We start from the raw sequence: 230,686 nt of genomic DNA, 5'->3' as shown, positions 1-230,686 counted from the left end.
AACGGCAAGATCGACGCAGCATTGAAAAAACTGCGCGACAATGGCCATATCTACGAAGAAGACGGCGCGACTTGGTTCCGCTCGACGACATTCGGTGATGACAAAGACCGCGTGCTCATCAAAAACGACGGCACGTATACGTATCTGACACCGGATATCGCTTACCACGAAGACAAAATCCAGCGCGGTTTCGACAAGCTCATCAATATTTGGGGAGCTGACCACCACGGCTACATCCCACGCATGAAAGCAGCAATCGAAGCGCTTGGCTACGACCGCGATACGCTTGAAGTGAGCATCATCCAAATGGTGCAATTGTATAAAGACGGCGAGAAAATGAAAATGAGCAAACGTACCGGTAAAGCCGTGACGATGCGCGAATTGGTCGACTTGGTCGGCCTAGACGCGGTCCGTTATTTCTTTGCGATGCGCTCCGGCGATTCCCATATGGATTTCGACTTGGATTTGGCCGTTTCCCAGTCCAACGAAAACCCGGTTTATTATTCCCAGTACGCACATGCGCGCATCTGCTCGATCTTGCGCCAGGCAGCGGAGCAGAACTTCACCGCTTCGACTGAGCATCTGGAGCTGTTGACGGACGAAAAGGAAATCGAAGTATTGAAGAAAATCGGCGATTTCCCACAAGTCATCGCAGATGCTGCAAAACTCCGTGCGCCTCACCGCGTCACGACTTATATCCATGAACTGGCGTCGAACTTCCACAGTTTCTATAACGCCAATAAAGTATTGGATGCTAGCAATGAAGAATTGACGCGTTCGCGCCTTGCCCTGATCGAAGGGGTTAAGACGACACTCGCAAATGCCTTGAAGACAGTCGGCGTCCAAGCTCCTGAAAAAATGTAGAAGACAACTAGAGCTTTCGGTGTATAATGGAGTCATCAAATCAACTGAATAGCAATCATGAAGGTGCTTATGTCTAAGAACATGAGTTAAAAGGGAAGCCGGTGCAATTCCGGCGCGGTCCCGCCACTGTATGTGAGAGCAAACTGCAAGGCCACTAGGAGATCCCGGGAAGGCGCAGCAAGCGATGACCACAAGCCAGGAGACCTGCCTTCATGAACACCGAACCGAAAGCTTGCGAGGACAGGCCGGACGCGCTTGTTTTTTGCGAACCCGTCCTGTAAGTCCTCTGCATCCTTTATGCAGGGGACTTTTTTAATGAAATGTGGAAGCGGCTGTTCAGCTCCGACAGGCATAAGACAATCTGGCGAAGCGGCGCTTTTTGCCGCACAGCCAGAGTGGCTTATGACCCGAGGAGCTAGGCGCTGGAACTAGCCACCAAGAAAAGCGTAAGCGGCTGAATGGAGGCTAAGCTAAATGCGCGACGTCCTGTCGCAACGCTTAGCTGACTCACATCCTGTGAGCCCCCGAGCGAGCGCTTGGTAGGGAAAAAACAAAACACCAGGAGGAATAAGGATGAAAAATATATGGAAATTCGGGACGGCTGCAGGAATGGCCGCAATTGTACTGGCTGGATGCGGCGACGAAGCGGCACCTGTCGAAGATCAAGATGTAGAAACACCGGCTGAACCGCCGTCGGAAGTAGCGGAAGCGGAATTCCCGGTTACCTTAGTCGATGCAATGGGCGATGAAGTAGTCATCGAAGAAGAACCGGAATCATTTGTTTCGATGATTCCTTCTAATACAGAAATCGCCTATGAGCTTGGGCTGGGCGAAAAAATGGTCGGCGTTTCGGATTTCGACAATTATCCGGAAGAAGTAGCAGATCTAGAAAAAATCGGCGGCCAAGAATTCAATGTAGAGAAAATCATCAGCCTGCAGCCGGATGTCGTTTTGGCCCATGAATCAGGGCTTGGCATGGGAACTGAAGGATATCAGCAGCTGCGTGATGCCGGATTGAATGTCTTTGTCGTAGAAAACGCAGAAACATTTGATGAAGTATATGAAACGATTTCCGTCATCGGCCAAGTGTCAGGCGCAGTGGAAGCAGCAGACGGGTTAATCGAGGAAATGGAAGCGCAAGTCGCGGAAGTTGAAGAACTGGCGGCTGGTGTCGACGAATCCAAATCGGTCTTCGTAGAGATTGGCAGCGAACCGGAACTTTATACAGCCGGTACAGGTACGTTCATCCATGAAATGCTGACAATGATTCAAGCTGAAAATGTCGCAGGAGGCGAAGAAGGCTGGATCAGCATGGATCCGGAAGCAGTTGTTGCGGCAAACCCTGAAATCATCATCACCACAGAAGGCGGTTATATCGAAAATGCTGCTGAATTGATCAAAGAGCGCAGCGGTTATGCAGATGTGACGGCTGTGCAAGAAGATGCCATTCATGAATTGAACCCTGATACTGTCACGCGCCCAGGCCCGCGTTTGACGGAAGGCTTGATGACATTGGCAGAAGTGATTTATCCGGAGACCTTCAGTGAGTAAATCTGCACTCGCCTATGTAGTCTCCCTAATTTTATTGGGCGGGGCAGTAGTGCTCGGCGTGACGGTCGGGACGGTACCGATTTCACCGGCGGTTATCTGGAATCCTTCATCGGACGAAGCCGCGGCGAACATCTTATGGAATATCCGCATGCCGCGTGTGGTGCTTGCGGGACTAGTCGGTGCGGCACTTGCGATTGCGGGCGCAGCTTTTCAAGGCTTGCTGAAAAACCCGCTCGCTGATCCATATACTTTGGGAGTGTCGTCCGGTGCCGCTGTCGGTGCCGTGATGACGCTTTTTTTCGGCATCTCCATTCCATTTCTTGGCCTGTTCACCTTGCCGGTCATCAGCATGATCGGCGCATTGATCACGATGCTCGCCGTCATGGGCTTTGCGCGGCTTGTCGATCGTTCGATGAAGATGGAAACAGTTATTTTGACTGGCATCATCTTCAGTTCATTCCTGGGGTCGATCATGTCTTTGATGATCGCGTTGACCGGTGAAGAATTGCGGCAGATCATCGGCTGGCTGCTTGGCAGCGTATCGATGCGCGGCTGGCCCTATGTCCAGATGGCGCTGCCGTTTGTACTGGTTGGTTCATTCGTCTTATGGCTTTACCGCCGGGAATTAAACGCGATGCTGTTCGGGGAAGAACGTGCACAGCATCTTGGCGTGGACGTCAAGAGGAGCAAGATGGCGATTTTGATCGGCGGCTCGGTCCTGACCGGATCTGCAGTTGCCGTTTCCGGGACAATCGGCTTTGTCGGCCTGGTCGTTCCGCATATCACGCGCCTCATATGGGGCTCTGACCACCGCCATGTCCTGCCGTTATCGTTCATCAACGGGGCCGCACTTTTGATCGTTTGCGACCTGGTGGCGCGGACAATCATTTCACCGACCGAATTGCCGATTGGCGTGATCACTGCGTTTATCGGGGCGCCGGTCTTTGCATTCATCTTTTTCCGACAGCGCAGAGGAGGGCTTTAAATGTTGCAAATTGAAAAGTTGTCAGGCGGCTATGGCGACAAGAAAATTGTCGATCGCATTTCATTCGGTGTTGAAAAAGGCCGCATGCTCGGCATACTGGGACCGAATGGCAGCGGCAAATCCACCTTGATGAAATTAATCAGCGGCGTCTTGGAGCCGACAGCCGGCGTTGTCCGGATCGACGGCAAGCCGGTTGGCGATTTCCCAGCTAAGGAATTGGCCCGCAAGATGGCGGTCTTGCCGCAGCTGCACGCGCATGCTTTTTCACACACTGTCCGTGAAACGGTTTCTCTCGGCAGGTACCCGCACCAAAGCGGTTGGTTTTCGTCTTGGTCCGAAGAAGATGAAGCGGCAGTCCAGGAAGCGATGAAGCTCATGGACATCAGCCACTACGAATCGACATTACTTGAAGAGATGTCCGGAGGCGAACAACAGCGCGTCTTCGTAGCGCAAGCCTTGGCGCAAAATGCGGCGGTCCTGCTTCTTGACGAGCCGACCAACCATCTCGATATCAACCACCAGAAAGAATTGCTGGATACCATTAAAAAACAGGCGATCGAAAAAGAATTGACGATCATCTCCATCTTCCATGACATCAATCTGGCATCCATGTATTGCGATGAACTTCTACTGATGGACGAAGGAAGCATTGTCCGAAAAGGGGAGCCTCACGAAGTTGTCAGGACGCATGATGTCGAGTTTGTCTATCAGACGCGTGTCAGCAATCACCCCCATCCGGAGCTGCCGAAGCCGCAAATTACATTATTGCCTGGCGTGCGCAGAAAGCCGGCAGGGCAGCAAGTGAGAGCTGAAGATTTTCTCGTGACCCCGGAATTTGTCGCTTACCAAAGCCAGCTTCCGCTGAAAACCGTTTCATCTGCCGTCGTCAACGCGGGTTCTGGCTGGTTCCGCAATTTCCTCAATCGACGCGTCGATGCCAGCTATAATATCGACAATAGTTTTGAGGAATTGGTCGATTATATCGAAGACAGCGGGTTGAAGGCGACGGATACCGTAGCGATGATGACCGCTGTCCGCACAGAGCATGCCATTGTCCGTGAATACGCGGGGATTTCGGCAGCATCGTCGTGGCGGTGACAGCAGGTGTCGGCAACGGCGTCGATGTATCGCAAGCAGTGGCGCGTGAACAGCGCGTCGGCACCATCAACACCTGGATCATGGTCAACGGCATTCTGTCGGATGAAGCGTTTATTCAAGCGATGATCACGGCGACTGAAGCCAAGACGAAAGCCTTGCAGCATGAAGAAGTCATCGATCCGCTAACCGGAACAATTGCGACGGGCACCTCAACCGATAGCTGCCTGGTCGCCGCTACGCAGCAAGGAGAAGCGCTGCAGTATGCAGGGCCGATTACCGAAGTCGGGAAGCTAATCGGCACGGGTGTCTTCGAATGTACAGTTGAAGCGATCCACCTTTACCGCGAGGCGAAAAAAGCATGATCCACCATGTGTTGGCCATCGGCATTGGCCTATTGCTCGACCGCCTAATTGGGGATCCGCCGGCATGGCCGCATCCTGTTCGCTGGATCGGTTCATTGATCAATAGGTTGAAGAGCCGCCTGAATGTTCCAAAGCATGCGTTTCGCAACGGCTTTGCCATGCTTTCGATTGTATTGGCGATTGTCGCAACAGTAACGGTCGCGATCGTTACTATTGCCTATTCGCTCCATCCAGCAATCGGAGTTTTAGTAGAAGCGCTGTTGATCGCTTCCGGCTTGTCGCAAAAAAGCTTGAAACAGGCAGCGGAAGATGTTTACACGCCGCTCGTCCAAGGTGACTTTGCGCTTGCCCGCAAAAAGCTGTCATGGATTGTCGGGCGCGATACGGAAACTTTGGGAGAAAGCGAGATTACCCGCGGCGTCGTCGAAACGGTTTCCGAAAATACAAGCGATGGCATTACCGCTCCGATGTTTTGGGCGCTATTGTTCGGCGCGCCTGGGTTATGGATTTACAAAGCGGTCAATACATGCGATTCGATGGTCGGCTATAAGAATAAAGAATTTCATGCCTTCGGTTTTGCTTCCGCAAAATTCGATGATGTGTTGAATTACGTGCCGAGCCGCGTGACCGGCGCATTGATTGTGCTATTCACCCGAAATGAAAGCGGCATGCCGTTGAAAAAACGCCTTTCCATATGGCTGCGTGATGCGAGGAAACATCCGAGCCCGAACAGCGGCTGGCTGGAAGCGGCAACAGCTGTGCAGCTTGGCATCGAACTTGGGGGCGTGAACTCCTATGGCGGCGTCCGGTCGATCCGCGCTAAAATGGGCGAACCATTGTTCAAACTCGAAGCAACACATATTAGAAGTGCAGTGAACCAAATGAATATTGCCGCAATCAGTTTTTTCGCACTGATTGCTATAGGGGGAATCCTGCTTGAAATTGCCTGAACACGGAGCCAATCCGCATCGCCTCTATGAACAAGCGGGACACAAGCAAGCTTCGGAAGTGTTCGATTTCAGTGAAAACGTCCATCCATTCGGGCCGCCCGTTTTCTTAAAAGAGCAATGGGCAGATTTTTACGATTTGCTGTCTTCGTACCCAGACCCGCAAGCGGAACCGTTCCGTTCAGCGGCGGCCGAATACCACGGCGTCGAAAAAGAGCAGCTCGCTGCCGGAAATGGTGCTGCAGAAATCTTTACCTGGCTCGCAAAGCGTTACCGAGGCAAACGGGTGATGCTGGTGGAGCCGGCGTTTTCTGAATACCGGAGCACTTTGGAAGCAGAGGTAGTCCATATATTGGAAATAGATTTAAAGCCGGATCAGGCTTGGCAATTGCAACTGGAAGACGTAAAAGAACAGGTGGCAAATTGCGATGCATTTTATGTGTGCAACCCGCATAATCCTACCGGGCGCTTGCTGGACTTGGCGGAACTCGAAGAAATCGCGGCGTTGTGTAAAGGAAAGTGTGAGCTGGTCATCGATGAAGCGTTTATTGATTTTATCGGAGAAAACGCTTCGTTCATTCCGCTGCTGAAACGGTATCCGCATGTCATCATCGTCCGTTCGATGACCAAAATGTATGCGCTTGCGGGTCTTCGGCTCGGATACGTCATTGCCGAGTCCAGTGTCATCCGGGAATTGACAGGCGCCGCGGCTCATTGGAATGTCAACGGTTTAGCGGCCTCGGCCGGTGCACGCTGTTTTTCGGAAGAACCGTACCGGGAGCAGGTAATTGCTGCGGCCGCCAGTGAACGCGCGAAAATGGAAGCTTATCTGGAGGCGATGGGCTGCTCGTTCGTGCCTTCAGCCGCAAACTTCCTATGTTTTCAACTGCCGGACCCTGAGCGTTCGGAGCAGTTTTTCCATGCGATGCTAGAAGCAGGAATCGTCTTACGCCATACTTATTCATTTAAAGGAATGGACGGCGCATGGTTTCGCATCGGCATGAAAAGCGGCTCAGCCATGGAACGGCTGAGAAAGGAGATGCATCAATGGTTTCAGGACAATTAATGTTCATATCTGGAGGTGTACGCAGCGGCAAAAGCGCTTATGCTGAAACGCTCGTCCTGGAGGCGAAAGGTGAACGCAATATATATATTGCCAGCGGCATCGCGCGTGACCCGGAAATGGCAGAACGCATCGCGCGCCACCGAAAAGACCGCGCACAAGACGGCTGGTGGACAATTGAACAACCTCAGCAATTATCCGAAGCATTGCCGCTCATCCGGCAAAATGACGCGGTATTATGGGATTGCGTCACGACTTGGCTCGCAAATGAACTATATGAAGGTTTTGAGCAAGGCAGTTTATGCGCAGACACGCCTGGCTGCATGGAGCAGAAATGGCAGGAGCTAAAAGACACCATCGATTCGATCCGCACGAAAGCTGTTTATTTTGCCGTCGTTTCCAACGAATTGTTAGACGAACCGCTCGTCGACTATACGTATCAGGAGTGGCTCGGAAAGATTCACCAATGGCTCGCAAGCCGCGCAGATCATGCGATTGAAATGGAGAACGACCTTGCGATTCGAAGAAAGTGAAGGTGATGCGGATGGCGAATCGGACGTTTGGGGGCTTGTTGCTCGCATTCCAATTTTTTTCATCGATTCCGGTACATAAAGAAATCCCGATGAAAAAGCCGCAAGTGACGGCAATGTACTGCTTGTTGCCTGTGGTCGGATTATTGATGGGGGCAATGGCTTCAGCCGTCATCTGGCTAATGCAGGACACCACCGATATCGGCCCATTAATGATTGCGTTTTTGCTGGCTTCATTATTATGGGCGATCACCGGGGGCTTGCACCTGGACGGGCTGGCGGACACCGGCGACGCTTATTTTTCATACCAGAACAAGAACAAGCGCCTGGAGATCATGGGAGACCCTCGGATTGGCGCATTCGGGGCGATGGTGCTGATTTTTGCGATTGTAGGAAAGATTATCGTGCTTGCGGAACTGATCCCGTCTGTTTCGCTGATCGCGCTTGCCGCTGTACCGGTCGTCAGCCGCATCGGGCTCTCTGTTTTATCAGCTACTGCAAAGCCAGCAAAAACAGAAGGGCTCGCGGCTTATTTCCAGCGCCTGATTGACCGTAGAACACTAATGACCGCAATGTTCGCCTGGTCGCTGATTGTGCTCGCCATCTTATTCCTGTTCTGTGGATGGACAGTGGCACTGGCCTTTTTAGTTGCTGCGAGCATTGCAACAATTGGCTATAAAAAATGGTGCGACAAAAATTTCGGCGGTGTAACGGGTGATTTGCTCGGGGCATACGCAGAAGGAATGGAGCTGTTGTTATGGGGAATGCTTTTGTTCTTCGTCTGATTCGCCATGCGCCGACCGCCGGGAATGTGCGGAGAGCGTATATTGGCTGGACCGATGAACCGATTTTGCCGTTCGAATCAAAACCGGATCATGGCACCCGGCTCGTCTGGGGCAGCGATTTGCTGCGTTGCCGTCAAACGGCGCATATTCTGTTTCCGGATGCCCATTATGAAGCAAATGCCGATTTGCGGGAACTGCATTTTGGGGATTGGGAAAATATGACGTATGACGATTTGCAATCCAATGAACTGTACCGCAATTGGATTGATGACCCCAAGATGGTACAGCCGCCGAACGGGGAAAGTTTGCAGCAACTGGCCGAACGGGTTGACCGGGCAATAGAAACTTTTTCTGAAACAGGGGACTATACGGTCGTCACTCACGGCGGGCCGATCCGCTATATTCTATCCAAAGCAAATCGACAGCAATTCTTTTCCCAGCAGGCAGCACACGGGCATTGCTATACCGTCACGTGGGCGAGCAAGTCGGCATATAAGGAGGGCCATCCATGCGTATCGTATTCGGCGGAGCCTTTAACGGCAAAAGCAAGTATGTAAAAGAGCATATGAATCTGGATTCAAGCGTTTGGCTCGAAGGCGCACTGCCAGAACTGGGTGAGCAGGCGGTAATTGCCGGATTGGAGCAATGGATCCGCAAGCAACTGGAACAGCAATGCTCAGAACAGGACATATTAGCGGCGATCCGCGAACTTGCGGAAAGCGCAGGCGAACGCATCTGGATTTTGACGGACATCAGCCGCGGCATCGTGCCGATTGATCCGCTTGAGCGCGAATGGCGCGATGTCACAGGCCGAAGCTATCAGTATTTATTCGGCAAAGCGCAGCACATCACACGCATTTGGTACGGCATACCACAAACAATCAAAGGAGATGGTTGAGATGAATATTTACACGAAAACCGGCGATAAAGGGCAGACAGGATTAATCGGGGGACGGACGGACAAAGACGATCCGCGCGTGGAAGCATACGGCACGATTGATGAGGCGAACTCATTTATCGGAAAAGCGATGACAGAACTCGATCGTGATGTGTTTGCTGATCTATTGGAAGATTTGCAGACGATCCAAAATGAATTATTCGATTGCGGCGGCGATTTGGCGGATGTCCGCAACACGCCGCAATACAAGACAAATGAGGAATCGGTCGAGCAGCTGGAAAGCCGCATTGATGTATTGATGGACGAGCCGCCGCTTCTTGAGCGTTTCATCCTTCCGGGAGGCACGCCGGCTGCAGCGACTTTGCATATCGCGCGCACGATTACACGCCGCGCAGAGCGCCAGACCGTAAGCTTGGCGAAAGCCGGCGAAGAATTCCCTGCAGTGATACAGCGCTATTTGAATCGTTTGTCCGACTATCTTTTTGCCGCGGCACGCGTTGCCAATTCGCGAATGGACATAGCGGACAATGAATATGTGCGCAGCGCCAAAGTCTTTAAGAATGGCGGGCGCTCGAAAAAGCGGGAGGAATGACAATGAAGACGCAGCACATTGCCCTGGCCGCTATTTTTATCAGCTTGTCCGCAATCGGCGGCATGGTGAAAATTCCGCTCGGCATCGCGTCGATTGCACTTGATGCCATGCCGGCGCTTATTGCCGCGCTGTTTCTTGCGGCACCGCTTGCCGGTTTTATCGCAGCGGCGGGCCACCTGTTATCGGCTTTATTCGGCGGTATGCCGCTCGGCCCGTTTCATTTATTGATCGCGCTTGAGATGTTTGCGGTCGTCTGGCTGTTCGCGAAACTGCATAGAAACGGCAAAACCTGGTGGAAATGGGGAGCGTTCATTATCGGAAACGGCGTGTTGGCGGCCGTGCCGTTTTATTTCCTGTTATCTCCTGCCTTTTTCTATGCCTCAGTCCCTGGATTGCTGCTGGCCGCATCGATTAATGCCGTAGCAGCTGGACTTGTCGCCCCATTCGTTACAGCAGCTGCGAGGAGATTTGCCTGATGCGCAACGCATTGATGGTGGATGGGATGGTCATCACGACGGATAATTCAGCGGCAATTGGGGAGAAGCCGCAGGACATCGTGCATGTGCCGGATGAAGTCGCCGCGAAGTTCGCCGCACGTGTCGCATTGGCTGAACAATGGGCAGCTGGTGGAGAAGCAACTGCCATCCTGCTCCATAATTTCAGCGGGGAGCTGCAATGGCCGCGTTATGTCTCGGGCATCACGCAATTATTTTCCGAGCTCGACATGCCGGTGCCGCCGGTGTCAGGAAGCACGGAAAGCAATATGGAAACGCTGCAATCGGCGCTTGCTGTGACCATTATCGGGCGAAAGCTTCGAATGCTCGCTGATCCGCATGAGCTTGAATGGTTTATCTATGGAGAGCCGCTCGTCGGGGAAGCGGTCATAAATCATCCCGACCGGATCGCCGATTTGCGAATAGTAAAGAACGCACTCGATCTCAATCAAATCGAGCGCGTCTGGCCGATCGGCTCACAGGGGATCGAACAGGAAGCAAAAAAGCTGTTCGGACGTACAATGCCGCTAGCCCAAGGAATTTCTGAAGAAGCTGCGGGCGGCCCTGCAACCTGTTTGTTGATCGGTGTCCGAACAAGCAAAGTCGAAGAAGCAAAGCGCCTGTTCGGAAGACATTTTCGTGAATTGATTGAATAGCCCATGAGCCGCTTATCAAGCGGCTATTTTTTTTGGAGGGAAACAGCTGGCAAATGGAATCATGCAGACCATCCGGACAAAAGCCGACGGATGACAGCTGCTGCAATTGTTTGGGCATGCAGGAATGCAGTGAGGGCGTGTGGAATATCAGTTATTGGAAATTATATTTCGCCAGGACTATAGATTTCTATTGACTGAATGCTCATTCACTTTTAAACTAGAACATAGTATCGACATTCTGCCGCAGTTCACGTAAACTTTGGATAAGAATAGGGGATTTACACATTCAACAAGGGGGGACTACACGATGGAGTTTTTGCTCATCGCTAACTGGGTTTTATTTATACTTGTAACCGCTTACGCCGTTTACTTGTTCATCTACTTGCTGAAGTCGCGCTATGACTATATAAAGCTCGGCAAAAAAGTGGATTTTGAAGAAAACTTCAATGAACGGGTCCGCAAAGTAATGGTCAACGTGTTTGGCCAGAAGAAATTATTGAAAGATAAAAAGAGCGGTGCGATACACGTGATGTTCTTCTATGGCTTCCTGCTGGTTCAAGCGAGTGCCATCGATTTTATCATCAAAGGCTTATCGCCTGATTCGCATCTGCCGCTTGGCCCATTATATCCGGCGTTCACATTGTTCCAGGAATTCGTGACTTTGACGATTCTGGTCGCAGTCGTATGGGCGTTCTATAGACGCTATATTGAAAAATTGGTCCGCTTGAAGCGCGGCTGGAAATCGGGACTTGTCTTGATTTTCATTGGTGGCTTGATGGTGACAGTTCTTGTCGGGAACGGTATGAACATGATCTGGCACGGCCACGAAGGCGCATGGACCGAGCCGATCGCCACTCTCTTTGCAGCTGCATTTGCTTGGCTGCCGGAAGCTGCTGCAGCGACCATCTTCTATATTATGTGGTGGGCGCATCTATTGTTCTTATTGACATTCCTGGTCTACGTTCCGCAATCAAAACATGCCCATTTGATCTTCGGGCCGGTCAACACATGGTTCCACCGTTTGGATCATGTCGGCCGTTTGAAGCCGATCAATTTTGAGGATATGGAAGAGGAAAATGAAGAAGATCCAGACGCGATGCCAACATTCGGCGTCGGCAAAATCACGGATTTCACGCAAGCCCAGATGATCGACTTCTACGCGTGCGTAGAATGCGGGCGCTGCACGAATATGTGCCCAGCCACCGGAACCGGCAAAATGCTGTCACCGATGGACCTGATCACGAAACTTCGTGACAACCTGACGAACACGGGTGCTGTCATGACCCAGAAAAAACCGTGGGTGCCGGCTATGGCATTCAGCAATACGCAAGGAAACCAATTGGCGATGGCTGCCGGGGCGGAAGGCATTTCAATCGATGAACTTTACAGCCCAAGCTTGATCGGCGACGTTATCACAGAAGAAGAAATCTGGGCTTGTACAACATGCCGCAACTGTGAAGACCAATGCCCCGTCATGAACGAACACGTCGACAAAATCATCGACCTTCGCCGTTACCTGGTCATGACGGAAGGAAAAATGGACAAAGATGCCCAGCGCGCGATGACCAACATCGAAAAGCAAGGCAATCCATGGGGCTTGAACCGCAAGGAAAAAGAAAACTGGAGAGACGCTCGCCCAGATATCTCGATCCCAACGGTCAAAGAAGTCAGCAAAGCTGGAGAAGAGTTCGAGTATTTGTTCTGGGTCGGTTCGATGGGCTCATTCGACAGCCGTTCACAGAAAATCGCGCTATCCTTTGCACGTTTGATGAACGAAGCTGGCGTCAAATTCGCGATTCTCGGCAATAAAGAAAAGAACTCCGGCGATACGCCGCGCCGTCTCGGGAACGAATTCCTGTTCCAGGAGCTCGCGACTGCCAATATTAAAGAATTCGAAAAAGCAGGCGTGACGAAAATTGTGACGATCGACCCGCATGCGTATAATATCTTCAAAAATGAATACCCGGATTTCGGCTTTGAAGCAGAAGTCTATCACCACACAGAAATGCTCTTTGACCTTGTGCAGCAAGGGAAATTGAAGCCGCAGCATGCTGTAAACGAAAAAATCACTTTCCATGATTCCTGCTACCTTGGCCGTTATAACGATGTATACGACGCGCCGCGTGAAATCCTGAAAGCGATCGAAGGCGTTGAACTCGTCGAAATGGTCCGTAATCGCCAGGACGGCATGTGCTGTGGAGCCGGTGGCGGCTTGATGTGGATGGAAGAAGATGCCGGACACCGCGTCAACGTTGCCCGCACCGAACAGGCGCTTGAAGTGAGCCCGACCATGATTTCTTCCGGATGCCCGTACTGCTTGACGATGCTTTCAGATGGAACGAAAGCGAAAGAAGTTGAAGAACAAGTCGGCACATATGATGTCGCTGAACTTCTTGAGATGGCAGTTCTCGGAAAAGACGCACCGCCAGTTGAGGAAATTGTTCAATAATAATAGATTTGCCAACTGACAGAAAATTGAGTAGAATAACAGCATAGAGAAAAAAAGGAAGGGAGTGCTACACTCCCTTTTCTTATGTAATCAAGTCGAGCGAGCGTTCAGTCAACCAAGAAAAGCAAAATCAGCCGTTTAGGTTCGACAGGCATAAGACGGAATGGCAAAGTGGCGCTTTTTGCCGCACAGCCAGATCGGCTTATGACCCGAGAACCTGGCTGAAATTTGCTAGATACCGAGAAAAGCAAAACCAGCCGATTGGGTTCGACCGGCATAAGACGAACCGGCGAAGTGGCGCTATTTGCCACACAGCCGGGTTGGCTTATGACCCGAGAACCTGGCTGGAATTTGCTAGACACCAAGAAAAGTAAATTCAGCCGTTGGGGCTGAAAAAATTTTAGTTATTATGAAAACGTTTCCAAAATATGAGGAGGAATTGTAAATGGCAAAAACGGTCATCATTGATGGGGCACGCACAGCATTCGGAAAATTCGGCGGGGCGCTCAGTTCATTCACCGCAAGCGACCTGGGAGCAGCGGCTATCAAGGAAGCGCTCCAGCGGTCGCAAGTAAATCCTGAAGATGTACAGGAAGTCATCATGGGCAATGTCCTGCAGGCAGGGCAAGGGCAAATTCCTTCCCGCCAAGCAGCCAAAAAAGCCGGCATTCCATATCACGTAAAATCTGAAACAATCAATAAAGTATGTGCATCCGGATTGCGTTCTGTCACGCTAGCGGATCAGATTATCCGCTTAGGTGATGAAGAATTAATCGTCGCAGGCGGCATGGAATCGATGTCGAACGCACCGTATTATTTGCCGAAAGCACGCTTCGGCCTTCGTATGGGCGATTCACAAGTCGTGGACGGCATGATCCATGATGGCTTGTCGTGTTCATTCCATCCAGACAAAGTGCATATGGGCACGTACGGCAACTCGACGGCAGAAACCTTCGAGCTCACACGCGAAAGACAAGACGAATGGTCGGCACGTTCCCACGAACGCGCAATCAAAGCCCGTGATCATTTCTCACAAGAAATCACGGCGATGGAAGTGCCACAGCGTAAAGGCGATCCGATTACCGTGGATCAGGATGAAGCACCGCGTGAAGGCACGACGGCTGAAGTTTTGGCGAAACTGCGCCCGGCATTCGGAAAAGACGGCACAATTACGGCGGGTAATGCGCCAGGAATCAATGACGGAGCGGCTGCACTCGTATTGATGAGTGAAGAACGCGCCCAAAAAGACGGGAAATCCGTATTGGCTCATGTCGTAGGACATACAGAAGTCGCGGTCGAACCACATCGTTTCCCTGAAACACCAGGGCTCGTCATCAACGAATTATTGAAGAAGACCGGCAAAACTTTAGAGGAAATCGATCTGTTTGAAATCAACGAAGCATTCGCTGCAGTGGCGCTGGCAAGCTCGAAAATTGCAGGACTTGATGAAGAGAAAGTCAACGTCAACGGTGGATCAGTTGCACTTGGCCATCCAATCGGGGCGAGCGGGGCACGCATCATCTTGACGCTCGCTTATGAATTGAAACGCCGCGGAGGCGGCATCGGAATCGCCGCGATCTGCTCAGGCGGCGGACAAGGCGATGCAGTGATGATCGAAGTACCGAAGGAGGAAAACTAAACATGTCTATCCAAAACGTCATGGTCATCGGAGCCGGCCAAATGGGCTCCGGTATCGCGCAAGTCTGTGCGCAAGCTGGATTTAACGTAAAACTGAACGATATGAAACAAGAAGCCTACGATCGCGGCATCGCTAACATCACGAAAAATTTGTCACGCAACGTCGAAAAAGGACGCATGACAGAAGACGAGAAATCGCAAGTGCTCGGCCGCATCCAATCTTCTTTGGATCTAAAAGACGCGCATGATGTCGACATCGTAATCGAAGCCGCTGTCGAGAACATGGAGATCAAATCGACGATCTTCAAGACTTTGGACGAAGTGGCGCCGAAGCATGCCATTCTTGCATCGAACACATCTTCACTGCCGATCACCGAAATCGCTGCAGCGACGCAGCGCCCGGAACAAGTTATCGGCATGCATTTCATGAACCCAGTACCGGTCATGAAACTGGTCGAGATTATCCGCGGCCTTGCGACAACGGATGAAGTGTATCAGGCAGTCGAAGATATGACGGTGAAATTATCGAAAACACCGGTTGAAGTAAACGACTTCCCTGGATTCGTTTCGAACCGCATTTTGATGCCGATGATCAATGAAGCGATCTTCACGCTCCAAGAAGGCGTCGCAATGAAAGAAGCGATCGATGAAGTGATGAAGCTCGGCATGAACCATCCGATGGGCCCGCTTCAATTGGCTGATTTTATCGGCTTGGATACGTGCCTTTACATTATGGAAGTACTGCACGAAGGTTTCGGCGACAGCAAATACCGTCCAAGCCCGCTCCTGCGCCAATACGTAAAAGCCGGCTGGCTCGGCAAAAAGACCGGACGCGGTTTCTACGAATACAACTAAGATTTAGGAGGAGCCTTAATGGACCTGCATTTTACAGATGAACAATTAATGATGCGCAATATGGTGCGCGATTTTGCAAAAGAAGAAATCATGCCTTTTATCGAACGCATGGAAGAAGGCGAATTCCCGACTGAAATCATCAAGAAAATGGGTGGGCTCGGATTGATGGGCATCACCGCACCTGAAAAATACGGCGGTTCGGAAATGGATTTCACTTCTTATATCACGGCCATCCACGAACTGTCCAAAGCAAGCGGCGTCATCGGCGTCATTCTCTCGGTCCATACATCGGTCGGCACTAACCCGATCATCAATTTCGGGACAGAACAGCAAATCGCAAAATATGTGCCCAAATTGGCGACGGGCGAATATTTGGGCGCTTTCTGTTTGACGGAGCCTTCCGCTGGATCGGATGCAGCGGCGCTGAAAACGCGTACTGTTAAAAAAGACGGAAACTATATCCTAAACGGGTCAAAAGTTTACATCACCAATGGCGGCGAAGCCGATTCGTATATCGTATTCGCATCAACCAATCCGGAAGCTGGCCCTCGCGGAATTTCCGCCTTTATCGTGGAAAAAGATTTCCCAGGGTTTGTCGTCGGGAAAGATGAAAGAAAAATGGGGCTTCACGGTTCGCGGACAGTGCAATTGACGTTCGAGAACATGGAAGTACCGGCTGAAAACCTGCTTGGGGAAGAAGGCAAAGGATTTTCGATCGCGATGGCGAACTTGAACGCCGGACGCATCGGCATCGCTGCACAGGCGCTTGGCATCGCAGAAGCTGCATATGATTACGCAGTAGCCTACGCAAAAGAGCGCGAACAATTCGGCAAACCGATCGCCCAGCAGCAAGGGATCGCATTCAAACTTGCCGATATGGCGACACAAGTCGAAGCGGCAAAACTGCTCGTCTACAATGCAGCCGATATGTACGCAAAAGGCATCGAGTGTAATAAGGAATCGTCGATGGCGAAGTTGTTCGCTTCAAAAGCGGCGATGGATATCACCACAGAAGCCATCCAAGTTTACGGCGGCTATGGCTACACGAAAGACTATCCCGTCGAGCGCTTATTCCGCGACGCCAAAGTGACAGAAATCTACGAAGGCACAAGTGAAATCCAGCGCATCGTCATCAGCAAACAACTACTAAAATAATTGGGGGAAATGACACAATGAACTTTCAACTATCTGAAGAACATAAAATGATCCGCAAAATGGTTCGCGACTTCGCGAAAAACGAGGTTGCTCCGACAGCAGAACAGCGCGACGAAGAAGAAAGCTTCGATATGAAAATCTTCCATCAAATGGCGGAACTTGGTCTGACAGGCATTCCATGGCCGGAAGAATACGGCGGCATCGGTTCGGATTATTTGGCGTATTGCATCGCGGTTGAAGAATTGTCCCGCGTGGACGGTTCTGTCGGCGTTATTCTTTCTGCCCATACTTCACTTGCAGGATGGCCGGTCTATACATTCGGAACGGAAGAGCAAAAGCAGAAATACCTGCGCCCGATGGCAGAAGGCACAAAAGTCGGCGCTTACGGACTAACTGAACCATCTGCAGGGTCAGATGCAGGAAGCATGAAGACCAGCGCAAAAGAAGACGGCGACCATTACGTCTTGAACGGTTCGAAAATCTTCATCACGAACGGCGGAATCGCTGACATCTATGTCGTCTTTGCGGTGACAGATCCAGACTCGAAACATAAAGGCACAACAGCCTTCATCGTCGAGAAAGATTTCGAAGGCTTCTCTGTCGGCAAGAAGGAGAAAAAACTCGGCATCCGTTCAAGCCCAACGACAGAAATCATCTTCGACAACTGCCGTGTGCCAAAAGAAAACGTTCTCGGCGAACTGGGCCAAGGCTTCAAGATCGCCATGCAGACGCTTGACGGCGGACGCAACGGCATCGCAGCACAAGCTGTCGGAATTGCACAAGGCGCGATGGACGCAGCAGTCGATTACGCAAAAGAGCGCGAACAATTCGGCAAGCCGATCGCAGCGAACCAAGGGATTTCATTCAAGCTTGCGGACATGGCGACATCGATCGAAGCATCACGCCTGTTGACGTACCAAGCGGCATGGCTCGAGTCGAACAAATTGTCCTACAGCAAAGAATCCGCCATGGCAAAATTGATGGCTGGCGATACAGCGATGAAAGTAACGACAGAAGCGGTTCAAGTCTTCGGCGGCTACGGCTATACGAAAGATTATCCGGTTGAGCGCTTTATGCGCGATGCGAAAATCACACAAATCTACGAAGGCACACAGGAAGTCCAGCGTTTGGTCATTTCCCGTATGGTCACGAAATAAACGGAGGGTCGGCCTATGACAAAAAAGCGTGAAATTCAGTCCTCCGTGAAAGACGAAAGCCTGATTGAAAAGCGCCGTGAACAAATGATCAGCGGCGCTGTCACGCTTTTTAAAGAAAAGGGCTTTCACCGGACGACGACAAGGGAAATTGCAAAAGCAGCCGGTTTCAGCATCGGCACATTGTATGAATACATCTGCACCAAAGAAGACGTGCTTTATCTTGTGTGCGACTCGATTTACGACGAAGTCAACGCACGGCTCGACCGGCTGGATTTAGAGGAAGGCTCGCTTGAAACGCTGGTGAAAGCACTCGAGCAATACTATACATTGATCGATGATATGCAAGATGAATTTGTCGTCATGTATCAGGAATCCAAATCCTTGCCGAAAGACGCGCTGCGTTATGTGTTGAACAAGGAACTCGAAATGACGGCCTTGTTCGAACGGCTTCTATCGAAATGCGCCGCGTCAGGGGAATTGTCCCTGTCGCAAAAAGAAATCGTCCTGGCTTCCCATCATTTGTTCGTGCAAGGGCAAATGTGGGCGTTCAGGCGCTGGGCGTTAGATGATTACACCATTGGGGAATTTATCGAAATGCAAACGAAGTTTCTACTGCAGGGGATGGCAGGAGAAAAAATCACGATACAGGGGGCTTGATCATAATGGCTACAATTCAAGAAAGCACGACGTACCAGCCGAATCATCATATCCGGTTTGTGACCGCGTCCGCTCTTTTTGACGGTCACGATGCATCGATCAATATTATGCGCCGGATTTTACAGGCAAACGGTGTAGAAGTCATTCATCTCGGGCACAACCGCTCGGTGGAAGAAGTTGTCAATGCAGCGATCCAGGAAGATGTCCAAGGAATCGCCATTTCGTCTTATCAAGGCGGCCATATGGAATACTTCAAATACATGTATGACCTGCTTCAAGAACGCGGAGCAGGACATATCCAAATTTACGGCGGCGGCGGAGGAGTCATTTTGCCGCGCGAAATCCGCGAGCTGGAAGATTACGGCATCGCCGGCATCTTCTCTCCTGAAGACGGGCGTAAAAAAGGATTGCAGGGCATGATCGCGGAAATCGTCGAGAAATGTGATTTTTCGACAGCGAAAGAAGATGTCTCGCTTGATGAGATGTCCGCTGACAATCCGGTAGCCCTGGCAAATGTCATCACAACCGCTGAAGAAGCGCACACGAGAAATCTCGATACAACCGACTTGATGAAAGCGGTACGTGAAAAATCGAAAAACACGCCAGTTCTAGGGATCACCGGAACAGGCGGAGCCGGGAAAAGCTCGTTGACGGACGAGTTGATCCGCCGCTTTTTGACGGAATTGCCGGGCAAGAAAATCGCCATTTTATCGATCGACCCGACGAAACAAAAAACCGGCGGCGCGCTGCTCGGTGACCGCATCCGCATGAACGCGATATTCAATAAGCGTGTCTTTATGAGAAGCCTCGCCACACGTGGGTCGAGAACTGAATTGTCCGCTGCGATCGGCGATGTGCTGGATGTCGTGAGAGCGGCAGGTTTCGATTTGATTGTCGTGGAAACGAGCGGCATCGGGCAAGGCGACGCTGAAATCGCAGGCATTTCCGATGCTTCGATGTACGTCATGACGAGCGAATTCGGTGCGCCGACACAACTCGAGAAAATCGACATGATCGATTACGCCGACCTTATCGTCATCAATAAATATGAGCGCAAAGGCTCGGAAGACGCACGCCGCCAAGTGCAGAAACAATACCAGCGCAGCCACCTGTTATGGGACAAGGACTTGGACGATATGCCGGTATATGGCACCATCGCCAGCCAGTTCAACGACAAAGGGACGAATGCCTTGTTCGCGGCACTCGTCGGCACGCTCAATGAAAAATGCGGCACCGATTGGGAAACGAGCTACGAAGCGTTTGCCAAAACACAAAAAGAGAATTTGATCATCCCGAATGACCGCCGCTACTATTTGCGGGAAATTACGGAAACGGTGCGCGGCTACCACGCGAAAAGCGCAGAGCAAGCTTCATTTGCCCGCCGCTTGTTCCAGCTAGAAGGCGCCATAGAAGAAGTCAAAAAAAACGCGCCGAACGATGCACTGGTCGATTCGTTGGAATCACTTGCTGCAGGCGTGCGCGATGAATTGACGGCAGAATCAAAACGAATTCTCAACAACTGGGAGTCCTTGCAGTCCGATTATGCCGGCGATGAACTTGTCACTAAAGTGCGCGATAAGGAACTGCGCACTTTGCTGCGGACTGAAAGCTTATCAGGCATTAAAATTCCGCGAGTGGCATTGCCGAAATTCAAAGATTACGGCGAAATCCTGCGTTGGGTCTATGCTGAAAACGTGCCGGGTGCATTCCCGTATACAGCTGGCGTATTTCCGTTCAAACGCGCCGGCGAAGATCCAAAGCGCCAGTTCGCGGGAGAAGGAACTCCGGAACGCACGAACAGAAGGTTCCATTATTTGTCAAAAGGTGACGACGCTAAACGCCTGTCGACCGCTTTCGACTCGGTAACATTGTATGGAGAAGACCCAGACCACCGTCCTGATATTTACGGAAAAGTCGGCGAATCGGGAGTTTCCATCTGTACGCTTGAAGACATGAAGAAATTGTACGACGGCTTTGATTTGTGCTTGCCTTCGACATCCGTATCGATGACGATCAACGGGCCTGCGCCGATTATCCTTGCGATGTTCATGAACACAGCAATTGATCAGCAAGTGAAAAAGCGTGAAGAAGAGCTCGGACGCACCTTGGACGTTGAAGAATTCACAGAAGTACGTGAAGCAACATTGCAAGTGGTCCGCGGAACCGTTCAAGCGGATATCTTGAAAGAAGACCAAGGGCAGAACACGTGCATCTTCTCGACGGAATTCGCACTTCGCATGATGGGAGATATCCAGCAATACTTTATCGACCACAAAGTGCGCAATTATTACTCCGTATCGATTTCCGGCTACCATATAGCAGAAGCAGGCGCGAACCCGATTTCCCAATTGGCGTTCACTTTGTCAAACGGCTTCACATACGTTGAGTATTATTTGAGCCGCGGCATGAATATCGATGATTTCGCGCCGAACTTGTCGTTCTTCTTCTCGAACGGCCTCGATCCGGAATACACGGTCATCGGACGCGTGGCACGCCGCATATGGGCAGTTGTTATGCGCGATAAATACGGCGCCAACGAACGCAGCCAGAAACTGAAATATCACGTTCAGACATCCGGCCGCAGCTTGCACGCACAGGAAATCGACTTTAACGATATCCGTACAACTTTACAGGCGCTCATGGCATTGCAGGATAACTGCAACTCGCTCCACACGAACGCTTACGATGAAGCGATCACGACGCCGACAGAAGAATCGGTGCGCCGTGCGATGGCCATCCAGATGATCATCACAAAAGAACATGGATTATCGAAAAACGAAAACCCGTTGCAAGGTGCGTTTGTCGTCGAAGAACTGACCCAGTTGGTCGAAGAGGCCGTCCTCACGGAATTCGACCGCATCGACGACCGCGGCGGCGTTCTTGGCGCAATGGAAACGCAATACCAGCGCGGCAAGATCCAGGAAGAATCCATGCATTATGAAATGAAGAAGCATACCGGCGAATTGCCGATCATCGGGGTCAATACGTATTTGAACCCGAACCCGCAATCGGACGATGACATCAACGCGATGGAAATTGCCCGTGCGACGCAAGAGGAAAAAGAAGCGCAAATTAACAATTTGCGTTCGTTCCAGGAACGCAATCCATCAGATGAAGCCTTGGAACGCTTGAAGCAAGTGGCGAAAACCGGCGGCAATATTTTCGAAGAGCTCATGGAGACAGTCAAAGTCGCAAGCCTTGGCCAAATCACCACAGCACTCTACGAAGTCGGCGGCCAGTATCGCAGAAATATGTAAGATTCCTCCCCTTGCCTGGAAACAGGTGAGGGGATTTTTTTGTGATGCTTGAGCGCAAATAGTCATCCATTAATTCTACTGGGGCGACTGCTTAATTGGACTTGATAGCGAGATGTGTCGATCGTTGTTTGTTTCATCTTTAAATAGCAGCCTCCCGCTTGGGGCTGGCCTCTCACAATGAGCCGAAAAGAACGTTCGTCTCATTATTTCGGCTCGCCCTTGTGCGCGGTTCGGCTTATAGATTTCATTGAAATTTTTGTGTAAAGAAGAGTCTGTGTTCATTCGTTTCATCCGCTTGTGGATGCCGCTTAGCTGGACGGGAGTGTGTGGAGTGAGTTGGACGAGTGAGCGAGGTGAATGGTTCGTTGATTATTTCTTCACAAAGCAAACGCCTCCCGCTTTGGGCTGGCCTCTCGCAATAAGCCAAGAAGACCACTTGTCTCATTGCTTCGGCTCGCCCTTGTGCGCGGTTCGGCTAATAGATTTCACTATACTTTGCATGCGAGGAAGTGTCGCTGTTAATTGTCTTCATCCGCTGGTGGCGACGCTTAGTTGGACTTGATAGCGAGATGTGTCGATCTATGTTAATTTCATCTTTTTCTCTCCGAAATAAAGCTGTCTAAAACTATTCACGCTAATTTCAATGACAGATGAATTTCATTTCCACTCTACACTTAGAGGTGGAGCGGAAATGGCTGACTCCTGGGGGACCGAGCGGGCTGGCGAGACAAATGTGCCGCGCACTTTGGCACATTGGCTCAACACCCGCCCCCCGGAAAGCAGCCATTGGAGCGCAACCTGCCCCACATACATTTACTCTATAAACTTAGTTGTATCGACAACTCGAATCTCATCCGGCACTTCGGTCGATTTGGCGGTTCAAGTCCGTTATAATGGAAGAAGTTGAAACTCTAGAGAAAAGAGATGGATGACACCATGCCCAAAGCTGCCCATTACGCCATCATCATTGCAGCGGTCGTGCTGCTTATTGTACTGTACAATAGAGCGCTCGGCTCGATACCGTTTTTAATCCTGTCCGCCTACTTTTTCTATTTCGGGTGGGATCAGCTTATGCGCAGAAAAAAGAAATCCCGGTAGCGGACAGCAAGGACTTTGTATATAATGGATTAAGTTACGATACAAGAAGGGACGTGCACGAATGAACATCCGTGAATTAACGAAAGAAGAATTGCTAGAAGAGTCGTTCGTCGACTTAACATATGCCATTTTGGAAGAAACCAAAGAAACGAAAACTTTTTCAGAGCTTGTCGCTGAATTGCAGCAATTGATCGGCCTCTCTGAAGAAGAGATGAAGGCGCGTCTTGCACAGTACTACACTGACATGAACATTGATGGCCGCTTCCTGATTCTTGGCGAAAACCGTTGGGGGCTTCGCGAGTGGTATCCGGTCGAGCAGATCGAAGAAGAATCTGCACCGACAGTCAAAGCCCGCAAGAAGAAGAAATCGAAATCGACTGATGATGACTTCGACGATATGGATCTCGAGTTGGAAGACGAATTGGACTTCGAAGATTTCGGCGAAGACGATGGCGATGTTTCTTCAGATGACGACGACGATGACGAAGTGGCTGTCAAAGCACCGGTCGTTGATCTTGATTTCGATTCGACAGATGATGATGACGATGTCGACGAAGTGGAAGATGTCGGTGTGCTCGTAGAAGATCTTGATGGCAACATCATCGACGAAGAGGAAGATGACGAAGAGGAAGAAGAAGAGGATGGGCTGAAGTAGTCTGAACTTTTTTTACCTTGACGGAAACGGCTGTACAGGATAAGATTTTATTGGGCTCCTTAAAATAGGAGAGATGATTCGTATAGCTAACGCGCTCCCCCTGCACGCTTTGCAGGAGGAGCGCTTTTTATTTTTTAGTGCTGCCGACCGGCGGCAAAGACCCGTGCCATCCGCCCTTTTGGATGGCCGAAGCTTTTTCTGGCTGAACACGATTCGGGACTGCAAGTTGTAGAACGATCACATTTTATTTCATTACTCGAGGAGGAAACAGAGCATGACAAAGTATATATTCGTAACAGGTGGAGTGGTTTCATCATTAGGGAAAGGGATCACGGCAGCATCTCTTGGGCGCTTGCTGAAAAACCGCGGACTTAGTGTCACAATCCAGAAATTCGACCCATACATCAATATTGACCCGGGTACGATGAGCCCTTACCAGCACGGGGAAGTGTTCGTTACCGATGACGGCGCGGAAACGGATTTGGACTTGGGCCATTATGAGCGATTCATCGACATCAACTTGAACAAATATTCAAACGTGACGACGGGGAAAGTCTACTCGACAGTCATCCAGAAAGAACGCCGCGGCGATTATTTGGGCGGAACGGTCCAAGTCATCCCACACATCACGAATGAAATCAAAGACCGCCTATTGCGTGCAGCGAAAACGGCGCAAGCCGATGTCGTCATCACGGAAATCGGCGGAACGGTCGGCGATATCGAATCGCTGCCATTCCTAGAAGCCATCCGCCAAATGCGTTCGGACCTCGGTCGCGAGGAAGTTATGTACATCCACTGTACGCTCATTCCTTACCTCGGCGCTGCAAAAGAAATGAAAACGAAACCGACGCAACACAGCGTAAAAGAATTGCGCAGCCTCGGCATCCAGCCAAACCTGATCGTCGTGCGCACGGAATATCCAGTGCCTCAGGACATGAAAGATAAAATCGCGTTGTTCTGCGACATCAAATCCGAAGAAGTCATCGAATCCCGCGATGTTGATGTCATCTATGAAATGCCGCTTCGTTTGCAGGAGCAGCACATGGACCAAATCGTGCTGGATTATTTCGGTATCGAAGCACCAGAAGCGGATATGACAGAATGGAACGAACTCGTCGAGAAAGTGAAATCCTTGAAGAAATCCGTGAAAATCGGCCTTGTCGGTAAATACGTGGAACTCCAGGATGCTTATATTTCCGTCGTGGAATCATTGAAGCATGCCGGTTTCGCATTCGACTCAGACATTGAAGTCGACTGGATCAACGCAGAACATGTCAACGCAGAAAATGTAGCAGAAACACTCAAGGATTGCGACGGCATCCTCGTGCCAGGCGGCTTTGGCGATCGTGGCGTGGAAGGAAAAGTCCTTGCAACGCAATACGCGCGCGAAAACAAAGTGCCGTTCTTCGGTATCTGCCTCGGAATGCAGCTTGCTTCTGTAGAGTATGCACGCAATGTCATGAACTTGGACGGCGCGCATTCGTCTGAACTCGACCCGAAAACTTTGTACCCGGTCATCGACTTGCTGCCAGAACAAAAAGACATCGAAGATTTGGGTGGCACATTGCGTCTTGGCCTTTACCCGGCGAAGCTTGATAAGACCTCGAAAGCGTATGAAGCATACGGAGAAGAGCTCGTTTACGAAAGACACCGCCATCGCTACGAGTTCAACAATGAATTCCGCGAGCAGTTCGAAAAAGCCGGCTTCAAATTCACAGGCACGAGCCCGGATGGCCGCCTCGTTGAAATCATAGAAGTCGCTGACCACCCTTGGTTCGTCGCTTGCCAATTCCACCCGGAATTCATCTCGCGCCCGAACCGTCCGCAGCCATTGTTCCGTGAATTTGTTCGCGCATCTTTGGACAACCAGTAATCAGCATGTGAAAAGCCGCTTCATTTCCTGGAAGGCAGGCATCGATCAGATGGCAAAAGCCTTCCCTATTCCAGGGAAGGCTTTTTTGCGGCTCGTTAATTTGCGAGCATTTCATCAATTGTTAACTTAACGGCATGGTAGACATACAAAGCGCCGAGTCCGTGGGGAATCATGATGCGTCCGCCGTCCTCGCCCGGCAGCAAGCCCTTGTCGATGTTCATGGAAAGAAAAGCATCCGCCGTTTCATTGCCATGGCTTTCAGCTGTCAGCATCGCAAACGGAACGGCGCGTCCGGCCAATTCCTGGGCTAAGGAGTCGCCTTCGTCTTTCCGGGCTAATATCCACACCCGGTCGGCAGTCGACAGTTCAGCGGCGGGGTCGAAACGAACCGCGGATTCGAGCGTCTCGGCGCCGTTCAAAGCACTGGCTGCGACAGCATCGAGTTCGCCGAAAGCAGCCAGATGGATGCGTCCTTCGCCGATGACCGCTTGGGCGAGAAGTCGTGCCATATCTTCGATGGCTTGCTCTTCTTTGGCAATGCGCTGGAACAGGCCGGTCAATTGTGTCGTCAATATTTTCAAATGGGTTCACCTCAAGACGAGTATAGCAGAATGGGCTGCTCGTCGAAAAAGGTGGAAAGGAGCGGCTGATGTGAAAAGGATTCTGATAGTAGATGACCAACAAGGCATCCGCCTGTTATTGAAAGAAGTATTCGAGCGGGAAGGATACGAGACCTTGATTGCCAGCAGCGGGAAAGAGGCGCTTGAGATCACGGAACAGATTTGCCCGCATATCGTGCTGATGGATATGAAAATGCCAGGAATGGATGGCATCGAATTATTGAAGCGGCTGAGAAAGCGCAACAAGAAATGCCAAGTGATCATGATGACGGCTTACGGCGAAATGGGCGTGATCGAAGAGTCGATGAATTGGGGGGTGGTTCGTTATTTCACCAAACCCTTCGATGTTTTCGAACTGCGCGATGCCGTTCGCGAGCTGATTGGTGATTAAACAGGCACCGAGTGGCGAAACAGCGCCATTTTTGATATAGTGAAAAAGATATTGGGCATGTGCCTATTCTGAGGAGGAAAAATAATAATGCCATTAGTTTCGATGAAAGAAATGATGATAAAAGGTAAGAAGGAAGGTTATGCCATCGGGCAATTTAACCTGAATAACCTAGAATTTACACAAGCGATCCTGCAGGCGGCGGAGGAAGAAAAATCCCCGGTCATTTGCGGCGTCTCAGAAGGTGCAGCACGCTATATGGGTGGATTCACGACTGTCGTACATATGGTGAAAGGCCTGATGCATGATTACAATATTACAGTTCCGGTCGCTATCCATTTAGATCATGGTTCCAGTTTTGAAAAATGCAAAGAAGCAATCGATGCAGGTTTCACATCAGTGATGATCGATGCATCGCATCATCCATTTGAAGAAAATATTGAAATTACGCGTAAAGTGGTTGAGTACGCTCACGCTAAAGGCGTTTCCGTAGAAGCGGAACTGGGCATAGTTGGCGGACAGGAAGATGATGTCATCGCAGAAGGCGTCATTTACGCTGATCCAAAAGAATGCCAGACGCTTGTCGAACAGACAGGCATTGATTGCCTAGCGCCAGCGCTCGGCTCGGTCCACGGGCCGTATAAAGGCGAACCGAACCTCGGATTCGCTGAAATGGAAGAAATTTCACAGCTTTGTGATGTCCCGCTTGTCTTGCACGGTGGTACAGGCATCCCGCTGAAAGATGTTCAACGTGCGGTTTCACTTGGCACATCGAAGATCAACGTCAACACGGAAAGCCAACTTGCCGCATCGAAAGCAATCCGCGAAAAATTGGCATCTGATGCAGACGTCTACGATCCACGTAAATACTTGACGCCAGCTCGCGATGCGATCAAAGCGACTGTCATCGGTAAAATGCGCGATTTCGGAAGTTCACAACAAGCAAATTCATAAAAATTTGGGAAGAGAGGCGAATCCGTCTCTTTTTCCACATACAGGAGGAAACCATACATGAAATTTTTCATTGATACAGCAAACTTCGACGAAATTAAAGAAGCACACGCTTGGGGCATTCTCTCGGGTGTCACAACTAACCCATCGCTTGTCGCAAAAGAAAAAGATGTCTCGTTCCACGACCGCCTGAAAGAAATCGCCGACCTTGTCGACGGATCGATCAGCGGCGAAGTCATCGCACTTGATTCAGAAGGCATGATCAAAGAAGGCCGTGAACTGGCTGAACTTGCGCCAAACATCACAGTGAAATTGCCAATGACTCCGGAAGGCTTGAAAGCATGTGCGGTTCTTGCTGGCGAAGGCAAGAAAGTCAATGTCACATTGATCTTCAGCGCCAACCAAGCGCTTCTTGCAGCACGCGCTGGAGCAGCTTACGTTTCACCATTCCTTGGGCGCCTTGATGATATCGGGCACAACGGCATGGATTTGATTGCACAGATTGCTGAGATTTTCGCAATCCACGACATCGATTCAGAAATCATCGCTGCTTCGATCCGCCATCCGCAACACGTGACGGAAGCAGCGCTTAACGGCGCGCATATCGGCACAATGCCGATGAAAGTGCTTGAAATGATGTTCAAGCATCCGTTGACGGATAAAGGTATCGAAGCATTCCTAGCCGATTGGGAAACCCGCTCTGTGAAATAAGGCTGACAGGGAAAAGGAGAAATACAATGGACGTTTATAAAATAAAAGGCGGCAAACGCCTGTCCGGAACGATTAAAGTCAACGGCGCTAAAAACAGCGCTGTGGCTCTGATCCCGGCTTCGATTTTGGCGAATTCGCCAGTATCGATTGAAGGTTTGCCAGAAATATCCGATGTTTGGACACTGAAAAGTATTTTGGAAGAAATTGGAGGATCCGTCACATTCGAAGACGGCGTCATGCAAATCGACCCGACTGAAATGGTCGACATGCCGCTGCCAAACGGCAACGTCAAGAAATTGCGGGCTTCCTACTATATGATGGGCGCGATGCTTGGTCGTTTCAAGCACGCTGCGATCGGCCTTCCAGGAGGCTGTTTCCTTGGGCCGCGCCCAATCGACCAGCATATTAAAGGCTTCGAAGCGCTTGGCGCAAAAGTGGCCAATGAGCACGGGGCGATTTATTTGCGTGCCGACGAACTGCGCGGCGCGAAAATCTACTTGGACGTTGTCAGCGTAGGCGCAACGATCAATATCATGCTCGCTGCCGTTCGCGCGAAAGGGCAGACGGTCATCGAGAATGCGGCGAAAGAGCCGGAAATCATTGACGTCGCGACGCTCTTGACCAATATGGGCGCGAAAATCAAAGGCGCCGGCACCAACGTCATTCGCATCGAAGGCGTAGATGAATTGCACGGCACCAACCATACGATCATTCCTGACCGCATCGAAGCGGGCACATTCATGATCATGGCTGCCGCTGCCGGCGATGGCGTGACGATCGACAACGTCATTCCTTTCCATATGGAAGCCTTAACTGCGAAGCTCCGTGAAATGGGCGTCGAAGTTCAGGAAGATGAAGAATCGATCCATATTCCGAAAACCGAAAACTTGCAGCCGATTGACGTGAAGACCTTGGTCTATCCAGGGTTTGCGACCGATCTGCAGCAACCGTTCTCGGTCTTGATGACACAAGCGCACGGATCTTCGATGATCACCGATACCATTTATTCGGCGCGCTTCAAGCACATCGATGAGCTGCGCCGCATGAACGCGGTCGGGCGCGTCGAAGGGCGTGCTGCCATCATTACCGGGCCGACCCCGTTGAATGCTGCGACCGTTGTCGCCTCTGATCTGCGTGCAGGCGCGGCACTTGTCATCGCCGGCTTACTAGCAGAAGGCGAAACGGAAGTGCGGGAGATTTATCACATCGAACGCGGCTACTCGAACATCATCGAAAAGCTGCGGGGGCTTGGCGCTGACATTCGCCGCGAAACGATCGACCCTGTGGCGAGCGGGAAGTCCGACCTCAGTTCTGACGTGAATTGACTCTCTAAAGGCGTTTGCATATATGCTACAATATAGATGGCATATACAAAGATTGAACGGAGGAAAATGAATTATGGAACGAAGTCTTTCGATGGAATTAGTGCGGATTACAGAAGCGGCAGCAATCGCCTCTTCAAAATGGATGGGCCGCGGCCTGAAAAATGAAGCGGACGATGCGGCAACGGAAGCGATGCGGACCGTATTCGATACGATCCCGATGCGCGGAACCGTCGTAATCGGTGAAGGCGAAATGGACGAAGCACCGATGCTCTACATCGGTGAAAAACTTGGTTCAGGTGACGGCCCTGAAGTGGACGTCGCGGTCGACCCTGTAGAAGGCACGAATATTGTCGCTGCGGGCGGCTGGAATGCAATTGCTGTCCTGGCGATTGCGGACCGTGGAAATTTACTCAATGCACCGGATATGTATATGGACAAAATTGCAGTCGGCCCCGAAGCTGTCGGCAAAATTGACATTAACGCTCCGGTCATCGACAATTTGCGCGCAGTCGCTAAAGCGAAAAACAAGGATATCGAAGACGTTGTTGCCACGATTATTGACCGGCCGCGTCATGCACAGATCATCAAGGAAATTCGCGATGCGGGAGCACGCATCAAATTGATTACTGACGGCGATATCGCCGGTGCGATCAATACAGCTTTCGACCAAACGGGCGTCGACATCCTATTTGGCATCGGCGGAGCTCCGGAAGGGGTTATTTCAGCAGTCGGATTGAAATGCCTCGGCGGTGAATTTCAAGGCAAGCTGGTTCCTCAAGATGACGAGGAAAGACAGCGCTGCTTAGATATGGGCCTTGAAGTCGACAAAGTGTTGATGATGGATGACCTGGTCAAAGGCGACGATGCGATCTTTGCAGCGACAGGGATCACTGACGGAGAACTTCTTCGCGGCGTTCAGCTGAAAGGTTCTTTTGCCGAAAGCCATACCTTGGTCATGCGTGCAAAATCCGGCACGGTTCGTTTTGTCGAAGGGCGCCACAGCCTCAAGAAAAAACCGGATCTCGTCATGAAAGATTGATTTCCATACTCCAAACCTGAGTCCGGCTTTATGCCGGGCTCCTTCTTTAATGACTCCAGAACAAGAGAAATTCCCCAGAAATTCTGAAACTAATGATAAGTGTGGTGTCCAACTAGATGGCAACGATGACAATTTCTGCATTGGAAAATATGACGCTCAAAGAGCTTTATAACTTGGCAAAAGAATACAAGCTGAACAATTACAGCAAACTGACGAAAAAAGAATTGATTTTCGCCATTTTGAAAACTCGTGCGGAACAGGAAGGCTTCTTTTTCATGGAAGGCATCCTGGAAATCATCCAATCGGAAGGCTTCGGGTTCCTCCGCCCGATCAATTATTCACCGAGTTCACAGGATATTTACATTTCCGCTTCCCAAATCCGCCGATTCGACCTTAGAAACGGCGATAAAGTATCCGGAAAAGTCCGTCCGCCAAAAGAAAATGAACGCTATTTCGGGTTGCTTCAAGTAGAAGCCGTCAACGGCGAAGACCCAGAAGTCGCAAAAGAACGCGTCCATTTCCCGGGCTTGACGCCGCTGTATCCGGATCGCCATATCCGCCTAGAAACCGGGCCGGAACATTTATCCACACGCATCATGGATCTTGTGTCGCCGGTCGGCTTCGGCCAGCGCGGCTTGATCGTCGCACCGCCAAAAGCCGGAAAAACGATGTTGTTAAAGGAAATCGCCAATGCCGTAACGACCAACCATCCGGAAGCGGAACTGATCGTGTTGCTGATCGATGAACGGCCGGAAGAAGTCACGGATATCGAACGCTCCGTCGACGCTGATGTAGTGTCTTCGACTTTCGATGAAGTTCCTGAAAACCACGTCAAAGTAGCCGAGCTGGTTCTCGAACGCGCCATGCGCCTTGTCGAGCACAAGCGTGATGTCGTCATCTTGATGGATTCGATCACGCGACTGGCGCGAGCGTATAATCTGGTCATTCCGCCAAGCGGCCGCACGCTTTCCGGCGGGATCGATCCAGCTGCATTCCACCGCCCGAAACGCTTTTTCGGGGCTGCACGCAATATCGAAGAAGGCGGCAGCTTGACGATCCTCGCGACAGCGCTTGTTGATACGGGATCTCGCATGGATGAAGTCATCTACGAAGAGTTCAAGGGTACCGGCAATATGGAGCTGCATCTCGACCGCAGCTTGGCTGAACGCCGCATTTTCCCGGCGCTCGATATCCGCCGTTCCGGCACACGCAAGGAAGAATTGTTGATGGATCCGGAACAACTTGATAAACTATGGACTATCCGAAAAACCTTCTCGGATTCGCCGGACTTTACCGAGCGCTTCATGAAAAAGCTTAGCCATTCGAAGACCAATGAAGAGTTTTTCGGGCAATTGCCAAGAGACAGCAAGTCATCGCGCACTCCGCGAAAGACGAATTGATTGCTTGCAAAATCCCATGAGTTTTGATATGATTATAAGAGTGAAACAAAACAGTACTATTGCATATACGGCCTAACGAGCCGTGTAAGGCAATAGGCAAAATAGATTAAACTCTGTTCCAGATGGTTCAGGGCGGGAGGAGAAAATATTATGAAAACAGGTATTCACCCAGAGTACAAAAAAGCAACAGTGACTTGCTCATGCGGCAACTCATTCGAAACAGGTTCAGTAAAGGAAAACATCAACGTTGAGCTTTGCTCAGAATGTCATCCATTCTATACTGGACGCCAAAAATTCGCAGCTGCAGATGGCCGCGTAGACCGTTTCAACAAAAAATACGGCCTCAAAGAAGAAATCAACAACTAAGTCACTATTATACCCGTCCGTCGCGAAAACGCCGGATGGGTATTTTTTTTCGTCAAGGAACGGAAAAAATCAATTACATAGCAGAAAAATGATAGGCACACCCACCATTTTTGGTATGATATTAACAGCAAATGTTTGAAAGGGGTCTCCACTATGTACGTCATGAAACAGACCGGATGGGTTGAGTTGATCTGTGGAAGCATGTTTTCCGGAAAATCCGAAGAGCTGATCCGCCGCATCCGCCGCGCGCAATTCGCCAAGCAGAAAATTGCGGTATTCAAGCCGAAATTGGATAACCGCTATAGCGAGGAAGCGGTTGTCTCCCATAACGGAACTACGGTCATCGCGCTGCCGATCGGGCATTCCGGCGAGATGAAAGAATATATAACTGACGAATTTGATATCATCGCCATCGATGAAGCGCAATTCTTTGATATGGAAATCGTCGACCATGTGCAAAAATTGGCCGATCACGGCTTCCGCGTAATTGTCGCAGGCCTCGACCAGGATTTCCGTGGCGTGCCGTTCGGTCCGATGCCATCCTTGTTGTCGATCGCGGAGCAAGTGACCAAATTGCAGGCCGTCTGCACGGTGTGTGGATCTCCGCAAGCCGCACACAGCGCCTGATCGACGGCAAGCCTGCCGGTTCGGATGACCCGATCATCTTAGTCGGTGCTTCCGAAGCCTACGAACCGCGCTGCCGCCATCACCATGAAGTCCCAGCCGGTGTTACGGTTACAGAATAAATGTCTGAAACCTAAGCAAAATGAAGCAAAACTGCGGAGACTCCCGCGGGAAAGCGAGAAAGCCGAGACCCGCAAGGCGCAAAGCGACTGAGGAGGCTTGGCGCTCGCCCGCAGGAAAGCGAAGCATTTTGCTGAATGTAGGAAATGTAAAGTTGTAAGTACTATTTATATAGAAGAAACTAGAGGTGAAAACAATGTTTGACCGTTTACAGTCTGTCGAGGACAGATACGACCGTCTCAACGAAATGTTGAGTGACCCGGATATTGTCAGCGATACGAACAAGCTGCGCGATTATTCCAAAGAACAATCCGATCTGCAGGAAACTGTGGAAACGTACCGTGAATATAAGGATGTCCAGACGCAATTGGCCGATTCAAAGCCATGTTTGAGGAAAAATGGATGCCGATATGCGTGAAATGGTCAAAGAAGAAGTCTCTGAACTCGAAGGGCGTTCAAAAGAATTGGAAGAACGCCTTCACATCCTATTGATTCCAAAAGACCCGAACGATGATAAAAACGTCATCATGGAAATCCGCGGTGCAGCAGGCGGCGATGAAGCGGCCCTATTTGCAGGCGATTTGTTCAAGATGTATTCCCGCTTTGCTGAAACTAACGGATGGAAAGTCCAAATCATGGACTCGAACCAGACGGAAATTGGCGGATTTAAGGAATTGGTCTTTATGGTGACCGGCAAAGGCGCTTATTCCAAGCTGAAATACGAAAACGGCGCCCACCGTGTACAGCGTGTTCCTGAAACCGAATCCGGGGGACGCATCCATACTTCGACAGCGACGGTCGCATGTTTGCCGGAAGTAGAAGAAGTCGAAGTCGATATCCACGATAACGATATCCGTGTCGATACCTATGCATCATCAGGTGCAGGGGGCCAATCGGTCAATACGACGATGTCGGCGGTGCGCTTGACGCATTTACCGACAAATATTGTCGTCACGTGCCAAGATGAGAAATCCCAGATCAAGAATAAAGCGAGTGCCATGAAAGTGTTGCGCGCCCGCGTATATGAAAAATTCCAACAAGAAGCACAAGCTGAATATGATTCCGTACGTAAATCCGCTGTCGGTACAGGTGACCGTTCAGAGCGCATCCGCACTTACAACTTCCCGCAAAACCGAGTGACGGACCATCGTATCGGATTGACCATCCAGAAGCTGGATCAAATCCTGCAAGGCAAGATGGATGAAATTGTTGACGCCCTGGTGATCGATGAACAATCAACGAGGATGGAGAGTTTGAACAATGAACAAAGTTGAAACCTTAACGACAGTGGAATTTGTATATGAAGCCTTGGAGCAAGCGACAAATTATGTAAAGCAATACGGCCGTGAAGAAACGCCGGCCCGTATTCTGTTGCAGCATGAATTGGGAGTGGATTACTCCGGTTTGGTCGCAGCAATGCGCGATAAAATCGAAGAGCGCCAATTTGAAGCCTATTGGGCCAATGTCGAAGAATTGGTTGAAGGCGTACCCGTCCAGCATTTGACGGGCATTGAACAATTTTACGGCAGAACCTTCCAAGTTTCGCCAGCTGTTCTCATCCCACGCCCGGAAACAGAAGAGCTGATCGAAGAAACCTTGAAGTTGAAGCGTGAGCTTTTCGGTACGGAAGAAGTACAGGCAGCTGATATCGGAACAGGCAGCGGAGTCATTGCGATCACCTTGAAATGCGAATTGCCTGAAGCGGAAGTGATGGCGACGGATATTTCCGAAGAAGCCTTGTTCATGGCGGAACGCAATGCTGAATCTTTGAGCGCAGATGTCCATTTCACAAAAGGGGACCTAGCAGCGCCGCTTGCGGGGAGAAAATGGGATATCATCCTGTCCAACCCGCCGTACATCGCCCATCACGAAGCGCCGGGCTTGTCTGATACCGTTCGCGAATTCGAGCCGCATGAAGCTTTATTCGCAGACAGCAACGGGCTTGCGGCTTACGAAACATTGGCAGAACAAGTACCTGGATTGATCAGCCGCCCAGGCATCATCGGGCTTGAAATCGGCAGCAGCCAAGGTGCCGCTGTAACGGAATTGTTCCAAAAAGCCTTGCCTGAAGCACGCGTCTATTGCAAAAAAGATATCAACAAACACGACCGCATGGTATTTTGTATTTTAGAGTAATTTGTGCACAAATCACCTGATGTTAAGGGGTGTTATCCACAAAATGTGGATATTGTCGCCAAAACCTTATTGTACTGGAGATGTTTAGGTGGAAACAAAAACAATTCTTGTGGATGAACATGTGAATAACGATGAAAGTTATGCACAAGCTGTGGATTATATTCGCGGGGGAGAAGTCGTTGCATTTCCGACCGAAACCGTTTACGGCCTCGGCGCGGATGCGATGAACGCGACCGCTGTCGATAAAATCTTCGCAGCGAAAGGCCGCCCAACCGACAATCCATTGATTGTTCATGTGGATTCCAAAGAAACCGCCTTGGAGTATGTCGAAGATGTTCCGGAAAAAGCCCTGCAATGTATGGATGCTTTTTGGCCGGGGGCACTGACTTTGATCATGCAGGCGAAACCGGATACCTTTGCTTCTAACGTAACAGCAGGCTTGCCGACAGTAGGCATTCGCGTACCGAACCATCCGGTTGCGTTGAATTTATTAAAACGCCTGAAGCAGCCAGTCGCAGCACCGAGCGCCAATACGAGTGGAAAACCGAGCCCGACTTTGGCTGAGCATGTCTATTTCGATATGAACGGCAAGATTCCGCTCATTTTGGACGGTGGACCGACACAGGTCGGCATCGAATCGACCGTGCTCGACATGACGAGTGCACCGCCTGTTATCCTGCGCCCAGGCCAAGTAACGAAAGAACAATTGGAAGAAGTGATCGGCACGGTCCGTTTGTCTTCCGAGACAAAAGGCAATACGCCGAAATCGCCCGGCATGAAATATGCCCATTATGCACCGGCTGCTCCGCTTTATTTGATCGAGCACAATAGCAAGCTCATCGAAAAAGCAATTGACCATATCCACGGCAAGAAGAAAAAAATCGCTGTACTGAGCCGTGAGGATTTCGAGACAGCTGATTATTGCTTCCCGCTTGCTGTGGATAAGTTATACGACAGCTTGCGCAGATGCGACCAGACGGATGCTGATTTGATACTGGCATGCGTGTTGCCGGAAAATGAAGACGCTGCCCTGATGAACCGCCTGGAAAAAGCAGCGGATCATAAATGGTTCAGTTGATTCAAGCAAGTGAATTAGATGACAGAATGCAAAGCCACTGGGAAATTCCCCAGTGGTTTTTTTGTTGTTTTAAATAAGGGAGAGGGGGGAGATTCCGCTGTAAAGGGCACGCTTGGGCCTGCAGGATGCAGGTCATGCAGCTGATGCGATAGGACGTCGACATTTTGAAGATGGATAGTGGGGCTGTTAGTGGAAGAGATTCCGCTACAAGGGGCACGCTTGCCGAGGGGCGGGTGTTGAGCCAATGTGCCGCAAAGAGCGCGGCACATTTGTCTCGCCAGCCCGCGCGGTCCCTCAGGCGTCGGCCCCTTTCCGCTCCATCTCTAATTTTAGAGAGGAAATGAAATGCATTTGGCACTGCACTTAGTGCGAATAATTTTGTTCTGCTGCGTAAGTCCAAATTGGATAGCTATGGCAACTTCACCACTAGCAAGTCTAGCTAAGCATCTCCACCAACAGATGCATCTAATCAACACCGATACTTTCTCGCACACAACATCCAATGAAATCTAAAAGCCGAACCGCGCACAAGGGCGAGCCGAAGCCATGAGTCAAGCGTTCTTCTTGGCTCATGGCGGGAGGCCAGCCCAAAGCGGGAGGCGACTAGTTCGTGATGAAATGTCCAATAGACAATCGATCTCGCTCTCAAGTCCAGCTAAGCAGCGACAACCAGTGGATGAAGATACTCAACAGTGGCCCTTCTTCGCATGCCCAAAGGGGGAGGCGGCTGCTTCACGTAGAAAAGATCAATGAACAATGTAATTCACTCTCCAGTCCAGCTATCCACAAAACTCCAACACATTCCAGCACAATCCGCATCCATACAATAGCTCGATAAAATGCGGTATAATAATAGGTAGACACACGCTAATCTGGAGAGTTCATTGAACGCAAAAGATGGCGACACAGAAGCTTGGATAAGGGGGGATTAGATGAAGATTTTATTCGTCTGCACGGGAAATACGTGCCGCAGCCCGATGGCGGAAGCGATTGTGCACACCCGTGACATCGAGGGAATAGAAGCCCGCTCGGCCGGGATCTATGCGGGGCAAGCGCCGCTATCAGCCAATGCACAGAAAGTATTGAGCGAGCAGTCCATCAAATTCGACCATATCTCGAAGCCGCTCGGCCCGCGCGATGTGGAATGGGCGGAGTTGATCTTGACGATGACTTATTCGCATAAGATGGCGCTCATGCAATACTATCCAGAAGTAGCGACAAAGCTGCACACGGTGAAGGAATTTGCGGAAGGCTCGACTGGAGATGTCAGCGATCCTTACGGAGGTTCCTTGGCTGATTACCGCGAGACGTATCAAGAGTTGGAACAATTGATCGACAAGATGGCAAAGCAATTAGACATCATGTAACTGGAAAGAGCTGTCCAAGAGCATAACTGCATGTGCTTCGGGACAGTTTTTTTCGATTGCCGCACGCGAAGATTTCAGTTGCAGAAAGCAGGCGTGAGGAAGTAACATGGAACTGTTCAAAAATGTTAGAATTAAATAAAAGCGGCGGCGCTGATTTGAGCACTGTCTGCTAAATGAAAACGAAAAGAGGGTTAATCATGAGAATAGCAATTTCATCAGACCACGGCGGCAATAATTTGCGCAAAGAGATAGTCAATCTATTGAATGAGCTTGGGATTGAATACAAAGACTTTGGGCCGCAAACGGACGACTCTGTCGACTATCCGGATTATGCACAACCGGTAGCGGAAGGTGTCGCAAGCGGAGAATTCGATAAAGGCATTTTGATTTGCGGGACAGGAATCGGCATGTCGATTTCCGCTAATAAAGTAAAAGGCATCCGCTGCGCGCTCGTACATGATGTATTCAGCGCGAAAGCGACGCGTGAGCATAACGATTCGAATATCTTGGCGATGGGCGAACGTGTCATCGGACCAGGGCTTGCGCAAGAAATTGCGAAAACATGGCTGACTACTGATTTTGAAGGCGGCCGTCATGAAAACCGTGTACAGAAAATCAGCGCACTCGAAAACTAAGGAGGAGTAAGCATGCAAAGCTTATGGCAGTTGCAGCTTGAAGAAGTTCTCAGAGAATTGGAGCAACAGATTGCATTCAAGGAAGGCCAATTATTCGTCGTCGGTTGTTCGACTTCTGAAGTGGCCGGCGAGCGCATCGGCACAGGCGGTGGGCTCGATATTGCAGAAAGCCTGTTCGAACCGTTGCGCGCGTTTGCAGAACGACACGGATTGTTTCTGGCGTTTCAAGGCTGTGAGCATATTAACCGCGCGCTGACCATTGAGCGTGCAGCTGCCGAACGCTATGGCTTGGAGCCGGTATCGGTAGTGCCGGTGGCAAAAGCAGGCGGATCGATGAGTGCTTACGCCTTCATGAATATGAGTGACCCTGTCGTCGTCGAGGAAATTGCTGCCCACGCCGGAGTGGACATCGGGCAGACGATGATCGGCATGCATTTAAAAAGAGTCGCCGTTCCGGTGCGGACTTCTGTTAAACTAATAGGGGAAGCGATCGTATCAAGTGCGACGACACGTCCGAAATTGATCGGCGGTGTCCGTGCGAGCTATGATCGCCAGGTTCTTCAATCACGGGAGGGAAAGACAGATGGAATTGATTAAGGCGCAGGATCAGGCAGTATATGAAGCAATGAACGCGGAAAAAGAACGCCAAGAAGCGAATATCGAGTTGATCGCATCGGAAAACTTTGTATCCCAGGCAGTTATGGATGCACAAGGATCCGTGTTGACCAATAAATACGCAGAAGGCTATCCGGGCAAACGCTATTACGGCGGTTGTGAATTTGTAGATGTAGTGGAAAATATCGCACGTGACCGCTTGAAAGAAATTTTCGGCGCAGACCATGCAAACGTCCAGCCTCACTCTGGTTCACAGGCTAATATGGCTGTCTACACAGCGATGCTTGAACAAGGCGACACGGTTCTTGGCATGAACTTGAATCACGGCGGACATTTGACGCACGGCAGCAAAGTCAACTTCAGCGGCATGCAGTATAATTTCGTCGAGTACGGCGTCGATAAAGATACGCAATTGCTCGATTACGAAGCAGTTCGCCAGGCAGCTCTTGAGCACAAGCCGAAAATGATCGTTGCCGGCGCAAGTGCATATTCCCGCACATTGGATTTCGCGAAATTCCGTGAAATCGCTGATGAAGTCGGCGCGTACCTAATGGTCGACATGGCGCATATTGCAGGGCTTGTCGCAACCGGTGCACATCCGAACCCAGTGCCTCATGCACATTTTGTTACTTCCACTACCCATAAAACATTGCGCGGCCCTCGCGGCGGCTTGATTCTTTGCAAAGAAGAATTTGCGAAAAAAATCGACAAAATCATTTTCCCTGGCATCCAGGGCGGCCCGTTGATGCACGTCATTGCGGCAAAAGCCGTTGCTTTCGGCGAAGCCCAGAAGCCAGAGTTCAAAGACTATATCGACCAGGTCGTCAAAAATGCGAATGTCTTGGCTGATAGCCTAACAGCTAAAGGTGTCGACATCGTTTCCGGCGGCACAGACAACCATCTATTGCTACTCGACCTCCGTTCACTTAACTTGACGGGCAAAGTAGCGGAACATGTGTTGGATGAAGTCGGCATCACGACTAATAAAAACACAATTCCGTTCGATCCGGAAAGCCCATTCGTCACATCCGGCATCCGGCTCGGAACAGCAGCCGTCACATCCCGTGGTTTCAAAGAAGAAGAAATGAAGGAAATCGCTTCAATCATGGCGCTTCTATTGAAAAATCCGGAAGACGAAGCTGTGAAGAAGGAAGCCGCTGAGCGTACAGCAAAATTGACAGCTGCCCATCCTTTGTATAAATAAGCAGTTGATTATTTAGATGAATATTGAAATGAATAAAGCCGCCGCATGCATTGGCGGCTTTTTCACCATACATAATGAGAAAAACTGGGAGGGACGCGTATGCATCAATATGAAATCCAGGAAGACCGAAAAGTGATCATAGATTGGCTGCGCCGTCTCGGGATTGAATTCCACACGAGTTTTGTTGTCGTGAACCCGGAAATTTCCGACCACCCAATCGCCTATGCCAATGAGGCGTTTTTTGAAATGACCGGCTATAGCGAAGAGGAAGTTATCGGAAGAAACGGTAAATTCCTCCACGGGACGAAAACCGATGCCAATACCGGCAGCCAAATACGCGAAGCGACGGCATCGGCCCAACCCGGCATTTTTGAAATCGTCAATTACCGGAAAGACGGGACGCCTTTCTGGAACGAAATCACGGTTCAGCCCTTGGCGTTTCCGGAAAAATCATTGCGTTATATCCTGATGCTTCAACGGGATATCAGCGACCGCCGGCGTGCGGAAACTTTGATTGACCTGCAGAAAGAGACGTATAAAGGCATTGAAAAGGCACATATGCTCGGTATGCTCTTACAGAACATCTGCGAAACGGCTGAATCGTTTTTCCTTGACGGTTCACGCTGTACGGTCCTATTGGTGGACGAGGCGAAACGTTTTCAGGTGGGGGCAGCAAAATCGATGCCGGATGAATTCACTGTGGGGATGCGCGGTTTAGAAGTATCAGCCGATGTTAGCCCTTGCGGAGCGGCTTATCTGCGGCAGCAGCCAGTCATTGTGGAAGATGCAGCACAGGATTCCCTTCTAAGCGGCCAGCAAGACGTTCTCGACCGGTTCGGGATCAAAGCGATTTGGTCCGTGCCGATTTTTAATGGCAAGGAAGAAGCCATCGGTACATTCGGGATTTACTTTCCGGAAGTCTATAAGCCTTCGCACAAAGATCTGGTCTTTATGGAAGAAATCGCCTCGATCGTTTCCTTGGCAGTAAAATTCTCGCGCCAACAAGAAGAGATTTTGCGTCTTGCCTATATCGATGAGGAGTCAGGGCTGCCGAACCGCCATTATTTCCGCACGGAACTGAAAGAGCTGCTAAAGGATGGAAAAGAAGGTTTTGTCGCGTTTATCTCGGCAGACGAATTCATCAAAATCAGCGATCAATACGGCCACCGGGCAGGCAATGATTTATGCCGGGAGCTTGGACGCCGTCTTGTCCTGGCAGGCGGTGCCGGGGAAAAACTGGTCGCACGCTTTTCCGATTCGCGGCTGTCGCTCTACAGCACCATTCCTTTAACGCGCGCGCCTGAATTTCTGGAGGATATTTTAAGCAGCCTGCGGGAACCGGTGTCGATCGGTGAGATGGATTTGTTTTTGACTGTCAAAGTCGGCGTGGCGATTGTCACGCCTGCCCAGCAGAACGCGGAAGAGCTGGTTCGCTGTGCTGACAGTGCTTTATCGAAAGCGAAAGAACGCATCGGCGAGGCGGTCTGCTATTTTGAAAATGAACAAGATGAAGTGATGATGCGCGACTTGCGCGTGGCCAATGCATTGACGGTGGCGCTCAAACGAAAAGAAATCAGTGTCTTCCTTCAGCCGAAAGTGGCGCTCGAAAGCCGGGACATACTCGGCTTCGAGGCACTGGCTCGCTGGAAGTCGCCGGAACTTGGCGATATTTCGCCTGCCATTTTCATTCCGGCTGCGGAGAAGAACGGCAAGATCCGCCAGCTTGAGCAGCATGTCATCGAGCAAGTCTTGTCTTGGCTGAAAAAACGCCAGGAACAGGGGCTGCAGTTGCGCCAAGTGGCGATCAATATCTCGGCGGAACATTTCTTTCATCATTCCTTCGTGCCGCATTTGGTGGATGAAACGAAAAAATTCGGCGTGGATCCGAAATGGATTCAGCTGGAGATCACCGAACGCATTGGGGTCGTCGATATCGATACGGCTGGTACGGTGTTCGACCAGCTGAAAAAATATGGCTTTGCGACTTCCATCGATGATTTCGGGACAGGCTATTCGTCCCTCAGCTATCTGCAGAAGCTGCCTGTCGAAGAAATCAAGATCGACCGTTCCTTTGTGTCCAATATGGAGGAGCATGGGACGCGTGCCGTCATCCGGACCATCATCCAATTGGCGGATAATCTAGGGCTGCGGGCAGTCGCGGAAGGCGTCGAGACAGAAGACGACCGGACGCAATTGCTTGAGATGGGCTGCACGATCGCCCAAGGCTTTTTATTCCACCGGCCGATGCCGATCGATGAAGCACATCTACTCTAACCGGGGCATTGGCCCTGGTTTTTTATTTTGCCTATGAAAGTTGACTGAATAATTCTAATGCAGGGGTGACGCTCTAAACCTTTTCATTTTCTGTTATACTGTTTAGGAAAATGTATGAAAAAGGAGAGATACACTGTGGGAAAAGTATTCGTTTTTGATCATCCGCTGATTCAGCATAAACTGACGTATATCCGCGACAAATCGACTGGAACAAAAGAATTCCGTGAATTGGTTGATGAGATTTCAACTTTGATGGCCTTTGAAATCACACGCGAGCTTCCGCTTCAGGAAATCGATGTGGAAACGCCTGTGCAAGTTGCCAAGTCGAACGTTTTAGCCGGGAAAAAATTGGGCATCGTACCGATTTTGCGTGCAGGAATTGGAATGGTTGACGGTGTCTTGAAATTGATTCCGGCGGCGAAGGTTGGCCATATCGGCTTGTACCGCGACCCGGAAACTTTGCAGCCAGTGGAATATTATTTTAAGATGCCTTCAGACGTCTCTGAACGTGAATTGATCGTCGTCGATCCAATGCTTGCGACAGGCGGCTCTGCGATTGAAGCAGTCAATTCCTTGAAAAAGCGCGGCGCGACGAAAATCAAGTTCATGTGCATCATCGCAGCTCCAGAAGGTGTGGAAGCTTTGCAAAAAGCACATCCGGATGTCGATATCTATATCGCGGCACTCGATGAGAAGCTCAACGAAAAAGGCTATATCGTGCCTGGCCTCGGCGATGCTGGAGATCGCTTGTTCGGAACAAAATAAGAAAGCGGGTTGATCAGAAGTGACGAAAAAATGGAAAGTGATGACGATTTTCGGTACACGTCCGGAAGCGATTAAAATGGCGCCTCTTGTGTTGGAATTGCAGAAGCACCCAGAAACGATCGAACCTCTTGTGACTGTCACCGCACAGCATCGCCAAATGCTTGACCAAGTGCTCGAAACATTCGGCATCACCCCCGATTTTGATTTGAACATCATGAAAGACCGCCAAACCTTGAGCGATGTAACGGTACGGGCTATGCAAGGTTTGGATGATGTGATGAAAGAAGCGAAACCGGATATCGTGCTGGTCCATGGAGATACGACGACGACATTCGCGGCAAGTTTGGCCGCTTTGTACAATCAAATTTCGATCGGGCACGTAGAAGCTGGGCTCCGGACCCACAATAAGTACTCTCCTTTCCCGGAAGAGATGAACCGTCAATTGACAGGTGTCATGGCGGACATCCATTTTGCGCCGACCGAGAAGTCTGCGCAGAATCTACGTGATGAGAATAAAAAAGAAGAAACAATCTATATTACGGGCAATACGGCGATTGATGCTTTGCAGACGACAGTGCGTGAAAATTATCATCACCCGGTGCTCGATAAAATCGGCAGTGACCGCATGATCTTATTGACCGCCCACCGCCGTGAAAACCTTGGTGAACCGATGCGCAATATGTTCCGTGCGATCAAGCGCTTGACCGAAGAGCATGAGGACATCCAAGTGGTCTATCCGGTCCACATGAATCCGGCTGTTCGCGAAGTGGCAGACGAAGTGCTTGGGCGTGACCCGCGCATCCACTTGATCGAGCCGCTCGAAGTATTGGATTTCCATAACTTCGCAGCCCAGTCTTATTTCATCCTGACTGATTCGGGCGGGGTACAAGAAGAAGCGCCGTCTCTCGGTAAGCCAGTTTTGGTGTTGCGTGATACGACGGAACGTCCGGAAGGCATCGATGCCGGCACGTTGAAACTCGCCGGTACTGACGAAGAAACGATTTACCGCCTCGGCAAAGAATTGCTGACGGATGCCTCCGCGTATGAAGCGATGTCGCAAGCATCGAACCCATATGGCGACGGAAAAGCATCACAGCGGATCGTGGAAGCTTTGCACAAGTATTTCGGCGAGTTGTAAGGAGAAGGGGGGAGAGCAGGGAGTGTTTTTGTTCAGCCACCTTCGCTTTTCTTGATGTCTAGCTCGAGCGCCTAGCTCCTTGGGTCATAAGCCGTTCCAGCATTGCGGCAAAAAGCGCCGCATTGCTGATCCGTCTTATGCCTGACGGAGCTGGGCAGGCGCTCTCGCTTTTCTTGTAACAAATTTGTCAATCATATGTCGGCGGGTTTTTGCTTGTGAAGTTTTTCACTACATGTAATTGACATGATTTTACCCCTATTGTATGCTTACAAAGGGTCTGCATGAGAGGGTTTTCATACATAATGGATGTGCTATTGAAAGCCAGATGCGACTGCTCTTTTTATGGGCGTGAATGTCAAATCATTATGAATTTCGAGGGGTTTATCATGCACCCGAAAAAAAGTCCCTTACAAGCAATGGCGATTTATTCCGTCATTCTCTCGCAACTTGTCGGGTCCGTACTAATCGGAGTCTTTACAGGGATGTGGCTTGATGAGCAATTCGGAACCGCCCCGCTCTTTTTGATCATCTGCCTGCTCGTCGGTCTTAGTGCCGGGGTTTGGGCGATGCTTCAGACCGTCCGAAAATTCGAATCAGGAGACATGTAAAAAATGGATGGACTTCAAGAGATCTATAAAAGATTGAAGAGGCTGATGTATTTCATCCTCGCCGTGTTCGTTTTAGGGTGGGGAGTCACTCCTTATCCGGAAGTGTTCGCAGGCTTGATCGTCGGATCTCTGTTCGGCATTTATAATATGTGGATCCTGGTCCGGAGAATGGAAAAATTCGACCGGGCGGTGGCAGAAGGCTCGAAAGTCCGTTCTCTCGGAACGGCATTACGGTTCGCATCAGGTGTAGCCGTTGTGGCGATCGCTATTTTGTTCGCTGAGCATATACACTTGGTCAGTGCGGTAATCGGGTTGATGATCCCTTACGGTCTCCTTTTGGCGGAGCGGATCGTTTATCACATGAAACACCATTAAAGAAAGTGGAAAGAGAGGTGAATTTATCGTGGATCATGGCGCTCCAATGCTCGAGGTGTTCGGAATCTGGTTCAACCTATCGAACGTTATGATGCTGCTTGTAGCCGCTCTTATTGTTTTCCTTATTGCGTTCTTTGCTACCCGTAACTTGAAGCTGAAGCCGACAGGCATGCAGAACTTCATGGAATGGGTCATGGACTTTGTCAAAGGAATCATTAAAAGCAATATGGACTGGCGGGATGGCGGACGATTCCATGTACTTGGAATTACGCTGATCATGTTCATCTTCGTTTCGAACATGCTCGGGCTCCCATTTGCTGTTGTCGTCAACGGAGACCTTTGGTGGAAATCACCAACAGCGGATCCAGTCGTGACAATGACATTGGCTGCAACAATCATCATCTTGAGCCATTATTATGGTATTAAGCTGAAAGGCTTGAAAGGCTACAGTTCAGACTTCCTGAAACCGATGCCGTTCTTGTTCCCGCTTAAAATCATTGAGGAATTCGCAAATACGCTGACACTCGGTCTGCGTCTTTACGGTAACATCTACGCTGGTGAGATCTTGCTTACTTTGTTGGCAGGACTTGCTTCAGCAAGTATTCTTGGATTCGCAAGCGCGATCTTGCCGATGATGGCATGGCAAGGGTTCTCGATCTTTATCGGGGCTATCCAAGCGTTCATTTTCGTTATGTTAACGATGGTTTATTTATCGCATAAAGTTAGCGAAGACCATTGAGTATAAACTGCCTTCGGGCAAAACAAAAAAAAACAATTATCCTGAGGAGGACATTTTAAAATGGGTTTATTAGCAGCAGCAATTGCAGTAGGATTAGCAGCACTAGGTGCAGGTATCGGTAACGGACTTATCGTGTCAAAAACAGTTGAAGGTATCGCTCGCCAGCCAGAAGCACGCGGCGTTCTTCAAACAACAATGTTCATCGGTGTAGCTTTGGTTGAGGCATTGCCGATCATCGCCGTAGTTATCGCGTTCATCGTAATGAACCGTTAATTTCGAAAAGCGAAAGTGCCTGTTCAGCTCTGACAGGCATAAGGCGAACCAGCGAAGCGGCGTTCTTTGCCGCACAGCTGGGTTGACTTATGTCCCGAAGAGCTAGGCACTGGAGTCTAGACATCGCGAAAAGCGGAAGAACTAGACAAAGCAATTTATTACTGAAAAGCTAAATGGCGAGAATGCTCCGGCATGTTTTTCGCCATTTATGCTTGTATGATGCATTTTGGATTTCGACAGCACATCTAACGATTTTAAGCAGTATATATAATAGTAGAAAAAGTATTTTAGGCTCTTGAAGGGAGTGAAACAATCGTGTTTTTTGATCACCTCGTACTCGGTGCAACCGGGGAGTTTTTGAATATTGGAGACATCATCGCAACATTGGTCATCTTTTTGCTCCTAATGGCCCTGTTGAAGAAATTTGCGTGGGGTCCATTGATGGGCGTTATGCAGCAACGTGAAGATCTGATCGCAAGTGAGATCGAAACTGCTGAAAAAAGCCGTCAGGAATCACAGCAAATGCTTGATGAGCAGCGCAACCTTTTGAAGGATGCCCGCAACCAGGCGCAGGAAATCGTTGAAAATGCCAAGAAACAAGGCGAAGTTTCTCGTGAGGAAATCATTACGACAGCGCGTGCTGAATCTGCTCGCATGAAAGAATCCGCAGTGGCAGAAATTGCTAACGAGCGCGAAAAAGCGATCGCAGCAGTACGTGAAGAAGTTGTGGCTCTGTCCTTGTTGGCAGCTACGAGAGTATTGGACAAGGAAATCTCTGAGGAAGACAACCGTCAGTTGATTAACGAAACGATTGCGAAGGCAGGCGAAGTGCAATGAGCCAAGTCGCTGAGCGCTACGCATCGGCATTATTCCAGGTAGCCAAAGAACACAATGTGACTTTGGAAATCGAACAGGATCTCCGTGAAGTACGTAAAGTTTTCAAGTTGACTCCTGAACTTTACCAATTGATCGTTTCACCGAAACTTTCATCTGAAAAGCGCACAAACCTCATCAACGAAGTATTTCAAGGGGTTAACACGTATGTCTTGAATACACTTCAGATGTTGGGTGAGCGCAGACGCATGAACGAAGTCAGTGATATGACACAAGCATATATCAAGCTTTCAAACGAAGAGCAGGGAATTGAGGATGCAACAGTTTATTCAACTCGTCCATTGACGGAAGAAGAAACGGCGTCTCTTTCCACGGCTTTCGCGAAAAGCATCGGCAAAAATTCTTTACGGATTGAAAACGTAATCGACCCATCATTGATCGGTGGATTGCGCCTTCAAATCGGAAACCGCATCTTTGACAGCAGCGTCAGCACGAAACTTGCCCGCCTGCAGCGTCAATTAATCGGCTAATTTATGAAATTATGAGAGGGTGAAATACATGAGCATCAAAGCTGAAGAAATCAGCAATCTGATTAAGCAACAGATTGAAAACTATCAATCAGAGATGAAAGTTGACGAAGTCGGTACAGTCATCACCATTGGTGACGGTATCGCTCGCGCTCATGGCCTCGACAACATCATGGCTGGAGAACTTGTAGAATTCTCTAATGGTGTAATGGGTATGGCACAGAACTTGGAAGCCAACAACGTTGGTATCATCATCCTTGGGCCATTCGCAGACATCAAAGAAGGCGATGAAGTACGTCGAACTGGCCGTATTATGGAAGTACCGGTAGGGCAAGAACTTATCGGGCGCGTAGTAAATCCACTAGGACAGCCGGTTGATGGTCTTGGACCGATCAACACGACTAAATCCCGTCCTATCGAAAGCCCAGCACAAGGCGTTATGGCACGTAAATCCGTGCACGAACCGCTTCAAACGGGTATTAAAGCAATCGATGCTCTTGTGCCAATCGGCCGTGGGCAGCGCGAATTGATCATCGGTGACCGCCAGACTGGTAAAACATCTGTCGCAATCGATACTATCTTGAACCAAGGCGACCAAGACATGATCTGTATTTACGTAGCAATCGGCCAAAAAGAGTCGACTGTCCGTAACGTTGTTGAGACGTTCCGCAAAAACGGTGCGCTTGATTACACGATCGTTGTTACAGCGTCTGCTTCACAACCAGCTCCACTTCTATACTTGGCTCCTTATGCCGGCATCACGATGGCTGAGGACTTCATGTTCGATGGCAAGCACGTTTTGATCGTCTATGATGATTTGACAAAACAAGCTTCCGCTTACCGTGAACTTTCACTCTTGCTTCGTCGTCCTCCGGGCCGTGAAGCTTACCCAGGTGACGTTTTCTACCTTCACTCACGCCTTCTTGAGCGCGCAGCGAAGTTGAACGAATCACTTGGATCAGGATCGATCACTGCATTGCCGTTCGTTGAAACGCAAGCAGGCGATATTTCCTCTTATATCCCAACAAACGTAATCTCGATTACGGATGGCCAGATATTCCTTCAATCGGATCTTTTCTTCGCCGGTGTTCGCCCAGCGATCAACGCAGGTCTTTCTGTATCCCGTGTAGGTGGTTCAGCTCAGATCAAAGCGATGAAGAAAGTTGCCGGTACTTTGCGTCTTGACTTGGCAGCTTACCGTGAATTGGAGTCATTCTCCCAATTCGGTTCAGATCTTGACCCAGCGACAGCTGCAAAACTTGAGCGCGGTAAACGTACAGTTGAAGTTCTCAAGCAGGACTTGAACAGCCCGATTAAAGTTGAAAAACAAGTTGTTATCTTCTACGCATTGACTCGTGGATTCCTCGACGATATCCCTGTACAAGACATCACTCGTTTCGAAGCTGAATTGACTAGCTGGTTGGATACAAACCACACAAACGTTTTGGATACCATCCGCTCAACTCAGGGATTGCCATCTGACGACGAATTCGGCGCAGCAATCAACGAATTCAAGCACACATTCGCGAAATCAGAATAAGCTCCCTGGCAGGATCGGAAGAAAAAATAACAAGGTGGTGAAATACCAGTGGCATCTTTACGCGATATAAAAACACGAATTACGTCAACCAAGAAAACAAGCCAAATCACGAAAGCGATGCAGATGGTTTCCGCTTCTAAATTGAACAAAGCAGAAATGAGCGCGAAAGCTTTTGTTCCATATATGGAAAAGATCCAGGATGTGGTCGCTTCGATCGCAGCCGGTTCTAGCGACGTGTCGAATCCTATGATGATGGCACGCCCTGTTAAGAAAACGGCATATTTGGTCATTACCTCTGACCGTGGCCTTGTTGGCGGCTATAACAGTAACATCTTGCGTACTGTCATGGCTAAAATCAACGAGCGCCACACGTCAAGCGACGAATTTGTTATCCTCAGCGTCGGGCGGAAAGGCCGTGACTTCTTTGCGAAGAAAGGCTATAACATCATCGAAAGCTCAATCGGGCTTCCGGACCACCCAGCGTTTGCGGATATCAAGGAAATAACGCGCAAAGCTGTTGGTATGTTCGCAGATGGTACGTATGACGAAGTTTATATGTACTATAACCATTATGTTTCTGCCATCTCCCAGGAGGTTACCGAAAAGAAAGTGCTGCCGTTGACTGACATTCAGCCAACAGGATCGACTGCTTCTTACGAGTTCGACCCATCAGCGGAAGTGATTCTGGAAGTTCTTCTTCCACAATACGCGGAAAGCTTGATTTTTGGAGCCTTGCTGGACGGCAAAGCAAGTGAGCATGCTGCTTCCATGACAGCAATGAAGAGCGCAACCGACAACGCATCAGAATTGATCGGCGATCTGACGCTTGTCTACAACCGTGCACGCCAAGCTGCGATCACTCAGGAAATCACAGAGATCGTCGGCGGAGCTGCGGCTCTAGAATAGAATAAGGAAGCAAAAGCGGCTGATGAAGCCGCTCGAGCTTTAAATAGGTTCAATAAAAGTAAGACAGGAGGGAACAGCATGAACACAGGACACGTTCTTCAGGTTATGGGTCCGGTTGTAGACGTTAAGTTTTCCAATGGCCAACTTCCAGCGATCTACAACGCCCTAACCGTTAATATTGATCGTCCCAATCAAGCTCAAACTACTTTGACTCTTGAAGTAGCTTTGCACCTTGGCGACGACACAGTTCGTACCATCGCAATGGAATCCACTGACGGATTGCAGCGCGGTTCAGCAGTAACCGATTTGGGCAGAGCAATTTCTGTTCCTGTCGGAGATGTTACACTTGGCCGAGTATTCAACGTACTTGGTGAAGTAATCGACTTGGGTGAGGAAATCCCGGCATCAGAACGCCGCGATCCGATTCACCGTTCGGCTCCTACGTTCGAACACCTTTCCACTGAAGTTGAAATCCTTGAAACTGGTATCAAAGTTGTTGACTTGCTTGCCCCTTATATCAAAGGTGGTAAAATCGGCCTCTTCGGTGGTGCCGGTGTAGGTAAAACTGTTTTGATCCAGGAATTGATCAACAACATCGCACAAGAGCACGGCGGTCTTTCTGTATTCGCTGGTGTTGGCGAGCGTACGCGCGAAGGAAACGACTTGTTCCACGAGATGAGCGAATCCGGCGTTATCAAGAAAACTTCAATGGTCTTCGGTCAGATGAACGAGCCGCCTGGCGCACGTATGCGTGTTGCTTTGACAGGTTTGACAATGGCTGAATACTTCCGTGATGAGCAAGGCGCAGATGTTCTTTTGTTCATCGATAATATCTTCCGCTTCACGCAAGCAGGTTCTGAAGTATCCGCCCTTCTTGGACGTATGCCATCAGCGGTTGGTTACCAGCCGACACTTGCGACTGAAATGGGTCAATTGCAAGAGCGTATCACAACAACTAGCGCTGGTTCTGTAACATCGATCCAGGCAATCTATGTTCCAGCCGATGACTATACGGATCCGGCTCCGGCAACAACGTTTGCCCACCTTGATGCGACAACTAACCTTGAGCGTAAACTTTCTGAGATGGGTATCTACCCAGCGGTGGATCCACTTGCTTCTACTTCCCGCGCGTTGTCTCCTGAAATCGTCGGCGCGGAACACTACGGTGTTTCACGTCAGGTTCAAGAAACTTTGCAGCGTTACAGAGAGCTTCAGGATATCATTGCGATCCTTGGTATGGACGAATTGAGCGATGAGGACAAGCTGACGGTTAACCGTGCACGCCGCGTCCAAAACTTCTTGTCTCAAAACTTCCACGTTGCTGAACAGTTCACTGGCCAAAAAGGCTCGTATGTTCCAGTTCAGGAAACGATCAAAGGCTTCCAGGAAATCCTTGCAGGCAAATACGATCATCTTCCGGAAGATGCTTTCCGCCTAGTCGGCCGCATCGAAGAAGTTATCGAAAAAGCCAAAGGCATGGGCGTACAAGTCTAAAATCAGGGACCAGGAGGGAAAAAAATGAAGACCATTACAGTCAATATTGTCACCCCGACGGCCCAGTATACGATTCAGAAGTTTCTATGGTGATTGCAGTTACAGCAACCGGTGAGATGGGCGTTTTGCCTGGTCACATTCCGACAGTAGCTCCTCTTGGAATCGGCGCAGTCCGGTTAAAGAAAGAAAACTCGACGGAATTGGTCGCTGTAAGCGGTGGGTTCCTTGAAATCCGCCCTGAAAAGTGACGATTCTTGCTCAATCAGCAGAAACTGCGACTGAGATCGACTTGGCGCGTGCGCAGGAATCTGCAAAACGTGCTGAAGCACTTCTTCAGGCAAGAAAAGATGAGATCGACTACAAACGCGCGGAATTGGCGTTAAAACGTGCGATGAATCGTATCAACGTTTATGAGGGTAACATTTAATAAAATGGGACGGACGGAAGCGATTTGCTTCCGTCCGTCTTTTTTATTGGATTATGGACAAGATTTCACGAAAAACTCATGAAGTTTTATGCCATATGAAATAATTTCAGCTATACTAACAGCAGGGGTTTCAACAAATAAGATACGAGACGAAAGGAGAGTGTAGAGTGGAATTATACATCGGACAGCAGGCATTGATTTCAATCATCAGCCATATCTTTTTCACCGGCGTTTCATTTTATGCATTGCGGGCTGTGATGTTCGATAAATGGATAGCTAAACACCATGTATTGCAGGCACAGATTTTATACATATTTTTGAGCATTGTGATCGGAACGTCCGTTTCCAACTTCTTTTTGGAGATTTCGGCATGGTCCAGGCAATTGCCGTACCTATTTTAGCATGGCCGATTTGCCATGGTAATGCGGATGCAGGCCGTTCCTATGGCAAATCGGCAATGTTTTACTATTTCCCGGGAAATATTCAGTGTCTAAGGGTTTATTTCTATTGAAGTGGGGAAACAATTAACTGTAATCATTTTGTAATATTTTTTTTTGCGCCACGGACATAAAAATACCTATGTTAACGAACAACATGGGGTATATTGAGTTTTTGATAAGAAAGCCTTGTAATGCTTGTTTCTTATCAAAAAACAAGGTATTATATATAAGGTTTTCATTTTTTACTACCATAAACTACAGAGATTATTAAATGTGAAAATATACGTGAGAGCTGTATAAATAAGGGACTATTAAACACATGGAGGGCTATGCTTTGGATCATATCATCGTTAAAGGCGGAAAGAAATTAACAGGGAAAGTACGGGTAGAAGGAGCGAAAAACGCAGTACTGCCAGTATTGGCAGGCGCGCTTCTTGCAAGTGAAGGAAAAAGCTTCATTACAGAAGTGCCGAATCTTGCGGATGTCTACACCATTCAGGAAGTATTGAGAAGCTTGAATGTCGACATCGAATATTTCCCAGAGAAAAACGAGATGCACATCGACGCATCTTCACAACTCTCGAGTGAAGCACAGTTCGAGTATGTCCGTAAAATGCGTGCATCGATTCTCGTCATGGGACCGGTACTTGCACGCAACGGATTTGCCCGTGTCGCTTTGCCAGGCGGCTGCGCTATCGGATCTCGTCCGATCGACCAGCACCTAAAAGGCTTTGAAGCAATGGGAGCGAACATCACGTTTGGAAACGGCTTTGTTGAAGCTAAAACAGATGGCCGTTTGCGCGGTGCTAAAATCTACCTCGACTTCCCAAGTGTCGGAGCGACAGAGAACATCATGTCAGCCGCAGCGCTTGCAGATGGGGTAACGATCATCGAAAACGCAGCGAAAGAGCCGGAAATCGTTGACCTAGCGAATTATATCAACGAAATGGGCGGAAACGTCAAAGGCGCCGGTACAGACACTATGCGCATCGAAGGTGTGGAGACTCTCCACGGTTCGAATCACTCAATCATTCCTGACCGTGTAGAAGCTGGAACATTCATGGTGGCAGCTGCCATCACTGAAGGTGACGTCATCATCGAAAACGCCGTTCCGGAACATATGGCTGCCTTGATCTCGAAAATGGGCGAAATGGGAGTCGATATCCAAGAGACGGATGAAGGCTTGCGCATCCGCGCTACACGCCCGCTCCGTTCAATCGACATCAAAACGATGCCTCACCCAGGTTTCCCGACAGATATGCAATCACAGATGATGTCATTGATGTTGACTGCGCAAGGCAGCGGCATCTTGACTGAAACGGTTTTCGAAAACCGCTTCATGCATGTTGAAGAATTCCGCCGGATGAATGCATCCGTCAAAATCGAAGGCCGCTCAGTCATCATGGAAGGCCCTTCTAAATTGCAAGGCGCACAAGTATCAGCGACAGATCTTCGTGCAGCTGCTGCATTGATCTTGGCTGGACTTGCTGCTGAAGGAATTACACGCGTACACGAACTTTATCATTTAGACCGCGGATATGTTGATTTCCACTTGAAGCTTGAAGCTCTAGGTGCCGACATCGAACGCGTATCGACTGAAACAAGCGAAGTAAAAGAAGAGCAAATGGTTTAATTCATCAGGACTTATACTTCATAAGATCAAGAGCCTGCCGCACAATTGAGCGGCAGGCTTTTTTCGTAGAAAAATGGGCTGAAAGTATTTTCGGAGAATTTTGTCAGCCATTGCAGGATTATGATAAGATTTTAATTAGACAATTCTAATGGATATGCAAGCTTGGAAAATTAAAGTTCAATCAACATCGCAGAATATGGGAAGGGGACGGCGTAATGTTTTCGAAAGATATAGGCATCGATCTCGGGACAGCCAATGTGCTGATCTATGTAAAAGGCAAAGGCATCATTTTAAACGAGCCGTCTGTAGTAGCAGTCGATAAAAAATCCAATGAACTGATCGCCGTCGGAACGGAAGCCCAGAATATGATGGGCCGCACACCCCAGCATATTGCGGTGATCCGCCCCTTAAAAGACGGCGTCATCCATGATTTCGATATTACGGAATTGATGCTCAAGCATTTTATCCAAATACTGAAACTGAAAGGCTTTATGATGAAGCCGCGCATCCTCATTTGCTGCCCGGCGAATATCACGAGCATCGAACAGAAGGCGATCCGCGAAGTAGCAGAAAAAGCGGGAGCGAGGAAAGTCTATGTCGAAGTGGAGCCGAAAGTTGCGGCTATTGGGGCAGGGCTTGATATTTATCAGGCAGATGCGAGCCTCGTCATCGATATCGGCGGGGGCACTTCCGATATTGCGGTTTTGTCGATGGGCGAAATCGTCAAAAGCATAACCTTAAAAGTTGCAGGCGATCATTTTGATCTGGACATCCTTCATTACATCAAAAAGAAATACAAATTGCTGATCGGGGAACGGACAGCCGAGAAACTGAAAGTCGAATTCGGAACGCTGAGCGGCGATCAACAAGCCACGATGGACAACCGGGGGCGAGATATGCTGACGGGCTATCCGCGGACGATTACGTTGGAGGCCCAGGAAATCACGGAAGCTTTGCGTGAATCGGTCGAGCAAGTTGCAGAAGGCGTGCGCGTGGTGCTCGAACAAACGCCGCCTGAACTGGCATCGGATATTATCGACCGCGGCGGCGTGTTGACTGGCGGGGGTGCTTTGCTGGGCGGATTGGACCGGCTGCTGTCAGAGCGTCTCGGCATTCCGGTCGCCATTGCGGAACATCCGAAAGAATGCGTCGTTCTTGGAACCGGGAAAATGCTTGAAGCAAAACAGGATATTTTCCGTTCCAGGAGATAAAATTCAAATTTTTGTTTCACAGCCCACGCTTTTTAGTATAATGGCAGATAGTGAAGAAACTTGTATGGCATTGGGCATTTAAAGAGGAAAGGTTGACATAGCAATGGCACAATCACGAAAAGCTGGCTCGACTCAGCCAGATAAACCGAATACGCAAACCGAAAAGCCACAAAAGAAAACGCGCTGGGTGCAAATCCGCATGTTTCCGATTTGGCTGCGCATCCTCCTGGTCATCGCGCTTCTCGTCGTTATGGCAGCACTGGGCGCTATGATCGGATACGGTGTCATCGGAGATGGCAATGCAGGAGATGCACTAAAATGGGAAACGTGGCAGCATATCTTTGATATCATGCGCGGTGTCACTTGATCAGGAAGCGATAAAGCCTGATGGAAGACAAGCAGAGAGTGTAGAAGGGAATGGAATTTATGTTGACGACAGAACAAGTACAGGCAATTTTGCCTCACCGTTATCCTTTTTTGATGGTCGATCGAATCGTTGAAATCGAAGCGGGGAAAAAAGCGGTCGGGTTGAAAAACGTTACCGCTAATGAAGATTTCTTTAACGGCCATTTTCCGGGTTACCCTGTAATGCCGGGTGTCTTGATCGTCGAGGCGCTGGCACAGGTCGGGGCAGCCGCCGTTCTTCAGATGGAAGAAAACAAGGGCCGCCTAGCCTTCTTCACAGGCATCGATAATTGCCGTTTCAAGCGCCAAGTCACGCCAGGTGACCAATTGCGCTTGGAAGTGGAGTTGACGCGCCTGCGCGGTTCTATGGGCAAAGGCCATGCCATTGCGACGGTAGACGGCGAAATCGCTTGTGAATGCGACATTTTATTCGCGCTTGGGCCAGTTCAGGAAAAATAAAATCGAAACCAAAACTGCCTCCCGCAGCCAATTCGGCCGCGGGAGGCAGTTTTATTATGTGGATTTACTTTCGTCTTTTCGCAATACCGGCCGTTCCCGCATATCGCTTTCAAAACGCTCCAGCAGTTCCTCTCCTTCAAGCCCGTCTTCCAATAGCTCCGACAACAAAGTCTCGGCGTATTTGCGGCGTGCGCGTTTCAAGGTCCCTTTCATCAGCACAGAGACATGTCCGCCGATCGGCTTGACGGCATGGATAATCACTTCAAACGTCGCGGGTTCGTTTCCTGGGTAGGAAATGACGACTTTGACATCATGTACTTTACCGCTTTGTTTCATATCGAGAAAAACAGCTTCATGCTTTTCGTCCACCAGCAGTTCAAGAACCCATGAACGCTGGGAATTTTCCTGGTTGATGATCAGGCCGTCATGGAGCGGGTAGTCTACAAGTTGTTCTCCGTCTACAACGGCGAGCGACAGCATTTTAAAGGTTTTCATGCAATTCCCTCCAGATAAAGCTTTGTTTCAGTATAGCATAGCGGGGAAATGCCCGGCGAATGTCTATGGAAAAAAATGCATTGCAACAAAATGGCGATTTTGTAAATAAGCCTGCTATTCAAGAAACACTATAATTTACGCAGCAGTATGTCCAAAAAAATTTTTCGCCCTTTTCAAAATCCCGCAAATGATGCCCGAAATCCTTTCAAATCCGCGATTTCCCACATTGCCAAGGAAATAGCGGTATTAGTATGCTTTCATTACCGGCAGGACAGCAGGCAGGCCACAAGCCAGCAGCTGAATCGGCCTGTCTGGCAGGGGGTGAAGTCAATGAATCAAGTAGGCATTGTAGGACGATTAACGAAAGACCCGTCGATGCGGGTGCTGGGGGAAGGGCGCGTACATACTACCTTCGTCGTGGCCATTTCCCGCAACTTCAGAAATCAGCGTGGTGAAATCGAAAGCGATTACGTCCTTTGCTCCACCTGGGGGCGGACAGCCCAAAACGTTGCCAAGTATTGCATGAAAGGCTCGCAAGTCGCCATTACGGGAAGAATCCAATCACGCCATTACGATAAGGAAGATGGCTCCCGTGTTTATGTAACGGAAGTAATCGGCGACCAAGTACGTTTCCTCGATAAACGAAAGCCCTCAGACGATCTTATCCCCAAGCGGACGGAAACGGATTCTAATGCGGAGTTCGATTTTCAGCCGCCCGAAACTGAGCAGGTGAACAGTTGAAGCATAAGGAGGCAAGTGGAATGCCGAAAGAACTTCAGCTCCAATTGGAAGTCCATATGGAGCAATTGATCAAACTGACCGCTTCGCTTCATCAGCGAATGATTGAAGCGGAGCGGGAGCTGTCAGAACTGAAACGGGTCTTCGCCACAGGCGAGAAAAACTGATGATCGCTGTCCAAAAGAAAAAATCCGGCCAGGTGGGGTCCTGGCCGGATTTTTTAGAAGCTATACGTGAACAATTCTTTCAGTTCGTCATCGGACAGTTCCGTCATCCACTGGCTCGATTGGATAAACTGGTCCGACATCGACTGCTTCTGCGTAAGCAGTGAATCGATTTTCTCTTCAATCGTCCCGATTGTCACAAACTTATGGACGTGGACAAACTGGGTCTGGCCGATGCGGTAAGCACGGTCGGTCGCCTGGTTTTCCACGGCCGGGTTCCACCAGCGGTCTGCATGCAGCACATGCGTAGCGGCCGTCAAGTTGAGCCCGGTTCCACCCGCTTTCAAGGATAGGATGAATATCGGGAATTCGCCATTCTGGAATGCAGCGACAAGTGAATCACGTTGGTTTTTCGGCATATGGCCGGTTAAAAACGGCACTTCATGCCCGTATAATTCATTCAGTGCCTGCTGCAGCAGATGGCCCATTCCGATGTACTGCGTAAAGATCAAGCATTGCTCCCCGCGTTCCGCGATTTCCCCCGCAAGTGTCACGATACGCTCGAGTTTCTGGGAGCGAGGCAATAACTCGTCTGCGGTCGTATACGGCTCTTTCAAATAAAGGGACGGGTGATTGCACAGCTGTTTCAGCTTGCTGAGCATTTTCAGGACGAGGCCTTTTTTCTCGAAGCCTGTGAGCGTCCCCATCTTCTGCACCGTATCCTGGACAAGCCCCTCATACAGCGCGGCTTGTTCCGGCGTCAGTGGGCAATATTCCAATTGCTCCAGCTTTTCCGGTAAATTGAGCTGCAGTTCGGGATCTTTTTTCGTCCGGCGCAAAAGAAATGGCTGAATGCGCTGCCGCAGCTTTTCTTTGGCCTGTTCGGAATCATCCCGTTCAATCGGTACCATAAAGGCTTCCTGAACTGCTTGATGCGGTACAGGTAGCCTTTATTGATGAAATCGAAGATCGACCATAGTTCAGACAAGCGGTTCTCGATCGGCGTCCCGGTCAGGGCGATGTGATGCTGCCCTTTGAACTTGCGGATCGTCCGCGATTGTTTCGTATACATATTCTTGATGTTTTGCGCTTCATCGAGCGTGATGCTCGTCCATGTGATCGATTGGATTTCGACGCTGTCGGACGAAGCGATGCCGTATGTCGACAGCACCACGTCCGGCTGTTCAGCCGCAAGCGAGTCCAAGAAGGCTTGGCCTTTCGGGCGGTTGCTGCCGTAATGCGTTGCGACTTTCAAATCAGGCGCAAAACGCTCCAATTCCTTTTGCCAGTTGCCGAGGACCGAAGTCGGGCAAATGATAAGCGACGGCTGTTTCGGCTTTTCGCTGTGCACGTGAAGCAAATAGGCGATCAATTGCACGGTCTTGCCAAGCCCCATGTCATCTGCAAGGCATAAACCGAAGCCTTCCTCGCGCATGAAGGTTAAATAATCAAAGCCCGTCTTCTGGTAAGGGCGCAATTCGGTCTTCAAGTTCTCCGGCAATGGCGTTTCCGGCAAATCGCGTTTATCGAGCAATTTATCGAGCAGGACCTTCAAAGATTTATTCAAATGAAACTCGACGAGCGGATCATCTTCTTCGCCCGGTTCTTCGAGCATGACGTCCGGCACATTATGGAACAGCATGTCTTTCAGCGTCCAATCGGCGTCTTCCGCTTCTTCAATCATCTGGCGCAGCTGCATCAATAGATTCGAGTCGACGCGTACCCATTCGTTGCCGACGCGGATGAATTCACGGTTTTCCGTCACCAGCTGCTCGAAATCCTGCATGCTCAAATCGTGGCCATTGAGCGAGAACTTCCAGTCGAAGCTGATGATCTGGTCCAAGCCGACGACCGATGCTTTTTTCGCCGGGGAGGTGACATTTGCTTTGACGCGCACTTTCGATTCCTGAACGGCTTGCAGCCAGGAAGGAATCGACACTTCCACGCCGAATGCCTGCAATAAGTCGGCATCGTTGCGGAGGAAGTTCAACACTTCTGCATCGGTCCACCGGGCGATATACATCTGGTCTGCCTCATAGCGGTCGACAGAAGGGCATAAGCTGAGGATCAAGCTTTGGCGCTCTTGGATTTCACGCGCATGGGCGCGCCATTTTTCAGGAAGAACCTTTTCGATCACTTCGTTTTCACGACGTTTCGAAGGCGTCCAATAAGCACTGCCGCGTTTGGTGCGCAGCGCTGTCCGGAAGGCCCATAAGCCGCTATCGTCCGGTTCGGTCAATTGCATCGCCAGCACATAATCATCTGCGGGTTCCAGGCCGTCCCAGCCAGCATGTTCGACGAAATGCAAAAGGTAGGGCAATTGGGCTGACGTGAGCCCTTTTTGGCGCAGCTGGTGCTGAATCGTATCGGTTAAGAACGAGCGGATTTCCGCATCGCCATATGCCGCATCGATGGAAATGACGCCGTCTTCAACTTGGACGTGCTGCCATAACGCCGAATCGTTCAATGAATCGGCGACGCGGCGCGCAAGTTTCAGCCAAGCTTCATCTTGCAGACGGCGCCCAGAAAATTGGACGTAATGATGGGGATCCTGTTGGAACAAACGAACAAAATCGGCTGGCGTCAATAATAGGTCCAAGCCATCTGTTTGAACGTTCATGCCGAAAAAGCTGTCCTTATCGGCGAAAAACAGGAATGGCGACCAGATTTCTGGAGGGATCCGGTTGCCGCTGTCGTTATAAGCCTGAAGCCGGAACACGTCCGACTGGTCTATTTTCAAATAATACGTACGGCTTCCTTCGGTTTGGAATTGATTCATAACAGCTTTCCTTTCTCAATCTCTTCCTGGAGCGCGCGCAAGCGTTTGTAGCGATGTTGGATTTCATTCATATAAGCATTCCAAAACGGCATCTGCCCGCTTTTCTTGCACGCGGCTTTCATTTTCTTCCATACGCGGACGGCCTGTTTATAGCTTGTCCGGCTGCGTTCTTCGAGATGCTGCAGCGCATAGCGGTGGTAGAGCGGCAACGCGAAATCAGGAGCGGCATTATGCACTTCCTTCAATCCGCATTCCTCTGCAAAATACAAAGGGGAATTATGCAGCTGGTGAAGTTCCGCCCATTGCTTGTACATGCCTTTTTCGACGAGGTAGGCGGAATAGGCAGGCAAGCCGTAATGGCCGAACTGTGTAAATAAATCTTCCCAATCGTCTTCAGTTAAGTCGATCAATGAATATAGACGGCTCAAAACACGGACATAATGGTGGCGGTACTGCGTAAACAATCCGTCAAACAGGAATGTCCGGACATGCGGCTTGATGGCCATCAAGATTGCGGAGAGCCCTTGTTGATGGCCTTCTTCTTCAGCTAGCACTGCTAGTTTGACCCAGTCAGCTGCTGCGCCCGGCGTAATGGTGCCGGGAGAGACCTCGTTTCCGAGCAGTACAGCGAAAAATGCCTTGACCCGTTCGTCTGGACGGCGGAATTCTTCGAGACCGCTTAGCCGTTCGCGCCTGCTGATGAATAATTCGGTCCAGAACAACTGGTAGATTTCAAAGCGTTCCGAAAACGAATCGTCGTTCGTTTCCGCGAATTCGCGCACCAGTTCACGCAAATGGGTGAAGAAAGCGTCAGATTCGAAAGTGCGGTGCAAGCCCCGTAATTGGCCAAGCATATCACGGAGTGCATGCAATTCGTCCGCAAACCAGGTTTTGAAGAAGGAATGATGCACTTCTTTCGTCCCCGCGCTGAACGTCTCCCATACTTCTGTCAAAGAAATCAGGTGGGCATAGGTTTTATATAAAGTTTTCCATTCACGCTCGAGTGGCATGAAGGACAGGGCGTTTTTTAAGCGCCCTTCGTATAATTGCTCAAAATAGAAATAATTGCGCGTGACGTAATCATTGATCGGTTCGCGCCACGTGCTGCGGATCAGTGCTTCCCATTGATCGGGTGAGCGTTTGTTCGTCAGTGTCGACAATTTCTCATTCTCCTTATCACGCCATTTCGCGACCCATTCGGAAAGCGAGTCGATTTTTTGATAGAGCGAAAAAATGACCGCCAAGCGGTGACGGCAGGTTTTTTCCTGTGGGCAAGCACAGACGGCAGTAAGTTTCCCGAAATTGAGCACCACTTTGACCGAATGGGCATCTTTCACGCTCGCTTCAAGCAGCAGGCGTTCTTCATTGAAAGAATGTATCTGCACGCCGTCATGGCGCACTAAAAAGACTGCTTTTCGAACCATTTCCTCATCCAACGCACGCATAGGATGAAGCGACTTGTCGATAGCAGCCATATAATTGTGGATCGTGTCTTCGTATTGTTTCGCCAAGGATAAAACCGTAGCCATTTACATCGCCCCAAATAAAAACATTTCCTTCTATTATACGGCTTTGAGGCAAGACAGTAAACGAAGAAGGAAAAAGAAGCGAAAATGCCATCGTTTATCCACACTTATTTCTATCCGTATCGACCAATTTATGGTATGATTTATGTAAGCGGAATATTCTGAAATATAAGGAGGGGAGTCAGATGTTGCATGTAAAACTGATGAAGCCGTTTTATACAAAGAGAGAAGGGCATCGCATCAAGTTTGTGTTCGCCTATCAATATTTTTCGATCCTGAAAGATGATGAAGTGTTTCATTTCATCCCTGTCGAAGGGAAGGAAATCATCGTCAACTTGAATACCTTCCAAGTAGAAAACCTTTCCGAAGTCTTTGTATTCCAAAAAGGAAACCGCTTTATCCGTTTGCCGCTCTACCAATTGCTGCTGGTCTCGGATATCCATACACACCTTCAGAGCATATTGAAGGAAGAAAGGGCGGAATTGATCGAAGTGAACGAACAAACAAAGAAAGAAGCGACCGAAGCAATCCAGTTCCTGGAGCAGGAAAACTTCAACCGCATGATCGACCAGGCATTAGCCGCGGGGGATAAGGAACTGTTTGAGAAGCTGCTGTCTCAGCAAAAACAATTACTTGATGGAGGTCTATGATGAAGCATATAACAGCCTATGGATAAGAAACGTCTGCCCGGGAATTTGAGAGCAGGCGTTTTTATATGGAAGAAAACAAGCAAAAAGCCCTTTTCCGTCTATCGGAAAAGGGCTTTTACGTATATTCGGAAATCATATGGTGCTCCTTTCTACATGAGCATGAAGTAATTGAGTGCCAACATTACGACTGCAGAACCCGTCACGCCCAGCGCAAGATCTCCCCATTGCATCTCCAGTACTTTGTCGAAATTATTCATGATGATCCGCTCCTTCTCTGATTGTCGGGAAACCCTGTTTGCCAGTTATAGTGTTCGGTTGAACTATTTATAACTTATTTACAGTGTATAAGGGACTGGAAGAAAATGCATGAGACTAAATTACCAAATATTCTAAAAATTAAAATAAATAGAGATTTTCATTTCATTTATGGCAATGACACAAGACCTTTCCGGTGGAAATTGTGGATCTGCAAAAAGAAAATGGAGTGGGAGGCGATTAACGATATACCAAAAAAAGGATCGGTCATTTCATGCAATGCGTATGCATGGGAACCGTTGAAGGGGCAAGGAAATAAGTGGTTTTGGATGGTTTTCTCATGTGGGCTGCATAAGGAAGTAAACATTTTGAATAAAAAATTATATTGAAATATTCTTACAATATTGCTACATTAGTACATATAAAGTTTCAGAAATATTCCGAATAAGACAAACAAAGGGGAATTATGCAGCATGAAATTCTACTTATCGATGGACATGGAAGGTGTAACGGCACTTCCGGATTATACATATGTAGATTCAAAAGAAGCGAATTACGAAAGGGGACGGCGCCTCATGACAGGCGACGCCAATGCCATCATTCACGGAGCATTCGATGCAGGAGCGGAAGCTTTTCTCGTCAATGATTCCCATTCGAAGATGAACAATTTGATTGCTGAAGATCTCCATGAAGAAGCGGAGCTCATCACGGGAGGCGTCAAAGCGTTTTCGATGGTCGAGGGCTTGGACGATAGTTACAGCGGTGCATTTTTCGCGGGCTATCATGCACGTGCCGGGCAAAAAGGCGTCATGTCGCACGCCATGATTTTCGGCGTCCGTCGATGTGGATCGATGACGTCGAAGTCGGCGAGCTCGGCTTGAATGCGTACGTCGCAGGATACCACGGCGTACCGGTCTTGATGGTAGCGGGAGATGACTGCGCATGCAGGGAAGCGGAAGCACTCATCCCGAATGTCACGACTGTCGCGGTGAAAGAGACCTTGACGCGTTCTGCAGTCAAAACACTGCATCCGAAAAAAGCGCAGCGGCTGCTGCGCGAGAAAACGCAGGAAGCGATCCAAAACAAAGATCGCGTAAAGCCGCTCGTGCCGCCTGAGAAGCCGACGCTTCGCATGGAGTTTACCAATTACGGGGAAGCGGAGCTGGCGGCGATGATGCCGGGCACCCACATTGAAGAAGGCACGACGATTGTCAGTTACGAAGCACAAAACATACTGGAAGCTTATCGCGCCATGCTGGTCATGACAGAACTGGCGATGCAAGCGAAGTTCTGTTAGGGGGAAGAAACAATGGGCAAATACATATTCAAACGATTTTTGATGATGCTCGTGACGATTTTCATCATCGCGACACTGACGTTTTTCCTCATGCACGCCGTACCGGGTTCGCCGCTTGAAAGCGACCGCAATACGAACGAGACGGTGCAGGCAAATCTGGAGCGCTTCTACAAGCTCGATCAGCCACTACATATTCAATACTTGAGTTATATGCAGTCGATTGTCACATTCGATTTCGGACCATCGATCAAAGACCCGAACCGTACCGTCAACGAACTGTTAGCAAGGGGCTTCCCGATTTCCTTTGAACTCGGGATCATCACCATTCTTGTTGCGGTCGTTTCCGGAATCATTCTCGGGACGATGGCTGCGCTGCGGCATAATAAAATGATCGATTACGCGGCCATGGCCTTTGCGGTCATCGGGATCTCAATCCCGAACTTTGTACTCGCAACGGTGCTGATCCAGCAGCTCGCGGTCAACTGGAATTTGTTCCCTCCGGCGACCTGGACTAGCCCGATGCATATGGTGCTGCCGGTGCTTGCGCTGGCGACCGGGCCGATGGCGATCATCGCCCGCCTGACGCGCTCGAGCATGCTCGAAGTGCTGACACAGGATTACATTAAAATGGCGCGCGCAAAAGGCATCAAGCCAATGCGTATCGTTTTGCGGCATGCGCTGCGTAACGCCTTGATGCCAGTCGTGACGATCATGGGCACTTTACTTGCCGGCATTTTAACCGGAACTTTCGTCATCGAGAAGATTTTCGCGATACCGGGGATGGGTAAATACTTTGTCGATTCGATCAATAACCGCGATTATCCGGTCATCATGGGCACTACGGTATTCTATAGTGCATTCTTGATTTTCATGCTGTTCCTGGTCGATATCGTCTACGGCATATTGGATCCACGCATCAAGCTACACAAGAAAGAAGGTGATGTGTGATGACTCAGGTCCGTGATGAATGGTTCCGCCCTTCCGATAAAAGTGGCGATGAAAAAGAAGCTGTCGTGCGCCCGTCGCTTTCCTATTGGAAAGACGCCTGGCGCAGGCTGAAGCAAAACAAACTGGCGATGCTCGGCCTGATTTTCCTGGCTTTGCTCGCCGTGATGGCGATATTCGGCCCTATTTTCTCGCCGCATTCCGTCACTACGCAAGACTTGCCGAACCAAAACCAGCCGCCAAGCGCGACGCATTGGTTCGGGACCGATGAAGCGGGGCGCGACGTCTTTACCCGCACCTGGTACGGCGCGCGCATTTCCTTATTCGTCGGCTTGATGGCCGCATTGATCGATTTTGTCATTGGCATCGTCTACGGCGGCATCGCCGGCTATAAGGGCGGCAAAACCGACGGCATCATGATGCGCATCATCGAAATCCTTTACGGCTTGCCGTATTTGCTCGTGGTCATCTTACTGCTCGTCGTAATGGGCCCGTCTTTATGGACGATCATCCTCGCGCTCACCATCACAGGCTGGGTCGGCATGGCCCGGATTGTCAGGGGGCAGGTGCTGCAAGTGAAAAACTATGAATTCGTCACGGCATCGAAATCATTCGGGGCGAAGACGCCGCGCATCATCCGCAAGAACTTGATCCCGAACTCGATGGGGCCGATCATCGTGCAGATGACCTTGACTGTACCGAGCGCCATTTTCGCTGAAGCGTTCCTGAGCTTTCTTGGCCTCGGGATCCAGGCGCCGTTTGCAAGTTGGGGCGTCATGGCGAACGACGCTTTGCCGGTCATCATCACCGGCGACTGGTGGCGCTTGTTCTTCCCGGCATTATTTATTTCATTGACGATGTTCGCATTTAACGTACTTGGAGACGGGCTGCAGGATGCACTCGATCCGAAGATGAGGAAGTGAAGACATGACAGGAAAGCAGATAGCTGAAGAGTTGGCGCGGACCCGCCTGGAAGATGGGGCGGATCTCGATGCCGTCGACCATACCGGCAAACGCGGCAAGGTCGTGAAGCCGAAAAAGCACAAGACCGTCACGGACGAGCGGATCCTTTCCGTACAGGACCTGCACGTGACCTTCAATACATACGGCGGCACCGTCCAGGCCGTCCGCGGCGTCAATTTCGACCTCTATAAAGGGGAAACGCTGGCAATTGTCGGGGAGTCGGGCTGCGGTAAATCGGTGACATCCAACGCCATCATGGGCTTGATCCAGCAGCCGCCCGGAAAAATCAGTTCCAAAGGCGTCCATTTCAAAACACGGGACCTGACGAAATTGTCGAAGAAAGAAATGCGCAAGATCCAAGGCGTCGACATTTCGATGATTTTCCAGGATCCGATGACTGCGCTCAACCCGACCTTGACGATCGGCGAGCAATTGACAGAAGGCGTCAAGCAGCACAAGAACTTGGGCAAGGCCGAAGCGAAAGAGCGGGCGATCGATATGCTCAAGCTGGTCGGCATCCCGAATCCGGAAGAGCGGCTCAAGCAATATCCCCACCAATTTTCGGGAGGCATGCGCCAGCGCATCGTCATCGCGATCGCCTTGATCTGTGAGCCGGAGCTATTGATTGCGGATGAGCCGACGACGGCGCTCGACGTGACGATCCAAGCGCAGATCCTGGAATTATTCGAGGAAATCCAATCAAAAACCGGCGTATCGATCATCTTGATTACGCACGACCTCGGCGTCGTCGCGAAAATCGCCGATCGCATCGCCGTCATGTACGCCGGAAAGGTGATCGAAACCGGCGACAAGCGCGAGATTTTCTACAATCCGCAGCATCCGTACACGAAAGGCTTATTGAATTCCGTGCCGCGCCTCGACTTGGCGGGAGGGAGCTCAAACCGATCGACGGAACGCCGCCTGATCTGTTCGCACCGCCGACAGGGTGCCCATTCGCAGCGCGCTGCCCGTTTTCGATGGACGTCTGCACGAATGTCTATCCGGAAGTGACGGCTTTATCCGGGACCCACAAAGTGGATTGCTGGCTGCAGGATCCACGGGCCCAAAAATTGATCGAAGAACAGGCTTTTGCAAGGTAAATTTGGCTGGGGGCGCATTTGCGCATTCACATAAAAGAAAACACAAGGGGGAAATCACATGAAGAAATGGCTCGTATTGTTCCTGATGGCGATGTTCGTGTTCGTTCTCGCAGCTTGTACAGCAAGCGAAGACGCGGGGGAAGACACAAGCAGCGATTCAGGCGAAGAGGGTTCCGCTGATTCAGGCGGAGAGAAAGTATTGTATATGAATAATGGGGAAGAACCGACTTCGTTCGATCCATCGATCGGCTTCAACGCTGTATCATGGGGCGCTTTGAACAACTTGATGGAAGGTTTGACACGCCTGGATGAATCGTCTCAGCCGGTCGAAGCGACAGCTGAATCGATCGACATCTCTGAAGACGGGTTGACGTACACATTCAATATCCGTGAAGACGCTAACTGGTCGAACGGCGAACCGGTCACAGCCGGCGATTTCGTCTTTGCATGGCAGCATATGTTAGACCCGGAAACAGCTTCTCCGGCAGCTTTCCTTGCTTACTTCATTGAAGGCGCAGAAGCGTATAACAACGGAGAAGGCGCTGTAGAAGATGTTGCGATTTCTGCAGAAGACGACAAGACCTTCGTCGTGAAACTGACGGAACCGACAGAAGCGTTCTTGAACATCATCACAAACCCAAGCTTCTTCCCGATCCACGAAGCGACAGCTACAGAAAACCCGGACTGGCATACAGAAGCGGATAGCTTTGTCGGAAACGGGCCGTTCAAATTGGCTTCCTGGAGCCACGACGAAGAATTCGTCTTCGAGAAGAATGAAGAGTATTGGGATGCTGAAAACGTAAAATTGGATAAAGTCCACTGGGCAATGGTCAACGACCCGAACACGGAATACCAAATGTACGAAGCGGGTGAACTGGACGTATCGAGCGTGCCAGCTGAAATGTCCGAGCAATTGCAGGATTCTCCTGAACTTGGCGTAATGGACCAGGCGGGTACGTATTTCTACCGTTACAATGTGGAAGAAGAGCCATTCACGAACAAAAAAGTCCGCCAAGCATTCGCTTATGCGGTGAACCAGGATGATATCGTCCAATACGTGACGAAAAACGGCGAAAAACCGGCATACGGCTTTGTTTCTTACGGATTTGAAGGCCCGAACGGCCAGGAATTCCGCGACGAAGCAGGCGAATTGGTGAAATTTGACGCTGACAAAGCGAAGCAATTGCTTGAAGAAGGCATGGAAGAAGAAGGCTGGGACGAATTGCCGCCAGTGACGATTTCCTACTCAACAAGCGAATCACACCAGAACATCGCGGAAACATTGCAAGACCAATTCAAGACTGCTTTGGATGTAGATGTTGAACTTCAAAATGTCGAAGCGAGCGTCTTCCTGACAGAGCAAAAAGAATTCAAATACCAATTGTCGCGCAGCTCATTCCTGCACGACTACGCTGACCCGGTCAACGCACTTGAAAGCTTCATCACGGATTCTTCCATGAACCGTACACAATGGTCCAACGAAGAATTCGATAAGCTGATCGCTGACGCAAAAGCGGAAACAGACTCTGCAGCACGTTGGGACATGCTTATCGAAGCAGAAAAAATCCTGATGGACGAAATGCCGATCTTCCCGATCCATTTCTATAACCAAGTCCAGCTGCAAAAAGAAGGCGTCGAAGGTATCCTCCGCCACCCGGTCGGATACATCGACCTGAAAACAGCGGATAAAAACTAAAAGCGATCACGCCCGTTCAGCGGCCGTAATCATATGAAAAAACAGAAGCGCGGCCATGCGCCGCGCTTTTCTGTTTTTCACTGAGGAAAACTGGTAGTTTTAATGAGTGAAGAACAGAAAACTAGAGGAGTGAGCAATATGCGCACAATGCCAAAACGATTGCAAAAAGGGGATACAGTGGGGATCATCTCGCCATCGAGCCCGCCGAACTTAGAGAATTTGAAAAAGGCCTTGCCGTTTCTGGAGGAAATGGGCCTGAACATCAAAATGGGCAAATCGGTCGAAGCGAAAAACGGCTATCTTGCCGGCACAGACGAAGAACGGCTTGCGGATCTGCATGCCATGTTCGAGGACCCGGAAGTGAAAGGCATCATCTGCGCGGGCGGCGGCTACGGGGCGGCGCGCTATGCGGACCAAATCGACTACGGGATGATCAAGGAAAACCCGAAAGTTTTCTGGGGCTATTCAGACGTGACTTTCCTGCATAATGCGATCGGCATGTATGCGGAATTGGTGACGTTCCACGGCCCGATGCTGGCGTCGGATGTCGGCAAGCCCGAATTCCACGAGCGCAGCGGCCGTATGTTCGGTCAATTGTTCCAGCCGTTCGAATTGCATTACGATGAATCCATATCGGAATTGGAAACCTTATCCGGTGGCATGGCGGACGGAGAACTTGTCGGCGGCAATTTATCATTGATCCGCGGGGGCATCGGGACAAAGTTCGAACTCGACACGAAAGGCAAGATCCTGCTGATTGAAGACACGGGCGAAGAACCATACCAGGTCGACGAAATGCTCAACCAGCTGAAACAGGCCCGCAAGTTCGAGGAAGTGGCCGGTATCGTCATCGGGGATTTCAAGAACGCTGAACCGAAAAAGCCGGAACAATCGTGGACGCTCGATCAAGTGCTGGATGATTATTTCAAGGACATGGGCATCCCGGTCGTCAAAGGTTTCAAGATTGGCCATTGCGAACCGCATTTCTCAGTACCGCTTGGGGTGAAAGCGCGTCTCGATGCCAATGCGAAAACCCTGACCATTCTGCCGGGGGTCGAGTAAGATGCCCGTCTTAGCATCTATCGAGACTTACCGGATAGCCGTTCCATTAAAAAAACCGTTCAAGACGGCGCTCCGGACGGTCGAAGCCGCAGAGGCGGTCATCGTCCATCTGGCGACACAAGACGGGCGCTCGGGTTTCGGGGAAGCGCCGCCGACACACGTCATCACAGGCGATACGCTGGACGGAATCGAACGGGCGGTTCAGCTGATTGGCGCCGGGCGGATCGGCAGGGAAATCGGCAGGCATGAACAGCTTTTCGAAAAGCTCCATAAGACGCTGGTCGGCAACACCAGTGCCAAAGCGGCAGTCGATATGGCGCTCTATGACCTGATCGCCCAGCAGGCGGGCTTGCCCCTGACTCAATATCTTGGCGGCTACCGCGAATCGATTGAAACCGATTATACGGTTTCGGTCAATTCACCGGAAGAAATGGCGCAAGATGCCGAGGGCTATGAACAGGACGGTTTTACGGTCCTGAAAGTGAAAGTCGGCATCGATACCCCTGAACAGGATTTGAAGCGCATCCAGGCAATCCGGGACCGCGTCGGCAATAAAGTGACATTGCGCTTGGATGCGAACCAGGGATGGGACCCGAAATCAGCGGTGCGCACGATCCGGAAGATGGAAGACGCCGGATTCGATATCGAATTGATCGAACAGCCGGTTCCGGCGAATGACATTGAAGGGATGAAGTTCGTCACCGAACACACGATGACGCCGATCATGGCCGACGAGAGTGTCTTTTCTCCAGCCGATGCAAAGCGTGTCCTGGAATTGCGCGCGGCGGATCTGATCAACATCAAATTGATGAAAGCAGGAGGCATCCACCGCGCCTTGAAAATCAATGCACTCGCCGAAACCTTCGGTGTGCCGTGCATGACCGGCAGCATGATTGAAACGAAGCTCGGCCTGTCCGCAGCGGCTCATTTCGCGGCGAGCCAGCCAAATATTACGCGTTTTGATTTCGATGCGCCGCTCATGCTGAAGGAGGATCTCTTGCCGGGAGGCATCCAGTACAGCGGCAAAACCGTCCGCTTTTCAAATGAGCCAGGGCTTGGCATCGATGCAGGGCGCTTCCTGGAAACATTACGAGAACGGAGAGGATAATATGACACAGCCAGAACCGACAACATGGGTCTGCCGCGTTCCGGTGACGAGCGTCTGGACCCATCCCGATAAAGTACGCGAAGTGGACGCTCAAGGCGTCGCGGATATGCCGGACATCAATAAATGGCGTGAAGCGATGAACCAGCAGGAAACAAAGGACCTTACCGAAAGCAATCGCCTTCAGACACAGCTGCTTTACGGGGAGCCTGTATTAATAGAAGAAATAGATGGCACTTGGGCAAAGATCATTGCGCCTTGGCAGCCATCCCATAAAGACGAACGCGGCTATCCGGGATGGGTGCCTTTAGCGCACCTGAAAGAACTCGGTTCAGCCGCGGATCGAGGCTATGCGCGCGTAACAGCCGATAAAGCGCAATTATGGTCGCCAGAACGCCGGCCGGTCGCGCAGCTGCCATTCAACAGCCTGCTTCCGGTCAAGGACGCAGACGAAAGCCGTGTCCATGTCCATACTCCGGATGGCGACGCTTATATCGAAGCCAAGCATGTCCAGCTCGTCCCATCGCCTGAACAGATTCCGCTCGGGACCGGCCAGTCGATCGTGAACGCGGCAGAACGATTCTTGGGATTGCAGTATTTCTGGGGCGGCATGTCGAGCCTCGGCTATGACTGTTCAGGATTTTCCCATCATATGCTGAAAGCGAACGGCCTATACATATCACGCGATGCAGGAGACCAGTCCGTGGAAGGAAAGGAAATCGATTACCGCGATTCTGCTGCTTGGAAAACAGGCGACCTATTATTCTTCGCCTACGAAGAAGGGCAGGGGAAACTTCATCATGTCGGCATTTACTACGGCGATGGCATGATGATCCATTCGCCGACATCCGGCAAAGCCATTGAAATCACCCGTCTCGAAGGCACGGTCTATGACAAGGAATTATGTGCCGTCCGCAGATTTACTCAGGAGGAAACAACATGACGAACGAAACTTTATTGTCCGTACAGGAACTCAAACGCCATTTTGACCTCGGCAAAGACACGACTTTAAAAGCCGTCGACGGCATTTCATTTGATATCAAGCGTGGCGAAACCTTTGGGCTCGTGGGAGAGTCGGGCTGCGGCAAGTCAACAGCCGGCCGTACCATCATGGGCTTATACAGCTCGACTGACGGCAAAGTTGAATACGACGGCGTCGATATCCATAAAATGTCCGACAAGGACCGCTTTGATTATTTGCGCAATATGCAGATGATCTTCCAGGACCCGTACGCGTCGCTCAATCCGCGTTCGACCGTCTTTGAGATCATCGCTGAACCGATGCAAGTCCACGGGCTTTATAAGAACAAAAAGGAATTGCAGGCGCGCGTCCATCAATTGCTGGAAGATGTAGGCTTGAACCGCGACCATGCCAACCGCTATCCGCACGAATTCTCTGGCGGTCAAAGACAGCGCATCGGCATTGCGCGTGCCTTGTCGCTCGACCCGGATTTCATCATTGCGGACGAACCGATCTCGGCACTCGATGTATCGGTCCAAGCGCAAGTCGTCATGCTCCTGCAAAAGCTGCAGAAGGAAAAAGGGTTGACGTATTTGTTCATCGCCCATGACCTCAGCATGGTCAAATATATATCAGACCGCATCGGCGTCATGTACTTAGGGCATATGGTTGAACTGACGACGGCCGACCAACTGTATGAGAAGCCGCTTCATCCATATACGGAAGCGTTGCTGTCCGCGATTCCAATCCCGGACCCCGACATCGAAGAAGCCCGTGAACGCGTTATCTTGGAAGGCGAACTGCCAAGCCCGATCGATCCGCCGAGTGGCTGTGTGTTCCGGACGCGCTGCCCACATGCAATGAGCATCTGCGCCGAGAAAAAGCCGGCATGGCAGGAAAAAGAGCCTGGCCATTACGTCGCCTGTCATTTATATGAGTAATTGAAACAGGTGAAATTACCATAAATTTATGCTATAATAGAAAGATAATGTTTTCATTATAGAGAGGCGTGGATAACTATGGCATTTCAACCCCATGAAAAAGAAGTATCTGAATTTGTAGCGGCCCGCAAAATCGGCGAATGGATTTCATTCACCCGCAATGGCGTCGACGTTAACGGAACCATCTTCAAAATTATGGACAACTCGGTGATCGTCGAGATTTCACCAGAAGACGCCAAGGAAATCGGCGCTGCTTCCAACATGACCGTAATTTCACATAAGAAATACAAGATTGTCGCAGATCAATAAAACGAAACCTCCGCAGCCGCGGAGGTTTTTTCATTGTGCGAAAATAAGTGAAGTCAGCGAGTGTTTGTATGTGGAAATAATGCGATGGTCCATTTGAGCGTCTTCTTGGAAGACGCCGCCTTGCTTTGGTTGGCCTTTGGCAATAAGCCAGGAAGAGCACCTGTCTTACTGCGTCGGCTCACCCTTGGCGCTAGCCGGCTGAGAGATTTCGTTGACTCGGGTGAGTTTCATCAGATCTGCTTCTATAATTAGTTGCCGGCTAGTGGGGAAATCGCTTCCCGGGACAAGTTTTGGGAAGATAGCGAGGATTTGTTTGTGGAATTGTTGCGTTGTTCTATTTGTTCTTCATGTTAATATTCGCTGCCTTGCTTTGGGTTGGCCTTTGGCAATAAGCCAGGAAGAACACCTGTCTTACTGCGTCGGCTCACCCTTGGCGCCGGCGGCTGAGAGATTTCATTGAGAGGTGTGATTAGTTGAATCTGCTTCTGTAACTAGTTGCCGGCTAGTTGGGGAATCACTTCCCGAGATGCGGCAAATTGACATTCACCCTCTTTGATCCAAATAATATGAGCTAAAACATAATGCATTTCCACACTTTACTTTAAATGAACTGAAGAAACGATCTTCCACTTTAAAACTAGAGACGGAGTAGAAGGGGCTGACGCCTGTGGGACCGCGCGGGCTGGCGAGACAATCGTGCCGCGCTCTTTGGCACGTTGGCTCAACACCCGCCCACACCCGGGCAGCTGAAAGCGCGACGTCCTGTCGCATCAGCTGCATGACTCGCATCCTGCGAGCCCCAAGCAGCCATTGGGCGCAGTCGAAAAGCGTAAGCTTTTCTACTTACTTCTTTCACATCACTTTTCTTCATTAAACATCTCCTACTTCCACTCCACTTCACCCTTTACTAATTTGAAATTCACCACAATCCTATGCCATTCGTCTCAAAGCCACCAAATATTGAAAATTGTGGCAGGGAATTCGTTCAAAGCATATGTTTTTGGTAAAGTAAAACTAAGCAGAACGCCATTTGCCTGAAAGGACTTAGACGCATGATATCTGATTTTAAATTTTGGCATTTCTTCCTGAACCAAGGCCAACTCATACATAATTTGCGACACACCGAAATGAGGCAAATCAATAAGCGGCTGGCCGTTATTCTTGTGCTCGGCTTGATCGTGTTTGCCTTGCCTGAAATTTGGGGCATGAACACCGGGTCGTTGACGCCGCTGCTCGCGGCAGGCATGTTTGACGGCTATACACTCGCGCGTTGGACCTCGCTTGTCGGCACCTTGCTGTGGGGCGGCTTGTATTTGAGCTTCCATTTGTACATAGCCGCGTATCTGTACGGCCGGATCATCGGCATCCCGTGGAAGGCGATGATCGTCATGCAAGCTTACGTTACGGCATTGTTGGTGCTGGAAAAGGCTTGATTTTGGGATGTTCGCCTGGAATGGCTACACGATGGCCTTTTCACCGTTTTCATTCGGGCCGATCGCCGCGACGTTCCTGGAGAACAGCTACCTGATTTATTTCTTTAATCAATTGACCTTGTTTACGTCATTGATTATCGCGATTCAATACCGTTTCATCAAAGTTTTCGCGTGTATCACCGAAGATCATTTTGCTTTCACTAATCATCATCCATCTGCTTTCGGCATTGTTCGTCGCGTTGTTCAGCCAGATTCCCGTCGACGAAATGCTGCGTGACTTTATGCAAGGGGCCGATCCTATGAACCGCTTTTCTTTATCGGCTTATCCATTGCCATCGTCGCTTTTGACTTCGAACTTCCTGTTGCTGTTCGGTGAGAAGAGCATCATTTCAAAACAACTGTATGTCAGCGAATATGAACAGGCGTATACCCATACATACACCGAAACTTTGCCGAAAGAAGCATTGACGGCACCGCAGGATACGATGGAAATCTACGTCCAGGACGATGAAGCGCTTGAGCAATGGCTCGTCAAAGAAGGCGATGCCGTAACGGCAGGTGCTGAACTGGCACGCTTGAACGAAAGTGAGTCAGAAGACCAGCGAGCGATCTGGCAGTCGGAACAAAGTGCGCTTCAAACAGAACGCAGTGAAGTTCAGTCCACATTGCAGGAATTGACGCAGGCGCGCATCGCAAGACAGCAGTGTATCTGAAGACTCAATAACAGCTCCAGCTATCCAGGGTTTGGCGAAGACATGGAACAGGAATTGCGTATGGATGTCAACGTCTCAGTTGGCGTGGAAGTGCCGGAAGACGGCTCGTATGTTTCAGGCATCGCGCAAGCCCAGCAGCGTCTGGCGGCCATTGATTCTGAACTTGCGGTCGTGGAAGCGCAGCTCGCACAAAGCCAGGAAAATCCGGCGCTCATCAGCCCGGTCGAAGGGACGGTCGCGAGCATCAACCGCGACACCGCTCCGCTCAGCATCGAGATTTACAATAATGAACGCGAATTCGTGACGTATCTATTGGAAGACGAATGGCACGAAGTGGAACAGGCCGATCGCGTATTCATCCAGGCGCCAGGCATTGAAGGCGCGATTCCTGGAACGGTCCGCAGCGTTTCTGAAATTCCGGCAGAAGAATCCAAGTGGTTCGAAGCGTACCGGGATCTCGGCCGCATCGAACAAAACAACCCGATCGCCTTTACGAAGTGCGCATCGCCCTGAAACACCCTTGCAGGACACGATGCCTTATGGCAGCAATGTCAACGCAGAAATCACCTTGGATGAAGCACAAGATGCAATCGCCTTGCGCGATGCTTGGGTTTACGATGACGACGATACGACGGGCACTGCCTATACCTTGAACATTGACGGCCGCCCGAATGCCGTCCCTGTCGAAATCGCCTTCACCCAACAAGGCCGCGTTGTTCTCGCAAGCGGCATGGAAGCAGGGGATATCACCATCAATGAAGAGCAGCTTCACGATTATCCGGGAAGGCCGAAGCTCTTCATGCCGTTCCCGAGCCGCACGCCGGACTTTAACTATGCGAAGAATACAGAATGGCGAGCCTATGTCGAATATTTATTGGCACGCTAAAACCTCCGGGAATTTCCGGAGGTTTTATGGAAATCAACCAGTGAAAGCATATGGGGTTGCTGTGTAAATGGACGCATCGAAAACGCCATGGAAACTTGCGCTTAATTTACGGCCGCCATTGGTGTACGATAGACACAACACATTACAGCCATTGATCGGAGTGGGATATCCATGAAAGAAACAGATTGGCGCTTCCGCGTCGCGCATCGGAAGCCTGGATCGGCCTCGGCCTTGCGCTCTTCAACTTCGTCTGGTGGTTCGCTTTTGCCTACGGGCTCGGCAATCGCCCGGTCGAAGAATACACGTACATATTCGGCTTGCCCGATTGGTTTTCTATAGCTGCATCGTCGGCTTCCTGGTCATGGTCGTGCTCGTCACGGTCGTCGTCAAGTTTTTCTTGTCGATGTGCCATTTGACGAAGAACAGGAGGAAAGCCGATGAACTATTCAGTCCTTATTCCCATGATCGTCTTTTGATCATCATCTTTTCATCGGCTATTGGTCGAGCAGAAAACTGGCCGGCTCTTCGAATTTCATCAGTGATTATTTTCTCGGTGGTCGTGAGCTTGGCGGTTTCGTCCTGGCGATGACCATGGTCGCGACATACGGCAGCGCCTCAAGTTTTCTCGGCGGCCCCGGGACAGCCTATACGATGGGCTTCGGTTGGGTGCTGCTGGCGATGACGCAAGTGGTCACCGGTTATTTTGTCTTAATGATTCTCGGGAAAAAATACGCCATCATGGCCCGCCGTTATAACGCGGTGACGATGATCGATTTTCTGAAAGCCCGCTACAATAGCACAGCTGTCGTTTTATTATCGGCGCTTAGCATCATCATCTTCCTGTTTTCCGCGATGGCGGCACAGTGGATCGGCGGCGCGCGGCTCATCGAGTCGTTAACAGGGCTCAGCTATCAATCGGCATTGTTCTTGTTTGCCATCAGCGTTCTCGTTTACGTGACGATCGGTGGCTTCCGGGCTGTCGCCTTGACCGATGCGGTGCAAGGAGCGGTCATGCTCATCGGCACGCTGATCCTGCTGATCGCCGTCATCATTTCAGGTGGCGGGATCTCGAACATCATGCAGGATTTGATTAATGAAAACCCGAATTTGGTTACGCCGTACGGGGCGGAAGGCAATCTTAGCGCCGCGTACGTGTCTTCGTTCTGGATTCTTGTCGGTGTCGGCGTTGTCGGCTTGCCGCAAATCGCGGTGCGCGCCATGTCTTATAAAAATGCACGTTCGATGCACCGTGCGCTCATTATCGGCACGATCGTCACCGGCTTTATCATGCTCAATATGCATTTGATCGGTGTATTCGCGCGCCCGATCCTTCCGGGCATTGAAGTCGGCGATAAAGTCATTCCGCTGATCGCGCTGGAGACTTTGCCGCCTTGGGTCGCGGGTATCGTCTTGGCAGCTCCGATGGCGGCGATCATGTCGACGGTCGATTCGCTGCTATTGCTCGTCAGTTCGTCGATTGTCAAAGATGTCTATTTGAATTACGTCAAACCGGATGCAAGCCTGAAAACCATCAAACGCATGTCCTTCGGGGTCACGGGGATTCTCGGCGTGATTGTCTTCTTGCTGGCGCTCGATCCGCCTGATTTGCTGATTTTCTTGAATTTATTCGCGTTCGGCGGTCTGGAAGCGGCGTTTATCTGGCCGATCGTTCTCGGGCTTTACTGGAAATGGGGCAATAAATATGGGGCGATTGCGAGTATGGCGACAGGGATCCTAAGCTATATCGCCTTGCATTTCTATAACATCGAAAACGGTAATTTGTTCGGCGTCCATACCGTCACGTTGCCGGTCGTCTTGTCGCTTCTCGCCTTTATCGCCTTCAGTTTACTGATCAAGCGTCAGGCGTATGATTACAATGCCATTCTATACAGAAACGAAAAACAAGCGTAAAATAAGGGGCTATATCTGGAAAAAGGGAAAGAAGGGCTGCACTTTTGACTCCATGGAAAGTTTACGGCATCTTAACATCGGTGATGGTCGTGTGGGGATTCAACCTCGCGGCGGTCAAGTATTTATTGGAATTTGTTGATCCAGTCACGCTGACGGCGTTTCGGATCTTACTGGCAGGCGTGACCGTGCTGATTATTTTGGCATCGCTCGGCATGATGCGCTGGCCAAAGCGCAGCGATTGGAAATACATATTGCTCGGAGCGCTGCTCAATGTAGTGGCGCATCATTATTTTCTGTCACAAGGTTTGGCGATCACTTCCGGAACGAATGCCGGTTTGATTCTCGGGACCGGGCCGATGCTGACGGCAGTTTTGGTATCGCTGATCATGCGCAATGTGCCTTCACGGCTGCAATGGCTCGGGGTGTTCATCGGTTTTGCTGGCGTTGCCACGACGGTAATGGTCGGAAGCGACTCGGCTTCAGGTTTGAGTCTTGGAGATATATTGGTATTCATCTCCATTTTGGCTCAAGTCTTCAGTTATATTGTCATAGCAAATGCGGCACGCTCGCTGGATCCGCGCCTGTTGACGGGATACATGCTCGTGATGGGAGCGATCGTGTTGTTCATCATCGCGCTCATCCAGGAACCGGGAGAAATTGCGGCATTCGCGGCAGTTCCATCGTCATTCTGGCTAGCGTTCTTCTTTTCGGGAATGCTTGGTACAGCAGTCGGGCATATGCTTTACAATTACTCGATTGGCCAGGCAGGACCGACGAAAGCGGCAATTTTCATGAACCTGAATACGCTGTTCTCGCTCGTGGCAGCAAGCCTCATTCTCGGTGAAACGATTACGCCGGGTCATTTGATCGGACTTGTGCTCATAGTGATCGGCGTGATATTCGGGTCAGGGGCAGCGGAGGATTTACTTCGGAAACGCAGGAAACGGCTCCCTACATGAGCCGTTTTTTTCTATAGTGGAATAGCGAAAGGAGAATGAACGATGACGGGTTTATGGGGCACACCAGCACAAGTGCGCCAGCTGACAGAACAATTGGTCGGCTGGGAGTCGCAAGGTTTGACGGAAGGGGAAGTGAAATTCCCGGAACGATTGAAATCCAAATTAATGGAAACAGAGTATTTTCACAAGCACCCGGAACTTGTTTCCTTGGGCGAAGTCAATTGGGAACGCCGGTATTTGACCGCATTATACAAGCATGAAAAAGCCTCACGCACCGTCGTGCTGCTCAGCCATTTCGATACCGTCGCCGTGCACGAATACGGGGATTTGGCGCCGCTCGCTTACCAGCCGGCAGAACTGGAGAAAGCATTCCAAAAGATTAAAAGCGAATTCAAGCGGGAGATGCAGGCCGATCTCGCATCCGGTGATTATTTATTCGGCCGCGGCATCATGGACATGAAGTCAGGGCTGGCGATCCATATGGCGTTGATCGAACGGGCCAGCCTTGAAAATTGGCCGGTCAATATTGTGCTCATGTCAGTGCCGGATGAGGAAGTCAACTCGGCAGGCATGCGTTACGGCGTGTCAAAGCTGCTCGACCTCGAACGCCAATATGGCTTGGAATATGTGCTGTTTCTAAACGGCGAGCCGGTGTTCGCGAAATCGCCTGGCGATGAATCGCAATACATCTACACCGGGTCGATCGGGAAAATCATGCCGAGCGCTTTGTTCTACGGCAAAGAAACGCATGCAGGCGAGCCGCTTGCCGGCATGACCTCGAGCTATCTGTCCACCTATTTGACGCGGAAAATGGAATGGAATCCGGCGTTTTCTGAGACCGTGCACGGAGAAGAAACGCCGCTTCCGGTAACCCTGACGCAAGGGGATATGAAAGAAGAATATTCGGTGCAGACGCCATACCGGACAAAAGCGCTCTATAACGTCTTCACGATGGAAAGAAACGCTGAAGACGTCATGGGTATTTTCGAGAGCTTGGCAAAGGAATCTGCTGCAGAATGCATGGAAGATTATCTTGCCTTGTGCGAAAAAGTCGGCATGGCACCGCGTGTTGAGGAAATCCGCGTCCTCCGTTACGAAGAACTTGTAGAGTACGCCAAAGAGAAATTCGGGCTTGATTACCTAAATCAATTGATTCGCGATACGTTGATGGACCCCGAACGTGACGTCCGCGATAAATCGTTCCATATTGCGGACATTTTGCTGTTAAATTGCCAGGAGTTGACGCCGGGGATCGTGTTATTGTTTGCGCCGCCTTATTACCCAGCGGTCAATTCTAGCGAAGACCCATTCATCGAGAAATGTGTGGCTCATGTCACGCAAGATGCGCTCGAACGTTTCGATTTGGAGCTCGAGCAAGTGCATTTCTTCAACGGCATTTCGGACCTTAGCTACGTCAATTACGAGGATACGGCGAGCGGCTGGGTCAGCTATGAGAAAAACACACCGGTTTACGGCGATCAATACAGCATCCCGTTCCAAGCGATGCAGCAGCTCAAAGCGCCGGTCTTGAATATTGGGCCCTTTGGCAAAGACCCGCATAAACGTACCGAACGGCTCCATATCAAAAATGCTTTCGAGGAAATTCCGGAAATCATCGCAAGCTTGATTTTGCACATTGGAGAACAAGCGGATTAATAGCAATGAATGAAGGTGTTTTCACAATCCGGTTTGTTTTGAATTGAGAAGACAGGTACAATTCAAAAAGATGAAAAATTTAAAGGAGCGAATCTTTTATGGAGTTCAAGCAGCAGACCGAAACTTATTTTGATCATTTCCATGCACATCCCGAAGTCAGCTTCAAAGAAGTCGAGACGACGAAGAAGCTGGCACAAATCATGGATGAACTCGGAGTAGAGTACCGGACATTCGATGATGTCACCGGTTTGTTCGCAGAAGTCGGAGAAGGCGAAGAAGTGATCGCAGTCCGTGCGGATATCGATGCTTTGTGGCAGGAAGTGAATGGGCAAGTGCAAGCCAACCATTCCTGCGGCCATGATGCCAATATGTCGATGGTCCTCGGAGCCCTCCTGCGTTTGAAAGACGAATCCTTGAATAAACGCATCCGCTTTATTTTCCAGCCGGCTGAAGAGCAGGGCAACGGTTCGCTTGCGATGATCGAGCGGGGCGCTCTCGAAGGCGTGACGCATTTGTTCGGAGTCCATTTGCGCCCGCAGGAAGAGCTGCCGTTCGGCAAGGTGACGCCTGCGCTGCATCACGGCTCGGGGATTTTTTTGAAAGGCAAGATCATCGGAGAAGATGCGCACGGTGCTCGGCCGCATCAAGGAAAAAATGCCATCGATGTCATCGCGGCAATCCATCAATTCGTGAAAACGGTTTATTTTTCGCCTTTCGAATCCTATTCAGCAAAGCTAACGAATATCCAGACCGGCGGGGAAAGCTTGAACATCATCCCGGGAAGCGCTACATTCGCGCTTGATGTGCGCTCACAGTCCAACGCATTGATGGATACGATGAAAGTTCGCCTCGAGGAAGGCTTGCGGGCCATTGCAGCGCTTCACGATGTGAAAATCGAGTTGAAATGGGACGATTACACGCCCGCTGCTGAAGTATCCGACGAGGCGATGGAAATTGCCGCACAGGCGATTCGCAATGTGCTCGGAGAGGAAGCTTTCGCTGAACCGATCCAGACGACCGGCGCGGACGATTTCCATTTCTACACGATTAAACAGCCTGAGTTGAAAGCGGCGATGGTCGGAATCGGTGCCGATTTAACACCGGGGCTCCATCATCCGGATATGAAGTTCAACCGGGAAGCGCTCGACATTGGCGCACGCGTTTTGGCAGAGACTTTACGCTTGGCGTAACAGCATGCTTAGGGTGCCCGGAATAGTTTCTGGGCACATATTTAAGGGTATGGAACAATGATTTACACTATAAGAATTTTAAGGGGTCATCAGAGATGGATGCAATATTCAACGGGTTGACGTGGATCGTCGACGAAGGAAATAACTTATTATGGACATATATATTGATCGGGCTCTTGCTCGGTCTTGGTTTATACTTCACCATCCGCACACGCTTCGTGCAAGTGCGCTTGTTTGGCGAAATGTTCCGCGTCATCACGGAAAAGAAAGATGGAACCGGCGGGATTTCCGCATTCCAGGCGTTCACGATTTCGACCGCATCGCGTGTTGGAACCGGTAATATCACAGGCGTTGCTTTGGCAATTGCCATCGGCGGGCCGGGCGCTGTTTTCTGGATGTGGATGGTGGCCTTGATCGGCATGGCGACCGCATTCATCGAAAGCACGCTCGCCCAAGTGTATAAGATCAAAGACGGTGAGCAATTCCGCGGAGGCCCGGCGTATTATATGGAAAAGGCACTCGGCACACGGAAACTGGGCATCGCTTTTGCCATTCTCTTGACGCTGGCATTCGGTTTCATCTTTAACTCGGTGCAATCGAACACCATCGCCCAATCGGTCAGCGATGTGTTGGACATCCCGAACTGGGTCGTCGGCGCAAGCTTGGTCGTTTTATCCGCTATCGTTATTTTCGGTGGCGTACGCCGAATCGCGCACGTGACGCAAATTGTCGTGCCGATCATGGCAACTATTTATTTGATTGTTGTAGCTTACATAATGGTAATGAACTTCACGGAAATTCCAGCGATTTTCACCTTGATTGTCCAGAACGCATTTGGGCTTGAAGAAGTGGTTGGTGGCGGTATCGGTGCTGCGATCATGCAAGGTATACGCCGCGGCTTGTTCTCCAACGAAGCCGGTATGGGTTCTGTCCCGAACGCTGCTGCTTCTGCGAACGTATCGCATCCAGCCAAACAAGGGCTTGTCCAAAGCCTTGGGGTATTCTTTGATACGATCATCATCTGTTCAGCGACTGCATTCGTCATCATTTTGGCGGACTTGTACCGCACAAGCGAACAGGAAGGCATCCTTCTGACACAAGCTTCACTGGATATGCATTTGGGCGGATGGGCGCCTTATTTCCTGGCGATCGCCATCACGTTCTTCGCTTTCAGCTCGATCGTTGGGAACTATTATTACGGCGAGACGAATATTGAATTCATCAATGCCCACAGCATGTGGTTAACTGTTTACCGCTTCGGCGTATTGGCAATGGTTATGTTCGGGTCGATCGCACAAGTCCAGCTTGTCTGGAACATGGCTGACCTGTTCATGGGCATGATGGCCGTCATCAACTTAATCGTCATCGCATTGCTCGGTAAGATCGCGTTCCGCGTCCTCGACGATTATATGGGGCAAAGGAAAGCCGGCAAGAATCCGGTATTCTATGCGAAAAATGTACCTGGCCTGAAAAACACGGAATGCTGGGGAGAAGAAGCACATCGTCACGACGAATAACTTCTAGCCTCTTCCGCATTCGCGGGAGAGGTTTTTCTTTGGGAACCCATCGAGCCATCCTGCGTCCTGTAACGAAACCGTAATGAAAAATACACCAAAACGATTTCTGCCTAAGGCTATGCTATGGTAGAATGAACTATTGATAATATGTGAGTTGAACAAAAATGAACCAGTCAAAGAGCGATGTAATCGTTACAGGCAGACGCTTTCCGCGGGCATGGCTTGAGCCTCCTCGGTCGCTGCGCTTCCTGTGGGGTCTCAAGACTCATGCTATTCCCGCAGGAGTCGCTGCCTTGCACTCTTAATATCTGGATTACATCAATAGATATGGAGCAAAATAGCGCAGACTCCTTGGGAATCAGCGAAGTGCTGAAATCCATTCGGGCAGCAAGCCCGAATTAGTTCAGCGCAAGCCCCCAGGAAAGCCAGCTGTTTTGCGGAATATCGTATGCAATAAAGTCTTAAAGACAAAGTATTAGTTCAACTTATTTAACAAAACTATTGAAACAAATCTCTGCTTGCAAAGCGGGAGATAAAAAATTACTGGCGATTGAGGAGAATTAACGAAATGGAAAAAATCTGTGTAGTTGGATTAGGATATATCGGCTTGCCGACAGCGGTCATGTTCGCAAACCATGGTTATGATGTTCACGGCGTGGACGTCAATCAAAAAGCAGTGGACATGCTGTCTGATGGGCAAATTCACATTGAAGAACCGTTTCTTCAAGATTATTTGAACAAAGCATTGGAAAAAGGCACCTTCTCGGTTTCGACAAAACCTGCAGAAGCAGACATGTTCATCATCGCTGTGCCGTCTCCGATTGCGGAAGATAAAACTGCCAATATGGATTACATTCGCGCAGCGACAGAATCGATTGTGCCATTCCTGAAAAAAGGTGATTTGGTCGTCTTGGAATCAACCGTTCCTCCGCGCACTGTGCTGGATGTCATGATGCCGATTCTCGTGAAGAGCAATTTGGAAATCGGGACAGAACTCTTTGTTTCGCATTCCCCAGAGCGCGTCATTCCTGGAAAAGTTTTCGAAGAGCTCGTGAAAAATGACCGCATCATCGGCGGCATCAACGAGGAATCTTCAAAGCGTACACAAGTTTATTACGAATCATTCGTTAAAGGCGAGTTCATCTTGACGGATGCGACGACTGCTGAAATGGTCAAGGTCATGGAAAACACTTACCGCGACGTCAATATCGCTTTCGCCAATGAAATCGCGAAAATCTCCGACAATGTCGGTGTTGATGCATGGGAAGCGATTCGCCTTGCCAACCATCACCCGCGCGTCAATATCCACTTGCCAGGGCCAGGTGTCGGCGGGCATTGCATCGCTGTCGATCCATGGTTCCTAGTGGAAAAAGAGCAGGAATTATCGAAAATCATCCATTTGTCGCGTACAACCAATGATGGCATGCCGCAATACACGGCAGACAAAATCGACGATATCCTGAAAGATGTGGCCGATGCGAAAGTTGCTGTATTTGGCTTGTCCTTTAAAGGCAATATCGATGACATCCGCGAGAGCCCATCGATGGAAGTGCTGGAACATTTGAAAGCGAAAAACCTGCGTATTTCTTCATTTGACCCGCATGTCAAGAAAACAAAGCGCCATTCAGACGCAATCCTACGATGAAGCAGTCGAAGGTGCGGATTTGATCGTCATCTTGACCGACCATAAAGCATTCAAAGAATACGATCCGAAAACACTTGGCGGAACGATGCGCCATAAAGCCATTTTCGACACGAAAAATGCCATCAGCCGTGAAACGTATGAACAAGCCGGATTCACGGTTTACCGTCTCGGCGACGGCAAGGGCAACCCAAAAAATTAAAATACACGGCCGCATTTTCAAGCTATTGGAAATGCGGTTTTGCATGGAGGCACGAACTACATGAAAGAAGAAATTTTAGGCGTCACCGTCAATAAAGAGACCGAACAGCAATTGCTGGATAAAATCCAAACCGATATCGAAATCGGGCGCAAATCGCGCATTGTCGCCATCAACCCTGAAAAAGTCATGATGGCTTCAAAAGACCCGGCACTCCGGACAATGTTGAACGAATCGACATACCAGATTCCGGACGGAGTCGGCATTAAAATCGCTTCCCGCATGCGCGGAGGCGCGATTCGCGAACGCGTGACTGGCATCGGCATGATGGATGCACTGCTTCAGCTCGCGAATAAACATGGCCACCGCATTTTCATGTACGGGGCGAAAAAAGCGACTGTAGAACTGGCTGCACAAAACATCCAAGCGAAATACCCAAACCTCGTCGTCGCCGGGACACTCGACGGCTATGAGAAAGATCCTGAAAAAATCATCCAGGTGATCAACGAAGCAAAACCTCAGATCTTATTTGTCGCGCTCGGCAGCCCGAAACAGGAATTGTTCATCCGCGAAAACATGGAGCGATTGGACGTCAATATCTTCCAGGGTGTCGGTGGCAGTTTCGATGTCTATAGCGGCAATGTCAAACGTGCGCCAAAGCTGTTCTTGAACACAGGAACCGAATGGCTTTACCGTCTTGCCAGCCAGCCTACGCGCATCAAACGCCAAATGGCGCTCCCGCAATTTCTCATCAAAGCCGTACGCGATAAAGGCGGAAAACGCTGATGAAAGTATTGCATGTAATTAGCGGCGGCGAAACTGGAGGCTCCAAAAAGCATTTATTGCAGCTATTGGCCAACTCTCCTGTAGAAGCAGAGTTGCTATTATTGACTGAAGGCGCCTTTGCGGAAGACGCGAGAAAAGCCGGAATTCCTGTGACGGTTGTCCAGCAAAACAGCCGTCTTGACCGGTCGGCTCCAAGAAAAATTTTGATGGTCTTGAAAAAAGGCAGATTTTCAGTCGTCCATTCCCACGGGGCACGCGCCAATTTTTTGATCGATTCCGTCTATAAAAAATTAGGCATGCCGTGGTTCATCACAGTCCATAGCGACCCGACACTCGACTTTCTTCATCAGCCCAAGCCGCTTGCGAAAGTGTTTACGATCTTGAACCAGCGGGCGATGCGCCGTGCGGACCATTTGTTTGCCGTGTCAGAAAGATTCAAGAATATGCTCGTTCAAATGGGCGTCGAACCGAAAAAAATCACTCCTGTGTTCAACGGCATCAATTTCCATGAAACCTTGCCGGACTTTGATCAACGGGCCATTCGCGAATCGCTCGACACCAGAGAAGATGAGTTCGTCTTTGCGATCGTGGCACGCCTTCATCCAGTCAAAGGCCATGATATCTTGCTTGACGCTTTGGCCCAAATCGACCGGCCATGTAAATTATGGGTAATCGGTGAAGGCGACCTGCGCCAGAAATTAAGTGAACAGGCAGCATCACTCGGCATCTCGGAGCGCGTTCAATTTTTGGGAGCGCGGAATGATGTCGACCAATTATTGTATGCGGCGGATGTATCCTTATTGACTTCGCATAGCGAAAGTTTTCCGCTCGTGCTATTGGAATCTGCAGATATGGCCACACCGGTCATTGCGACAAATGTTGGCGGCGTGCCGGCACTCGTCGATCCTGGAAAAACCGGATGGATCGTTGAACCGGGGCGTGCAGATGCACTCAAACACGTGATGGAAAAGGCGATGGATGCGGATACGCGCGAGATGGGGAGCATGCTTCGAAGCTTCGCAAAAGAAAATTTTTCCAACGAAAACCTGCAACGGGAAACTCAACGAGTTTATAGCGCTGTTTTGAAGCTAAACTAGGTAATTACTCCTGTTTATTTTAAACTGTTAATATTATGAAACATACCGTTCAGCCTATGTATGGCGCGGTTTTTGAAGCCCCTTGAGCTCTGTCTCAAGGGGTTTTTTATTATGCCTGTAATATAAATGTAATATTACTCTCATAAATTCAGTGATAAACTCTGAATTATTCAGAACAAAAAATTACCTAATAAATACAGATAAACAGACTATAGAACTCAGGGGGAAAAAGAAGCATATGAAAATGACAAAATGGTTTGGAACAATGATCGCCGCAACTGCTTTATCAGTGACTGCTTTTGCTTCCACTTCAGAAGCAAGCGTCTTTGAAAATTTTGACCGCATCTCGGGATCGGACCGCTACGAGACTTCCATCAAAGTAGCGCGTGCAGGCTGGGGCTATCACAGCACTAAGGATGTTGTTCTTGTTATCGGCGATAACTACCCGGATGCTCTTGCCGGAGCACCGCTCGCCAAGAAATTGAACGCGCCGATCCTATTGGTGAAAAAAGATGCTGTACCAGCGTCGATCATGTCCGAAATCGGCCGCTTAGGGGCAAAGAACGCAACCATCCTTGGCGGTGAAAGCGTCATTTCCAACCAAGTCGTCAACCAATTAAAAGGCAAAGGCATGCAAGTCGAGCGTATCGCCGGCAGCAACCGCTCTGAAACTTCAGCATTGATCGCAGAAAGAGTGGGTGGAGCATCGGCAGTTGTCGCGAGCGGATCCGGTTACGCCGATTCCTTGTCAATCGCTTCACATGCTGCTGAAAACGGCAAACCGATCTTATTGACTTCAGGAAATGGAATGTCAAAAGAAGTCGCAGCAGCGGTGAAAAACTATAAGAGCGTAACAGTTGTCGGCGGCGAAAGTGCCGTCAGTTCAGCCGTCTATAAAAAAATCGATGAGACAGCAGCTGTATCGCGCATTGCCGGTAAAGACCGCTATGCCACAGCAGCAGCAGTCGTTGCTAAACTTTACCCATCAACTGTTAAAAATTCACTTGTCGCATCCGGCCAGCAGTTTGCCGATGCTCTTACGGGTTCTGCTCTTGGCGGAAAACAGAAGAAGCCAGTCTTGCTTGTGCGTCAAGCGGACCTGCCATCACCGACAAAAGATATCATTAATAATAAAAATGTGAATAATTTAACGGTCATCGGCGGGGAAACAGCAGTTTCCAAAGAAGCACTGAACCCGAATCCAAAGCCGGCTGCTATTCCAGTCGTCAAGCCATCAGTGGATATCCGTTCTGATATTATCGATGAAGCCAAAAAATATATCGGCACTCCGTATCGCTGGGGCGGCACAACGCCATCAGGATTTGATTGCTCAGGCTATTTGATGTATGTCTTCAATAAAAACGGGATCTCCATCCCAAGAACAACGGCATTAATGGCACAATCCGGCAAACCGGTCAGCTATGCGAACGTCAAAGTCGGCGATATTGTGTTGCTTGATTTGGTCAGAAGCACGCCGACACGCCCATCACATGCTGGAATTTATATTGGCGATGGAAAAATCATCCACGCTGGAACAAGCACAGGCGTTGCGATCACAGCGCTTGATACCTCTTGGGGACATTGGGACAAGAAAATCGTCACCATCCGTTCGTACACAGATTAAAAAAATGGCTTCGGCCATTTTTTTTTGCCCGCATAGATAGTGAGAACACAGAGGCATAAGGAAAGTAAATTTTGCTGGTGGTATTATTTACAAATATTTAGAAAATTTATGTACCTTTTAATAAAATTCTAGAATATACTGTTAAAAAAGAGAGAATGTTCATTTAAAACATCACCATTAGGGGGAAAAGCATTGAGAATTTTACTGAAGGGTTTGGCCATGCTATTGTTTATCGGCGTTCTTGCTGGAGGGGCGGCCAACGTTTCTGCAACGGATGATTTCACAGTCAAAGTACGGCTGACCAATAACTTGGGCACAAACACTAGCTTTGATTTCATTCCACAAGGCAATTCGCAATTAAAAGAAGACAAAACCGTGAAGTTGGAAAAAGGAACGCGTTACCAGGTGCAAGTGTCATCTGGCAAACTGGTATTGAAAAAAGGCAGCCAAACCTTGAAAAGCGGCTTGAACACGGTGACGGTTGAACCGTCTGTTTATTCAAAAGCCAACAGCATCCATCTTTATAAGCCTGGATCCCAGACGATCCACCCGTATCTCGGCACCATTCTATTCCGCATGTCCGGCACGACAAAAATCCAGCCGGTCAACTCTTTGCCATTTGAAGATTACCTAAAAGGCGTTGTGCCATCTGAAAGTCCGGCCAGCTGGGGAGCAAGCGGGGGCATGGAATCGCTGAAAGCCCAAGCGATTGCAGCCCGTTCCTATGTTTTCTCCAAAATGAGCCAAAGCACATTGGAAATTGATGACACGACGACTTTCCAAGTTTACAAAGGCTTTATGTGGGATCCATTATCCCCTCATTACAAATCAGCTTACGAATATACGAACCGTGCAGTCGACGAAACACAAGGGCAAATCCTCACTTATAAAAAAGCGGATGGCCAAAAAGGCTTTGTCACAGCCTATTTTTCATCAAGCAACGGCGGGCAAACTGAACTTCCTGAGCAATACTGGTCAGGCAAATTGCCATATCTCTCTACTACGCAAGAAGATGAGTTCGACACCAAAAGCGTTTTGTGGAAACTCAACTGGCTCAAACAGCAGCTGCCTGCGACTGCCGATGTGATGGCTCCGGCCACTTGGTGGAATACGACAGGCGAATTGAACTTGAACAGCGCAATTGTCGGTGAACAAAGCAAAACGACATTTACCAATTTCAAAAAAGATCTATTGAAAAAAGCAAAAGCACAAGATTCGACTGTCGAATCGATCAAAATCGCATCCATCAATAACATCCAAACCGAAAACTCTCGAATACCGGAAAAGTCCAATCCATTACGCTTGAAATGGACTATTATATCCGTAACAGCAAAAACGGCGCATTGAACTTCGACATGGCAGCGGGTGCTGCATCGAAAACATTAGCCGGAAAAGACCGCTACGACACAGCCGTTGAAATTGCTAAAGAAACGGTCGGCACTGAAAAAGCGCCCGCCATCGTCCTCGGACGTGGAGATGTCCCAGCGGATGCACTGGCCGGAACCGTTCTCGCGCATAAACACAGTGCACCCGTCCTATTGACCCGAAATGACAGCTTGCCGTCTTCAGTCGAAAACTTCCTGGAGCAACAGACCGTAAAAGGCGCGACAGTTTATTTGCTTGGCGGAACTTCGGCCATCTCTGAAAACGTTGAAGAAGAACTGAGCCAAAAAGGATTCCAGACCAAGCGTCTAGCAGGCAAAACCCGTTCAGAAACTTCGTTATTGATCGCGAAGGAGATCGGGCAAATGCAAACCGTGCTATTCGCAACGGGCAATGACAACTCGTCCGATGCCTTGTCCGCATCCGCTTATGCAGCAGCGCATCAATTGCCGATCATTATCCATATGGGCGCTAAGAGCCCCGAAGCGACATTATCTTTCTTGGAAAATCAGTCTACTGAAAAAGCCATTTTAATCGGTGGAACGACCGCTGTCCCGGAAGCGGTAGAAACTGCATTGTTCGACCGCGGCATCTTGAGCAACCGCATCAGCGGAAAAGACCGCGTTGAAACCAGCCTGGAAATCAACCGACTGTTGCCGATGAACGGCAAAAACCTGGTGGTCGGCAATGCGCATTCATTTGTCGATGCGCTCGCGGGATCTGTTCTTGCGGCAAAAACAAACTCACCAATTTTGATGCTGCACCCAGATCCAGCGCGTTTGCCGGCTGAGCATATGGAACACATCAGCAAACTGACGAAAGACCAGGCTTATTATCTTGGCGGCGAATCGGTCATTCCATCTGCCTTGAAAACAGCGAGCAACGAATACATCGGCTCTTCCTTGAAAAAGCACCAAGCCATCATCACGTACAAAGCAGGCAGCTCACCGAACATGACCGCTTTCCGTACATTGATGGGCGGGGCGAACTTGAAGAGCGTCGACTTTGACATCGTGGATGCAGTAGACCGTTTCGTCATGGACGGCAGCGGCTTCGGCCACGGCATCGGCATGAGCCAGTGGGGATCCTATAACCGTTCCAAAGCCGGCCACAGCGCCGAACAAATCTTGAATTTCTATTACCAGAACGTATCGATCGAACACACTTCCCAATTTGTGAAATAAATAGTATCGATGATCTAACAAAAGCCGTCCTCACGAGGGCGGCTTTTTGTGTGTGGAATTTTCGCAATCAAGTGATTAGAGAAGCTTCCGCTTTTCAACTGCGTTGCAGGGGCACGCTTTCCGGAGGGCTCGCATTGAGCCGCTTCGTCGCTGCGCTCCTGCAGGGTCTCAATTGTCTCGCTGATCCTCCCGGAGTCGGCCCCTTCCACTTCGTCTCTAGTTTTAAAGGGAAAGAAAAAATTTTTAGTCCACTCGAGGAAAATGTAGAGATGCATTATGTTGTGTAGCTCAAATCACTTTTGCTGTGGAGAGACTAATTAGTTCTGTTCCATCGACAAGGTTTTCGATACAAGCACCAACATGGCAGACGCTAGAACTCAGGAAGCGATTCCCCCACTAGCCGGCAACTAGTTACAGAAGCAGAACAACTTAAACAGCCAGTATGCATTGAAATGTCTTAGCCGCCTAGCGCCAAGGGTGAGCCGATGCAGTAAGACAGGCGTTCTTCCTGGCTTGCGGCAAGAGGCCAACCCAAAGCAGGGTGGCGACTATTCAAGTGAAGTTCGAACAGAGCACGGAAGCAAGTTCACAAGCAAACCCTCGCAAGCCTCACATATACTCCACTCAGGAAGCGATTCCCCCACTAGCCGGCAACTGAATAAAGAAGCAGATCTGACTAAACACACCCGAATCAACGAAATCTCTCAGCCGCCTAGCGCCAAGGGTGAGCCGATGCCGTAAGACAAGTGGTCTTCTTGGCTTATGGCAAGAGGCCAACCCAAAGCCCGGCGGCGACTATTCAAGTGAAGTTCGAACAGAGCACAGAAACAAGTTCACAAGCAAACCCTCGCAAGCCTCAACATGCGCTCGACTCAGGAAGCGATTCCCCCACTAGCCGGCAACTGAATAAAGAAGCAGATCTGATTAAACACACCCGAATCAATGAAATCTCCAAGCCGCCTAGCGCCAAGGGTGAGCCGACGCCGTAAGACAAGTGTTCTTCTTGGCTTATGGCAAGAGGCCAACCCAAAGCACGGCGGCGAATAACAACATGAAGCCAGAATCGAACATCGAAACAATTTAACACCTAAACTCTCACTATCCACTTCAAACATGTCTTGGAAAACGATTCCCCACTAGCCGGCAAAGCTAATAAGAACATAGAACCCCAATCTTCCATATTAATTTTCCGTAAAATCACAATACATCAAAAATAATCGCCATCCCTTGCCGCTCACGGGATGAGAGGGGACATGGGAACCCTGCACTATGGTCTGACGTCTTTACCTAATATTAGCTCTATTGTAATAATTGTAATAAAGATGCTATGATGGATTCATTGATTACGAGGTGTTTATTATGAAAAAGACAAAAAAACTTAATTCCCCGTTGCTGGTATTAGTGATTTTATCCGTCATTCTGCTCATTAAGCTGGGGGTATTCCGTACCCTAGTCTATGGTGAAGTATCCTGGCTACGGCTCGTGGCTATCGACTTTCCGGTATTCATGCTCTTGCCGGTATTACTGTTTGTTGTGCTTCGCCGGATTAGTCCGCTCGTTGCGTTAATCTACAATCTGTTCGTTTCGGCGCTTCTTGTGTCGATCGTCTGGTATGAGCGCTATTTCCAGACCGTGCCGAGCTATTTTGATTTGCAGCAAGGCGATCAAGCCGGATCGGTTATGGAAACGGTGAGCTTATTGTATGCGCCGCTTGACTTCCTGTTCTTTGCAGATATTGTGGTCTATATCGCATTGTTCGTCCTGTATTGGAAGCGGCCGTTGGCAATGAAAAACCGTAAAAAAATAAGCGTTGCAGCAATTGTTTTGGTGGTGCTGAGTGTAGCGACAACTGTAGTTGCTTTGCAAAAGCCGATTTTGGATATGACTTTATTCGCCAAGGAACAAGGCTTTGTCCAGACTCAATTGGTCCAGGCGGCACAGCAAAATAGCGCGTCAGCCCAAATGCATTTAATTTCGGATGAGGAGCTGGCTAAGCTGAAAGGCAACGAGTTTGTGCCTTATACGGAACACGATCGCTTCGGCATCGCAAAAGATCGCCACTTGTTCGTCATCCAAGTCGAATCCCTGCAGAACTTCGCTATCAACCAATCGATCGATGGGCAAGAGTTGACGCCGAATCTCAACGAACTGCTTGGCGACAGCCTGTATTTTGACCGCATGTTCCAACAGATCGGTGCAGGCAACACATCTGATGCCGAGTGGCTATTGCATATGTCACTGTTGACGAGAGGCTTGGATCCGACGGTCAATTATTTGAACGGCAGCCCGTTGCCATCGCTTGTCAATATGCTCAATGAGCGTGATTATTACACGACGACTTACCATGCGGACAAGCTGGAGTATTGGAACCGCGCGGAATTGTACCCATCGCTTGGATTTGATTATGCGTATTCGAGCGATGAGATTCCGAATGAAGACATGATTGGGTTATGGCCATCCGACCGGACGATGTTCGAGTTTGCAGAAGGTGAAATACAAGAGCAAATCGCCTCTGGGAAAAAAATCTATGCAAACTTGATGACCGTAACGAGCCATACGCCTTTTGAAGTGCGTGAACAAGACAAGTATTTGAAGTTGCCGGAAGAATACGTAGATACCTACACAGGAAATTACCTGCAATCCATCCGTTACGCCGATGAAGCAGTAGGGGAATTCATCGATTTCCTAAAAGCGGAAGGCATTTATGAAGATTCCCTAATTGTCGTCAACGGCGATCACTCAGGGCTTCATGGCCGGCCAATGACAAAAGAGGACAACGAGCTGATGGCCGACTTGCTCGGGCATACTTATTCGTTGAAAGATCGTTTTCTTTTGCCGTTCATTGTCGCAGCCCCTGGAGCATTAGAGTCGGAAGTGAATTCGAATTTTGGCGGGCAAGTGGACATGATGCCAACCATCATGAATTTGATGGGCATCGAACCGCAAGCGCCGATGGTCGGGCATAATATGCTGCAATATGAGAATAACCTGCTTGCAGTGCGCTATTATCTCCCAGGTGGCTCTTACATTACGGGAGACCATATGTACTTAGGGGAGAACGCACGGTATCCGGAACGTTATTACGACTTCGAGACGATGGAGCGGATCGAACCGGAGCCAGAAATTATTGAACAGACACAGGAAAGAGCGTTGAAAATCTTAAACCATTCCGATGCATTGCTGAGCAATTTCCTGGATGACGACGAAGAAACAGAGACCGGAGAAGAGAGTTAACTCTTCTCTGGTTTTTTTTGTTAATTCAAATTTACGAATGATAATGCAAATTTATTGCATAATCAATAAAAAGATATTGATTATAAATACCTAAATTTTGTATACAATTAGAGGGTTTTTCGTAATTTACATAGGACTATTATCTTTACGTCTGAAAAATTTACTTTTAAACGCTGTATAAAGAATCATTTTAAGAAAATATTGTAAAATTCTCTTGTTTCTCCTAATTTTCCCCCGTACTATTAGGTCAGAAAGAGGGGAATGTAGCATTGAAAAAGAAACTTTTGTTCGTGCTGTTGTTGCTGCTAGCCATTGGAGTAGGAACCGGAACTGCTTCGGCAGCCGGTAAGCCAACTGTTATTTTAGATCCGGGACACGGAGGAGCATATGGCGGAACGGCTGGTTACTCAGGAAACCGAACCGGCTATTACGAGAAACACGCCAATATGGAAGTGTCGAAGCGATTGAAATCCGAACTAGAGAAAAGAGGATTTGTTGTTCACATGACCAGAACATCCGATGTCCAGTTTTCACGCATTTCATCCAGTGCGGATCTTGTGGAGCGGATGAAAGTCGCAAACGGAATGATCTCAAGTGGGAATAATGATAACACCGTGTTCATCTCTGTTCACCACAACGCGACAGGATCACCTACATACGGTGGGTACGAAACGTATTATTTCGATAATCGATTTGCGAGTTCGTCGTATCCACCATCCGTATTGCAACGCCATTACTCGCCGGAAAGCGGGCGTTTGGCAACGGACACGCATCGCGCAGTCATCAATTCAGGCGTTAAGGAAGGCCGCGGCATCGTCGCAAACAGCCTTTACGTAACACGTACATCAAACGTACCAGCTGTACTGCTTGAAGTTGGGTATATGTCCAACCCGACAGAAGAAGCGATGATCAAGCAAGCTTGGTTCCAACAGAAAGTTGCAGCGAATGTTGCAAAAGGCGTAGATGATTTCTTTAACGTTTATGTCGTCAACGACAAAAACGGCAAAGCAATCAAACACTATACATCGAAAACCGATGCATTGAATTACTCAAAAACTGTTTCAGGCAGTTATGTGATCCATAAGAAAACCGGAAAAGTAGACGGCGCGACAAAGCCAGATCCGGAACCGGTTGACCGTCCATTAGTTTATGGCATTTATCATCCATCCGTAAAAATGAAAGATAATCTATTCGGTACAGAACAAGAAGCGATCAACGAAGCGAAAAAATGGAAGAACACACGCGTTGTCCATACGACAACCGGCATTGTGCTTTGGTCCAATTATTTGCCGAAGAAATACGTAGTCCTAGACGGCAGTGATAAAGAAGTGGCGCGATTCTACCAAGAAGAAGCAGCGATTTCGCATGCAGGAAAAACACCGCAGAGATCCGTAATCGATGAGTCGACGCTTGAAGACGACATCGTCTGGTCGAACTTTAAACGCAAAAACTTCATCGTCCGTTCGAAAGACAAAGGCGAGATGGTCCACCTTTACAACCGTGAGGAAGCCCGCGACTATGCGCGCAACTGGCCGAACTCCGAATTGTATGATGTGTGGGCAAAGAAAGTCATCTTTACGAACACAGACAAAACAAAGTATTCCTACACACCGCAAAACATCGAAGGCTCTGACCGCTTGAAGACGGCTGTCGCGGTTTCGAAATTGCTTTACCCGAACGGCTTTGCTTCTACAAAAGCGCAAAAGACAGTAGTTCTTGCGACATCTGCACAATACGCGGATGCCTTGTCAGCTGGCCCGCTTGCCGCACATTACGGCAACGCACCGATTCTGTTGAGCAGAGCAGGCGCTTTGCCGGCAGAAGTTGAGCAAGAATTGAAACGCTTGAAAGCGAAACACGTCATTATGGTCGGCGGAACAGCTGCACTCTCGACATCAGTCGAAAGCAAGCTGAAGAGCATGGGCATGAGCACAGAGCGCTTGTCCGGCTCGACGCGCTATGAAACAAACGAGAAGATCAACGCGAAACTGCCTTCTGCTGATGGCGTCTTCGTCACAGCTGGCGATAACTACCCAGATGCTTTGACCGCAGCGAGTGTTGCCGTCGTGAAAAACTGGCCGATCGTGCTGGTCCGTGAAGGATTGCCTGTGCCGAATAGCTTGAAAACAGCTTTCGGTGACGAAGTCGTCATCATCGGTGGAACATCTGCAGTGCCAGCTTCATTGGAAACAGCAGTTAAACGTGAAATCGGTGCTGACGGCGTCCGCCGCCTATCCGGCAAAACGCGTTACGAAACAGGAACAGCTGCAATTGATTTCTTTGCAGATGATTTCATGTCCAACCGCTTGATCGTCTCAACTGGCACGAACTATCCGGATGCGCTCGTATCCTCGGCAGTCTCTGCCCGTTACAACGCGCCACTATTCCTGGTGCCGGATGATTCAATGCCATCAGATTTAACAACATCATTGACTCAACACAGTACAGAGAAATTGATCAACCGCACGTACTATATCGGCGGCGCCATCAACCCATCTGTGAAAACAACGATCAACGCAATGCAAAAATGATAAGGTGGTTATATACATGAAGAAATTCAGTGGTCTTTTGCTTTCAGCCGTCCTGCTTGGCGGCTGTGGCACCGCTGTGACCGATTCTGCGGAAGACGCTAATAACGGCACAGGCGGCACAGAAACAACCGAAACCGAAGCCACGGAAACAGAAACAACTGAAACAGAAGTGGAAGCAACCGAAGAAGCTCCTGAAGACGCACCAATCGAAGTGACAGACCTAACAGGCTTGCAGCTTTATATGCCTGAACTCGGACTCGTCAAGAAGTTCCAAGTGGAAGACTTCGAATTGACGCGTGAAGTGCTAGAAGTGTCCGGCAACCAAGTGCTCGAAGAAATTACATTCGGCGAAGCTGCTACGATTGAAGTGACGGAGTGGACAGAGTCGTCCATGAACATGCTGATCGAAACATCTGAACTCGAAGGCGAGCGCGACATTTCGATCGAAGGATTGGTGCCGATGAACGCGCCGGTCGTCATGATCGATGAAGCCAACAGCGCAGAAGGCGAGTGGATTGTCGTCTCGAATGATGAAGTCTTGGAAACTGATGCCGGTACATTCGAAGAAGTATTGGTAGTTGAACAAGTACTGAAATCTGACGCTTCCGATCAAGTAACGACCATGACACGCTATTTCGCGCCGGGTCTTGGATTCATCCAGGAAAAAACGGTAGTCGCGAACCGAGACGAAAAACAGGAATCTGTTGTCGGCTTAGTAAGCTACGAATAAAAACGGAGAACCAGCTGCCATTTGGCGGCTGGTTCTTTTTTAATGATCAGCCGAAGAACAGCTTATTCAGCTGAGCAACAGGAAGTCGCGTTTTCAATTTAGGGGATGACAACATATGCCAGGAAACGAGTTCTTATAAGAAGAGCAAATAACTCCTGATAAATTTAATTGCGAGAGGAACATATCGAGAAGCGTGAATAAAATGAAAATAGTAGAAAATGAGATGGATTTTCTTCGAACTAAAAATTTAAGAAAATATTTATACCTAGTAAATTTTAAAAATAAAAAGAAAAATAAAATCACTATTTATAGTCTTAAAGAACCATTATAATTCGTGACTCGAAAATTTTACTTTGCGAAAAGGTACCTTGTACATAGAGAAAACGCAGGAATATATTGTTCTATTAATCATCTTTATACTTATACGATTTCTATAAAATTCCATTAATTCTATTCACAAGAATATTCAAATAACATATTGACATAATTGTAAGACTATTGTTACTATTTTACCTGTGGGAAATGAGTACAGAAGTTGGAAACATACATAATTTGAATTTCCTCGGAAAAACATTAGGGAGGCTACATTGTGCAAAACGGTTCAAAGAGCTGGAAAAGTTTGTATCTGTCGCTATGATCGCAGGTTTAGTTGCAAGTAACGGTGTTATGACTGCAAGTGCTACATCTGGCGATAAAGAAAGCCAATGAAAAGAGTTGCAGGCAATCAACGTTCTTTCCAATGAAAAAGCGGAATTGATCAAACAGCTTAAGAAAAAAGAAAATGATGAAATGGTTCAAAAAGATGCATTGGACCCGAACGAAGAAGTTCGAGTCATTGTTGAAATTGAAGGCCAGTCAGCGGTTGAAGTGGCATCTGCGAAAGGCGTCCAATACAAAGAGCTTGCGAAGACAGAAAGAGAACAGATTGAAACTCAATTAGTAAAAGCGCATACAAACGTGAAGAAAACCATTTCTTCCAAAGGCGTTGAGCTAAACTCACAATTCGATTATACGACGGCATTCAACGGCTTCAGCGGCGTGGTGAAATTCAGCGACGTTGAGAAGATCAAAGACTTGCCGAACGTTAAGAACGTATACATTGCAAACGAATACGAAAGACCAGAAGTAACGCCTGACATGACTACAAGCCATGATTTCATCCAGTCGCGCCAAGTATGGGCTGACAGCAAGTTCCAAGGTGAAGGCATGGTCGTTGCAGTTATCGACACTGGCGTCGATCCAACGCACAAAGATTTCAATATCACTGATGAGTCAAAAGTTGATTTGACGAAATCAGATGTTGATGGGCTGGTTTCAAAAGACGGCTTGAGAGGCACATACAAAAATGTGAAAGTTCCTTATGCTTACAACTATTATGATAAAAACGACCAAATCCAAGACGATGGCCCTGGCGCATCCATGCACGGCATGCACGTAGCAGGTACGGTCGGAGCAAATGGCGATGAAGAAAACGGTGGAATTAAAGGCGTAGCACCTGAATCCCAGATCTTGGGCATGAAAGTGTTCTCGAATGATGTCAACTTCCCGTCAACATTCTCTGATATCTACTTGGCAGCAATCGACGATGCAGTGAAGCTTGGCGCAGATGTATTGAACATGAGCCTAGGTTCAACTTCTTCGTTCTATGACGCTGACAGCGCAGAAGACAAGGCAATCACGAACGCTGTAAACAACGGCATCGTGGCAGCTGTATCTGCAGGCAACTCTGGACATATTGGATATGGCTACGACAACCCACATTACGACAATCCGGATTATGGTTTAGTTGGGTCTCCTGGACTTAACAAGGACACAATCCAAGTCGCAGCGACAGGAAATGTCGTAAACCACTTCACGCATGATGTCGAGTTCGATGATTTCACTGTTGAAGGATTTGGCGTGGATGACTGGACTGATTTCGAAGTAGAAGGCGATGACATCGAAGTTGTATCCTTGAAAGACTTGACTGGCAACCCGAGTGCACTGGGAGCTGCTGCAGACTATGCAAACATTGATGTAGAAGGAAAAGTTGTGGTCGTTGAACGCGGAGAGCATTCGTTCGCGGATAAAACAACTTGGGCGGCAGCAGCTGGAGCAGCCGGAATCATCGTTTATAACTCGGACAACCCGGTATTCTACAAAGATCAAGGCGGCTGGGATATCCCGTTCATGAAGATTACACGTGAAGACGGCTTAGAGCTTGAAGCAGCGCTTGCTGAAGACGGCGAACTTGGCGCTGATGTTGAACAAACGAATGTGGAAGAAGGACCAGAAGTGGGCCGTGCAACAGACTTCACATCATGGGGCGTAACTCCGGACCTTGAGTTCAAACCTGAATTGTCTGCACCAGGCGGAAATATCTTGTCGACGCTTGAAAACGACAAATATGGCGTCATGAGCGGAACATCCATGGCAGCTCCACACGTCGCGGGTGGCGCAGCACTTGTTCAGCAATACTTGAAAAACCATGACGAGTTCAAAAACCTTTCATTAGAAGAACGCACTCGCCTTGCTAAAGTATTGCTATTGAACACAGCTGACATCACTCACGGAAAATCAGGCGACACGATTTCCCCTCGCCGCCAAGGCGCAGGCATGATGCAGCTTAACGGCGCTGTCACGACTCCTGTAGTCTTGACTGAAAAAGCGACAGACGAAGCGAAAGTGAACGTTAAAGATTTCACTGGCGATTCATTCACATTCACATTGAAAGCTGAAAACTTGTCAGACAAAGCGGCAACGTATTCAGTCGACACTTCAGTGCTTGTCGATATGTTCCAGGAACAAGGCAATGTAACGTCCAACTTGCTCCAATCCGGCGCGCTTGAAGGAGCAAAAGTAACGGCTCCGGAAACAGTAACTGTACCAGCTAACGGAACAACGGACGTAACAGTGACAATCGATATCAGCGCAGGCAAAGTGCCAGGGCTTGATAAAGATGGCAACGCAATCACTAAAGCGCTTGAAGAAGATGTCTTTGTAGAAGGCTTCGTGAAATTGACAGCTGAAGAAGGATCGTCTAATCCTGATTTGGTCTTGCCATACATCAGCTTCTACGGCGAATGGGACCGTCCGGACATCATTGATTCCTTCGGTGTCGAAGAAAAAGACGAGCCGCACTTCTATCAGCGGTACTATGATCTAGGCATTAAAGATGCTGATGATGGAGCTTACTACTACGACCTCGTTGAAGTTGATGGCGAGTGGGTTTACCCGGTATCTCCAAACAATGACGGCTTGAACGATAAGATCAACGGCAATATCACGCTCCTACGCAACGCGGACGAGCTCCAAACAAATATCTTGAATGCGGAAGGCGAGAAAGTACGTACGGTCAATATCGAGAAAGATGTTCGCAAGAACTACTTTAACGGTGGATCAGGAACATACCTAAGCTATTCAGAGGCTCGCGCTTGGGATGGCAAATTGAAAGGAAAAGTAGCAGCAGATGGCTTGTACGAATATGAGTACAAAGCGAAAGTTGACTACGAAGATGCAGAATGGCAGAGCAAGTCATTGCCGGTTTACATCGATACAGTCGCACCAGAAGCTTCAGTTACTGTAAATGAAGATGACAACACATTGGAAGTTTCCTTGTCTGATGAAGGAGTAGGCGTCAAACAATTCTCCGTAAATATTGACGGCAAGCGTTTACCAGCGGAAGGTTACTTCAAACCAGAAGAAACAGTCATCGAACTGGATGAATTTGGTTTGGATGCTTCAGAAGCTGACAAAGTTGAAGTCGTAGTTTACGACCATGCTTATAACATGGGTTATGGAATCTCAAATGTGGATGATACTGTGAAACCAGTCATCTACGTGGATGATAACGGCCCAGCTGCTCTTGGCCTTTACGCAACAAACACTGTACCGGTTAAAGGGTATGTAGTGGAAGAAAACTTGAAGACTTTGAAAGTGAACGGCAAAGAAGTAGCATTCACTGAAACAGATAAAGGCTTTGAGTTCGATACAACAATCGAGCTTGAAACTGGCCGCCATGATGTGAAGTTCGAAGCGACAGATTACAACGGCAACACGTCTTCAATCATCCGTCCAGTTTATGTCGATACAACGAACCCGACGCTTGCAATCGACGCTCCTAGCGTTGTTGACCAAGATGAAGAGTCAGTGGAATTCGACATTACAGTAAAAGATAACTTCAATATGGTGAAACTATCACTTGATGGAGATGTGCTTTACAACCAAGACGTCTTTGATGAAATCACTTTGGCTGACCCAATCAGTAAAACAGTAACAGCGAAAGTCGACTTGGCACCTGGCGTTAACACGTTCACGGTTGTTGCAGAAGACGGCGCTGGCAACAAAGTTGAAAAAGAAGTGAAGATCGACCGTGTTGATTCTGAACTTCGTGCAGAACGTATCTCCGGTGCAGACCGCTACATCACTGCAGTTGAGTTGAGCCAAGAAGGCTGGGAATCTTCCGACACAGTCGTTCTTGCGCGCGGCGACAACTACGCTGATGCTCTAGCTGGTGTACCACTCGCGAAGCAACAAGATGCACCGCTTCTATTGTCCCGTACGGCTAAATTGCCTGCTGACACTTATGAAGAAATCAAACGCCTCGGCGCGAAAACAGTCCACGTTCTTGGTGGAACTGGAGCGATTTCTGAAGATGTCGTGAAGCAATTGAAATCTGACGGCATTACAGTAGAACGCATCAGTGGTGCTGATCGTTTCGAAACTGCAGCGAAAATTGCTGAGAAATTCGGTAAATCCGAATCAGCTATCGTTGTCAGCGGAACAAACTTCCCGGATGCTCTAAGCGTAGCTAGCTATGCTGGATCTGAAGGCACACCGATCTTGCTTTCCCGTACAGATTCAGTGCCGAATGCAACAAAAGCAGCATTGGTGAAATTGGGTGTGAAAAACAGCTTGATCATCGGTGGAACTGGCGCTATCAGCGAGAAGGCAGCTTCAGAGCTTCCTAACTCATTCCGTATCAGCGGTTCTGACCGTTACAAAACTTCACTTGAAGTAGCGAAATATTTCGGTAGCCCAACTGATACTGTTTACGTAGCAACAGGCAAATCTTATGCGGATGCTCTAGCAGGCGGCGCGCTGGCAGCGAAACATGACACTGGCGTCTACTTGGTAGGTAAATCCGTACCAGCAGAACTTGGCGAACACTTGCAGAAGAATGGCGTCGAATACGCGAAAGTGATCGGTGGATCACAAGCAGTATCCGATGAAATCCTGAAGCAATTGGACGAGTACTTGAACAACAAATAAGAAGCAGAAAACGGAGTGCCTGAGGGCGCTCCGTTTTTTTCTTTGCCTATGGCAGCTTGATTTTGACTTGTGGGCTAAGCGTTTCAATGAACATGTATTTTATAGAAGAAACTCATTCATTACTTGGACGAAAAAAAGCAATAAGAAATTGAAAAATGGAATAATCAACTTTGTTAAATTGGATAAAATAGTAAAAAAGAAAGTTTCATCAGAAAAAATGTAAACGTTTTCGAAATATTTATCAAAATTTTACTTACCTTCGAAATCTTTTGTAGTATTATGGGTAATAGGGACAAACGTCTTCATACATAGTCAGAAAGATACAGCCCTGAGAGACGTTCGTCAAAAAAAATTGATAGGATGGTGTAGAAATGCCGAAAAAGATTTTCACTTCTGTAATGGCGACGACACTGGCTTTGACAGTCGTCGGGATCTACGATTCGCAAAAAGCGGAGGCAGCTGAAGGCGATTTCGAGTTAACGATCATGCACACGAATGACACGCACGCGAACCTGGACAACGCGCCGAAACGCGCAACTTTGATCAAGCAGCTTCGTGCGGAGAATACGAACAACCTATTGCTTGATGCAGGCGACGTTTTTTCAGGCTCATTGTATTTCAACACCTTCGAAGGGCAAGCGGATTTGGCGTTGATGAATTATATGCAGTATGACGCCATGACGTTCGGTAACCACGAGTTCGACCTTGGTTCGAGCGAAGAAGGCCACGCTTCACTAGCTGAATTCGTTGGCGGAGCAGACTTCCCGTTGGTCGGGGCTAACGTTGATTTCTCAGGCGATGCGAATATGTCACCGCTGGTAGCAGGCGAAGCGTTTACGAAAACGGCTGCTAACGGACAAATCTACAGCGGCGTTGTGAAAGAAGTGAACGGTGAGGAAGTTGGGATCTTTGGCTTAACAACTGCTGAAACAGCTGACATTTCAAGCCCGGAAGATATCCTTTTCACTGATTATATCGACGCGGCAAATGAAGCAGTTGAATGGTTTGAAGGACAAGAAGTCAATAAAATTGTTGCTTTGACGCACATCGGCTATGACGATAACGCAGCAGTCGATAACGACCGTACGCTCGCTGCAGAAGTAGATGGAATCGATGTAATCGTCGGCGGACATACACATACAAAATTATTGCCACCAGTACAAGTTGAAGATACAGTCATCGTCCAAGCGAACGAATATAATAAGTTCCTTGGCCAATTGGACGTCACTTTCGATGAAGCTGGAAATGTAACAAACTTTGTCGGTGAGCACCACGAAGTTGCGCTTGCTGAAGAAGATGCAGAAGCGGCAGAAATCCTTGAGCCATTTAAAGAAGAAGTGGAAGAATTGAAAGAAACGGAAATCGGTGTTGAAGCAAATGTCTTCTTGAACGGCACGCGCGGAGAGTTCGGAATTCGTGCAAGCGAGACGAACCTTGGAAACTTCATCACGGATGGCATGCTCGCAAAAGCGCAGCAAATCAATCCTGATACAACGATCGCCCTACAAAACGGCGGAGGCATCCGTGCTTCCATCGAGCCAGGCCCAATCACTTATGGTGAAGTATTGACAGTCTTGCCATTCGGCAATGCCTTGGCAATCATGGAAGTCACTGGCCAGGAACTCAAAGATGCTCTTGAGCACAGTGTCCGTGAATACCCGAAAGAAAACGGCGGATTCCTTCACGTATCTGGCATGTTTTTCAACTATGACGGCAAAGCACCAGTAGGCGAACGCGTCTTGTCTGTCTTTGTTGACACAGGTGGGGAAACTTACGACGAATTGAATTTGGAAGAAACGTATACAGTCGCAACGAACTCGTTCACTGCTAAAGGCGGCGACGGTTTTGACTCATTTGGTAAAGCTTATGAAGAGGGACGTGTTACTGAGCCTGGCTTCACAGACTGGGAAATGTTCGAAGAGCATGCACAATCCTTCGCTGATGAAGGTGTAGAGCCATACGAAGAGCGCCGTATCAACCAAGTGCGCTTGTCTGGTGAAAACCGTTACGAAACAGCAATCGCCGTTTCGAAACAAGGCTGGGAATCAGCTGATACTGTAGTCATCGCTCGCGGCGACCAATATGCGGACGCTTTGACAGCAGCTCCACTAGCTGACCAAAACGAAGCTCCAATCCTATTGACTCGCTCTGGCGCATTGGCTTCTGGCGTCGCTGAAGAAATCGCACGCCTTGGCGCAACAAATGCCATCGTACTTGGCGGCACAAAAGCCGTTTCAGCTGATGTGGTAGCTGAACTTGAAGAACTTGACCTTGATGTTCAACGCATCGGCGGGGAAACACGTTATGATACAGCTGTTGCCATCGCGAATGAACTTGAAACAGCAGCAACTGATGCAGTTGTCGTAAGCGGCTTGAACTTCCCGGATGCTTTGTCCGCTGGTTCTTATGCAGCAGTCAACGACAAGCCAATCCTGTTGACGCGTCCTGACCGTATCCCATCTGTCATTGCGAACGAACTTGAAAATTATGATACAACAACGATCATCGGCGGATCGCAAGCTGTTTCTGAAGACGTAGCGGACGAATTGCCGAACGCTGACCGCATCAGCGGCGCAGACCGTTACCTGACTTCTGCAGCAGTTGCAGATCGCCTGTTCGATGGCGCGGTTGAAGGCTTGGCTGCAAACGGCCAGAACTTCCCTGATGCTTTGACAGGGAACGCTCTTGCAGCAGCATATGAAGCACCGATGCTTCTTGTTAAGAAAGACAGCGTCAACTCTGTTGTTGAAAATCGTGCGCATTACTATGGCACAGTCTTCACTTCAGGCGGAACGCAAGTCGTTTCTCCAGAAGTCATCAAAGCATTGCACGATTAATCGAAATATCAATACCCGGCTGCTAAGGCAGCCGGGTATTTTTATGTCTTCTCAACTTCTATTCGTAAAGATATTGAGAAAAGTATTAAGACCTGGTTAAGAATCCGTGAGATTCCGTATTTTTTCCATATTTTATAGTAGACTATCTATAGAGATTATGTAGAGAAACGGAAGTGACAACAATGCAAAAAATCGTAACATTCTTAGCGGCGATCATGGTCGCCTTCACAGCCTTCCTCATTTGGCCGCAAAAAGACCAAAGTGAAGGGTTTGGGGATGCAGAAGCACCAGACCGAAAAGAAACAGCTTCAACAGACACCAAGCCAGATGAATCGCCGGAACCAGAACCCGTGGAACCTGAACCGTTCGAACTGACTTTGATCCATACGAACGACACCCATACAGTTATGGACAATATCGCACGGCGAGCTTCACTGATTGAAGACATTCGCGAAACCAGCACCCATCATCTTTTATTATCGGCAGGGGATGTGACCTCTTGGGAAATTGGGCGAAAAGCGCAGGATTCGCTCGCCAATGCCGTGTTCATGAACCACCTCGATTACGACGGGATGGTGCTCGGCAACCACGAGTTCGACCTCGGTGAAGGAGTCGTCGACCATGGCCCGCTCAGCACCTACGTAGAACATGCGGCGCATCCAGTGCTTGGCGCCAATGTCGACTTCTCGCAAGATCAATTCCTTGAACCCTATGCATACTATAGCTATACGGAAGAGCCCGTAGATGGCCGCATCAATAAAGGCTTCGTGCAAACAGTTGGCGACGAAAAAATCGGCATCTTCGGCATCACGCATTATAAGGAAGTCGTGACCGTACCTGGTGACGTATCGTTCGCAGATTATACAGAAGCTGCTAAAAATGCCGTCGCTCATTTTGAATCGATCGGCATCGATAAAATCGTGGCGCTGACACATATCGGCGTCGGGCATGATCGGACATTGGCCAAAGAAGTGCCAGGAATCGACGTCATTATCGGCGGCCACTCGCACGTTACGACCAACCCGCCGAACCAGATCGGCGATACCTTGGTCGTGCAGACCGGCGAATACGATACCAACCTCGGTGAACTGAACGTCGTTTTCGACGAAGCAGGCAAGATCGTCGACCATTCCGGCAAACTGCACCCGACCAAAAACGCAGAAATCCATCCAGACACAGCACGCGTGCAGGAACTGTTCGATGAAGCCACAGCACTCGGCATCGTCAGCTACGAAGACTTTATCGGACATGTCATCAAAGCCGGCGAACTCGATACATATGAAGCGTTTATCAAGTGAACACAAAACAGGCACCCATTCGCGATGAAGGGGTGTTTGTTTTTTTGTGGGATAGGATGTATGGAGAGAAAAAGATGAGAGAGGAACAGTTTCCACTTTCGACTTCGTTTCAGGGGCACGCTTTCCGGAGGGCTCGCATTGAGCCGCTTCGTCGCTGCGCTCCTGCAGGGTCTCAATTGTCTCGCTAATCCTCCCGGAGTCGGCCCCTTCCACTCCGTCTCTAATTTTAGAGAGGAAGGAAATTTATTCTGTTCACTAAATAAAAAGTGTGAAGATACTTCAGGCTTTTTAAGTTGTATCACCTTAATCAAAGACAAGACGATCACGAGTGCTAATTTTAACGAAAGCGTTTCGATTTAACATCATAGGGACAGATGTTTCATCCCGAGAAGCGATTCCCCCACTAGCCGGCAACTCCATACAGAAGCAGGTCCGATTAAACAAGCTGCTCACAACGAATTCTCTTAGCTGTCGAGCGCTAAGGGTGAGCCGATGCCGTAAGACAGTCGTTCTTTCTGGCTTATGGCAAGAGGCCAACCCAAAGCCCGGCAGCGACTACTAAGCTGATGCTGAAATCAATAATTGCAACTGTTGCACACGAAAATCACCGCAACCTCCACACAAGCTCGACTCGGGAAGCGATTTCCCCACTAGCCGGCAACTCCATACAGAAGCAGACCTGCTTAAACAGTCCGTTTGTAATGAAATCTCTCAGCCGCTGGCGCCAAGGGTGAGCCGCCGCAGAGGACAAGAAGTTTGTTTGAGCATCACATCAAGCACCTTGCTCCCACATCTGCTATGCAGATGCGTCGCAAATGAAATGACTCAACTTCCTTTCGCCATTTCATTGGCTTATTGCCAAAGGCCAACCCAATGCAAGGCGGCGACTACTAGAATGAAGCTAAAATCAAACATCGCAACAATTCCACAACCAATGCCTCACTATCTTCGTATACATCTCCACACAAAATTCCCAACCCATAAAAAAAACCCTTCTCCCGGAATCCCGGAAGAAGGGCACGCATTAATACGAATCAACATCCGACTGCGACAAATGCCAATCAGCCAGCTCGTCATAGGCACCCGTGCCAGTGAAATCTTTGATGACAAACGGCATCGGGCTATTGATATGGAAAAAGCCGGCTTTCTTCAATGCACGGTAGCGCGGGCTATCCGGCACGGCCCAGCAATTGAGCGCGTCTGCTTTAGTGAAGCGGCGGATTGCCTTCAATTGATCCGCAATGATCGCTTCATCATTCGGCCCGAACAAATCAACAATCGTTGCAAAGCTCACGCCATTTTCTTTCGTTTCCTCGTGCAGAACGCAATAGCCTTCTGCATAGCCATTCTGCTCTAAAGTATACACTTGGTAATCCTTTGTCGGATGGTCAAGGAAACGACGCTCGATATAGCCGCCGCTGCGTTTGGCATGAAGCGGGTATTGATTTTCAAAACGTCCGTATAACATATCGGCCACTGCGAGGCGATCGCCAAGTTCACGCAATTGATGCGTGCTCTTTTTTGGAACGCTCACAGAAAACACTTTGTCGAGCGGCGACTGGATCGCTTTTAACTTGCCGACCTTTGCCGCAAGCAAAGCTCCTGGCTTATTGACGGCAAGAAAGCGGGGGACATTCCCGAGATCCTTGCCGCCAGCCACTTTCATGAACACTTGCTTAGCCGTTTCAGCAGGGAAACCGTAGAGGATATCGAGCCCTTCCGCTTCACATTCCTGGATCATGCGGGAGACGATTTGCTTGTAGATGCCGCGCCCTTGGAAATCTGGATCGACCATGATGTCGACCCGTTCGCCAAGTGATAGTTCCGTTCCTTGCTGGCGCGCCGTCAGCTTCAAGAAAGCGGCATGGCCGTTAATGTGGCCGTCTTCTTCTGAAACGACAATTGTCGCGCTCTCTGGAAAGGTCTCGAATTTCCATTGCCATTCAGCAAGTGAACGCTTTTTGCCGAACACTTTTTCATAAAGGGCATTGATGCCGATTTCGTCGCCTGTCTGGTAAAGGCGGATCATAAGGTTTCACCGTCATCCCGGAATCCGAAATCTTCCCGGCGAGACGCTGCAGCTAGAAGTGCGAAGAACGCGAGCCCGAAAATATCGGATTCCCATAGGTTGTAAACAAGGCCCATGAAATACGCACCCAGCAAGATGCTGGCAGTTAGTGAATACAGATAGCTTTCCTTATGCTTCTTGCCATAGCGCCAAAGCATCAACAGCAAGAAAGCAGCAAAGGCGATAACGCCGAGTACGCCCGTTTGGACAATGATTTGGATGTATTGGTTATCGGAATAGAACTTGTGGCCGATTTCGTATTCATCATAAATCGGCGAGCCGTTTGAGAGGGTAGTGGAATCGCCGAACGTGGCAAATCCAGTCCCGATAATAGGATAGTCTTTAAATACTTCAAAGCCGGTTTTGACGATGAACAAGCGGCCCGAGCTTTGGCTGCCGGTGACAGTGTCTTCGCTGAACGTACTGCCGATGCGGTCGCGGAAGCCAGACTGTCCACCGACATCGAATTGCTGAATATTGGTGACTTTTTCAGAACCAATGTCGGTGCTCTCAAAGTAATTAGTCAATAGATTCAACGGCAAAACAACGAGTACCAGTGCAATCGCCGTATATTTGACGAAGTCGATGAGTATGCTCAGTTTGCGCGTCATGATCAGGAAGGCGATGGCGGCGATCAAGAATCCGCCCCAAGTGCCACGTGAATACGTCAGTACCAAAATACCGACCAATAGGACATTCAAAATATCCATATAGCGCGGATTGAATTCCTTCAATTTATTCTTCGCGTAATAGAAGGCGATGAATGCGAACATCAAGTAAATGCCGAGCACGTTCGGGTTGCCGAGCATGCCGTATATGCGTACGCGGTTTTTCGCCGACAACGCCATGGCCTCCCATGATTCTGGCAGGAACATATTGCGGATGGACAGTTTTTCAGTGATCGCCTGGATGATGACCAAAATCGCTGTCCAGATGAAAATCCACACGAGGTTGACGAGGTCTTTACGTGTGATCCCAATGCGGTAGACGATGTAATACACCAGGTAAAAGAGCAGGAACTGGCGCAATTGCATAGCGATCAGGATCGGGCTGATGCCCATGATAAGTGCAGAAATCGAACCAATGGCCAGAAAAGCGAAATAGGCGTATTCGAAGTTCTTGAAGTGGAATAATTTCCCTATTGTTTTGCGGTTCATCCAGAATACCTGGAACAGCGCACCGAATACGATAGCTTCGGTCAAATAGCTGAGCCCCGGGTTGTATTGCGTGACAAATTCACGGACCGGGATGTAGACGAACAGCAACAGGATACCGTGCTTCGGATTGATGAACGCATAGGCGAACAACACGGCCGTCAGGGCATAGCCGATGATGGCGAGCTCTGAATAACCTATTAACATGATGGCGATCAAGGCGATGAGCCAAAACCATTTTTCGTTATCGTTCTTAAAAAAGTTCATAATATCCTCCAAATGCATTTATAATTAGCGGCTTTGATAAATCGCCTTTTTCAACTTCAAATTCTTGAAGATGGCCCACCACAAAGTGACGGTGCGGTTCGCTTGCTTGAAATGATTTTCGTACTGGCGGTCTTCGGTCTTCAAGTGATCGGCCGCCTGGATAAATTGCTGCGGTGTGTTTTCGATGAAGGTTTCTACGTAGCGTGCGTTTGTATCGTTTGTTTGGGCAGCTTTGATTTCAGCGAGCGCCAAAAATCCATCGAATGCGATCACTTGGCTTTTGAATGCTTCAGTCGCCCGTTGTTTGAGCGGGAATTGATCGGTAATGTCCATAATACAATTGATTTCCTCTGGCGGTACAGGGCAATTGATCTCATATTCGCGGACGACTTTTGGCTGATGGGCCGTATGCTTCAAGGCATCAGCCACCAAATGGGCGCTGTACACATGATCCGGATGGGCGTCGATCAAGCTCGTTGTATAGATTGTATCAGGACGGATCTCATCGATCAGTTCTCCGAAACGTTCGCTCGAAGCGACATGCTTGATCTCGCTGTCAGGATAATCAAGATAACGAACATCTGTGAAGCCGAGCAGATCCTGGATGGAGCGCAACTCTTGCTTACGGGTTTCAGCCAAGGCATCGGCTTCAACCGGAGCAGCGTTGCTGTTTTTGCCATCGGTGATAATGGCGATGGTGACTTGCGCGCCGGCATCGGCATAACGGCGGATGGTTCCGCCAAGCCCAATCGTTTCGTCGTCGATATGCGGCGCAAATACAAGCACGCGCTCCGCCGGTTCAAGCGGAGTGAGCGGTTTGTCCGCTTTGTAAAAGCGTCGTAAGGATGCCTTGATCGCCGGATTCAGCACCGGCGCAGCATTTTTCATGATTGCCTGTTTCATAATGCGAAAAACTCCTTATGATTTTCTAAGCTTGCTGATGAGGAAGCGTGCGATTTCCGTTTTCAAGGCGAGAGCCGCGATGACGTAGACAATGGCGCCGATGATCGCGGTCAGGCCGAAGCGGATATAGATATGAAGATCTTCGAGTATTCCGGATGCGAGCCATAAGGTAATAGCATCGCAGCGGTCGCTGCAAAAATCTTGGCCGCGTCTTTCACGATAAAGCGCGAATCGAGCTTGCCTTGCGTTCGGTTAAAGACGATCCAGTTAAGCGCAAAATAGACGAGCGCCATGACGGATGAAGCAAGTGGAATCGCCAAATACGAATCAAGAATGGCAATGAACAGGAAGTTCAATGCGACATTGAGCGCGATGGAGAACAAGGAAATGCGCAAAATGACGTGGCCTTGTTTTTTTGAATAGAAAGCTTTGTTCAAGATGTTCTGCAAACTGAAGAACAATACCGATCCCAGATACAGATAGCCGACATTGGCAGTGGCTGTCGTCGCGTCCGCTGTAAAGGCGCCGCGTTCATAGACGATCGTGATGAGATCTTGCATCAGCCACATCATTCCCGCAACAGCCGGCAGCAAAACCAAAAGCGTCAACATCAAGCCATATTCGATACCTTGCTTGAAACTTTTTTCATTGGCATTCGCAATGGCTTTCGACAAAATCGGGAAAATAATCGTCCCGATGGTTACGCCGATGATCGCTTGCGGGAAGTGGACGATGTTCTTGGCGTAGTTAACGTAGTTGACTGCTGAATCGCTGAACGAACTGGCAAAGATATTGTCGATTGTCAAATTGACCTGGCCGACCATAACTGTAATAGCGACCGGGATGAAAATGATCGAAAAGGGCTTGATTTCTTCCCAATCGAGTTTGCCGATTACTTTATGGCTACCTTTAGGGACGAACCAGAGCCGTTTGGCAATATACGATAACAGCGCACCGGCCAAATAACCAAACGCCATTGAGTAGGCGCCGATCTGATCTGCAAACAGCAAGGTGCTTAGAATGGTGCTGCCAATAACGATGATCTGCGAAATGACTGACAGGGAGAATTTGTTCTCCGCATCAAGATAGGCCTCGTAAACCGCGTTCAATGACACTAGAAAAACGGCTATGAAGAAGATGACCGCTAAAGCAACACTCAATTCAATCGCTTCAGCTCGAACATCGGGCTGAAGATTAGGGAACTGAAACAGCAAAGGCAATAGCAACGGGGATACTACTGCGCCGATAGCGGAGACAATCAATCCGAGTACCATCGTTCCACGGATGATCTGGGAGAAATGATGATGGCCCTTGCCATCCGCCTGTGCATGGATGAAACTTGGCACGAAAGCGTTCTTCATGCCGGTAGTGAAGAATAAAATAAAGGTATTTGCCAAAGCGAATGCAGCGAAATATGCAGCTGATTGATAGGAATCCCCAAATTGATAGGCAATAACCATATCCCGGAGAAGCCCGGAAATTTTCAAAAACAGCGACGCGATGACAAACAAAATACCGGTAATAGCAAGTTTTCTACCCAAAACTAAATCCTACTTTCTTCAAATGGTTAAGCGGTGAAACGAAACCAAATTCTTTCCTTATATATAGGAGCAATAATCTCCCAATTCCATTTTCCTATCTTATCACGAAACCTCTAGTTTAGACGTCTCTGGTGATTATGTTGCGGAAAAATTCACATATGACAAGCTTACAGGACTAATGGATTAATCAATGTACAAAATTAGAAAATAGCTTTCTCTTGCACCTAATATACAGGATAAAAAGGGAATATTATAAATAATTTGGTCAAAATAAAGAAATTTACAAATATTCAATAAAGCGTTTACATATGTCTAGTATACTAAATCCGTATGACAATAAATTATCAGAGGAGTGAAGGTTTGTGACAAAAAGCGCGTTCAGCAAGATCTTTTTGAGTCTCCTATTGGCTTTATCAGCTGCCTTGCCATATATGGCGACAGCCGAAGCAGCAGAAACCATTTCAGTTGCAGAAGCCATTGAAAACAATACAGGAACAGCAACGGTGAAAGGCTTTATCGTTGGGACTGCAACTAGCGGCACCAATTATGACCAGGAAGCTCCATTTACTTCAGCAACCAACTTAGGTTTGGCGGATTCCCCGGATGAAACCGACCCGGCGAAAATCTTGCCGGTTCAATTACCGACAGGATCGACTCGTGCCGGATTGAACCTTGTAGACAATCCAGGTAATTTCAAAGCAGAAGTGACAATAACCGGCACACTTGGAGCTTATTTCTCAGTTCCTGGCCTGCGTTCTGCTAATGCTTTTACAATCCTGTCTGAAGGCGAAGCACCGCCGACCGCGACACCGGTTGAAAATGTCCAAGCGGCACGTGACTCAGCAGGCGAATTGATTTCTGTCGAAGCGACTGTGACGACTGAAACAGGATTCTGGGGCGGCAACGCTTTCTATGTGCAGGATGAAACAGCGGGCATTTATGTCTACACATCGAGCGCGTCTGTAACGGCAGGCGATATCGTCCGCTTGGAAGGCAAGGTTTCCGAATACAGCGGCGAGTTGCAATTGCAGCCGAACACAGTAGAAGTCCTAAATTCCGGAACCGAATTGCCGGAAGTACAGACAATTTCACCGGCAGGCGTCAATGAAGAGACTCAAGGCGAACGCATTTCGATCGAACGCGTCGAAATCACTAACTTGAAATCCGTTAACGATTACGGAACGTTTGAGTTCACGGCAGTCACGGAAAATGGCGAGCAAGTCGTCGTCCGCAATGACAATCGCAATGGCTTGACGTTCGAAGATTTCACGAAACAATACAAAGAAGGCGACTTGATTTACCTTTCAGGCATCGCTTCGAAATACAACTCGACTTACCAAGTGAAAACGCTGGGCTTCGAGAGCTTCGAGCTTGTCAACAAGCCTGCTGTGTACACAGACATCTTCCCGGGCGTCGTCTCGGAAGGTACTGAAATCACGCTTGCAAGCGGCTTGGATAATGCAACAATCCATTACACCTTAGACGGATCAGAGCCGACAACGGACAGCGCAGTTTATTCTGAGCCGATCGTCCTGACGCAAGATACGGTGATCAAAGCGATCGCAGTGACAGGCGAAACATCAGAAGTTTTTTCATTTGATTACACGGTCCTGAAAACAGAGGACTTGAAAATCCGCGACATTCAAGGACAAGGGCATTACTCGATCTACGAAGATGCAACAGTGAATGAAGTGACGGGTGTCATCACGCATTTCTATAACGGCGCAAACTTTGTGATCCAAGATACAGAAGGTGACGGCGACTGGAAAACTTCAGAAGCGATCATCGTCAACAAATCATCTGCATCCAGCAGCCTGGCTGTCGGGGATGTCGTAACGGTCGCGGGAACGGTCGAAGAATGGTTCTATAAGGGCTATTCCGATATGCGCGAAAACGATTTGCCACTCACACGCATCCGTTCGACGGACGTTGTGAAAACAGCAACAGCAGAACTACCTGAACCGATCGTTATCGGCGAAGATGTCTTCCCACCGACTCAAAATATCGACAATGACGGCTTGACGGAATTCCAGCCGGAAGAAGACGGCATTGATTTCTGGGAGTCACTGGAATTGATACGTGTCAGCGTAGCTGAGGCACAAATCGTTGGCCCACAAAATTACGGCGAAGTATTCGTCGTATCGAAAAATGCGACAAATAATGAGTTCCACAAGCAAGACGGAATCCTTCTTGAAGAAGACGATTTCAATCCGGAACGTATCACCGTCACAACAGGTGAAGGCGTCGTCGCAAAAGCGGGCGATACATTTGCTGAAGCTCCAGTTGGCGTTCTCGGCTACGGATTCGGCAACTACCAGATCTGGACGGACGAAACCGAAGTGCCGGAAATTGTAGATGGCGGAACTGAGCCGGAACAGACATGGATCGAAAACGCAGATGATAAATTGACGGTTTCCACGTATAACGTCGAGAACTTCTCTGCAGACCCGAGCCACACATCAGATGCTAAAGCACAGCGCATCGCAGAATCATTCGTCAACGACTTGAACTCACCGGACATCATCGCGATGGTCGAAGTACAGGACAGCGACGGGCCGATTGCTTCAAAAGACTCTGATGCGACCGCTTCTTATGAGCGCCTCATCGAAGGCATCCAAGCTGCAGGCGGTCCTGAATACGCTTGGACAGACATCGCACCGGAATACAACCAGGATGGCGGACAGCCAGGCGGCAACATCCGCGTAGGCTTCTTGTACAATCCGGACCGCGTTGATTTGTCTGAAGGCGAAAAAGGAACAGCGACAGAGGACAACTCGTGGACAGATTCAGGCGACCTTGAATTGAACCCGGGACGCGTACAACCGATTCCAATGCCAAACACACGTAAGCCACTCGCGGCACAATTTGAATTCCAAGGCGAAGAAATTGTCGTTATCGCAACGCATTTGAACTCCAAAGGCGGAGACCAAGGCTTGTTTGGGCAAAACCAGCCGCCGGAATTCACTTCTGAAGTGGAACGCATTGAATTGGCGCATGCCATTAATGGCTTTATCGAAGAAGGACTCGAGAAGAATCCGGAACTCAATGTCGTCGTCACTGGCGATATGAACGATTTCGAATTCACGCCGGCACTTGATGCACTAGAAGGCGACATCTTGACGAACAAAGTCAACGATGTTCCTGAAGAAGACCGTTTCTCTTATTACTACCAAGGCAACTCGCAAGTGCTCGATCACTTGTTGGTGACGAACAATTTGGCGGACAACACAGAACTTGATATGGTCCATATTAACTCGATGTTTATGGAAGAACATGGACGCGCATCGGATCATGATCCACTACTTGCACAAATCACGTTCGACAAACCGCAAGTGCCTGGTGAACAGGAAGCGGATCCGGACCTTTCAGGTGAAGAAGCAGTCATCACAGCCGGTGAATTCGATGAAGACGGTACACTCGACATCACATTCACAGAAGGCACAATCGATGAACTTCTTGAAAGCGGCAAGGATTTGACCGTTCAACTGGAACAAGCGAACTTCACATTCACGGCAGCCAACCTCCAGCAATTAGCGGAAGCGGCTGGCGAAGAAATGACGCTTGCCCTTGCAGTCGATGACGCCGAACAAGTAGACAAACGCCCTGCACTCAGCGACCAGCTTGATATCGCTGTACTCGGAGCGGACGGCGAAGAACTCGGCCTGACACTCAGCGAACCGATGGAATTGAACTTCCTGACGAATCCGGATGTCAAAGTCCAATTCGGCGCACGCCAAGATGATAGAGGCAAATGGAAGATCATCCAGGGCGACCTGAATGGCGAAACTTTCACGCTTGAAGTGAACGAGTTCGGCAACTACACCGTTATTACGAACAAAGGGCAATTGAAGAAGAGCAAGAAATAACGAATGGAGCCGCCGGTTTGTACCGGCGGCTTTTTTTGTCTTCACTCAAGTAAAAATCTTCCGGGTCGGGCTTGCCCGTAAACGTTCCTTTTTCAATTCCGGCTTGCTATAATGAACTCACATTACCGGAAGCGGGTTGAGACTATGGAAAAACGGATGATGCAATGGCTGATGGTTTTCCTGTCGGCGATGATTCTCGCGGCTTGCGGAGGGACGGAGACAGAGGCGCCGCCCGAAGCTGAAACAGAGCAGACGGATTCCCCGGTCGATACGGCCGCTCAGGAAAAAGCCGTGATGATAGCGAATGCCAAGACACATGTCTACACGATCTATACCGATTTCGAGCAAGGGTCCGGCTTTTTATTCAATAACCAGGGCGACATTTTGACGAACGCCCATGTCGTGCGAGATGCCACGTTTATTTCACTCGTCAATAGCGACGGCCAGGAATTTGCCGGCAAAGTGATCGGCATGTCGCTCGATGAGGATTTGGCGCTTGTCCGTGTTGAAGACCTCGCAGGAAAAGAGCCACTTGAGCAGGAAATGCAACCGGTCGATATCGGCACACCGGTTATCGCCATCGGCAGCCCCGAGAACGCAGCGAATACTGCGACTGAAGGGGAAATCACCGACACCGGCGTCGATTTCTCGGAAGTCTTTGTCTATACGGATCTTTATGAAATGAATGCTTTGATCAAGCAGGGCTCAAGCGGCGGGCCGTTACTCGATGCAAGCACCGGCCGCGTGCTCGGCATCAATTCGGTCATGCTTGAAGACAATCCCGAAATCGGCTATGCAATCCCGCTTTATTTGAAAAAGGAAATGTTGGATAGCTGGGCGAACAACCCAGATCCGCTTCCTGAATCGCAATTGGTGGAACCGTCCGTAAAGGATGCGTATTTTGAAGAAGCGCTATTATCGAGTTTCATCGAAGCCTATTATGACTTGCTGCCGTATTCGATGAATGACGAGGAGCTGAATTATTATTCTTCCTATTTAGTACAGGGAAGCCAGGCGGTTGAAGCGGTAGACAGCGTCGTCCAAGAGTATTCAGCGGATGGCCGCGTGTTCGATTCCGTCGTGCCGGAAGTCAGTTCCGTCGAAATTGAAGGCGACCGTGCATACGTCGAAGCCGGCGCAGTATTCAATTACCACGAAGCAAACGGCGAGACCGGAACAATCGACCACCGGCGCCTCTATACCGTTGTGATCGATGAGTACGGGGATTATCAGATTGAATATGTAGAAGAATAATAGGAGCCTCCGTTTTTGGAGGTTCTTTTTTTTTAGTGGATTTAGAGTGGGGAGCTTGCGCTGCAACCGGACGCTTTCCGGAGGGCTCGCATTGAGCCGCTTCCCTCGCTTACGCTCAGTCCAGGGTCTCAATTGTCTCGCTATACCTCCCGGAGTCGCCGGTTTCCGCTGCAGCCCTAGTTTTAGAATGAAAACGAAATGCATCGTTCATTGAAGACCGTGTGTGTGAAATGAAAGCTTGCTTGCAAGAGGCAGAACAGTACCATGGTGTCAGTAAATCGATTCCAACTCATTTTCACTTTCGATTATCAATCAATCAAACAAACCAAAGCGGACGAAATCGACAAAACCACTCAACTAGTCACTTATCTATCCAATGGAATCTAAAAGCAGCATCGCGCTTAAGGGTGAAGCGAAGCCGGAAAATGATAAACTTCGCATACTCCACTAGATTGGGAAATGAACGTATAACTTTGCTCCCACATCTGCAAAAGCAGATGCGTCGCAAATGAATCGGCTCAACTGCCTTTCGCCAATTCATTGGCTCATTGTGAAAGCTCAAACCCAAGCGAGGCTGCGGATAACTAGTAGATGAAAAGTGCAAGCTAATTCCAATTAAACAACAAAACTCCTGCTATCTTAATTTCAAAAAGTTTTGAATTCGCTAGCCAGCTATGGTATTCTATTGCCGACAATAAAAAAATATCGCTATTCCACTAGGGGAGCCAAGTTGGCTGAGACGGACAAGAGTCCGGACCCTTTGAACCTGATCTGGATCATACCAGCGTAGGGAAGTGGGCGAATTGTGAGCTTTTCTCCAATTTCTTCAGCTGACCTTTATCGCCGCTTCCTTACCTGGGAAGCGGTGTTTTATTTTGCCCAAAAAAGGAGAGAGCGACATGACATTTTGTAAAGAAGTCCGGTTGGAATGCACAGATTTATGGGACGCCAGTTTTGAACACCCGTTTGTGAAAGGCATCGCGAAAGGCGATTTGCCGCTCGATGTTTTTAAATTCTACGTCATGCAAGATGCCTATTACCTAACCCATTTCGCGAAAGTACAGGCGATCGGTGCCACAAAAGCCAAAGATTTGAAAACGACGCAATCCTTTGCGCATCACGCAGAACAGACCTGCGCCGCGGAACTCGCGCTTCATGAATCGTTTATGGAATTGCTCGGGGTAACAGAGGAAGATTGGAAACTATTCGAACCGTCGCCACACGCCTATGCTTACGTTTCGCATATGTACCGTTCGGCAGAAGGCGATCTTGCAGATGTGCTTGCAGCCTTGCTTCCGTGCTATTGGCTTTATTACGAAATCGGCGAACGGTTGAAAACCGCGACGCCGGAAGAACCGATTTTTCAGAAATGGATTGGCACATACGGATCCGAGTGGTTCGGGGAACTAGTGAACGAACAGATCAATCGGATGGACCATTTAGCTGAGGGCTTGCCGGAAGAGCGGCGCAAGGAATTGAAAACGCGCTTTATGAGAAGCAGCTATTATGAATGGCAGTTCTGGCAGCAGGCGTGGACGATGGAAACGTGGGAGCTGCCCGCGAAAAAGGAGAGTGTCCGCCATGCTTAGGGAATTGCGCGCACGAAAACCCTTGATTCACTGCATCACTAATCACGTCGTCTCGAATTTTCAGGCAAACGGCTTGCTCGCGCTCGGCGTCTCGCCGGTCATGGGAGATGAACAACAGGAAGTCGCCGAGCTCACAGGACACGCCGATGCCTTATCGCTCAATATCGGCACGATCACGGAGCGCTCACTCAACAGCATGCTCATCGCGGGACGCGCCGCCATGGAAAAAGGCATCCCGATTGTGTTGGATCCGGTCGGTGCCGGCGCGACAGCTTATCGATTGAAAGCCGTGAAACGATTGCTGACAGAACTCGATATCACTTTAGTGCGCTGCAACGCAGGCGAACTCGCGGCCATTGCAGGAGTAGATTGGCAAGCGCGCGGCGTCGATGCCGGAGAAGGCCAAGGCGATTTGGAGACCATCGCTAAACAAGTGGCTGATGAATATCGAACACTTGTCGCCGTGACCGGAATGAGCGATCTGGTGACGGACGGAGAACGGACCGAGCACATCACAGGGGGCGATCCCTTGATGGCGTCGGTCACGGGGATGGGGTGTCTGCTCAGTGCTGTGCTTGCCGCATTCTTGACGGACGAAGAAAGCGATCGGTTCGATGCAGTTGCTTACGGCTTGCAGATTTACGCGAATGCAGGAAGCAAGGCATCGAAAATCGCCTTGAACCCGGGAACTTTCCAGATGGCTTTTCTGGACGAACTATCCAAACGACAGGAGGTGGTACTATATGGACGCTAAACCCCAAGTATTGACGATTGCCGGATCTGATTCAGGCGGTGGAGCGGGGATACAAGCGGATTTGAAAACATTCCAGGAACTTAGCGTATTCGGCTGTTCGGCGGTAACGGCGGTGACCGCCCAAAACACGCAGGGCGTTCACGGCATTTATCCGATGGATCGACAAGCGGTCAAAGAACAGCTCGATGCAATTGGGACGGACTTCGATATCCGCGCGCTCAAGACCGGCATGCTGTTTGACGCCGGCATCATCGAAGAAACCGCACAAGGCATCAAACGCTACGGCTGGAACAGGCTCGTCATCGATCCCGTCATGATCGCAAAAGGCGGCGCTTCCTTGTTGCAGCAGGAAGCGGTCGAAGCAATTAAAACGATGCTCGTCCCGCTCGCTGCCATCATCACGCCAAATATCCCGGAAGCGGAAGTATTGAGCGGAATAGACATTACAGACGATGCATCACGCAGAAATGCGGCGGAAGCGATTTTATCGCTCGGTGCGGAAGCTGTGGTCATCAAAGGCGGCCATAGCACTGACCCTGACGTTGCGGAAGACTATTATCTGGATCAGCAAGGAAAGGTCATCTTACTACGCTCAGAGCGTCTCCAAACGGAACAGACACATGGCACGGGCTGCACGTTTTCAGCGGCGCTGACAGCTGAACTCGGCAAAGGCAAACCAGTGGAAGAAGCCTTGTTCACTGCCAAGGAATTCATCCAGGCAGCTCTTGCGTATCCGCTTCACATCGGGCATGGCCACGGCCCGACACATCATGCGGCGTACAAAGAATCTATCGAAAAGGAAGTGGTTCATCTTGTTCGGGAATCCAGCGATTTATTTTCTAATGGGTACGACAAACGCCGGTACTAAAGAGCCGCTCGAGCTGCTCGAAGAAGCGCTGCAAGGCGGCATCACCCATTTTCAGCTGCGCGAAAAAGGGCGCGGCGCATTGACGGGTGATGCGCTCGTGGAGTTCGCGGCAAAGTGCAAGAAGTTGTGCAGTGAATACGATGTCCCGCTATTCATCAATGACGATGTCGAACTGGCTTGCACAATCGAAGCGGACGGCATCCATATCGGCCAGGATGATATGGACTGCGGATCGGTGAGAAAACGAATCGGCGTATCGATGGCTCTTGGGGTTTCGGTGCATTCAGTCAAAGAAGCGAATGAAGCGCTGACGTGCGGCGCGACGTATCTCGGCATGGGACCGGTATTTGGCACGCGCACAAAAGCGATGCCAAACCGCCAGCGGGTGTTGCTGAAATCATTAAAGTGAAACCCAATATCCGCACGTACCCGTCATTGGCATCGGCGGCATCGAACCAGGCAACGCCGAAATGGTGTGGCGGGCAGGCGTATCGGGCATCGCCGTCATCTCTTCGATAGCACAGGCACAAGATGTCGCAAGGCAAATCGAACGCTTCAAACGAGCGATACCGGAGAGGTGTATCGGATGAACACGAAAAAACTCGTACTCATGGCAATGTTCGTCGCACTCGCCGTCGCCGGATCCGCGTTCGTCTGGTTTCCGGCAGGCATCGCCCGAGCATATCCGGTGCAGCATGCGATCAATGTCATCGCAGCAGTCGTCTTCGGCCCAGGGCCTGCGGTCGTCATCGCCTTATTGACTGGAGCGGTGCGCGTCTTGACTGGGACCGGCTCGCTGCTCGCTTTTCCGGGAGGCATGATCGGCGCATTGCTTGCTGGTGTCTTTTATCGCTACAGCGGGCGGCTCGGTTTTGCAGCAGCCGGTGAAATCCTAGGAACCGGTATCATCGCCTCACTGGTCGCGGTGCCCTATGCACGTATTCTGATGGGAACCGAAGTAGGCGCCTTGTTCTTCATGCCGCCGTTTCTCGTATCGAGCATCAGCGGTGCAGTCCTTGGCGTGGTGTTAGTGTACAGGTTGGAGAAAACGAAAAGCAGTAAATTATTGGCATGACAATATAGGAATATCTCATTAAATCTCGAGCATAAAACCGCTGAGTAAACGAACTAGTTTATCTCTAGTGGTTTTATTTTGTGCAAAGTTTTTACAAACTCATGGGAATGGAGCCGGTGACTCCTGCGGGAATAGCATGAGTCTTGAGACCCCGCAGGAAATGATTAAGCGAAGCACCGCTGAGTCTAATCATTTGCGAGGCTCGAGCGCAGTGAGAGCTGAGCACATGGTTTTCGTAGCGACCGAGGAGGCTCAAGCCATGCCCGCGGAAAGCGTCCGGCGCAATGGACATCGGCAACAACTATAACTTCTTATACTTGAACTAATAAAACGATTATAGTATTATTAGTTTTCATAAAGGGGGTTCGGCTATGAAAAATCGGATTATACAGGCGTTTATCGAAGAAACGAGAAATAACGGCATTAAATTTACGATGGATGATTTGGCAAAACGGCTGGGCATCAGCAAGCGCACCTTGTATGAGAACTTTTCATCCAAGCTGGAAATCCTGGAAACGATCATCGACCAGGCCTTTTCGGAGTACGAACAGCGTGCGCGTGCTATCCGCGAAGACGAAACCCTCGACCTGCAGGAAAAAATCCATCAGCTCATCGTCATGATCCCAAACCATAATGACTTTTTCGACTTGCGCATATTGGAGCAATTGAAGCGGTATTACCCGGAACAATGGCAACGCGTCGACCGGGAAATGAACCAATGGGACGACTTGAAGCAATTGCTTGAAGAAGGCATGGAAAGCGGGCTGATCAAGCGACAGAATATCGACCTGTTGATGAAGATGATCTTGAATGTCGTCAATATCACTTTGGACCAGCAGTTCTTCTCGGAGCAAAGCATCTCCATCAAGGAAGCTGTTGAAACGATGAGTGAATTATTATTGGATGGCTTCGTCAAAAACGAATAGGAAAAATGCTGGCTAACCAAAGCCAGTATTTCTTCGGACTGAAAAAACTAAAAAAACAAATATAGTTTTCGTTGTTTTAGAGAGCAAGGAGGCAATTCAATATGGCACAACAATCTATTCACCGTCTCGATACCGAATCTGTCGGCAAGGCATTCATTCGTCATTTAGTACCCTCGACTATCGGCATGCTGCTGATGGCTATCAATATCGTCGCGGACGGCATCATGGTCGGCAATCGTCTCGGGCCGGTCGCACTGGGCGGCGTCGGGATCGCGGCACCGGTCTATACCTTATTCGTCGCGATGTCGCTATGGATCGGCATCGGCGGCGCCACGAGATTTTCTGCCCTCATGGGGGCGAAGCGGACAAAAGAGGCGCGTGTTGTCTTTTCGCACGCGATGGCCTCGATTTTTGCGGTGACGCTCCTCATCGGGCTGTTGGCATTTCCGTTTCGGACAGAACTTGCCTATTTGCTCGGGGCGAACGCGGAAACCTATCCATACGTCTCCGATTATTTATACTTGATGCTGTTGTTCGGCTTCGTCTTCACGATGGAAAATGCCCTCAGCATCATGGTGCGCAATGACGGCAGCCCGAACCTCGCGATGGTATCGCTTATCACGACGTCCTTACTGAACATCGGCTTGAATTACGTGTTCTTGTTCGTCTTGGATTTCGGCGTCAAGGGTGCTGCAGCTGCGACTTTGCTCGCCGCATTTGTCGGCATGCTCGTCTTGTGCACGCATTTCTTTAAAAAAGGCAATCAATTGCGCTTTGTCCGGTTCAAGCCGAACCGCAAATTGCTGCTGTTGATTCTAGTGATCGGCTTCCCGAGCTTCTTGGCGGAAGTCGGCATGTCGGTGTTCACGATTTCGCATAATAATGTCTTTGAACGCCTGGCAGGAACAGAAGGCGTTTCGGCATTCGCGATCCTCAATTATGTTCACAGCGTCATGCTGCTCGCATTCCTTGGGATGGGTTCGGCCATTCAGCCGCTGGTCAGTTATTACAGCGGGGCGAAAGACCAAGCGAAGATCAAAAAGACGCTGCAATTGGCGATCGGGACGGCGTTCGTGGCAGGCTTGCTGTTCTTTATCTTCGGGCAATTCTTTGCCGCCACCATCGCCAGCGTATTCGGCGATTTCCCGGACGCCGTGATGAATCTTGCGACTTCGGGCATCCAGCTGTTCTTTATTGCCTATCTGTTCATGGGCACCAATTTCGTCATGATGACTTATTATCAATCAACGGGCGAAATCCGTATGGCGACATGGATCACCGCAGCGCGTGAAATTGTCGTGCTATTGATTTTACTGAGCATCTTACCCGTGTTTTTCGGCGTGACGGGCGCGTGGCTTGCGATTCCACTTTCGGAATTGATTGTCTTATTGACAATCGTTTACTATCAAATAAAGCAGAAAAAGAAACTGCAGTTCAATGCGGATATGACGGCGCAATACAAATAACCGATTCCAACAGGTCAGGGGAAGATGAGATGCAACTAGCGAAACGGTTGTTTCAAGTGAAAGGCTTGGATTATTCTATTCGAAGTGCGGAGATCCAAGACGCAGCGCAACTGGAGAAAGTCCGTTTGCTGATCGATGGCGAGACGGAAAATATGGACCGCGAGCGGGGAGAAGCTTATTTGGATGCAGAGGCATTCAAGCGGCTCATCGAAGAAGATGCCAAAAGCAGCTGCAATATATTCTTGGTAGCCGAAGTGGACGGGCACATCGCCGGGTTTTCCAGATGCGAAGGAAACGAACTGAAACGGACAAAGCATCAAGTGGAGTTCGGCGTCGGCGTGCTCAAGCAGTATTGGGGCTATCGCATCGGTCGTAAGCTTTTGGAGTCATCGATCCACTGGGCGGAGGATAATGGGTTCAAAAAGATGATCTTGAAAGTGCTCGCAACCAACGAGAACGCGATTGCACTTTATACACAATGCGGCTTTAGAGTGGAAGGCATGCTGAAAATGGACAAGCGCTTAGCGGACGGCAACTATTACGATACGGTAGTGATGGGGCGGATCCGCTAACTAAAGAATCATGATAAAAGACCGTGTTTACGCGAAAGCGCAGACACGGCCTTTTTTATTTCCTTGCCTTAATAATAAAACTCGTCGGGAATTTCTGTGCTTTATAGAGAGTAATAACGGTCGGACACTTCCGGCTCAACATCCTTTAAGTCATGCGGAACATCCGGTTCGACGACTTGTTCGATCGAAAACCGGCTTTCAGCAAGGCATTCAAATATGTGCTGAACTTGCGCTTCGGAATGGTCATCGGTGCATCTTCGCCTTTGAAATTGGCATAATGCACGCTGCCTTCATCCTGGTAAGATCCCTTTAGTGAAACAAGCCCATCTTCGCTTTTCAAATGGACATAGAGTGGATGGTCCCAACTGAAAACGAACGAACCGCCAGGCTTTAAATACGAATAGATCAATCCGAACGTCCGGTCGAGATCAAGTGTCCAGCCGATCGCATAAATCGAGTAGACAATATCGAAATAGGCTTCCGGCAGCCCGATATCTTCTTCCATCGCAGCGCAATATAGCTGTGCATCCAGACCATTTAACATCTCAGTTGCCCGGTCGATTTGCATATCAGACAAATCGACGCCCCAAATATCTTTAGCGCCTTGTCCATTCATGTAAAGCAAGGAATGCCCGCTGCCACAGCCGATATCAAGCACATTTTTACCTTCAATCGAATCGAATAAGCGCAATTCTTCCTCGCTCTGTGTGAATGGCCCGTACCCTGGCAGTGCATCGATGCCGTTAAAATGGTCGGCGACCGTGTTCCAGCTCGTGCGGTTTTGTTTCAGTATTTCTATGTTCACTAAAACTCCTCCTGTCCTTTTAATCATTCTCGGGAAGTGAAAGAATCTCCTTCTTGCCGAATAAGGCAGAAACGAATAACGCGGCTACGTTAAGGGTAAGGAAAGAGAAAGAAAGTTAGCCAATGCGAGGAATGAGGGAATCACATGCCCATGATCTATCATGAAACTTATATTGAAGCATCAATCGAACGTGTATTTGACCTGGCGCGAAGTATCGAAGTGCATATCGAAACCGTCTCGAAGACCAACGAACGCGCGATTGCGGGGACGACGAGCGGCCTGATGGAACTAGGCGATTGGGTGACGTGGAAAGCGACGCATCTTGGCGTCCGCCAAACGCTCACATCGAAAATCACCGATATGGAACGGCCGTACCGATTCAGCGATGCCATGGTAAAAGGCGCTTTTCATTCTTTCCATCACACACATGAGTTTACCGAAAGTGGAAGCGGCACCCTGATGAAAGATTGGTTCGTTTACCGGGCGCCGTTTGGGATTATCGGAAAACTTGCCGATAAATTATTTCTCGAACGCCATATGGAAAAATTCCTGTCGACGCGCGCTGCCGAATTAAAGCGCATCGCTGAAAACCGATAAGCATACAAGAAAATCCATCCGCAGAGACACTGCGGATGGATTTTCTTGTAGTGATTTTAGTTGTTCGTAAACTCTAATTTGTGATAGCGCAAGGCCTGGTCCAATTTATTGTAGACATCGATTTCGCCGAAGTTGACGCCCAATTGGATTGCGGTCTGGGCGATTTCCGGGCTAATGCCGGCGAGTGCCGTGCGCACACCGATGATTTTCAAGCCCTCGATCAGCTGGAAGATTTGGTGGGCGACCATCGTATCGATGATTGGAACACCGGAAAGGTCGATAAACAGACGCTCAATCGATTTCTCATGGCATTGCTGCAAGACTGTTTCGAAGACGATTTTTGCACGGTATGTATTGATCTCACCGATCAACGGAAGCAATCCGCTGTCTTTTGAAAGCAAGATGACCGGTGCGCTCATTTCGACGATCATTTCCTGCTGAGCATTCAAACGGCGTTCGGCCGCTTTCGTGTTCTGGTCGATAAACTCGAGAATGATGGCATTTGTCGTGTCGACCACGGCTTGATTCCATGCATTCAACTGGGCATGCGAAATGGTTTCTTCCTGCAGGACAGCAAATTCCTCGATCAGCTCCAAGTATTGCTTTTGCGTGCGGAAAAATTCTTTGATGACCGAGTTGAACGGTGTCGACAAATGCGCTTCGTCATTGGCAACGCGTACAATCCATTCCTTGAAGATCTCGATGCAATCGTTTTTCTCCTTGCTGAAAGCCGAGCAGAACAGCTCGTGGAACTCATAATTCTGCTGTTTCAGCTTCTCGATTGCCTGTGGCTCGGTTTCGCCGTAGACGCCGCCCGAACTTTTATCGAGTGTTTCATACCATTGTTCCGTCAAGCCTTTCGTTTTCTCAAGCAAAAAATCCTGCAATTCAACATTTTTGAACATTTTTCCTACTCCTCAATAGCACGACATCTCATATATAAAAAATCATGCGTCAAATAAACTTCACGAATTCAAACAAACAGTATTATACATTCATAATATAGCAGTTGAAAAAATATGCACGAAGTCTGATGCTGGAATAGCAGACAAATTTTGCAGGAACGGGGAATCTCTCCGGAATTACGCCTCATGTTGTGCTTTCTGCTTTTGGACGAACGGTTTTCGCTCCAAGGTTGGCCCGAGCTGGAACAATAGGATGCCTGCACTGATCAAAAGCACGCCGAGCAGCGATTGCCATGTGAACGGAACTTGCTCGAGCCCGAACCACCCTGCCGTATCCCACATCAAACCGAAGAAAATCTGCGACACCATGACAATCGAAATCGCGCGGCTCGGGCCCATTGCCTGGACGCCTTGCGTGACGCAGACGACGACTCCGACACCGAGCACGCCGCTGAACCAAAACCACGGCTCTGCCTCGAAACGAAATAGGCCTATTCCATTAAACGAGAGACCTGCGACAAACGAGCCGAAAAATCCAAGAAATAACACGAGTGCCGTCGTCGTCCAGACGCTGACGTGTTGTTTCACATTCGCGTTGAATATATTTTGGAGGCAGACAAAAACGCCGCCTGAAAGGGCCAATATAATGCCAAGAACCATTGTGTGTTCCTCCTATTCGTAAATATTATGCCCTGCCTGATCCAATAAAGCGCCCCGGTCGAGCAAATCGATCTTGCCGTTATTGCGCTGGATCCAGCCCGACTGCTCAAACTTTTGGAGCACCCGGTTCAAATGGCGATAGCTCGTGCCGATCAAGTCCGCCATATCGACGAGCGACGGCGAATCGAGCCGTGGCTTATCCGGCGTCATCGACAGTAAGTAACTCGCCACGCGGACATCGACCGCATACAGCAAATTGAAATTCAATTCCTGTGCTTTCGTCACGAACTTACGTGTAATCGTCTCCAATAGAAATTGCTGGAACAAGGCATTGCCATTCATCTCATTGTCTAAAGCGTGGTGCGGGACGCGCAACAGCACCAAATCGGTCACGGCTTCGACCGTATTGATGAACGGGCATTTTTGCACGTACTCGATATCGCCGACGATATCAAAAGGTGTCTTGAACGCCAAAATCAGCCGCTTGCCTTCCGGGGACAGCATGGAGATCTTCAATTTGCCTTCAACGAGCAAGTACAAAGTATCGGCCTGGTCGCCTTGCGAGAACAATCTATGTCCTGCCGCGAAACGCTCGATCTGTATCGAATCGATGACGCCAGAAGGGAATAAATCCGCCAACTCATACTGATGAAGATACTCGTTAATCAGCTGCATCGTTTTTCCTCCTTACCATTTCAATACAAGAATGCCTGTAATCATCAATAACACGCCGACGATCTGAGTCTTCCCGACATGCTTCTTCGCCATATCGAACCAGCCTTTGCCGTCGATGACGATTGCCGCGATCAGCTGGGCAATGAGGAACAGACTAATCGTCAGTGTCACGCCCATGCGATGGACGGCTGTCATATTACTGAACAAGATGAACGCCGCGAGCAAGCCGCCAGAGGCATATAATGGGGAAACTTGTTTCAAGTGTTTGATTGATGTGTCTCTTAGCGCCAAAACAATTAAGATTGCCAGCACAAAGCCCGTCAGCTGGGTCATTGCAGCCGCTTGCCACGTGCCGATCCGGTCGCTGATCGTCGCGTTCGCTACGCTTTGGAAAGTCAGGAAAAACCCGCCCGCCAGCGCAAATAAAATTCCTTTCATCCGGTCCACCGCCTTTCGTTAATATAAGAATAATCGGCATTTCGAGTGGATGGAAGGACATATGTCCCTATGGGTGAGAATTTACAAAATCTAAAAGACTTAATGGTAAATGCAGATTGGATTGAGGAAAAGAGAGTGTTTGTTCGGGGTAACTTTAGTTATTTCCATAATTATGTAGATATTCCATCTGAGTCTTAGTATATTAAAGGAAATAACCCTTTGTAACCTAAATATAACAATTGATTGATTTATAAAAGGATAGCGAAAAGGTGAGGGCATAAATGATATTCAAAAAGAAGTTTTATGTCTGTTCAGTTTGTGGGGGTTTGACGGACTTCGAGGACCACTTTATAGAAATGGACTCCCCGATTATAGCTTGATCTGCACTTGTTGTGCCTTCCAACCAGGCTATGATGATTTAGACCAGGGCTATACATTTGAAACCTACAGAGCGGAATGGTTAGCGAACGGGGCAGAGTGGTTCATGAAAAAAGAACAGCCGAAACACTGGGATGTGAAGGTGCAACTAAAAAATATTGGCATTAAGCTTAAAAATAAATGACACCATAAACATAAATCTGGAAAGGGGAATTGCATGAAATTCAAAAACATCATCTACCTGATCGGTGCATTTTTGGTATTTATCTTTTCGACCCTCGCCAGTTGGTATGAAGGCGGACAGCTTCGCGATATCTCGTGGGAGTGGAAATACTCGGCTGTTTTCTCCACTTGGCTGAATGGCCCGGTGAATGAAGCGAGCGATATTTTGGTAATCGATCATTTCGTCTATGCGGCGAAATTCGAGCCGCTGTTTCCTTTATTGATGGCAGCGTCACTCTTGTTCATCGTCTTCCAGCTATCAGCTTGGCTGTTGAGAAACCGGAAGACCACGCACATCATCTTCCTATCGCTGATGGCGGTGGGCTTGCTCTTGATGAGCGCGATGCTGCTCAATTCGCCGACGCTCGGGCTCACTTTGTTTTCCGGATTCTTTGGGCTATTAGGTCTCTTGACGCTCGTACTTATTCTGTACCGCAACAATCAAAAATGGATGCGCCGTGCAGCCGAACGGTCGAACTAAGGATTTTTAATTTGGAGGTGTTCGAATGCAATGGTTGGTGGATCTCGTTACGGTTCTTATCATCGCCGGGTTTGCCTAAGGGGCATTTGGGCAAATCAAAGAATCTATTGTCGTCGCAAAGTCGGTGCCATGGGATTCGACAAACGATAAACGAATAATCGTTGGGAGTCATTTACTTACATTCTCGTATGCGGGTTTTGTTCTGGCGTTGATTGTCAATTTGGCTGTCTACAATTATGCGTTTCCTCAGCCCGCTAGCACAGCGAATGCCGCTAGCCTGACGGCGTTCTACTGCTTATTGATGATGTTCGTTGCTGAACTTGGAATCATGCCAAAAAGGCAAGGCCCTAAAAATTGTATTCAATCAGATAAAACAGCCTCCGGTTCGAGCCATAAAATGGTCTCAACCGGAGGCTGTTTTGGAATTAAAAGGAAAAGCAATACACATAAGCTTACGACAGTGGCGCCGAACGAGATTTCGATCTTCGTTTCTTTCGCGCTGCGCTGCTTCACTTTGTGCACGACCGACAGCACGAATAGGCTGTATAGGAACAAAAATAAATAAAGAATCCCGTATAAGATCCAGCGGCCATCCGTAATCCAGTCATTTAAAGGAGTGAACATCCCAGCTGAAATGAATACAACGACTGAAAAGACGAGCACCAGTCCCGACAGCACGTTCATCTTGTTCCATAAGGGATGCGACAAGAAGCGCTCGCTTTTTTTGCTGTGGAAAACGAAAAACAAATGAATCAAGCTCGTGCTCAGCAAGATGAAGGTTAGCACGATTAGCATCGAGCTGATGGCACCCGACGCGAGCGCGTTTCCGATATCAAGTGAATAAAATTCGGCCAGAACAGCTAGCCCAATCAGGCCTGTCAAAGCGGCCGCTTGGTAAACAGTCCATTTTGAAAATAGCATCCAATTCTCCTTTATCGATGAGGTAAACCGTTCATTCTTTATTGGCTTCTGCATAACGAATGCGTGTAAAAGAAGCTCTAGGATCTGAGCTTTTCACAGAATCCCGTGCATCTTCTACTTCCGGTTGCACGATCGGCAATTGTTTCTGCGTAAGCCCTTCAGCGATCGTGATAAAGCAATAGATCAGGATCATGAACACGGCTAAAGGCGGGAGGATCATCCAGAATTGGTTGGTGGAGAAAACTTCCCGGGAAATAGCGATCATGCCCGAGAGTTCGTAAATTTCCGGAACGAGCCGCGGCGAATCGGATTGGGCAACGGCGCCGCCGACAAAGATATTCAAGATGCCGAGGTGAACGAACATCTGCAACACTTGAATGATGTGCTGCACCCACATCAACAAGAGTTTCGGCCAAAGTTCCGGTTGGATGTGCTTCGACAGGATCCAACTCATCGACCCGCCCATCAAGACCGAACTGATGACATAGTCTTTCTTCAAGGTCTCATTCATTTCATTCCCGATGGAGCTCATGGTGATCGGAAAGACGACGAGAGACATGATCAACACTTGGAAGATTAAACGCTCTGCCAAGCTCAACTCCCATTGGCCGAAACTGATGAGGACCGGCAACAACAAAATATAAGTTATTAACGTCAGCGGCAAAAAATGCATGCCTTCTGCGATCGAATTGACGAAATGCCGCAGCCTGTCGGTAAAGAAGAAGGTGTAGACCATGCCGAACAGATAGCCGAAGACGATGCGCAAACTGGCGATCAATAAACTCAAGACAATGGTGTATTTCATGCCGACCACTAATTGCTGGGCGATCGAATAGCCATAAGGGTCGGTTCCGAAAAGGATTTCAGCAGAAGGTGAATGCGGCGCGCTGCTTTCAATGCTGCCTTCTTCGTCGTACACATAATTCGTTTGTGCGATGGCATCGCCTGTGAATACGCCATAAAGGATGCTCGCCGTTAACAGGCCGAGCACAATAAATGCAGGAATGAAGATACGCGGATTCTTATAAGATGCTGTGCGCATCGAAGCAGATTGTCGTTTTGTAAAAAGCGAGCGAAGGCTAGCCCGGATTTCATTCAAGTCGAAGAGGCGCAAATTGAATTTGCCGAAAACCGCATTTCGCTCGATCTCGTATTTTCCAAGCCATAACTCCACCACCGCATAGAAAACAAAGAACGGCATGAACACCGTCAATAAAATGAACGCAATGCCTTTCGGGCTGAGATCATTACGCAAATAATACAAAATGCCTTCAATCCCGAATAGATACTCAATGATCAATAGTGCAGAAAGAGCCAACCAAACAATCGATTTGGATTGATAGAACGCACTTTTCAATACATTGGACGTACAATGTTTCCACAGAACCTCAAAACGGCTCAGCCCTTTGGAACGTGCAAGTTCCACATAAGGGTATCGCTGTTCTTCTTCGTACAATAAAATGAACAGCTTTAAAAACAATACGGCGGGCACGACCGATAAACACACGACGGGCGCCAAGTAAATCTCCTCGCCGCCTAGGCTGTAAAAGCTAAGAAGCAAAAAACCGGTCTGTTGAAAAATGGCGATGACGCCAATTTGAATCAAGAATATGTAGGCGAAGTCAGGGAAAGACTGAAGGACCTTAATGATTTCCAGCATCGAGCGCTTCAAGGCGCCTTTCGACAACAACACGGCAAAAGAGAGGATAAAGGCTGAAACAAAAGCTAATGCCAGTGCCATGAGGAAGATGGACATCGAATACAAATAGGGACCGCTTAAAAACTTCTCGAAGGATACAGGGATTGTCTCAAGAGAAGACGGATTGCTGTAGTTCAAGGTCCATTCGGAAGCGGTCGTAAATCCGCTGAAAATCATTTGCAAAGCCTCTACATAAGAACGGAAATCCAAAAAAGAAGCTCCATTGAATAAAGCTGGAGCAGCGCTGATCAAAATGATGCCGATGACGCCAAAGATAAATTTCGTTAAAATCGTCCAAAGCCGTTTCATATTCGCCCCCCTTAATCAAATTGATCATCGCGTCTCACTTAATTTAAAAAATACTCCCGGTAGGCGAAAAACGTAATCCCGACCATCAGCACTAAATACAAAATCGAGCCGATCAAAATATAGGAACGATCGGAAGGAGCGCCCTGTTCCATCCGGATGCCGGTCGAACCTTGAATCGACATGTCCAACTGGCGGCTGGCCATTCCGCCTTTCGACTTGAAAAAGAACACGATGACGACCGCGAGCCCCGCGAACGGGATAGCGATGTCCAAAAACCCGAGCGGCATGAAAAAGCTTGCAAGCCAATTGCCAAGTACGAGTACGAGCATGGTAATTGAGACGGTGAGTAAGTTTTTCATATGTACCTCCAGTTGGGTTTTTGAAAAAAATGTTAATCCCCTTAACTACTGTACGGTATAATAGGTAAATGGTTTCAAAATTCAGGGAATTACATGTCATTCGAAATAGAGTGGAAGTATGCTGAAGGTTTTTGAGCAATCAAGTATTTTGGACGAGGAGAAGATGAGGTTTGTCGTTATGGATAATAATTGCGCTCACAGTGCTTTTGGCTGGCATTGCACTTCAAAATATATACGTAGCCGTGAAGCCGATGAAAGATGGGGAGAAACGAGATTTGGAAGAAGTGTTTTCGTATGGAGACGGCCCTTTTTTCATTTTCGGTTTCTTGTTCAGCTTCCTGTTTTGGTGTAGCGAGAAGTTTTTCCAGGAGAGGTTCCGGCTCGCTGCTTTCCGTTTGATCAGTTTGTTGATGGCAGCTTCACTCATCGGATTAATCATCTTAATTTGGAATCTCGATATTGTGGCAGATTTTCTACTAAGCCTGTGAACAAGGGCGCGATTCTCCATCTTGGGTGGCATTTGCGACCAGAAAGAGCTATCATGAAATCAACTGATACAAGCCGCATGAACAGAATTTCATGGGAAACAGTCAGCTATCAATTTACGAATTTATAATTTGCTGAAAGGGGAGTTGAACGGTGGCTTATCAATTAAGAGACAATTTCAAGCTATTTTCGTTGAATTCAAATCAGGAACTGGCTCAGGAGATCGCGGATCATCTCGGCTGTGAGCTGGGCAAGAACTCCATCACCCATTTTAGCGATGGGGAAATCCAGATCCATATCGAAGAAAGCGTGCGCGGTGCGGAAGTCTATGTTGTTCAATCGACTTCGCAGCCAGGACACGAACACGTCATGGAATTATTAATCATGATCGACGCCTTGAAGCGGGCATCAGCAGACTCCATCACAGCGGTCATTCCATATTACGGATACGCGCGACAAGACCGGAAAGCGAGTTCACGTGAACCGATCACGGCGAAACTCGTGGCAAACATGCTGGTAAAAGCGGGTGTGGACCATGTCATCACGATGGATTTCCACGCACCGCAAGTACAAGGCTTCTTCAATATTCCGGTTGACCAACTGCTCGGCATTACCGAGTTATCGCAGCATTTCATCAATAAAAACCTCGAAGATGCCATTGTCGTAGCACCGGACAATGGTGGATTGACCAGAGCTCGCAGACTGGCGGATCGTCTCGATGTCCCAATCGGCTTTATCGACAAGCGCAAAATGCCAGGCGAAGCTGAGACGATGAACATCGTCGGAGACATCAAAGGCAAAAACGCCGTCATCATCGTCGACATCGTCGATACAGCGAAGACCATTTCCGATGCAGCGAACCTGCTCGTGGAAAATGGCGCGAAAGCGGTCTACGCTTGCTGTACGCATGCCGTATTGTCCGGCGATTCCGTTCAACGCATCCAAGACTCCGCTTTAACGGAACTCGTGGTCACGAACACAATCCACGTGCCGAAAGAAAAACGCATCCCGAAAATCACCATTCTCTCGATCGCGCCATTGCTTGCAGAAGCAATCGAGCACGTGCACAACGAAAAGCCAGTCAGTCCTTTGTTTGAAGGATGACAATAGAAACATGCAGCGAACCCCAAATGAGTGCCAGTAAGACGGCGCGCATTTGGGGTTCGTTTTGTTTTAGCTAGCTTTCTTTAATTTAATCAGCAATCTCTGGACTCAATATCTTCTTTATAGAAATAGAATTCATCAGCAACCACCTCTATAAAGAGTATATCGATTCTGGAAGAAAACTGTTAAAGTTAAATTATGGAATTAAAAGTGTACAGAGCTCGACCTATGCTTTATTGAGGAGGGGTGAACGATGAACACGTTGAAACAATTTCATTTAGCGATTCCACTCGTGTTGCTCGCCATGAACCTCGTACTATTTTCATTTCTGATGGAAGAGTTATTAGACGCATCGCCCCCGAATTATGGCGGCGGCATGCAATTAATGACGCCGATTTTCGGACTTATTTTATTTCTCTATATCCGGAAGACTGAGGGCCCGAAACCATCAGGTATATGGATTCTCCAGGCTTTGAACTGGCTGTTCATCATTTTTCCCATTGCCGTCATTTTTATTTTTATGCTGGCATTCATCTGACCAGAAATAAAACGAAACGCTTTTCCGTTTTTAACAGTATATATACCAACTAATTAATTTAGGGAGGAAAAGAAAGTGAAAAGATTTTTCTATTACTTCATCTGGAGCATCGCGATCATCTTTATTGTGTATGCAGGATTCCAGCTTCAACAAGTATTGGATGAGAGGGCGGCTGCAGCATTCAACCCAACACCTCTCTGGATTTATGTTGTTATTTTCCCAGTCATTATCGGCTTATTATTGCGGACGCCAAAGTTTATGCTGGAAAGAAAAGAAAGTCGGATCGGCGGCTTCGATTGGAGTAAGTTCTTGGCGGTCGGCGTGCCGGCATTCATCGTATTAGCGTTATCTATTTTGCCTTTATTGCCTATCGGAAACCTGATTTTTTCTGATGAAATCTATGTTCAAATTGACATGCTTCTTTTTAGCAGCACCACAGCACAAACAATCGCCGGTCTCGTATTCGGCTATACATTACTCGACAGCTTCAAGAGCGAGGAGCGGGGATTCCAGGAGTCGACTTCCGACCTGTTCAACGCAGTGATGAAGTTTACGCCGAAATAATCGGACACTAAATGAAAATCAGTTCAAACTTTACAAGGAGTGGCTTTCTATGAGGAAAAGCATGAAGTTCATCTCTGTAATTCTATTGATTTCCGCATTAGCAGCTTGCTTTGCCGAAGATTACGATGTCGGTGTTCCAAGAGCATATCTACATGCGAATGACAGTTTACGCAGCCAGCCCATGCCATTAACAGAAGCCAACATCAGTTGGAGTTCGTCGAGCGGAGATGTAACGGAAACGATAGACGACATCGAAGAGTTCGGTTTATCCCAGGAAGCCACTACAGTTTCTCCTAACCAGCCTGCCTATTTGGAGTTTGAAGAGAATGAAGAAAATGGCGGGGACATTTGGACCGATCCGACAATTACGGCGGCCTTATGGAAAGACGGAGAAGAAACGAAGCTTGAACTTAACGATTCGAGAGAATTTCGCTTTCCGCAAAACGAAGGGAATTATGCATTAGCAGTGGAATTTATCGACCGAGACAATGAAGCTCAATATGTAGGGAATATCGTTATCGAAGAAGCACAAGGACAGAATGTCGGACAGCTTCCAAAGTATACATATATGGAAAGGCCCTCGATTATGAAAATAAATTCCGCAGACCCAAGTGGAGTGGTATTCGATCATAACTATTCCCAAGTATGCTGGAATAATTGTCATTTTCATAACGGTTATGATATACCCGATGTTCACGCTGGAGATGTAGAAGTGGGCGACAGCATTGTAATCGATTGGGAAATGATAGAGCCAAAGCCAAGCGAAGTTATGTTGATTGAGGTAGACGGCAGCAAAGAAGAAGTAAGTGAAGAAATTGTCTCCTCTGGCGATTCTACAATAACCATTGAAGTTGTTGAACAAGACCTGGGAAACCAATATTCAATTCAATATCTATGGCGTAACGGTAAAGAACTTATCGGCCAAAGCAGCTTGAATTTTAAGCTGAAATAATGCCAGGGTAATGAAGAATTCCAGTAAGAGGAAATTTAAGTACGTTCGCAAAGTGTAGTTGCAATTTTAGGTGCGGCGATTCATGTTAATCCACCGTAATAAAAAAGCTGGGAGTACTGATTTTTTTCAATGTGATCGAAAATGTAACTGGACTGTCCAGAGCTAGCTCGAAAAACGCGTGCGAGGGGGAGTGGTTCACTATGTTCAAGTCTTATGTAAAGTTTTTAGAAAAGTATGGTTCCTTCCTCATTGCATTTTACAGTTTGATTTATCTACTCACTTCATGGGGCGATAACTGGGTACTTACTTGGCTTTTATTAGCTGCACTGATTATTTCTCCAATTCTCGGCATTTTGGACATTAAAGAATCGAAATCTCCCAAACCCTAGCTCAGAAGAGTAGCTTCTACAATTAATTACCCTGTCATGTTTAGAACGACTATCCAGAAGAGGAGTAATACCATCATGAAAATACTCAGGATCATCCTCCAGCTAGCATCAATTGGATTTGGAGCTTACGTGTTATGGAGCCAGAACTTTACGCTAATGCCATACGTCATGCTGACGCTTGGAATGTTTATGTTAGTCGCGGGATTTGAAAGAATTCAAAACGATCGAAAAGAGTTTTGGGGCTATATGTTTGTCCTGAGTTCTCTGTTTATCCTCTTTGTTTCGGCACAAGCGTTCTTAGTAAGTGCTTGAGGTTCAAGCTATATTCAAAAATTTACATATAGAAAAATAAAGTTAGAAGTTCACTGATGGGAAAGGAAGAAGCAATATGAAATTCGTAAAAGGCATGTACATAGTTTTAATTCTGTTCATGATCGTCAATTTTCTAAGCGTCTTTGTTTTGAATAATGATTATTCAGGCATCGCTTCCTGGATGAATGTATTGCTTTTTTTACTTGGCAGCGTCTTTTATATAAATGCACGTCATGTTTTCAAAAGAGAGTCTCAGTAAGGCTAACGAGAAAACTGAACGTAACTTAAGTGCAGTTAAGTTACGTTCAAAACAAGTGTTACGATCCAGTAAGTATAAAGGGAGGGCTACATTGAAAAAAATCTCAGAAAAACTGATTTATTATTTAGTGACTTTTGTTATTTTCTTTTTACTTTTAAATTTGTTGCGTGGCTTGAAAATGCATATATCCCTCTAAATACTCAAACTCAATTAATATCAGGCATTATTACTATTCCCGCCATTGTGATTCTTTCGTTTATTTTATCCAGTTTACTTTTAGAGGCTTGAAAGAATCTAAAGTAAATCTGAAAGTAACTTAATGTGAATTAAGTTACTTTCAGATACTAAAGTTGCTTAAGAAAGGATGAACCAATTGAAGTACTTGATATTAGTAATAATAATTGCTCTATTATGGGTGTTAGGACCAGTAATCGGCATTAATTCGATCGTTTTTCAAATGCCATTGCCTGGATCACTAAATTTATTCTGCCGTGGATTGCTTTATACTGGCTCATTAGACTCGTTAAAGTCCAAGAAAAATAGGGAATTTCTTAAGGAAGTGAATGTAACTTAGTAGCAATTAAGTTACATTCAGAATCTCTTTTAAAGAAGTTAGCAATACTAAAGACGAAAGTGAATTTGTTAGAAAAAGTGATACATTCAAAATGCTATATTCTAAGGCTTTAAGATTGTATTTTTGAATGAGTAATAGTTTACATATAATGGGACTATTGGGAGCAGAAAAGCAATATACTTTTCTTCTTCTTTTAATTTATAAATGATAGTTTCACAAACTCTTTCCTATTAAGAAGAGACCAGTATCATTGTTAGAGGTGAATTTTATTTGGATAGAGAAGTATATGATTCACCAGACAGATAGTGAAGTGAATTGTAAGGAGTCTTCAGTGCATTTAGAGGGGGCTAGTAAATGGTTATCCAAACTTATGGGGAAAACGGTCCTTAAAGAGTCGGATCCTCGAGAAATACCTGATTTTGCGAGGTACAAAAAGGGGTTCTCCAGTGTCGCAAACACCACAAAGTTCGTGCAGCAAAGAGGAACTGAAAATATCAAACCATATGTGATTGAAAATATGAGCTTTCCAATTCGTTGAAAGAAGAGATGTATGAAGACATACAGGTGTTCACCTTAAACGACCAGAATTCCCGGGAACAGAAAGTGGTGCTGTATTTGCACGGCGGAGCGTGGACGAACCAGCTTTTGTCTTTCCATTGGAAGCTCATGGATAAGATTGCACAGTCAGTAAATGCAAAGATCATCGCGCCTATTTATCCAAAAGTGCCCCATTTTAATTACAAGCATACATATCCGAAACTGTTGAGCCTGTACAAAGAGATGCTTCGGACAGTTGAGAGTCCTGGGCAACTGACTATCATGGGGATTCAGCCGGGGAATATCGCGCTTGGGCTGGCCCAACTGTTAAAAATAGATGATTTGCCTCAACCGAAGGATATCATTTTGTTATCCCAGCCGTCGATCTAACCCTTGATAATCCCTTATCCCGAAATACGAAAAAGGATCCGATGTTATCGGCCGGGGAATGAACGTAATCACTAATATTTGGTCTGATGATAAAAGCTTAGAGGATCCCTTGATTAGCCCGATTTATGGAGATTTAACTGGACTCGGCAAGATTACTCAATTTGTCGGAACACATGAACTCATATATCAGACGCAGTTAAATTGGACGAAAATTAACGAAGCAAGGAATTGGAATCCAAACTTTTGTATATCCCAAGATGAATCATGTGTTTGTTGTTATGCCGGTTCCTGAAGCTGAAGATGCCCAACATAAAATAATCAATATCATTCGTAATTAGGAACCCGTATTGCCGCTTCTAGGATCGAATGGATTCCCTTTGCCAGTTTTTAAGCAGGAAAACAAATAGGTTTTAAAATTAGTTTATATTTCATCCGTTCATGAAAGTAGCTAACCCTGAATTTAAATAAAAAGACCTATATAATATAGGGTCTCTCTAAAGCTGTTATTAAGCTTTTGTGACGTTTGTAGCTTGTAGGCCACGTTGTCCTTCTTCGATATCAAATGTTACAGTTTGACCTTCGTCTAAAGATTTGAAACCGTCGCTTTGGATAGCTGAGAAATGTACGAATACGTCATCTCCTGCTTCACGCTCGATAAAACCAAAACCTTTTCTGCATTAAACCATTTCACTGTACCTTGTTCCATAATTGTTGCCTCCTGGTGTGGATCTCCACACAATGTGTTACTATCCTTGCTCAAATACCTTAGACGAAAACAAAATGTATTCTCAATCTGAACCGAACAAAAATAACTCTTACTAAAGGTAACATGGATGTGATGAAAAAGATAGCAAAAGGATTCAATCTTATTTTTAGGGATGATATTAATACATGCCTTGTCATTGAAACTGTCTACTTACTTGAGTTGGAAGATGTAGATATGGAAGATTTGTACCATCCCTAAGTAAAATCAAATCATCCCATAGTCCAGCCACCCGACAAAATCCCAGACACATACCTATCACAAATTTACAGAAATATCAGACTTTTAGGTGTGTCTCATTGATAAAATACCCTAAAATATTATAATCCTTTTAAATAAACGCTTTCGTTTCAGGTGGTGTATAGCCGATGCCATCCAGAGATTTTGATTACTGGGAAAGGAGATCAAGGGAATTTTTAAGTCATCCGTCAATATAAAATTCTGCTTTTATTAAAAGGAGAATGAGAGAAATGACAAAGATGGAGTTACCGCGGGGAAGAGTTATATTCGGCTCGAACAGATCAGCCAAGAAGATATCGACAATTTGATTTCAAGAGTCAATAGCTGTACGTGGCGGCAAACCTTCCATATCCAACCGGTTTCTGGGCTTCTCAATGATCCGAACGGCTTTTGTTTTTACAATGGGGAATATCATTTGTATTATCAATGGCATCCGCTTGGTCCTTTCCATGGATTGAAGTATTGGTACCACACCAAATCGACAGACCTTGTAAATTGGCAGAATGTCGGAATAGCGATCAAAGCCGGACGAGTATTTTGACAGCCATGGGGCGTATTCGGGAAGTGCTGTTGAGCATGACGGGAAATTGTATTTGCTATACACCGGCAATACGCGGGATGAGAATCTCGTGAGACATCCTTACCTGTGCATCGCGCTCATGGATGATGAAGGAAATATCATCAAATCGAAAAATCCGTTCTTGATAAAGTGCCGGATGGATATACCGAGCATTTCCGCGATCCGAAGTTATGGAAAGTGGAAGACCGTTATTATGCGGTCATCGGCGCGCAACGAACCGATGAAACAGGGGCTGTCTGTTTACTGAGTTCGAATGATTTGCTGGAATGGAAGTTTGAAGGAGAGCTGGCCACCAACTTGGATAACTTCGGGTTTATGTGGGAGTGCCCGGATTATTTCGAAATGGGAGATAAAGGGATCCTAATCTTCTCTCCGCAAGGACTCGAGCCGGAGGGAGATCTATATCAAAACATTTACCAGGCTGGTTATGTGCTGGGTGAGAAAATCGATTTGGAACGACGAAAATTGACTCACGGAGGTTTTATCGAACTGGACCGCGGGTTTGATTTTTATGCCCCGCACACGATGAAGGATCCGAGCGGCAGGCGGCTAATGGTGGCCTGGATGGGATTGCCTGAAATTGAGTATCCTACCGATATAAGTGGATGGGCCAACTGCTTGACCATCCTTCGGGAATTATCGCTTCGGGACGGGAAAATCATCCAGACGCCGATGCCGGAACTTCAATCACTCCGCAAAACTAAAACCCAGGCACAAGGTGAACTTTCGGATGAAACGAAAGTGGTTGAAGGATTCACAGGGGTCACGTACGAGCTTATCTGTGAATTTGAACGAGGGGACGCCTTGGAATATGGCATCGAATTCCGTGCGGGCAATGAAGAAAAAACGGTGATCAAATTTGATGCCGTCCAGGGGAAAGTAATCATGGACCGCGCGTTATCCGGCAAAGTGATTGGCAGCAAGCATGGAACCGAACGCAAATGCAAGATCGCCGGAGACGTGTACAAGTTTCAGTTGTTTGTCGATTCGTCATCCGTGGAGATTTTTGTGAACGACGGGGAAGAAGTGTTTAGCGCAAGGATCTTCCCGGATATTAGAAGCCAGGAAATCCGGTTTTTTGCGACAGGCGGCCGAGCTGCGTTCAAAGCGGTGAAGTGGGACTATTGATGAATGAAAGTCCAAAGAGGGAGAGGTGCCGAATGGGAAACTTGTTCTCGATTGGCGAAATACTGATCGATTTTATTCCCCATCAAAAAGGCATCGGCTTAAAAGATGTGGATTCTTTTACACGAGTGCCTGGCGGTGCGCCTGCTAATGTGGCAGCGGCGGTTGCAAAGTTTGGCGGCACAGCTTCATTGATCACCAAAGTCGGACAAGATGCCTTTGGTGATTTTCTGTTGGAACGGCTTGCCGAGGTGGGAGTGAAAATCGATAAGATTCCACGGACTAAAGAGGCAAACACCGGGCTTGCTTTCGTCTCATTGCGCGCAGACGGGGAACGGGACTTTTCGTTTTACCGGAATCCTTCCGCCGATTTGCTTCTTCAAGCTTCAGAAGTGAAGGACGGCTGGTTTGGGCAAGGCGATGTGCTGCATTTCGGTTCGGTCGATTTAGTCGACAGCCCGATGAAAAAAGCCCACGTAAAAGCGATCGGGGCAGCCAAGAGGCACGGCGCCATCATCAGTTTTGACCCCAATGTGCGTTTGCCGCTTTGGGACAATCCAAAGCAATGCCGCGAGACCATCCAAGAATTCATTCCGAAGGCGCATATCGTCAAAGTTTCCGACGACGAACTGGAATTCATCACCGGCATAGCGGACGAGTCCGTAGCCATAGCCTCTTTGTTCACTGGAGACGTATTGGCAGTGGTGTTAACGAAAGGCGCGAAAGGTGCAGATTTGTACGTACAGAATGAAAAATATTCATCTCCGGGATATTCGGTGATAGTCGAAGATACAACTGGGGCAGGAGACGCGTTCACAGGCGCTTTCTTGTACCAATTGCTGAAGTTGGATGCAGGACAAGGCAATCTGGAAGCCATACTAAAAGAGCATCATCAAGAACTGCTGGCTTTCTCGAATGCCAGCGGGGCACTGGTCACGACTGGAAAAGGGGCTATTTCTGCGCTACCCACGAAAGATGAGGTTTTGGAGTTGATGAAATAAACTATTGTGGGAAGGCTGGTTTATTGACCCAAGGCTAAATACTTCATTGCCAGAGAAGCAACCAACTTACAACGCAGGCTCTTTTAACGATCTTCTATGATTTTACAACAAGCACTTTAAACGTGGTTCATGTTTTAACTTTTCAGCTAGACGGGTAAACACTAGTAAGACAATACCTTGGAGGCTGATTAGTATGAAACCGACAAACCGTACGTTTGAAGTGGCTTATACTGAACAGGAACTTGAGGCAAAGGTAGAAGCAATGAAATCTCACGGGCATACAAAAAATAATATTCATGTTTTAGCGGAAAATGCGGATATTCTAAATGCCATTGAAACCCAAGAAGAAGTGCAGACGCATGAAACAGAAACTGTTACAGACAAATTTAAGTCTATGTTTACCGGGAAAGACGCGGTACGAGAAGAATTGACCAAACTAAACTTAACCCAAACGGAAATCGAAGAATTTCATGACATTCTTGAAAATGAAGGAATTGTGCTATATACAGAGCATCAACATGGTGGTCAATAGTTTCTGATTACCATGGGAATCAGCATCGCTTTCACACTTTCGAACTGTTACACAATGCTTCATGAAGAAAATTTGATGAGGCAAAGTAAGAGAGGAACTTGTCCCACCTGATTCTGTTGGAGATAACAAAGAGGGAATCTAAAAGACCCACATCACCATGTGTTCATTCACACACGGCGATGTGGGTTTTCTTATCTCATTCTTTCAAAAAATCCTTATCCATATAGCGCGGGTTCGGGTAATCGTAGAATCCCTTACCGTTCTGGATGCCCATGCGGCCTTTGTCGAGGAATTCCGTCTTCAGATATTCTGCGACTTTGGCGGCTTCTCCGTCGCCGGCGTTCGCTTTGGCGACCGACAGGTGATACGGCGTGTTGATGCCGATGACATCCAAAATTGCGAAAGGTCCTCTCGGCGCGCCGGTTGCGATCATCCAGGTCTTGTCGACGGTATGCGGATCGGCGATGCCATTGACGACCAAATACTGCGCAGAGTTCAAAAACGGCACAAGCAAAGTATTCAAAATATAACCAGGCTGTTCTTTCTGTAGCGGCAGCGCGACCATGCCAATCGCTTTAGCGAATTCGACAACATCGTTAAAGACCGACTCGTCGGTTCCGCCATGGCCCATGATTTCTGCGGTATTGCTGCGCCAGATATCGTTAGCGAAATGAAGCGCCAAAAACTTCTCAGGCCGTCCTGTATATTCCGCAAAGGTGCTCGGCAGCATCGTCGAGGTATTGGTCGCAAAGACGGTCTGTTCCGGTGCGACTTTTGCCAAGTCCGTGTAAAATTCCTTTTTGATATCGAGCACTTCAGGCACCGCTTCAATCAGCAAATCAGCGTTTTTCACGGCTTCCCCTAAATCCGTGTGGAAAGACAGGCGATGATAAGCTGCGTCCAATTCTTCATCTGTCGCTTTTAAGTCTTTCTTGAAATGCCCTTTGAGCACTTCGAATCGTTCTTTCGCGCGAGTCAAGGCTTCGTCGGTGATATCGTATACCGCGACCTCGAATCCATGATACGCAGACTGAAAAGCGATTTGGCTGCCCAGCACACCGCTTCCTGCGACCGTTACATACTTGAAATCCATTCCATCCCACTCCCTTTGAATAGATGATGCAAGTCTTGGTGTATTGGCAAAAAATGATGTTTCTGCCAACGATCTCTAATTCTCATAGTAGGGGAAGCGGGAAGATTTCGCCATTCTTTAATTAAGAAACAAGCTTCAACCCGACGGCAGACCCGAGCACCATCGCGATAAACAGGATGCGCCGCCAGTCTTTTGATTCGTTATAGAACAGCATGCCGATGATTGCGCCGCCCGATGCCCCGATGCCGGTCCAGATCGCGTACGCCGTTCCCATCGGCAGTGATTCCATCGCAACGGACAAAAATAAGAAGCTCGCGACAAAGCCGCCGATGAGCATCGCGAGTGACTGCCATTTGCGGTCGTGATGCCATTTATTGATCATGGCGACGCCGACCATTTCAAATATCCCTGCAAATATCAACGAAATCCAAGCCATCATGCTTCACTCCTTTCAGGTGCTGAATCCGGTGTCACGAGTTTCAAGCCGATGACGCCGAGCAGTAAAATCCCGACCAATACCAGTTTCGCGGCACTGACAGGTTCGTTGAAGAAAACGATTTCGGACAAGACCGTTCCGGCCGTCCCAAGCCCGACGAACACTGCATACACCGTACCGACCGGCAATTTGTTTCCGGCATCGATCAGCAAAGTGAAGCTGACACCGATCGCAACGACGGTAATTAGCCAATCGCCGAGCGAATCCGCATGTTTTAATCCCACAACCCACGCCACTTCAAACAATGCCGCGATCAATACTTTTCCCCATTGAAGATTCATTGGAATTCCTCCTAATAATAAATAAAGTAAAAAACTAATAAGTAGATCAACTAATGAATTCGCTGCAGGTGGACGCTTTCCGCGGGCATGGCTTGAGCCTCCTCGGTCGCTTCGCTCCCTGTGGGTCTCAAGACTCATGCTATTCCCGCAGGAGTCGCCACCTTCCGCTTTTCATCCAGGTTAATAAAATTCATAAAACGAAGGTAACACGAATCCAAGTATGTTATTCGAGGTAGTTTTCAACATATTTGCTGTTGCTGGATTTTTAAAAGTGCTGTCGTTTCGGTAACGAACCGATATCTTCCAGACACTGGAAATGGTACAATGAATGTCTCCAATTCCGTGGAATAAAGCTTGTCACTTTACAATTCCGATACAATCAGTCCAGGAATAAGCGAAAAAAAGCCTTGCTTAAGGTCAACAGAGGAGGGATTGCATGGAAGTCTTTGGACTCATGGGCTTTATTTTCGGCCTGTCTGGTTTCACTTTCGCGATTATTGCCTTTACCACTGCGCTTACGAGCAACAATCGTGTCAAAGAACTTGAAAAAAGAATGAACGAGTTAGAGAAACCATCATGAACCGTGCCTCAGGGCGCTGGATTTTCTGAAGCTCGGACCATTAACGAGAACTTCCTGTATGCAGGGGTTCTTTTTTAGTTTGTCCCGTTATTCCGTGCTTCACAACACTCGCAAAAGCATCGGCTTACAAAATAAAAAGCCCAGGAGAACTGTAAAAACAGTTTCTCCCAGGCTTTTGTCCCTCCGTGTCACAGCATGAGCTGTGTGTTTTCTCTCGGACCAGGCCAGCTGTGCTGCGGAACCCTAGAAAACTTTTTTTGTCATTCAATTACCTTAGTTATATAAGAAACGGAACTGAACTTCAAGCGATAAGGGTCAGGCGGCTAGGGGCGTCTTTTGTCCATGACGTCCGCCACTTCGTGCGCAGCCGGATGGTCTTCTTGCCGCAGCCCGTCAATGACGTTCTGGTAATCTTTCGCCGTGCGGTTTTGGCTCAATTTGTAAGCTGCCTGGATTTCGGTGATCTTCAGCTTGAAACCGACAATGCCTTTGATTTCCTGCTCCAGCATTTCTTTTGGCAAGGTATCCCACAGCACTGGCTCGTCACGATGCTGTTCGTATGTTTCCAATAACGTCACCAAATCCTCACGCAGTTCGTCTTCCGACAACAACCGTCCCGTCCCATACACATGCGCCGATTGATAGTTCCAGGTCGGCACATTTTTCTGCTCGTACCAGGAAGATGAAACATAAGCATGAGGACCTTGGAACGTCACGAGAACCTCATTGGCCTCTTCAATCGTGCGCCATTGCGGATTGCCATAAGCGAAATGGCCGGTCAGGTAATAATCCTCGCCTTCCTTTTTGAACTGCAAGGGGAGATGAGTCGCAATCGGCCGGTCTTTTCGCGTCGTGATCAAGGTGCCGAACGCATTGGCCTGGATAAACTCACGAATCTCTTCCGGATCATTCACTTTATAGTATTTTGGGATATACATGACGCACCGCCTTATCTAAATAATATTATCATTTGTGTGGAAAAGATAAGAATAGAACACTTCTACTTAAATGAATATAAGATGTGGAGTGAAACTGCGAAGACGCCTGCGGGAAAGCGAGGCAGATGAGACCCTGCACTGAGCGCAGCGAGGGAAGCAGCTCAGCGCTCGCCCGCGGCAAGCGAAGCAGTTTTACGTAACTTCCTCTATAAACGTCAATGGTTCGCCTCTTTATAGTGTCTTCGTCAAAATCAAATCCGTCTGCTCGTCGTCGCCCATGAAAAACGAATGGCTGCCGGTTTCGACAAAGCCTTTTTTCTCGTAGAAGGCGCGGGCGTTATTGTTATGCTCCCAGACGCCGAGCCAGATTTTGTTCTTGCCGAGTCGTTCCGCCATCTCGAACGCCTGGTTCATTAACACTTTCCCCGCGCCGTTTTTCTGGAATTTCTTCTTGATGTAGATGCGTTCGACTTCGAGCGCTTCGCTGCCCATCGGCTCGGTTTGCGCTTCGTCTGTATTGATTTTTAAGTAGCCGGCCACTTCATTATCGACCATCGCGAAATAGAAATGGGAAGAGGGGGTGGCGAGTTCTCTCTCGAGCTTCGGCTTGTTATAGGCCGCTTCAAGATAGGCGTTCATGTTTTCTTCGCTATTGTGTTCGTCGAAGGTTTCTTTATAAGTGAGAATACTGATGTCTTGCAGTTCTTGAAGATCGTTTGTTGTGCATTTACGTAGGCTTGCCATGAAGATTCGCTCCTTTAATGATTAGTAATCACGCTTATGGCCTTTTTTAACCGATTCGAAATCGACTTCGATGTTCTGGCGGATGCGGCGCAAATAGCGCTCGGCCTCCAACGCTTCCTGTTCGGTAAAGCCCTCGAGTGCCACCGCATTGGAATGCTCATTTTCCCGGATGATGAAGGGGTAGGCCTGGCGAGCTTTTTCGGTCGGGTAGATCTTTTTGATTTTCTTATTGTCCGGGTCACTCTGTTTTTCAATAAATCCGTTGCTCTCCAGTTTCTGGATCGCCCGTGTCGCAGTGGAGCGGTCGACTTTGATGAGGTCGAGCAATTGCTCCTGGATGATGCCGGGATTTTCACAGATGCGGACGAGGTAGAGGTATTGCCCTTTCGTCAGCTCCAGCTCTTTGAATTCGATATTGCTGATGGAATCAAGGGCACGGGCAATCATGCCGATTTCACGCAGAATTTCTGCCATAGAATAACTCCTTTATTATGTTGCATTTGCAACAATAATGAATTATATTGAGTGTACAAGAACCATTCGGCCAATGCAAGAAGGAGGAGCGAAAAAAATGAAATATTTCTTTTACGTCGCAGGCTTACTGTTATTGTCACTCGGAATAGCGCTGACCATTTTGTCAGACCTCGGCACGTCACCATTCGACGCTTTATTGGTCGGCCTCAGCTTTAACATCGGGTTGACGGTCGGGAGTTGGGAAATCATCATCGCCGCCATCATGATCGTCGGCAACGCCATGCTCGGCCGGCAAAAACCGGAACTCCTTGGCATCATGACCGCCGTCATTGTCGGAATTGGCATTGATTTCTGGCTTCATACATTGAGCACAGCGATTACGCCTGTTGGTGTCACCAGCCAGATTCTCTACTTTACAGCGGGTCTCTTCGCAGTAGGGGTGGGCACAGCAATCTATCTCCACACGAATTTCGCGCCGATTCCAGTGGACCGCCTGACGCTTCTCGTAAAAGAACTCGCGAGAACCAATTTGTTTTTCTCCAGAACCGCCATTTATTTGATGTTCCTGGTCTTGGCAATTGTTTTTGGGGGACCAATCGGTATTGGGACAGTGCTGACCGTATGTTTCGGCGGGCTTATCTTGAATGCGATTATGCCTGTGACGGCGAAGACTTTGGATCGTATGCTGCTGCCGAAAGGGTCACTCATACCATAATGTTGAACTTAACGAATGAATGAAAAATGGATAGCAAGAGATCGAAGAGAAGAATCTGAAAATTCTTCTCTTTGTTTGATTTATTGTTGGGTTTTTTTGCTATATTAAAAAGACCAAAAGGAATAGCAATCTAGAAGAGGGTTTAAGGTTTTGCGAGATATGTAGTGAGGAGGTTTCTATGAATTATATAAAAGACATGCGCCAGCTGATCGGTTCGAATCTATTGATGACGGTCGGCTGTGGAATCATCATTGAACAAGATGGCCGGATTTTGCTTCAGCATAGAAAAGATCGAGACGTTTGGGGCATTCCCGGCGGGGTCATGGAGCCTGGCGAAACATTTCTTGAGACGGCCATCCGGGAAACGTATGAAGAAACCGGCCTGCAAGCAGAGAACTTGCAGCTATTCGGTCTTTATTCAGGGGAAGAAGGCTATGCTGAATACCAAAACGGCGACCAGGTCTATAGCGCGCAAATTATTTTCCATACTCAAGAGTTTTCAGGAGAGCTGATTCAAGAAGGGGAAGAAAGCCACGAGCATCGCTTTTTTAAACCGGATGAACTACCGAAAATCAATTCGCATCAGAAGCGTTTTATAGTGGATTGGGTAAATAAGGGGAGCTTGCCCATTTTGAAATAATCCTTCACCTATAAGGAGTAAAGCTGATGAGAGAATACTTAAAAGAAAATAAGGCCTACCATTTATCATTCCTCATCGGTGCCATTATTGCGTTGGTGATAGCGGGAGTTTATGCCGACGGAGCAGGATACAGCTTAGTTCCCTGGGTGCTCGGTGCCTTTTTTGTCGGTGAAATTGTGCGGTACATTGCTTGGCGGATTGAGCAAAGAGAAGATTAGAAAATATATATGGCAAGAAAAAACGACGCAGCTTTTTAAATAAGCCGCGTCTTTTTTTCGAGATGCAAATCAAATAGATATCTCTACTTCTTCAAACAAGGTAATGCCAAAATAGCTGTATTTGATGTGGACGGTCTGAATGACTTCGTCGTGCATGACCGTAAGCCCGTAAGTCTCATCATCTTCAGAAGCGGTGCCGTTGTTCTGTTTTTCTAAAGTGGCGGTAGGAGACGTGCCTGTTTTGATTGTGGCCTCATCGATCTCGGTGAAGCGGTAAGGCTGTGACTCTTCAGATTCAAAATCATCTGTCATGATGAAACCTTGCATTGGATTGCTCATCTGTATTTTGCTTTTCATCGGCTCTTCAAAATTATTGACTGCCACTTCCGTCAATTGGATATCTCCCCATCCCTTATTACCAAATCCGACAATGACAAAATGCTGGTTTTGGTCCGAGGCCACTGTAGTCGTCTCAAGTGGAGGCTTGCTCTTCAAAAACATAAGCGTCCCGCCGACTAAAGCCACAAACACCATCAAGCTTAACACCACAATCAAAATCTTCTTATTCAACTTCCCCAATCCCTTCCGCTAAACGGCCGTCTCAACCGAAAAACATTTGATACAAACCATAAGCAATCACCAAGATCACCAACAGCAAAATGACCCCGCCGATTTCCTTCAAGCCCATCCCTCTCGTATCGGGCATGCCGCTTTGTGCGCGGTTGGTCGAGTCGTTGACATTGCTGCCTGCATGTTCTTTTTGGTCTTTCAATTGCAGGCGGTCGCGTTGGTCTTCTGGTTTGTTGTTTTTAGACATATTGATTCCTCCTTAACTCTAAATTTTTTGCCAAGTCCAGTGTAAATGCGTGTTACTTAATGATTTTCCCAAAAAAAGGCGCATGAAACGGTTCACTCTCTATCTTTTAACACAATGCTTCAAAACGGTTTCATTTAACTATACTGCATTGGTTCCAAAATGTTCCATAATTCAGTTATTTCTTTTAGGTGAAATTGCTCATGATTAACTATATTCTGCCTTGATTATATATGACGATTTATTTATCAATATTTTCCATAAAATCCATATAAATTGCAGTCGAACAAAGGGGGCGAAATCATGGCACCAGGAGCAATGCTCGTAATGCTGCTTCTAACCATTGCGGTCGTTTATTTCGTGATTAAAGCAATTAAGAAAACGATAGATGGCTTTAAAAAGTGAGCAATACATAAAATGTTGCGGGGATGGGAGTGAGAACAATAAAGAAGCTAATTAGTTTACTGATCATTTCATTAGTATTTTTAACAGGTTGCGGAAGGTTGGAAGGAACAGTGGCTGAAAAGACGGAAGCAAGCTTTATTCTGGAAGTCCATACAGATGATGCGCGGCAAGACGCCACAGAGGAAATCTTCCTGACCGACCATACCGAATTCAGCGGAGCCGTCAGCTCGTTCGAGGAGCTGGAAGAAGGCGATCGCGTCAAAGTGACCCCGTTTGATACCACGCCTAATATTCCTTATTTTCTTGCATCCCGAGTAACGGTTGAGTGAATGTTGGTGAAATGGACAGAAACTTATTATGTACCAAGTCCATCTCCACATGGTAATCTAGTAAAAATCAAAATTCAGTGCGACGAAGAGAACAGTAGCTGGCAAATCCTTTTCCTAGAGAGCTCCAGGGTGGTGGAACGGGGCAAAAGGATGCCAGCGAAACAAGCCTCTGAGCACCGCATCGGAACCAGGCGGGGATGATGCGGCGGGAGCTCCCGTTACAGAGCTCAGGTATAGATCCAATGTACCGAATGAGACCCATATGGCGACATATGGGCGAACAGGGGTGGCACCACGACCGGAATCTCGTCCCCAAGACAATTGTCTTGGGGGCGGGATTTTTTTATTTGCCCAAAAATTAACGGAAAGTGGTGGCGGAGATGAAAGGGATATGGAAAGACAAAGAATGGCGGGAGCCAGCTGTATTACTGACAGGCATCGGCATCGCGAACTTCGGGGCATGGGTGTATTTGATCGCCTTGAACTTGATCGTGCTCGACATGACCGGATCGGCGCTTGCAGTCGCGGGGCTTTATATCGTCAAGCCCGCTGCGACACTATTGACGAACTTTTGGTCAGGCAACGTCATCGACCGGGTCGACCAGCGCAATTTGATGATCACGCTTGATCTGTTGCGGGCAGTGCTCATCGCTTGCCTGCCGTTCGCTTCAACTTTATGGCTCATTTACGTATTCGTGCTGCTCATCAATATGGCAGGTTCGATGTTTGAACCGGCGTCGATGACGTATATCACCAAACTGATCCCCGAGAAAAACCGCCAGCGCTTTAATGCATTCCGCAGCCTGATCGACTCAGGCGCCTTTCTTATCGGTCCGGCAGTCGCTGGTGTCTTGTTCATGATGGGAACGCCGGTGACGGCCATTTATTTGAACGCAGTTGCTCTCCTCGTTTCTGCAATCATACTTAGTTTTATGCCGAAGCTTGAACAAAAGAAAGGAGACGTGAAACTTCCTGAACGTATGTCCTGGGAAATAGTCCGTGCTGACTGGAGAATCGTTATAGCCTTCAGCAAACGCTACGTTCTTGTCATGACGGTCTTCTTTTTATTCAGCTGCATGATGGTCATGGCGACGGCGATCGATTCACAGGAAGCGACCTTCTCGAAACGGGTGCTCGGCCTGACAGACGGCGAATACGGATTTCTCGTGAGTATCGCAGGATCCGGGATTATTGTTGGGGCTATCGTCAATACCGTGTTCACGAAGAAATTGACTGTCGCTGCATTGATTGGCGGTGGATCGGTGATGGTGTCGATTGGTTATCTCGTCTACGCGTTCTCGAGTTCATTCGCCGGCGCAGCGACCGGATTTTTCATCCTAGCGTTCTCGCTCGCCTTCGCCAATACCGGTTTCCACACCTTCACGCAAAACCATATCCCTGTCGACGTCATGGGCAGGACCGTCAGCGTCTATAGTCTTCTAGAAGCACTGCTCATCATCATCACGACAGCGATCATCGGTGTGGCGTCGGAACTGATTTCCGTTCAGCCAGTGGTCGTCGCTTCGACCGCCGTCATGTTCGGGATTTCGCTGTTGCTGTTGGCGGTGAGTTTCAAGCAATCCAAAGAGAGCGATGCAGCCGAATTTGCATTGGAAGGCGAAAGGCCGTCAATTTAAAAAGAGAAAGACGTGCTGGAATTTCAGCACGTCTTTCTCTTTGAAATGTTTATTATTCATTCTCTAAGTCCTCGATCAATTGTTCCATCTCCGCGATTTCCTTGCGCTGGGCTTCGATGATTTCATCCGCCAACTGTCTCACGCGCGGGTCGGAAATGTTCGCGCGTTCACTCGTCAAAATCGCAATCGAGTGGTGGGGGATCATCGCTTTCATCCAGCCGGTGTCTTCAATGAGCACTTGGCTGCGTACGAGGTAAAGCGATAAGGCGAAGATCAGCGCGCTGCCGGCAAGGATTCCGGCATTTGCTTTCTTGTTCTTGTACATCGGCCACATGAACAGCAACATGACGATCGCCATCACAGAGCCCATGATCAAAGCCATATAGAGCCGCGTTTCACTAAATGCGACATGTGCAAACTCAAAGACATTCAAATACATCAGCCAATACATAATGAAGGTAGACGTTCCGATCATGATTCCGAATTTCAAATAATTATTCATCATCTCTCTCTCCTTTATGATTTTTTGGTCGTGTGTTACTCAACAGGCGCTAATTCATCTTCTGTGACCCATTTATGGTTGGTCACTTCTTCTTCAGTATCGGTTGTTGTGAAATCAATCATGTAAACAGTCGTCTGTTCGGCAGAATCGATGGTTGCAGAAGCGCCGTCCATGCCTTCCATGTGGTCGGCATCGAGCACGACTTCATCTCCCGCTGCGTAAGGTTCTTCAGGTGCATCTTCTAATTCTTCGTGGATCACCCATTTGTGGTCTTCGACAGGATCGCCACCGCCCTCAGGCGTATAGCTCACCGCGTACACAGTCGTATCATATGCGCCGGCGATGGTTGCTTCAGCACCTTGCATACCGCTCATATGATCTGTCTCGATAATGGCTTGTCCTCCGACTTCATATGTTGGATTTTGTGCTTCCTGCAAATCGTCCGGAACTTCGCCGGAACCGGAATGATCCATCATATGGCATCTTCATCGTCCATATTTTCATCCATTTGGTCGTTCATCTCATCGAATTCTCTCCCATGTTCTCGTCCATTTGCTCATCCATATCCATCGGTGCATCGGAAGGCGACGGATCTGGGTTGCACGCCGATAGCGCCAAAGCAGCCACAATCGACATCGCACCCATCATCATCTTGTCTTTAATCATTTTCTACCCCTCTTTTCTTAGTTGTATGCTTCCTGGAATTAAATACTAACAACGAGCAGCTTCTATTTTCTGTCTGATAGACATGGAGCAAAACTGCGGAGACTCCCGTGGGAAAGCGAGACAGCCGAGACCCCGCAAGGAGCAAAGCGACTGAGGAGGCTTGGCGCTCGCCCACAGGAAAGCGTAGCGGTTTTGCGGAATGTCAACGGAAGAAAATATGAAACACGCCCTATATGGTTAAGCTACCCCGAAGTTCTGCATAAAGTGTGCAGGAAACGTGACAATTTATCTTTCTGGAAATTAATTAAGTTTTATGTGGCAGAAGCAAGCAGCTTTTCCCGGATATGCACAAAAACTCGAAACTTATCCGGTATAGTAGAATGAATTGCTATATATAAAGGAATAATACGTTCAATCCAGAAACTTTTATAAACGATGAAACTTAAATTGATGAAATGATTCTGCTTTTGATACAAACTACAACATCATATTAAGTTCAAAATATGGAGCAAAACTGCGGAGACTCCCGTGGGAAAGCGAGACAGCCGAGACCCCGCAAGGCGCGGAGCGACTGAGGAGGCTCGGCGCTCGCCCACAGGAAATGAATAAGCGAAGAGAAGCTGAGCTTATTCATTTGCGATGCTCGAACAAAGTGAGAGTTGAGCAAAGCTTTTCGGAGCGGTTTTGCGGAATATACGGTATCATTTTGTGAAAAAAAGAGTCGCTGAAAGAGGGAGTATATGTTCAATCGACTGGCATTAAAAATCGGCCTATTATTTTTCTTCTTCATCGTCAGCATCGAATTGTTCTTGTTTTCGACGCTCTACATCACCTATGTCAACGAACGCGTCGATGAAGTGATGACAAACTTGCTCGCGAGGGGCAATACCCATAGCGAAGTGCTCGAAGACAGCTTCAACGAAACGACCTTGTCCCACGTCGCGATGATGGAATCGTCCTCGGACTTCATTGTCATCATCACGGATGAAACCGGCAATGAATTGACCCATTCCGACCGGATCGAACCGGAAATGCTCGACGTGCTCGGCCATACCGATATCGAACAGATTCCGGAACAAGGCGAAATCCTTGAAGACAATTGGCGCGACGAGCGCTTTATCGCGACCGACAGCCCGATCACCATCGGCGGCGAGCACCGCGGCCATGTCTTTATGTTCGCGGAAACGAATCATATTAAAGAAATGGTCGACCGCATGAGAAATCAATTCATTCTCGGCGGCTTGATCTCGGTGCTGTTGACGGTCATCACCATTTTCCTATTGTCGCGCTTTATCACCTTGCCGCTCATTCGCATGAAAGAAGCGACCGAGAAACTGGGCAAAGGCCAAAGCGAAGTGGCGCTTCATATCGAACGCAACGATGAGCTCGGTGAACTGGCGAATGCCATCACCCATCTATCCGATGATTTGGACCGGCTCAAGCAAGAACGCAACGATTTTCTTGCGAGCATCTCCCATGAACTGCGCACGCCGCTCACCTATGTGAAAGGCTACGCCGATATCGCGAGCCGCCCTGGGCTGACGGAACAAGAGCGGGATGAATACCTCGCGATCATCCGCGAGGAAACCGGCCATTTGACGAAGCTCATCAAGCAACTATTCGAACTGGCACAGCTCGACCACAATCAATTTACGATCCAGAAAGAACAAGTGCAGATCGATGCGCTATGCCATTCGGTCGCAGCGCTCGTGCGCCCGGCATTCAATGACAAGAACATCACGATTTCAGTCGAATGCGATCCGGAAATCACCGCGTGGATCGACCCGGCGCGTTTCCAGCAAGTCTTGCTGAATATCCTCGACAATGCGCGCAAGCATTCCGAGCCGAACACTACGTTGACCTTGCAAGGGCGTCAAGACCAGGAATCCATCACACTGAGCGTGACCGATGCGGGCGAAGGCATTCCGCAAAAAGACTTGCCGTTTGTCTTCGACCGCCTGTACCGCGTAGACAAATCCAGATCCCGTCAGTTTGGCGGCAGCGGTCTTGGACTCGCAATCGCCAAGGAGCTGGTCGAATCGCACGGCGGCCACATCACCATCGATTCTACGCCGAAGTTGGGAACGACGGTCACCATTACATTGAAAAGGGGGGACGGGCGTGCATAAAATTTTATTGATCGACGACGAGCAGCGCATGCTCGATTTATTGTCCTTGTATTTAACGCCCCATCAGTATCAATGCACAAAAGCGCAAGGACCGCGGGAAGCTTTGCGTTATTTGGAAACGCAGGCGTTCGATATCGTCTTGCTCGACATCATGATGCCCGAGATGAGCGGTTTTGAGCTATGCGCCAAAATCCGCAGTTTTTCCGATGTGCCGATCATCATGCTGACGGCGCGCGAGCAGCAGGAAGACATCGTCAAAGGGCTCAAGCTCGGCGCGGATGATTACATCACCAAGCCATTTAATGAAGAAGAATTGCTCGCCCGCATCGAAGCGCTGCTCAGGCGGCAGGCGCCGAAAAACATTATCGAAGTGGGCGGTTTGAAATGGAACGAAGAACGCTTTGAACTGAGCTATTTGGGTACGCCGATCAAACTGACGCCGAAAGAATTCTTCATGGTCGGGCAATTAGTGAAAAACCCGGGCAAAGTGTTTTCGCGCGACCAATTGATTTTGCTCATCTGGGGCTATGACTCGGAAACAGAAGGGCGCACGATCGATTCGCACGTCCGCAACGTCCGGGAGAAAATCCGCCAATCCGGCTTTCCGGTCGACAAGCATTTCCTGACCGTTTGGGGCGTCGGCTATAAATGGTTGAACGAAGCCGAATAAACGCACAAAAGAGCCAGCGGGAAACGTTCCAGCTGGCTCTCTCTGTCTTATGCGATTGAACGGCAAGCTTCCGCGCATTTATGGCAAGCTTCTGCACAGCGTTTGCAATGATCGTGCATATCGGCGTGTTTCTGGCATTCGTCGCCGCAAGTCTGGCAGATTTCTGCACATACTTTAGCCAGTTGGGAAACGAACGGTGAATTGCGGGTAATCGCTTGTTCCAGATACGCGCACATATCTGCGCATTCCCGGTCCAACCGGATGCATTCCGCCATCATCTTGACATCGTCTTCCTGTAAGCAAGCATCGAAGCAATGGTTGCACGCTGCCATGCAATCGTGCAGCGTTTCGAGCAATTGCTGGTGTTGTTCTTGAGCCATTCCAAAAACCTCCTCATTAGATTTAAGTTGTCAGTAAGGAAATTTCCCGCTTGAACTGGAAGTAAACGGAATGTGCCGAACTCCACGGAAATTCCATAGAAACTGCACAAATTCCGGATAGGGCATGCTTGGCGGTTCTCGATAATTTCTCGATAATTGAAGCTTATAATGTAGTCAAGAGAACCGAAAAACGATCCGAGAGGTGAAAGCTAATGGCAAAACATGACGAAACGAAACCGCATGCAGACGATCATTCACCAGGTACAGGCCATCATGGCATGCATGAAGGCGATTCGACCGTGCAGGAAGAGCATGTGCACACAGAACATGAGCATAACGGACATGACTCGGAAGATCACGGAGGCGGACACGGCCATCACGGGCACGGTGGACATGAAGACATGGTGGAGGATTTCAAGAAGCGCTTTTTCATCTCGCTGATCCTGACCCTCCCGATCCTTGCGATTTCACCGATGATCCAGCATTTCATGGGCGTCGATTGGCGCTTTGACAACGATATGTATGTGTTGTTTGCCTTGTCGACAATCGTCTTTTTCTATGGCGGCTGGCCGTTTCTTGTGGGCGGCATCGCTGAACTGAAAGACAAAGCGCCAGGCATGATGACCTTGATTGCGCTCGCGATCACCATCGCCTACAGCTATAGCACCGTCGTCGTGTTCGGCTGGGACGGCAATCAGCTGTACTGGGAGCTCGCGACATTGGTCGTCATCATGCTGCTTGGGCATTGGATTGAAATGCGCTCCATTATGGGGGCGTCGAACGCGCTCGAACAGCTCGTCAAATTGATGCCCAATGAAGCGCATCGCTTGGATGACGATAAACAAGTCGAAGATGTGCCTTTGTCCGAAATCCGCAACAAGGACTGGGTATTGGTCAAGCCGGGCGAGAAGATTCCAGTCGATGGTGTCATCGTCGAAGGCCGTTCCGCAGTCGATGAATCGATGCTGACGGGTGAATCGATCCCGATTGAAAAAGAAGACGGCGATGCGGTCATCGGCGGATCGGTCAATAAAGAGGGTTCGCTCGTCGTGGAAGTCGAGAAGACCGGGGAAGATTCGTATTTGTCCCAAGTCATCACGATGGTCAAGGAAGCCCAGGAATCAAAATCCAGAACGCAGGATTTAACGAACCGTGCCGCGAAATGGCTGTTTTATTTGGCGCTCGTCGCCGGATTCGTTACGCTGTTTGCCTGGCTTGCACTCGGCTACTCGTTTGATATCGCCATCGAACGCATGGTGACGGTCATGGTCATCACCTGCCCGCACGCACTTGGTCTTGCAGCACCGCTCGTCGTCGCGGTATCGACATCGATTTCAGCGAAGCAAGGCTTATTGATCCGCAACCGTGCCGATTTCGAAGGGGCGCGCAATTTGAACGCCGTCGTCTTCGATAAAACAGGAACCCTGACGAAGGGCGAGTTTGGGGTCACCGACATCGTCGCCAGCGAAGGCTACAGCGAAGAACAAGTGTTGCAGCTCGCCGCAGCGATCGAGCAGAACTCGGAACACCCGATTGCGACGGGGATCGTCCAATCAGCAAAAGAACGCAACTTGACGATCGGCAAAGTCACCGATTTCGAATCAATCACCGGCAAAGGCATACAAGGCCAAGTAGACGGCATGAAAGTCAACGCCGTCAGCCCTGGTTATATCAAAGGCGAAAACCTGCCATATGATGAACACGTCTTTAACGCTTTGTCGGAAGAAGGCAAAACAGTTGTTTTCGTTCTGGCGGATGACAAGCTCGCCGGCATGATCGCGCTTGCTGATATGGTGCGCGACACAGCAAAACAAGCGGTCGCGGCTTTGAAGGAAAAAGGCATCCACTCGATCATGCTGACAGGCGACAACCAAAAAGTCGCCAACTGGGTCGCCGCGCAACTTGGCATCGAGGAAGTATACGCCGAAGTGCTGCCGGACGACAAAGCGAACCAAATCAAGAAAATCAAAGACAAAGGCTGGCGCGTCGCCATGACCGGAGACGGCGTAAACGATGCCCCCGCACTCGCAACCGCCGACCTCGGCATCGCAATCGGCGCCGGGACAGATGTTGCGATGGAAACAGCAGACGTCGTCCTCGTCAAAAGCAATCCGAACGATGTTGTCGCGCTCATCGATTTGTCGAAAAAGACCTACCGCAAAATGGTCCAGAACTTGTGGTGGGCGACCGGCTATAATATTTTCGCCATCCCGCTCGCTGCCGGCGTCCTGGCACCGTGGGGCATCATCGTCAGCCCGGCAGTCGGTGCCGTGTTCATGAGCTTGAGTACGGTCATCGTCGCGATCAATGCGAAATTACTGAAGGCTTAAAATGAATAGCCATAAAAAAACAGAGCGTCTACTCAATTTGAGTGGACGCTCTGTTTCTGTTGATATGTAAAAGAGATAGGAAATGTATAAAGAAAAATATATAGTAAAGCTAATAAGACCTGGCCGATTGCCAAAGTCGGAACGAACGATGGAATGGAACTCAAAAAACTAGCGATGCGAGCTGCTGAACAGTACGCACACATCCTTAATATAGAAGCGGTCATGCTGGTGGGATCGGTATCGAGGGATTGGCAAGACGAATTTTCGGATATTGAATTGCTCATCTTTTGGAGGCAAGCGCCATCCGACGAAGAGCGTCAACAAATCATCCGTCAACTGGGCGGAGAACTATTGGAATTTCATCCATATGAAGAGGAGGAATGGGCGGAAACCTACACAGTGGACGGCGTGAAATTAGAAATCAGCAGTTTCCTAACCGAGACGATCCGCCAAACCATCCATCAAGTGACCCGAGAACTCGACGTCGATCCGGACAAGCAATGCATTGTCGCAGCTGTCCAATACGGCATTCCGCTCTATGGGGATGCGGCGATTGAGCAGCTGAAAAAACAAGTCGAGCATTATCCGCTTGAATTGCAAGAAGCGGGGATTAATTATTATAGCGACTTCGGAAGCCGTTGGAACAACCGGGAAGCACTCGTTCATCGGAAGGATTGGCTCATGTTCTACAAAGTGGTCGTTTCCGTCCAAACGAATATCATGGGCCTGCTGTTCGGCTTGAATCGCCAATTCATTCCCCATCCGGCATTCAAATGGCAGCGCTCATTGGAGAAATCTTCGGGCTGATCCGTCAAGAACTCCCACATATCGACCTTTCTGAAGCAACCCGCAAAGCGTCGTTTGTCAGGCCAAAGATTTGAACGAACGCGTGATTTCCCTTTTTCGCAATAGCTCGTCAAACAAGAAAAACACCACAGCTACGAATAATGCAAAAAACATGAGCGGTCCGAGGAACAAGTAAGAAAACACGGCGAACCCCACATGGATCAGAAAAGCGAGCGGAAAGCGATAGCGTTTCACATCGGAAGTGGCGAAATCGGAAAGCAAGGAAACAGGAACACCGTAAACCACGGATCCAAACAAGAAAATCAAGAACAAGGAAGCAAGAAAATATACATCTGCAAAGTCAATGCCATTGTAAGTAGTGACCGTGCAGCTATCCAGAAGCAGCGCAATGGCAATTGGAAAAAGTGAAGCGTAGAAAGCTGCTTTGATTTTTCGGAATACCGTACTCTTGGTAGATAGGTATTTGTTAATCGTTAGAAAGAACATCAAGATGATCACGCTGAAGGCGATTTTCAGTCCGGTTGCTATGAAACTGGTCCATATAACAAACGCCAGAATAATAAGGACAGGTATATATAATAGATATTTGTACAAGTGGATTCCCCCTACTTGTATTGTACCAAGCCAAAGTCTATGGAACTATGCAAAATGAAAACAAGATGGGAAGAGCGTAAATAAGGAAAAGGGACAAAGCGGCTGCTTTGTCCCTTTTTTTAACGCTCGACGGCGTGCATCAGAATACCACACCGTCCAGGCTCAAACCCCAGCAGCAATCACCGGTTCCATCGCTTCATACTGCGGCTTTTTGTTCTGCTCGCCGCATCCTGCAAGCAATAACACACCGGCCAGAAACAGCACAAACAATTGGCGCTTCATCGGAACCCCTCCTCAAATTTTATGTAACGAGCTGAAAAGGGAGGGTGAATCGAATTGCATAACTGCCGCCTGGCGTTAGGCATAGGTGTTCTCGTAAGTAGTTGATTCCATTATACCATTCAAGATGACAAAAAACTGCCTCTTTGTACTGAATAATCAGTGAAAATAAGTTACACTAGAATTAACCATATTTTCAATATTATTAGCCTGGGGGCGTCGTTCGGGGCATTGGTCGGAATCGTGTTCGCGAAGCGCTTTCCATCCAAAGTGAAAAGCCTGACGATATCTGGCGTCACGGCAGAAAAGCCGGATAACTGGGCGCAATTGCGTGAACAGGAAACGCGTAACCAACAACAGATTTTCCAATACGAGGAAACGAATGCGTATTTTGACCAACTGCATAAAGGCGATTGGCGGAAGCTTATCGAAATGAGGCAGCGTGAAGAATGGTATCCATTCGAAGAAACGAACGATTTGTCCGGCATTCATGCACCGATCCTCTACATCGCAGGAGAAGGCAACCCGAACGAAACGAAAGGCGTCTTGTATTACCCCAACAAGCATGAAAATGTCCGCGTATCGGTCATTCCCTTCGCATCCCATTTGGTTCATGCCGAACAAGCGGAATTGCATGCGAAAACACTTGAATTGTTCCTAAGCCACGTCGACTAATCACGAGAGGGGCTCGTATCTCATGAAAAAACTCGGATCACTTTTGGCCATAATGATCATCCTTAGCGGCTGTTCGGAAGGCGACCGTTACAACTTCAAAGGAAGCGGCGACAATTGGGATGTCTTCTATACGGTCGACGTCACTTCACAAGACAGCAAGGAAGCGACCGGGAAAATCGTCTACACCGGCGAAGAGCCGCCTCCTGAAACCATCATCTATTCAATTGAATCGACTGCCGGTGCATCGAGTGGAAATGTCTTGGTCGATGAAGGTGAAGTGCTGGTCGGGAAGAGCGCCTGCGAAGGCTGTGCGGTCATTCAACAAGATGAGGAGTTGGATGTGGAGATCAAATGGGACGGGCAAGTCGAGGAATTCGCGTTGACCACGGAATAAAAAAGTTCAGGGATTTTAAGCATAGAGCCTGACGGAGGAGAGTAACCGATGAACACGACAAGAAGCCATGGCTTTCAATTTCTGAACTTTCTATTTATGGAGGAACATGAGATCCATCAGTTTGAGACAATTGCAGGTTCATTTGCAGTCATTAAATGCGGCGGCAAAAATTCGATGGTCTACAATAAATGGCGCGAGCAATGGGAACTGCCGGCTGGCAGGAGAGAAGGCGGAGAGACATCGAAGCAATGTGCCGTAAGGGAATTGTATGAAGAATCCGGCCAGGTGATTGAGGACTTGGAATTCAAAGGCTTGCTCAAACTACAGCATACTGAAATTAGGGAAATCAAATACAATCCTGTTTTTCTTGGAACGGTAGAGAAGTTACAGCCCTTTCTGCCAAACGACGAAACGACGGAAATGAAGTTATGGGATACAAAAGAGGACATCGGGGTCCTGGATGAGATGGATATTAAAATTCTCGATTATATTTAAGGCATTAAAGTGTTAGGGGGGGAATCTGTGGGAGACATTAAAAAAGTTTGGCAAGGCGCAGCTGGAGTAGTGATCGACCAAGGTAAAATCCTCATGGTGAAATCGAAGGCATCCGGTAAATGGAGCATCCCGTCCGGAGAAATCGAAATGGGCGAATCCCCGCAACAAGCATGCGTGAGGGAAGTGTGGGAAGAAACCGGCTTTCTCATTGAGGTGAAGCAACAGCTTCATACGAAAAATGTGCAAATCGGCAATTACGAAGTCACCAGCCATTATTTTCTGTGCGAAGTCATCTCAGGCGATATTTGTTTCCAGGACCCGGATAATGAAATCGACGAAATTACGTGGAAAACAGAAGCCGAACTGAAAGAACTGCTTCACGATTACCCGGAAGACCAAGAACACCTCATTGCGTTCATGAATCGCGCGGCGGCTATCCAGTAATTCATTTTCACAAACCATACGAACGGAGTTGTGCATGTGAACAGAGTAGCGGTCATCACGGTCGGCAAAACCCATAGCGGCAAAACGACATTCGCCAAAGCGCTTGAGCGACAGCTAACCAATGCCATCGTCGTCGATCAGGACAATCATGCAGAAATCCTGCAAAACTATTATCCGGCGCTCGTCCCGAAAGAGGGGGCGAATGCAATCAAGTATGCCCTGACACAGACGATTGTTGATCATGCGGTCGACCAAACCGATTGCCACATCATTTTGTGCAACGCCAATCGCAACTTGAAAGGCCGCTTGAAGCTGCTGGATTTTTATCGATTGAAAGGCTTTACGACTATCTTAGTGAACTTTGACATGGCAGACGAGGTATTGAAAACGAGAATCGATCAGTCCCGGCGTGCCATCGCAATCTTGCGCACCGTTTCTTCATTTAAGGATGTCCTCAAGCGTCAACAAATGGAATCTGTCGGTAACCCCGGCGTCACTCCAACGCCGGACGAAGCGGATTATCTGTTTAGCGTAGCAAATGAACAGCAAGTGGAAGCCGCCATTTCCGACATCACAATAATAGCTTCTAGGGGGAGTGACTCGTGAGAAAACTGCAAGTGATCGGCATGCTCCTGGTCATGATAGTTATCTTATCGGCGTGCCAGAACGGACTGCTTAACGCCGAACAACAATCAGCCGAAAAGATCGTCTTGTACCAAATGCAGAGTTTCGGGCAAGTGATGGAAAACTCACGACTCGAAGTGACGGATGAACAAACGATCGAGTTATTTGCAGAAGCCATTTCGCGTGCGGATAAAGTCTCAGGAATCGCAGACGTAGCGGATCCGAATTTCAAAGTGGAGTTTGGTGAAAAGGAATTCTATTTATGGGTATCGGCAGATCATGGGTCCGCTATGGATGAAGCAGACACCCATACACTCTACAGCTTGGATGAACAGCATGCCGAGCAACTTTACAGCTTTCTTTCATCCGAAAATCTGCTTGATTGAATGGACAAAGATAGAGGAGGCGGTTGCATGAAGAAGTTTTTCTTATCGGTCGTGGGCGGTATCGTCTTAGGGCTCATTCTATCGTTCACTTTCATGGACTATGAGAGCAGTTGGACACACCACACCCAAAGGGCTGGCGTCGACCAAGTGGTGGAAGAGATGGATTTCGATTTTGTCTTCATTGCCTCGCTGCCAGTTATTGGGATTTCCATATTGATTTTTGCCGTTTGGAGTTTCATTGAAAAGAAGAAGGATGAAAAGTTTGTCAGAGACTTTCAGAATGAAAAAAACCGAGAAAACTAAATACATTTCAGAGAGTTAGATAAGTTTATAGTCTACTAGATGAAAAAAGGGGACTTTATTTTTACATTTAAAAATGAATGGACTGTCCAAGTATTTGGAGAAGTGTTCGCTCGACTCCTGTGGGACTAGCGGGTTTGAGAGACCCCGCAGGAACGCAGTGACGAGGAGGCTCGATTCCCGCCCCACGGAAAGCGAGCGATAAGCTTCGGAAAATACGGTCTCTCAAGTTTCTCGACAACCTGAAATACACTCCCACGGCATCTCACAGAAGATGCTTTTTTTAATGCCGTTATTTTTCTGCCTAAAAGGGGATACAAGGAAAAGCAGTTGAATTCGTTAGCGATATTAAAGGAGGACAATCATATGGACAAACCAATCAAAGCGTTCATCTTCGATGTGTACGGCACATTATTCGACGTCATCGCCATCAAAGAGCAATGCGAGGACGTATTTCCGGGGCACGGCGAAGCAATCAGCCAGACGTGGCGCACGAAGCAAGTCGAATATTTCATGATGCGCCAGCTCATGGGCAAATATGACACCTTGTACGCCGTCACCCGAAGCGCTCTGAAATACGCACTTGAAGACGAGGGGCTCGAATCGACAGATGATATCGAAGAGCAATTGATGGACGCCTATTTGCATTTGCCGCTCTACGAAGAATCGGAAGCGGTATTGCAACAGCTGCAGGATCACCAACTCGTCGTGTTCTCGAACGGCTCGCACAATATGCTCGACCCTTTGATCGAAAACGCAGGAATAAAAGACTTGCTCGACAAAGCCGTCAGCGTCGATGAAATCAAGCAGTTCAAGCCGGCACCGGCAGCTTATCAATACGTATTGGACCAATTGAACATCGAGCGCGACGAAATCCTGTTCATGTCATCAAATGGCTGGGACATCTCGGGAGCGAAAAATTTCGGCTTCCGCACCGCGTGGATCAACCGCAAAGAAGCGCCGATCGAACAGCTCGGCCTGGAGCCGGATTATGTATTTTCGGACTTGAATGGCTTGTTGAAATGGAAATAGAACGGTCAAAAAGATTAAAGCTTATTATTCCGGGTAAACTACTTATATATAAGAGGAGGCATTCACATGAATAGACTACAATTAGGGGATTTAGCCCCATCATTTACATTGCCGCGCGCTGAAGGCGGAGATTACTCATTGCAACAGGACTTATCTGAACGTCCAGGCTGGCGCTTTGTCATTTTCTTCAGAGGCTCGTGGTGTCCAGTATGCAACGAAGAATTGCAGGAAATCCAAGACAGCCTATCGTATTTTGAAGGCAAGGATATCCATTTCACGTTCTTGTCCACAGACAATCAGCAGGACCTTAATGAAATGAAAGAAAAACACGGCTTGACCTCTCCAATCTTGGCCGATGCGACTGAAGACATCTTGAAACAATACGGGGTCTACCATCATGGAGAAGACGCATTGTACGAAGACCATGGCATTCACGGCGAGCCAGCTTATTACTTGCTCGATGAAGAAGGCAAGGTCATGTACCAGCAGCAGCAAACGAGCCCATTCGGCCGTCCGCACGCAAAAGAATTACGCAAAATCGCTGCGTACATCCGTAAAAACCTAAAATAAGATAATATACAAATGAGCTTGGAGGGAATTCTCCAAGCTCTTTTTCATTGCTTAATCCATCTCGCGCACAGCGAAATAGTTGTCTTCAGCATCGGCGAAATTGAACGTCCGACCTGTCGGCATCTCGACGATATCGCCGACCGTGACACCTTTTTCCGCCAACTCATTCCGCAGCTGCTCGAAATTGTTCGCGTAAAACAATAGCGACGGCGTCTCCAAACTCAAGCCCGTATCCATCTGCTCGAGCAAATTCTTGTCATGCAAGACGATGCTCGTCTCCGCATCTTCACGAGGCGCAATTTCGATCCACCGCATGCCATCATTTTCGACGTCTTGCAAAACCACAAAGCCCATCTTCTCCTTCCAAAACGCAACAGCTGCGTCCTGGTCGCGCACATACACCATGACCTGTCCGATTTTTGAAATCATTGCTTTTCCTCCTCTGAATAAAATGATGAGTCTCGTCACCCTAATAATTCGATGGGGAAAGGGAAAACCCTTTAGATGGCCAGCTATTTAAGGGCTGCGTTTTAATCCAAGGGGAACGATAAAGTTTTCGACAAAAGAAAGGATACCAACCAGAAAGCATAAAAAGCTCAGAAGGAATACTTCAATCCAAGAAGCCCCTAAGAAACGGAATAATAAGATGGAAAGAAAACCTACAATAAAATAAACCGGAACAAATTTCTTGGACAATAATAAGTGGCTCAGATAAATCACTCCTTAACCTATTCAATTTCGGGACTATGTTAAATAAAATGATAAATCCCATCTTTACATAAAAATGGAACATTCACAATCCAAGCCATAGAAGTTTGATACACTAATCATAGCAAGCCTAAAAGAGGAGGAGACCCATGAAAAAAGCACCGAAACTCATTCTATTCTTTACGTTCGGCATCATCACCGGTTTTATCTTGTCATACTTGTTCAGATAAGGAGGCAATTACATAATGGACATCCGTAAAGCACAAGCCGAAGACGCAGCTGGTATCCGAAAAGTCTGCGCAGTCGACAACCCTGAAACCTACCACGGCTTATTGCCGAAGCACGAGATCGAACGCGTCATCGAGCGCCAACAAAACAGCGACTCCCAGAACAAGCATGATGTGCTTGATTTGGGAGTCGCTTTATATGAATTCAGCCGGGGGCAACCCTAGGCCGAAGTGTGGCCAAAGCAGTAAAAGAGAGTTCTAGAACATGCTTCTATTCGATGAGAAGTCACGCCTCCAAGGCATTGAAGGCAGCGGCCAAGCGCGCGGCGAAATCTTCTGGCGCTTCGACCGACTCCATGCAGACACTGACGATATGCGGATTGACCTGTTGCCACTGGCGATAATCGGTCGGTAAGGAAATGTGGAAATCATTCCAGGCAAAAAGGAAAGAAGGATATTCTTCAGGCAATAGAAAAATCTCTGCGCGGTTCAATGCCGTGCCGTCAGCGTTCACTTTCTCAAACGAGATATCGTGCTCGATGATGCACGTAAAGCATTGCTGCTCCCGAAAAATTTTCATTTCACGGGATTTTTTAACGACTGTCTGGCCAGCAGCAATTTCCACTTCAGCATCCAAATAGGATTTGACCTTTTCCGCTGCATTTGCTGTTAACGTCTCCATGTCGATTGTCCTTTCTGCCAGTATTCGGCGCGACTTGTAGAAATCAACTAAATTGAGATTGCTTGTGCCAGCATCTGTCCAGAAAATCTTTGGTTTCTTGAGTCGAACACATCGCTTGTGAAATGTATTCTTCCTGGACCGCTTGAATCAAGGCACTGCCGATTCCTCGATTGCGGAAGGAAGGGTGAACGGCGATGTGCTGCACAGCAAAGGTTTGTTTCTGTATGTGGATGCCGATCACTCCAACCACTTTTTCATTTTCCTCCCACAGATACAATCGGCGCTCCGGTTGTCTTTCGTAGGCGCTGAGTATTTGCTGGACTGAAACTCCTTGCTGGGCTGTGGGTAGATGGGAAAGCAAGCGCAGTACAGCCTCCCGGTGGCGTGGTTCGTATTCAATCATCATTCAAATCCCTCCTTCTCAAACGTGCTTCATCGATGAAAAGGCCATTAAAAAAGCGCCAAAAAGAATAGAACATTCTTTTTGGCGCTACCTCCAGCACTGGTGTCTGGTGTATACGACCGATTCATTATTGAGTTGGCCTTTAAAATGAAAAAGGCAGTTGCTTTGCGTTCAAAGATAACTTGTACAATTACACCATACCCAATTTATTTCATTAAGTAAACTGACTATTGAGAAAATGGTTAGAAAGAAACGCTTGTTATGAAATTTCACCTAAAGTTTAGAAAAAATAGCTTTCGCATCGTAAAACAACAGCGCCTGCTTAGGCGGCGGAAATGACCAGCCATTGTCATGATAAACCCCCGGGCTGTCGCGTTGCCACGACAGGTCCGAGGGAAGTGAAGTTAGGCTTATTTCTTAAAGGCCAGTAGCGCGTAGCCTTTATCTTCTTCAAAGTCCCAGTCAACATAACTGCCGATTAACGGGCGGTTGACGATTGTGGGCACTTCCGATTCTGCAAATAACATATACTCCAGCGGCCGTTTTGCCAGTTTCAAGGCTTCCTGAAATTCATTTTTAATCAGTTCTTTCTCCAGCAAAGTAAAAATGCCGATCCGTTCAATGAGCAGTGTCCGGTCGTTCAGCCAAAAGAAATTGGTTTCTTCCGGTTCTTTCTGTCCGGCGATGCTTAAACGGATCACTTCTTTCCGGAGTTCCGTTTCATCCACTTCTTCCGGCCACCTGAGTTTATGCGATTTTGGTTCTTCCAATACCCCCAGAATCATGCCGGAATGATCGTCCAAATTCCAATCGGCATACAACTCCATCACATCGAGGTCGGCTTGCTTCCAGAAATTCCTCTTGAATTCGGCCATCAACTCAACCATCAATAAATCCCTGGTTTTCAACACGCGGTTCTTTTCATTCTGATCTAACAGAATTCTCTCCATCGGCGCCAGGAAATCCCGGATCTGAATGCAGACGAACGACTTGTAAATGGTCACATACACTGAGCTTGGCCCTTTGCCGAAATGCTCCCGCAAGATGGATGCAGTGAAACCGCTGATGATGGATTCGACCGTTTTCTCTTGTGTCATGTGCTCTCTCCTCTAAACGGAAGAAGCTATCCATTCCATTTGGGCAAGTGTACAGGGCTTTAGCACAAATAGATACCTTATGGGACCAATTCAATAAACTACTGGGCAGACCTAAGTCATGTCATCGTCTCGCATTGGAACTGCTTGTCACTCATCCAGTTTTAAATATCGGTTCAATTGAGTAGAAAACGCTTTGAGTTTCTCTGGCTGAATCGAATAGACGCCTTTATCGACCTTGACAAACTTCGCCGCTTTCAACAAGGTCAATTGATGATGCAAAGTCGTCTTGGCCATTTTGAATCGCTCACTCATTTCCTGCAAGGGAGCAGGGCCCTGGCATAAATAATGCAAGACATTCAAGCGCAGCCCGTCGCCAAGCGCTTTATGCCCTTGGATCAATTCGTTCGGCGGCACTTCCGGATCGAGGAGCTGCTGTTCGCTGACCGGGTAGAAAACAATTTCACATCAGCCGTACGGATCGTCAATAGCCACGGCCGGTACGACACATGCGGGATGAGTTTGACCGACCAAATCGAAGGCTCCGGCGCATACGCGACACCCGCCACGTGCTCGATTTCCTTTACTGCATTTGCCGAATCAAGCCCGCGATGCTGCTGTTCTTCAAACGCCAGTGCTTTCAACCATTTCGAAATATACGGTTTCTCAGCCATCCAATCTTGCCATTCGCTTAACACCGACATAAACAATTCGCTTAGCTCGGCTCTTGTATGCCCGTAAAGTTGCCATACGTAGCCGCTGAGGTAAGCGTGCCCTTCAAACAAGTTGGCATAAGAAGTCCACCAGCCACTGTCTTCAGGGTGTTGTGCCGCCTGTTCCCGTAACGCTTCTGCAGATCGGCTACGATAGGGCAGTAAAACATCGTAAAATCGCTCCTCTGAAATCTCTGCCAGCCGCTTGAAAATTCATCCACTGACTTGGCCCCGAACTTATTTTGCAACAACAGCAAGCCGTACCATAAATTCGTCTCTTCGATCTTTGCCAGTGAGTCGAGCAAAGAAGCAGGCATCGCTTTTGCATCCTGTGTCCATTCATCATCCATTTCAAACGTGAGGCGCAATTGCCCGTGCGTATAGCCCGCAATCCCCACAATCCATTCCCACACCGGCGATTGTTCTACAGCTAAGTGAACTGTCTCTTCTGGTAACGCAGCATCTATGATCTTCATACTGAAAACCTCCTTAAGCATTTTCTTTATTCTAACGGAATGAAATTATAAATTCAATATAAATTGAAAATATAATTCTATTTATTTTGAATTTGGATAACAGCAACCATGTTTATATAGAAGGAAGAAAAAGATGCTGCGCAGGACACAAAGTGTATTCAAAAACGCACAAAAAGAGCACCCGAGATTTCGGATACTCCTGAAGCCTATATTATTTGAAACGTTTGAAGCTGTGGAATTTCTTGCCCCAGTATGGGCCGCTCAAGCTTTTCACTTCTGCTTTAGAACCGCCAGAGTGGACGAACTGGTTGTTCCCGATGTAGATCCCAACGTGTGAGATTCCTGGGCGGTAAGTGTTTGCGAAGAAGACCAAGTCTCCTGGGCGTGGGCTTGAAACTTTGTAAGACTGAGCATATTGAGAAAGCGTTGTGCGTGAAACGCTTTTGCCTGCTTTTTGAATGCATATTGTACAAATCCTGAGCAGTCAAACCCAGCTGTAGTCGTGCCGCCGAAACGGTACGGAATTCCTTTAAGCGCTAGTGCTTTAGAAACGACTGCTGAAGAAGAAACGCTTGCTGTTTTAGCAGAAGCCTGGACAACGCCAGATCCTGATGATTTTGAGACGAGTGAGCTATGTACCCAACCGTGCGTTCCGCCAGTGCGGACTTTGAACCATTTGCCGCTGCCGATTGTAGCGGATTTTGTTACTGTTGCTGTTGCGCCTTTAGAAGCGACTTTGATAACGCCGTGGCTAGTGCCGGCATCTCTGCGGACGTTTGTAGCGTATTTAAATTTGTAAGTGCTGTTAGAGACTTGAACGATTGCTGGCTCAGATGCTTTCTGTGCGACTTCTGTAGTTGGCTGTTGTGCTTGTACTGTATCTTGTGCGTCTGTAGCTGAACTTGAAAGACCAATGCGCCTGCTGCGAGTAGTGTAAAGAATGCTTTTTCATTTAGTCAGTACCTCGAAGGATAGTTTTTAAATTTATGTTATCTGGATATAAGGATTATCATTAATTTGCTCTGCCACTTACTATATAGACTGCCCCTATAAAAACAATGTCTGTGGAGTTTCAATTAGGTTACAGCAATATTACAAGTGAATGACGCCTCATAAACCTAGTTATATCAAGGGTTTTAGAGGTGGTAATATTTACAAGTAGATGTTTATTTCTTTGGAAAACAGGAAATACGAGTGATTTTGCGTGTTTGAATTCACAAAATATTACGGCCGGACAGAAATTATTCTAAATATTAGATCCTTTAATTTCCAAATCGGGACACTAAGCCCTTTCACAGCAGTTTTTAGCTAAAATAATCATATAATTATTAGAAAATCAAAACTATAGCAATAAAGCTTTGTTACATAACTGTAACAATCCATTCATTGCTTTATTTTTGTGGGTTAGGGGTATACGGGAATTAATAGGAATATTTGAGTGGGGAGATTGCGCTGCAATCGGACGCTTTCCGGAGGGCTCGCATTGAGCCGCTTCGTCGCTGCGCTCCTGCAGGGTCTCAATTGTCTCGCTGATCCTCCCGGAGTCGCCGATTTCCGCTCCATCTCTAGTTTTAGAGGGATAAGCAGATATCATATTTCATTGATGTGTAAGCATTGCTAGTAGATACTGTCTTGTGAAATTGAGCTTGTGCTTACTTAATTATAGAAGGAAGTAGTTTTAACGAATCACAACTTGAGTCTAGAAAACCTCATTTCACCGTTAATACAACTCGCAGCGACTCAGCGTGGAGCGCTGGGAGCAGTCTCACATTCTTCATATCACCACAAACTAAAACAATGAAATTCTAGTGGTTCACCCATTTCACAATGATCTGACCCGAGCGCCGGCGCGTCCAAGGGCTAGGCGTTGTGATGAGACCGATGGTCTTTCGGGCTCATCACGGAAGCCATGCCCAAAGCGCCAAGTGGTGTTCTATTCGAAAAACTTCAGCATTCAAAAATCACCTATCACACCCACAAATCATTCATTAACCATTAGAAGAAACGAAATACATATCTATAGAAGGAGGCTGTCCATATGAAGAAGATTCTATCGATCGATGGCGGGGCATACGGGGATTTTGCCGGCGATGATGCTGTGTGAACTGGAGCGGCGGACGGGGAAACCGGTCTCTGAACAATTCGATATCTTCGTTGGCACCTCTACTGGCGCGATCCTGGCACTCGGTCTGTTGGTTCCGGATGGCAAGAAGCCTCGCTATACGGCAAATGACATCCTTGGCCTCTACGAACAAGAAGCTGAGCGCATGTTCCGGAAATCCTTCCTTCACCGCTCGTTCGGCCTCGTCGGGCGTTTTCTTCATACCCAGTACAGCCATAAAGAATTCGAACAAGTGCTCAAGCATTACTTTAAAACTTGAAATTATCCGACCTGCTTCAGCCAGCCGTCATCCCGAGCTACGACATCCACGGGCGGCATGCGCATTTCTTCAAAAGCACCGTCATCAGTTTGAATGACCGACAGCCCGATAGCGAAATCCGCCACATCATTCGGGCAGCAACGGCCGCGCCGAGTTATTTCGCGCCGGCAAAGTGCCGGATTATCCGGAAGCGGCGTTCATTGATGGCGGCGTATTTGCCAACGACCCAGGGCTCAGCGCGTATACCGAAGGACTCGAACTATACGGCGACGAGGAAGAAGACTTTTTGCTCGTGTCGCTCGGCACCGGGAAGCGCAGCGCGAAGTAGAAGTGACCGGCTGGCGGGCGTGGTTTCATTACGGCTGGGCACGTTCGATTTTGAAAGTCATGATGGACGGCAGTTCCGACTCGGTCGACCATCAACTGCGCCACTTGTTGAAAGATGAAGGAATCGATCAGCGCTATTACCGCTTCCAGGAAAAATTGCCGGCGGATGATTCGGGGATCGAACAGCTTGACCGCGTAACGCCGGAAAACCTCGCCCGGCTGCGGCAAGTTGCGAAGCGCATGATCGACAGGCAAAGCGCCGAACTTGATCAATTATGCCGCTTGTTATGACTTGTCATGGAAGTGTAATGCGTTTGTCGTGGTAATTACAGCGTCGGCTCGGTTAAAATAAGCGAGGAATCATAGTGAAAAGAGGTCAACCCAATGGCACGAAGATACGGCTATATGGACTGGATGCGGGTTGTCGCGATCGTTACGGTCGTCGGCGTCCACGTCGCATCGAAAATTATCAATAATTACACAACCGGCGATTGGGAATGGCATTACGCAAACGCGATCGACAGCGCACTCCGTTGGTGCGTGCCGATCTTCTTCATGCTGAGCGGCGCCTTGCTGCTGACGCGCGACTCGAAAGAACCGATCGGTGAATTTCTCCGGAAGCGGCTCGGCAAAGTCCTATTGCCGCTCGTATTCTGGAGCGCGGTCTACATGGCCTATAATGTTTTTCAACTCGGCGAGGAATACACGCCAGGGCAAATGCTTGGTGCATTCATCTCAGACGATATATATTTCCATCTTTGGTTTCTCTACATCATTACGGGGCTGTATTTGATGGCGCCGTTCTTGCGCATCCTTGTTAAGCATATGGACAAAACAATGTTCCATTATTTCTTCGCGTTCTGGTTCTTGTTCTCGGCCGTGGTGCCGATTTTCACGCGGGCGACGGGGTATGAAGTCGCTTTTGCAGGGGAGATGTTCGCACCTTATATTGGCTATTTCCTGCTCGGTGCTTACCTGGTCATGTACCCATTGCCGAAGCGCTGGCTTCCGACACTCGGTGTGCTCGCGATTATTGGCTATGCGGTTACATTATACGGAACGGTATCGGCCAATGTGGGGCGTGAAGCAGGCGATTTTGATGACTTCTTCTACGAGCATTATTACCCGCACGCGATTTTTGTCTCCTTATTCGTTTTCGTCGCGTTCCAGCAGCTCGGCAAGAATTTGAAATCGACGCCGCTCATTACGCGCATCAGCACCGCGACATTCGGTGTCTATATTATCCACCCGCTGATCCAGACCTATTTGAACCGTTTATTGGATTTTAACGAATCAACAATCAATGTATGGATCGGCGTGCCGCTGTCATGGATTGTCATTTTCATCATGTCGTATATTGTCATTCGCCTCATGCAGAAGACACCGGTCGTAAGAAAGCTCGTGCCTTAGAAACGCGACTTCGTTATATAGGACGCATATGCCTATATAACTCTAGCGGGCGATGCTGGAATAGTTACTGTGGCAGTGAGTGATTCGGAGGAATGATTAAATATTTGATGAAAGTGATAGAATCAGTCGCAGTAGAGTGATTATCATGTTAAGCTGTATATAATTGTAAGTTCCGACAGGTTTATGGGTAAAAAGGGGTGATCGCATCAAAAAGTCAATTTGGCTGGGAGCTATCATGGCAATGACGATCTTGCTTTCGGCATGTACACATAATGAAGTCATACGGGTCGGCGTGCCATTTACCGATGGTTTGACCGAAGGGGTTCATTTCCAAAAAGACATAAGTGACAGGGCTTCCATCGTGACACTCAGAACCATTCTGCGAAACGAAACGGAACTCGAGTCGCTCGACCGCTTGTCCGTAGAACCGCAGGCTGTCTTTACCATTGACCGGCCGGATGATGACGTCCAGGAAATCCGCCGCTTTGTCTGGTACCGTGACAATGGCCGGGCCATTATGTCCAACGAACGCAACGTCCTGTCCCATAAAGAAAACCAAGAATTCTTCAGGCTGACAACAGAACAGACGCAAGATTTGAAAAAGATCCTTCAATAACTTTGTGAAATAAATAGTGTGACGTAAGTAAAGCCTTGTCTTGTGCAGGGCTTTTTATATTGGGCCAGATATAAGGAGCTGAAAACTGTCTATAGAATTTCAATGTAGACACTTTAGACAAACGAAGCAGGGCTGAGAATTTTTCTTGGTTCTGCTTTTGTGGTTTCAACTATCCTGGAATTGGAATAAATAGATTTTTGCATTGTTTTAGTAATAATTAATCATTATAATGAAAATTAAGACAATTGGTTCAGTTATAAAGAGCTAACGGGCGGTCTGATAAGTAGTCATTAGTAAACATTAATAGGGTAATACTTGTTTTCAGCTATATATTCACTCAAAGAGGAGGAAGAAGAATGGACAATGTATTCTTGCTGCTGTTTTTGCTTTCCGGGATTGCCTTGGTCATCGGGTTGATCAAACCAGTCCTTATTTTAAAGTGGCTGCCAGAAAACGGACGCAATCGAAAGAAAGTCGTGATGTATTTTGTGCCAGCGCTATTGATTTCATTCGTGATGTTCGGAGTTACAGCAGATCCGGTCGAAGAAGACCTGGCAGCTGTGGAAGAAGTGGAAGCTGAAGCCCCGCCTGAAGAGGAAACAGCCGATGAAGATGCAGAGCGCGAAGCGGAAGAACAGGCCGCCCGCGATGCGGAGGAGGAAGCGGAACGCGAGGCGCAAGAAGAGGCGGAACGTGAAGCGGAAGAAGCCGCAGAACGAGAGGCAGAAGAAGAGGCTGCACGCGAAGCTGAAGAAGCTGCGGAAAAAGAGGCGGAAGAAGCCGCAGCTAAAGAAGCAGAAAAACAAGCCGCACGCGAAGCTGAAGAAAAAGCGGCAGCAGAGGCAGAACGTGAAGCGGAAGAAGCCGCGGCTCGTGAAGCTGAGGAAGAAGCAGCTCGTATTGCAGCCGAAGAGGAAGCAGCAGAACAAGCCGCTGCTGAAAAAGCCGCTGCCGAAGCCGGAACCTTATCCCAGCAGCAAGCAGTCGAACAAGCCAAGAATTATATCAGCTATACCGCTTTCTCAAAGAGCGGCCTAGTCGAGCAATTGGAATTCGAAGGCTATAGCAACGCAGATGCTGTGTATGCAGTCGATAAAATTGATGTCGACTGGAGAGCACAATCTGTTTTGAAAGCCCAAGATTATCTGGCATATCAAGCCTTCTCCAAATCCGGCTTGATCGAACAGCTCGTCTTTGAAGGCTTTAGTAATGAAGACGCAGCGTATGCTGTCGAAAACATCACTGTCGACTGGACAGAACAAGCCGTCAAAAAAGCACAAAATTACCTGGACTATACGCCTTTCTCTAGAGAAGGGCTCATCGAACAACTAGAATTTGAAGGCTTCAGCAACGCCGACGCGGTCTACGCAGTAGACACAATCGGTCTGTAATTGGAGAAGAACCATGCAACACTTGAAAGGGAACGGAGCAGTCACAGCGACTGCTCTTTTTTGATGGATTAAAGTTCCACAAACACTAAGCTGAATTTAACAGCGGATGCGAGATGCAAAACCGTTCATTCGTGACTACCCCCAATCAACCAAATATAAAAGCAGTTCCGCGCCAAGGGTGAAGCGAAGCTATAAGACAAGTGTTCTTCTTGGCTTATTGCGAAAGCTCAACCCCAAGCGGCGACTGCGACTCCTCAAGCAGATGCCTCAAATCGAACCCATTTCATTTATCTAGCGATTTAAGGTGAGCAACCACAAAGCGATTGAATCAATCGATGCCCATCCCCATCCCATCTCACACAACTAATCAATTAGCTATAACTTCCGCATGACTAATTGTTCTCCAAGGTCCCTTCAAAACTTATCCATAAAGTAAAGCTTGTTACAATTGATGCAATTTTGTGTAAACGCATTCTATTCCGAATTCCGAAGTAGTATAATAAACAAGCTTGACCATTATGAACAAAGAGGAGATGGACAGATGAGCAAGAAACTATCCTTGACGCTCGCCGCTTCGGTGTTGGCGCTTGGCAGTTTGACGGCAGGAGCTCCGGCGATTGCTGCAGGGGATCATCACGAATTGGCGAAAGAAAAAGCGCCGAAGACGGTGAAAGGCAATGGGCAAAGCTACAAAGAACGCATCCAGGAATGGAAAAAGAACGGCAAGCCTGGAAAATTGAAAGAAGTGGAACTACAGATTCTCGGCACCTCAGATTTACATACAAACTTCGTCAATTATGATTACTACCGCGACGCAAAATCCAATTCATTATCGCTCGCGAAAACGGGCGTCTTGATTGAAGATGCACGTGAAGAAAACCCGAACAGCTTGTTGTTCGATAACGGCGACTTGATTCAAGGTACTCCGTTCGGCGGCTATAAGGTGAACGTTGATCCGCTCGAAGACGATGAGTTGCACCCGGCATTTGCTGCACTCGAATCGCTTGATTTCGATGCATCGACACTCGGCAACCACGAGTTCAACTTCGGGCTCGAGTATCTCGATAACGCTTTAGAAGAAGCATCGTTCCCAGTATTGAACGCAAACGTTTACGATGCGGAAACGGGCGAAAACCGTTTCACGCCTTACACAATCATGGATAAAGAAGTCACGGACCGCAAAGGCAAAAAGCACACGATCCAAGTCGGCGTCATCGGCGTTGTTGCGCCTGGCATCATGAACTGGGACCGCGCGCATCTTGAAGGCGAAGTCATCGCAGAAGATGCAGCGGACACAGTCGAGAAATTCATTCCAGAAGTTGAGAAAGCTGGAGCGGATGTGGTGGTCGTTCTATCCCACTCCGGAATGGGCGATGAAGTTCATACTGATAAAGAAGACGACATCACGTATCAGCTGACAGAAGTGGACGGCGTGGATGCGATCATCACGGGCCATAACCACGACGTCTTCCCAGGATCATTTGGCGACCTTGAAAATGTCGACCAGGAAAACGGCACGATCAACGGTGTCCCAGTGGTAATGCCAGGTAAATTCGGCAGCCACCTCGGCGTTATCGATTTGACGCTTGAGCCGCGCGGCAAGAAATGGCGCATCACGAACAGTGAAGCAGAATTGCGTGCCATTGATTCAACATCAGATGAAGTAGCCGAGCAAGTCATCGAAGCAGTGAAAGAAACGCACGAAGGCACGGTGGAATACATCCGCAGCCCTGTCGGCGAAACGACTGCTCCGATCAACAGTTATTTCTCACTCGTGCAAGATGATCCATCCGTACAGATCGTCAACAATGCACAGCTTTGGTACGCCGAGCAGCAATTCGCTGGAACGGCAAACGCTGATCTGCCATTGCTATCTGCAGCGGCACCGTTTAAAGCAGGCGGACGCAACGGCGGCGATTACTACACGAACATCGAAACCGGCGAAATCGCCATTAAAAACGTCGCAGACCTTTACGTCTACGACAACACCGTCCTCGTCTTGAAACTGACAGGCGCAGACGTCAAAGAATGGCTCGAAATGTCAGCTGGCCAGTTCACACAAATTGACCCAGCTGCAACGGGCGAGCAGCGATTCATCGATGACAACTACCGCACGTATAACTTCGATGTCATCGATGGCGTAACGTACGACATCGACATCACAGAGCCAGCGAAATACGACGGCGAAGGCGCAGTGGTTAATGAAGGTGCGGAACGCATCGAGAACCTTCAATATGAAGGCGCAGCGATCGACCCGAACCAGGAATTCCTGGTCGTGACGAACAACTACCGTGCGAGCGGCAATTTCCCAGGCGTCCGCAATGCGACAGAGTCGATCGACTTTGCGTATGAGAACCGCCAAGTGCTCCAAGATTACATTTTGGATGTCGGCACGATTGACCCATCCGCAGATGACAACTGGCAGTTTGCGCCGGTAGAAGGCGATCCGAACCTTGTGTTCGAAACGTCGAACTCGGCACAAAGCCTGGCAGAACGCGAGCCAGCAATCCAGTATATCGAAGTCACACAAAACGGCTTCGCGAAATACGGCTACACGATCCAGTAAACACAAAACAGACCCGAGAGAAAATCTCTCGGGTCTGTTTTTTTATAGGAAGAGATAGTGGGGGAGATTGCGCTGCAAGCCGACGCTTTGGGCCCGCAGGATGCGGGTCATGCAGCTGATGCGACAGGACGTCGCGTTTTCAGCTGCCCGGGGGCCCAACTTCCAATGTAATGTTTCTTTGTGCAGTGGATTAGCTAAGCTTTAGTCAATCACCCCAAATACTAAGCGTCGATACAGCCGTGCGATAAATACTGGACCACTCACATCTCACTAACTCTTCACAATGAAATCTCCAAGCAGTTCCGCGCCATGGGTGAAGCGAAGCCATCGTCAGAATTAGCAATGATATTTCTCTATTTTCGCTACGCTAAGGATCGTCTAAACAACTTGCTCCCACATCTGCGAGGCAGCTGCGTCGCAAATGAACCGGCTCAACTACCTTTCGCCAATTCATTGGCTTATGGCGAAAGCTCAACCCTAAGCGGCGACTGCGAATAAAGAACAGACGCCTCAGGCAACCCATTCTCCATTAACTATAACCAAAGCAAGGTGCAAGAGGTAGATTGATACAAATCCCCTAGCAGGGCTGATTCCTCAACCCAAAGCCCCTTCAGCTTTCAGTTTCCGATAAGCCGCAATCCCATAGAACAGATAAATCACGAACACCGTCACAGCAAGCGATCCAGAGATATTGGACAGGCTGAACATCTGATAAATAAACCAAAGAAGAAACAGCGAGCCTACTAATAGGCCGGCGCGTTTGTTCTTGCGGTAGATCGTCATGAAAATAATGGCAGAGAGTGCCCCCATAATGAGCGCAGCGCCTACGAAAAGAATATACATAACAATTGATATCTCGATACGTCACAGCTCCTTTCTTTCTATGTACCATAACATACCCGATTCGACTCTCTTCTATATAAGAACCGCATAATTCCGCACCGAATAACCGAACTTCTCATTCTTTTTATCTAAATTTTCATACAAAAAAGGGATTTCACATAACAATATTTCGAATAAATACCGGATTTACTGAACACTTGTCTTTTTCTGATGAAAATTGGATAATATCTTGAAATAGTTAAAACTAAAGTCTCTTAAAATTTGCATAATGTGTTCCATAATACCTAAATATTTTGTATACTTAAACCATTATTTCAAATGATGGTTTTAACCTATTTTTAACTTCTGAACCATAAACTGCAGGAAACGGCTAAAGAGGTGGGGCACCATGCGAATTGATAAAGAACTTGGAACAGTAGGAAAGGAGGAAAAGCCAGCCATGAGAACGATTTTAGTGACGGGAGGGCACGGCTTTTTAGGGTCGCGCTTTATCCATGAACTCTTGATCAAATACCCGGCGTACCAAGTGGTCGCGATCGACGAGGAGGCAGAAAACGTGCCGGAAATGCTGCGGCCCTTATCAGCCTGCCAGCGCTATGCGTTTCATCAGATCGATATCCGCAATAGCGATGCGGTCGAGCAGGTATTTGAGCATTACGAAATCAGCGACGTCGTCCATTTTGCGGCGAAAACGCATGTCGGAGAGTCGATGAGAAATCCGGGGATTTTTGCAGAAACCAATGTGCTCGGCACTTTCCACGTACTCGATGCGGCGCGCAAGCAATGGATGAACGGACCGTTTGAAATGAAACAACGTTACCAAGGCTCGCGCTTTTTGCATATCTCGACCGATCAAGTCTACGGGCCGCGCGAACAAGGCTTCGCGGATGAGACGATGAAATACGATCCGATCAGCCCGTATGCGGCGAGTAAAGCGAGTTCTGATTTGATGGTGACTGGATTCCACGAAAGCTACGGCATGGATGCGGTCGTGCTGCAAGCATCGAACGTCTACGGCCCGCATCAGCAAGACGATAAGCTCATTCCGATTATTTTGCAAAAAGCCCTGTCCGGAAGCATCATTCCTGTTTATTCAGGAGGGGAAGATGTCCACGACTGGGTGACGGTCCGCGATTTCTGGCGTGCGGCGGATACCGTGTTTCATTTAGGGGATGCAGGAGAGATTTATCTTGCAGGAGGCAACGCGCCGCTAAAGACCCTTGAAATCGTCGAGAAAATCTGCGATTCGCTCGATCTTCATTTCCCGGGAAATGACACGTACAAAAACCAGATCCGTTTTGTCGAACCAGCGACCGGCGCAAAACCGCCTCATCGCTTTGCGGGTTCTTCGAATAAATTGAAACAGCAATTCGATTTCGAGCCGGAGACGGCGTTTGATGCAGGCATTAAAGAAACAATCGATTGGACGCTTTCGAAAAAGCGGCTATGGGAAGTTGTATAACACGTAAACCAAACGACGAGTGCTACGAGGTGTCCCATGATTCCATTTGAAACGGTTGAGAAACAAGGCAAGAATAGGACAGACGGGCAGATCCGAAAAATCGCCCTCGTCCATAAACATATGAAAGCGGGCGGCGTCGAAGCATTGATCGTCCGCATGTCGCGCTGGCTGGCAGAAAACGGCTATGACGTGAGCGTCTATCTCTACAGCAGCGGCGGCCCTCTCCTTAAACATCTCCAGCAAATCAACAAGCTTAAAGTCATCGTCCGGGACAACGGCAAAGAACCGACGCTCGATTTGTCGGTATTGAACCAGCTTGTCAGGTCTGATAAATACGATCTGGTGTATTCCTTCAGTCCATCAGGAATGCTGTTGTCGTATGCGGTGCCTGCGCAGCTGCGCTTATCGGGCGTCTATCAGCCTGAAATGTACAAGCTCGAGCGTAATAAAAAGATCATCCGTGCGCTTAAGGTGATCGATAAAGAATTCCATCAAAAGCTCGTGTTCATGAATCCGACAGTGCGGCGCTATACGGCGAGTGCACTTGGGACAGAAGTGCCGGAACAATTCATGCCGCCGCCAGTTGAACAAGGAGCTAAAGACCAACAGCTCGGCAGCCCGCATTCGAGGCGCATCGTCTCGGTCGGGGCGATTCAGCAATTCACCACGCATTACGCGCAAGTGATCGAATTGATGGAAGAGCTCATCCAAATCGATCCAGAGTTTACTTACCATATTTACGGAGAAGGACCGGACGAAGCACGTTTACGCAAAAGCATTGCGGAATCCGAAGCGCGCGATCATATCTTTTTGCATTCGATGCCAAGAAGCGGTGCGATCGAAGAAGTGCTGCAGGACTGCTTTTGCTTTATCGGCTCCGGTGCGGTGATGATTCAGGCGTGTGGATCGGGTGTCCCGGGCATCACGTCGCGCGCCAATGATGCCGAAGCGTTATCGGAAGGCTATTTTCACGAGTTGCCGCCTTATGAAGTTGGGGAATCCTACTGGGAAGCGCCGGAGACCTATGAAATCGGCGAACTCGTAAAAAACCTGCTAGTCTCGGAAAACGTCTACCGCAAAGTAGCCGAGCGCTGCAAACACAAAGCACGCAAATTCGAGATTGATACGGTGATGACGGAATTCATCGAACTTGCGAATGGTAAATTGACTCACGAGGAAAAAAGTAGCGAATAAGTAACATCGTTAATTTGTCTGAAAGTTCTTTCAAAACATTATGGATAAAGGGTTTTAGACAAAAATGGAAATTTTATATCGATTTCATATATCATTTGGTCTATGAATTGGGAGAATCCTGCTGTATACTAAAAATTAGATAATACAGGAAGGGACTCCAGTCACTCCCTGAATAAGCAGAAAGCAGGTGGAGCAGGATGGATTTTGCTGAATACCAACACCGCTTAGAGAAAAAATACGGGGAACCGATCGAACAAATCATGCGCACCATCTACATCGACAAAGATTACGGCCCTGCCACTGGCGCCCAGGAACTTGGGATCCCGCGGCAAGTGTTTATGCATTTCGTCCATGAACTTAATTTAAAGCCCGATAAGCTGCAGCGCCTATAACTATACAAACCGCCCATTTCACATGGAGCGGTTTTTTCTTTGAAAAGAAATTGTTACGAAAATGCGGAATTATACTGTATATATAGAAGAATGAGGAATAACGAACCGGTTTAAAATAAAATAAGATAATTATTTTTAAATAGTAGGTATAAATATTCAAAAAGGACTAGTCAAAAGGGATTAAAAGGAATATAATAGGTACATCTTATAATACAACACCGTATATAAACGCTATTCGCGGGAGGAGTGCCGGGGGACATGAAGGACTACGAACTGGTAAAGAAGCAATTGGAGAGAGAGCATAAACAAACGATTGATGACATTATGTACAATTACTATATCGAGAAAGATCTAGGCCCGGCGGTCGGTGCAAAAGAACTGGGCATCCCGCGCCGCGCATTCGTCTACTTCGTCCAGCAATGCGAGCTGCGTGCCTCAAAGTTCGACCTCATTAAAAAAAAAGCACTGAACTCCGGTGAATTGATGGCTGCCCTTTGAGGGTGGCTATTTTCTTTGTCCGGCGAGTCCATGCTTTTTGATATCATAAAGATGAGGAGGCAAGTGATGACTAAATATATAATATACTTGCCGTTTTTTATTTTTGTGTTATACATGCCGGTAGTTCATATCGCATCGTTGGAAATATGATTGCCCTTGGGGTGATCGCCCTGACGTTCATTCCGAAAATCAGCAAACAACTGCACAAGCCAGCTCGGGTGAAACGGAAAGCGAAAGCGGCTCTTTATACTTCGCTAGGCTTGGTCTTGGTGCCGTTGGTGATGTATACGATAAGTGAGCTAGAAGGGATAGATGTTGCAGCATTTTTCTTTGGCGTCGCATATCTTACTGATCTTTCTGTTCGGTAATTTTGTCTTCGGCATTCCCACTTCGCTCATTGCTGATTGGGCGACTGTGCGTACGGAGAAGTTCTGTGTTTTATTGGCCTTGTTGATCCATATTGCATTTGACTTTATTTCGTACTTATTCCTGCATGATTATGTAATCTTCGCGGTCATTTCAGCTATTGTGTTCTTTGTAGTGGATGAGATCTTGCGAAAAAGAGAAAAGCCCATTCAACAAACAGAAATGTCTACAGTCCAAATATGACAGCAATCAAAAAACTGCACCCAAGCCACTTAGGCTCAGGTGCAGTTTTTCTTATTATTCCGTTGCTTCTTCCAATTCCAAATGCTCTTTTAAAGTTGATTGGATTTCTGCAAGTTCTGCGTCGTCCATCATATAATACCAGATGCCGTTGATGGTTTCGCCGTAGCCGTCTTCAACAATCATCTGATCAACATTGGTAACGGCGTCTTGGTAATTGCGCTGCACGTCGACCATTTCGTCGAAGGTCATGTTCGTGCGGACGTTTTGCCCGAGCGCGTCAAAGATATCTTTGTAGTTCCAGAGGCTGTTAATGGAAGCGCCTTTTCGCATAACGCCTTGAATGACTTGTTTCTGGCGGTCTTGGCGCCCGAAGTCGCCGCGCGGATCTTCGTAGCGCATGCGGACATACTCCAATGCTTCTTCGCCGTCTAAGTGAATTTCGCCTTCCTGAAAGTTATCAAACGCGAGTGAGTTGTTGACGGTCACGCCATCCACTGCATCGACGATATCTTCAAAGCCTTCCATGTTCACTTGCACGACGTAGTCGATCGGGATATCAAGTAAGTTCTCGGTCGTGTTCATCGACATTTCGATGCCGCCGAATGCATAGGCGTGGTTGATCTTGTCTGTGGTGCCGCGCCCGATAATTTCGGTGTAAGTGTCACGCGGGATGGAAACCATTTTGGTCGACTGTGTTTCCGGGTTGACGGTCATGACGACCATCGTATCCGAACGGCCGCGGTCGTCTTCACGTTCGTCGACGCCGAGCAGTAATACCGAGAAAGGATCTTGCTGGTCGAACTCGACGATTTCAGTCCGTTCAACAGACGGCTGTTCGCGTTCGACTGGTTCGTGCATCGTATCAAGTGTCGTCGTGAAGTTCGAGTAGACGCTATAGGCGTAGATGCCGCCAGCGATAAGTGCCAGAAGCAATGCAATGAGCACGTACTTGGGCCATTTTCTTTTCTTTTTCATGTCGTTCCTCCGTTAGTTCGCGATAAAATAATTTGCTAGTTCAGTTGCCCAAGTTTCAGCGCCCTTACTATTAGGGACGGCGTCTTCGGTCAAATGTTCCTTCAAAGCGATGTCGTCTGTGTCGGGCCATGCATCCCAGTGCTCAATGTACGGATGGCCGTAAAGATTCGCGAATTCCTCGAGTGCCTGCACTTGTGCCAGATAGAAGCCGGCGCCATAAATCGGCTGCGGTGCGTGTAGGACAAGAACTGCATCTGGATTTTCTGCTTCCAGGCGGGTGGCGAAGTCACGGACATCTTTGCGCTCATCTTCAATGGAAATGCGGTCGTTGTTCATAAGCGTCATCGGCTCGAGCAAAACTAGATCGTAGCCGGCGGATAAATCCACGCTCGGCAAATTGTAGGATGTTCCTTCTACTGGCTCAATCGCAACTTCAATCGAATCGCCGTATGCTTCATCTAATGAAGTCTTCAAGCGTTCCGCATAACCTGGATCGCCGGATTCGATTGCTTCAGATCCTGCAATTAATAGTTGGAGCGTTTCGCCTTCGGTCCCTTTTTGAATGAACAGCTCTTGGACTTGTTCATCCATATTGGCGAAGAGGTCGGTGTTCACAGATTCGCCATTTTTTTCTTCACTTTGTGTGTTTTCGGTTTCGCTCGTGGTGTTTTTACTTTCGGTGCTTGCTTCAGCGTTTGTGCCGGTAGCGCCTTGCAATTTGTCCTGCCAAGATAAGTAAGAATAGACAAGGATTCCTAGACAAGCAAGGACTGCAACGAGCCCTCCTAATTTATACAACTTCATACTTTACTCCTTTCAAAAATAGCCATTTATATAAATTAAAGATAGCATAAATCCATCCTTGTTCCTATATAACTTTTAAAATTGGAAGTCCAAATGGTATATTCCTGTGATATACTGTCTTATGTTGTTTAAATTTGTCTATTATTTAAATTGAAATAGAAGGAGCCATTTACTACATGGAAGAGACTATTAGCTTACAGGATTTATTCAAAACCTTAAAGAAAAACCTCGGAATCATTGCCTTAACGACAATCCTGGCACTCACAATTGCGGGAGCGGTTTCGTTCTTATTCCTGACACCGATTTATGAGAGCGCGACACAAATTCTTGTCAATCAAGAACAGTCAGAAACCAATCAAATGATAAATCAGAATATACAAGCTGACTTACAACTTATCAATACTTATTCAGTTATCATTAAGAGCCCTGCAGTTTTAGACCAAGTGATTGAAGAAGTAAGTTTAGATATGAGTGCAGAAGACTTGACGGAGAAAATCACTGTGGACACTGCTGAGAATTCGCAAGTTGTTAACGTCGTAGTTCGCGATGAAAATCCATCACAGGCCGTTGAAATTGCTAATACAACCGCACGAGTATTCGAAAACGATATTAAAGAGCTGATGAATGTCGATAACGTCTCGATCTTATCGGCAGCAGTATTAAAAGAAAATCCAACCCCGGTTGAACCAAACCCTATTCTTAACATGGTGATTGCGGCGGTTGTTGGTTTAATGCTCGGTGTTGGTATCGCATTCTTACGTGAATACTTGGACACATCGATGAAAACTGAACATGACATTGAAGATATCCTTGGCGTGCCATTATTAGGCGTGATATCGCCAATTAGAGAAGAAGCGAAAATGGAATCATCTCCTACTACTAATAGAAGAAAGAGAGGGAATGTGAATGGCCAAGAAGAAACAGCTACAGGAAACCGCACGTAAAGTCGTTACGCATACAACGCCTCGCTCTGTCGTCTCCGAACAATTCCGCACTTTGCGGACGAACGTCAATTTCGCATCGCCTGATATGGAACTGCGTTCAATCGTTGTCACTTCCGCTGCACCAGGTGAAGGGAAGTCGACAACATCTGCTAACTTAGCAACAGTTTTTGCACAAGAAGGAAAGACAGTCTTGCTCGTAGATGGGGATATGCGTAAGCCCACAACTCATTACACATTCCATATGCCAAATACTATTGGACTGTCAAACGTCTTGACGCGCCAAGCGACAGTAGAGGATGCAATTCGTCCAACGACAATTGAGCGATTAGACTTGATGACATGCGGACCAATTCCGCCAAACCCGGCAGAACTATTGGCATCCAATGCAATGGGGATGCTCATTTCTGATTTAAAGAAACGTTATGATGTCGTCATTTTTGACGCTCCTCCTGTATTGTCCGTGACGGACGGACAGGTTCTAGCAAATAAATGCGATGGCGCCATTTTGGTTGTCAATTCCGGAAGCACGGAAAAGGAAATGGCCGCAAAAGCTAAAGAAGCAATCGAAGCTTCCAATAGCAAATTAATCGGCGCCGTATTGAACAATTTTGAGCTGGCAAAAGACAGCTATTATTACCAATACTACGGTAATGCTGAAGAGTAAAAGGGGGATCTCCTCCTTTTGCTTTTTCTTTTAAATGCTACACCCATTTTTTTCAAAGAAAGAATTAGAACAAGCCATAATTGTCAAATCTATCAATCACAAACTAATACATAGAGAACTCTTATAGAGAAATGAATACCTGGACCTGAGAAATGATTGCCTAGCAACAGGAGGGAACTAGACATGATCGATACGCACTCACATATATTACCAGCGCTGGATGACGGTGCAGAAACGATGGAACACACAAAACGGCTATTGGATATGGCAGTAAATGAGCAATTGACGGGCATTATCGCGACGCCGCACGGCCACCACCCGAACTTCAAGACAGACATTGCAGCGCTTCATATGCAATTAAAGACAGTGAAAGACTATGTAAAAGAAGCGCAATTGCCGCTTGAAATCTACAGCGGACAAGAATGCCGATTGTCGGATAAATTGCCGGAACGTCTCGCTAATGGCGAAGCCCTGACTTTAGCGGAATCTCGCTATGTGTTATTAGAATTGCCTTCATCCGGCATTCCAGCTTATACAGTTCCTGTTATTCAGCAATTGATTACGTCTGGTTATATCCCGATTATTGCTCACGCAGAGCGCAATCAAGGCATCATACAAAAACCTGAGCGTTTGAAAAAGCTATTGATTCACGGTGCCATGGCACAAGTTACAGCAGGATCACTTTCAGGTAGTTTCGGCAAAAGCATCCAAAAGACTGCGCTGCAGCTGATCGATGCGAATATGATACATGTATACGGTTCGGATGTGCACAGTGAAGATGTGCGGCCGTTCCATTTCAATGCGGGATTAGATGTACTCGAGAAGAAGAACCGTCACCAGATGATTGACATCCTCCTCGAGAACAATGACCGCATCCTCCTGGACCAAGATTTGTATGTTCTTGAGCCACAAGACATAGAAAAGAGTAAGTGGTGGAATATCTTTGCGTAAAAAATAATTTTTTAGTATTAATTTTACATTTGCGCCCTATCTTTACTCGGTAATACATGTTAAAATTAGCAACGGATTTCCATTAATCAAGTATAAAGTATTACTTGTATACAGGTACATAATCATAATGCGGTTTGTTTAATTAGGTATAATTCATAATAATCTCTTTTAAAATTTTCTTTAGCTCTAGATTTATATCTGTTTTTTAATCCTGTAACATTAGTGTTTTTCGCTTTTATGTTAGCAGATGTTACTTTAACCTTTATGAAAACCGTATTAATTTGTGTTCTCTCGGTGTTCTGTACACAATATTACTAAGAATAAATGGATTAATAATTACTCATTGGAGGCTACCAAATGAAAAAAGTAACTAAGGCAATCATACCAGCCGCTGGCCTAGGTACTAGATTTTGCCAGCAACTAAAGCAATGCCAAAGGAAATGTTACCTATCCTCGATAAACCTACGATTCAATACATAATCGAAGAAGCTGTGGCTTCAGGAATTGAAGATATTATCATCGTAACTGGTAAAGGAAAAGAGCTATTGAAGATCACTTTGATAACAATTTTGAGCTAGAGGCAAATCTTTTAGAGAAAGGAAAACTGGACCTGCTTGAAAAGTTCAGCAAACTTCAAAAGTTGAAATCCATTACATACGTCAAAAGAACCTAAAGGTCTTGGGCATGCTGTCTGGAGTGCAAGGAAGTTCATTGGCAATGAGCCATTTGCTGTATTACTTGGGGACGATATTGTGCAGGCAGAAAACCGGGATTAAAACAATTGATCGACCAATATGAAATCACACAAAGATCTGTAATTGGAGTTCAGCAAGTTCCAAGCGAGAATACTCATCGATATGGAATTATTGATTCAACTAAAGCTGAAGGAAGGTTGCATCAAGTTAAGAACTTTGTTGAGAAACCAGTACAAGGAACTGCGCCTTCTAATTTAGCAATTATGGGGAGATACATACTTACTCCAGAAGTTTTTGATTTTCTTGGTAAACAAGAAACTGGCGCCGGCGGAGAAATACAATTGACAGATGCGATTCAAAAGTTAAATAAGTCGCAAAATGTTTTTGCTTATGATTTTGAAGGTAAGCGTTATGATGTTGGAGAAATGCTTGGGTTTGTAAAAACTACTATCGAATTTGCAATGCAAGATCCAAAATTAAAACGAATTATTAGACTTCATTGACGAATTGAAAATAAATTTTCTAAAGAATTAGTATAGGGGATGAAAATGAGGGCACCAGAAACTGAGTGGGCGTATAAATCTGAACTAATTCATGAAGAAGCTTCGAACATTACCATTGGTTATAAATTAGCAAAACGTACAATAGATATTTTAGGTTCTCTTATCGGATTGTTTATATTGTTCTTAGTAATGTTACCGATGTCGGTTTTTATCTACTTGGAAACAATAGAGGTTCTATTTTTAAACAGGAACGTATCGGTCAAGGTGGGAAAATTTTTATATTTATAAATTCCGTTCTATGATTAGGAATGCTGAAGAAGTATTAAAAAGACTCAAAGTTATATGAAAATATGTAGCAAGCAGCTATAAATTAGAACCAGAAGAAGATCCGCGTATAACTGCATTTGGGAGATTTATAAGAAAACGAGTTTAGATGAATTACCTCAATTTTTCAATGTACTTAAAGGAGATATGAGTCTAGTAGGTCCGAGACCAGTGGTTCAAGTTGAACTAGATGAATATGGTGAGAAAAAGATAAATTTTATCAGTAAAACCCGGCATAACAGGACACTGGCAGACTTGTGGCAGAAGTAATATTAATTATCCAGAAAGAGTTAATATTGAACTTTATTATATGTATAACCAAACTTTTTATTTGATTTAAAATACTGTTCAAGACTATCGTACAAGTGCTGCTGAGAAAAGGTGCATATTAAAATAGTGTAGTAAAATTATAGCGAGAAATATTTAAAAAGATGTACTTTAAAAAGTGTTTGATAAGGGCATTTAATGAAAATTGTGGAGGAAAAATGATTTCTATTGTGATATTAAATTGGAATTCAAAAGAAAAGTTAATTGATTGTTTAGCATCAATAAAAACACACTAAACAGAAGCATGAAATAATTATTGTTGATAATGGTTCAACCGATGGAAGCATTGAATTTTAAAAGATGAGTATCCAGAAGCCAAAAACTAATTTGTAACTCTGTTAATATGGGAGTTGGTCCAGCAAGAAATCAAGGAATGAAAATTGCTGCGGGAGAATATGTATTAATACTAGATGTTGATACAATTTTAAAAATAGTGCAATTGATATATTAAAGAAATACATGGATGAGAATAGAAAAGTAGGTATAGTTGGAGCAAAACTATTAAATCCAGATTTGAGTATTCAAATGTCATGTAGAAACTTCCCAACTTTATATACTAAACTTTCTAGCAGAATAACTAAGTTATCTCAAAAAGACTAAATCAAGAACAATTAAAGCATTGGGCGCATGATAGTGTTGAAAGCGTGGGTTATCTTTTGGGGCGTGCCAACTAATTAGAAGAGAAGTAATATGTGAAATTGGAGTTTATGATGATAAGATTTTTACGGTCCAGAAGATATAGACTATTGTCTTAGAGCCTGGTTAGCGGGTTTTGAAGTGAAATATAATCCAAATGCAATTATTATTCATGATCATCAAAGAATTACTAAAACACTTTGAATAAAATGACACTAATACATTTGCAAGCATTACTTTACTACTTCAAAAATACCATAGTTATTTTACTAATAACTATATAAAAAATAGGTTTAAATAGAGAATGGTATAAATTTTTATAAATAGTGTAGTGGAAGAAGTCAAAGATTTATATAAAAATCAATTTCCAACTACCATTATTAATCTATGCTTTATATATTAAGTTAAGAATTTTCATGTGAATTAAATTTAATTGCTAATGAATGCGAGGAATTACATTGATTAAGGCTGTTCAAAGTCATCTAAGATGGGCTATAAAGAATGCTTCTTATAAAATTTTAAAATGAAAGGTTTCGAAAAAGTTATAGTTAATTACAGTAATAGTGTATTTTACTTCAAAAATTAAATTTTAGTAATGTAAATAAGAATAGTTCCTTTGCAGATATTTTGAATTACAAAGCCATATTGAAAAACATTTTAAATGCGAAGAGTTATATAAAGGAAATTCTCTTTATGGCATTTCAAGCGCCTTCAGAAAATATGCTGGACATCATCGTAAAATAAATGCTTGTATAGAACATGGTGTTTATTTTGGAAGCTACGTTGATTTAAAGGAAACAAGTAAAAGCGGCTTTCCTGCGGTAATAACATTTAGTGAAAATAGGAAAAACATATTAAAATGAAACAAAAAGCCAGTTTTTAGTTGGTCCATACATTAGTTATGTTGAAAGTTTTTACAATGAAACTAAAGTGAATTTGCTTAAAGAAAAACTTGGAAAAACATTGTTAGTATTACCGGTTCATTCTATCGATAGACTAGTTACTAATTATGACATTAAAAGTTTCATAAAAGAAATAAATAAAATAAAGTATGCGCACGACTTCAATACTGTTTTAGTTTGTCTATACTGGAAAGATATTTTGCTTGGAAGAGATGAAATTTATAAAAACGAAGGGTTTACTGTAGTCTCAAACGGTTATAGAGAAGATCCTTATTTTTGAGTCGATTAAAACCTTTATTGAGATTAGTGATCATACCATTTCAAATAGTATTGGTACTCATATAGGATATTCTGTTGCCATGGGAAAACCTCACACTGTAATAAAACAAGATTTAGAATATAAAGGGCCACTGATCTAGATTTAAAATCTGAAAGCGTATTAGCTACGAGCTCTTTTTAGAAAAGAAGAAGTTTTTAAGGTGTTTAAAGATTTTGATGAACAAATTAGTGAAAAGCAAAAAGAAATTTGTAATAAATATTGGGGCTGGACAAAAAGAAATCGAAGGAAGTTTTAAATTTATTCTTAATACTTGTGAGGCTATAGATTTTCAGTTTAAATAGTGAACAGGAAATTCGTAATAAGGTATTAAAATTATATCAAGATGAAAAACCCAGAATTGCGATTTGTCTTAAAAGACGCTTTATAAAGGAAATGGATTGATTTTGTGAAAATTAGCTTAAATAGTTTAAGTGTATATGTTGTGTTTATTTATATATTGTTAGTATTTTTCTATATTCCAGTTGATTACCAAAAATACATAGATGTGTTATATCTTATTGTTACGGCAATTTTAATAGTTATTACTTTGATATATAAGCAAAGCAAAATTTATCTATCAAGTTCAATAAAATGATATTTTGTTATACATTTACTTTTCACTCACTTTAATTATAATTCTTTTGTTAGTCAATATACTAAAACTTACTCTATATTAAACTATCTATTTCTCTTAACTATAATTTTCTACTTTTACCGTAATAATATTGACTTGAGTAAAGCACAAAATATAAGTTTTTCTAGGTTATATATGTGCTAATGCTTATTGGGATATTGATTCAGTATACTTTGAACTTTACTGATGATGTAGAGAATTTCAGTTTTATTACTACTTGGGATAAAAATTACACTGGTGTAATTTTATTTTTATTCTTCTTGTTTTGTCAAAAACCAATACTTTTTAGGAAAGTATTGGTGATTGTTTCAGTCTTTATCGTTGGTAGCAGGGGTCTGCTTCTTATGGTTTTTATACTATTTAACCAGGTATATGAAGAAATTAATTTTAGTATTGAAACAAACTGTTCTTTTAAGAAAACAGTAACTGTTTTGATTATTTTAACTTTATCTTCATTCATATTTAGCCTATTTTGGACTAATTATGTTGCATCAACTAATGTACAGGACTATCAAGAAGGACTAAATGATTCATCTAATAAAATTCGATTTTAGCTAATATTAAGGCAGTAGAACTTTTGATAGAAGAAGAATATTTACTTTTCTATGGTTATGATAATGACATTAAAAGTTATTTGGGTATTGATTCAATAAATACATCGGAACACTCTGTTTATGGTGGTGTAAGATTGGTTCAGACACATAATAATATTCTTAATATATTTATTAAAACAGGAATAGCATTTGCTTTAATATATTTACTTATTTTATCGAAAATAATTGATAAATATTATATTAAAGAAAATATAGAATACATCTTTCCGTACTTAATTAATTCGATCATAATGCATTCAATGCTGAATACTGGTTTTTGGTTTTGGATACTTGTTCTTCATCTTCCTAAGGTGAACAAAAGTCTTATAAAGCTAAAAGGAATTAAAATTTACTCATGAATTTCCAGAGTATTACTTATATATCTTAAAACATATATTTACAAACTTATGTTGATGGATAAATATAAATACTAGATTTTATTAGCCATTGACCTCAAATATATGACGATTATTATTCACACTTAGATGGTGGAAGGGGATTTTAAAATTTAAATAAAGATTTTCCTAAGCTTCAGGAATAGTCACAGTATTTGAAGAAAGAAATCGGTAGAAAGTTCGGTTGATCTACAAATTGTAACTTATCCATCTGAGCCTGATTTTGTATTCATAATTTTAAACTAAATTTTCTTTAAATATTCACTTATCATCCAATATAGGAAGTAGTCATAAAACAATAGTAAGAATCATATATACTGTGAATTTTTAGTTATCAAATTTGAATGAGAGTGAGTTTCACAAAGTAATTAATAAGAAAGGATCTATCTAAATCCTTCTGGTAGAATTTAGTTTTAAAATTTTTGATTTACGAAGAATCTTTAGGATGCGTTTTTATCGGGTAAAACGATTCAATATTTCTAAAGCTCTTATTTAACCGCCCAAACTTAAATATATTGTAATAAAGTAATTAAAATGATGAAAACTTCAATTATTCATGAACACTAAAATTAAATATTATTTAAGAGACTATCTCTTTTTATTAAGTATTATTAGATAGCGTGTAATATTTTATATGTAACGTTACCTTTTTAAGAGGCTATGCTTTTAATGAGATTAATTAAGAAATAATCGTGTGTATTTTTAAGATAAATTGATAAAGTCGTAAAAATGTCTGTGAGTTTAAATTAATTACAACTATTTCGTACATTAACCAAAATAGGGAATGTTTATTGTGAAGTTTAAAAGGTGAAATTAAATAAAGTAGTAGAAGCAGGAGGGGTGGTACACACTATCTAATTTCTTCGTTAGAGGTATGGAATTTCTAACGATACCAGTGTTTACAAGACTTTTGACTACAGAAGAATATGGAATTGTTTTTATTTTATTATACATGGGTAGCTTTATTCACTATAATCCTTAGTTTAAATTTAGTAGTGAATGTCGGTAGAAAATATGACTTTAAAGATGACTATGATAATTTCTTGGCAAGTCTAACTTTTTATCTTTTCTTTTATTCTTATTTTATTTGATAATTTTTATCATATTTAACGGATTTTTCTAGAAATTACTAATTTAACAAAACTACTTTTCTTTTAATGGTATTCCAAGCTTACTTTTCTTTTATACGTCAATTTACTTTATTAAAACTTAAATTTGATTATAAATATAAAACAGCATCAGTAATCAATATCTTATTTTCCTTATTAGGATTATTTCTTTCAATATTTTCATAATCAACTTTTGAAGAAAACAAATATTTAGGTCAAATATTAGGTTCATGGATTGTAATAATTTTGCTAGGTGTTTTCTGCGCTGTTTATTTACTTTTAAAAAGAGGTAAACTTTTTCTGGAGATACTGGAAATATGGACTATCTTTATCAATTCCTTTAATTTTGCACAATCTATCAAATATAAAATGCTCAATTTGATAGAATAGCCATAATAAATATATTGGTGATGCAGAAACGGGCATATATAGCTTTGCGTATAACATTGGAATGATTGTAAGTGTATTAATGATTTCAATTAATGAAGCATGGGTTCCCTGGATGTATGAAAATTAAATAACAATCAATTTTCGATCTTATTGGAAAGAGCAAAATTTATAGAAATATATTTAGTCTATTATTCACTCTGATTCTTTTATTTCTCCTGAGCTTATTAAAATAATGGCTAGTGAAGAATACTGGGCTGGGTTATATATCATTCCATGGATTTTATGGCTTATTACTTTCAATTTATGTATATCTTTGAAGTCAATGTGGAATTTTCTATAAAAACAGGATTAATTTCACTTGGGACTATTTCTTCAGCATTGATAAATATTATTCTAAATATAATATTTGTTCCCCAATATGGTTTTATAGCTGCTGCAATTACCACAGTGATTTCTTTTTCTTGCTCTTTCTATTTCATTACATTATTACTAACAAAATTATAAAGGTAAACGTTTTGGTGCTAAATTTCATTTTATATCAATCATTCAAGGTTCTTTAATCATTATAGTATTCTTTTAATAGAAAACTTGGTAATAATCAGATATTTATTAATATTTTCTTTAATATTTATTGGTTTTATTTACTTTAAAAATATTAAATAATAAATTGCTTGAATAATATAAAGTACAAATATAATTTTAAATAACAAACAGAAGAGTTTAAAACTTCTCTCCTGCTTTTAATTTATACCAGTACCAGATTGTTTTACTTCGAAATAGATCATTTAATCATTTGTAAAAGTATTTTAATTAAGATAATTTCTATTAATTTTGGTGTTTGGTTTTAAGTAAAGACTTTATTTCAGAAATTAAGACATGATTCACTAAAAATAGGTGCTATTGTTTAGTGTTAGAGTTTATAAAATCTCTTTTTAGAATACAGCGGTATTGAGAATGAATCATTTCAATAATTAGAAATGATAATCGGATTCTTGAAAAGTTGTTTTAATTTCCAATATATACAAATTATATTTCGAGCTAGCTATCAAATGTGTTACAACAAATAGTCCTTTTAAATATTGTAAGTTAAAGTAATATCGCTAAGGTGTTCTTGTTTGTGTAGCTTATGTTTGAATTCTAAAATTCGATTTTATGTACTTACTACTGAAACTATCTTAAGCGTTTATCAACTTTATCTGTTTGAAAATCTAGACTTTGAATTGACTGTATAGGTATTAGCTTTTCTTAGCTAATTACTCCCAATAAGTAATTAGTAATACTATTAAAGAAAAGTTCTTGAAAGGAAATGGTCTTTTATGTGTGAATAATAAAAATTCTTGTTATAATTCCAGCTCGTGGAGGATCTAAAGGTATACCCAGAAAAACGTGCGTTTAATGAACGGTAAGCCATTAGTTACTTATTCTATCGAAAACGCAAAGTCGTGTGGTTTAGTAACTGATATTGTAGTCACAACGGATAATGAAGAAATTCAAAGTATTGCCAAAATAAATTAGGGTAGATTGTTTAAAAGAGATAAGGAACTATCGAATGACAGAGTTACTCTAGACCCCGTAGTGTATGATGCTGTGGAGAAAATGGAGAAATTCAAACAGATTTCGTATGATATTGTAATAACTTTACAACCTACATCACCCTTACTGAAAAGTGATACTTTAAATAATGCAATTGAAAGTTTTTAAATAGCGATGCTGATACGTATATAAGTGCAGTTAATGCACCCCATTTAGCGTGGGCCAAATACAAAAACCAATTTATACCTAAATATGAAAAAGAATGAACAGGCAAGAGTTGCCTGAAAACTACATCGAAACAGGTGCTTTTTATCACCAAAAGAAAATACGTTACAGACGAAAGTAGAATGGGGAATGTAATTTCAATTTACGAAGTACCAGAAGAAGAATCAATTGATATAGATACTAATAATGATTGGGTTATATGTGAAAGTGTTTTAAAGAAAAGAGAGTAGTTTTTAGAGTAGATGGATTTAAAGAACTTGGCATGGGACATATTTACCATTGTTTAACTTTAGCTTATAATTTGACGGCTCATGAAGTAATATTTGTGGCTAATGAAGAACATTTAGAAGGAATAAATAAAATTAAAAGCAGTTTTATGCCCTATGTTCTCATTAAGTCTGACGAGGATTTTTAACTTTTAACTTCTTGGAATGCTGATGTAGTAATAAATGATTGTTTGGATACAAGTGAAGAATATATTAAAAGTTAAAAGTTTAGTGGAGAAGGTTATTACTATAGAAGATTTAGGTGCAGGTGCAGAGTATGCAGACGCAGTAATAAATGCGCTTTACAATAAAGAAATAAAGTTACCTAATGAATATTACGGTGAGAATTATGTTTGTCTCAGGGATGAATTTCTTATTAATAAACCTAAAGAGTTCACAAAAGTGTTAATACCATATTGGTGATTTTGGAGGAACGGATCCTTCTAATTTAACGAAGAAAATATACGAATTGGCATCAAAGATAAATGGGATAGATCCTAAATACAATTCAATTTCATTATTGGCAAAGGTTATGATGGAGATGAGAATGGAATAGTTACTAATCAGCAAAAGAAAATATTTGTTCTTAAAGATGTAAAAAGAGTCAGTGATTATATGAAAAAGCTGACTTGGCTTTCACCTCACAGGGAAGAACTGTTTTGAATTAGCCTCATTAGGGATTCCTTCAATTGTTTTGGCTCAGAATGAGAGAACAATTACATACTTTTAAACAGATGCAAAATGGGTTTTAAACTTAGGTATTGGAAAAGTATATCTTTAGAAACAATTAAATCTACTTTTAACTGGTTAGTAGAAGCTGATCAAATTAGATATGAAATGCGAGAGCTTATGTTAAGCTACGATTTGAAAAAAGGGATAAACAGAGTAATAGATATAATTTTAAAGGAGGACTAGAAGTAATGAATACAATTATTAACAGAGCAAAAGAAGGTAAGTTCGTTCTAATAGCTGAAATTGGTGTCAACTATTACGATATAGCTAAAAAATTGAATATCACAGTGATGGAAGCAGCCAAATTAATGGTAAAGGAAGCCAAAGAATCAGGGATTCATGCAGTTAAATTTCAAACATACAAAGCTGGAACTTTAGCCGCCAAAGAATCTCCATCTTATTGGGATACTAGTGAGGAAACAACTACATCACAATATGAATTATTCAAAAAATTTGATAGTTTTACTTATGAAAACTACAAAGAGTTAGCTCAGTACTGCGAAGATTTAGAAATTGAGTTTTTGTCAACCGCATTTGATATAGAATCAGCTGATTACCTTTATGACTTGATGAATGTTTACAAAATATCTTCCTCTGACCTAAACAACTTACCTTTTGTTGAATACCAAGCTAAGAAAGGTAAGCCTATCTTATTATCGGTTGGAGCAGCTAATGTAGATGAAATTGACCAAACACTAGCAACAATTCGAGAATATAATGACCAACCTATAATATTGTTGCATTGTGTACTAGAATATCCAACTCCCTCCAACCATGCGAACCTTAATAAGATAGTCAGTTTGAAGGAAAGGTATCCTCATGTAATTGTTGGATATTCGGATCACACAAAACCAGATATAGATGCAGATATTATTAAAACAGCGTTTAATCTAGGTGCCATTGTAGTAGAAAAACATTTTACTTTAGATAAGACATTACCTGGAAATGATCATTATCATGCCATGGATCCAAACGACGCACGGAAAATTGTTAAGGGTATTGATTTCATTCAAGAAATTAGAGGCTCATATGCTATTAATTATTTAGAAACAGAGTTAGCTTCTAGAAAGAATGCAAGAAGATCTTTAGTCTCTGTGGGCTTCATTAAAAAAGGTCAAATAATTGATGATGATATGCTCACGTTCAAAAGGCCAGGGACCGGTATCCCACCATCAGATATAAAAAATATTATTGGGAAAAAAGCTGCAGTTAACATTACTAATGATTCTATCTTAAAATATGAAATGATAGAGAAAGAATAATCAAGATAGCAGTTAAATTCTTTAATATTTTGAAAATAGATTTAAGATAAAGATATTGAAATTATGCTGTGGAAATGAGGGTTTGAAATATGAATATTTTAGTAACCGGTGGTGCTGGATACATTGGATCGCATACATGTGTAGCTTTATTAGATGCCGGACACTCAGTAATCATTGCTGATAACCTATCAAATAGTAAAAAGGAAACCATTAAAACTATATCCAAGATCACAAGCAAAGAAGTTCTTTTTTATGAAATTGATGTCACTAATGAAAAGTTGGTTGAGGAAGTTTTCATTAGTCATGATATTGACGGTGTTATTCATTTTGCAGGATATAAGGCTGTAGGTGAATCAGTAATGAAACCATTTGAGTATTATCATAATAATCTTGTTAGCACTATGGTTTTAGCAAATGCTTGTCAGAAATTTCAGATAAAAAAATTTGTATTTAGTTCTTCTGCCACTGTATATGGAGAAAATTCGGTACCTTTTATTGAGACGATGAATCTTTTACCTACAACTAATCCTTATGGTGAAACGAAAGCTATGAGTGAAAGAATTTTATCTGACATTGCAAATGCAAACCCCTCAATTTCTTTGTCAATTCTACGTTACTTTAATCCAGTTGGAGCCCATGAAAGTGGTCTAATTGGAGAATCACCTAACGGAATACCAAACAATTTAATGCCATACATAACTCAAGTTGCAAAAGGGAAACTTGAAAAATTATGGATATTTGGAAATGATTACAAAACAATTGATGGCACAGGGATTAGAGATTATATTCACGTTGTAGATCTTGCAAATGGTCATGTCGCGGCATTAGAAAATCAAACTGCTGGAATCAATGTTTATAATTTAGGTACCGGTAAAGGTACAAGTGTATTAGAATTAGTCAATGCTTTTGAAAAAGCAAACAATATTTCAGTTCCATATGAAATTACAAACAGAAGATCTGGGGATATTGCATCGTGCTATGCAGATGTTTCAAAAGCAGAGAAAGAACTAGGGTGGAGAGCTTTACGGGATATCATCATCATGTGTCGAGACTCATGGCGGTTTGAGAAAAGTTATACCGAAGAAAAAATAATAACTTAATATTGATATTTGGGGAGTTTCTAATAATAGAAAGCCTTTTAGGTATTCTATGTGAATGAAAGTCAGTTTTCTGAAGCTGAAAAGTAAAAGTTTATACCAACAGGAATTATAATGAAATAAATTAAAATTTTCTAATGAGTAAGATAAAAGACCTTCTCTAAATTTTATGAAATCTTGGACTTCTAATAAAGAATTACAAACATACTATATGCTTCACGCTGGAAATGAGTTGAGAAATCAGTGGAAGCAAAGGTGCTAGTTTTATCATTTTGGTCATGGTCACAGTAACAAACTACAAATTATAAGGTAAGGTTGAGGTATTGGTCTCACATATCTAATGTTTTGATGTTTTAGTAAGAGGAACATACATGATACCAAATACTAAAACAATGTGGTCATGCCATGCTGATGATAATTTCAATACTTATAATAATGACACTGATGATTGTATTTTCGCTTACGAAGACCAGTGCTAAAGCAGAAGCAATTAGCCAAAACATCGAGCTGAGCTCAAAAGCAAGAAAAATAAATCATAACTTTATGGTGATGTGGGAGTTTTCTGTTAAAATATGTTGACTCGTCGTGCTAATTTTAACTAACTAACTAAAAGATTATATTTCAATAAAGATATAAAGGAGAATAATATGACGATTTTAGTATGTGGGGCGCCGGATATATTGGTAGCCACACCGTAAAAGAATTGACAAGTAAATACGATGTCGTCATTTTGGATAACTTAACTACTGGTTATCCCTTTTATTAAATGACAAAGCTACCTTTGAACAAGGCGATTTAGGAGATTCAGCAGTGTTAGATCGCATTTTAAGAAATATGATATTGATGCGGTATTCCATTTTGCAGCAAATAGCTTGGTCGGCGAGTCTGTTAAAATCCTTTAAAGTACTATAAGAATAATGTCAGCGCTACTATTACTCTTTTAGATAAAATGATGGAGTACGGAGGTAAATTCATTTTCTCATCAACGGCCGCTACTTACGGCATTCCAGACACCGATTTAATCACAGAGGATACAGCTACGAATCCGATCAATCCCTACGGCAAATCGAAACTGATGATAGAAGATATCTTGTCTGATATTTCAGATGTACATAATTTAGAGTATGTAGTATTACGCTATTTCAATGCAGCTGGAGCTCATGAGTCAGCAGAAATTGGAGAAAGTCATGATCCCGAAACACATCTAATTCCAATCGTCTTGCAGCATTTGCTCGGGGAGCGTAAGCAAATTTCTGTATTTGGTACAGATTATGATACGTCAGACGGTACATGTGTAAGAGACTATATCCATGTTACTGACTTAGCTAATGCGCATATCTTAGCTTATGAAGGTCTGGTTAACAAAGAAGTAGCCAATGAGGTATTTAACCTTGGGAACGGCGCTGGTTATTCCGTTAGAGAAATCATTGAGGTATGTGAAAAGTCTCTGGGAAATCAGCAGTTATTGATTATGCTGATCGCCGTCCAGGTGACCCTGCAACTTTAGTGGCGTCTTCTAAGAAAATTGAGGAGAAGCTTGGCTGGAAACCTCATTTTGATTTGGAAGAGATTATTGGTAGTGCTTGGAGATGGCATTCGAAAGAAATAAAATAGAGCTTGGCTGTGTACGACACAATTTAAAGTGAAAAGCCAGTAGTCGGTAGAACCGATTACTGGCTTTTCTATTTCTTTATTAACTGAGAATAATCTTACTAAGAAATATCTGACTAACCATTTTTCTGCATGCAGATTTAAATACTCACAAGGTAAACGCTTACTTTATTTTCATTATTTATTAAATTGGTATAGACAACTATACCTCTTGAAGATATGGTGAGTTTAAGAATACATAAAGGGGTGGAAATTTTATGTTTGGTTTTCTTCAAAAAATAGGGAAGTCGTTGATGTTCCCGATAGCGACATTGCCGGCTGCGGCTTTGTTGCTGCGTTTTGGACAGGATGATTTGCTTGGGATCCCGTTCATGTCGGCAGCTGGTGCGGGGATTATCGATAACTTGGCGATCATCTTTGCGATGGGGCTTGCGATGGGGCTTGCACATGATGGCAGCGGGGGAGCGGCATTGGCCGGTGCGATTGCGTATCTGGTGTTGACCTCCGCGATTGTCACGATCAACGAGACGATCGATATGGGCGTCTTTGCCGGAATTATTTCCGGGATTGTCGCAGGTCTCTTGTACAATAAATTCTATAATGTGAAATTTCCGCAATGGCTGGCCTTTTTCGGCGGCAGGCGTTTTGTGCCGATTATCACCGCAGCCGCCATGACCATTTTGGCGGGTGTGCTCGGTGTTGCCTGGCCTCCGATCCAGGATCTTATTGACGGTGCCGGCAACTGGATTTTGAATGCAGGCATGTTTGGCGTTGGCGCGTACGGGTTCTTGAACCGCCTGTTGTTGCCGACGGGGCTTCACCACGTTATCAATACAATTGTCTGGTTTGATTTTGGCACATTCACCACTGCCAGTGGAGAAGTCGTGCGCGGGGAAATTAACCGTTTCCTTAGAGGAGACCCAACGGCAGGTCCATTCCTGTCCGGGTTCTTCCCAATCATGATGTTTGGTTTACCGGCTGCGTGTCTTGCGATGTACGCAGCAGCGAAAAAAGAACGCAAAGCATTGGTTGGCGGGATGTTCTTCAGTATCGGCTTTACGTCATTTTTAACAGGGATCACCGAACCGATTGAGTTTACGTTCATGTTCTTGTCGCCTGTTTTGTATGTTGTCCACGCGCTACTAACGGGCGTATCGATGATGGTCGCTTATGCTTTGGATATTCATCACGGTTTCGGCTTTTCAGCCGGAGCGATTGACTATGTGCTGAATTTCGGACTCGCTACCAACCCGCTCATTTTATTGTTGGTGGGACTCGTGTTCGGCGTCATTTACTTCTTCATCTTCTATTTCTTGATCGTCAAACTGGATTTGAAAACACCTGGCCGTGAAGACGAAGACGAGGATGCAGACAATCTAGGTTCAGGCGATAATGCCCTTGATGTTCGGGCGTATCACACCATTGAAGCACTGGGCGGCGCGGATAATATTGTCGCGACCGAGTACTGCACGACGCGTCTGCGCATGACGCTGAAAGATGCAGATCTCGTCGATGAAAAAGCGCTGAAGCGTCATGGGGCGATGGGCGTCATGAAAATTAATAAAACAAATGTACAAGTAGTCATCGGAACGGCTGTGGAATTCCTAGGAGATGCAATGAAACCGCGTGTGGCAAGCGGCAACCCGGCTCCTGAGGCGGGTACGGAAACCGCAGCGGTCGCAGAAACGACGAGCGAGGAACCGGCAATGAAAGAAATCATCCCGAAAGATTTCGAAATGCCAATCCAAGGGAAAATCATTCCGCTCTCGGAAGTGCCGGATGACGTGTTTGCAAAAGAAATGATGGGGCCTGGATTTGCCATCTTGCCAACTGGAAACGTTCTTCATTCACCAGTTGACGGCCGTGTGGTCAGCGTATTCCCGACGAAGCACGCGATCGGCATCGAGACCGATACCGGCATTGAAATTCTGATCCACGTCGGCTTGGATACGGTGAAACTGGACGGCGAAGGCTTTGAGCTATTCGTAGAACAAGGGCAATTGGTCCAGCGCGGCGACAAATTGCTGAAGTTGGATCTGGAATTCTTGGATGCCAATGCACCGTCTCTCGCAACGCCAGTCATCTTTACCAATCTAATAGACCAAAAAGTCATCGTCTTGAAAGATGGCGATCAACCGCAAGGAACCCATTCCATTGTAAAAATTGAATAGAAAAGTAGAAAAGCCAGGACATCCATTGCGATTTTCCTGGTTTTTCCTAAGGAGGGATCAACGTGAAGAACAGCCTATTGGTTTCGGGCATCACCATTGCGGATGCGGTGGAAGAAAGTGTTGTAGGGGATATCCTCATCGAAGACGGCAAAATAAGCCGCGTGGCTGAAAAGATCGACGTCGAAGCGGACGTTCATATAGAAGCAAGCGGCAAAAACTGGACAGCGTTTCCCGGATTTATCGATGTCCATATCCACGGGGCGGCAGGGCATGATGCGATGGATGCAACGCCAGAAGCATTAATTGGCTTAGCGGAAGCTTTGCCGAAAGAAGGCACGACCAGTTTTCTCGCGACCACGATGACACAATCGGATGAGGCCATTTCAGCGGCGTTAGAAAATATCCGTGAGTTTCAAGCTAGTGAAGGGCAGGCAGAGATGCTTGGTGTTCATTTGGAAGGACCGTTTATTTCTGCAGAGCGTGCAGGGGCGCAGCCGATTGAACATATTGTTGAAGCCTCGTATCCGTCATTTCGTGAATGGCAAAAAAAGAGCGGCAACCAGATCCGTTTGGTAACTTTAGCGCCAGAAACCCAAGGTGCCATGGAGTTTATCAAAAAGCTGACGGAGGATAAGGTCGTTGCCTCCATCGGCCATTCCGATGCCACATTCGAAGAAGTACAGGCAGCCGTTCGTTCCGGTGCGAGTCACGTGACGCATCTGTATAACCAAATGAGCCCGTTCCATCACCGCAAGCCGGGTGTTGTGGGAGCGGCGTTAATGGAACAGGGTTTGATGGTCGAACTCATTGCCGATTTCATTCACAGCCATCCTGCGTCCGTCGAAATGGCGTATCGTCAAAAAGGAGCCGAGCGCTTGATGTTGATTACCGATGCCATGCGCGCAAAAGGCTTGCCCCCAGGCGTCTATGATTTAGGCGGACAGGATGTACAAGTGACCAACAAAGACGCACGGCTCGCGGATGGCACGTTAGCTGGCAGCATCTTGACGATGGATAGAGCGATTCAAAATGTCCAATCTATCACCGGCTGCAGCGTCAATGAATTGGTGGCTATGACATCCGCCAATGCGGCAAACGAACTGGGCCTAGCGGATAAAGGCAAGATCCGTGACGGTGCGGATGCGGATATCGCCATTTTGGATGACGACTTGAACGTCCAACTGACCATTTGCAGAGGAACAATCGCCTACAGGAAGGAATGACTGTAATGAAACTGATACGAGTCGAAAACTACGAAGAGATGAGCAGCAGCGCGGCAAGTTTAGTGGAACAGCAGATCCTGGACAACAGCCGTTCGGTACTTGGACTTGCCACCGGATCGACACCGCTCGGCCTGTACGAGCAATTGATTCGCGGCGTCCGTGAACGCCATATCTCTTACAAGCAAGTTCAAACGATCAGCTTGGATGAATACCGTGGACTTTCAGCGGATCATCCGAACAGCTACCGCTATTTTATGAATGACCACTTATTCCAGCACATCGACATTCAGCTGGACAACACACATATTCCAGACGGCACAGCTTCTCCGGTAGAAGACGAATGCCGGCGTTATGAGGCCTTGATTGACAGAATCGGCCCGCCGCATCTGCAGATTCTGGGACTCGGGACAAATGGCCATATCGGATTTAATGAACCTGGTACAGCTGAAACGAGTGTGACTCATTGCGTTAAGCTTGAAGAATCGACACGCATCAGCAATGCGCGTTTTTTTAACGACCTGGATAGTGTGCCGACGCATGCCATTACGATGGGCATTCAGTCAATTCTAAAAAGTGAACAAATTCTTGTGCTGGCTTCCGGCAAAAAGAAAGCGCCGGCAGTGAAACGGTTTTTGGCTGGCGGGGTCAGTGAAGATTTTCCGGTGTCGTTTTTATGGAAGCATCCGCATGTTACACTCATAGTAGACAAGGAAGCCTATAGCCTGGCTGCGGCAGAAAAGGAGTGATGGCTGTGCTGGACAAACAATCGCCGATTCCCATTTACATTCAAATAGAAGAACAGCTGAAGCAGCAAATTCAGCAAGGCGACTTTTCCGTCGGCACGTCGATTCCTTCCGAACGCGAACTGTCCGAACGCTTTGCGGTCAGCCGCATGACGGTGCGCCAGTCGATCACCAATTTGGTCAATGACGGCTTGTTGTACCGGGAAAAAGGGCGCGGCACGTTCGTGGCCTCTCCAAAAGTGGAGCAGCCGCTCAATGGCTTGACCAGTTTCACGGAAGACATGGAGTCGCGCGGCATGGTGCCCAGCAGCAAACTGATCGGCTTTGAAATCCTGGAACCGGAATCCGATGTCGCACAAGAGTTGCAGCTGAGCCACGGCGACCAAGTGTATTTTGTTGAGCGCATTCGTTTTGCGGACGACAAGCCAATGGCCATTGAACGCACCTTTTTGCCGGTCAAACGCTTTCCGGATTTGACGGAAGAGTCGTTTCAAGGCTCGTTGTATGCGGTCATCGAGAACCAGCAGCAGCTGAAAATCAGCCGCGCCACACAGCGCATGGAAGCTGGTCTTGTGAAAAAAGAGGATGCCGATTTATTGGAGATTCAACTGCCCGCAGCGATTTTGATAATCGAACGCATCAGCTTTCTAGAAGGCGATTTGCCATTTGAAGTGGTCCGCAGCACATACCGGGCCGACCGTTATAAATTCACGACCGAAATTCAGCGGTAAGCGCAAAGGAGAAATGGACATGATTGAAAAAACGTACACCATCATCAGCGACGAAGGGCTACATGCACGACCAGCTTCGAAATTAGTAGGAGCGGTGTCGCCGTTTTCTGCAGATGTCAAAATGCTCTATAAAGAAAGAGAAGTAAACTTGAAGTCCATTATGGGCGTCATGTCACTCGGCGTCTCAAAAGGCCACACGATCAAAATTACAGCCGATGGCAGCGATGAAGAATCCCTTATGGCCAAAGTGGAAGAATTGATCGTAGCGGAAGGTCTTGGGAAAGTGTAAGTAAGTTGAGGTGGATATACGATGTTAAGCGATTATTTTAAACAAGTGCAGGAACGCTTGGAGCTTGTGGAAAAACAAGCGGGGCCGGCGATGCTTGTGGCGGCCGAAAAAGTGGCCGAGGCGATCCACGCAGGTGGCATCATTCAATTGTTTGGCTGCGGCCATTCGCATATTTTGACAGAAGAAGTATTCTACCGCGCCGGTGGATTGGTGCCGGTCAAGCCGATTTTTGTGGAGCCGCTTATGCTGCACGAAGGTGCGGTCCGATCTTCTCAATTGGAGCGGGAGAACGGCTACGCTAGCGGGTTCTTGGAGGAACAGGATTTCCGTCCTGGCGATGTGGTTTTTGTCATCTCCACTTCCGGCCGCAACCCGGTGCCGGTAGATGTGGCACTCGCGGCTCGTGAGAAAGGCGCGTTTGTCATTGGTATCACATCACTCGACTATTCGGGTAGCCAATCGTCGCGTCATGACACTGGCAAGTACTTGTCTGATTCAGTTGATTTGGTTATCGATAATCATTCGGTGTCAGGCGATGCGATTTTGTCTTATGAAACTGTCGAGGTTCCCTTTGGGCCGACTTCCACGGTGGTCGGCGCGACGATGTTAAATGCCATTTTCGCGGAAGCTATTAAGCGTATGGCTGATTCCGGCTTTGCGCCGCCCATTTTTTTGAGCGGTAATATTGATGGAGCGGATGCGCATAATACGCGGCTCATTGAGAAGTATCGGGAGCGGATTTTGTTGTTGTAGTGGTTGTGTGGTTGTAGTAGTTAGTGTCCCTGTGCACGGAAAGATTCTGACAACGGAAATACTGTCGGGTGGGGATTTGTTGAGGAGTTCGAACGTTTTTGTCCCTGTGCAAGACACAATTTAATACAAGAAAAGCCGAGATTCAAGCCCACAAAGGGTGTTGAATCTCGGCTTTTTTTATGATTTTTATATAGGGGTAATGCTGTTTCATAATGACCAAAAGTTGATAGTATTGTTTGTCCAGAAGTTGACGGGTATAATGTCCTCAATAACTCTGGAGAAAAGAAAATGCGCCTCCCTATGTATCGGCTGTTACCAGTAGCTTGACGGGAGGCGTCTTCCCAAAAACCATAATGATCGTTTTGAATCATAGTATAGCAGTATTAAAAATTCGCGTCCCTGTGTCAAAGATGATTTAGTGTATACACAACACGACAATGTGAATGATGGTGATAATATTGAAAAAATTGTTAATTATACTAGTGGTAGCGATGATCTGTGCAGCTGTGTATATTTTAGGGGGATGCTGTTAAAAATGATCAGCAGTCTGCTTTATTGGATGAAGATGCCTTTCTTTTGATTGCTCATCGGGGGGCAAGCGCAATTGCCTCTGAGCATACGTTGGCATCCTATCAACTGGCGATGGATATGGGTGCAGATTTTATTGAAATTGATTTACAGATGACAAAAGACGGTGTGCTGGTTGCCTTCCATGACGATACTGTGGACCGCACGACCGATGGCAGCGGAAAAGTAGCGGAAATGGACTTGGCCGACATTAAAAGACTGGATGCAGGATCCTGGTTTAATGCCGAAAAGCCGGACATAGCGAAAGATGAGTATGTAGACATTCAAGTTCCGACGCTTGAGGAAATCTTTACAGCTTTCGGTGACAGTGCCAATTATTACATTGAAACCAAGCAACCGGCTGAAAGTGAAGAAATGGAAGAGAAGCTGCTGGAATTGCTCGATCAGTTTGAGTTGTTGGACGAGTCTCTATCGAAAGGCAAAGTGATTATCCAGTCGTTTAGTGCAGACAGTTTAACTACGATTCATCAATTGGACGGCGATATACCACTCATCCAATTGATAGACGACTCGGAGCAAGTAATCCCTTCCCCTGAAACTTTTGAGTTGTATAGGGAATATGCCGTCGGTATTGGCGTTAGCCACAGGGAGGCGGACGAGGCCTATATTGCTGCTGCAAGAGAAGCCGGCTTATTGGTCCATCCTTTTGTTGTCGACAAACTGGCAGTAGGGAAGAAGCTGAAATCCCGGGGAGCAACTGGGATCTTCACGAATGATATCGAAGCTGTTAGCAGTTTAAAATGGTGAACATTAAAATTGTGTCCCTGTGCACGGCACAATTTCAGGGCAAAAAAAAGCTGTAAGGTGAGGGTTTGTATTTGGTTTTGTCCCTGTGCAAGACATAATTCAGAAAGCAGGTAAGCGGATGAGAAAACTAAAAGCGAATCGAAACTTTACGCCTTGTGTACCGGTGGTCGATGATGAAACGTTCGGCGGTTTTCCATTCACTTGGAATATCACGCATGTGCAAACGTGGATTGACAACAATTTGGACCAAGTCGATTTGTCAGTCGTACAAATCGCGCCGCCTTCAAAAGGGACGGATTCGGACTCTTTGGATGAGGCATGGATTCTTGAAGCGGATCTTACGAAGCCGGTAATCATTGTTTGGATGCGTCCGGAATTTTTCAAGTTAATCGACGGCAATCATCGCGTGGCGAAAGCGAGGCGTATGGGCGTAGCGGAACTCCCGGCTTATTATTTGACCGAACAACAGCACCGCCAATTTTTCGCACGCGAACAAGCAGACATGATGTATGTGAAGTATTGGAACGAGAAGCTGGAACAGGTTGAAAAAGGATGGGGCCAGTGGGCTGTGGTCGGACAGATGAAAGTGTAGAGGATTTAATACATTTTCAGGTTCTGTATACGGATTGTTGAAAGAAGTCTGCTGAAAAGCAGGCTTTTTTTGATCAAATCCGCAAAGTGGAGGTAATCTGCAGCGAAGGAAATACGCTTATTTTTGCTTAAATTAAGCTAGAAAACGGCATAATTAAGCTTAACTCTAGTCATTTTCACAGGTCATAATAGCTTTAATAAACTAATGACCATTTTCGTTTAAAAAAGGAAAAAATATCTATACAAGTAGACCATAAAAACTATATAATGATAAAAGTTAGAATAGAGCGACAAATTTTATTCCGCTTTAGCGGCTAGAAGAAATCCGAATGCACTCGCTGGAGATCAACTGCCGCGAGAGCCCGATTGGGTCGACTAGCCATTAGCTTCGTGTTCGCTGATTGGCGTTTCTCTCAGGCGTGGAAGAAGGTAATATGCCGCGATAATGATTGCGGCGTATTGATGAATCGGATAGCTGTTCTCGAAACTGACGATGAATATAGAAATGGGGAGGTGTGCTGTGTTCACTGCTAGGGGGATAAAGACAAACAGAAACCTCCGGATGTCATAGTCTTGGCCGACAAACATCCGGAGGCAGTCAGTTGGAGTGTACCAACTATTAGTTAGTATACTCCTTTTTCGGTAAAGAAATACATCAAAAACCATAAAAGGGGATAGAAACGTGAGAAAGCGTAAGAATTTCAAGTTGGAAATGAACATGGAAAAAGAAATCGGGCAAGAGACCGTATTGATTTTGCCGGACTATGATGAAAATGGTTGCTTGAATTCTGTGATTTACCATACGGACGGCATGATCAAAGTTGAGTCGAAGCCATTCGATTTGATCGATACGAATCTGCGCTTCCGGGGCTCGAGCATGCGCGGCGCGGTGGAAGGCTCAGCGGCGATTCTTGGCAAGCTTAACAAGAACCCGATCATCATCGATCGCGATAAAGGGGTTATTTTATTGCCAAGCAAATCAGCGCTTTTGGATGGCTGTGTCTGGTTATCCTTGCAGCACATTATGGAATGCATCAGCATAGATGGCTGCACGACGAAGGTCAATTTGAGCAATGGCAGTTCGATCATCCTCGATGGCAGCAAGAAGTCGATCCAGCGCCGCATGGAAAAAGCATACGAGCTCCAGTTCAAGATCCCGGAAGCGCAGAAGCGATTTTTTGAAAGTGGCCGGGTGATTCCGGAGACGACGTATCACTTGGTGAAGCAGGCTGGGCAAGTGAATTATGAGCATAAGGCTTTGGAATAGATTAGATGGGAGAGTGGGCGTTTGCCTGCTCTTTTTTTCTTGTTCGTGTCCCTGTGCATCACACAATTCGGAAGTGGAAAAAGATTGATATTACGGGATTCGGTATGGTTTGCGTCCCTGTGCACGACACAATTCGTTGCGGTAGAATGGAGAAAACACAGAGGAAGGAAGTTATACATATGGATAGCATCATTTTTGATTTGGACGGGACGCTTTGGAACCCGCTCGATGTATCGGTAGCGGTGTGGAACCGGGTGTTGGCTGATAATGGGGTAGACGAAATGCTGTCGAAAGACGATTTGCGGGGCATCATGGGGCTGCAGGCGGATCAAGTCGGAGAGAAGTTGTTTCCACATCTCTCGAAAGAGCAATGCGAAAAACTGACAGAAGAGTCCTCGCAATTGGAATGTGAGTATCTGCGAAAACAAGGCGGGCAATTGTATGAGAGTGTGGAGCGTGTACTGGAGCGGCTGTCACAGAAATACAATTTGTATATCGTCAGCAATTGCCAGGAAGGCTATATCGAAAGCTTCTATGAATACCATGGATTGGATTCTCACTTCGTTGATTTCGAGAATCCGGGGAGAACGGGCTTGTCGAAGGGTGAGAACATCCAGTTGATCATGGAGCGGAACGATGTGGCGAAGGCCGTGTATGTCGGTGATACGAAAGGCGACCATGAGGCAGCGAAAATGGCTGGGCTCCCGTTTGTCTATGCGGCGTATGGCTTTGGGGACGTTGATGAGTATGATTATAAGCTGGAGGAGTTTGAGGAATTATTGGCCTTGTTCGGGTGAAGAAATGAAAAGCTCGGCATTTCGAACAGGACAGGCTTCTGGCTGTATTTTCAGCAGCTCTACTGAACTATTGGAACAAACTGCGTAGTAGCGGAATCAGCTGGAGCTTTGACAGCGACGGATACCAATCGAATTGTTACTACGCAGTAGGCAGAAAAGCCGAAAATCTCATCGTATCGAGATTTTCGGCTTTTTGTGTTCCGTTAATGGGTTTTGTCGTCTTTTAAAACATTGGATATTGTCTGTGTGGCATGAGAGAAAGCGGGAACGATGCCGCCATGTGCTTTTACATAGATACTTAATCGATATGCCGCGTAGACGCCTGCGATATCGATCAGGACATCTACGAGCCTGCCGCTGCGCTCGAAGAACAACTGCAGGAACTCGGTGAAAAAGGCGAACAAGCTGCATAGCACGAAGGCGACGTGGCGTTCTTTGACGGCTTGATTCATGAGTAAATATAAAATGCCGAATGATAAAGCGTGACCGGTTTTCTGGAACACGTAGAGCTTGCTGTCGAGATGGATGTCGCTTGTGATGAATAGGTCGGACAGGTTCGGGAACAGGCGGATGTTGAAGTCAATGTCGTTCGCCAACAGCGCCGTGAAATTGTAATTATTGGTGGCGATGAGGATGCACAGCGCCCATAAAAGGACGGGGATGTATTTAGCTTTCATATGGCCCTTCCTTCCAGAGTTGGTGTGGCGATTCGTTATTGTGCATTTTTTGCTGCGCTGCGCTTTTTCATTGCCCCGTAAGGAAAGTTGAAGAGAATCAAAGCTAATCCAACGATTGACGTAATCCACGGGTAAAGGAGCGGATACAATAGCGACGGGTAGTAATAGCCCGGCGGCAAGTAATAATTGATCGGGCCGCTAAAATCTTCGGTGATCAATTGCGTCTGTAGCTTGGATTTATTTTCGAATGTGAATGATTCTTCTGAGACGGTGCCGTCTTTTGGATGGAGATGAGTTTGAATTCTCGATCCTCGGTGGAAACATAGCCGGGCATTACTTCGCCATCGCGGTGAAAGCGCATATCGTAGCCATTCTGGAAAATCACAATGCCAAAGAAATCCTTGTCCGTGAACTTATCTTCGACGGTCCAGTAAGTGATGGTGCCATTATAGCGATCGAGGCCTTCGACGGCGAGTTCTTCGTATTCGAGCAATTGACCGGATAGTCTTCCAGTGTCTCGACGGTTTCGCCGTTGACGGTGATCCGGATGTCGCCCGGATGCACCAAACTATCCCAAGCATTAAAATACGGCTCGCCGGTAGTGACGGAGAGGCGCGGATAATGTTCCTGTTGTAATTGGCATCATCCGGCGCTCCGGCGTAATCGGTCCGGATGGCGTTTAGCTCTTTAATGTCATAACGGATATTCATTTCCATGCGGTATGCCATTTCCATAAGCATCGGGGTGATAGATGGAAGCGAGATGACGAGTAGGAGGACGCCGATGATTAGGCGTTTGCGTTTCTTGTGTCATTGGACAATCCTTTCATTACGAATAGTGCTTATGTGTATAAATACCTATAATTGAGTATAGCAGGAAATTATACGATTGAGACGGAGTAATTGAATAGAAGATGGCTTATCTTTTAATAAGTGGAAAATATAAGTGCTCGAGTAACGAAGAATCGTAAACTGAATAGGAAGAAAGATACGAGAAATAAAGCTTTTCAGAGATTTTTACTGTATACTAGTCCTTACTGATTTTAAAAATGCTTTTATTGGGTGAAGTTCCTGATGAAAGGAAGGACGTGTTTAGTTGAAGACTGTATTACGAACGATTATTATCCTCCTGGTGGGCCTAGGTATACTCGCAGGAGCTGGATATTGGGCGTACAAGAGCTTGACCACAAGCGACGAGCAACAAATCTCCCAAGCTGCGGAGGAAGCTGACGATAAGCTGCAACAAGGAGAAGATACGGAAGCGCCGAAAGCGAATGAGCAGGTGGAGACTGTGGGCTTGAGTGAAGGTGAATTCCAGATTCATCTTCACCAAATGACACATCAAAAAATCGAGGCGACCGAAAAGCGCGGGGCGATCGAAATGACGCCGGAGCGGATCGATGAAATGCTGAAAATCTTACAGGCCAACGAAGGCGCTTATGAGGAGTACGAATTCTATGAGCAAAGCTTGACGGCTTGGGAAGAAGGCAATTTCTCAAATGCCGTGAACGTGCACAACACCATTTGGGAATGGCATAACGGAACGGTAGGACGTGCGACGGGCTTGTTGTCGGAAGAGCAGGAAGCGGCGTATGTGGAGGATAATTTCTAACCTATGCTCTAGAAGTAAGATGCCTGACTATCTCAATAACATCTTAGAAGTTCACAATGTTATTTGGGAATTGCAACAAGAGGTTCTGGGAGTGGCATTGGACTTGGTGACGGACGAACAGAAAGCATATCTTGTGTAATAGTATTTCAGGTGATTGAGTGTCTCTTAATTTCATAAGGTATCAGACGAAAGCCTTGGATTCCTTTATGGAGTCCGAGGTTTTTGTATTTTAGGGGAGGAGCATTGGATTAACTGTCGCTTTCCGATTTAGGCGGATTTGCCGAGTTTTTCTAAATTTACTAATTAATTTCCTGATCTCTGTTTAATCCTTATGTAGCGAGGGAAATATTTCATATCTTGAAATATTATAGGGGGAAAACAGTTGGAACAGTTTTTGCAAGGGGTTGCTGATTTTTCAGCATGGCTATGGGGCATCCCGCTCATCACATTGTTATTGGTTTCTGGACTTTATATGACTTTTAAATTAGGATTTTTTCAGTTTCGCTATTTCGGATACATAGTAGGGCAAACCTTTGGCAGCATTTTCAGAAGACCAAAAGGCGAAGGGACGGTCACGCCGTTCCAGGCATTGACGTCTGCACTGTCGTCGACAATCGGTGCGGCGAACATCGTCGGTGTGCCAGCGGCGATCATGTTCGGTGGGCCGGGCGCGATTTTCTGGATGTGGGTCATCGCATTGATCGGCATGGCGCTGAAGTTCGCGGAAAGCGTGCTTGCGGTTGAGTACCGCGAGAAAAACGCGAAAGGCGAATTTGTCGGCGGGCCGATGTATTACATGACAAAAGGCTTGAACATGAAATGGCTCGGGATTTGGTTCTCATTCGCATTGATGATCGAATTGATTCCGAGCATCATGGTGCAAGGGAATTCCATCGCGAATACCGTGCAAGCGACATTCAATGTACCGGTATTGTGGACGGGCATCGCGACCGCTGTGCTCGTGTCGATCGTCGTCTTCGGCGGCATCAAGCGCATCGGGAAAGTGACGGAGATTTTCGTTCCGTTCATGGCGTTGATGTATGTTGGCGGAGCGGTCGTCATTCTTTTGATGAACGTTAAAGCTGTTCCGGAATTCTTTATGTTGATCTTTAGCAACGCCTTTTCTCCGGCGCCTGTCGTGGGCGGATTTGCCGGTGCGGCGATTGTGGAAATTATCCGTTGGGGCTTTGCCCGCGGTCTTTATTCCAACGAAGCGGGACTTGGGACAGCACCGATCGCACACGCAGCTGCGACGACCGACCATCCCGTGCGCCAGGGCTTCTGGGCCGTCATTGGTGTAGTTGTGGATACCTTGATCGTTTGTACGGCGACAGCATTTGTCATCTTGTCTTCCGGCGTATGGACAGAAGAGGGCGCGATGGAAAATTCATCGGCGTTGACAAGCTTGGCATTTGAAGAGTATTTCGGTGATTTCGGTGCCATTCTCGTAACAATCGCCCTTATTTTCTTCGTACTCTCGACGATTCTGGTCGTGGTGTTCTACGGCGCGAAGCAAGCAGAGTTCTTGTTCGGCCTAAAAGCGGCATACGGCATGCAAGTGGTCTACATATTCGCCGTCATCTTGGGCGCAGTCGGTGCAGCTGAAGTCATCTGGGGCTTCCTCGACATCATGCTCGCCGCGATCCTCATCCCGAACGTCATCGCGATTTTACTGTTGAGCAACAAAGTGAAAGAGTTGAAGAACGAGTTCTTTACCTCGGATGAGTATTATAGAAAAGATAGGAAAGTGAAGAAACGGGCGAAACGCCAGAAAGCGGTTAGAGAAGGGTATGAGTCGTAGGTTTTTCAGTTTTGTCCCTGTGCATGACACAATTTGAGCTGTGTGATTCGCATGGCGGCGGGATTCTGTTGCTTGGATGTCCCTGTGCGCCACACAATTTGAGTAGCTGGAACGTCAAAACCCCCTTGAACTCGATCGAGTTCAAGGGGGTTTTATGCATTATGGGGGTTTAAGGTTTTAGTGTTTTGTCCCTGTGCGTGGAACAATTTATAGCATTAGATTCGTATCGTGGGGGATTTTAATTGTCGGATGTCCCTGTGCATCACACAATTATCCAGAATGATTTTGAATGTTTATAAACTTTATTGAATAGTCATAATTGAGGCTGTCAGGAGAAAACAGCTTTAAGTTGAAGAAAAGTTTCAAAAATCATTATAGCAGTTTTACCTTTTAATGGAAACGGGGTGGGGGTATTTGTTGAGGTGGGTGAAAAGGTAGACCGGGACAAACGCTGGAAACAGTGGGATTTATAAGGTTTTGATTTACTCATATTACAGAAGCAAGCTGCTTATTTTCCATTAAAAGTATATAAGAAAAACAAAATATAATCTGAATTATGAGAATTTTCATAGACTACTTTACATATTTTGGCCCTTAATGTAGGTTTATTGTAGTATTATCAGTTATACGGGGTTTAAATTTTGATAAATAATTGATTTTTAATTATTAATTTGGCGGTCGCAGGTAAGAAGTTTTCATGGACAGATCGATTAAATCGAGCGGAGGAATGGTTGAAATGATGGATATACAGCAGGTGGCTTCACCAGACAACAAGACAGCCGAGATGATGGCCGCACAAGCGGTTGAGAAATCGCGGAGTTGCCCGATCGGCAGCGCGCCTGAAATCGAAGGGCGTCGAGTTCCTCAGCTGTATATCGGCTTGCCAATGGACCGAGGCGTTTCCGTTCGATTGTATCGGGATGAGCAGGAGGGGCTGAACGAGGCAACGATTCTGCTTTCAGTTGAGCAATTGCCAAGTTTTACGCGAGCGCTCATTGAACACCCGATTTTGCTGCCGACGAGTTATTCACAGCGTTCGTCAGTGGAAGATGAGCAACACGCACTTCGGATTGCTTCGAAAGAGGATTTTCCTGATTTTGTGGAACGCCTGACGGATGCGCTCCATGCGCTCCCGCAAAAAAAGTGAATACGGCAAATCTATCCCGTTTATTATTACTGGGGAAGATATGCATTTATTTTAGCAACAACAGCAATGTTTAAATAATGAGTTGGTAGCCGCGTGATCAATGCTTGTAAGGACCAAAATCGAGGAGGATGAATCGGATGACTGCGATTGTAAAAGAAGAAATGACAATGGAGATCCCGAATAAAACCTATTTGCAAACTTATAAGGAACATATTGACGGCTATAAACAGTATAAGCTGGAGAAGTTGGCTCCGCAGTGGCATGTGCCGGTGGATCGTAAGGCGCTCAAAGTGGAGAGTGGATTGTAAGCTGTAAGCTGTCCCTGTGCACGACACAATTCGCGGGGGAAGATTCGCGTCGCAGTGGGATTCTGGTGTTTGAGTGTCCCTGTGCGCGACACAATTCAATCGTCAAAAAGCCGTGAACTCATTGGAGTTCACGGCTTTTTTGCAATTAATCTCATGTATTCAACAGCTCTTCGTAAAAGCGTATCGGATGTATTCTTTTGATTTCTCCTATTTCAGCAGGAAACCTCCGATGATTAGAAGTCAATATGAAGTTGCAGTTTTCCCTTAAGGCAGTTACCCACACATGAAAATCATCTTGATCGAATTTAGAAAGTGGTTCTGACATTTCCTGCTTTTCAGCAATAGTCTGTGCAGTGTCACGGTCACATCCGCTTAATTCTATCAAGACGTCACCTATAGGTAAATGCTCTCGAATAATCGTTTCCACGCTATATCGTCCTAATATGCTATTGACCGGCAGGCCCTCGTAGTACTCAAAGATGGGGTTTAGAAATGCTTGGAAAAATTCTTCAATCTCATCTGATGAATAAGCCACACGATTTTTTCCTTTACCTAACCCTTCAGCCGCACTGCGTACGAATTCGAATAAGCATACTTTAGAAAAAACAGGTTGAAAGAGATGTGGAAATCTAGCAGCTTGTAAAATTTTTCGGTTGATTCCATCGGTTCGCAATGCTCCGCACAATATGGTGGTATCAATGAATACTTTCGGGCGGACAGGCGAATCATAGATCGAATTCATCTACGTTCCCTGCTTCCTCGTTTTTGGTGTCAATCCGGTCGAAGAAAGCTTTTGCACGCTTATCTTGTTCATCTGTTGTAATGAAGTTTGCCTTTGGGATTCTCCAGTGGCCGCCATCTGTTTTAAATGCACCGGCAAATTTACCTTTCTCGCACATCCTTCTAATCGTTTGGTCGCTCAATCCGATTTTCTCAGCTGCTTCACTAGGGGAATAAAAAGAGTTTCCTGTTTTCTGATGACTGGCTGGGCGATTAACAAGAGATGCCCTTAGCGGGCTCTTTGCACTATTCGCCATAAGGGAAGCAATCAACTTTTTTTGAATAACTGCCGGATCTTTGTCGGTCATCTCACTTAGTTTTGAAAGATAATCAATCAACAGCTCGTAAGCCATTTCACGATTTTTATTCTTCAGTTGATGCTTTATTTTCCGTTCGATTTGATGCAACTCTATTACCGTTTGTGGATCGGTTATTTTTAATGCAAGACTGGAGATTGCGGGAGTTGTAAAACCCATTTGTCTCAAAGAACGTTCAACTGTAGTTTTTAGCACAGCTTCGGCTTGTTCAGTATTGATTGTGGACAATGTTTCCACGCTTGCCCAGAGGTTTTCCTGTTCTTGATCGATGGTAGATATCATTTTCTCCACCTCCTATGTGATATTAATTATACGTTCTAAAGTCAACAAAATCAACAAACTAGACAGGTGTTGTTTTCGTGTCCCTGTGTCAGGCACAATTCAGTCGTCAAAAAGGCCTTGAACTCAATCGAGTTCAAGGCCTTGTTTGCATTATAGGTTTTTCACGTAGTCTTCAACTTCCTGGGAAGTCGCGAGACCTAGGATGTGTTCGGTGTGCCCTTCCATGTCCGCTTTGGATAGGCGGCTCAGCTGAGAGCGGGCTTTTAGGATGGACGAGGCGCTCATCGAGAATTCGTCCAGGCCGAGGCCGAGGAGAATCGGGATGGCGATTTCGTCGCCGGCCATTTCGCCGCACATGCCGGTCCATTTGCCTTCTTTGTGGGACGCGTCGATGACGGTCTTCACGAGGCGCAGGATGGCTGGGTTGTACGGTTGGTACAGATACGACACGGATTCGTTCATCCGGTCGGCGGCCATCGTGTATTGGATCAAATCGTTGGTACCGATGGAGAAGAAGTCGACTTCTTTTGCAAAGGTGTCTGCCATGACGGCTGTCGACGGGATTTCCACCATGATGCCAACTTCGATTGAATCGCTTACTTCGACGCCTTCTGATTCGAGTTTTGCTTTTTCTTCCAATAGAAGAGCTTTCGCTTCGCGGAACTCATCGAGCGTCGCGATCATCGGGAACATGATCTTGAGGTTCCCGTGGACGCTTGCACGGAGTAGTGCGCGCAGCTGCGTGCGGAACATGTCCGGCATCTCGAGGCATAGACGGATCGCACGGAGGCCGAGGAACGGGTTAAGTTCTTTCGGCAATTTCAAGTACGACAATTCCTTGTCGCCGCCGATGTCGAGCGTACGCACGACGGTCGGTTTGCCTTCCATGCCTTTTAGGACAGCGGAATAGGCGTCGAATTGTTCTTGTTCGGTCGGGAAGTTGTCGCGGCCCATGTACAAGAATTCTGTCCGGTACAAGCCAATCGCTTCGCCGCCGTTTTCAAGGACGCCGGTAAGGTCTTTCGGTGTGCCGATGTTCGCGCCGAGTTCGACTGCAACGCCGTCTTTCGTGAGCGTCGCCTCGTTTTTCAGCTTGGCCCATTCGGCTTTTTGATCGGCAAACGCCGTTTGTTTTTCTTTGTACTCGGCAAGTGTCGCTTCATCGGGGTCAAGAAGGATTTCTCCTTCCAAGCCGTCGATGATGACGATCGTGCCGTTCTGGATAGAGCTCATCGCTGATTTCGCGCCGACGACCGCCGGGATTTCCAGTGTGCGTGCGAGAATCGCGGAGTGGGATGTGCGCCCGCCGATATCGGTGATGAAGCCTTTAATGTATTGCGGGTTTAATTGCACCGTATCGGATGGTGTCAAATCTTCTGCGATGATGACGACTTCGTCAGTGATCAGGCTTGGGTTTTGGATCTTGACGCCTAATAGATGGGCGAGCACACGTTTCGTGACGTCGCGCACATCGGCGGCGCGTTCTTTCATGTATTCATTGTCCATCGCTTCGAACATGTCGACGAACATTGTAGACGTTTCGTGAAGCGCGAATTCGGCGTTGACACTGTCGGTTTTGATCTTGTCGGTGATTGGCCCGATGAGTTCCGGGTCTTGCAAGACAAGCAAGTGAGCCCCGAAAATGTCCGCTTCTTTTTCGCTGATTTGTTCTGCGGTGCGTTTTTTGATTACTTCGAGTTCAGCGATGGATTCATCCACTGCTGAGCCGAAGCGTTCGATCTCCGCCTGTGGATCCGCCACGTTTTTCTTGTCGACTGTCAGATCCGGATGTTCCAGGCGGAAGGCCTTGGCGATAGCGATGCCGTTAGACGCTGCGATTCCGGAGAGGCGACTCATGCGTTCGAGATTCCTTGCTCTTGGAGTACGCGTTCGATTGTTTCCATCGCTTCCGCTTCGTCCGCACCGTCTGCTGCGATCTGGACTTGTGATCCAGAAGGAACGCCAAGTGACATAACGCCGAGGATCGATTTCAAGTTAACTTTTTTGTCCTTGAATTCCATCGTGATGTCCGATTGGAATTTTGATAACGAACCTACGAGTGCTGAAGCTGGACGTGCGTGCATGCCTGCCGGGTCTGTGATTGTGAATGTTTTTTCTACCATGAATAATTCCTCCTTAGGATGTTTGAGATGTAAGCGAATTCACCCCTCATTATGACAGTTTCTGCGCAAATTGCATAGCCGGGAGCCGTTCGGCGGTGGGATCAAAAACGACAATGTTGTCGCGGAGGCGGCGACATGTCCCTGTGTACGGCACAATTCGGGGCGTAGAAATCGCGTCGTGGCTGGGTTTTGGTAGTTGTTTGTCCCTGTGCGCGACACAATTCGCCGGGCGTTTGGGAGCTGTCCCTGTGCACCACACAATTTGGCGTGTGCGATTCGCGCCGCAGCAGGATTTCGCTCTTGGTTCGTCCCTGTGCACGACACAATTTGCGGCAACGACAGCCTTGTCCGGACAGTGGCGACAAAGTTGGTTTTTCATTACATTGAATGCGCTTACACAAAGGGCGTATAATCTGAATTAACAAACAAAGCACAAGGGCAAGAGCCCAAAAAAGGAGGATGAAAGGAATGGCACAAGAACGTTCGAGCGTTAAAGTGAAAGTCCAGAAGTTTGGTAACTTCCTCAGTTCGATGGTCATGCCGAACATCGGCGCGTTTATCGCCTGGGGGCTGATCACGGCATTATTTATTCCAACCGGCTTTTTCCCGAACGAGAATTTCGCGTCGCTCGTCGGGCCGATGATTACGTACTTGCTTCCGCTATTGATCGGTTATACGGGCGGTAAGCTTGTGCACGACCAGCGAGGCGGCGTCATTGGTGCGATCGCCACGATGGGGGTTATCGTCGGGGCACCGGATACGCCGATGTTCCTCGGCGCGATGATCATGGGGCCGCTTGCGGCTTGGGTCATCAAGCAGTTTGACCATTTGATCGAAGGCAAGATCCGCTCCGGTTTTGAGATGCTTGTCAATAACTTCTCATCCGGGATCATCGGTGGGGCGCTAGCGATCTTCGCTTACCTCGGCATCGGGCCGGCCGTCAGCGCGTTGACGCAAGTATTGGTCGCAGGCGTTGACTGGTTGCTTGAAACAGGCTTGCTTCCATTAACCAGTATTTTGATCGAACCGGGAAAAATTTTATTCCTCAACAACGCAATCAACCACGGCATCTTGACGCCGCTTGGGCTTGAACAAGTACAGCAAGCGGGCCGTTCGGTTCTGTTCTTGCTTGAAGCGAACCCGGGACCTGGTCTTGGCGTCTTGCTCGCGTTCATGTTCTTCGGAAAAGGCATCGCGAAGCAATCGGCACCAGGGGCCGTCATCATCCACTTCTTCGGCGGGATTCACGAGATTTACTTCCCATACGTGTTAATGAAACCGATGCTTCTCTTGTCCGTCATCCTCGGCGGCATGAGCGGCGTGTTCACACTGGTCTTGATGGGCGGAGGCTTGATGGCCCCTGCATCACCAGGTAGTATCTTCGCGATTGCCGCGGTCACACCGCCTGAAGGCATGGCGTATGTCGCAAACTTCACGGCGATCTTGGTCGCAGCGACTGTCTCGTTCTTAATTTCAGCGGTCATCTTGAAGCGCAGCAAAGACACAGCTTCAGATGAAGACGTCGAAGCTGCAACAAAACGCATGGAAGAAATGAAAAGCAAGAAGAGTTCGGTTGCGGGCGCACTTGGCGCTAGCGCTGGAGCTGCAGGAACGGCTTCTACAGCTGGAACGTTCCCGGACGATGTCCAAAATCGTCTTTGCGTGTGACGCAGGTATGGGGTCGAGCGCGATGGGCGCCTCGCTTCTCAGCAAGAAAGTAAAAGAAGCAGGCATGCACATCAAAGTCACCAATAGCGCGATTAGCTCAATTCCCGCCGATTCACAAATCATCATCACGCAGGATAAATTGACGCCGCGTGCGAAAGACAAACGCCCGGATGCGTATCACATCTCAGTCGATAACTTCCTGTCGAGCCCGGAATACGACCGCTTGATCGAGCGCATGAAACATGGCGTGACAGAAGAGCAAAGTGAACTGGTCGACGACAGCGAAGCGAACGCAGCGACTGGTGATGAAGGCGACGCTCCGCTACTCACGGAAGACAATATTTTCATCAATAAACGCTTCCGCAATAAAGAAGAAGCAATCCGCTTCGCAGGTGATGCGCTTGTGAAAGCAGGATACGTGGAACCATCGTATGTCGATGAAATGTTGAAGCGCGAAGAAATCACGACGACCTATATGGGCAATGATGTCGCGATCCCGCACGGCACCGAAGAAGCGAAAAAAGCGGTTATCAAATCCGGCTTCACGGTTGTCCAAGTGCCGGACGGGGTAGACTTTGACGGAGAGAAAGCGAAATTGATCTTCGCCATCGCTGGCAAAGACGGCACGCACCTGGAGATTTTGTCAGGCATCGCGGTCATCTGCGCCGAGCAGTCGAACGTCGACGAACTCGTCGCCGCCAAGTCCTCTAAAGAACTGCTCGACATCTTGAACAGCAAATAATCAGCACCACGAAAAGGCAGGGGAAATCCTGCCTTTTTGTGCTATTTCTTTGGTTTATTCAAAGTGAGCAAGATCAATAAGGAAACAGATATAGTAAATGTTAGTGGGGAAATCGCTCTAGGCGGACGCTTTAGGCCTGCAGGATGCGGGTCATGCAGCTGATGCGACAGGACGTCGCGCTTTCAGCTGCCCGCGGTTACAGCCGCTTCCAGTTTACTAATGAATCAGTTTAAAACGCTGCTGCTCCCACATCTGCAGTGCAGATGCGTCGCAAATGAACAAGCTCAAGTGCCTTTCGCTTATTCATTAGTCGCCGCCTTCCGCTCTTTCATCTCAGTGTGAAGAATAGTCAGAAGGACTAAACCCAGTTAGGTAAAAGAGGAAAACCAGTGTTTTTGCGGAATATGCGTAGTAGTGAGAAACTGTATATAGAATAGATAAGGAAATTGATAATCTTCCATAATTATCAGGAGTAAGTAGGTAATATAAAAATCTAGTGAATCTGCTAGTAATAATCCTTATTGAAATACCGTATGAACATAGATATGGAGCAAAACCACGGAGACTCCCGCGGGAAAGCGAGACAGCCGAGACCCCGCAAGGCGCGAAGCGACTGAGGAGGCTTGGCGCTCGCCCGCAGGAAAGCGTAGTGGTTTTGCGGAATATCTTCAGTAGTGAAATGCTAGTATTGAAAAACTTGTATATTCTTCATCAACGAAAGGTGACAAGGGAGTAGGTGAGTGGATGTTTGTCACGGTTAGGGAAAAGTCGATTATTGAGCTGGTGACGCGGATGTCGGCGAAGCATACGGTCAATTCCTTGGCGACGTATCTTGATGTCAGCGCGCGGACGATTCAGCGCGATTTGAAATCGGTGGATAAGCTATTGGAGGGGTTCGGTCTCACGATGAAGCGCAATGCGGCGGATGCGCTCTTTATTGATGGCAATAATGAAAAAATCTACCGCTTGATGCAAAAGCTTGCGGCATCGAGTGCGCCGGAAGCGACGCCGGAGGAGAAAAAGCTGCGCTTATTGGTCATCTTAATGGAAGAAGGCGCGTTTTTTAAAAAGCAGGTGCTGTCGAATCAGCTCGGCATCAGCACGACGACGCTGACTTCGTATTTGGATGAGCTCGGCAATTGGCTGCGCAAGTTCTCGGTCACTTTGTCCAGGCAGCGCGGCGTCGGTGTGGAAGTGGATGGTGCGGAAGCGCATAAACGCCATGCGCTGGCGGCGTATTTCCTCATTCATTTTTACGAGGAGCTCATTGAAAGCCTGTATTATTTGCAGCAAGGAAAAACCCAGGACGACAAAGTGCTCGGCTATTTCAATCCGGACTATCTCTCGGCGGCGAATAAATTGGTCGGTGAACGCATCAGCGACGAGCAGATCCGCTTGGCCGACAGCGATTATACCGGCTTGGTCGTTCATCTCGCTTTGGCGCTGCAGCGCACCGAAAAGGGCTTTTTGTTGGACGCGCAACCGGCTGACAGCGAATCGAACGGTGAGTACCATGTGATCGAAGCGATTTGTGACGATTTGCATGAGCGGCTTGGCGTGGAGTTGACGGAGCGTGATGTCGAGTTTCTTGTGGTCGTCTTGAAGGGTTCGAAAATCCAAGCGTCCAATGTGCTGTATTACGATAGCGTGTTGCTCGGGAAACTCGTCAAGAATATGATTCGCGATGTGTCGGGACAGCTCGGCGTCGATTTGACGAAGGATTTTTCCTTGTACCAAGGCTTGCTCGCGCATATGGAGCCGCTCATTTTCCGGCTCAAGCAAAAGCTTGAATCGTTCAACCCGCTGACGGATGAGATCAAGAAGAAATACCCGATGCTGTTTCTCGCGGTCAAGCAGACTTTGGAGACGGAGTTTGACGACCTCGAGTTCTCGGCGGACGAAGTGGCGTTTATCGTGCTTCATTTCGGATCAGCTTTATTAATGAATGAAGAACGCGTGCAGATCGACGCGGTCGTCGTGTGCCCGACCGGCATCGGCACGTCGAAAATGCTCGCGAGCCGCATCCAAAAAGAGCTGCCGGAAATCGATACGGTGAAGATCTTGTCGATCCACGATTTCGAGGCGGCGAATTTCCAAGACTACGATCTCGTCATCTCGACGATCCGACTGCCGGTGACCGATGTGGATTATTTAATGGTGAGCCCGTTGTTGAACGAACAGGACATCAGCCATATCGAGAATTACTTGCAGCACAATATCCAAAAAGTGACCCGCAATAAGCAGTATTTGCCGGCGGAGGCTTTGAGTGAAGCGGGCAGGACACACCGGCCAAATCTCCGGCGCTTGTTGCTCGACATCAAGCAAGTACAGACCGGCATGGAAGCGATACTCGAGCATTTTGGGGTCGTGAACATGCGCGGCACCGATTATTGGCGGGTGCTCGAAGCTGTGCTGGACGGGATGGAGTCAGACGGTTTGCTAGATGCGGCGAGCACCTTGCGGCAATTAAAAGACCGCGAGACAAAAGGCGGCCTCGGGATTCCGGGGACCAACATGGCGCTGTTTCATTGCCGAGACGAGTCGGTCGGGCAGTTGCTGTTCCAAGTGGTGCATTTGGATACGCCGAGTACGGTTAAAGGGATGGACGGCCGCGACGTGCAGATGACGAATTTATTGTTGATGCTGACGCCGGTGGAATTAAGTGAGCGCGAACAGGAAATCATGAGCTTGATTAGTTCGAGCCTCATTGAAAGCGAAGCCGCGATGATGATTTTCTCGTCGTCGAATGAAGGCGTCATCCGCGGCAAGTTGGAACAGTTGTTTTATGAATACCTACAAAATAATTTGATGAAGGAATGATGCGAGATGAAACAAGCGATCCATTTTGGAGCAGGAAATATCGGCAGAGGGTTTATCGGGGCGTTGTTCTCGGAATCCGGCTATCACGTGAGTTTCGTCGATGTGGCGGAACAAGTCATCGACGGGTTGAATGAACAAGGCCAGTACCGCGTGAATATGGCGCAGGAGACGGAAGAGAGCGTCTTGGTGGAGAATGTGTCGGGCATCAATAATATGAAAGACGAAGAAGCGGTCATCGCGAAGATCCAGCAAGCGACGTATTTGACGACGGCGATCGGGCCGAACATTTTGCCGCGCATTGCGCCATTAATCGCAAAAGGGATTGAAGCGCGCGTGAAAGGCAGTTTGGCGTCTGGACCGGATTTGGTGCCGGCGTCTGATTTGGATGTGGCGACGGACATGAGCGCGGGTTCGGAAAAATTATACATCATTGCCTGTGAAAACCAGATCGGCGCGACCGATATTTTGAAAGGACATATCTTAAGCCATTTGAGCGACGAAGCGAAAGCGGATCTCGCCGGCAAAGTGTATTTCTTTAATTCAGCGGTCGACCGCATCGTACCGATCCAGGAAGGCCATTCACTTGATGTATTGGTCGAGCCTTATTACGAATGGGTCGTCGAGACGACAGAAGACATTCCTCACGTGTCCGGCATGACGATTGTCGACGACTTGGCGCCGTTCATTGAGCGCAAGCTGTTTACGGTCAATACGGGGCACGCGGTCATCGCGTATTACGGGTATCTCGCCAGCAAAACGACGATCGATGAAACCTTGGCCGATCCGGAAATCGAACGCGAAGTGCGGGAAACCTTGAAAGAGACGGGCGCGTACCTCGTGAAGCAGTACGGCTTGGACGAACAGGAGCATCTCGCATATATCGATAAAAACATCGAACGCTTCAAAAACGCCTATTTGAACGACGGTGTCACGCGCGTCGGCCGCGCGCCGATCCGTAAGCTCGGGCCGGAAGATCGCCTCGTGCGCCCGGCTGTGCAAGCGCAAAAAGCGGGATTGTCGTATTCACATCTCGCCAAAGCGATCGCGGCGGCGCTGCTGTTCGATTATGCAGAAGACGAAGAAGCGGTGAAAATCCAAGAGATGATCGCACAAGGCGGGCCGGAGCGCGTATTGACAGAAGTCAGCGGGCTCGAAGCCGATAGCGAACTGGCGAAAGAAGTCGTGCGCCAGTATGGGGCATTGAAAAAGTAGCCGTTGTCCCTGTGCACCACACAATTCAAACCGCATCCCAGTGAACGAAACGCCGCCGGGATGCGGTTTTTGTGTTGCCGGTTGTGGTTTGCGTCCCTGTGCAAGACACAATTTCGGCGGGGAGTATTCTTGCTTGTCCCTGTGCATCACACAATTTACCGGCCAGGAATCCCGTCGGGGCGGCATTTGACTGTCTGTTTGTCCCTGTGCGCCACACAATTCTACGCATGACGGTATACTTTTTGTCTGTATGTGAGATTAAAGTGCGTACTTCCCAAGATGTATGCGGAGACGTACACTTGGAAAGCATCAAAATACGCATACGAGGAGATACACATAGATGAAATTACAACTAGCATTGGATTTAGTAAACATTCCGCAAGCGATCGAATTGATCAAAGAAGTCGAAGGGTCGATCGATATCGTGGAACTGGGCACGCCGGTCATCAATAAAGAGGGATTGAAAGCGGTGCGCGAAGTGAAAGCAGCGTTCCCACACCTCGAAGTCTTGGCGGACGTGAAAATCATGGACGCGGCGGCTTATGAAGTCGGCAATGCCGCAGCTGCCGGAGCGGATATCGTGACGATTCTCGCGCAGGCGGAAGATTCGTCGATCAAAGGCGCAGTCGAAGAAGCGAAGAAACTCGGCAAGAAAATCCTGGTCGACATGATCGCCGTGAAAGATATCGAAACACGTGCCGCTGAACTGGACGTGCTGGGGGCGGATTATATTTGCGTCCATACGGGCTATGATTTACAGGCAGAAGGCAAGGATTCATTCGCAGACTTGCGCACCATCAAAAGCGTCGTGAAAAATGCGAAAACGGCGATTGCTGGCGGCATCAAGCTGGAAACTTTGCCGGAAGTCATTAGAGCGCAGCCGGATTTGATCATTGTCGGGGGCGGCATCACGTCTAAAGACGACAAAAAATCCGAAGCGGCGAAAATCAAGGCGCTGATGAACGAAAGCGTGACGGTTTAAGGTGAACGCTTCTGGATTCATGAAGGAAATTTCAGCCGAATTGTCGCATACACTTGGGCAAGTGAGCGACGCGGAAGCTTCCCGGTTGGTCACTGCGATGGGGCAAGCCGACAAGATTTTCGTCGCAGGGGGCGGCCGCTCGGGATTCATGGCAAAAGCGTTTGTGATGCGCATGGTGCACATGGGCTTGAACGCCTATGTCGTCGGCGAAACGGTGACACCGAGTTTGCAGGAAAATGATTTGTTCATCGTCGGATCGGGTTCCGGGGAAACGGGCAGTTTGCTTGCGATGACCGAGAAAGCCAAAACGATTGGCGCAACTGTCGCAGCGGTGACGACCAATCCCGAGTCATCGATCGGCAAGCTTGCCGATCTTCACATCACCATTCCGGCGCAAGCGAAAGCGGAAGGCGCGAGCGGCAAATCTATCCAACCGATGGGTTCCTTGTTCGAGCAATCGCTATTGGTGGTATATGACGCGCTCGTCTTGACGTATATGGAACAGCAAGGCATTACTGCCGATGCGATGTTCGGCACACACGCCAATTTGGAATAAACACAGAATAAGCTTGAGACTGGATAGTAATCAGTCTCAAGCTTATTTTTCATGCCAAGCGTACCTATTGGACAACTCGCTCACAGAGGTGCAAAATTGGTGGAATAGAGGACAGTGCGAAAGGATGGATCCGATGAAAATACATGACGTGACGGGTGCTATTTTTGAAGGCATGGCCGTCTATAAGGACGCGGCGGAAAAACAGCCGAAGTTCAACCAAGAGACCGATGGCTATGTGACAGAAACGCGCTTGGAGTTGGATGTTCATACCGGGACGCATATCGACGCGCCACTGCACATGCTGCCGGGCGGCGAGACCTTTGAATCGATTCCGCTGGAGCGTTTGGTCGGTGAGTGCAAAGTGGTCGATTTGACCAAGGTGACAGGCGGGATTTCACGCGCGGATTTGGAAGGCTTTGAACTCGATAAAGGTGATTTCGTGCTGCTGAAAACGCAAAATTCGTTTGATGACTATTTTAATTTCGACTTTGTGTATTTGGCGCAGGACGGAGCGGATTATTTAGCTGAAATCGGCGTCCGCGGCATTGGCACCGATGCGCTTGGCATTGAGAGAAGCCAGGAAGGCCATCCGACACATAAAACTTTATTCAACAACAACATCATTATCATAGAAGGTTTGCGGTTGAGGGATGTCGTACAAGGCGGCTATTATATGGTCGCGGCGCCGCTGAAACTGATCGGTACCGATGCCTCAACCGCAAGAGTCTTATTATTTGAAGGAGCGAGCTTATGTATAAAATGATTGCGATTGATTTAGATGGAACATTGCTGAACGATGACTTGGCCGTGACAGCCGATACGATGGCAGCGATCCGGGAATCGATG

211 protein-coding genes, 20 pseudogenes, 3 riboswitches and 1 other annotated feature (2 of these 235 running past the window's edge) are annotated in these 230,686 nt (G+C 47.4%); of the genes and pseudogenes, 182 read left to right on the top strand and 49 right to left on the bottom strand.

All coding sequences use genetic code 11. From position 1 onward, the window contains the following. The 23 genes and pseudogenes from argS to CW734_RS14360 form a co-directional block, all read left to right on the top strand. A protein-coding gene (argS, locus tag CW734_RS14465) for an arginine--tRNA ligase (RefSeq protein WP_101191329.1) crosses the window boundary here: on the top strand, positions 1 to 864 show its 3' portion. The gene continues 798 nt to the left of window position 1, outside the view; only the last 864 of its 1,662 coding nucleotides appear in the window; its start codon lies off the left edge, out of view; it ends in the stop codon at positions 862 to 864. A 44-nt stretch (positions 865 to 908) separates the two neighbouring features. Next, positions 909 to 1,090, top strand: a riboswitch (cobalamin riboswitch). Between the two features lie 347 nt (positions 1,091 to 1,437). Continuing rightward, positions 1,438 to 2,415: an ABC transporter substrate-binding protein gene (locus CW734_RS14460; RefSeq protein WP_101191327.1), complete on the top strand. Its 978-nt coding sequence runs from the start codon at positions 1,438 to 1,440 to the stop codon at positions 2,413 to 2,415. Further along, the gene (locus CW734_RS14455) at positions 2,408 to 3,400 is read left to right on the top strand and encodes a FecCD family ABC transporter permease (protein ID WP_101191325.1); all 993 of its coding nucleotides are present in this window, start codon (positions 2,408 to 2,410) and stop codon (positions 3,398 to 3,400) included. The genes CW734_RS14460 and CW734_RS14455 overlap by 8 nt, the downstream gene beginning before the upstream one ends. Next, positions 3,401 to 4,860 (top strand): annotated as a pseudogene (locus CW734_RS14450) (adenosylcobinamide amidohydrolase). After that, complete coding sequence (gene cbiB / locus CW734_RS14445; protein ID WP_101191324.1) at positions 4,857 to 5,810, top strand: adenosylcobinamide-phosphate synthase CbiB; 954 nt, start codon at positions 4,857 to 4,859, stop codon at positions 5,808 to 5,810. The pseudogene CW734_RS14450 and the gene cbiB overlap by 4 nt, the downstream one beginning before the upstream one ends. Continuing rightward, positions 5,797 to 6,873, top strand: a complete 1,077-nt coding sequence (cobD, locus tag CW734_RS14440; RefSeq protein WP_101191322.1) for a threonine-phosphate decarboxylase CobD — start codon at positions 5,797 to 5,799, stop codon at positions 6,871 to 6,873. Before cbiB ends, cobD begins: the two co-directional genes overlap by 14 nt. Further along, positions 6,855 to 7,403, top strand: a complete 549-nt coding sequence (locus CW734_RS14435) for a bifunctional adenosylcobinamide kinase/adenosylcobinamide-phosphate guanylyltransferase (RefSeq protein ID WP_101191320.1) — start codon at positions 6,855 to 6,857, stop codon at positions 7,401 to 7,403. The genes cobD and CW734_RS14435 overlap by 19 nt, the downstream gene beginning before the upstream one ends. Positions 7,404 to 7,414: 11 nt before the next feature. Continuing rightward, positions 7,415 to 8,185 (top strand): adenosylcobinamide-GDP ribazoletransferase, encoded by a 771-nt coding sequence (gene cobS, locus CW734_RS14430; RefSeq protein ID WP_101191318.1) that lies wholly within the window; start codon positions 7,415 to 7,417, stop codon positions 8,183 to 8,185. Next, the gene (locus CW734_RS14425) at positions 8,158 to 8,742 is read left to right on the top strand and encodes a histidine phosphatase family protein (protein WP_101191316.1); all 585 of its coding nucleotides are present in this window, start codon (positions 8,158 to 8,160) and stop codon (positions 8,740 to 8,742) included. The genes cobS and CW734_RS14425 overlap by 28 nt, the downstream gene beginning before the upstream one ends. Beyond that, positions 8,694 to 9,083 (top strand): bifunctional adenosylcobinamide kinase/adenosylcobinamide-phosphate guanylyltransferase, encoded by a 390-nt coding sequence (locus tag CW734_RS14420; RefSeq protein ID WP_101191314.1) that lies wholly within the window; start codon positions 8,694 to 8,696, stop codon positions 9,081 to 9,083. Before CW734_RS14425 ends, CW734_RS14420 begins: the two co-directional genes overlap by 49 nt. Before the next feature lies 1 nt (position 9,084). Next, positions 9,085 to 9,675 (top strand): cob(I)yrinic acid a,c-diamide adenosyltransferase, encoded by a 591-nt coding sequence (locus CW734_RS14415; RefSeq protein WP_101191312.1) that lies wholly within the window; start codon positions 9,085 to 9,087, stop codon positions 9,673 to 9,675. A gap of 2 nt (positions 9,676 to 9,677) precedes the next feature. Continuing rightward, entirely contained in the window at positions 9,678 to 10,151 is a 474-nt protein-coding gene (locus CW734_RS14410) for an ECF transporter S component (RefSeq protein ID WP_101191310.1), read from the top strand. Next, on the top strand, positions 10,151 to 10,825 hold the full coding sequence (locus CW734_RS14405; protein WP_101191308.1) for an alpha-ribazole-5-phosphate synthase: 675 nt from the start codon (positions 10,151 to 10,153) through the stop codon (positions 10,823 to 10,825). The genes CW734_RS14410 and CW734_RS14405 overlap by 1 nt, the downstream gene beginning before the upstream one ends. Before the next feature lie 307 nt (positions 10,826 to 11,132). Continuing rightward, a complete protein-coding gene (locus CW734_RS14400) occupies positions 11,133 to 13,274 on the top strand; it encodes a (Fe-S)-binding protein (protein ID WP_101191306.1) in 2,142 nt (713 codons plus the stop codon). Positions 13,275 to 13,719: 445 nt separating this feature from the next. Then, the gene (locus CW734_RS14395; RefSeq protein WP_101191305.1) at positions 13,720 to 14,913 is read left to right on the top strand and encodes an acetyl-CoA C-acetyltransferase; all 1,194 of its coding nucleotides are present in this window, start codon (positions 13,720 to 13,722) and stop codon (positions 14,911 to 14,913) included. A 2-nt stretch (positions 14,914 to 14,915) separates the two neighbouring features. Continuing rightward, a complete protein-coding gene (locus tag CW734_RS14390) occupies positions 14,916 to 15,767 on the top strand; it encodes a 3-hydroxybutyryl-CoA dehydrogenase (RefSeq protein ID WP_101191303.1) in 852 nt (283 codons plus the stop codon). Positions 15,768 to 15,785: 18 nt separating this feature from the next. Next, complete coding sequence (locus tag CW734_RS14385; RefSeq protein ID WP_101191301.1) at positions 15,786 to 16,922, top strand: acyl-CoA dehydrogenase; 1,137 nt, start codon at positions 15,786 to 15,788, stop codon at positions 16,920 to 16,922. 17 nt (positions 16,923 to 16,939) lie between these two features. Then, on the top strand, positions 16,940 to 18,079 hold the full coding sequence (locus tag CW734_RS14380) for an acyl-CoA dehydrogenase (protein ID WP_058382939.1): 1,140 nt from the start codon (positions 16,940 to 16,942) through the stop codon (positions 18,077 to 18,079). A 15-nt stretch (positions 18,080 to 18,094) separates the two neighbouring features. Further along, positions 18,095 to 18,736, top strand: coding sequence for a TetR/AcrR family transcriptional regulator (locus CW734_RS14375; RefSeq protein WP_101191299.1), 642 nt, complete (start codon positions 18,095 to 18,097; stop codon positions 18,734 to 18,736). Between the two features lie 5 nt (positions 18,737 to 18,741). Further along, positions 18,742 to 21,993, top strand: coding sequence for a fused isobutyryl-CoA mutase/GTPase IcmF (icmF, locus tag CW734_RS14370; protein WP_101191297.1), 3,252 nt, complete (start codon positions 18,742 to 18,744; stop codon positions 21,991 to 21,993). 924 nt (positions 21,994 to 22,917) lie between these two features. Further along, the gene (locus CW734_RS18380) at positions 22,918 to 23,091 is read left to right on the top strand and encodes a hypothetical protein (protein ID WP_157824170.1); all 174 of its coding nucleotides are present in this window, start codon (positions 22,918 to 22,920) and stop codon (positions 23,089 to 23,091) included. A 61-nt stretch (positions 23,092 to 23,152) separates the two neighbouring features. Further along, the gene (rpoE, locus tag CW734_RS14365; RefSeq protein ID WP_101191295.1) at positions 23,153 to 23,746 is read left to right on the top strand and encodes a DNA-directed RNA polymerase subunit delta; all 594 of its coding nucleotides are present in this window, start codon (positions 23,153 to 23,155) and stop codon (positions 23,744 to 23,746) included. Positions 23,747 to 24,020: 274 nt separating this feature from the next. Then, entirely contained in the window at positions 24,021 to 25,619 is a 1,599-nt protein-coding gene (locus tag CW734_RS14360) for a CTP synthase (protein WP_101191293.1), read from the top strand. A 95-nt stretch (positions 25,620 to 25,714) separates the two neighbouring features. Here CW734_RS14360 and CW734_RS14355 read toward each other — a convergent pair whose 3' ends face one another. Beyond that, positions 25,715 to 26,200, bottom strand: coding sequence for a DUF2529 family protein (locus tag CW734_RS14355; RefSeq protein WP_101191291.1), 486 nt, complete (start codon positions 26,198 to 26,200; stop codon positions 25,715 to 25,717). 70 nt (positions 26,201 to 26,270) lie between these two features. Between CW734_RS14355 and CW734_RS14350 the strand changes: the two genes are divergently transcribed. The 33 genes and pseudogenes from CW734_RS14350 to fabZ all read left to right on the top strand — a co-directional run bounded on the left by CW734_RS14350 (position 26,271) and on the right by fabZ (position 56,246). Then, complete coding sequence (locus tag CW734_RS14350; protein WP_101191289.1) at positions 26,271 to 26,630, top strand: response regulator; 360 nt, start codon at positions 26,271 to 26,273, stop codon at positions 26,628 to 26,630. Between the two features lie 87 nt (positions 26,631 to 26,717). Beyond that, on the top strand, positions 26,718 to 27,581 hold the full coding sequence (locus CW734_RS14345) for a class II fructose-bisphosphate aldolase (RefSeq protein WP_068487016.1): 864 nt from the start codon (positions 26,718 to 26,720) through the stop codon (positions 27,579 to 27,581). A 57-nt stretch (positions 27,582 to 27,638) separates the two neighbouring features. Beyond that, complete coding sequence (gene fsa, locus CW734_RS14340) at positions 27,639 to 28,289, top strand: fructose-6-phosphate aldolase (RefSeq protein ID WP_058382947.1); 651 nt, start codon at positions 27,639 to 27,641, stop codon at positions 28,287 to 28,289. A gap of 26 nt (positions 28,290 to 28,315) precedes the next feature. Further along, entirely contained in the window at positions 28,316 to 29,614 is a 1,299-nt protein-coding gene (locus tag CW734_RS14335) for a UDP-N-acetylglucosamine 1-carboxyvinyltransferase (protein WP_101191287.1), read from the top strand. 73 nt (positions 29,615 to 29,687) lie between these two features. Then, entirely contained in the window at positions 29,688 to 30,653 is a 966-nt protein-coding gene (gene glpX, locus CW734_RS14330; protein WP_101191286.1) for a class II fructose-bisphosphatase, read from the top strand. A 116-nt stretch (positions 30,654 to 30,769) separates the two neighbouring features. Next, positions 30,770 to 32,053 (top strand): transcription termination factor Rho, encoded by a 1,284-nt coding sequence (gene rho, locus CW734_RS14325; RefSeq protein ID WP_101191284.1) that lies wholly within the window; start codon positions 30,770 to 30,772, stop codon positions 32,051 to 32,053. Positions 32,054 to 32,203: 150 nt separating this feature from the next. Beyond that, entirely contained in the window at positions 32,204 to 32,419 is a 216-nt protein-coding gene (gene rpmE / locus CW734_RS14320) for a 50S ribosomal protein L31 (protein ID WP_058382951.1), read from the top strand. 153 nt (positions 32,420 to 32,572) lie between these two features. Beyond that, positions 32,573 to 33,165: pseudogene (locus tag CW734_RS14315) on the top strand (thymidine kinase). A 194-nt stretch (positions 33,166 to 33,359) separates the two neighbouring features. Next, positions 33,360 to 34,437: pseudogene (gene prfA, locus CW734_RS14310) on the top strand (peptide chain release factor 1). After that, the gene (prmC, locus tag CW734_RS14305; RefSeq protein WP_101191282.1) at positions 34,424 to 35,299 is read left to right on the top strand and encodes a peptide chain release factor N(5)-glutamine methyltransferase; all 876 of its coding nucleotides are present in this window, start codon (positions 34,424 to 34,426) and stop codon (positions 35,297 to 35,299) included. Before prfA ends, prmC begins: the two are co-directional and overlap by 14 nt. An 88-nt stretch (positions 35,300 to 35,387) precedes the next feature. Further along, complete coding sequence (locus CW734_RS14300) at positions 35,388 to 36,377, top strand: L-threonylcarbamoyladenylate synthase (protein WP_101191280.1); 990 nt, start codon at positions 35,388 to 35,390, stop codon at positions 36,375 to 36,377. Positions 36,378 to 37,309: 932 nt separating this feature from the next. Then, positions 37,310 to 37,744, top strand: coding sequence for a low molecular weight protein arginine phosphatase (locus tag CW734_RS14295; protein WP_101191278.1), 435 nt, complete (start codon positions 37,310 to 37,312; stop codon positions 37,742 to 37,744). A gap of 197 nt (positions 37,745 to 37,941) precedes the next feature. Continuing rightward, positions 37,942 to 38,379 (top strand): ribose 5-phosphate isomerase B, encoded by a 438-nt coding sequence (gene rpiB, locus CW734_RS14290; protein ID WP_101191276.1) that lies wholly within the window; start codon positions 37,942 to 37,944, stop codon positions 38,377 to 38,379. Between the two features lie 12 nt (positions 38,380 to 38,391). Continuing rightward, entirely contained in the window at positions 38,392 to 38,976 is a 585-nt protein-coding gene (locus CW734_RS14285) for a TIGR01440 family protein (RefSeq protein WP_101191275.1), read from the top strand. After that, the gene (glyA, locus tag CW734_RS14280) at positions 38,963 to 40,198 is read left to right on the top strand and encodes a serine hydroxymethyltransferase (RefSeq protein ID WP_101191273.1); all 1,236 of its coding nucleotides are present in this window, start codon (positions 38,963 to 38,965) and stop codon (positions 40,196 to 40,198) included. The genes CW734_RS14285 and glyA overlap by 14 nt, the downstream gene beginning before the upstream one ends. Positions 40,199 to 40,297: 99 nt before the next feature. Next, positions 40,298 to 42,472 (top strand): GGDEF domain-containing protein, encoded by a 2,175-nt coding sequence (locus CW734_RS14275; protein WP_101191271.1) that lies wholly within the window; start codon positions 40,298 to 40,300, stop codon positions 42,470 to 42,472. A gap of 135 nt (positions 42,473 to 42,607) precedes the next feature. Continuing rightward, positions 42,608 to 43,237: a uracil phosphoribosyltransferase gene (gene upp, locus CW734_RS14270; protein ID WP_058382961.1), complete on the top strand. Its 630-nt coding sequence runs from the start codon at positions 42,608 to 42,610 to the stop codon at positions 43,235 to 43,237. A 19-nt stretch (positions 43,238 to 43,256) separates the two neighbouring features. Next, on the top strand, positions 43,257 to 44,375 hold the full coding sequence (wecB, locus tag CW734_RS14265; RefSeq protein WP_101191269.1) for a non-hydrolyzing UDP-N-acetylglucosamine 2-epimerase: 1,119 nt from the start codon (positions 43,257 to 43,259) through the stop codon (positions 44,373 to 44,375). Positions 44,376 to 44,761: 386 nt separating this feature from the next. Beyond that, positions 44,762 to 44,983: an AtpZ/AtpI family protein gene (locus CW734_RS14260; RefSeq protein ID WP_058382963.1), complete on the top strand. Its 222-nt coding sequence runs from the start codon at positions 44,762 to 44,764 to the stop codon at positions 44,981 to 44,983. Between the two features lie 3 nt (positions 44,984 to 44,986). Further along, positions 44,987 to 45,358: an ATP synthase subunit I gene (locus tag CW734_RS14255; RefSeq protein ID WP_101191267.1), complete on the top strand. Its 372-nt coding sequence runs from the start codon at positions 44,987 to 44,989 to the stop codon at positions 45,356 to 45,358. Between the two features lie 28 nt (positions 45,359 to 45,386). Further along, a complete protein-coding gene (atpB, locus tag CW734_RS14250; RefSeq protein WP_101191265.1) occupies positions 45,387 to 46,097 on the top strand; it encodes a F0F1 ATP synthase subunit A in 711 nt (236 codons plus the stop codon). A 60-nt stretch (positions 46,098 to 46,157) separates the two neighbouring features. Next, entirely contained in the window at positions 46,158 to 46,370 is a 213-nt protein-coding gene (atpE, locus tag CW734_RS14245) for a F0F1 ATP synthase subunit C (RefSeq protein WP_008433003.1), read from the top strand. Positions 46,371 to 46,685: 315 nt separating this feature from the next. After that, positions 46,686 to 47,207 (top strand): F0F1 ATP synthase subunit B, encoded by a 522-nt coding sequence (gene atpF / locus CW734_RS14240; RefSeq protein WP_101191263.1) that lies wholly within the window; start codon positions 46,686 to 46,688, stop codon positions 47,205 to 47,207. After that, the gene (locus CW734_RS14235; RefSeq protein ID WP_101191261.1) at positions 47,204 to 47,734 is read left to right on the top strand and encodes a F0F1 ATP synthase subunit delta; all 531 of its coding nucleotides are present in this window, start codon (positions 47,204 to 47,206) and stop codon (positions 47,732 to 47,734) included. The genes atpF and CW734_RS14235 overlap by 4 nt, the downstream gene beginning before the upstream one ends. A 28-nt stretch (positions 47,735 to 47,762) precedes the next feature. Further along, positions 47,763 to 49,271 carry a F0F1 ATP synthase subunit alpha gene (gene atpA, locus CW734_RS14230; protein WP_101191259.1) on the top strand — a complete coding sequence of 503 codons (1,509 nt, stop codon included), beginning with the start codon at positions 47,763 to 47,765 and terminating at the stop codon, positions 49,269 to 49,271. A gap of 48 nt (positions 49,272 to 49,319) precedes the next feature. Continuing rightward, positions 49,320 to 50,177: an ATP synthase F1 subunit gamma gene (atpG, locus tag CW734_RS14225; protein ID WP_101191257.1), complete on the top strand. Its 858-nt coding sequence runs from the start codon at positions 49,320 to 49,322 to the stop codon at positions 50,175 to 50,177. A 78-nt stretch (positions 50,178 to 50,255) separates the two neighbouring features. Then, a complete protein-coding gene (gene atpD / locus CW734_RS14220; protein ID WP_058382970.1) occupies positions 50,256 to 51,671 on the top strand; it encodes a F0F1 ATP synthase subunit beta in 1,416 nt (471 codons plus the stop codon). A gap of 24 nt (positions 51,672 to 51,695) precedes the next feature. Then, positions 51,696 to 52,098 (top strand): annotated as a pseudogene (locus tag CW734_RS14215) (F0F1 ATP synthase subunit epsilon). A gap of 167 nt (positions 52,099 to 52,265) precedes the next feature. Next, entirely contained in the window at positions 52,266 to 52,499 is a 234-nt protein-coding gene (locus tag CW734_RS14210; protein WP_058382972.1) for a DUF1146 family protein, read from the top strand. Positions 52,500 to 52,872: 373 nt separating this feature from the next. Next, positions 52,873 to 54,171 carry a UDP-N-acetylglucosamine 1-carboxyvinyltransferase gene (gene murA / locus CW734_RS14205; protein WP_101191255.1) on the top strand — a complete coding sequence of 433 codons (1,299 nt, stop codon included), beginning with the start codon at positions 52,873 to 52,875 and terminating at the stop codon, positions 54,169 to 54,171. Positions 54,172 to 54,386: 215 nt separating this feature from the next. Next, the gene (gene mreB / locus CW734_RS14200; protein ID WP_101191253.1) at positions 54,387 to 55,382 is read left to right on the top strand and encodes a rod shape-determining protein MreB; all 996 of its coding nucleotides are present in this window, start codon (positions 54,387 to 54,389) and stop codon (positions 55,380 to 55,382) included. Between the two features lie 103 nt (positions 55,383 to 55,485). Continuing rightward, positions 55,486 to 55,749, top strand: a complete 264-nt coding sequence (locus tag CW734_RS14195; protein ID WP_101191251.1) for a DNA-directed RNA polymerase subunit beta — start codon at positions 55,486 to 55,488, stop codon at positions 55,747 to 55,749. Between the two features lie 59 nt (positions 55,750 to 55,808). Next, positions 55,809 to 56,246 carry a 3-hydroxyacyl-ACP dehydratase FabZ gene (fabZ, locus tag CW734_RS14190; RefSeq protein WP_101191249.1) on the top strand — a complete coding sequence of 146 codons (438 nt, stop codon included), beginning with the start codon at positions 55,809 to 55,811 and terminating at the stop codon, positions 56,244 to 56,246. Between the two features lie 54 nt (positions 56,247 to 56,300). Here fabZ and CW734_RS14185 read toward each other — a convergent pair whose 3' ends face one another. Continuing rightward, a complete protein-coding gene (locus tag CW734_RS14185; RefSeq protein WP_101191247.1) occupies positions 56,301 to 56,741 on the bottom strand; it encodes a YwpF family protein in 441 nt (146 codons plus the stop codon). Between the two features lie 330 nt (positions 56,742 to 57,071). Here CW734_RS14185 and CW734_RS14180 point away from each other — a divergent pair, with 330 nt between their 5' ends. Further along, a complete protein-coding gene (locus tag CW734_RS14180; RefSeq protein WP_101191245.1) occupies positions 57,072 to 57,482 on the top strand; it encodes a single-stranded DNA-binding protein in 411 nt (136 codons plus the stop codon). Positions 57,483 to 57,502: 20 nt separating this feature from the next. Next, positions 57,503 to 57,646, top strand: coding sequence for a hypothetical protein (locus CW734_RS18515; protein WP_167358041.1), 144 nt, complete (start codon positions 57,503 to 57,505; stop codon positions 57,644 to 57,646). 53 nt (positions 57,647 to 57,699) lie between these two features. Here CW734_RS18515 and CW734_RS19205 read toward each other — a convergent pair whose 3' ends face one another. The 3 genes and pseudogenes from CW734_RS19205 to CW734_RS14170 form a co-directional block, all read right to left on the bottom strand. Then, positions 57,700 to 58,305 (bottom strand): DEAD/DEAH box helicase, encoded by a 606-nt coding sequence (locus CW734_RS19205; RefSeq protein WP_232787278.1) that lies wholly within the window; start codon positions 58,303 to 58,305, stop codon positions 57,700 to 57,702. Positions 58,306 to 58,323: 18 nt separating this feature from the next. Next, positions 58,324 to 59,666: pseudogene (locus CW734_RS19200) on the bottom strand (DEAD/DEAH box helicase); the annotation flags it as partial. 752 nt (positions 59,667 to 60,418) lie between these two features. Further along, on the bottom strand, positions 60,419 to 61,951 hold the full coding sequence (locus CW734_RS14170) for a hypothetical protein (protein ID WP_101191243.1): 1,533 nt from the start codon (positions 61,949 to 61,951) through the stop codon (positions 60,419 to 60,421). 182 nt (positions 61,952 to 62,133) lie between these two features. On the opposite strand from CW734_RS14170, the gene CW734_RS14165 reads away from it, so the two are divergent. The 34 genes and pseudogenes from CW734_RS14165 to CW734_RS14010 all read left to right on the top strand — a co-directional run bounded on the left by CW734_RS14165 (position 62,134) and on the right by CW734_RS14010 (position 107,292). Beyond that, positions 62,134 to 62,598 (top strand): hypothetical protein, encoded by a 465-nt coding sequence (locus CW734_RS14165; protein WP_058382979.1) that lies wholly within the window; start codon positions 62,134 to 62,136, stop codon positions 62,596 to 62,598. 728 nt (positions 62,599 to 63,326) lie between these two features. Beyond that, positions 63,327 to 64,150 (top strand): annotated as a pseudogene (locus tag CW734_RS14155) (M55 family metallopeptidase). Positions 64,151 to 64,162: 12 nt separating this feature from the next. Beyond that, a complete protein-coding gene (locus tag CW734_RS14150; RefSeq protein ID WP_101191239.1) occupies positions 64,163 to 65,098 on the top strand; it encodes an ABC transporter permease in 936 nt (311 codons plus the stop codon). Then, on the top strand, positions 65,098 to 66,018 hold the full coding sequence (locus CW734_RS14145; RefSeq protein WP_101191238.1) for an ABC transporter permease: 921 nt from the start codon (positions 65,098 to 65,100) through the stop codon (positions 66,016 to 66,018). Before CW734_RS14150 ends, CW734_RS14145 begins: the two co-directional genes overlap by 1 nt. A 103-nt stretch (positions 66,019 to 66,121) precedes the next feature. Beyond that, positions 66,122 to 67,158 (top strand): annotated as a pseudogene (locus CW734_RS14140) (ABC transporter ATP-binding protein). A 58-nt stretch (positions 67,159 to 67,216) separates the two neighbouring features. Further along, positions 67,217 to 68,854, top strand: coding sequence for a peptide ABC transporter substrate-binding protein (locus tag CW734_RS14135; RefSeq protein WP_101191236.1), 1,638 nt, complete (start codon positions 67,217 to 67,219; stop codon positions 68,852 to 68,854). Positions 68,855 to 68,992: 138 nt separating this feature from the next. Further along, positions 68,993 to 69,916 (top strand): S66 peptidase family protein, encoded by a 924-nt coding sequence (locus tag CW734_RS14130; protein WP_101191234.1) that lies wholly within the window; start codon positions 68,993 to 68,995, stop codon positions 69,914 to 69,916. Between the two features lies 1 nt (position 69,917). Beyond that, entirely contained in the window at positions 69,918 to 71,024 is a 1,107-nt protein-coding gene (locus CW734_RS14125) for a dipeptide epimerase (RefSeq protein WP_101191232.1), read from the top strand. A gap of 1 nt (position 71,025) precedes the next feature. Next, positions 71,026 to 71,964: a C40 family peptidase gene (locus CW734_RS14120; RefSeq protein ID WP_101191230.1), complete on the top strand. Its 939-nt coding sequence runs from the start codon at positions 71,026 to 71,028 to the stop codon at positions 71,962 to 71,964. After that, on the top strand, positions 71,961 to 72,923 hold the full coding sequence (locus tag CW734_RS14115) for an ABC transporter ATP-binding protein (RefSeq protein WP_101191228.1): 963 nt from the start codon (positions 71,961 to 71,963) through the stop codon (positions 72,921 to 72,923). The genes CW734_RS14120 and CW734_RS14115 overlap by 4 nt, the downstream gene beginning before the upstream one ends. Before the next feature lie 78 nt (positions 72,924 to 73,001). Further along, a complete protein-coding gene (locus tag CW734_RS14110; protein WP_058382988.1) occupies positions 73,002 to 73,232 on the top strand; it encodes a DUF2187 family protein in 231 nt (76 codons plus the stop codon). 1,052 nt (positions 73,233 to 74,284) lie between these two features. Continuing rightward, the gene (locus CW734_RS19195) at positions 74,285 to 74,665 is read left to right on the top strand and encodes a hypothetical protein (RefSeq protein ID WP_232787077.1); all 381 of its coding nucleotides are present in this window, start codon (positions 74,285 to 74,287) and stop codon (positions 74,663 to 74,665) included. A gap of 7 nt (positions 74,666 to 74,672) precedes the next feature. Beyond that, a complete protein-coding gene (locus tag CW734_RS19190) occupies positions 74,673 to 74,942 on the top strand; it encodes a hypothetical protein (protein WP_232787076.1) in 270 nt (89 codons plus the stop codon). Between the two features lie 22 nt (positions 74,943 to 74,964). Beyond that, positions 74,965 to 75,378, top strand: a complete 414-nt coding sequence (locus CW734_RS19185; RefSeq protein WP_232787075.1) for an HlyD family secretion protein — start codon at positions 74,965 to 74,967, stop codon at positions 75,376 to 75,378. Positions 75,379 to 75,420: 42 nt separating this feature from the next. After that, positions 75,421 to 75,891 (top strand): hypothetical protein, encoded by a 471-nt coding sequence (locus tag CW734_RS19180; protein ID WP_232787074.1) that lies wholly within the window; start codon positions 75,421 to 75,423, stop codon positions 75,889 to 75,891. Between the two features lie 19 nt (positions 75,892 to 75,910). Then, a complete protein-coding gene (locus CW734_RS19175; protein ID WP_232787073.1) occupies positions 75,911 to 76,264 on the top strand; it encodes an efflux RND transporter periplasmic adaptor subunit in 354 nt (117 codons plus the stop codon). A 171-nt stretch (positions 76,265 to 76,435) separates the two neighbouring features. Further along, a pseudogene (locus CW734_RS14095) lies at positions 76,436 to 76,705 on the top strand (DUF997 family protein). Then, positions 76,702 to 78,175 (top strand): annotated as a pseudogene (gene panF, locus CW734_RS14090) (sodium/pantothenate symporter). Before CW734_RS14095 ends, panF begins: the two co-directional pseudogenes overlap by 4 nt. Positions 78,176 to 78,219: 44 nt before the next feature. After that, positions 78,220 to 79,134 carry a DMT family transporter gene (locus CW734_RS14085; protein ID WP_101191226.1) on the top strand — a complete coding sequence of 305 codons (915 nt, stop codon included), beginning with the start codon at positions 78,220 to 78,222 and terminating at the stop codon, positions 79,132 to 79,134. Positions 79,135 to 79,176: 42 nt separating this feature from the next. After that, positions 79,177 to 80,790 carry a M20/M25/M40 family metallo-hydrolase gene (locus CW734_RS14080; protein ID WP_101191224.1) on the top strand — a complete coding sequence of 538 codons (1,614 nt, stop codon included), beginning with the start codon at positions 79,177 to 79,179 and terminating at the stop codon, positions 80,788 to 80,790. A 98-nt stretch (positions 80,791 to 80,888) separates the two neighbouring features. Further along, on the top strand, positions 80,889 to 81,980 hold the full coding sequence (locus tag CW734_RS14075) for an amidohydrolase (RefSeq protein ID WP_101191222.1): 1,092 nt from the start codon (positions 80,889 to 80,891) through the stop codon (positions 81,978 to 81,980). A gap of 95 nt (positions 81,981 to 82,075) precedes the next feature. Then, positions 82,076 to 83,497 (top strand): alanine/glycine:cation symporter family protein, encoded by a 1,422-nt coding sequence (locus CW734_RS14070; protein WP_101191220.1) that lies wholly within the window; start codon positions 82,076 to 82,078, stop codon positions 83,495 to 83,497. A gap of 568 nt (positions 83,498 to 84,065) precedes the next feature. Beyond that, a pseudogene (locus CW734_RS14065) lies at positions 84,066 to 85,341 on the top strand (nucleotide sugar dehydrogenase). 60 nt (positions 85,342 to 85,401) lie between these two features. Further along, on the top strand, positions 85,402 to 86,124 hold the full coding sequence (locus tag CW734_RS14060) for a WecB/TagA/CpsF family glycosyltransferase (RefSeq protein ID WP_101191218.1): 723 nt from the start codon (positions 85,402 to 85,404) through the stop codon (positions 86,122 to 86,124). Further along, a complete protein-coding gene (locus CW734_RS14055; RefSeq protein WP_101191216.1) occupies positions 86,124 to 87,221 on the top strand; it encodes a glycosyltransferase in 1,098 nt (365 codons plus the stop codon). The genes CW734_RS14060 and CW734_RS14055 overlap by 1 nt, the downstream gene beginning before the upstream one ends. A 238-nt stretch (positions 87,222 to 87,459) precedes the next feature. Next, on the top strand, positions 87,460 to 88,845 hold the full coding sequence (locus CW734_RS14050; RefSeq protein WP_101191214.1) for a cell wall-binding repeat-containing protein: 1,386 nt from the start codon (positions 87,460 to 87,462) through the stop codon (positions 88,843 to 88,845). 192 nt (positions 88,846 to 89,037) lie between these two features. Next, positions 89,038 to 90,192 (top strand): SpoIID/LytB domain-containing protein, encoded by a 1,155-nt coding sequence (locus CW734_RS14045; protein WP_101191212.1) that lies wholly within the window; start codon positions 89,038 to 89,040, stop codon positions 90,190 to 90,192. After that, positions 90,153 to 91,412: a cell wall-binding repeat-containing protein gene (locus CW734_RS14040; protein ID WP_101191210.1), complete on the top strand. Its 1,260-nt coding sequence runs from the start codon at positions 90,153 to 90,155 to the stop codon at positions 91,410 to 91,412. The genes CW734_RS14045 and CW734_RS14040 overlap by 40 nt, the downstream gene beginning before the upstream one ends. A 1,359-nt stretch (positions 91,413 to 92,771) precedes the next feature. Continuing rightward, positions 92,772 to 94,646, top strand: a complete 1,875-nt coding sequence (locus CW734_RS14035) for an LTA synthase family protein (protein ID WP_101191208.1) — start codon at positions 92,772 to 92,774, stop codon at positions 94,644 to 94,646. Between the two features lie 269 nt (positions 94,647 to 94,915). Continuing rightward, the gene (locus CW734_RS14030) at positions 94,916 to 97,177 is read left to right on the top strand and encodes a cell wall-binding repeat-containing protein (RefSeq protein WP_101191206.1); all 2,262 of its coding nucleotides are present in this window, start codon (positions 94,916 to 94,918) and stop codon (positions 97,175 to 97,177) included. Positions 97,178 to 97,193: 16 nt separating this feature from the next. Further along, the gene (locus tag CW734_RS14025) at positions 97,194 to 97,907 is read left to right on the top strand and encodes a hypothetical protein (protein WP_101191205.1); all 714 of its coding nucleotides are present in this window, start codon (positions 97,194 to 97,196) and stop codon (positions 97,905 to 97,907) included. 714 nt (positions 97,908 to 98,621) lie between these two features. Then, positions 98,622 to 103,157 carry a cell wall-binding repeat-containing protein gene (locus CW734_RS19470; RefSeq protein WP_269801464.1) on the top strand — a complete coding sequence of 1,512 codons (4,536 nt, stop codon included), beginning with the start codon at positions 98,622 to 98,624 and terminating at the stop codon, positions 103,155 to 103,157. A gap of 371 nt (positions 103,158 to 103,528) precedes the next feature. Further along, positions 103,529 to 105,994, top strand: coding sequence for a cell wall-binding repeat-containing protein (locus CW734_RS14015; protein WP_101191202.1), 2,466 nt, complete (start codon positions 103,529 to 103,531; stop codon positions 105,992 to 105,994). 182 nt (positions 105,995 to 106,176) lie between these two features. Beyond that, positions 106,177 to 107,292, top strand: coding sequence for a bifunctional metallophosphatase/5'-nucleotidase (locus CW734_RS14010; protein WP_101191200.1), 1,116 nt, complete (start codon positions 106,177 to 106,179; stop codon positions 107,290 to 107,292). 1,024 nt (positions 107,293 to 108,316) lie between these two features. On the opposite strand, the gene CW734_RS14005 is transcribed toward CW734_RS14010, so the two are convergent. From CW734_RS14005 to murJ, 4 genes are all read right to left on the bottom strand, one after another. Next, complete coding sequence (locus CW734_RS14005; protein WP_101191198.1) at positions 108,317 to 109,321, bottom strand: GNAT family N-acetyltransferase; 1,005 nt, start codon at positions 109,319 to 109,321, stop codon at positions 108,317 to 108,319. Next, positions 109,318 to 110,781 (bottom strand): O-antigen ligase family protein, encoded by a 1,464-nt coding sequence (locus CW734_RS14000; RefSeq protein ID WP_101191196.1) that lies wholly within the window; start codon positions 110,779 to 110,781, stop codon positions 109,318 to 109,320. The genes CW734_RS14005 and CW734_RS14000 overlap by 4 nt, the downstream gene beginning before the upstream one ends. A 24-nt stretch (positions 110,782 to 110,805) precedes the next feature. Next, positions 110,806 to 111,684, bottom strand: coding sequence for a PIG-L deacetylase family protein (locus CW734_RS13995; RefSeq protein WP_101191194.1), 879 nt, complete (start codon positions 111,682 to 111,684; stop codon positions 110,806 to 110,808). Positions 111,685 to 111,794: 110 nt separating this feature from the next. Then, positions 111,795 to 113,225, bottom strand: coding sequence for a murein biosynthesis integral membrane protein MurJ (murJ, locus tag CW734_RS13990; RefSeq protein ID WP_232787072.1), 1,431 nt, complete (start codon positions 113,223 to 113,225; stop codon positions 111,795 to 111,797). 362 nt (positions 113,226 to 113,587) lie between these two features. Between murJ and CW734_RS13985 the strand changes: the two genes are divergently transcribed. The 11 genes from CW734_RS13985 to CW734_RS13940 all read left to right on the top strand — a co-directional run bounded on the left by CW734_RS13985 (position 113,588) and on the right by CW734_RS13940 (position 125,595). Next, positions 113,588 to 117,091, top strand: a complete 3,504-nt coding sequence (locus CW734_RS13985) for a DUF6359 domain-containing protein (RefSeq protein WP_101191192.1) — start codon at positions 113,588 to 113,590, stop codon at positions 117,089 to 117,091. A 144-nt stretch (positions 117,092 to 117,235) separates the two neighbouring features. Next, a complete protein-coding gene (locus CW734_RS13980; protein WP_232787071.1) occupies positions 117,236 to 118,345 on the top strand; it encodes a S1C family serine protease in 1,110 nt (369 codons plus the stop codon). A 708-nt stretch (positions 118,346 to 119,053) separates the two neighbouring features. Further along, positions 119,054 to 119,155, top strand: a riboswitch (TPP riboswitch). 89 nt (positions 119,156 to 119,244) lie between these two features. Next, entirely contained in the window at positions 119,245 to 119,934 is a 690-nt protein-coding gene (gene tenA, locus CW734_RS13975) for a thiaminase II (RefSeq protein WP_101191188.1), read from the top strand. Next, positions 119,927 to 120,688 (top strand): hydroxyethylthiazole kinase, encoded by a 762-nt coding sequence (gene thiM / locus CW734_RS13970; protein ID WP_101191186.1) that lies wholly within the window; start codon positions 119,927 to 119,929, stop codon positions 120,686 to 120,688. Before tenA ends, thiM begins: the two co-directional genes overlap by 8 nt. After that, entirely contained in the window at positions 120,678 to 121,556 is an 879-nt protein-coding gene (thiD, locus tag CW734_RS13965; protein WP_101191184.1) for a bifunctional hydroxymethylpyrimidine kinase/phosphomethylpyrimidine kinase, read from the top strand. The genes thiM and thiD overlap by 11 nt, the downstream gene beginning before the upstream one ends. Beyond that, on the top strand, positions 121,531 to 121,965 hold the full coding sequence (locus CW734_RS13960) for a thiamine phosphate synthase (RefSeq protein WP_269801463.1): 435 nt from the start codon (positions 121,531 to 121,533) through the stop codon (positions 121,963 to 121,965). Before thiD ends, CW734_RS13960 begins: the two co-directional genes overlap by 26 nt. A 25-nt stretch (positions 121,966 to 121,990) precedes the next feature. Then, positions 121,991 to 122,146: a hypothetical protein gene (locus CW734_RS19750; RefSeq protein WP_332871051.1), complete on the top strand. Its 156-nt coding sequence runs from the start codon at positions 121,991 to 121,993 to the stop codon at positions 122,144 to 122,146. Continuing rightward, on the top strand, positions 122,143 to 122,631 hold the full coding sequence (thiW, locus tag CW734_RS13955; RefSeq protein WP_101191182.1) for an energy coupling factor transporter S component ThiW: 489 nt from the start codon (positions 122,143 to 122,145) through the stop codon (positions 122,629 to 122,631). The genes CW734_RS19750 and thiW overlap by 4 nt, the downstream gene beginning before the upstream one ends. Before the next feature lie 371 nt (positions 122,632 to 123,002). Then, positions 123,003 to 123,557: a TetR/AcrR family transcriptional regulator gene (locus CW734_RS13950; RefSeq protein ID WP_101191180.1), complete on the top strand. Its 555-nt coding sequence runs from the start codon at positions 123,003 to 123,005 to the stop codon at positions 123,555 to 123,557. Positions 123,558 to 123,658: 101 nt separating this feature from the next. Further along, positions 123,659 to 125,023 (top strand): MATE family efflux transporter, encoded by a 1,365-nt coding sequence (locus tag CW734_RS13945; RefSeq protein ID WP_101191178.1) that lies wholly within the window; start codon positions 123,659 to 123,661, stop codon positions 125,021 to 125,023. A gap of 29 nt (positions 125,024 to 125,052) precedes the next feature. Beyond that, positions 125,053 to 125,595: a GNAT family N-acetyltransferase gene (locus tag CW734_RS13940; protein ID WP_101191176.1), complete on the top strand. Its 543-nt coding sequence runs from the start codon at positions 125,053 to 125,055 to the stop codon at positions 125,593 to 125,595. A gap of 55 nt (positions 125,596 to 125,650) precedes the next feature. Here the strand turns inward: CW734_RS13940 and CW734_RS13935 are convergent. After that, positions 125,651 to 126,427 (bottom strand): annotated as a pseudogene (locus tag CW734_RS13935) (class I SAM-dependent methyltransferase). A gap of 117 nt (positions 126,428 to 126,544) precedes the next feature. Here CW734_RS13935 and CW734_RS13930 point away from each other — a divergent pair. Beyond that, on the top strand, positions 126,545 to 126,997 hold the full coding sequence (locus CW734_RS13930; RefSeq protein ID WP_101191174.1) for an SRPBCC family protein: 453 nt from the start codon (positions 126,545 to 126,547) through the stop codon (positions 126,995 to 126,997). Between the two features lie 56 nt (positions 126,998 to 127,053). Here the strand turns inward: CW734_RS13930 and CW734_RS13925 are convergent, their stop codons facing one another. From CW734_RS13925 to CW734_RS13910, 4 genes are all read right to left on the bottom strand, one after another. Beyond that, positions 127,054 to 127,902, bottom strand: a complete 849-nt coding sequence (locus CW734_RS13925) for an STAS domain-containing protein (protein ID WP_101191172.1) — start codon at positions 127,900 to 127,902, stop codon at positions 127,054 to 127,056. Between the two features lie 177 nt (positions 127,903 to 128,079). Next, positions 128,080 to 128,562, bottom strand: coding sequence for a DMT family transporter (locus CW734_RS13920; protein WP_101191170.1), 483 nt, complete (start codon positions 128,560 to 128,562; stop codon positions 128,080 to 128,082). A gap of 12 nt (positions 128,563 to 128,574) precedes the next feature. Next, complete coding sequence (locus CW734_RS13915) at positions 128,575 to 129,237, bottom strand: Crp/Fnr family transcriptional regulator (protein ID WP_101191168.1); 663 nt, start codon at positions 129,235 to 129,237, stop codon at positions 128,575 to 128,577. Between the two features lie 12 nt (positions 129,238 to 129,249). Then, positions 129,250 to 129,675 (bottom strand): DMT family transporter, encoded by a 426-nt coding sequence (locus tag CW734_RS13910; protein ID WP_101191166.1) that lies wholly within the window; start codon positions 129,673 to 129,675, stop codon positions 129,250 to 129,252. A gap of 595 nt (positions 129,676 to 130,270) precedes the next feature. On the opposite strand from CW734_RS13910, the gene CW734_RS13900 reads away from it, so the two are divergent. After that, positions 130,271 to 130,756 (top strand): DUF4306 domain-containing protein, encoded by a 486-nt coding sequence (locus tag CW734_RS13900; RefSeq protein WP_101191165.1) that lies wholly within the window; start codon positions 130,271 to 130,273, stop codon positions 130,754 to 130,756. 360 nt (positions 130,757 to 131,116) lie between these two features. Here the strand turns inward: CW734_RS13900 and CW734_RS13895 are convergent, their stop codons facing one another. From CW734_RS13895 to CW734_RS13885, 3 genes are read right to left on the bottom strand one after another with little or no spacing between them, the layout of a single operon-like run. Further along, the gene (locus CW734_RS13895) at positions 131,117 to 131,677 is read right to left on the bottom strand and encodes a hypothetical protein (RefSeq protein ID WP_101191163.1); all 561 of its coding nucleotides are present in this window, start codon (positions 131,675 to 131,677) and stop codon (positions 131,117 to 131,119) included. 31 nt (positions 131,678 to 131,708) lie between these two features. After that, positions 131,709 to 133,685: an ABC transporter permease subunit gene (locus CW734_RS13890; protein ID WP_101191161.1), complete on the bottom strand. Its 1,977-nt coding sequence runs from the start codon at positions 133,683 to 133,685 to the stop codon at positions 131,709 to 131,711. Between the two features lie 38 nt (positions 133,686 to 133,723). Beyond that, complete coding sequence (locus CW734_RS13885) at positions 133,724 to 134,044, bottom strand: hypothetical protein (protein ID WP_101191159.1); 321 nt, start codon at positions 134,042 to 134,044, stop codon at positions 133,724 to 133,726. A gap of 170 nt (positions 134,045 to 134,214) precedes the next feature. Between CW734_RS13885 and CW734_RS13880 the strand changes: the two genes are divergently transcribed. From CW734_RS13880 to CW734_RS19165, 7 genes are all read left to right on the top strand, one after another. After that, positions 134,215 to 134,532, top strand: a complete 318-nt coding sequence (locus CW734_RS13880; protein WP_101191157.1) for a hypothetical protein — start codon at positions 134,215 to 134,217, stop codon at positions 134,530 to 134,532. 151 nt (positions 134,533 to 134,683) lie between these two features. Continuing rightward, positions 134,684 to 135,634 carry a ribose-phosphate diphosphokinase gene (locus CW734_RS13875; RefSeq protein ID WP_101191155.1) on the top strand — a complete coding sequence of 317 codons (951 nt, stop codon included), beginning with the start codon at positions 134,684 to 134,686 and terminating at the stop codon, positions 135,632 to 135,634. 253 nt (positions 135,635 to 135,887) lie between these two features. Next, positions 135,888 to 136,172 (top strand): hypothetical protein, encoded by a 285-nt coding sequence (locus CW734_RS13870; protein WP_101191153.1) that lies wholly within the window; start codon positions 135,888 to 135,890, stop codon positions 136,170 to 136,172. A 75-nt stretch (positions 136,173 to 136,247) separates the two neighbouring features. Next, complete coding sequence (locus CW734_RS13865; protein WP_101191150.1) at positions 136,248 to 136,736, top strand: hypothetical protein; 489 nt, start codon at positions 136,248 to 136,250, stop codon at positions 136,734 to 136,736. 49 nt (positions 136,737 to 136,785) lie between these two features. Then, entirely contained in the window at positions 136,786 to 137,688 is a 903-nt protein-coding gene (locus CW734_RS18510) for a hypothetical protein (protein ID WP_180956285.1), read from the top strand. Between the two features lie 464 nt (positions 137,689 to 138,152). After that, a complete protein-coding gene (locus CW734_RS13850) occupies positions 138,153 to 138,389 on the top strand; it encodes a DUF3953 domain-containing protein (protein ID WP_101191137.1) in 237 nt (78 codons plus the stop codon). 1,367 nt (positions 138,390 to 139,756) lie between these two features. After that, on the top strand, positions 139,757 to 140,149 hold the full coding sequence (locus CW734_RS19165; RefSeq protein WP_232787070.1) for an alpha/beta hydrolase fold domain-containing protein: 393 nt from the start codon (positions 139,757 to 139,759) through the stop codon (positions 140,147 to 140,149). A 506-nt stretch (positions 140,150 to 140,655) separates the two neighbouring features. Here the strand turns inward: CW734_RS19165 and CW734_RS13835 are convergent. Then, positions 140,656 to 140,855: pseudogene (locus tag CW734_RS13835) on the bottom strand (cold-shock protein). A 562-nt stretch (positions 140,856 to 141,417) separates the two neighbouring features. Here CW734_RS13835 and CW734_RS13830 point away from each other — a divergent pair. From CW734_RS13830 to CW734_RS13820, 3 genes and pseudogenes are all read left to right on the top strand, one after another. Continuing rightward, positions 141,418 to 142,860, top strand: a pseudogene (locus CW734_RS13830) (glycoside hydrolase family 32 protein). A 32-nt stretch (positions 142,861 to 142,892) separates the two neighbouring features. After that, positions 142,893 to 143,858 (top strand): carbohydrate kinase family protein, encoded by a 966-nt coding sequence (locus CW734_RS13825; protein ID WP_101191133.1) that lies wholly within the window; start codon positions 142,893 to 142,895, stop codon positions 143,856 to 143,858. A 193-nt stretch (positions 143,859 to 144,051) separates the two neighbouring features. After that, positions 144,052 to 144,390, top strand: coding sequence for a YflT domain-containing protein (locus CW734_RS13820; RefSeq protein WP_101191131.1), 339 nt, complete (start codon positions 144,052 to 144,054; stop codon positions 144,388 to 144,390). 196 nt (positions 144,391 to 144,586) lie between these two features. On the opposite strand, the gene CW734_RS13815 is transcribed toward CW734_RS13820, so the two are convergent. The 3 genes from CW734_RS13815 to CW734_RS13805 all read right to left on the bottom strand — a co-directional run bounded on the left by CW734_RS13815 (position 144,587) and on the right by CW734_RS13805 (position 146,260). Next, positions 144,587 to 145,483: a 3-hydroxyacyl-CoA dehydrogenase gene (locus tag CW734_RS13815; protein WP_101191129.1), complete on the bottom strand. Its 897-nt coding sequence runs from the start codon at positions 145,481 to 145,483 to the stop codon at positions 144,587 to 144,589. A gap of 121 nt (positions 145,484 to 145,604) precedes the next feature. After that, positions 145,605 to 145,919: a DMT family transporter gene (locus CW734_RS13810; RefSeq protein WP_101191127.1), complete on the bottom strand. Its 315-nt coding sequence runs from the start codon at positions 145,917 to 145,919 to the stop codon at positions 145,605 to 145,607. Then, positions 145,919 to 146,260, bottom strand: coding sequence for a DMT family transporter (locus CW734_RS13805; protein WP_101191125.1), 342 nt, complete (start codon positions 146,258 to 146,260; stop codon positions 145,919 to 145,921). Before CW734_RS13805 ends, CW734_RS13810 begins: the two co-directional genes overlap by 1 nt. A 436-nt stretch (positions 146,261 to 146,696) precedes the next feature. On the opposite strand from CW734_RS13805, the gene CW734_RS18505 reads away from it, so the two are divergent. Continuing rightward, positions 146,697 to 146,840: a hypothetical protein gene (locus CW734_RS18505; protein ID WP_180956283.1), complete on the top strand. Its 144-nt coding sequence runs from the start codon at positions 146,697 to 146,699 to the stop codon at positions 146,838 to 146,840. A gap of 162 nt (positions 146,841 to 147,002) precedes the next feature. Continuing rightward, positions 147,003 to 147,098, bottom strand: a riboswitch (guanidine-I (ykkC/yxkD leader). Positions 147,099 to 147,163: 65 nt separating this feature from the next. Here the strand turns inward: CW734_RS18505 and CW734_RS13800 are convergent. The 3 genes from CW734_RS13800 to CW734_RS13790 form a co-directional block, all read right to left on the bottom strand. Beyond that, entirely contained in the window at positions 147,164 to 147,778 is a 615-nt protein-coding gene (locus CW734_RS13800; RefSeq protein WP_101191123.1) for an FMN-binding negative transcriptional regulator, read from the bottom strand. A 231-nt stretch (positions 147,779 to 148,009) separates the two neighbouring features. After that, complete coding sequence (locus tag CW734_RS13795) at positions 148,010 to 148,522, bottom strand: spermidine/spermine N(1)-acetyltransferase (protein WP_101191122.1); 513 nt, start codon at positions 148,520 to 148,522, stop codon at positions 148,010 to 148,012. Positions 148,523 to 148,543: 21 nt separating this feature from the next. Beyond that, positions 148,544 to 148,996 (bottom strand): MarR family winged helix-turn-helix transcriptional regulator, encoded by a 453-nt coding sequence (locus CW734_RS13790; protein WP_101191120.1) that lies wholly within the window; start codon positions 148,994 to 148,996, stop codon positions 148,544 to 148,546. 97 nt (positions 148,997 to 149,093) lie between these two features. Here CW734_RS13790 and CW734_RS13785 point away from each other — a divergent pair, with 97 nt between their 5' ends. The 3 genes from CW734_RS13785 to CW734_RS13775 all read left to right on the top strand — a co-directional run bounded on the left by CW734_RS13785 (position 149,094) and on the right by CW734_RS13775 (position 150,569). Then, positions 149,094 to 149,711, top strand: a complete 618-nt coding sequence (locus CW734_RS13785) for a YczE/YyaS/YitT family protein (protein WP_101191118.1) — start codon at positions 149,094 to 149,096, stop codon at positions 149,709 to 149,711. A gap of 178 nt (positions 149,712 to 149,889) precedes the next feature. Continuing rightward, positions 149,890 to 150,351: an NUDIX hydrolase gene (locus tag CW734_RS13780; protein ID WP_101191116.1), complete on the top strand. Its 462-nt coding sequence runs from the start codon at positions 149,890 to 149,892 to the stop codon at positions 150,349 to 150,351. A gap of 26 nt (positions 150,352 to 150,377) precedes the next feature. After that, a complete protein-coding gene (locus CW734_RS13775; RefSeq protein ID WP_101191114.1) occupies positions 150,378 to 150,569 on the top strand; it encodes a hypothetical protein in 192 nt (63 codons plus the stop codon). Positions 150,570 to 150,638: 69 nt separating this feature from the next. Here the strand turns inward: CW734_RS13775 and CW734_RS13770 are convergent, their stop codons facing one another. Together CW734_RS13770 and CW734_RS13765 are read right to left on the bottom strand one after the other, a co-directional pair. Then, a complete protein-coding gene (locus tag CW734_RS13770; RefSeq protein ID WP_101191112.1) occupies positions 150,639 to 151,139 on the bottom strand; it encodes a hypothetical protein in 501 nt (166 codons plus the stop codon). Between the two features lie 31 nt (positions 151,140 to 151,170). Next, complete coding sequence (locus CW734_RS13765; RefSeq protein ID WP_101191111.1) at positions 151,171 to 151,386, bottom strand: DUF6366 family protein; 216 nt, start codon at positions 151,384 to 151,386, stop codon at positions 151,171 to 151,173. 500 nt (positions 151,387 to 151,886) lie between these two features. On the opposite strand from CW734_RS13765, the gene CW734_RS13760 reads away from it, so the two are divergent. Together CW734_RS13760 and CW734_RS13750 are read left to right on the top strand one after the other, a co-directional pair. Continuing rightward, positions 151,887 to 152,117 (top strand): hypothetical protein, encoded by a 231-nt coding sequence (locus tag CW734_RS13760; protein ID WP_101191109.1) that lies wholly within the window; start codon positions 151,887 to 151,889, stop codon positions 152,115 to 152,117. Between the two features lie 73 nt (positions 152,118 to 152,190). Continuing rightward, positions 152,191 to 152,434, top strand: a binding site (T-box leader). 63 nt (positions 152,435 to 152,497) lie between these two features. Further along, positions 152,498 to 153,754, top strand: coding sequence for an MFS transporter (locus CW734_RS13750; protein WP_101191107.1), 1,257 nt, complete (start codon positions 152,498 to 152,500; stop codon positions 153,752 to 153,754). Between the two features lie 52 nt (positions 153,755 to 153,806). Here the strand turns inward: CW734_RS13750 and CW734_RS13745 are convergent, their stop codons facing one another. From CW734_RS13745 to CW734_RS18375, 3 genes are read right to left on the bottom strand one after another with little or no spacing between them, the layout of a single operon-like run. Continuing rightward, positions 153,807 to 154,256: a DUF305 domain-containing protein gene (locus CW734_RS13745; RefSeq protein WP_101191105.1), complete on the bottom strand. Its 450-nt coding sequence runs from the start codon at positions 154,254 to 154,256 to the stop codon at positions 153,807 to 153,809. 35 nt (positions 154,257 to 154,291) lie between these two features. Further along, positions 154,292 to 154,732 (bottom strand): YdhK family protein, encoded by a 441-nt coding sequence (locus CW734_RS13740; protein ID WP_101191103.1) that lies wholly within the window; start codon positions 154,730 to 154,732, stop codon positions 154,292 to 154,294. 40 nt (positions 154,733 to 154,772) lie between these two features. Further along, complete coding sequence (locus CW734_RS18375; RefSeq protein ID WP_157824169.1) at positions 154,773 to 154,922, bottom strand: hypothetical protein; 150 nt, start codon at positions 154,920 to 154,922, stop codon at positions 154,773 to 154,775. 740 nt (positions 154,923 to 155,662) lie between these two features. Here CW734_RS18375 and CW734_RS13735 point away from each other — a divergent pair. Together CW734_RS13735 and CW734_RS13730 are read left to right on the top strand one after the other, a co-directional pair. Next, positions 155,663 to 157,051, top strand: coding sequence for a sensor histidine kinase (locus tag CW734_RS13735; RefSeq protein WP_101191101.1), 1,389 nt, complete (start codon positions 155,663 to 155,665; stop codon positions 157,049 to 157,051). After that, a complete protein-coding gene (locus tag CW734_RS13730; RefSeq protein ID WP_101191099.1) occupies positions 157,044 to 157,721 on the top strand; it encodes a response regulator transcription factor in 678 nt (225 codons plus the stop codon). Before CW734_RS13735 ends, CW734_RS13730 begins: the two co-directional genes overlap by 8 nt. A gap of 47 nt (positions 157,722 to 157,768) precedes the next feature. Here CW734_RS13730 and CW734_RS13725 read toward each other — a convergent pair whose 3' ends face one another. Beyond that, positions 157,769 to 158,101, bottom strand: coding sequence for a four-helix bundle copper-binding protein (locus CW734_RS13725; protein ID WP_101191097.1), 333 nt, complete (start codon positions 158,099 to 158,101; stop codon positions 157,769 to 157,771). 212 nt (positions 158,102 to 158,313) lie between these two features. On the opposite strand from CW734_RS13725, the gene CW734_RS13720 reads away from it, so the two are divergent. Both CW734_RS13720 and CW734_RS13715 read left to right on the top strand, forming a co-directional pair. Beyond that, positions 158,314 to 160,431 carry a heavy metal translocating P-type ATPase gene (locus CW734_RS13720; RefSeq protein ID WP_374703201.1) on the top strand — a complete coding sequence of 706 codons (2,118 nt, stop codon included), beginning with the start codon at positions 158,314 to 158,316 and terminating at the stop codon, positions 160,429 to 160,431. Positions 160,432 to 160,584: 153 nt separating this feature from the next. Continuing rightward, positions 160,585 to 161,238 carry a DUF4037 domain-containing protein gene (locus tag CW734_RS13715; RefSeq protein WP_101191095.1) on the top strand — a complete coding sequence of 218 codons (654 nt, stop codon included), beginning with the start codon at positions 160,585 to 160,587 and terminating at the stop codon, positions 161,236 to 161,238. A 57-nt stretch (positions 161,239 to 161,295) separates the two neighbouring features. Here CW734_RS13715 and CW734_RS13710 read toward each other — a convergent pair whose 3' ends face one another. Then, positions 161,296 to 161,832 (bottom strand): hypothetical protein, encoded by a 537-nt coding sequence (locus CW734_RS13710; RefSeq protein ID WP_101191093.1) that lies wholly within the window; start codon positions 161,830 to 161,832, stop codon positions 161,296 to 161,298. A gap of 510 nt (positions 161,833 to 162,342) precedes the next feature. Here CW734_RS13710 and CW734_RS13705 point away from each other — a divergent pair. The 9 genes from CW734_RS13705 (at position 162,343) to CW734_RS13665 (ending at position 167,031) form a co-directional block, all read left to right on the top strand. Next, entirely contained in the window at positions 162,343 to 162,786 is a 444-nt protein-coding gene (locus CW734_RS13705; RefSeq protein ID WP_101191091.1) for an alpha/beta fold hydrolase, read from the top strand. Positions 162,787 to 162,808: 22 nt separating this feature from the next. Continuing rightward, a complete protein-coding gene (locus tag CW734_RS13700; protein ID WP_101191089.1) occupies positions 162,809 to 163,180 on the top strand; it encodes a hypothetical protein in 372 nt (123 codons plus the stop codon). Positions 163,181 to 163,228: 48 nt separating this feature from the next. After that, positions 163,229 to 163,675 (top strand): NUDIX domain-containing protein, encoded by a 447-nt coding sequence (locus CW734_RS13695; protein WP_101191087.1) that lies wholly within the window; start codon positions 163,229 to 163,231, stop codon positions 163,673 to 163,675. 27 nt (positions 163,676 to 163,702) lie between these two features. Further along, on the top strand, positions 163,703 to 164,119 hold the full coding sequence (locus CW734_RS13690; protein WP_101191086.1) for an NUDIX hydrolase: 417 nt from the start codon (positions 163,703 to 163,705) through the stop codon (positions 164,117 to 164,119). Positions 164,120 to 164,155: 36 nt separating this feature from the next. Further along, complete coding sequence (locus CW734_RS13685; protein ID WP_101191084.1) at positions 164,156 to 164,725, top strand: AAA family ATPase; 570 nt, start codon at positions 164,156 to 164,158, stop codon at positions 164,723 to 164,725. Beyond that, a complete protein-coding gene (locus CW734_RS13680) occupies positions 164,722 to 165,129 on the top strand; it encodes a YhfM domain-containing protein (protein WP_101191081.1) in 408 nt (135 codons plus the stop codon). The genes CW734_RS13685 and CW734_RS13680 overlap by 4 nt, the downstream gene beginning before the upstream one ends. Before the next feature lie 27 nt (positions 165,130 to 165,156). After that, a complete protein-coding gene (locus CW734_RS13675; RefSeq protein WP_101191079.1) occupies positions 165,157 to 165,432 on the top strand; it encodes a hypothetical protein in 276 nt (91 codons plus the stop codon). A gap of 363 nt (positions 165,433 to 165,795) precedes the next feature. Next, positions 165,796 to 166,461 (top strand): haloacid dehalogenase type II, encoded by a 666-nt coding sequence (locus CW734_RS13670; protein ID WP_101191077.1) that lies wholly within the window; start codon positions 165,796 to 165,798, stop codon positions 166,459 to 166,461. A gap of 66 nt (positions 166,462 to 166,527) precedes the next feature. Beyond that, positions 166,528 to 167,031: a peroxiredoxin family protein gene (locus tag CW734_RS13665; RefSeq protein WP_101191075.1), complete on the top strand. Its 504-nt coding sequence runs from the start codon at positions 166,528 to 166,530 to the stop codon at positions 167,029 to 167,031. A gap of 51 nt (positions 167,032 to 167,082) precedes the next feature. Here CW734_RS13665 and CW734_RS13660 read toward each other — a convergent pair whose 3' ends face one another. Beyond that, positions 167,083 to 167,460, bottom strand: a complete 378-nt coding sequence (locus CW734_RS13660; RefSeq protein WP_101191073.1) for a VOC family protein — start codon at positions 167,458 to 167,460, stop codon at positions 167,083 to 167,085. A 524-nt stretch (positions 167,461 to 167,984) separates the two neighbouring features. Here CW734_RS13660 and CW734_RS13655 point away from each other — a divergent pair. Next, positions 167,985 to 168,191, top strand: coding sequence for a hypothetical protein (locus tag CW734_RS13655; RefSeq protein WP_101191071.1), 207 nt, complete (start codon positions 167,985 to 167,987; stop codon positions 168,189 to 168,191). A gap of 61 nt (positions 168,192 to 168,252) precedes the next feature. Here CW734_RS13655 and CW734_RS13650 read toward each other — a convergent pair whose 3' ends face one another. From CW734_RS13650 to CW734_RS13630, 7 genes and pseudogenes are all read right to left on the bottom strand, one after another. After that, positions 168,253 to 168,648 (bottom strand): hypothetical protein, encoded by a 396-nt coding sequence (locus CW734_RS13650; protein ID WP_101191069.1) that lies wholly within the window; start codon positions 168,646 to 168,648, stop codon positions 168,253 to 168,255. Between the two features lie 43 nt (positions 168,649 to 168,691). Continuing rightward, entirely contained in the window at positions 168,692 to 169,054 is a 363-nt protein-coding gene (locus tag CW734_RS13645) for a GNAT family N-acetyltransferase (RefSeq protein ID WP_101191067.1), read from the bottom strand. Between the two features lie 407 nt (positions 169,055 to 169,461). Further along, positions 169,462 to 170,148, bottom strand: coding sequence for a Na-translocating system protein MpsC family protein (locus CW734_RS13640; RefSeq protein WP_101191066.1), 687 nt, complete (start codon positions 170,146 to 170,148; stop codon positions 169,462 to 169,464). Positions 170,149 to 170,295: 147 nt separating this feature from the next. Continuing rightward, positions 170,296 to 170,562: an ArsR/SmtB family transcription factor gene (locus CW734_RS19160; protein WP_232787069.1), complete on the bottom strand. Its 267-nt coding sequence runs from the start codon at positions 170,560 to 170,562 to the stop codon at positions 170,296 to 170,298. Then, positions 170,544 to 170,849 carry a hypothetical protein gene (locus CW734_RS19155; RefSeq protein WP_232787068.1) on the bottom strand — a complete coding sequence of 102 codons (306 nt, stop codon included), beginning with the start codon at positions 170,847 to 170,849 and terminating at the stop codon, positions 170,544 to 170,546. The genes CW734_RS19160 and CW734_RS19155 overlap by 19 nt, the downstream gene beginning before the upstream one ends. Before the next feature lie 11 nt (positions 170,850 to 170,860). After that, entirely contained in the window at positions 170,861 to 171,334 is a 474-nt protein-coding gene (locus CW734_RS19150) for a hypothetical protein (RefSeq protein WP_232787067.1), read from the bottom strand. 211 nt (positions 171,335 to 171,545) lie between these two features. Next, positions 171,546 to 172,075: pseudogene (locus CW734_RS13630) on the bottom strand (C40 family peptidase). A gap of 1,319 nt (positions 172,076 to 173,394) precedes the next feature. On the opposite strand from CW734_RS13630, the gene CW734_RS13625 reads away from it, so the two are divergent. Further along, on the top strand, positions 173,395 to 173,715 hold the full coding sequence (locus CW734_RS13625; RefSeq protein WP_101191064.1) for a patatin-like phospholipase family protein: 321 nt from the start codon (positions 173,395 to 173,397) through the stop codon (positions 173,713 to 173,715). A gap of 2 nt (positions 173,716 to 173,717) precedes the next feature. Here CW734_RS13625 and CW734_RS19460 read toward each other — a convergent pair whose 3' ends face one another. Further along, on the bottom strand, positions 173,718 to 173,840 hold the full coding sequence (locus tag CW734_RS19460) for a hypothetical protein (protein ID WP_269801460.1): 123 nt from the start codon (positions 173,838 to 173,840) through the stop codon (positions 173,718 to 173,720). Positions 173,841 to 173,887: 47 nt separating this feature from the next. On the opposite strand from CW734_RS19460, the gene CW734_RS18370 reads away from it, so the two are divergent. The 6 genes from CW734_RS18370 (at position 173,888) to CW734_RS13600 (ending at position 180,025) form a co-directional block, all read left to right on the top strand. After that, positions 173,888 to 174,043 carry a hypothetical protein gene (locus tag CW734_RS18370; protein ID WP_157824168.1) on the top strand — a complete coding sequence of 52 codons (156 nt, stop codon included), beginning with the start codon at positions 173,888 to 173,890 and terminating at the stop codon, positions 174,041 to 174,043. Between the two features lie 2 nt (positions 174,044 to 174,045). Next, positions 174,046 to 174,333 (top strand): patatin-like phospholipase domain-containing protein, encoded by a 288-nt coding sequence (locus CW734_RS13620; protein ID WP_101191062.1) that lies wholly within the window; start codon positions 174,046 to 174,048, stop codon positions 174,331 to 174,333. Between the two features lie 93 nt (positions 174,334 to 174,426). Further along, entirely contained in the window at positions 174,427 to 175,452 is a 1,026-nt protein-coding gene (locus tag CW734_RS13615; RefSeq protein ID WP_101191060.1) for an acyltransferase, read from the top strand. 235 nt (positions 175,453 to 175,687) lie between these two features. Next, positions 175,688 to 176,068 carry a hypothetical protein gene (locus tag CW734_RS13610; RefSeq protein WP_101191058.1) on the top strand — a complete coding sequence of 127 codons (381 nt, stop codon included), beginning with the start codon at positions 175,688 to 175,690 and terminating at the stop codon, positions 176,066 to 176,068. A gap of 356 nt (positions 176,069 to 176,424) precedes the next feature. Next, a complete protein-coding gene (locus tag CW734_RS13605) occupies positions 176,425 to 177,459 on the top strand; it encodes an Ltp family lipoprotein (RefSeq protein ID WP_101191056.1) in 1,035 nt (344 codons plus the stop codon). Between the two features lie 541 nt (positions 177,460 to 178,000). Beyond that, entirely contained in the window at positions 178,001 to 180,025 is a 2,025-nt protein-coding gene (locus CW734_RS13600) for a bifunctional 2',3'-cyclic-nucleotide 2'-phosphodiesterase/3'-nucleotidase (protein WP_101191054.1), read from the top strand. Positions 180,026 to 180,619: 594 nt separating this feature from the next. On the opposite strand, the gene CW734_RS13595 is transcribed toward CW734_RS13600, so the two are convergent. Further along, a complete protein-coding gene (locus CW734_RS13595; RefSeq protein WP_101191052.1) occupies positions 180,620 to 180,868 on the bottom strand; it encodes a hypothetical protein in 249 nt (82 codons plus the stop codon). Between the two features lie 439 nt (positions 180,869 to 181,307). On the opposite strand from CW734_RS13595, the gene CW734_RS13590 reads away from it, so the two are divergent. The 5 genes from CW734_RS13590 to CW734_RS13570 all read left to right on the top strand — a co-directional run bounded on the left by CW734_RS13590 (position 181,308) and on the right by CW734_RS13570 (position 185,023). Next, positions 181,308 to 182,330 (top strand): dTDP-glucose 4,6-dehydratase, encoded by a 1,023-nt coding sequence (locus tag CW734_RS13590; RefSeq protein ID WP_157824167.1) that lies wholly within the window; start codon positions 181,308 to 181,310, stop codon positions 182,328 to 182,330. Between the two features lie 36 nt (positions 182,331 to 182,366). Further along, positions 182,367 to 183,524 carry a glycosyltransferase gene (locus CW734_RS13585; RefSeq protein WP_101191048.1) on the top strand — a complete coding sequence of 386 codons (1,158 nt, stop codon included), beginning with the start codon at positions 182,367 to 182,369 and terminating at the stop codon, positions 183,522 to 183,524. Positions 183,525 to 183,721: 197 nt separating this feature from the next. Further along, complete coding sequence (locus tag CW734_RS13580) at positions 183,722 to 183,916, top strand: hypothetical protein (protein ID WP_101191047.1); 195 nt, start codon at positions 183,722 to 183,724, stop codon at positions 183,914 to 183,916. Between the two features lie 258 nt (positions 183,917 to 184,174). Then, a complete protein-coding gene (locus CW734_RS13575; RefSeq protein WP_101191045.1) occupies positions 184,175 to 184,414 on the top strand; it encodes a hypothetical protein in 240 nt (79 codons plus the stop codon). Positions 184,415 to 184,726: 312 nt separating this feature from the next. Beyond that, on the top strand, positions 184,727 to 185,023 hold the full coding sequence (locus CW734_RS13570; protein WP_101191044.1) for a hypothetical protein: 297 nt from the start codon (positions 184,727 to 184,729) through the stop codon (positions 185,021 to 185,023). A gap of 54 nt (positions 185,024 to 185,077) precedes the next feature. Here the strand turns inward: CW734_RS13570 and CW734_RS13565 are convergent, their stop codons facing one another. Beyond that, complete coding sequence (locus CW734_RS13565) at positions 185,078 to 185,998, bottom strand: LCP family glycopolymer transferase (protein WP_101191042.1); 921 nt, start codon at positions 185,996 to 185,998, stop codon at positions 185,078 to 185,080. 12 nt (positions 185,999 to 186,010) lie between these two features. Beyond that, positions 186,011 to 186,802 carry an SGNH/GDSL hydrolase family protein gene (locus tag CW734_RS13560; protein WP_101191040.1) on the bottom strand — a complete coding sequence of 264 codons (792 nt, stop codon included), beginning with the start codon at positions 186,800 to 186,802 and terminating at the stop codon, positions 186,011 to 186,013. Positions 186,803 to 186,978: 176 nt separating this feature from the next. On the opposite strand from CW734_RS13560, the gene CW734_RS13555 reads away from it, so the two are divergent. The 23 genes and pseudogenes from CW734_RS13555 (at position 186,979) to CW734_RS13455 (ending at position 212,814) form a co-directional block, all read left to right on the top strand. Continuing rightward, positions 186,979 to 187,746 carry a YveK family protein gene (locus CW734_RS13555; protein WP_101191038.1) on the top strand — a complete coding sequence of 256 codons (768 nt, stop codon included), beginning with the start codon at positions 186,979 to 186,981 and terminating at the stop codon, positions 187,744 to 187,746. Continuing rightward, positions 187,709 to 188,410 carry a CpsD/CapB family tyrosine-protein kinase gene (locus tag CW734_RS13550; protein ID WP_101191036.1) on the top strand — a complete coding sequence of 234 codons (702 nt, stop codon included), beginning with the start codon at positions 187,709 to 187,711 and terminating at the stop codon, positions 188,408 to 188,410. Before CW734_RS13555 ends, CW734_RS13550 begins: the two co-directional genes overlap by 38 nt. Positions 188,411 to 188,593: 183 nt before the next feature. Continuing rightward, on the top strand, positions 188,594 to 189,361 hold the full coding sequence (locus CW734_RS13545) for a tyrosine-protein phosphatase (RefSeq protein ID WP_101191035.1): 768 nt from the start codon (positions 188,594 to 188,596) through the stop codon (positions 189,359 to 189,361). A 357-nt stretch (positions 189,362 to 189,718) separates the two neighbouring features. After that, positions 189,719 to 190,559 (top strand): annotated as a pseudogene (gene galU / locus CW734_RS13540) (UTP--glucose-1-phosphate uridylyltransferase GalU). Between the two features lie 189 nt (positions 190,560 to 190,748). Then, positions 190,749 to 191,275: pseudogene (locus CW734_RS19455) on the top strand (sugar transferase). A 260-nt stretch (positions 191,276 to 191,535) separates the two neighbouring features. Further along, positions 191,536 to 191,661 carry a glycosyltransferase family 2 protein gene (locus tag CW734_RS20110; protein WP_442956974.1) on the top strand — a complete coding sequence of 42 codons (126 nt, stop codon included), beginning with the start codon at positions 191,536 to 191,538 and terminating at the stop codon, positions 191,659 to 191,661. A gap of 3,878 nt (positions 191,662 to 195,539) precedes the next feature. Further along, positions 195,540 to 195,671: pseudogene (locus tag CW734_RS20105) on the top strand (hypothetical protein); the annotation flags it as partial. Positions 195,672 to 196,201: 530 nt separating this feature from the next. After that, a complete protein-coding gene (locus CW734_RS20100; protein ID WP_157824196.1) occupies positions 196,202 to 196,315 on the top strand; it encodes a hypothetical protein in 114 nt (37 codons plus the stop codon). A 1,256-nt stretch (positions 196,316 to 197,571) separates the two neighbouring features. Then, positions 197,572 to 197,703 (top strand): annotated as a pseudogene (locus tag CW734_RS20095) (cytidylyltransferase domain-containing protein); the annotation flags it as partial. A gap of 692 nt (positions 197,704 to 198,395) precedes the next feature. Then, complete coding sequence (locus CW734_RS18495; RefSeq protein ID WP_198551091.1) at positions 198,396 to 198,635, top strand: hypothetical protein; 240 nt, start codon at positions 198,396 to 198,398, stop codon at positions 198,633 to 198,635. A gap of 497 nt (positions 198,636 to 199,132) precedes the next feature. Then, a complete protein-coding gene (locus tag CW734_RS13515; RefSeq protein ID WP_101191029.1) occupies positions 199,133 to 200,206 on the top strand; it encodes an N-acetylneuraminate synthase family protein in 1,074 nt (357 codons plus the stop codon). Positions 200,207 to 200,295: 89 nt separating this feature from the next. Then, positions 200,296 to 201,306 (top strand): UDP-glucose 4-epimerase GalE, encoded by a 1,011-nt coding sequence (gene galE, locus CW734_RS13510; protein ID WP_101191027.1) that lies wholly within the window; start codon positions 200,296 to 200,298, stop codon positions 201,304 to 201,306. Positions 201,307 to 201,964: 658 nt separating this feature from the next. Continuing rightward, a pseudogene (gene galE, locus CW734_RS13505) lies at positions 201,965 to 202,917 on the top strand (UDP-glucose 4-epimerase GalE). A gap of 254 nt (positions 202,918 to 203,171) precedes the next feature. After that, entirely contained in the window at positions 203,172 to 205,085 is a 1,914-nt protein-coding gene (gene nagE / locus CW734_RS13500) for an N-acetylglucosamine-specific PTS transporter subunit IIBC (protein WP_101191026.1), read from the top strand. 62 nt (positions 205,086 to 205,147) lie between these two features. Further along, positions 205,148 to 206,308, top strand: coding sequence for an N-acetylglucosamine-6-phosphate deacetylase (nagA, locus tag CW734_RS13495; RefSeq protein ID WP_101191024.1), 1,161 nt, complete (start codon positions 205,148 to 205,150; stop codon positions 206,306 to 206,308). Between the two features lie 5 nt (positions 206,309 to 206,313). Continuing rightward, positions 206,314 to 207,054 carry a glucosamine-6-phosphate deaminase gene (gene nagB / locus CW734_RS13490; protein ID WP_101191022.1) on the top strand — a complete coding sequence of 247 codons (741 nt, stop codon included), beginning with the start codon at positions 206,314 to 206,316 and terminating at the stop codon, positions 207,052 to 207,054. Between the two features lie 5 nt (positions 207,055 to 207,059). After that, positions 207,060 to 207,782, top strand: coding sequence for a GntR family transcriptional regulator (locus CW734_RS13485; RefSeq protein ID WP_101192199.1), 723 nt, complete (start codon positions 207,060 to 207,062; stop codon positions 207,780 to 207,782). A gap of 19 nt (positions 207,783 to 207,801) precedes the next feature. Then, on the top strand, positions 207,802 to 208,071 hold the full coding sequence (locus CW734_RS13480) for a phosphocarrier protein HPr (RefSeq protein WP_101191021.1): 270 nt from the start codon (positions 207,802 to 207,804) through the stop codon (positions 208,069 to 208,071). A 21-nt stretch (positions 208,072 to 208,092) separates the two neighbouring features. Continuing rightward, the gene (locus CW734_RS13475; RefSeq protein ID WP_101191019.1) at positions 208,093 to 208,824 is read left to right on the top strand and encodes an SIS domain-containing protein; all 732 of its coding nucleotides are present in this window, start codon (positions 208,093 to 208,095) and stop codon (positions 208,822 to 208,824) included. 555 nt (positions 208,825 to 209,379) lie between these two features. Beyond that, positions 209,380 to 210,159 carry a glycerophosphodiester phosphodiesterase family protein gene (locus CW734_RS13470; protein ID WP_232787066.1) on the top strand — a complete coding sequence of 260 codons (780 nt, stop codon included), beginning with the start codon at positions 209,380 to 209,382 and terminating at the stop codon, positions 210,157 to 210,159. Positions 210,160 to 210,277: 118 nt separating this feature from the next. Further along, a complete protein-coding gene (locus CW734_RS13465) occupies positions 210,278 to 210,751 on the top strand; it encodes a ParB/RepB/Spo0J family partition protein (protein WP_101191017.1) in 474 nt (157 codons plus the stop codon). Between the two features lie 681 nt (positions 210,752 to 211,432). Further along, entirely contained in the window at positions 211,433 to 212,017 is a 585-nt protein-coding gene (locus CW734_RS13460) for a competence protein ComK (RefSeq protein ID WP_101191015.1), read from the top strand. 179 nt (positions 212,018 to 212,196) lie between these two features. After that, on the top strand, positions 212,197 to 212,814 hold the full coding sequence (locus CW734_RS13455; protein ID WP_101191013.1) for an HAD family hydrolase: 618 nt from the start codon (positions 212,197 to 212,199) through the stop codon (positions 212,812 to 212,814). Positions 212,815 to 213,017: 203 nt separating this feature from the next. Here the strand turns inward: CW734_RS13455 and CW734_RS13450 are convergent, their stop codons facing one another. Both CW734_RS13450 and CW734_RS13445 read right to left on the bottom strand, forming a co-directional pair. Then, positions 213,018 to 213,491 (bottom strand): VanZ family protein, encoded by a 474-nt coding sequence (locus tag CW734_RS13450; RefSeq protein ID WP_101191011.1) that lies wholly within the window; start codon positions 213,489 to 213,491, stop codon positions 213,018 to 213,020. Between the two features lie 35 nt (positions 213,492 to 213,526). Further along, the gene (locus CW734_RS13445) at positions 213,527 to 213,709 is read right to left on the bottom strand and encodes a hypothetical protein (RefSeq protein WP_101191009.1); all 183 of its coding nucleotides are present in this window, start codon (positions 213,707 to 213,709) and stop codon (positions 213,527 to 213,529) included. A 62-nt stretch (positions 213,710 to 213,771) separates the two neighbouring features. On the opposite strand from CW734_RS13445, the gene CW734_RS18335 reads away from it, so the two are divergent. The 5 genes from CW734_RS18335 (at position 213,772) to CW734_RS18330 (ending at position 218,358) form a co-directional block, all read left to right on the top strand. Next, the gene (locus CW734_RS18335) at positions 213,772 to 213,996 is read left to right on the top strand and encodes a hypothetical protein (protein WP_157824163.1); all 225 of its coding nucleotides are present in this window, start codon (positions 213,772 to 213,774) and stop codon (positions 213,994 to 213,996) included. Positions 213,997 to 214,586: 590 nt separating this feature from the next. Next, on the top strand, positions 214,587 to 215,102 hold the full coding sequence (locus CW734_RS13435) for a DUF6241 domain-containing protein (RefSeq protein WP_145990608.1): 516 nt from the start codon (positions 214,587 to 214,589) through the stop codon (positions 215,100 to 215,102). A gap of 382 nt (positions 215,103 to 215,484) precedes the next feature. Further along, on the top strand, positions 215,485 to 216,903 hold the full coding sequence (locus CW734_RS13430; RefSeq protein WP_101191004.1) for an alanine/glycine:cation symporter family protein: 1,419 nt from the start codon (positions 215,485 to 215,487) through the stop codon (positions 216,901 to 216,903). A gap of 697 nt (positions 216,904 to 217,600) precedes the next feature. Continuing rightward, the gene (locus CW734_RS13425) at positions 217,601 to 218,050 is read left to right on the top strand and encodes a hypothetical protein (RefSeq protein WP_145990607.1); all 450 of its coding nucleotides are present in this window, start codon (positions 217,601 to 217,603) and stop codon (positions 218,048 to 218,050) included. A gap of 137 nt (positions 218,051 to 218,187) precedes the next feature. After that, positions 218,188 to 218,358, top strand: a complete 171-nt coding sequence (locus CW734_RS18330) for a hypothetical protein (RefSeq protein ID WP_157824162.1) — start codon at positions 218,188 to 218,190, stop codon at positions 218,356 to 218,358. Positions 218,359 to 218,509: 151 nt separating this feature from the next. On the opposite strand, the gene CW734_RS13420 is transcribed toward CW734_RS18330, so the two are convergent. From CW734_RS13420 to CW734_RS13405, 4 genes are all read right to left on the bottom strand, one after another. Beyond that, positions 218,510 to 219,100 carry a PIN domain-containing protein gene (locus CW734_RS13420; RefSeq protein WP_101191001.1) on the bottom strand — a complete coding sequence of 197 codons (591 nt, stop codon included), beginning with the start codon at positions 219,098 to 219,100 and terminating at the stop codon, positions 218,510 to 218,512. Then, positions 219,084 to 219,737 carry a helix-turn-helix domain-containing protein gene (locus CW734_RS13415; RefSeq protein WP_101190999.1) on the bottom strand — a complete coding sequence of 218 codons (654 nt, stop codon included), beginning with the start codon at positions 219,735 to 219,737 and terminating at the stop codon, positions 219,084 to 219,086. The genes CW734_RS13420 and CW734_RS13415 overlap by 17 nt, the downstream gene beginning before the upstream one ends. A 150-nt stretch (positions 219,738 to 219,887) precedes the next feature. After that, complete coding sequence (gene ptsP / locus CW734_RS13410; RefSeq protein WP_101190997.1) at positions 219,888 to 221,594, bottom strand: phosphoenolpyruvate--protein phosphotransferase; 1,707 nt, start codon at positions 221,592 to 221,594, stop codon at positions 219,888 to 219,890. Further along, positions 221,591 to 221,860, bottom strand: coding sequence for a phosphocarrier protein HPr (locus CW734_RS13405; RefSeq protein ID WP_101190995.1), 270 nt, complete (start codon positions 221,858 to 221,860; stop codon positions 221,591 to 221,593). Before CW734_RS13405 ends, ptsP begins: the two co-directional genes overlap by 4 nt. Before the next feature lie 468 nt (positions 221,861 to 222,328). On the opposite strand from CW734_RS13405, the pseudogene CW734_RS13400 reads away from it, so the two are divergent. The 7 genes and pseudogenes from CW734_RS13400 to CW734_RS13370 form a co-directional block, all read left to right on the top strand. After that, positions 222,329 to 224,270 (top strand): annotated as a pseudogene (locus tag CW734_RS13400) (PTS mannitol transporter subunit IICBA). A 744-nt stretch (positions 224,271 to 225,014) separates the two neighbouring features. Then, complete coding sequence (locus CW734_RS13395) at positions 225,015 to 227,090, top strand: BglG family transcription antiterminator (RefSeq protein WP_101190993.1); 2,076 nt, start codon at positions 225,015 to 225,017, stop codon at positions 227,088 to 227,090. Between the two features lie 6 nt (positions 227,091 to 227,096). Beyond that, positions 227,097 to 228,302: a mannitol-1-phosphate 5-dehydrogenase gene (locus CW734_RS13390; protein ID WP_101190991.1), complete on the top strand. Its 1,206-nt coding sequence runs from the start codon at positions 227,097 to 227,099 to the stop codon at positions 228,300 to 228,302. Positions 228,303 to 228,642: 340 nt separating this feature from the next. After that, positions 228,643 to 229,284, top strand: a complete 642-nt coding sequence (gene hxlA / locus CW734_RS13385; protein WP_101190989.1) for a 3-hexulose-6-phosphate synthase — start codon at positions 228,643 to 228,645, stop codon at positions 229,282 to 229,284. A 19-nt stretch (positions 229,285 to 229,303) separates the two neighbouring features. Then, a complete protein-coding gene (gene hxlB, locus CW734_RS13380) occupies positions 229,304 to 229,840 on the top strand; it encodes a 6-phospho-3-hexuloisomerase (RefSeq protein WP_101190987.1) in 537 nt (178 codons plus the stop codon). 133 nt (positions 229,841 to 229,973) lie between these two features. Beyond that, positions 229,974 to 230,603, top strand: a complete 630-nt coding sequence (locus CW734_RS13375; RefSeq protein ID WP_101192198.1) for a cyclase family protein — start codon at positions 229,974 to 229,976, stop codon at positions 230,601 to 230,603. Then, positions 230,591 to 230,686: the 5' end (the start) of a Cof-type HAD-IIB family hydrolase gene (locus tag CW734_RS13370; protein WP_101190985.1), read on the top strand. Its footprint extends 729 nt past the window's final position; 96 of the gene's 825 nt are visible here — the first part of the coding sequence; its start codon is at positions 230,591 to 230,593; its stop codon lies off the right edge, out of view. The genes CW734_RS13375 and CW734_RS13370 overlap by 13 nt, the downstream gene beginning before the upstream one ends.

This window comes from Planococcus sp. MB-3u-03, from assembly GCF_002833405.1.
Classification (GTDB): Bacteria; Bacillota; Bacilli; order Bacillales_A; family Planococcaceae; genus Planococcus.
The sequence above is the reverse complement of the archived record's forward strand: the minus strand, read 5'-3'. Positions and strand labels throughout refer to the sequence as shown.

Coding starts and splice junctions, on each gene's coding strand:
- CW734_RS14460 (WP_101191327.1), top strand. CDS start 1,438: ATGAAAAATATATGGAAATTCGGGACGGCTGCAGGAATGGCCGCAATT.
- cbiB (WP_101191324.1), top strand. CDS start 4,857: ATGATCCACCATGTGTTGGCCATCGGCATTGGCCTATTGCTCGACCGC.
- CW734_RS14435 (WP_101191320.1), top strand. CDS start 6,855: ATGGTTTCAGGACAATTAATGTTCATATCTGGAGGTGTACGCAGCGGC.
- cobS (WP_101191318.1), top strand. CDS start 7,415: ATGGCGAATCGGACGTTTGGGGGCTTGTTGCTCGCATTCCAATTTTTT.
- CW734_RS14425 (WP_101191316.1), top strand. CDS start 8,158: ATGGGGAATGCTTTTGTTCTTCGTCTGATTCGCCATGCGCCGACCGCC.
- CW734_RS14420 (WP_101191314.1), top strand. CDS start 8,694: ATGCGTATCGTATTCGGCGGAGCCTTTAACGGCAAAAGCAAGTATGTA.
- CW734_RS14415 (WP_101191312.1), top strand. CDS start 9,085: ATGAATATTTACACGAAAACCGGCGATAAAGGGCAGACAGGATTAATC.
- CW734_RS14410 (WP_101191310.1), top strand. CDS start 9,678: ATGAAGACGCAGCACATTGCCCTGGCCGCTATTTTTATCAGCTTGTCC.
- CW734_RS14405 (WP_101191308.1), top strand. CDS start 10,151: ATGCGCAACGCATTGATGGTGGATGGGATGGTCATCACGACGGATAAT.
- CW734_RS14400 (WP_101191306.1), top strand. CDS start 11,133: ATGGAGTTTTTGCTCATCGCTAACTGGGTTTTATTTATACTTGTAACC.
- CW734_RS14395 (WP_101191305.1), top strand. CDS start 13,720: ATGGCAAAAACGGTCATCATTGATGGGGCACGCACAGCATTCGGAAAA.
- CW734_RS14390 (WP_101191303.1), top strand. CDS start 14,916: ATGTCTATCCAAAACGTCATGGTCATCGGAGCCGGCCAAATGGGCTCC.
- CW734_RS14385 (WP_101191301.1), top strand. CDS start 15,786: ATGGACCTGCATTTTACAGATGAACAATTAATGATGCGCAATATGGTG.
- CW734_RS14380 (WP_058382939.1), top strand. CDS start 16,940: ATGAACTTTCAACTATCTGAAGAACATAAAATGATCCGCAAAATGGTT.
- CW734_RS14375 (WP_101191299.1), top strand. CDS start 18,095: ATGACAAAAAAGCGTGAAATTCAGTCCTCCGTGAAAGACGAAAGCCTG.
- icmF (WP_101191297.1), top strand. CDS start 18,742: ATGGCTACAATTCAAGAAAGCACGACGTACCAGCCGAATCATCATATC.
- CW734_RS18380 (WP_157824170.1), top strand. CDS start 22,918: ATGGATGACACCATGCCCAAAGCTGCCCATTACGCCATCATCATTGCA.
- rpoE (WP_101191295.1), top strand. CDS start 23,153: ATGAACATCCGTGAATTAACGAAAGAAGAATTGCTAGAAGAGTCGTTC.
- CW734_RS14360 (WP_101191293.1), top strand. CDS start 24,021: ATGACAAAGTATATATTCGTAACAGGTGGAGTGGTTTCATCATTAGGG.
- CW734_RS14345 (WP_068487016.1), top strand. CDS start 26,718: ATGCCATTAGTTTCGATGAAAGAAATGATGATAAAAGGTAAGAAGGAA.
- fsa (WP_058382947.1), top strand. CDS start 27,639: ATGAAATTTTTCATTGATACAGCAAACTTCGACGAAATTAAAGAAGCA.
- CW734_RS14335 (WP_101191287.1), top strand. CDS start 28,316: ATGGACGTTTATAAAATAAAAGGCGGCAAACGCCTGTCCGGAACGATT.
- glpX (WP_101191286.1), top strand. CDS start 29,688: ATGGAACGAAGTCTTTCGATGGAATTAGTGCGGATTACAGAAGCGGCA.
- rho (WP_101191284.1), top strand. CDS start 30,770: ATGGCAACGATGACAATTTCTGCATTGGAAAATATGACGCTCAAAGAG.
- rpmE (WP_058382951.1), top strand. CDS start 32,204: ATGAAAACAGGTATTCACCCAGAGTACAAAAAAGCAACAGTGACTTGC.
- prmC (WP_101191282.1), top strand. CDS start 34,424: ATGAACAAAGTTGAAACCTTAACGACAGTGGAATTTGTATATGAAGCC.
- CW734_RS14295 (WP_101191278.1), top strand. CDS start 37,310: ATGAAGATTTTATTCGTCTGCACGGGAAATACGTGCCGCAGCCCGATG.
- rpiB (WP_101191276.1), top strand. CDS start 37,942: ATGAGAATAGCAATTTCATCAGACCACGGCGGCAATAATTTGCGCAAA.
- CW734_RS14285 (WP_101191275.1), top strand. CDS start 38,392: ATGCAAAGCTTATGGCAGTTGCAGCTTGAAGAAGTTCTCAGAGAATTG.
- glyA (WP_101191273.1), top strand. CDS start 38,963: ATGGAATTGATTAAGGCGCAGGATCAGGCAGTATATGAAGCAATGAAC.
- CW734_RS14275 (WP_101191271.1), top strand. CDS start 40,298: ATGCATCAATATGAAATCCAGGAAGACCGAAAAGTGATCATAGATTGG.
- CW734_RS14260 (WP_058382963.1), top strand. CDS start 44,762: ATGCACCCGAAAAAAAGTCCCTTACAAGCAATGGCGATTTATTCCGTC.
- CW734_RS14255 (WP_101191267.1), top strand. CDS start 44,987: ATGGATGGACTTCAAGAGATCTATAAAAGATTGAAGAGGCTGATGTAT.
- atpE (WP_008433003.1), top strand. CDS start 46,158: ATGGGTTTATTAGCAGCAGCAATTGCAGTAGGATTAGCAGCACTAGGT.
- CW734_RS14235 (WP_101191261.1), top strand. CDS start 47,204: ATGAGCCAAGTCGCTGAGCGCTACGCATCGGCATTATTCCAGGTAGCC.
- atpA (WP_101191259.1), top strand. CDS start 47,763: ATGAGCATCAAAGCTGAAGAAATCAGCAATCTGATTAAGCAACAGATT.
- atpD (WP_058382970.1), top strand. CDS start 50,256: ATGAACACAGGACACGTTCTTCAGGTTATGGGTCCGGTTGTAGACGTT.
- mreB (WP_101191253.1), top strand. CDS start 54,387: ATGTTTTCGAAAGATATAGGCATCGATCTCGGGACAGCCAATGTGCTG.
- CW734_RS14195 (WP_101191251.1), top strand. CDS start 55,486: ATGGCACAATCACGAAAAGCTGGCTCGACTCAGCCAGATAAACCGAAT.
- fabZ (WP_101191249.1), top strand. CDS start 55,809: ATGTTGACGACAGAACAAGTACAGGCAATTTTGCCTCACCGTTATCCT.
- CW734_RS14185 (WP_101191247.1), bottom strand. CDS start 56,741: ATGAAAACCTTTAAAATGCTGTCGCTCGCCGTTGTAGACGGAGAACAA.
- CW734_RS14180 (WP_101191245.1), top strand. CDS start 57,072: ATGAATCAAGTAGGCATTGTAGGACGATTAACGAAAGACCCGTCGATG.
- CW734_RS18515 (WP_167358041.1), top strand. CDS start 57,503: ATGCCGAAAGAACTTCAGCTCCAATTGGAAGTCCATATGGAGCAATTG.
- CW734_RS19205 (WP_232787278.1), bottom strand. CDS start 58,305: ATGCTCAGCAAGCTGAAACAGCTGTGCAATCACCCGTCCCTTTATTTG.
- CW734_RS14170 (WP_101191243.1), bottom strand. CDS start 61,951: ATGGCTACGGTTTTATCCTTGGCGAAACAATACGAAGACACGATCCAC.
- CW734_RS14165 (WP_058382979.1), top strand. CDS start 62,134: ATGTTGCATGTAAAACTGATGAAGCCGTTTTATACAAAGAGAGAAGGG.
- CW734_RS14150 (WP_101191239.1), top strand. CDS start 64,163: ATGGGCAAATACATATTCAAACGATTTTTGATGATGCTCGTGACGATT.
- CW734_RS14145 (WP_101191238.1), top strand. CDS start 65,098: ATGACTCAGGTCCGTGATGAATGGTTCCGCCCTTCCGATAAAAGTGGC.
- CW734_RS14135 (WP_101191236.1), top strand. CDS start 67,217: ATGAAGAAATGGCTCGTATTGTTCCTGATGGCGATGTTCGTGTTCGTT.
- CW734_RS14130 (WP_101191234.1), top strand. CDS start 68,993: ATGCGCACAATGCCAAAACGATTGCAAAAAGGGGATACAGTGGGGATC.
- CW734_RS14125 (WP_101191232.1), top strand. CDS start 69,918: ATGCCCGTCTTAGCATCTATCGAGACTTACCGGATAGCCGTTCCATTA.
- CW734_RS14120 (WP_101191230.1), top strand. CDS start 71,026: ATGACACAGCCAGAACCGACAACATGGGTCTGCCGCGTTCCGGTGACG.
- CW734_RS14115 (WP_101191228.1), top strand. CDS start 71,961: ATGACGAACGAAACTTTATTGTCCGTACAGGAACTCAAACGCCATTTT.
- CW734_RS14110 (WP_058382988.1), top strand. CDS start 73,002: ATGGCATTTCAACCCCATGAAAAAGAAGTATCTGAATTTGTAGCGGCC.
- CW734_RS19195 (WP_232787077.1), top strand. CDS start 74,285: ATGATATCTGATTTTAAATTTTGGCATTTCTTCCTGAACCAAGGCCAA.
- CW734_RS19190 (WP_232787076.1), top strand. CDS start 74,673: ATGTTCGCCTGGAATGGCTACACGATGGCCTTTTCACCGTTTTCATTC.
- CW734_RS19185 (WP_232787075.1), top strand. CDS start 74,965: ATGAACCGCTTTTCTTTATCGGCTTATCCATTGCCATCGTCGCTTTTG.
- CW734_RS19180 (WP_232787074.1), top strand. CDS start 75,421: ATGGAACAGGAATTGCGTATGGATGTCAACGTCTCAGTTGGCGTGGAA.
- CW734_RS19175 (WP_232787073.1), top strand. CDS start 75,911: ATGCCTTATGGCAGCAATGTCAACGCAGAAATCACCTTGGATGAAGCA.
- CW734_RS14080 (WP_101191224.1), top strand. CDS start 79,177: ATGACGGGTTTATGGGGCACACCAGCACAAGTGCGCCAGCTGACAGAA.
- CW734_RS14075 (WP_101191222.1), top strand. CDS start 80,889: ATGGAGTTCAAGCAGCAGACCGAAACTTATTTTGATCATTTCCATGCA.
- CW734_RS14070 (WP_101191220.1), top strand. CDS start 82,076: ATGGATGCAATATTCAACGGGTTGACGTGGATCGTCGACGAAGGAAAT.
- CW734_RS14060 (WP_101191218.1), top strand. CDS start 85,402: ATGAAAGAAGAAATTTTAGGCGTCACCGTCAATAAAGAGACCGAACAG.
- CW734_RS14055 (WP_101191216.1), top strand. CDS start 86,124: ATGAAAGTATTGCATGTAATTAGCGGCGGCGAAACTGGAGGCTCCAAA.
- CW734_RS14050 (WP_101191214.1), top strand. CDS start 87,460: ATGAAAATGACAAAATGGTTTGGAACAATGATCGCCGCAACTGCTTTA.
- CW734_RS14040 (WP_101191210.1), top strand. CDS start 90,153: ATGGACTATTATATCCGTAACAGCAAAAACGGCGCATTGAACTTCGAC.
- CW734_RS14035 (WP_101191208.1), top strand. CDS start 92,772: ATGAAAAAGACAAAAAAACTTAATTCCCCGTTGCTGGTATTAGTGATT.
- CW734_RS14025 (WP_101191205.1), top strand. CDS start 97,194: ATGAAGAAATTCAGTGGTCTTTTGCTTTCAGCCGTCCTGCTTGGCGGC.
- CW734_RS14015 (WP_101191202.1), top strand. CDS start 103,529: ATGCCGAAAAAGATTTTCACTTCTGTAATGGCGACGACACTGGCTTTG.
- CW734_RS14010 (WP_101191200.1), top strand. CDS start 106,177: ATGCAAAAAATCGTAACATTCTTAGCGGCGATCATGGTCGCCTTCACA.
- CW734_RS14005 (WP_101191198.1), bottom strand. CDS start 109,321: ATGATCCGCCTTTACCAGACAGGCGACGAAATCGGCATCAATGCCCTT.
- CW734_RS14000 (WP_101191196.1), bottom strand. CDS start 110,781: ATGAACTTTTTTAAGAACGATAACGAAAAATGGTTTTGGCTCATCGCC.
- CW734_RS13995 (WP_101191194.1), bottom strand. CDS start 111,684: ATGAAACAGGCAATCATGAAAAATGCTGCGCCGGTGCTGAATCCGGCG.
- CW734_RS13980 (WP_232787071.1), top strand. CDS start 117,236: ATGGAAAAACGGATGATGCAATGGCTGATGGTTTTCCTGTCGGCGATG.
- tenA (WP_101191188.1), top strand. CDS start 119,245: ATGACATTTTGTAAAGAAGTCCGGTTGGAATGCACAGATTTATGGGAC.
- thiM (WP_101191186.1), top strand. CDS start 119,927: ATGCTTAGGGAATTGCGCGCACGAAAACCCTTGATTCACTGCATCACT.
- thiD (WP_101191184.1), top strand. CDS start 120,678: ATGGACGCTAAACCCCAAGTATTGACGATTGCCGGATCTGATTCAGGC.
- CW734_RS13960 (WP_269801463.1), top strand. CDS start 121,531: ATGGGTACGACAAACGCCGGTACTAAAGAGCCGCTCGAGCTGCTCGAA.
- thiW (WP_101191182.1), top strand. CDS start 122,143: ATGAACACGAAAAAACTCGTACTCATGGCAATGTTCGTCGCACTCGCC.
- CW734_RS13950 (WP_101191180.1), top strand. CDS start 123,003: ATGAAAAATCGGATTATACAGGCGTTTATCGAAGAAACGAGAAATAAC.
- CW734_RS13945 (WP_101191178.1), top strand. CDS start 123,659: ATGGCACAACAATCTATTCACCGTCTCGATACCGAATCTGTCGGCAAG.
- CW734_RS13940 (WP_101191176.1), top strand. CDS start 125,053: ATGCAACTAGCGAAACGGTTGTTTCAAGTGAAAGGCTTGGATTATTCT.
- CW734_RS13930 (WP_101191174.1), top strand. CDS start 126,545: ATGCCCATGATCTATCATGAAACTTATATTGAAGCATCAATCGAACGT.
- CW734_RS13925 (WP_101191172.1), bottom strand. CDS start 127,902: ATGTTCAAAAATGTTGAATTGCAGGATTTTTTGCTTGAGAAAACGAAA.
- CW734_RS13920 (WP_101191170.1), bottom strand. CDS start 128,562: ATGGTTCTTGGCATTATATTGGCCCTTTCAGGCGGCGTTTTTGTCTGC.
- CW734_RS13915 (WP_101191168.1), bottom strand. CDS start 129,237: ATGCAGCTGATTAACGAGTATCTTCATCAGTATGAGTTGGCGGATTTA.
- CW734_RS13910 (WP_101191166.1), bottom strand. CDS start 129,675: ATGAAAGGAATTTTATTTGCGCTGGCGGGCGGGTTTTTCCTGACTTTC.
- CW734_RS13900 (WP_101191165.1), top strand. CDS start 130,271: ATGAAATTCAAAAACATCATCTACCTGATCGGTGCATTTTTGGTATTT.
- CW734_RS13895 (WP_101191163.1), bottom strand. CDS start 131,677: ATGCTATTTTCAAAATGGACTGTTTACCAAGCGGCCGCTTTGACAGGC.
- CW734_RS13890 (WP_101191161.1), bottom strand. CDS start 133,685: ATGAAACGGCTTTGGACGATTTTAACGAAATTTATCTTTGGCGTCATC.
- CW734_RS13885 (WP_101191159.1), bottom strand. CDS start 134,044: ATGAAAAACTTACTCACCGTCTCAATTACCATGCTCGTACTCGTACTT.
- CW734_RS13870 (WP_101191153.1), top strand. CDS start 135,888: ATGAACACGTTGAAACAATTTCATTTAGCGATTCCACTCGTGTTGCTC.
- CW734_RS18510 (WP_180956285.1), top strand. CDS start 136,786: ATGAGGAAAAGCATGAAGTTCATCTCTGTAATTCTATTGATTTCCGCA.
- CW734_RS13850 (WP_101191137.1), top strand. CDS start 138,153: ATGAAAATACTCAGGATCATCCTCCAGCTAGCATCAATTGGATTTGGA.
- CW734_RS13825 (WP_101191133.1), top strand. CDS start 142,893: ATGGGAAACTTGTTCTCGATTGGCGAAATACTGATCGATTTTATTCCC.
- CW734_RS13820 (WP_101191131.1), top strand. CDS start 144,052: ATGAAACCGACAAACCGTACGTTTGAAGTGGCTTATACTGAACAGGAA.
- CW734_RS13815 (WP_101191129.1), bottom strand. CDS start 145,483: ATGGATTTCAAGTATGTAACGGTCGCAGGAAGCGGTGTGCTGGGCAGC.
- CW734_RS13810 (WP_101191127.1), bottom strand. CDS start 145,919: ATGGCTTGGATTTCGTTGATATTTGCAGGGATATTTGAAATGGTCGGC.
- CW734_RS13805 (WP_101191125.1), bottom strand. CDS start 146,260: ATGAATCTTCAATGGGGAAAAGTATTGATCGCGGCATTGTTTGAAGTG.
- CW734_RS18505 (WP_180956283.1), top strand. CDS start 146,697: ATGGAAGTCTTTGGACTCATGGGCTTTATTTTCGGCCTGTCTGGTTTC.
- CW734_RS13800 (WP_101191123.1), bottom strand. CDS start 147,778: ATGTATATCCCAAAATACTATAAAGTGAATGATCCGGAAGAGATTCGT.
- CW734_RS13795 (WP_101191122.1), bottom strand. CDS start 148,522: ATGGCAAGCCTACGTAAATGCACAACAAACGATCTTCAAGAACTGCAA.
- CW734_RS13790 (WP_101191120.1), bottom strand. CDS start 148,996: ATGGCAGAAATTCTGCGTGAAATCGGCATGATTGCCCGTGCCCTTGAT.
- CW734_RS13785 (WP_101191118.1), top strand. CDS start 149,094: ATGAAATATTTCTTTTACGTCGCAGGCTTACTGTTATTGTCACTCGGA.
- CW734_RS13780 (WP_101191116.1), top strand. CDS start 149,890: ATGAATTATATAAAAGACATGCGCCAGCTGATCGGTTCGAATCTATTG.
- CW734_RS13775 (WP_101191114.1), top strand. CDS start 150,378: ATGAGAGAATACTTAAAAGAAAATAAGGCCTACCATTTATCATTCCTC.
- CW734_RS13765 (WP_101191111.1), bottom strand. CDS start 151,386: ATGTCTAAAAACAACAAACCAGAAGACCAACGCGACCGCCTGCAATTG.
- CW734_RS13750 (WP_101191107.1), top strand. CDS start 152,498: ATGAAAGGGATATGGAAAGACAAAGAATGGCGGGAGCCAGCTGTATTA.
- CW734_RS13745 (WP_101191105.1), bottom strand. CDS start 154,256: ATGAATAATTATTTGAAATTCGGAATCATGATCGGAACGTCTACCTTC.
- CW734_RS13740 (WP_101191103.1), bottom strand. CDS start 154,732: ATGATGGATCATTCCGGTTCCGGCGAAGTTCCGGACGATTTGCAGGAA.
- CW734_RS18375 (WP_157824169.1), bottom strand. CDS start 154,922: ATGATTAAAGACAAGATGATGATGGGTGCGATGTCGATTGTGGCTGCT.
- CW734_RS13735 (WP_101191101.1), top strand. CDS start 155,663: ATGTTCAATCGACTGGCATTAAAAATCGGCCTATTATTTTTCTTCTTC.
- CW734_RS13725 (WP_101191097.1), bottom strand. CDS start 158,101: ATGGCTCAAGAACAACACCAGCAATTGCTCGAAACGCTGCACGATTGC.
- CW734_RS13720 (WP_374703201.1), top strand. CDS start 158,314: ATGGCAAAACATGACGAAACGAAACCGCATGCAGACGATCATTCACCA.
- CW734_RS13715 (WP_101191095.1), top strand. CDS start 160,585: ATGGAACTCAAAAAACTAGCGATGCGAGCTGCTGAACAGTACGCACAC.
- CW734_RS13700 (WP_101191089.1), top strand. CDS start 162,809: ATGAAAAAACTCGGATCACTTTTGGCCATAATGATCATCCTTAGCGGC.
- CW734_RS13695 (WP_101191087.1), top strand. CDS start 163,229: ATGAACACGACAAGAAGCCATGGCTTTCAATTTCTGAACTTTCTATTT.
- CW734_RS13675 (WP_101191079.1), top strand. CDS start 165,157: ATGAAGAAGTTTTTCTTATCGGTCGTGGGCGGTATCGTCTTAGGGCTC.
- CW734_RS13670 (WP_101191077.1), top strand. CDS start 165,796: ATGGACAAACCAATCAAAGCGTTCATCTTCGATGTGTACGGCACATTA.
- CW734_RS13665 (WP_101191075.1), top strand. CDS start 166,528: ATGAATAGACTACAATTAGGGGATTTAGCCCCATCATTTACATTGCCG.
- CW734_RS13660 (WP_101191073.1), bottom strand. CDS start 167,460: ATGATTTCAAAAATCGGACAGGTCATGGTGTATGTGCGCGACCAGGAC.
- CW734_RS13655 (WP_101191071.1), top strand. CDS start 167,985: ATGGACATCCGTAAAGCACAAGCCGAAGACGCAGCTGGTATCCGAAAA.
- CW734_RS13650 (WP_101191069.1), bottom strand. CDS start 168,648: ATGGAGACGTTAACAGCAAATGCAGCGGAAAAGGTCAAATCCTATTTG.
- CW734_RS13645 (WP_101191067.1), bottom strand. CDS start 169,054: ATGATGATTGAATACGAACCACGCCACCGGGAGGCTGTACTGCGCTTG.
- CW734_RS13640 (WP_101191066.1), bottom strand. CDS start 170,148: ATGACACAAGAGAAAACGGTCGAATCCATCATCAGCGGTTTCACTGCA.
- CW734_RS19155 (WP_232787068.1), bottom strand. CDS start 170,849: ATGTCGGTGTTAAGCGAATGGCAAGATTGGATGGCTGAGAAACCGTAT.
- CW734_RS19150 (WP_232787067.1), bottom strand. CDS start 171,334: ATGAAGATCATAGATGCTGCGTTACCAGAAGAGACAGTTCACTTAGCT.
- CW734_RS13625 (WP_101191064.1), top strand. CDS start 173,395: ATGGCGGGGCATACGGGGATTTTGCCGGCGATGATGCTGTGTGAACTG.
- CW734_RS13615 (WP_101191060.1), top strand. CDS start 174,427: ATGGCACGAAGATACGGCTATATGGACTGGATGCGGGTTGTCGCGATC.
- CW734_RS13610 (WP_101191058.1), top strand. CDS start 175,688: ATGGCAATGACGATCTTGCTTTCGGCATGTACACATAATGAAGTCATA.
- CW734_RS13605 (WP_101191056.1), top strand. CDS start 176,425: ATGGACAATGTATTCTTGCTGCTGTTTTTGCTTTCCGGGATTGCCTTG.
- CW734_RS13600 (WP_101191054.1), top strand. CDS start 178,001: ATGAGCAAGAAACTATCCTTGACGCTCGCCGCTTCGGTGTTGGCGCTT.
- CW734_RS13595 (WP_101191052.1), bottom strand. CDS start 180,868: ATGTATATTCTTTTCGTAGGCGCTGCGCTCATTATGGGGGCACTCTCT.
- CW734_RS13590 (WP_157824167.1), top strand. CDS start 181,308: ATGAGAACGATTTTAGTGACGGGAGGGCACGGCTTTTTAGGGTCGCGC.
- CW734_RS13585 (WP_101191048.1), top strand. CDS start 182,367: ATGATTCCATTTGAAACGGTTGAGAAACAAGGCAAGAATAGGACAGAC.
- CW734_RS13580 (WP_101191047.1), top strand. CDS start 183,722: ATGGATTTTGCTGAATACCAACACCGCTTAGAGAAAAAATACGGGGAA.
- CW734_RS13575 (WP_101191045.1), top strand. CDS start 184,175: ATGAAGGACTACGAACTGGTAAAGAAGCAATTGGAGAGAGAGCATAAA.
- CW734_RS13570 (WP_101191044.1), top strand. CDS start 184,727: ATGTTGCAGCATTTTTCTTTGGCGTCGCATATCTTACTGATCTTTCTG.
- CW734_RS13565 (WP_101191042.1), bottom strand. CDS start 185,998: ATGAAAAAGAAAAGAAAATGGCCCAAGTACGTGCTCATTGCATTGCTT.
- CW734_RS13560 (WP_101191040.1), bottom strand. CDS start 186,802: ATGAAGTTGTATAAATTAGGAGGGCTCGTTGCAGTCCTTGCTTGTCTA.
- CW734_RS13555 (WP_101191038.1), top strand. CDS start 186,979: ATGGAAGAGACTATTAGCTTACAGGATTTATTCAAAACCTTAAAGAAA.
- CW734_RS13550 (WP_101191036.1), top strand. CDS start 187,709: ATGGCCAAGAAGAAACAGCTACAGGAAACCGCACGTAAAGTCGTTACG.
- CW734_RS13545 (WP_101191035.1), top strand. CDS start 188,594: ATGATCGATACGCACTCACATATATTACCAGCGCTGGATGACGGTGCA.
- CW734_RS18495 (WP_198551091.1), top strand. CDS start 198,396: ATGATTGTTTGGATACAAGTGAAGAATATATTAAAAGTTAAAAGTTTA.
- CW734_RS13515 (WP_101191029.1), top strand. CDS start 199,133: ATGAATACAATTATTAACAGAGCAAAAGAAGGTAAGTTCGTTCTAATA.
- galE (WP_101191027.1), top strand. CDS start 200,296: ATGAATATTTTAGTAACCGGTGGTGCTGGATACATTGGATCGCATACA.
- nagE (WP_101191026.1), top strand. CDS start 203,172: ATGTTTGGTTTTCTTCAAAAAATAGGGAAGTCGTTGATGTTCCCGATA.
- nagB (WP_101191022.1), top strand. CDS start 206,314: ATGAAACTGATACGAGTCGAAAACTACGAAGAGATGAGCAGCAGCGCG.
- CW734_RS13480 (WP_101191021.1), top strand. CDS start 207,802: ATGATTGAAAAAACGTACACCATCATCAGCGACGAAGGGCTACATGCA.
- CW734_RS13475 (WP_101191019.1), top strand. CDS start 208,093: ATGTTAAGCGATTATTTTAAACAAGTGCAGGAACGCTTGGAGCTTGTG.
- CW734_RS13465 (WP_101191017.1), top strand. CDS start 210,278: ATGAGAAAACTAAAAGCGAATCGAAACTTTACGCCTTGTGTACCGGTG.
- CW734_RS13455 (WP_101191013.1), top strand. CDS start 212,197: ATGGATAGCATCATTTTTGATTTGGACGGGACGCTTTGGAACCCGCTC.
- CW734_RS13450 (WP_101191011.1), bottom strand. CDS start 213,491: ATGAAAGCTAAATACATCCCCGTCCTTTTATGGGCGCTGTGCATCCTC.
- CW734_RS13425 (WP_145990607.1), top strand. CDS start 217,601: ATGGACAGATCGATTAAATCGAGCGGAGGAATGGTTGAAATGATGGAT.
- CW734_RS18330 (WP_157824162.1), top strand. CDS start 218,188: ATGACTGCGATTGTAAAAGAAGAAATGACAATGGAGATCCCGAATAAA.
- CW734_RS13420 (WP_101191001.1), bottom strand. CDS start 219,100: ATGAATTCGATCTATGATTCGCCTGTCCGCCCGAAAGTATTCATTGAT.
- CW734_RS13415 (WP_101190999.1), bottom strand. CDS start 219,737: ATGATATCTACCATCGATCAAGAACAGGAAAACCTCTGGGCAAGCGTG.
- ptsP (WP_101190997.1), bottom strand. CDS start 221,594: ATGAGTCGCCTCTCCGGAATCGCAGCGTCTAACGGCATCGCTATCGCC.
- CW734_RS13405 (WP_101190995.1), bottom strand. CDS start 221,860: ATGGTAGAAAAAACATTCACAATCACAGACCCGGCAGGCATGCACGCA.
- CW734_RS13395 (WP_101190993.1), top strand. CDS start 225,015: ATGTTTGTCACGGTTAGGGAAAAGTCGATTATTGAGCTGGTGACGCGG.
- CW734_RS13390 (WP_101190991.1), top strand. CDS start 227,097: ATGAAACAAGCGATCCATTTTGGAGCAGGAAATATCGGCAGAGGGTTT.
- hxlA (WP_101190989.1), top strand. CDS start 228,643: ATGAAATTACAACTAGCATTGGATTTAGTAAACATTCCGCAAGCGATC.
- hxlB (WP_101190987.1), top strand. CDS start 229,304: ATGAAGGAAATTTCAGCCGAATTGTCGCATACACTTGGGCAAGTGAGC.
- CW734_RS13375 (WP_101192198.1), top strand. CDS start 229,974: ATGAAAATACATGACGTGACGGGTGCTATTTTTGAAGGCATGGCCGTC.